Genomic DNA, 230686 nt, shown 5'->3' on the forward strand with positions numbered 1-230686 from the left:
ATCCCCTGAGCTACGGGGGCGTGTCGTTCGCTGTGCGGCGACGGGTTGAACACTACCAGCTTCCGAGGGGTGATCAGGAACCCCTTTTGCGGGGGAGTGGGGGTGGGTCGCTCGGAGGGGGTGGAAGTCGAGAAAACCCGGACGCGGGGGCTTAGGTAGACCTACTCTCGAGTTGTGCCAGGCGCCTCGGGTCGGGTGCTTGTTGTCGACGACAACAAGGTCATCCGGCAGCTGATCAAGGTCAATCTCGAGCTGGAGGGCTTCGAGGTCGTGACCGCGAACGATGGTGCCGAGTGCCTGGACGTCGTGCACCGCGTGTGTCCCGACGTGATCACCCTTGATGTGGTCATGCCCCGGCTGGACGGGTTCGGGGCTGCCGCGCAGTTGCGGGCCGATCCGCGGACGCGGCACCTGCCCGTCGCCATCGTGAGCGCCTGTACGCAGTACGAGGTGGAGGTCGGGATCGAGGCCGGGGTGGACGCGTTCCTCGCCAAGCCCTTCGAGCCCGCCGAGCTGGTGCGGATCGTGCGGCGGCTCATCGAGCGCAGGGATCGGAACGAGCGCAGGGGCACTCCCGCGGGCCGCGGGTGGGGCTGACGCCCCGCTCCCTGTTCACATGGCGAAACCGTTCGCGTGACGAGGGGGCTTCTCCCCTAGGCTGGGTCCCGTGACCCCCGCCGACCTCTCCCGTACCGTCGTACGCGCCGTGCGCTGCGCCGTCGAGGACGGGGAGCTGCCCGCGCGGGCGGGTGTGCCCGAGCGGGTGGTCGTCGAGCGGACCCGGCCCGGCGGGGTCGGGGACTACGCCACCCCCGTCGCCTTCCAGGTCGCCAGGGCCGCCGGCTGTCCGCCCCGGGACGTGGCGGACGTACTGGCCCGGCGGCTCGGCGTGGAACCCGGCATCGAGCACGTCGAGGTCACCGGAGCCGGGTTCCTCAACTTCGTGCTGCCGCCCCCCTCCGCACCCTCCGTCGTCCGGGACGCCCTCGTCCGCGACATCGTGATCCGGGACGTGCGCGGCGGCGCCGCCCACGCCGTCCCCGCCGACGAGACCGGGCTCGGGACGCGCGAGCGCGTCGTGCGCCGCAGCGTCCTGCGGCTCCTGTGCGCCCTGGGCGGCACCGAGCGCGACCTGCCCGAGCACCTGCCCGTCGCGCCGCTCGCCAAGCGGGACCTCGACGTCGTCGCCCGCTACGGGAGCGACGCCGCCCACTGGGCGATGCTCGCGGTGCCGGCCCGGGAGACCCCGATCTTCTCCGAGGTGCTGCTCGTACAGGGCGAGGGCAGTGAGTTCTTCCGGGTGCGGTACGCCCACGCGCGCAGCCTGGCGCTCGTACGGAACGCCGACCAGCTGGGCTTCCACCCGGAGCCGGGCGACGTCGACGCCCCCGCCCTGCTGCGCCTCCTCGCCGACCACCCGCTCGTCCTCGAAGCCGCCGCGCACCACCGTGCCCCCGAGCGGCTCACCCGGCACCTCGTCGAGCTGGCGGACGCGCTGCTCGACTTCCAGCACTGCGTCCTGCCCAAGGGGGACGAGAAACCCTCGGCCGCCCACCGCGCCCGGCTGGCTCTCGCCGAAGCCGTCGGGACGGTGCTGGCCGGTGGCCTGGCCCTGCTCGGCATAGACGCACCTGACTGCCTGTGATCTGCGAAGAGAGATACCGATGAGCCGTTCCGCGCACCCCGCCGGGCCCCGTCACGCCGACGTCCTGCCCGAGGGCCACTACTCCCCGCCGCCCGCGGACCTCAACGCGCTCGACGAGAAGGTCTGGGCGCGGACCGTCCGCCGGAACGCCGACGGTGTGGTGAGCGTGGGCGGGATCGACGTCGTGAAGCTGGCCGAGGAGTTCGGAACCCCCGCCTACTTCCTCGACGAGGAGGACTTCCGGGCGCGGTGCCGGGCCTGGGCGCACGCGTTCGGGCCGGATGCGGACGTGTTCTACGCGGGGAAGGCGTTCCTTTCCAAGGCCGTCGTGAAGTGGCTCAAGGAGGAGGGGCTCAACCTCGACGTGTGTTCCGGTGGGGAGCTGGCCACCGCCCTCGCCGCCGACATGCCCGCCGGGCGGATCGCGTTCCACGGGAACAACAAGTCGGCCGCGGAGATCACCCGGGCCATCGAGGCGGGTGTGGGGCGGATCGTGCTCGACTCCTTCCAGGAGATCGCCCGCGTCGCGCACATCGCCCGTGAGCTGGGCGTGCGCCAGCCCGTCCAGATCCGTGTGACGGTCGGCGTCGAGGCGCACACCCACGAGTTCATCGCCACCGCGCACGAGGACCAGAAGTTCGGCATCGCGGTCGCCGACGGCTCCGCCGCCGAGGCGGTCCGGCGCGCGCTCGGGCACGACAGCCTTGAACTGCTCGGCGTGCACTCCCACATCGGTTCGCAGATCTTCGACATGGCCGGCTTCGAGGTGTCCGCCAAGCGGGTGGTCCAGCTGCTCGCCGCCGTGCGGGACGAGCACGGGGTGGAGCTGCCCGAGATCGACCTCGGTGGTGGGCTCGGGATCGCGTACACGTCCTCGGACGACCCGCGCGAGCCCCACGAGATCGCCAAGGCCCTGCACGAGATCGTCGCCCGCGAGTGCGAGTCCGCGGGGCTGCGCGCGCCCCGCATCTCCGTGGAGCCCGGTCGGGCGATCGTCGGGCCCACCGCCTTCACCCTCTACGAGGTCGGCACGATCAAGCCGCTCGAAGGGCTGCGCACGTACGTCTCGGTCGACGGCGGCATGTCGGACAACATCCGCACCGCCCTCTACGACGCCGAGTACGCGGTCACCCTCGTCTCCCGTGTCTCCGACGCCGAGCCCATGCTCGTCCGTGTCGTCGGCAAGCACTGCGAGAGCGGTGACATCGTGGTGAAGGACGCCTTCCTGCCGGCCGACCTGGCCCCGGGGGACCTCCTCGCCGTACCCGCCACCGGGGCGTACTGCCGCTCCATGGCGAGCAACTACAACCACGCGCTCCGGCCGCCCGTGGTCGCCGTGCGCGACGGGGAGGCCCGAGTGATCGTCCGGCGCGAGACGGAGGAAGATCTCCTGCGCCTCGACCTCGGATGACCCCATATTTCTGGGGGAAGCCCCCAGACCCCCAAAATAGGTGTCTCACTCAATGGACCGAGGATGGAAAGTGCTGTCCATTGAGTGAGACTGGTTGAGATCCGGCGCGCAAAACCGTGCGGCGGGATGGCGATGGAAGATCGAAAGGCTTAGGTCGAATGATGCGTACGCGTCCGCTGAAGGTGGCGCTGCTGGGCTGTGGAGTGGTCGGCTCAGAGGTGGCGCGCATCATGACGACGCACGCCGACGATCTGACGGCCAGGATCGGCGCGCCCGTCGAGCTCGCCGGCGTGGCCGTGCGCCGTCTCTCCAAGGCGCGCGAGGGCATCGATCCCGCCCTCGTCACCACCGATGCGACGGCCCTGGTCAAACGCGGCGACATCGACGTGGTCATCGAGGTCATCGGTGGCATCGAGCCGGCTCGTACGCTCATCACCACCGCCTTCGAGCACGGCGCCTCCGTCGTCTCCGCGAACAAGGCGCTGCTCGCCCAGGACGGTGCGGCGCTGCACGCCGCGGCCGAGCAGCACGGGTTGGACCTCTACTACGAGGCCGCCGTCGCCGGCGCCATCCCGCTGGTCCGCCCGATGCGCGAGTCCCTCGCCGGCGACAAGATCAACCGGGTGATGGGCATCGTCAACGGGACGACGAACTTCATCCTCGACAAGATGGACTCGACCGGCGCCGGCTACCAGGAGGCGCTCGACGAGGCCACCGCCCTCGGGTACGCCGAGGCCGACCCGACCGCCGACGTTGAGGGCTACGACGCCGCAGCCAAGGCCGCGATCCTGGCCGGCATCGCCTTCCACACCCGGGTCCGCCTCGACGACGTCTACCGCGAGGGCATGACCGAGGTCAGCGCCGCCGACTTCGCCTCCGCCAAGCGCATGGGCTGCACCATCAAGCTCCTCGCGATCCTGGAGCGCGCCGCCGACGGCGCCTCCGTCACGGCCCGCGTGCACCCCGCGATGATCCCGCTCAGCCACCCGCTCTCCTCCGTCCGCGAGGCGTACAACGCCGTCTTCGTCGAGGCGGAGGCCGCCGGGCGGCTCATGTTCTACGGGCCCGGCGCGGGCGGTTCACCGACCGCCTCGGCGGTCCTGGGCGACCTCGTCGCCGTCTGCCGCAACAAGCTCGCCGAGGCAACGGGGCCCGGCGAGTCGGCGTACACCCAGCTGCCGGTCAGCCCCATGGGCGATGTCGTCACCCGTTACCACATCAGCCTCGATGTGGCCGACAAGCCGGGCGTCCTCGCCCAGGTGGCGACCACGTTCGCGGAGCACGGTGTGTCCATCGACACCGTCCGCCAGCAGGGAAAGGACGGCGAGGCCTCCCTCGTCGTCGTCACCCACCGCGCACCCGACGCCGCCCTCTCCGGGACCGTCGAGGCGCTGCGGAAGCTGGACACCGTGCGCGGTGTCGCCAGCATCATGCGTGTTGAAGGGGAGTAAGGACCCATGAGCAGCAATCGCACCCATCAGTGGCGCGGCATCATCGAGGAGTACCGGGACCGGCTGCCGGTGACGGAGAAGACTCCCGTGATCACGCTCCGCGAAGGTGGCACTCCCCTCGTCCCCGCGCAGGTGCTCTCCGAGCGCACCGGCTGCGAGGTACACCTCAAGGTCGAGGGCGCGAACCCCACCGGGTCCTTCAAGGACCGCGGCATGACCATGGCGATCTCCAAGGCCAAGGAGGACGGCGCGAAGGCCGTCATCTGCGCCTCCACGGGCAACACCTCGGCCTCCGCCGCCGCGTACGCGGTGCGCGCCGGGATGGTCTCCGCCGTCCTCGTGCCCCGCGGCAAGATCGCGCTCGGCAAGATGGGCCAGGCCCTCGTGCACGGAGCCAAGATCCTTCAGGTGGACGGCAACTTCGACGACTGCCTGGACCTCGCCCGCGCGCTGTCCGACAACTACCCGGTGGCGCTCGTCAATTCCGTCAATCCGGTGCGCATCGAGGGCCAGAAGACGGCCGCGTTCGAGATCGTCGACGCGCTCGGTGACGCCCCCGACGTCCACGTGCTGCCCGTCGGCAACGCCGGCAACATCACCGCGTACTGGAAGGGCTTCAAGGAGTACAAGGCCGACGGCCTGGCCTCCCGTACGCCCCGCGTGTGGGGTTTCCAGGCTTCCGGGTCCGCGCCGATCGTGCGCGGCGAGGTCGTCAAGGAGCCGCACACCATCGCCACCGCGATCCGCATCGGCAATCCCGCCTCGTGGGAGTACGCGCTCGCCGCGCGCGACGAGTCGGGTGGTCTCATCGACGAGGTGACGGACCGCCAGATCCTGGCCGCCTACCGGCTGTTGGCCGCGCAGGAGGGCGTATTCGTCGAGCCCGCCTCGGCGGCTTCGGTGGCCGGCCTGCTCAAGGCCGCGGAGCTGGGCCTGGTCGACCCCGGCCAGAAGATCGTATGCACCGTCACCGGAAACGGCCTCAAGGATCCCGACTGGGCGATCGCCGGCGCTCCGCAGCCGGTCACCGTTCCGGTGGACGCGGAAGTCGCAGCCGTCCGCCTCGGCCTGGTCTGACCCCCGCCGCCACGCCCCTGGTCGCCGGATTCCGGAAAGCCTCCGGAATCCGGCAACTCCGGTCGTACGGCGCGAAACTCGGCGGAATTCGACGGGTTGCCGCGACACGCATCGTGCGCCTCCTGTGCGCCCTATGTCGCGAGGGAACCTTCCTTCGATACGCTGTACTTACATCCGCCACCGCGCATATGACCGTGGTGCTGCCCAGAGGGCCTTCGGGTGTCGTACGTTCTCCAGTACATTCACAGCGAGCCAGCGAAGATCTCGTCTCGCACAGTCACAAGGAGTGTCATCGGACGATGGCCGGTCCAGCGTTCCGCGCCGCCGCCGTACGGGTGCGCGTCCCCGCCAGCAGTGCCAACCTCGGCCCGGGCTTCGACGCCCTCGGTCTGGCCCTGGGGCTCTACGACGACGTGGTCGTCCGGGTGGCCGACTCCGGCCTGCACATCGACATCGCGGGTGAGGGTGCCGACACCCTCCCGCGGGACGAGAGCCACCTGCTCGTACGCTCCATGCGCACCGCCTTCGACCTGCTGGGCGGGCAGCCGCGCGGCCTCGAAGTGGTCTGCGCCAACCGCATTCCGCACGGCCGCGGCCTCGGGTCCTCCTCCGCCGCCATCTGCGCCGGCATCGTCGCCGCCCGCGCCGTGACCATAGGCGGCGAGGCCAAACTCGACGACGCGGCCCTGCTCGAACTGGCCACCGAGATCGAGGGCCACCCCGACAACGTCGCCGCCTGCCTGCTCGGCGGCTTCACCCTCGCCTGGATGGACGGCGGCAGCGCCAAGGCGATTCGGATGGAGCCGGCCGATTCCATCGTTCCGGTGGTCTTCGTCCCCTCCAGGCCGGTCCTCACGGAGACGGCGCGCGGTCTGCTGCCGCGTACCGTCCCGCACGTGGACGCGGCTGTCAACGCTGGTCGTGCGGCCCTGCTCGTCGAAGCCCTGACCAGGCGCCCCGAGTTGCTGCTACCGGCGACCGAAGACCGGCTCCACCAGGAGTACCGGTCCCCGGCGATGCCCGAGAGCGTGGCACTCGTCAACCGGCTGCGGGCGGACGGCATCCCCGCGGTCATCTCCGGTGCGGGTCCCACGGTCCTCGCGCTGGTCGACAACGGCGCGGCCGACAAGGTCGCGCAGCTCGCGGGAGAGGGATGGGCGGCGAACCGGCTCGCCCTCGACGCCGCGGGCGCGAGCGTACTTCCGCTGGGCACCCAGGGCGGCTAGGGCCGTACGGGCGCACCCGCCAGGGGCGGGCGGTCAGGGCAGGCCGCCCGCGCGGAAGGCGCGATTGCCGGTGATTGAGAGGGGGAATATCTGTTGGATCCGGTAGTGTTAGTCTCAAGTGTGCAGCTGAAGCCGCAATGGCTCGGTGCTCAGTGTCCCCATCCGGGACCACCTTTCTTCCGGGAGCCTCCCCGACTGCTTTGATCGCTGCCAGCAGTTTCGAGCACGCTCCGGAATCGGCGTGACATTCCCACGCTTCCAGCTCGGGGGCTTCTCGCCGGAACCACGCACGTCTCTCTCCGCCGTATCTCTACCGGCGGACCACCGCCCCGGCACGGTCCACACCTAGGACTGTTGTCGGACAGCACAACCGGTCGCCGAGCCAGACAGGCCGACGTCCGCTCCAGGGAAGGACCCTTCGTGAGCGACACCACCGATCTGATGGGCGCTGCCGACACCAATGTCGACACCAGTGCCCCCGCCGCGGGCGCCCCGACCAAGCGTCGCCGCTCCGGCACCGGCCTCGACGGCATGGTCCTGGCCGAGCTGCAGCAGGTCGCGTCGGGCCTCGGGATCAGGGGCACTGCGCGGATGCGCAAGAGCCAGCTGATCGAGGTCATCAAGGAGGCGCAGGCGGGCGGCAGTGCCCCCAAGGCCGCCGCCACCGCCGCGGACGCCGCCGAGACCAAGCCGAGGCGCCGCGCCACCAGCAAGGCGCGGACGGGCGAGGCCGCCGCCGAGGCGCCCGCCGAGAAGCCTGCCGCGCAGGCCCAGATCGAGATCCCGGGCCAGCCGGCCGGGGGCCCCTCCCGCGCGAGCGAAACCGAGCGCGGGGGAGAGGACGCCCCGGTCGGCGAGCGCCGCCGCCGTCGGGCCACGGCCCCCTCCGGTAGCCCGGAGACCACGGCCCCCGCTGCCGTGCAGGTCGAGGCGAAGACCGAGACTGCCACCGCCACCGCCCCCACCGAGGTCAAGGCCGAGGCCGCCACCGCGGTGACCGCGCCCGCCCAGGAGGGCGAGGGTCGGGGCCGTCGCGACCGCCGTGACCGCGGTGACCGTGCCGAGCGCGGCGACCGTCAGCGCGACCGCCGTGACCGCGGCGCCAAGGCCGACGACCAGGGCCAGGGCGCTCAGGGTCAGGGCGGCCAGGGCGGCCAGGGCCAGGGCGCCCAGGGCCAGGGTGGCCAGGGCGGCGGCCGTCAGGACCGTCAGCAGGGTGGCCGCGGCCAGGGCCAGGGCCAGGGCCAGGGCCAGGGTCAGGGCCAGCAGGGTCGTCAGGACCGCCAGGACAACGGTCCGCAGGACGACTTCGACGACGAGAGCGGCCGTCGTGGCCGTCGTGGCCGCTACCGCGACCGCCGTGGCCGTCGCGGCCGCGACGAGTTCGCGCCGAGCGAGCCGCAGGTCGCCGACGACGACGTCCTGATCCCCGTCGCGGGCATCCTGGACATCCTCGACAACTACGCGTTCATCCGGACCTCGGGCTACCTGCCCGGCCCCAACGACGTGTACGTCTCCCTCGCCCAGGTCCGCAAGGCCGGCCTGCGCAAGGGTGACCACACCACGGGTGCCGTGCGCCAGCCCAAGGACGGCGAGCGCCGCGAGAAGTTCAACGCCCTGGTGCGACTGGACTCGGTGAACGGCATGGCGCCCGAATCCGGCCGCGGCCGACCGGAGTTCCAGAAGCTGACCCCGCTGTACCCGCAGGACCGGCTCCGTCTGGAGACCGACCCGGGCGTGCTGACCACCCGCATCATCGACCTCGTGTCGCCGATCGGCAAGGGCCAGCGAGGCCTGATCGTGGCCCCGCCGAAGACCGGCAAGACCATGATCATGCAGGCGATCGCCAACGCGATCACCACCAACAACCCCGAGTGCCACCTGATGGTCGTCCTGGTCGACGAGCGTCCGGAAGAGGTCACCGACATGCAGCGGTCGGTCAAGGGCGAGGTCATCTCCTCGACCTTCGACCGCCCGGCCGAGGACCACACCACGGTCGCCGAGCTGGCCATCGAGCGCGCCAAGCGTCTGGTGGAACTGGGTCACGACGTGGTCGTCCTGCTGGACTCCATCACCCGTCTGGGCCGCGCGTACAACCTCGCGGCGCCCGCCTCCGGCCGCATCCTGTCCGGTGGTGTCGACTCGACCGCGCTGTACCCGCCGAAGCGCTTCTTCGGCGCCGCGCGCAACATCGAGGACGGCGGCTCGCTGACCATCCTGGCCACCGCGCTGGTCGACACCGGCTCGCGCATGGACGAGGTGATCTTCGAGGAGTTCAAGGGCACCGGCAACATGGAGCTCAAGCTCGACCGGAAGCTCGCCGACAAGCGCATCTTCCCGGCCGTCGACGTCGACCCGTCGGGCACCCGCAAGGAGGAGATCCTCCTCAACAGCGAGGAGCTCGCCATCGTCTGGAAGCTGCGCCGGGTGCTGCACGCGCTCGACTCGCAGCAGGCCATCGAGCTGCTGCTCGACAAGATGAAGCAGACGAAGTCGAACGCCGAGTTCCTGATGCAGATCGCCAAGACGACCCCTTCGGGCAAGAACGACGACTGACGGTCGCCCGAAGGTCGTCACAGAGCATCACCGGGACCGCCCCCACCGCACCCGCGGCGGGGGCGGTCCCGCGTTTTCCGGCCGCGGGCGGTCCCGTGGCCGCCCAGGGGCCACCGGGACGTCCACGGCCCGTGTCCGGCCGTCCACGGGCCCGCCCCGCAGCCCGTACGCGGGACGGGGCGACTCGTGCGAGTTTCGCCACACTTCCGCTTTTCGTGAACCTCTCCGCGTCGCCGTACGTCCTCGGGGAAACCGCAGGTGGGCCCGGTGTCGCGGCGTGTCCGTCCCGCGGGGAGCCGCGCGGTGCACCCGTACGGGGGAGTCGCGGGCGGTGGAACCCTGGAGGACGTTCGTCCGTCTGTGTCAGAGGCAGTGCGGGGTGGGCCATCGGGCCGAAGTGGCCGGAAACGTACTCAGGACTGAGGAGAGCATGAGCGAGGACAGCACGGACCCCGGGGGGCGTGCCGCACGGCGGCGCCGACGGAAACCGCCGAAGGGTCGCAGAGCCCTCGTCATCGCCGCGTGGAGCGCAGCCGCCGTGGTCCTGCTGGGCGGGGCGGGTCTGGGCTGGTTCTACTTCAAACTGAACGGGAACCTGAAGACGGTCGACATCGACCAGGCGCTCGGCACCGACCGCCCGCAGAACGTGGACAACGGCTCGATGGACATCCTCGTCCTCGGGTCCGACTCCCGCGGCGGCGCCAATTCCGAGTACGGCCGGGACGACGGCGGCTCGGCCCGCTCCGACACGGCGATGATCGTCCACCTGTACGACGGCCACAAGAAGGCCAGCGTGGTGTCGATCCCGCGTGACACCATGGTCAACCGCCCGCCGTGCACGCTGGGCAACGGCAAGACCGACCGGGGCAGCTCGCGCTCGCAGTTCAACGAGTCGTTCACGATCGGCGGGGCCGCCTGCGCGGTCAAGACCGTCGAGAAGATGTCGGGGATCCGCATGGACCACTACATCGAGGTCGACTTCACGGGCTTCAAGAAGATCATCGACAACCTCGGCGGCGTCGAGGTGACCACCACCAAGCCGATCAAGGACGGCTCCAGCCACCTGAACCTCCCCGCCGGCCCCAACAAGCTGAACGGCGAGCAGGCCCTGGGCCTGGTGCGGACCCGCAAGAGCGTCGGCGACGGCAGCGACCTGGGCCGAATACAACTGCAGCAGGCGTTCATCAAGGCCCTGATCAAGCAGGTCAAGGGCATCGGCATCTTCGACAACCCCAAGCGGCTGCTCGACCTCGCCGACACCGGAACCAAGGCCCTCACCACCGACAAGTCCCTCGGCGACGTGAAGTCCCTCATGGGCTTCGCCCAGAGCCTCCAGGGCATCGACGCGCAGAACATGCAGATGATCACGCTGCCGGTGGCCGCGGACCCGCGCGACGCGAACCGGGTCGTCCCGCTCACCAAGGAGTCCAAGCTGGTGTGGGACGCCCTGTTGGCCGAGCAGCCGATCCCCGCCGAGGCCACCGCGAACTCCGCCGGCGACAAGAGCACGGCCGGCGACATCGTGAAGTAGACCGGCGGGCCCTCAACCGGGAGCGGAATAGATGCCGGACCCTCCCGGTTGAGGGAGGCGTCCTCAGAATTTTGACAGGCAGCCCGGTCCTGGCAGACTGGTCTGTCGGCCCCGGTTCACGCAGTGCGCAATTCGGCTCCTGCGACCCGGCGCCCTCCCGAATCTAGGAGACACCTTGAAGCGCGATGTTCACCCCGAGTACGTCGAGACCCAGGTCAGCTGCACCTGTGGCGCGTCGTTCACCACCCGCAGCACCCTGACCGAGGGCACCATCCGTGCCGAGGTCTGCTCCGAGTGCCACCCGTTCTACACGGGCAAGCAGAAGATCCTCGACACCGGTGGCCGTGTCGCCCGCTTCGAGGCCCGCTTCGGCAAGGCTGCCGGCTCGAAGTAGCGAGCCCCCGGCGCCGGACCCCGGCTGCACCCTGTCCACACGGGGGCGGCCGGACCGGCGCCTTTGTCGTCCCGCAGCCCTTTTTCGTACTTTTCACCCCAGGAGCCCCCGATGTTCGAGGCGGTCGAGGAACTGGTCGGCGAGCACGCCGACCTTGAGAAGAAGCTCGCCGACCCTTCGGTCCACTCCGATCAGGCCAACGCGCGCAAGCTCAACAAGCGCTACGCGGAGCTGACCCCGATCGTGGCGACGTTCCGGGCGTGGAAGCAGACGGGCGAGGACATCGAGACCGCGAAGGAGTTCGCGGCCGACGACCCGGACTTCGTGGCCGAGGTCAAGGAACTGGGCGCGCAGCGCGAGGAACTCACCGAGAAGCTCCGCCTGCTGCTGGTTCCCCGCGACCCCAGCGACGACAAGGACGTGCTCCTGGAGGTCAAGGCGGGCGCGGGCGGCGACGAGTCGGCCCTGTTCGCCGGCGACCTGCTGCGCATGTACCTGCGCTACGCCGAGCGCGTGGGCTGGAAGACCGAGATCATCGACGCCACCGAGTCCGAGCTCGGCGGCTACAAGGACGTCCAGGTCTCCGTCCGCACCAAGGGCGGAAACGGTGCCACCGAGCCCGGCCAGGGCGTGTGGGCCCGGCTGAAGTACGAGGGCGGCGTGCACCGCGTCCAGCGCGTTCCGGCCACCGAGTCGCAGGGCCGCATCCACACCTCCGCCGCCGGCGTGCTCGTCACCCCGGAGGCCGAGGAGGTCGAGGTCGAGATCAACCCGAACGACCTGCGCATCGACGTGTACCGCTCGTCCGGCCCCGGCGGCCAGTCCGTCAACACCACCGACTCGGCCGTGCGCATCACGCACATCCCGACCGGTGTGGTCGCCTCCTGCCAGAACGAGAAGAGCCAGCTCCAGAACAAGGAGCAGGCGATGCGCATCCTGCGCTCGCGCCTGCTGGCCGCAGCCCAGGAAGCCGCCGAGCAGGAGGCCTCCGACGTGCGCCGCAGCCAGGTGCGATCCGTGGACCGCTCCGAGAAGATCCGTACGTACAACTACCCGGAAAACCGGATCTCGGACCACCGGACCGGCTTCAAGGCGTACAACTTGGACCAGGTACTCGACGGCGACCTCGACCCGATGATCCAGGCGTGCGTCGACGCCGACTCGGCCGCCAAGCTCGCGGCCGCGCACTGATTCCTGCCCGACCCCGCCAGACCCCCGCTTCACCCCGTACGACAGCAGCCCGGAGGACCAGCGTGAACTTGCTGCTTGCCGAGGTGGCCCAAGCCACCCAGCGGCTGGCCGCCGCCGGCGTGCCCTCACCGCGCTTCGACGCGGAGGAGCTCGCGGCCTTCGTGCACGGCGTCAAGCGGGGGGAACTGCACCAGGTCAAGGACGCGGACTTCGACGCCCGCTACTGGGAGGCCGTCGCCCGCCGCGAGGCGCGCGAGCCGCTCCAGCACATCACCGGCCGCGCCTTCTTCCGCTACCTGGAGCTCCAGGTCGGCCCCGGGGTCTTCGTGCCCCGGCCCGAGACCGAGTCGGTCGTGGACTGGGCCATACAGGCCGTCCGGGCGATGGACGTCGTCGAGCCGCTGATCGTGGACCTGTGCACCGGGTCCGGCGCCATCGCACTGGCCATGGCGCAGGAGGTGCCGCGCTCGCGCGTGCACGCGGTCGAGCTGTCCGAGGACGCGTTGCAGTGGACCCGCAAGAACGCCGAGGGCTCCCGGGTCACCGTCCACCAGGGCGACGCCCTGAGCGCCCTGCCGGAGCTGGACGGCCAGGTCGACCTGGTGATCTCGAACCCGCCGTACATCCCGCTCACCGAGTGGGAGTACGTCGCCCCCGAGGCCCGGGACCACGATCCGGAGATGGCCCTGTTCTCCGGCGAGGACGGCCTCGACACCATCCGCGGCATCGAGCGCACCGCCCACCGGCTGCTGCGGCCCGGCGGCATCGTCGTCATCGAGCACGCCGACACCCAGGGCGGCCAGGTCCCGTGGATCTTCGCCGATGAGCGGGGATGGGCCGACGCCGCCGACCACCCCGACCTGAACAACCGCCCGCGCTTCGCCACCGCCCGCAAGGCACTGCCGTGACGGGCGCGACCTATCCCGCCACCCCCCTGCTGCACGAGGAGTCCCGCTGATGGCCCGGCGATACGACTGCAACGACGCGACGGACCGCAAGACGGGCCTGCGTGAAGCCGCATCCGCCGTGCGCCGCGGCGAACTCGTCGTGCTGCCCACCGACACCCTGTACGGGATCGGCGCCGATGCCTTCAGCGCGGAGGCCGTCGGTGACCTGCTCGCCGCCAAGGGGCGCGGGCGCAACATGCCCACCCCGGTGCTCATCGGCTCTCCGAACACCCTGCACGGCCTCGTCACGGACTTCTCCGAGCAGGCGTGGGAGCTCGTCGACGCCTTCTGGCCGGGCGCGCTGACCCTGGTCGCCAAGCACCAGCCGTCGCTGGCGTGGGACCTCGGGGAGACCCGCGGCACCGTGGCCGTACGGATGCCGCTGCACCCCGTCGCCATCGAGCTGCTTACCGAGGTGGGCCCGATGGCCGTGTCCTCGGCGAACCTGTCCGGGCACCCGGCGCCGGAGGACTGCGACGCGGCCCGCGAGATGCTGGGCGATTCCGTTTCCGTGTACCTGGACGGCGGTCCGACGCCGGGGATCCAGCCCTCCTCGATCGTCGACGTCACCGGGAAGGTTCCCGTGCTGCTGCGTGAGGGTGCGCTGACCGCCGAGCAGCTGCGGGAGGTCGTACCCGACCTCGAGGTGGCCCCGTGAGCCCTGAGGGGCGTGGCATAGCAGGCGGGCAGCTCCCTGGGGGTTCCCTCGGATGGAGTCCGGGGGAGACCGCCGGGGGAGACACCTTCCGCATCCTCCACGTCAGCACCGGCAACGTGTGCCGCTCGCCCATCACCGAGCGGCTGACCCGTCATGCGTTGGCACACCGGCTGGGGGGCATCCCGGCGAGCGACCTGATCGTGGAGAGCGCCGGTACGTGGGGCCACGAGGGCGCGCCGATGGAGGCGAACGCGGCGGCCGTGCTGGCGGACTTCGGCGCGGACGCATCCGGGTTCACCGGGCGTGAGCTGCTGGACGAGCACGTCATACGGGCCGACCTGGTGCTGACGGCCACCCGCGACCACCGTGCGCAGGTCATCTCGATGGGGCATTCGGCGGGCCTGCGCACGTTCACCCTGAAGGAGTTCACGCGGCTGGTGCGGGCCATAGACCCGACCACGCTGCCCCCGTTGGACGACGGCGTGGCCGAGCGGGCGCGTGCGCTGGTACGCGCCGCGGCGGCGCTGCGCGGCTGGCTGCTGGCCCCCTCGCCCGACGCGGACGAGGTGTACGACCCGTACGGGGCGCCGATCACCTTCTTCCGCTCGATCGGCGACGAGATCAACCAGGCGCTGGACCCGGTGGTGACGGCCCTGACGGGCGTGACCGCCCCGCACTGACCCCCGCAGCGCCCCCGTAATGCCCCGCCCGGTCTGCAGGGCGCGAAGGGCCGGGCCGGCCTACAGTGGGCGTTATTCGGTAACCCCACGGGAGTCGCGCCATGAGCGTCATCACCCAGGCCACGGACCTGTTGCGGCAGCAGGATCCGCAGATGGCCGACGTGCTCGCCGGGGAGGCGCAGCGGCAGGCCACCACGTTGCAGCTGATCGCCGCGGAGAACTTCACCTCGTCCGCCGTGCTGGCGGCGCTCGGCTCGGCGCTCGCCAACAAGTACGCCGAGGGCTATCCCGGACACCGCTACCACGGCGGTTGCGAGTACGCGGACATCGCCGAGGAGGTGGCCGTCGAGCGGGCCAAGGCGCTCTTCGGGGCCGAGCACGCGAACGTGCAGCCACATTCCGGTTCTTCCGCCGTGCTCGCCGCGTACGCCGCACTGCTGCGGCCCGGGGACACCGTGCTGGCGATGGGGCTGTCGTACGGGGGGCACCTGACGCACGGGTCGCCCGCCAACTTCTCCGGGCGCTGGTTCCGCTTCGTCGGGTACGGGGTCGACGCCGAGACCGGACTGATCGACTACCAGCAGGTGCAGGACCTCGCCCGGGTACACCGGCCGAAGGCGATCGTGTGCGGGTCGATCTCCTATCCGAGGCACCCCGAGTACTCGGTGTTCCGGGAGATCGCCGATGAGGTGGGGGCCCACCTCATCGCGGACGCCGCCCATCCGATCGGGCTCGTCGCCGGTGGGGCCGCGCCCAGCCCCGTCCCGTACGCCGACATCGTGTGCGCGACGACCCACAAGGTGCTGCGCGGCCCGCGCGGCGGGATGATCCTGTGCAGCGGCGAGTTCGCCGAGCGGATCGACCGCGCGGTGTTCCCGTTCACCCAGGGCGGCGCGCAGATGCACACCATCGCCGCCAAGGCAGTGGCGTTCGGCGAGGCCGCCGCGCCGGCGTTCACCAGGTACGCCCACCGGGTGGTCGCCAATGCGCGCGTGCTGGCCGATGCACTGGCCGCCCACGGGTTCGTCGTGACGACGGGCGGGACGGACACCCATCTGATCACCGCCGACCCCGCACCCCTCGGCATCGACGGTCCGACCGCGCGCGGCCGGCTCGCCGCCGCCGGCATCGTGCTGGACACGTGCGCCCTTCCGTACGGGGACCAGCGCGGGATCCGCCTCGGCACGGCCGCCGTCACCACCCAGGGCATGCGGGAGCCCGAGATGGCCCGCATCGTGGCGCTGTTCACCGCGGCGCTGCACGGAAATCCGGCCACGGTCCGTGCGGAAGTGGTCGAGCTGACCCGCGGATTTCCCCCGTACAGGTCGTAAAGCGGGCATTCAGGTCGTACCGCAACCGGGATAGCACCCCCTCGCGTCCTCGGTACCGGGGACATCGCAGCTAATGTGTGGGGCTGAGATGGCCGGCGATACATCTGGGGCAGCCAGTGCGTGAATATCTGCTGACGCTTTGCGTCACGGTTGCGGTGACCTACTTGCTCACCGGGCCCGTGCGGAAGTTCGCGATCGCGGCCGGTGCCATGCCGGAGATCCGCGCCCGCGACGTGCACCGGGAACCCACTCCACGTCTGGGCGGCATCGCCATGTTCGGCGGACTGTGCGCGGGCCTGCTGGTCGCCGACCACCTGCAGAACCTCAACGGCGTCTTCGAGCTGTCGAACGAACCCCGGGCACTGCTTTCCGGAGCTGCCCTGATCTGGCTCATCGGCGTGCTCGACGACAAGTTCGAGATCGACGCCCTCATCAAGCTCGGTGCGCAGATGATCGCCGCCGGCGTGATGGTCATGCAGGGCCTGACCATGTTGTGGATCCCCATCCCGGGGATCGGGACGGTCGCCCTGACCCAGTGGCAGGGCAACCTGCTCACCGTGGCGCTCGTGGTGATCACCATCAACGCGGTGAACTTCGTGGACGGTCTCGACGGTCTCGCCGCCGGCATGGTCTGCATCGCCTCCGCGGCGTTCTTCCTCTACGCGTACCGGATCTGGTTCGGTTACGGGATCGAGCCGGCCGCGCCCGCGACGCTCTTCGCCGCGATCCTGATGGGCATGTGCCTGGGCTTCCTGCCGCACAACATGCACCCCGCCCGGATCTTCATGGGCGACTCCGGTTCGATGCTCATCGGCCTGGTGCTCGCCGCCTCCGCGATCTCCATCACCGGGCAGGTGGACCCGGACACGATGGCCCTGTTCGCCGGTGGTGAGCGCAACGCGACGCACGCGATGATCCCGGTCTTCATCCCGCTGATCCTGCCGCTGACGATCATCGCTATCCCGATGGCGGACCTGATCCTGGCCATCGTGCGGCGCACCTGGAAAGGCCAGTCGCCGTTCGCGGCCGACCGCGGGCACCTGCACCACCGGCTGCTGGAACTCGGGCATTCGCACAGCCGCGCAGTGCTGATCATGTACTTCTGGTCGGGGCTGATCGCCTTCGGTGCGCTGGCCTATTCCGTGCACTCCGCCTCGATGTGGATCGTGCTCGCGATCGTCGCGTCGAGCGCGCTGGGCCTGGTCCTGCTCCTGCTGCCGCGCTTCACCCCGCGCGCCCCGCGCTGGGCCGAATTCCTGGTTCCGCCGCGCTACCGGCACGCGGAGCGTGCTGCCGAGGCAGCCGCACAGGACGCCTCGGGTCGGGAGCCGGAACCGGCCGGGCCGATCCGGGTGGGTGTCGCGGGCGTCAACGGAGCGACTGCGGTAGGCCCCCGTTCGCGCTTCCCCGACCGGCGTAAGGCGGAATCGACGCGCTGACGGCGGCAGTGCATGTCGGACATGGAAGCCCTTTAGCACACAAGACGAAGGCTTGTCGCGCACACACGGGCGGGTTAGCTCTCATGTGTGACAGTCAGCACACTTCGCAGGTAAAGCTCTCATCAAATAGTTTGTGATACCGTTCACTAAACCCGGCGACAGAGCCGAAGGACCGTAGTGCGACGGCCCATCGGCCCGAGGTTCCCTCTCGGACCGGGCTTACGCTCGTCCCGTACGAGTCCCGTACGAGTCCGTGCCCCCACCACCACGCGGAGCAACCCGCCATGCGGTCAGATGACGTCCGATCCCTCCTGCAAGCTGCTGTCCCCACAGCTGTCGCCGGCGCTCTCGCCGCCGTCATCAGCGCCGTGGTGGTCGGTGGCAAGGGGGCGCTTGGTGCCGTCATCGCGACGCTGCTCGTGATCCTCTTCATGGGGATCGGATTCGTCGTTCTGCAACGCACTGCGAAATCGCTGCCGCACCTGTTCCAGGCCATGGGGCTCATGCTCTACACGGCCCAGATCCTGCTGCTCTTCGTCTTTCTCGCGGTGTTCAAGAACACCACCCTGTTCCATCCGAAGGCCTTCGCGATCACGCTCGTCGCCACCACCCTGGTCTGGATCGGTGCGCAGACGCGTGCTCACATGAAGGCCAAGATCCTCTACGTCGAACCGGACTCGATGAAGGGCGACAAGCCCGAAAATTCGGGACCGAAGTCGTGAGGGGTAGGGCCGGAATAAGTGCGCGTTCGAGATGCTGCTATCGTCCGGTGCCAACTGCGGCATTGCGGGCGCGGGCATCTGAGCTGACGCCTGTTCCATCGCGAGGCTCGATGCCTGATCGCCGCCACCACACCCGTAACACCAGTCCAGTGCCGAACAGCGGCTGTGCGCCGCGCCGACACAACGAGGTTGCCGTACACATGCGCCACGCTGAAGGAGCCCGCGGTGAGTGCTGACCTGACGCAGGTGCTCGCTTTCGAGACCGACTGTCACATCTTCGACGGATGTGGCTTCCCCGGCCCGGGCCTGCACTCGTTCCTCTTCGAGCCGCTGTGGGGCGAGGCTGGTACGACCAGCGCGTACTTCAACAAGCCGATGCTGCTGGCCCTGCTGGGCTCTGTGATCATCGTTGCTTTCTTCTGGGCCGCCTTCGGAAAGCCGAAGGTCGTCCCGGGCAAGCTCCAGATGGTCGCCGAGGCCGGTTACGACTTCGTGCGCCGCGGCATCGTCTACGAGACGCTGGGCAAGAAGGAGGGCGAGAAGTACGTCCCCTTCATGGTCTCGCTGTTCTTCTTCGTCTGGATCCTGAACGTCTGGTCGATCGTTCCCGTGGCGCAGTTCCCGGTGACCTCGATCATTGCGTACCCGGCGATCCTCGCGGCGATCGTGTACTTCATCTGGATGTCGGTGACCTTCAAGCGTCACGGCTTCGTCGGCGGTTTTAAGAACCTGACCGGCTACGACAAGTCGCTCGGCGGCGTCCTCCCGCTCGTCATGGTCATCGAGTTCTTCTCGAACGTCCTGGTGCGCCCGTTCACCCACGCGGTCCGACTCTTCGCGAACATGTTCGCGGGTCACACCCTGCTGCTGCTGTTCACCATCGCCAGCTGGTACCTGCTGAACGGGATCGGCATCGCCTACGCGGGCGTCTCGTTCGTCATGGTCATCGTGATGACCGCCTTCGAGCTCTTCATCCAGGCTGTCCAGGCCTACGTCTTCGTCCTCCTGGCCTGCAGCTTCATCCAGGGCGCGCTCGCCGAGCACCACTGAGTCCGGCCCTCCCCCCAAACCCCTTGTCGTCCGGTGGCCAACCCCCACCGGTCCGTGAAAGAGAAGGAAGAACTGGCATGTCCCAGATCCTCGCTGCCGCCGAAGGCGTCACCGGTTCCCTCAGCTCCGTTGGTTACGGTCTCGCGGCCATCGGCCCGGGTGTCGGCGTCGGCATCATCTTCGGTAACGGCACGCAGGCTCTCGCCCGTCAGCCCGAGGCTGCCGGTCTGATCCGCGCCAACCAGATCCTCGGCTTCGCCTTCTGTGAGGCGCTCGCCCTCATCGGTCTGGTCATGCCGTTCGTCTACTAAGACGAGCTGCGACCACTAGTCCGATTAGACGAAAGGCACTGATGTGAACCTCCTGGTTCTCGCGGCCGAGACGGAAAACCCGCTCGTTCCGCCGATCCCCGAGCTCGTCATCGGTCTGATCGCCTTCGTCATCGTCTTCGGTTTCCTCGCGAAGAAGCTCCTCCCGAACATCAACAAGGTTCTGGACGAGCGTCGCGAGCAGATCGAGGGCGGTATCGAGAAGGCTGAGGCCGCTCAGACCGAGGCCCAGAGCGTGCTGGAGCAGTACAAGGCCCAGCTCGCCGAAGCCCGGCACGAGGCCGCGCGCCTGCGCCAGGAAGCGCTGGAGCAGGGCACTGCGCTCAAGGAAGAACTGCGCGCAGAGGGCCAGCGGCAGCGTGAGGAGATCATCGCTGCCGGCCACGCCCAGATCGAGGCCGACCGCAAGGCCGCCTCTCAGGCGCTGCGCCAGGACGTCGGCAAGCTCGCCACCGACCTGGCCGGCAAGCTCGTCGGCGAGTCCCTTGAGGACGCTGCCCGGCAGAGCCGCACGATCGACCGCTTCCTCAGCGAGCTTGAGGAGAAGGCCGAGGCGGCCCGATGAACGGAGCGAGCCGCGAGGCGCTGGCCTCCGCGCGCGAGCGTCTCGACGCGCTGACGGACAACACGTCCGTCGACGCGGCGAAGCTCGCCGGTGAGCTGGCAGCCGTTACCGCGCTGCTCGACCGTGAGGTCTCGCTGCGTCGGGTCATCACGGACCCGGCGCAGTCCGGCGAGGCCAAGGCCGAGCTGGTGGGCCGGCTGCTGGGCAGCCAGGTCAGCGGGGAAGCCCTCGACCTGGTGTCGGGCATGGCCCGGTCCCGCTGGTCGCAGTCCCGCGACCTGGTGGACTCGCTGGAGGAGCTGGCGGCCACCGCCGACCTCACGGCGGCCCAGCAGGCGAGCGCGCTCGACAACGTCGAGGACGAACTGTTCCGCTTCGGCCGGATCGTCGCCTCGAGCACCGAGCTGCGCGCCGCGCTGACCGACCGGGCGGCTACCGCCTCCGCCAAGAGCGCGCTGCTGCACGGCCTGCTCGGCGGCAAGGCGAACGCCGTCACCGAGCGTCTGGTCACGCGTCTTGTCACGCACCCGCGTGGACGTAGCCTGGAAGCGGGACTCGAGTCCCTCTCCAAGCTCGCCGCCGAGCGCCGTGACCGCATGGTCGCCACCGTGATCAGCGCGGTTCCGCTCAGCGACGTGCAGCGGCAGCGTCTCGGCGCGGTGCTGGCGAAGCTGTACGGCCGCCAGATGCACCTGAACCTGGACGTGGACCCCGCGGTCCTCGGCGGGATCTCGGTGCGGGTCGGTGACGAGGTCATCGACGGCACCATCGCGGACCGCCTTTCCGAGGCGTCCCGCCGCATGGCCGGCTGACCAGCCACCAATAGAACAAAGCATTCCTAGCGGCCCGGTTGGGCCGTGCAGAACTTGCAGAAGATTCCTGGGGGTCGCCCCCAGACCCCTAAGAAGCTTCAGGCCCAACAAGGAGAGCAGGGAACCCAGATGGCGGAGCTCACGATCCGGCCGGAGGAGATCCGGGACGCACTGGAGAACTTTGTCCAGTCGTACCAGCCGGACGCGGCCTCGCGCGAGGAGGTCGGAACGGTCAGCGTTGCCGGCGACGGCATCGCGAAGGTGGAGGGCCTGCCCTCCGCCATGGCGAACGAGCTGCTGAAGTTCGAGGACGGCACCCTCGGTCTCGCCCTCAACCTCGAGGAGCGCGAGATCGGTGCGATCGTCCTCGGCGAGTTCAGCGGTATCGAGGAGGGCCAGCCGGTGCAGCGCACCGGTGAGGTTCTCTCCGTAGGTGTCGGTGAGGGCTACCTCGGCCGCGTTGTCGACCCGCTCGGCAACCCGATCGACGGCCTCGGCGAGATCGCGACCGAAGGCCGTCGCGCCCTCGAACTGCAGGCCCCGGGCGTCATGGTCCGTAAGTCGGTGCACGAGCCCATGCAGACCGGCTACAAGGCCGTCGACGCGATGGTGCCGATCGGCCGTGGCCAGCGTCAGCTGATCATCGGTGACCGTCAGACCGGCAAGACCGCTCTGGCCGTCGACACGATCATCAACCAGCGCGACAACTGGCGCTCGGGCGACGTGAACAAGCAGGTGCGCTGCATCTACGTCGCCATCGGCCAGAAGGGCTCGACCATCGCGTCCGTTCGCGGCGCCCTGGAAGAGGCCGGCGCGCTCGAGTACACGACGATCGTCGCCGCCCCGGCGTCCGACCCGGCCGGCTTCAAGTACCTGGCGCCGTACACCGGTTCCGCCATCGGTCAGCACTGGATGTACGCCGGCAAGCACGTCCTGATCATCTTCGACGACCTGTCGAAGCAGGCCGACGCCTACCGCGCCGTGTCGCTGCTGCTGCGCCGCCCGCCGGGCCGTGAGGCCTACCCGGGTGACGTCTTCTACCTGCACTCGCGTCTGCTGGAGCGCTGCGCCAAGCTCTCCGACGAGATGGGCGCCGGTTCGATGACCGGTCTGCCGATCGTCGAGACCAAGGCGAACGACGTGTCGGCGTTCATCCCGACCAACGTCATCTCCATCACCGACGGCCAGTGCTTCCTGGAGTCCGACCTGTTCAACGCGGGCCAGCGCCCGGCGCTGAACGTCGGTATCTCGGTCTCCCGCGTCGGTGGTTCCGCGCAGCACAAGGCCATGAAGCAGGTTTCCGGCCGTCTGCGCGTGGACCTGGCCCAGTACCGCGAGCTGGAGGCGTTCGCCGCCTTCGGTTCCGACCTGGACGCTGCCTCGAAGGCCTCGCTGGAGCGCGGCAAGCGCATGGTGGAGCTGCTGAAGCAGGGCCAGTACCAGCCGATGCCGGTCGAGGAGCAGGTCGTCTCGGTCTGGGCCGGCACCACCGGCAAGATGGACGACGTCCCGGTCGCCGACATCCGTCGCTTCGAGTCGGAGCTGCTGGAGCACCTGCGCCGCGAGCGCAAGGACCTCCTCACCTCCATCGCCGAGGGCGGCAAGATGTCGGACGACACCCTGTCCTCCATCGCCGACGCCATCGCTGCCTTCAAGCAGCAGTTCGAGACCTCGGACGGCAAGCTCCTGGGCGAGGACGCGCCGGCCGTCAACGTCTCCAAGTGACGACGGAAGGGACCTGACTCATGGGAGCGCAGCTCCGGGTCTACAAGCGTCGCATCCGTGCCGTCACGGCGACCAAGAAGATCACCAAGGCGATGGAGATGATCGCCGCCTCGCGCATCGTCAAGGCGCAGCGCAAGGTGGCGGCATCGATGCCGTACGCGACCGAGCTCACCCGTGCGGTGACCGCGGTGGCGACCGGCTCGAACACCAAGCACGCCCTGACCACCGAGGTCGAGGCGCCGACCCGCGCCGCGGTCCTGCTCATCACGAGCGACCGCGGTCTGGCCGGCGGCTACTCCTCGAACGCCCTCAAGCAGGGTGAGCGGCTCACCGAGCGGCTCGTTGCTGAGGGCAAGGAGGTCGACACGTACATCGTCGGCCGCAAGGGTGTCGCCTACTACGGCTTCCGCGAGCGCAAGGTCGCGGAGTCGTGGACCGGCTTCACCGACAGCCCGGCCTACGCCGACGCCAAGCGCGTCGCGGCGCCGCTGATCGAGGCCATCGAGACGGACACGGCCGAGGGCGGCGTCGACGAACTGCACATCGTCTACACGGAATTCGTGTCGATGATGACGCAGAACGCGGTGGACGGCCGGATGCTGCCGCTCAGCCTCGACCAGGCTGCGGAGGAGAGCGGTACGAAGGGCGAGATCCTTCCGCTGTTCGACTTCGAGCCGTCGGCGGAGGACGTCCTCGACGCCCTGCTGCCGCGCTACGTCGAGAGCCGCATCTACAACGCACTGCTGCAGTCGGCCGCTTCCGAGCACGCCGCCCGCCGTCGTGCGATGAAGTCGGCGACCGACAACGCCGGGGACCTCATCAAGAGCCTCTCCCGGCTTGCCAACGCGGCCCGCCAGGCCGAAATCACCCAGGAAATCAGCGAGATCGTCGGTGGCGCGAGCGCCATGGCTGACGCGACCGCGGGGAGTGACAAGTAATGACGACCACTGTTGAGACGGCCGCCGCCACGGGCCGCGTCGCCCGGGTCATCGGCCCGGTCGTCGACGTGGAGTTCCCCGTCGACGCCATGCCCGAGATCTACAACGCGCTGAAGGTCCAGGTCGCCGACCCGGCCGAGGACGGCAAGCTGAAGACGCTGACCCTGGAAGTCGCCCAGCACCTGGGTGACGGCATGGTCCGCACCATCTCGATGCAGCCCACCGACGGTCTGGTCCGCCAGGCCCCGGTGACCGACACGGGCGAGGGCATCACCGTCCCCGTCGGTGACTTCACCAAGGGCAAGGTGTTCAACACCCTCGGTGAGGTGCTGAACTACCCCGAGGCGAACGCCGAGGTCACCGAGCGCTGGCCGATCCACCGCAAGGCCCCGAACTTCGACGAGCTTGAGTCGAAGACCGAGATGTTCGAGACCGGCGTCAAGGTCATCGACCTCCTCACCCCGTACGTCAAGGGTGGAAAGATCGGTCTGTTCGGTGGTGCCGGTGTCGGCAAGACCGTTCTGATCCAGGAAATGATCTACCGCGTCGCCAACAACCACGACGGTGTGTCGGTCTTCGCGGGCGTCGGTGAGCGTACCCGTGAGGGCAACGACCTCATCGAGGAGATGGGCGACTCGGGCGTCATCGACAAGACGGCGCTCGTCTTCGGCCAGATGGACGAGCCCCCGGGCACCCGTCTGCGCGTCGCGCTTGCCGGTCTGACCATGGCGGAGTACTTCCGCGATGTGCAGAAGCAGGACGTGCTCTTCTTCATCGACAACATCTTCCGTTACACCCAGGCCGGTTCCGAGGTGTCCACCCTGCTCGGCCGTATGCCGTCCGCGGTGGGTTACCAGCCGAACCTGGCTGACGAGATGGGTCTGCTGCAGGAGCGCATCACCTCGACCCGCGGTCACTCGATCACCTCGATGCAGGCGATCTACGTCCCCGCGGACGACCTGACCGACCCGGCGCCGGCCACCACCTTCGCCCACCTCGACGCGACGACGGTTCTCTCCCGTCCGATCTCGGAGAAGGGCATCTACCCGGCCGTGGACCCGCTGGACTCGACGTCCCGCATCCTCGACCCGCGGTACATCGCGGCGGACCACTACGCGTGCGCCATGCGCGTCAAGGGGATCCTCCAGAAGTACAAGGACCTCCAGGACATCATCGCGATCCTCGGTATCGACGAGCTGGGCGAGGAGGACAAGCTCGTTGTCCACCGTGCCCGTCGCGTCGAGCGCTTCCTGTCGCAGAACACCCACGTCGCCAAGCAGTTCACCGGCGTCGACGGTTCGGACGTTCCGCTGGAGGAGTCGATCACCGCGTTCAACGCGATCTGCGACGGTGAGTACGACCACTTCCCCGAGCAGGCGTTCTTCATGTGCGGTGGCATCGAGGACCTGAAGGCCAACGCCAAGGAGCTGGGCGTCTCCTGATCCGGCGCGCTCCTCGCGGAGCGCATCCGGTTCGAAGGGTTTCCCAGCTGCCGCTGGGTCGCGCCCTCGGAGAGGGGCGGGTGTGTCCCGTCCCTCTCCCCACGCCCATTAGAATTTGACCCAACACCCGGCTGACCCGCCGGGTGGTGACCCGAGGAGCCACCTTGGCTGCTGAGCTGCACGTCGAGCTGGTCGCGGCGGACCGCAATGTCTGGTCCGGCGAGGCCACCCTTGTTGTCGCCCGCACCACGTCCGGCGACATCGGCGTCATGCCCGGTCACCAGCCGCTTCTCGGTGTGCTGGAATCGGGCCCGGTGACCATCCGTACCAGCGAGGGCAGCACTGTCGTCGCCGCGGTGCACGGCGGTTTCATCTCGTTCGCGGACAACAAGCTGTCCCTGCTGGCCGAGATCGCCGAGCTCGCGGACGAGATTGACGTCCAGCGGGCGGAGCGGGCACTGGAGCGCGCGAAGTCGGACGCCGATGCGGCATCCGAGCGGCGTGCCGAAGTCCGGCTGCGCGCCGTTGCGGGGCACTGAGCCCCGCGCCGAACAGGTTTGAGACCTCAGCCGCGGTCCGTTCTGGAATTTTCCAGACCGGGTCGCGGCTGAGGCGATGCAGGTCCGTTTTTCTCATGCAGTATTCGATGAGCGAGGAGGTCGGTGAAGATGCTCCTCGCTCTGCTTGTGAGCGGCCTGGTCGTAGCCCTGGTGGTGATCGGGCTCTTTGTCTTCGGGCTGCGTCGCAGACTCATCCAGCGTTCCGGCGGGACCTTCGACTGCAGCCTGCGCTGGGGCGTGTCCGAGGAACCGGACATCTCCGGCAAGGGCTGGGTGTACGGGGTGGCCCGCTACAGCGGTGACCGCATCGAGTGGTTCCGTGTCTTCTCCTACTCCCCGAGGCCGCGCCGGCTGCTGGAGCGCTCCTCCATCGAGGTGGTCTCCCGCCGCGCCCCCGAGGGCGAAGAGGAGCTGGCCCTGCTGTCCGACGCCGTCGTGCTCGGCTGTCTCCACCGCGGGACCCGCCTGGAGCTGGCGATGAGCGAGGACGCCCTGACCGGTTTCCTCGCCTGGCTGGAGGCCGCGCCCCCCGGACAACGGGTGAATGTGGCTTAAATTCCCTGCCCTCCCCCAGCCGGAGTCTGGGGGAGGGTGAATGTGGCTTGAATTCCCTGCTGCGTGGAGAAGCCGGGGAGACGGGGGGCGGACCCCGTCTCCCCGGCTTCGTCGTTCACCGGGCCAGTGCGTGGGGCTACTGGAGACCGGTGTGGATCGCGTTGGCCAGCTCGCCGTTCGTGGTGTCGCCGCTGAACTCCCAGAAGAAGGCGCCCTTGAGGCCCTGCTGCTTGGTCCAGCTCATCTTCCCGGCGATGGTGGCGGGGGTGTCGTAGCTCCACCAGTTGCTGCCGCACTTGGCGTAGGCCGTGCCGGCGACGGTGCCCGTGGCCGGGCAGCTGCCCTTCAGCACCTTGTAGTCCTCGATGCCCTGCTCGTACGTGCCCGGCGCGGGCCCGGTGGCGGTGCCGCCGGGGGCGTCCTGGGTGACGCCGGTCCAGCCGCGGCCGTAGAAGCCGATGCCGAGGTTGAGCTTGGAGCCGGCGATGCCCTTGCCCTTGAGCTTGGTGATCGCGGCCTCGGAGTTGAAGCCGGCGATCGGGATGCCCGCGTACGAGGTGAGCGGGGAGTGCGGGGCGGTCGGGCCCTTGGCGTCCCAGGCGCCGAAGAAGTCGTACGTCATGACGTTGTAGAAGTCCACGTACGGGGCGGCGCCCGCGTAGTCCGCGAGGTCGAGCTTGCCGCCGTTGGAGCCGTCGGCGGAGATGGCGGCCGTCACCAGGTTGCTGCTGCCGAACTTGGTGCGCAGCGCGGACAGTACGTTCTTCAGGGAAGCGGCGCCGCTGGTGTCGCAGGACAGGCCGCAGGCGTTCGGGTACTCCCAGTCGATGTCGATGCCGTCGAAGACGTCGGCCCAGCGCGGGTCCTCGACGAGGCTGTAGCAGGAGTCGGCGAAGGCGGCGGGGTTCGCCGCGGCCTGGCCGAAGCCGCCGGACCAGGTCCAGCCGCCGAACGACCACAGCACCTTGACGTTCGGGTACTTCGCCTTGAGCTTGCGCAGCTGGTTGAAGTTGCCGCGCAGGGGCTGGTCCCAGGTGTCGGCGACGCCGTCGACGCTCTGGTCCGCGGTGTAGGCCTTGTCGTAGTCGGCGTAGGCGTCACCGATGGTGCACTTGCCACCCTGGACGTTGCCGAAGGCGTAGTTGATGTGGGTGATCTTCGCGGCGGAGCCGGAGGTGACCAGGTTCTTCACGTGGTAGTTGCGTCCGTAGACGCCCCACTCGGTGAAGTAGCCGAGCTTGACCTTGCCGCCCGGGTCCGGGGGAGTGGTGCCGCCGCCCGTCGTGGTGACCGAGACAGAGCCGGAGGTCGGGCCCGTCTGGTCGGCGGTGTCGCGGGCGGTGACGCTGTACGTGTACGTGGTGCCCTTGGTCAGGCCGGAGTCGGTGTAGCTCGTACCGGTGACGGTCGCGATCTTGGCGCCGCCGCGGAAGACGTCGTAGTTCTTGACGCCCTTGTCGTCGGTGGCCGCTGCCCAGCCGATGGTCAGCGAGGTGTCGGTGACCCCGCTCGCGGTGGGCGTGCCGGGTGCCGACGGCGGGCTGTCGGTGGGGGTGCCGCCTCCGTCGCAGGAGCCGCCGTTGACCTTGCAGCCGCTGGGGGCGCCAGAGCCGGCGCCGTTGAAGCCGAAGCTGATGGTGGCGCCGGGGGCGAGGGTGCCGTTCCAGCCGACGTTCTTGCCGGTCCAGTGGGTGCCGGAGTTGGTGACGGTGGCGTCCCAGGCGGAAGTGACCGTCGTACCGGAGGGGTAGTCCCACTCCACGGTCCAGCTGGTGAGGGTGGTGGTGCCGGTGTTCTTCACCGTCCACTTGCCCTCGAAACCGGAGCCCCAGTCGGAGACCTTGGTGTACGTCGCCGTCGCGGAGGCGGCGGCCTCGGCGGGGCCGGCCAGGGCCACGAGTCCGGCGACGGGCAGGGCGAAGGCGGCCACGGTCGCGGCGAGCCTTCTGAAGAGACGGATGCGGGGTGGGGGTGCTGCGCTCAAGGGTGCTCCTCCGTAGGTCCGTCGTGGCCGTGGGGCCGACTACGACATGGGGGTGGGACCTGCGCCGCCCGTGAGCACGCTTGTCATGGCACGCTCACCACAGTTCCGGTGAGCGTAGAAAGGTCTGGACCAACCGTCAAGAGGTCCAGACCTCCACTCCAGTGCGCTCCTAGAGCCCCAACTCCCGGGCCAGCACGGCCGCCTGCACCCGGCTGCGCAGCTCCAACTTGCCCAGCAGCCTGCTGACGTGCGTCTTCACCGTCGCCTCCGCCATCACCAGACGCCCCGCGATCTCCGCGTTCGACAACCCCTCGCCCAGAGCGCCGAGCACCTCCCGCTCCCGACGCGTCAGCGAGGCGACCGCCGCGGCCGTCTCCGGCGCCACCGCGGCCTTCGCGGCCCGCGGCGCCGCGAACTCGGCGATCAACCGCCGGGTCACCGCCGGGGCGATCAGACCCTCCCCGCGCGCGACCGTCCGTACCGCCTCGATCAGCTCCGCCGCGTCCGCGTTCTTCAGCAGGAAGCCCGCCGCGCCGGCGCGCAGGGCGCCGAACACGTACTCGTCGAGGTCGAAGGTGGTCAGCACCAGCACGTCGGCCAGCCCCTCCGCGACCACCTGACGGGTCGCCGCCACCCCGTCGAGCCGCGGCATCTGCACGTCCATGAGCACGAGGTCCGGCCGCAGCTCCCGGGCCAGACGCACCGCCTCCTCCCCGTCGGCGGCCTCCCCCGCGACCTCGATGTCGCCCGCGCTGCGCAGGATCAGCACCAGCCCGGCCCGTACCGCGCTTTGGTCCTCCGCCACCACGACCCGGATGGTCATGCGTTCACCGCCTTCTCCTCGGCGGGCAGGACCGCCCGCACCCGCCACACCGATCCCGACCGCCCCGCCGTGAACTCCCCGCCCAGCAACTCTGCCCGCTCCCGCATGCCGACCAGCCCGGCCCCCGAGCCGGGGGCGCGGGGCCCCGGCCGGTCCCCGCACGGGGAGTCCACCTGCACGGTCAGCATCCCTGCGTCCCCGCGGTCGCGCGCCACACCGACCCGTACCGTGCCCGGGGCGGCGTGCTTGAGGGCATTGGTCAGCGATTCCTGGACGATCCGGTACGCAGCCAGCTCCACGGGCGCCGGCAGCGGCTCCCCGGGCGGCCGGTCGTCGTGGAGTACGAAGTCCAGCCCGCTCGCGGCGCCGTTGACACGGGCCTGCGCCAGGAGGGCGTCGAGACCGTCGAGCGACGGAGTGGCGACCGCCTCCTGCTCCGCTCCCGCATCGCGCAGCAGTCCGATCAACCGACGCATTTCGGCCAGACCCTGCACGCTGTTCTCCCGGATCACCCCGAGGGCCTCGCGGCTGGTCCCGGGGGAGTCGATCGAGAGCGCGGCAGTGGAGTGGATGGCGATGGCGGACAGGTGGTTGGCCACCATGTCGTGCAGCTCCCGGGCCATCCGGGCGCGCTCGGCGACGACGGCCTGACTGCGGTCCATCTCGGCCAGCAGCGCGGTCTGCTCGGCACGCAGCCGGGCGGCCTCGGCGGCCTCGCGATGGTTGCGCAGGGTGGCGCCGGTCAGGGCCGGGCCGAAGCTCACGATGCCGGTGATCACACCGATCATCAGGGCCTGCGGGGTGCGCAGCCAGGCCACGGAGGCGATGGTGACGGCGATGGTGACCAGACCGGTGGAGACCGGGAGCCGCCGGGCCATGGCGGGCTTGCCGTAGACGACGGCCGCGTACACCAGGTCCGTGAAGATCAGGACGGTGCCGAGGTTGCCCACGGTGAACTGGTCGGCGATCACTCCGAGCGTGCCCACGCCCAGGGTCACGTTGGGGGCGGTGCGGCGCAGCAGCTCCATCGGGCCGAGCACGAGGAGGGGGACCAGGGCCGCCCAAGCGGGGAAGAAGTGCCGGTTGTTGGTGCTGTAGATGCCGAGGGACCAGAGCAGCAGGCCCGCGAGGACGCTGAGCACCGCAAGGAGGACGTCGTCGCGGTGGGGGCGGAAGGTCCTGGCGGGCGAGAGCGAGGGCGAGGGCGAGGGCGCTGTCGCGGTCGGGCTGGACTTCGGGATCACGGTCCCATCCAACAGGGTGCGGGAGGGCCGTGCCTCACCGTCGGGGCTGAGGTCGGGTGGGGTCGCACTACACCGAAGGATGCAGTCACGGTTCGTCACCAGCGACGACGAACGGGCATCGATCGGGCGGGAGCCTGGAAGCGCCGGTCGCCGAAGGACCGACCGGAAGGGACCGGAACGGAACGGAACGGAGACACCCGTGCTTGTCGCCCTGATCATCGCCTGCGAGATCGGCTTCTGGGTGCTGCTGGCCGGTGGACTGGCGCTGCGCTACCTCGCGAAGATGCCCCGACTCGGGGTGGCGGTCCTGCTGTGCGAACCGCTCCTGGAGCTGACCCTGCTGGTGGTCACCGCGCTGGACCTCAAGAACGGGGGCGAGCCGAGTTGGACGCACGGTCTGGCCGCGCTGTACATCGGCTACACCGTCGGCTACGGCCACTACACGGTGAAGTGGCTCGACCGGCACGCGGCGTACCGGTTCGGCGGGGGTCCGAAGCCGCCCGGTGCCACGTACGGCAGGGCCAGGGCGGTCCACGAGTGGAAGCTGTGGACCCGCACCCTGGTCGGCGCCGTCGTCGCCCTCGGGCTGCTCCAGGCCGCGATCTGGTACGTGGGCGACGCCGCAGCGACCAGCGGGATGCGGACCTGGCAGTTCGCAGCCCTGCGGGTGCTCGGCATCCAGGCCCTCATCGCCGCCACGTACACCTTCTGGCCGCGCAAGCCCCCGGCGGGCGCCCCGGTGGGTGCCTCGCCGGAGGAACCCTCACCGGCCGAGCGCTAGCGTTCGCCGCCCGGCACCCAGAGGACGTCCCCGACCTCCTTGTTGGCCGTACGGGCCAGGATGAACAGGAGGTCGGACAGGCGGTTCAGGTAGGTCGCGGTCAGCGGGTTCATCACCTCGCCGTGCACCTCCAGCGCCGCCCACGTGGAGCGCTCGGCACGCCGGACCACCGTGCAGGCCTGGTGCAGCAGGGCGGCGCCGGGGGCGCCGCCGGGGAGGATGAAGCTGCGCAGCTTCTCCAACTCCTCGTTGAAGCGGTCGCAGTCCGCTTCGAGCTTGTCCACGTAGAACTGCTCGACGCGCAGGGGCGGGTACTCGGGGTTCTCGACGACCGGGGTGCACAGGTCGGCGCCGACATCGAACAGGTCGTTCTGCACCCGGACCAGCACCTTCACCACGTCCGCCGGCAGGCTGCCGAGGGCGATCGCCGTGCCGATGGCCGCGTTGGCCTCGTTGGCGTCGGCGTAGGCGGAGATCCGCAGGTCCGTCTTGGCCGTGCGGCTCATGTCGCCGAGCGCGGTCGTGCCCTTGTCGCCGGTGCGGGTGTAGATGCGCGTGAGGTTCACCATGCGGCCAGAGTAATGAGGCCCGCTGGAACATCGCACGCGGCGGGGGCCGCGCGACCGGCACCGCCCGCTGCCGGGCCCGAGAGGATCAGGAGGTGCCCGGAAGGTGGAGAGGTGGTGCTTTGAGCGACATGTTCGGAATCTGACAGCAGGCTGAACTGGGCCAGCGCATCGACGTCTTGGCGAACTTCCCGGAGTCGCGCTCCGCGGGCGACCCCGCGTTGCGCCGGGAGGCGGCACCGGCGCCGCAGCGCGGCGCGACTGCGGTCGATCGAGGCGCGGTTGGCGGGCGGGGACGACTGAGCCGTCCCGGTGTGATGTCCGTCATCTGAGACGTGACGCGTGTTACTTCGCGGTCACACCAACGCTCACGAGCGCTAGTCTCCGCCGGAGAGGCTACGAGACTGGGCCGTCTAAGAACGAGGGGTGTGCAGTGGCTGGGAAGCTCGCCGTCATCGGTGCCGGACTGATGGGTTCCGGAATCGCTCAGGTCTCCGCTCAGGCGGGGTGGGACGTCGTACTGCGTGACGTCACCGACGCCGCGCTGACCCGCGGAACCGACGGGATCAAGGCCTCGTACGACAAGTTCGTCTCCAAGGGCAAGATGACGGCCGAGGACGCGGAAGCCGCGCTCGGCCGCATCAAGACGACCACCGACCTCGACGCGGTCGCCGACGTCGACATCGTGGTCGAGGCCGTCTTCGAGAAGCTCGAGGTCAAGCACGAGATCTTCCGTGCGCTCGACAAGCTCGTGCGGGACGACGCGATCCTGGCGTCCAACACCTCCGCCATCCCGATCACCAAGATCGCGGCCGTGACGGAGCGTCCGGAGCGGGTCGTCGGCGCGCACTTCTTCTCGCCCGTCCCGATGATGCAGCTCTGCGAGCTCGTCCGCGGCTACAAGACGAGCGACGAGACCCTCGCGACCACCCGGGCGTTCGCCGAGTCCGTCGGCAAGACCTGCATCATCGTCAACCGTGACGTCGCCGGCTTCGTGACGACCCGTCTCATCTCCGCCCTGGTCGTCGAAGCCGCGAAGCTGTACGAATCGGGCGTGGCCTCCGCCGAGGACATCGACATCGCCTGCAAGCTGGGCTTCGGTCACGCCATGGGGCCGCTCGCCACCGCAGACCTCACCGGCGTGGACATCCTGCTGCACGCCACCAGCAACATCTACACCGAATCCCAGGACGAGAAGTTCGCGCCGCCGGAGCTGATGCGCCGCATGGTGGACGCGGGTGACTTCGGCCGCAAGAGCGGGCAGGGCTTCTACAAGCACTGAGACATCGAGGCACTGAGCGCCAGTTCGAATACTGCACCCTTACGGGTGAATTAGGTATCGGTTCGCTCACGGTCGGCAACTTCCTCGCCCGAGTGGCAGTCAGTTGCAGAGAGAGTTGCCGACCACGGACCAGTCGGACCCTACGTACCCAGGACTGCCGGGAGCACACATGCACATCAGGGGCGACCACGCCGAACTCGCTGTCGGGGGTCGCCTCGACGTGCGCAGCGCGGCGGACGCCCGTACGGCCCTCCACGCCGCCCTCGACGACGGCCACGGCGACCTCGTGCTGGACCTGACCGGACTCGACTCCTGGGACGCCACCGGACTCGGCGTGATCATGGGAGCCCACCGGCGGGCCGGTCGGACCGGCCGCCGCCTCGTCCTGCGCGGGGTGCCGCCGCAGATGCAGCGGCTCCTCGTCGCGACCCGCCTGCACCGGATCCTCGCGATCGAGGGCGGCCTGGAAGCGGAATCCCTCCCGAGGGTCTGACGCGGTCCGTCCTTCGCGTTTCCTGCGGAAACGTAACGGTCCGGTGGTGATGGCACCCCTGCGGTTTCCCGTACGACCGGGCACCGTCTAGGGTTCGGGCGGAAACCGGACCCGTAGCGACAGCGGAATGTGCGAAGGCCGGACGGTACGACGGCGACGGCGCAGAGCGCGATCGGGGGACTAGGTCATGGACCGCACGCAGGGGCAGCCCGAACCGGTGGAGCAGCCCCCGACGGCGCCCGTACCCGCCACGGCCCCGCAGACGGGACCCGCGGAGCCCCCGGCACCCACCCCCGTCGCACGGGTCGTCACCCTCACCGCCGGGGACTTCACGCTCACCGTGAACCCCGTCGACGGCAGCGAGATCGAGCCCCGCCGGCCCGGCACCGGCGGCAGCGTCCCCGCCAGGCGCGACGCGGTCGCCCGCAGCGCCCTGGACGCCGCCGCGCGGCCTCCCGTCCTACCCGGATCCGCCGCCCTGGCCCGGCCGCTGCTGGCGCGCGAGGAGGAACGGGACCGGCTCGTACGGCTGCTGGGCCGCGGCCGGTCCGTACGGCTGACCGGCGCCCCCGGATCCGGCCGCAGCGCCCTGCTCGACGCGGTCGCCGCCCACTGCGCGAACCTCGCGCCCGACGGCGTCGTACGGCTCAGCGGGTACGGGCACCAGCAGCCGGGCGAGCTGCTCCACGCGCTCTACGCCACCGTGTACGAGGCTTCGGAGGAACGGCCCGGGCGCACCCAACTCCTGGCCCGCGTGCGGGACATCGGAGCCATCGTCATCCTCGACGACCTGGAGATGGGCGGCGCCCCCCTCGACGAGCTGCTGCGCGCCACCCCCGAGTGCGCCTACCTGCTGGCCGCCACCCCCGACACCCGCGCCCCCTCCGAAGACTCGCACCTGGAGGAGGTCTTCCTCGGGGGACTGGGTCGGGCGGACTGCGTGGAGCTGCTGGAGACGGGCATCGGAAGGCCGTTGACCGAAGAGGAGACCGCCTGGGCGGCGGACCTGCGCTTCGCGTCCGAGGGGCTGCCGCTGCGCTTCGTCCAGGCCGCCGCACTGCTGCGGCAGCGCGACGAGCGCAACCTGGCCCCGGCCGAGGACGACGACGAGGAGCCCGGGGTCTTCGAAGAGCGGCCCCGCGACGCGGAATTCGTCCCGTTGCCGACGCTGGCCGAGGGCGCGGCCCCCGCCGAGCTGCTCGCCTCCCGGGTCAGCGAGTCGGCGCGGGCGGCCCTGCGCATCGCGTGCGCGCTGGGCGGGGAGATGCCGCACCACGCGCACCTGCCGGCGCTGGTGGGGGACACCCACGCCGACGCGGCGGTCGCGGAACTGCTGGGCTGCGGGCTACTCACGCCGGTCGGCCCGCGCTTCCGGCTGGCCGAGGGGGTCGCACGGCAGCTGGAGGAGGCGGGGTTCGGGGACACCGCCGCGGAGGAGGCCCGTACGGCCGCCCGCCACTACGCCTGGTGGACCGGACACGCCTCGGTGACCCCGGAGCGGGTCGCCGCCGAGGCGGACGCCGTGCTGGCCGCGCTGGCCGGCGCCGATGTGGTGGCCGCCGTACTGCTGGCCAGGACCGCGGCGCCGGCCTTCGCGGCCTCGCGCCACTGGGAGGCGTGGGAGCGGGTGCTGCGCTCGGGAGCGGAGGCCGCCCGGAAGGCCGGAGAGGTCGCCGAGCAGGCGTACTTCCACCACGAGATAGGCGTACTCGCGCTGTGCGAGGGGCGGTTGGACCGGGCGCGGGCCGAACTGGAGGCGTCGATCGGGCTGAGGGGTGCACTCGCCGACAAGCGGGGCACGGTCGCGGGGCGGCGGGCGCTCGCGCTCGTCACGGACCGCGAGGCGGCGGGGGTGGAGGTATCGCCGCCGCTGCGGCTGGAGCCGCCGGTGGTCGCGCCCGTTGCCCCGGCGCCCGCGGCGCCCGCTGCGCCCGCGGCGTCGGTTGCGCCTGCTGCCGTGCCTGCTGCGGCTGCGGCTGCGGCTGCCGAGGCCGTCACGGCGGTGGTGCCGGTGATCAAGCGGACGGAGACGCCGGCCACGCTGTCGGAGGTGTTCGAGGATGCCTTCCCGCTCAACCCGAAGCCGACGGTGGCGGTGCCGGTCGTGCCCGCGCCGGCCGCGCGGTCGCGTCGCAAGCCCGTGCTGCTGGCGGCGGCGGGAGCCCTGACGGTGGTGGTGCTCGGCACCGTGGTGAGCCTGGCGATGTCCGGGTCGGACCCCGACACCAGCAGCGAGTTCTCGAACGGTCCGGCAGCGTCGTCGACGCCGACGTCGACGACGACGTCCTCCGGGTCGGGGGGCGGAGGGAACGATCCTTCACCCGATCCGGGGGCGCCCGCCGCGCAGGCCCCGTCCACGGAGCCGAGCCAGGGGGCCACGGGGTCGAGCCCGGCGAGCCGTGCACCGTCGCGCCGGCCGTCCTCCGCGCCGCCCTCGCGCACCCCGTCGTCGACCCCGCCGACGCAGCCGTCCCCGGATCCCGTCGCAACTCCGACGCCGAGTGTGCCGCAGTCCCCGACGCCCGCGCCCACGCCCACGCCCACGGGAACGGGGACGACCCAGGTCAGCCCGTCGTCCAGCGGAGCGTGACTGGTCCGGCGGGGCATGCCGCCGCCCCTTCCCGGAACCGGGACGGGGCGGGGGCGGGAGCCGGCGGCGACGCCGCGCGGATCCCGCGTCAGAACAGGCGGAGCTTGTCGTCCTCGATGCCGCGCAGGGCGTTGTAGTCCAGGACCACGCAGTCCATGCCCCGGTCCGTGGCCAGGACGCGGGCCTGGGGCTTGATTTCCTGGGCCGCGAAGACACCCCGGACCGGGGCCAGGTGCGGGTCGCGGTTGAGGAGTTCCAGGTAGCGGGTCAGCTGCTCGACGCCGTCGATCTCGCCGCGGCGCTTGATCTCCACCGCCACCGTCGCGCCGGAGGCGTCCCGGCACAGGATGTCCACCGGGCCGATCGCCGTCATGTACTCGCGCCGGATCAGCGTGTAGCCCTCGCCCAGTGTTTCGATCCGGTCGGCCAGCAGTTCCTGGAGGTGTGCCTCGACGCCGTCCTTGATGAGCCCGGGGTCGATGCCCAGCTCGTGGGAGGAGTCGTGGAGGACTTCCTCCATGGTGATGATGAGCTTCTCGCCCGCTTTGTTGACGACCGTCCAGACGCCGACATCGTCTCCGCTCCCCTCCTTGAGGGTGCACGGGGGGGACATCCAGTTGAGCGGTTTGTACGCCCGGTCGTCCGCGTGGATCGAGACACTGCCGTCGGCCTTCACGAGGATCAGACGGGGTGCCGAGGGCAGATGGGCGGTGAGCCGGCCCGCGTAATCGACGGAGCAGCGGGCAATGACGAGACGCATGGTCGGCAACGCTACTCGACCGAGGGCCCTCCACGCGATTCGCCCCCGAAAGCCCCGTTCGCGGATGGCGCGTTGTATGCGCATTCTCCTGGTGCGGCACCCAGTGGGCGCCTACCGTGGTGAGCGGGAGGTCGTCGAGCGTGCACTCTGCGTCGCGATCTCCTTCCCTGCCCGTAAGACTCCGGCAACCCAATGGCCGGGGTCGCGAGAGGAGAACCCATGTCGCTCGACGTCTCACCGGCCCTACTCGAACAGGCCGAGCGAGGCGAGGTCGACGAAGCCGCTTTCGTCGACTGCGTCCGGACCTCCCTGCCTTTTGCGTGGGAGATGATCAGCTCGCTGGTGGCCCAGCTGAAGGTGGACGGCGGAGAGTTCGCCGACAACCAGACGCCGCCGCCCGACGAGCAGGCGCGCGGGCAGCTGCTGCGCGCTCTCGCGAGTGACGCGATACGCGGTGCGCTGCAGCGGCACTTCGGGGTGCGCCTCGCATTCCAGAACTGTCACCGTGTGGCGGTGTTCCCGCTGGATCCTTCCTCGGACGACAGGCTGGCCAAGTTCACGTCGATCCGCGGCCAGCTGCTCAACCAGTCTCCGGAGCTTCGGGACTGCTGAGCGCACGACCGGCACGACCCGCACCACCTGCTCGACCCGCACCACCTGCTCGACCGTACTTCGCTGCCGCTCCGTATCGCGGGACGCACCACTGATACCGGAGCGGCAGCTTCAGTCGAGGCGGGGCAGGACCTCGGCGCCGAGGCGCCGTACGTTCTCCTCCGTCGCGGCGAGATCGCCGGACCCCTCCGTCACCAGTGCGAACCGTGTGATGCCCGTCCGTTCCGCCGTGGCCGCCAGCCGGTCGGCCGCCAGCCGCGGGGTGCCCACGGGGTGCAGATCACAGAGCAGTTCCGTGTAGGCGACGGGATCCCGCATCGTGCGCTCACGGCCGTCCACGGTCACGTGCGCTTCCAGCCCCTGCCTCAACCAGCCCGGCATCGCCTTCGTCAGGGCTTCGCGGGCGTCCACCGTACGGTCCGCCAGCTGGCACACGCCCGCAGACACGTGCGGGGCCTGCGGGCACTGGCCCGCCGCCGCGGCCGTGCGCCGGTAAAGGGCGACCATCTCCGCCTTGTCCTCGTCCCCGCAGTGCATGCCCAGCAGCATCGGCAGGCCCCGCTCCGCGGCCATCCGTACCGATGCGGGGGAGGTGCAGGCGACGATCACTTCCGGCCCTGATCCGTCCCCGTCCAGCGCTTCCGCAGGCCGGGGTACGACGGCCACTTCACGGAACCGGTACCGCCCGCCGGCAGCCGCCACGCGCGGCTCGACCAGCCAGCGCCGCAGCAGGTCCAGGTCCTGCGGGAACTCCTTCTCGTAGGCGTCGAGGCCGCCGCCGAACACCTCCAGGTCCACCCATGGCCCGCCCCGGCCCACCCCCAGGGTGAACCGGCCGCCCGAGGTGAGGTGGAGCAGCGCCGCCTGCTCCCCGAGGGCCACTGGGTGCGTGCTCGGCAGCACGCTGACCGCCGTACCCACCCGTAGCCGTCGGGTCCGCCCCAGGAGCAGGGCCGCCAGGGTCACGGCCGACGGGCACACCCCGTACGGGACGAAATGGTGCTCGGCCAGCCAGACCGAGTCCAGCCCGGCCTCCTCGGCCGCCTCGGCCGTCCGCACCGCCCGGTGCAGCGCCTCCCCCTGCCCCTGGCCCGGGAACTGGGCCGCCAGTACAAACGCTCCTACACGCATCGCCTTTACCTTCCTCGTGGCTGACGCGGCCTCCCCCAGGTGGACCGGTTCTTCCTATGGCAACAACGTCTGACACGTGCCAAAGGCACGGCCTGACAGGAAAGTTATTGGGATAGTCAGGCCAGTCGTCGTCATTGCGCGTGCTCTGTCAGCCACCCTGCGGTGACCCGGCCTCGCTGCGCGTAGTCTGGGAGAAAGTCACTGCCGTCCGCCCATCCGTGAGGTATACGTGTCACCGCGCCACAACCGCCCCAGGGGCGGCGGGAATCCAGCTGACCGTCCGGAACCGGGCTCGGGCTCCGGTTCGGGAGGCCTGGACCGGTTCGGGCTGGAGCGCACCGAGGAGTACCAGGGCGAGGAGTGGAAGGTCCGGCACGTCGCGGGCGCGAGCGCGGCGGGCAAGCGCTACCGCTGCCCGGGCTGCGACCAGGAGATTCCCTCCGGCACGCCGCACCTGGTGGCCTGGCCCGAGTACGGCGGCGTGGACGACCGGCGGCACTGGCACAAGGCCTGCTGGAACGCGAAGGACCGCCGCACCTCGCGGGTGCAGCGGTCCAGGAACGCGCCCAGGTACTGAGCGGGTCCGAGCTCGCGTACCGGGGGTCAGACGTCGCGGCGGCCGACCACCGCGTACGAGCCGACCACCGCGGCCCCCGTCAGCAGGAGCAGCAGCGACAGATGGGCCCAGTTGCCCGGCAGGTCCGCGGAGTTGTCGTCCGGCAGGCCGAACAGCTGCATGAGGGCGACCGGGGCGTTGTACTGGAGCACCGTGCGGCCGAGCGGGGCCATGGTCTCCCACATGCTGAGCATCGCCCCTATCACCGGCGGCAGCGTGACCAGCCCCAGCATCACGGCGATCGCCCCGGCCGAGTGCCGCAGCATGGCGCCCATCGCCAGGCCGAGCACCCCGAGCAGGGTGACGTACACGCAACCGGCCAGTGCGTGCGCCCATTCGCCGGCGCCGTGCCGTCCGGCCGCCCCGCCGTCGTGGAGGATCTCGGAGGCCAGCCCGACCACCGCCACCGAACCGGTTGCGGTGAGGAAGGCGACGGTGGAGAAGACGAGGTACTTCGCGGTCAACACCCGGCCCCGGTCAGGGGCGGCGGTGAGGGTCGTACGGATGAGGCCGGTGCCGTACTCGGAGGTGATCGTCAGGACGCCCAACACCATCACGGGTACCTGACCCACCAGCAGCCCGAACAGGGCGGGAGCCGTGAGCGGTACGTCCTGGTAGTCGGAGGAGCGGGTCTCGGAGACGGCGAACAGCCCGATGCCGGCGACGAGCAGCACCAGTGAGCCGAGCGTCCACACGGTGGAGCGCACCGAGGTCAGCTTCGTCCACTCCGAGGCCAGTGCGTGCCCGAGGTGCGGCCGGGGCGTCGGGAGCGGCGAGCTGTAGCTCTTCGGCTGGTCCGCGGTGCTCGTGGGGCCGGTCATCGGGTGTCCTTGCGGGTGTCCGTGGGGGTGTTGCGGGCGGCGGCGAGGTCGCCGGGACTGCTGGGCATCAGGAAGGGCTGCCCGCCCGCCCCGGGCGGCGGGGGAGCGAAGAAGCCGTCCTGCGGAACCTCCGGGGTCGGGAGCTCGTCCTCCCAGGCGGGGACGCTCAGCGGCTCCGGCTCCCAGAGCTCGGCACGCGGGTCCTCGGTGGAGGTGTACTCGACGGAGGGCTGGGTCATCCGCATGTAGGCCTCCTCCAGCGAGGCCCGGTGCGGGGACAGCTCCCACAGCCGTACGCCGGCCCCGTGCGCGAGGTCGGAGATGCGGGGCAGCTCCAGGCCGGTCACGCGCAGTGCTCCGTCGGGCTCCTGGAGCACCCGGCCGCCCGCCTCGGTCAGGGCCGCACCCAGTGCATCCCGGCCATCTTGATCGTCCCCCGGACTTCGTCCGGGGGGACCCCCGGCGGCCGCGCGCACCCGCGCGAATCCGGCCGAGTTGTGCGCGATGAATTCCTGGGTGCCCATGTCGGCCAGCAGTCGCCCCCGGCCGATCACGATCAGGTGGTCGGCGGTCAACGCCATCTCGCTCATGAGGTGCGAGGAGACGAAGACGGTGCGGCCCTCGGAGGCGAGCTTGCGCATGAGGTTGCGGACCCACAGGATGCCCTCGGGGTCGAGCCCGTTGACCGGCTCGTCGAACAGCAGCACCTGGGGGTCGCCGAGCAGGGCGGCAGCGATGCCGAGCCGCTGGCCCATGCCGAGCGAGAAGCCCTTCGTGCGCTGCCGGGCGACGTCCTGGAGGCCGACCACGGCCAGTACCTCGTCCACCCGCCTCTCGGGGATGCCGGAGAGCTGGGCGACGGAGAGCAGGTGCTTGCGGGCCCGGCGGCCACCGTGCACGGCCTTGGCGTCGAGCAGTGCGCCGACGTGCCGCTGGGCGTTCGGAAGCTGTCGGAAGGGCTGGCCGTTGATCGTGACCCGGCCGGCAGTGGGCCGGTCCAGGCCGAGGATCATGCGCATGGTGGTGGACTTCCCCGAGCCGTTGGGCCCCAGGAATCCGGTCACGTGACCAGGCCTGACCTGGAAGGACAGCTGGTCGACGGCGGTCTTGGCGCCGTAGCGCTTGGTCAGGCCGACTGCCTCGATCATTGCTCTGCCCCTTGCCAGGACCGGACGGCTTTCGTCCGCGTAAGGGTTAAGAGGATATCGAGTCGCCTACGGTTCCATCCCCCACCGGATCCCTGAGCTAGCCCTGAGAGCGACCCGGGGATGACCCGTAGTACGGCGGACGTCCGTCATAGGACGGACGTCCGCTCCCGGACCTCCGTCAGGCGTCGCGCTTCTTCAGGACCAGGTAGCCCCCGAGCACGGCGGCGAGCGCCCACAGCGCCATGATCGCGAAGCCGCCCCACGGGCCGTAGGGCGTCTCGCCGCTGTCCATCGCCCCCGGGACCACCTGCATGATCTTGGAGCCTGCCTGGTCGGGGAAGTACTGCGCGACCTTCCGGGTGGCGCTGACCGCCCCGAGGATCGTCGAGACCAGGAAGAAGAACGGCATCAGGATGCCGAGGGACAGCATCGAACTGCGCAGGATCGTCGCCACGCCCATCGAGAACAGGGCGATCACCGCCATGTAGAGACCGGCGCCGACCACCGCGCGCAGGACGTTCGGCTCGTCGATGCCGATGCTGCGGTCGCCCAGGATGGCCTGTCCCAGGAAGAAGGACAGGAAGCTGGTCACGAGCCCCACGATCAGTGCGAGGCCGGTGGCCACGATGAGCTTGCCGGCCAGGAAACTGCCGCGACGGGGTACGGCGGCCAGCGAGGTGCGGATCATGCCCGAGCTGTACTCGGTGCCCACGACCAGTACACCGAAGACGATCATGGCGAGCTGACCGAGGGTCATGCCGGCGAAGCTGGCCAGGGTCGGGTCGAAGGTGAGCTGCTGCTCCTTCGGCATGTCCTGGAACGTGGCGTTGAAGACGGCGCACAGACCGGCGCTGACGCCGACCGTGACCACCAGGGCCGCGACCAGGGTCCAGCTGGTCGAGGCGACCGTACGGATCTTGGTCCACTCGGACCGGAGAACGGCGGGGAAGGAGGACATGGTCACTGCCCACCCTTGCGCGTCGCCTCGTAACCGGCGCCCCACGCAGGGGCGTCGGCCGGCCGGGCCGGGGTGTCGGCGTTCGTGCCGGGCCCGGGCAGCATGCCAGGGGCGCCCGGGGCGTGGGCGTGGTACTCGACGGAGTCCGCCGTCATGCGCATGAACGCTTCCTCCAGTGAAGCCCGTTGCGGGCTGAGTTCGTGCAGCACGATCTGGTGCTGGGCGGCCAGCTCGCCGAGCTGTTCGGCCGCCACCCCGTCGATCTCCAGGGCGCCTGTGGCCGGGACGCTGACGGCGTCGATCCCGGCTCCGTGCAGGACGTCCTTGAGTCGCTCCTGCTGCGGGGAGCGCAGCCGGACGTAGCTGCGCGAGTTCTTGTGAATGAAATCAGCCATAGACATATCGGCCAACAGCTTCCCCTGACCGATGACGATCAAATGGTCTGCGGTCAAGGCCATTTCGCTCATCAGGTGGGAGGAGACGAAGATCGTCCGCCCCTCCGCCGCTAGACCCTTCATCAGATTGCGGATCCAGAGAATTCCCTCCGGGTCCAGACCGTTGACGGGTTCGTCGAACATGAGGATCTCCGGGTCGCCCAGCAGGGCCGAGGCGATTCCCAGCCGCTGGCCCATGCCTAGCGAAAATCCTTTCGACTTCTTCTTCGCCACGGACGCCAGCCCGACGAGGTCCAGGACCTCGGAGACCCGGCTCTCCGGGATCCGGTTCGACTGGGCAAGGCAGAGAAGGTTGTTGTACGCGCTCCGGCCGCCGTGCATGGCTTTCGCGTCCAGCAGCGCCCCGATGTGCTTCAGCGGTTCCGGTAGGTCCCGGTAGTGCTTCCCGTCGATCCGGACCGTACCGCTGGTCGGGTTGTCGAGGTCGAGCATCATGCGCATGGTCGTCGACTTGCCCGCCCCGTTGGGGCCGAGGAAGCCGGTCACCACCCCCGGTCTGACCTGGAAGCTGAGGTGGTCCACGGCGGTCTTCGCGCCGAATCGTTTCGTGAGGCCCTCAAGCTCGATCATGCGCCTCACGCTAGAACGCCCGAGGGCCCCACGCCACCTCAAAAAGGTGACACGGGGCCCTCGGGCGCGACGTTTCTCTACCAGCGGGGAACCAGCGGGAAACCAGCGGGGCAACCGCCGGTCCACCGTCGGCCGTGCTAGCGGCTCTGCTGTGCCGGAACGCCGCGGGTGACCGGCTCGTCGTCGATCGGGGAACCGGCGGCGGCAACGGCCGCACCGGTCAGCGTCGCCAGCATCTCGCGGACGTTGGTCAGCTGGGCGTTGATGGAGTCGCGGCGGTTGGTGAGCGCCGCCAGCTCGCGCTCGGACTCGCTGCGGATGCGGTCCGCCTTGGCGTTGGCGTCGGCGACGATGTCCTCGGCCTGGCGCTGCGCGGTCTCCACGGTCTGGCGGGCCCGGCGCTCGGCGTCCGTGCGCAGCTTCTCGGCCTCCAGGCGCAGCTGCTCGGCGCGGTGCTCGATCTCCGCGAGGCGCTTCTCGGCCTTGGCCTGGCGCGAGGCGAGGTCGCGCTCGGACTGCTCGCGGCGCTTGGCCAGGTTGGTCTCGAAGTCCGCGGCGGCCTGCGCGGCCTTGGCGCGGGTCTCCTCGAACAGGGCGTCGGCCTCCTCGCGCTTGGAGGCGGCGTCCTTCTGGGCCTCGGAGCGCAGGGTGGCGGCGTCGCCCTTGGCCTTCTCGACGATGCGGACGCCCTCGTCCTCCGCCTTCGACTTGCGGTCGGCGGCGAACGACTCGGCGTCGTTGCGCACCTGCTGGGCGGCCGACTCGGCGAGCTCACGGTGCTGCTCGGCCGCGCGACGGGCCTCCTCGCGCAGGTCCTTCGCCTCCTCCTCGGCGAGCCGCAGGATCTTCTCGACTCGGGCGCCGAGGCCCGCGTACGACGGCTCGGCGTCGCTCACCTGGGCCTGGGCGTTCTGCGTCTCGAGGTGCAGCTCCTCGATCCGCTTTTCCAGAGAGTTGATACGTCCAAGGGCGCTGTCGCGGTCAGAGACCAGCTTGGTAATGCGGTCGTCCACCTGACCGCGGTCGTAACCACGCCGCACGAGCTCGAAGCCGAAGGGGGAGGAAGTGTCGCTCATGGGGTTCCTGTCGAATGAGACCGATGAGGTGCTACGTGAGGTGTTAGGGGAATCCTAGGCGCCCGAGCGGCGTGTCTTCGAGTCAATCCGCGATTGATCTGGACAATGAGACCCCTTTTGAGTGGCAAGGCGGCAGAATGCTTGTCACTCGTTCGCCTGAACCTTCATCAGGAACACACATCCCGCGCGCTGACTAGCCCTCCGACGTCTTGCCACCCGAACGAGTGGACCCCGCACCAGCTCCAGCCTTCACGCCCCCCGCGCCCTGGCCTCCGATCGCGGGCTTCGCGCCAACCGAAGGCGCCTCGAATGATTCCAACGCCTCAAGAACGTCCTGGACACGGGAGATCTCCGCCTGAATGTCCTCGCGCCTGCGCACCAGAACCTCCAGCTCACGGCGGCCTTCCTCGACGAGCCGCGCCGCCTCCGCCTCCGCCTGTGCGAGGGCGTTCTCGGCCGCCCGGGTCAGCTCGGCCTTCTTCTGCTCGGCCTCCTTGAGGAGCGCCTCCGCCTTGCGCACCGCCGCGATGCGGACCTTGCTCGCCTCGCTGCTCGCGTCCGACACCAGCGCCTTGGCCTTCGCCTCGGCCGCGGCGCTCTGCTCGGTCGCCGCCCGCACCAGCTTGTCCACCCGCTCGCCGGCCGACTTCATCTGCTCGGCGGACTCCCTGCGGGCCCGCTCGTGCAGCTCCTCGACCTCGCCCTCAACCCGGGACCGCAGCTCTTCCGCCCGCTCCCTTATGGCCGCGGCGTCCGAACGCGCACCGACCAGCAGCTCGTTCGCGTCCGTACGGGCCTTCTCGACCAGGGAGTTGCCCTCGACGGTCGCCTCCGAGGAGATCCGCGAGGCCTCCTTGCGGGCTGCGTCGACCATCGCGTCGGCCTGCTCCTCGGCCGCCGTCGTGGCGGCCAGGGCCTGCGCCTGCGCATCGGCGGTGAGCCTGTCCGCTTCCGCCGCCGCCTCGGTGATGAGTCGGTCCACCTGCTCCGCAGCCTCACTGCGCCGCTTGTTGGCCTCCTCGCGGGCCTCGTCCAGCAGCCGCTCGGACTCCTTGCGGGCCTCGGTACGGGTCCGCTCCGCCTCGGTCGCCGCCCGCGCCTTGACCCGCTCGGCCTCCGACCGGGTACGGGCCGCGTGCTCCTGCGCCGAAGCGAGGGCCTCCGAGGCCTCCGCCCGCAGCCGCTCGGCCTCGGCCTGCGCCTCGCCGACCGTACGCTCGTTGTCCTTGCGGGTCTGCTCGGTGAGCTTGTCCGCCTCGGACGCGGCCTCGGTGATGAGCCGGTCCACCTGCTCGGCGGCCTCGCTGCGCAGCCGGCCCGCCTCCGTGCGCGCCTCGTTGAGCGTCTGCTCGGACTCGCGCTCGGCGCTCGCGAGCGTCTCGTTCGCCGCGACCGTGACCCGGTCCGCCTCCGCGGTGGCCTCACCGATGATCCGGCCGCCCTCCGCACGGGCGTCGTCCAGGGCCTGCGCCGCCTCGGCCCGCAGCCGTTCGGCCTCCGCCGCGGCCTCGCCGACCGTGGCCTCGTTCGCCGCGCGCGTCTCCTCGACCAGCCGGTCGCCCTCGTTGCGGGCGTCGACCAGGACCCGCGCCGCGTCCCGCTCGGCCGCGGCCATCGTGTCCGCCGCCTGCTGGGTGAGCCGTTCGGCCTTCGCCGTCGCCTCGCTGAGAGTGGCCTCGTTCGCCGCGCGCGTCTCCTCGGTGAGCCGCTCCGCCTCGGACACGGCTTCGGTGACGAGCCGGTCCGCCTGCTCCGCGGCCTCGGTGCGCAGCCGGTTGGCCTCCGCCCGGGCCTCGTCCAGCGTGCCCGCCGCCTCGATCCGGGTGGCCTCCGCCACCTCGGACGCGTCGACGGTGATCCGCTCCGCCTCCGCGAGGGCCTCGATCCGGGTGGCCTCGTTCGCCGCGCGCGTCTCCTCGGTGAGCCGCTCCGCCTCTGCCGTCGCCTCGGCGACGATCCGGCCGCCCTCGGCGCGCGAGGACTCCAGGGACTCCGCCGCCTCGCCGCGGATCCGGTTCGCGTCCGCACGGGCGTCGGCCCGGGTCCGGGCCGCGTCGCGCTCGGCCGCGGCCAGCGCGTCCGTAGCCTCCGTACGCACCCGCTGCGCGTACTCGGCGGTGTCGCTGCGCAGCTGCTCCGCCTCGGCGATCGCATCGCCGACCGTACGCTCGGCCAGCGCCTTCGCCGCGTCCGTCTCGGCCCGCGCCTCGCTGCGGATCCGGTTGGCGTCCTCGGTGGCCCGCTCCCGCTCCTCGTAGGCGTCCTTGCGGACCCGGGAGGCCTCCTCCTCCGCTTCCGTCTTCGTGCGCTCCGCCGCGTGCTCCGCGGCGCTGCGCAGCCCGGTGATCTCCTCCTCGGCCTGCTCGTGCAGACCGGCCACGGAGTCCCGAACCTGCTGGGCGGTGGCCTCGGCCGCCGACACCAGCTCCGCGGCGCGCCGCTCCGCCTCCTCGGTCAGGCGGGCCGCCTCGGCCTGCGCCTCCTCGGAGCGCCTGCGGGCCGCGGCCAGCAGTTCTTCGCTCTGCTCGCGGGCCTGGGCCCGCTCGTTCTCCGCCTCCGTCCGGGCCGACGCCAAGGTCTGCTCGGACTCCCGGCGGCGCCGGGCGGCCTCCTCCTGCGCGGCGGCCAGCGCTTCGGCGGCCTCCTCGGCGACCCGCTCGGCGGCGGCCTTGGCCTCCGCCCGCAGCCGGTCCGCGGTCTCCTTCGCCTCGGAGCGCACCCGCTCCGCCTCGGACTCCGCCTCGCTGCGCAGCCGTACGGCGACCTGCTCGGCCTCCGCCCGCACCCGGCCGGCGTCCTGTGCCGCGTCCGTGCGCAGCTGGTCGGCCTCCGCCTCCGCCTGCGCCTGGAGGCTGCGGATCCGCTCCGCCGCCTCGGCCCGCAGCCGGTCGGCCTCTTCGGTGGTCTCCCGACGGATGTTCTCCGCCGCCCCGCGGGCGTCGCGCAACGTCTGCTCGGCCGTGCCCAGTCGGCCCTCGGCCTCCGTGTGCAGGCGTACGAGCTCGTCCTCGGCCTCCGCCCGCTTCACGGCCAGCGACTGCTCGAGCTCCTCGCGCCGTGCCCGGGCCGTCGCGTCGGCCTCGGCCCGTACGGCCTCGGCCTGCTCCTCGGCCTCGGCGCGCAGCCGCTCCGCCTCGGTGCGGGTCCGCTCCAGGGTCTCCTCGGCCTGCTTGCGCAGCGTGGTGGCCCGCTCAACGGCCTCGGCACGGACCCGCTCGCTCTCGGCGGTCGCCCCGCCGCGCAGCTCGTCCGCGTCCGCCTTGGCCTTGCCGAGCAGCTCCTCGGCGGTCCGGGCCGCCTCCTCGATCTGCTGGACCGCCTCGCGGCGCGCCTCGCCGCGGATCCGCTCGCCCTCGGCGACGGCCTCGGCGCGCAGCTGCTCGGCCTCGCCGCGCAGCCGCCTGGCCTCTTCCTGGAGTTCGACGGTGCGGGCCCGGTACTCCTCGGTGTCGTCCTTCGCGGCGCCCTTGAGCTCCGCGGCCGTGGCCGCCGCCTGGGCACGCAGCCGCTCCGCCTCGGACTCGGCCTCGCGGCGGATCCGCTCGGCCTCCTCGGACGCGGCGCGGGTGGTGGCCCGCGCGTCCTCCGAGGCCTTGTTCAGTACGTCTTCGGCGGTACGGGCGGCCTTCGCCAGCTGGGCGGCCGTGTCCTCGGCCGCCGCCGCGCGGGCTTGCTCCGCGGCCTCCGCGCGCAGCCGCTCGACGCCGGCGCGGGCATCGGCGAGGGTCTGCTCGGCCTCCGCCTTGAGGACCTCGGCCTCCTTGGTGGCCTCGCCGACGAGCCGGGCCACCTGCTCCTTCGCGGTCCGGGTGCGCTGCTCGTTGATGGACTCCGCCGAGGCGAGCTGCCGGGCGGCGCTCTCCTTGGCGTCCGCGAGGAGCTTTTCGGCCTCGGCGCGGGCCTGGCGCAGCGCGCCGTCGGCCTCCTGGGCCCGCTGTTCGGCCACCCGGCCGAGGTCCAGGGTCTGCTGGCGGGTCTGCTCGGCCTCGGCGGTGGTGGTCGTACGCAGCCGCTCGGCGTGCTCGGTGGCCTCCTGGGCCTGCGTGGAGGCGGCGGTCAGCAGCCGCTCGGCCTCCTTGCGCGCCCGCAGCAGGGTGGCCTCGGCCTCGGCGCGCGCGGCTTCCGCATCGGCGGCCAGTCGGCGCCGGGTCTCCTCGGCGACCCGGGCGGCCTCGGCGCGGGCGGCGTTCAGGGACTGCTCGGCCTCGGCACGGGACTCGTCCATGAGCCGGCGGGCCTGGGACTCCGTGCGGGCGCGCAGCTGCTCGGCCCACGCGACGTTCTCGTTGACGTGTGCCTCGACGGTCTGGCGGCGCTCGTTGAGCTCCTGGTCCAGCCGCTGGCGGCGGTTGACGGCCTCGGCGTGCAGCTCGGCCTGGAGGCGCGCCTGGTGTTCGGCGTGCTCCTGAAGGATGCGTTGGGTCTGCGCCCGGGCGTCGCGCAGTTCGCGCTCGGCGTCCGAGCGCATCTGGTCGGCCTGGATCTGGGCGTTGCGGAGCAGCTGCTCCGCCTGGTAGCCCATGTCCGCGCTGTCGTAGGCAGGACGGGACGCCAGGGCCCGGCGCACCTCGTGGAGCTTGGCCCGCAGCACTTCGACCTGGTAGCCCAGGTCCTCGGCGTGCTGGACGGCCTTCCCGCGCTCCTTCTTCAGCCGTTCCATCTCGGCTTCGAAGCGCGAGAGATGGTCGGCTTCAGCCTGATGGCTCTCCTGGCTTTCGTAGCCCCGCACAGCGCGGTCCCATCCGTCCCCTGGTCGCAAGCTCACTCCCAATTGAGCATCGCTCGCCCGCTGAACGACGCCCCCGGGGGAATGGTGTCAGATACCGGGGCAGGGGTCACAGGCCCCGACCCCGTTTCCGCACCGAACCCCGGCCGAGCCATGGCCACTCTACCGGCCGGGGAATCGGGCCATCAGTGGTCCGCCAGTGGTCCGTCAGTGGTCGGGGTTGGAGGTGACCAGTTCGGTGAGGACTCCGTGGCAGTCCTTGGGGTGCAGGAACGTGATCGAGGAGCCCATCGAGCCGGTACGGGGCTGATCGTAGAGGACCCGGACGCCCTTGCCGCGGATGGCCTCGGAGTCGCCCCGGACGTCCTCGGTGCCGAAGGCGATGTGGTGCACGCCCTCGCCGTTCTTGGCCAGCCACTTGCCCACCGCGGAGTCCTCGCGGGTGGGTTCCAGGAGCTGGAGGTACGAGGCCCCGCCGTCGGAGGTCTCGTTGATCTTGAGCATGGCCTCGCGGACCCCCTGCTCCTCGTTGACTTCGGTGTGGAACACCTCGAAGCCGTACGTGGCACGGTAGAACTCGACGGTCTTGTCCAGGTCGAAGCAGGCGATCCCGATGTGGTCGATTCTTGTCAGCATGGGACCAGTGCACAGCTGAGGAGGCCCGTCACGCAACGTGCCAGCGATCACACCGACTGCCCGGTGACGGCGCGGGTACTGCTCAGTACATTCAGGTAAACCCTCGTTCACTCCTCATCCTCAAGGGGCTGTGCTCCATGTCCGGAACGAACAACACCACGTCAGTGATCGTCGCCGGGGCCCGCACCCCCATGGGGCGGCTGCTCGGTTCGCTGAAGTCCTTCTCGGGCGCCGACCTCGGCGGCTTCGCCATCAAGTCCGCACTGGAGCGGGCCGGTATCTCCGGCGACCAGGTCCAGTACGTGATCATGGGCCAGGTGCTGCAGGCCGGTGCGGGCCAGATTCCTGCCCGCCAGGCGGCGGTCAAGGGCGGCATCCCCATGAACGTGCCCGCCCTCACCGTCAACAAGGTGTGCCTCTCGGGCCTGGACGCGATCGCGCTCGCCGACCAGCTCATCCGTGCCGGTGAGTTCGACATCGTGGTCGCGGGCGGTCAGGAGTCCATGACCAACGCCCCGCACCTGCTGTCGAAGTCCCGCGAGGGCTACAAGTTCGGCGCCGTCGAGATGCTCGACGCGATGGCGTACGACGGCCTGACGGACCCCTTCGAGAAGATCGCGATGGGCGAGTCCACGGAGAAGCACAACGCCCGCCTCGGCATCGAGCGCGCTCCGCAGGACGAGTTCGCCGCCACCTCGCACCAGCGGGCCGCGGCCGCGCAGAAGAACGGCATCTTCGAGGCCGAGATCACCCCGGTCGAGATCCCGCAGCGCAAGGGCGACCCGGTGATCTTCTCGCAGGACGAGGGCATCCGCCCGGAGACCACGGCGGAGTCCCTCGGCAAGCTGCGTCCGGCCTTCGCGAAGGACGGCACGATCACCGCCGGCACCTCCTCCCAGATCAGCGACGGCGCCGCTGCCGTGGTCGTGATGAGCAAGGCCAAGGCCGAGGAACTGGGCCTGGACTGGATCGCCGAGATCGGCGCTCACGGCAATGTGGCCGGCCCGGACAACTCCCTCCAGTCGCAGCCGTCGAACGCGATCCTGCACGCCTTGAAGAAGGAGGGCCTCCAGGTCGCCGACCTGGACCTCATCGAGATCAACGAGGCCTTCGCGGCGGTCGCCGTGCAGTCAATGAAGGACCTGGGCGTGACCCCGGAAAGGGTGAACGTCAACGGTGGCGCGATCGCCCTGGGCCACCCGATCGGCATGTCCGGCGCCCGTGTGGTGCTGCACCTGGCACTGGAGCTGAAGCGCCGGGGCGGCGGGGTCGGCGCGGCTGCACTGTGCGGTGGCGGCGGCCAGGGCGACGCCCTGATCGTCCGGGTCCCGAAGAAGTAGGCCTGCGGACCGGTATCCCGAGCCGTACCCGGGTCGTACCGGTGCCGTACCCGAAGCCGTATCCGTAGCGAGAACCAAGGAGCGCAGCACGTATGACGGTGGACGTCCCCCAGCTGGTGGCCCAGGCGCGTGAGGGCAGGCCGAGAGCAGTGGCCCGGCTGATCTCGCTGGTCGAGGGGGCGTCCCCGCAGCTGCGCGAGGTGATGGCGGCCCTGGCCCCGCTGACGGGCGGGGCGTACGTGGTGGGCCTCACGGGGTCCCCGGGCGTGGGCAAGTCCACGTCGACCTCGGCGCTGGTCACCGCGTACCGCAAGGCGGGCAAGCGGGTCGGCGTCCTCGCCGTCGACCCGTCCTCACCGTTCTCCGGCGGTGCGCTGCTCGGCGACCGGGTGCGGATGTCGGACCACGCCTCCGATCCGGGGGTCTACATCCGCTCCATGGCCACCCGCGGTCACCTGGGGGGCCTGGCCTGGGCCGCCCCGCAGGCGATCCGGGTGCTCGACGCGGCCGGCTGCGAGGTCATCCTCGTGGAGACCGTCGGGGTCGGGCAGTCGGAGGTGGAGATCGCCTCGCAGGCCGACACCTCCGTCGTGCTGCTGGCTCCCGGCATGGGCGACGGGATCCAGGCCGCCAAGGCGGGAATCCTGGAGATCGGCGACGTGTACGTGGTGAACAAGGCGGACCGGGACGGTGCGGATGCGACGGCCCGCGAGCTGAACCACATGCTGGGCCTGGGGGAGTCCCGGGGCGCGGGCGACTGGCGGCCACCGATCGTCAAGACGGTCGCGGCGCGCGGCCAGGGCATCGACGAGCTGGTCGAGGCCCTGGAGAAGCACCGGGCGTGGATGGACGAGCGCGGGGTGCTGGCCGAGCGCCGTACGGCACGGGCCGCGCGCGAGGTGGAGACCATCGCCGTGACGGCCCTACGGGCCCGGATGGCGGACGTGCACGGGGACGCCCACCTCGACGCCCTGGCGGCTCGGGTCGCGCTCGGCGAGCTGGACCCGTACGCCGCCGCGGACACCCTGCTGGCGACGCTGACGGAGGCCTGAGGAGCCCGTACGCGAGAGCCGCGCCCCTCGTGCGGGGCGCGGCTCTCGCGTACGCGTGGCGGACCGGTCAGGCGTTGGGACGCTTGCCGTGGTTCGCCTTCTTCTTCTTGCGTGCTCGCTTCTTGTTGCCGCGCTTGGCCATGACGCCACTCCCTCGAAGATCGGGGTAATCCGGGCGCTCGCCAGTCTAGGGTCGCCCGATCCGGTCCGCATCAGATCCCGCGGATCGGTCGGTGTCAGCCCTTGCCGCGCTGGTCGCGCAGGTGGCTGGCCACCGGTTCCAGCGAGGCGCGCAGCGCCGCCAGGGCCTCCGGCGGCAGCAGGTCGATGAAATGCCGGCGGACGGACGCCACGTGGTGCGGGGCGACCTTCCGCATGAGCTCCATGCCCTCGTCCGTCAGGACGGCGTACAGCCCTCGGCGGTCGGACTCGCAGTTCACGCGGACGACCAGGCCGGCCGTCTCCATACGGGTGATCTGGTGGGACAGCCGGCTCTTGGACTGGAGCGTCGACGTCGCGAGGTCGCTCATCCGCATCCGGTGGTCCTCGGACTCCGAGAGGTTCACGAGGATCTCGTAGTCGTTGTTGGTGAGCCCGAAGGGCTGGAGATCCTTTTCCAGCTGATGCATCAGCAGTCGGCTGACGTCCAGATGGGTGCGCCAGGTGCACTGCTCGGCGTCGGTGAGCCAACGCGTGGCCGTCTCGGTCTCCATGGTCTCCATGAATGAACTCTACCTAAGAAGTTGAATTACGTACAAAAACGGGAAGGTTGAAGATCAGAGTCCCAGGCGCCGCTGGAGATCACCCAGCTGTCCCGGCATCCGCGGGACACCGAGCTGACCCAGCGGACCCTGCCCCCCGCCGTACCCGGCGCCGGGTACGCCCGCCGATTCCGCCGCCCCCACGGCGCCGACCGCCTGTTCCGCCATCAATACCTCCGACGACTGCAGCAGTACCGTGCCGGCTCCGACGAACTCGAACTGATGTTCCTCGCCGGAGCTACCGCCGATGCCGGTCAGCGAGCGGAGTCCACCGATGACCCCCGACATGTAACCGTGGTCGTAGTGGTGGCACGGGGACGGACAGTCCGCCCAGCCCACCAACGCCTGCGGGTCCACGCGCAGCGGCGGCTCCATGAACACCACCGGTCCGTTGGACGCCGCCACGAACTTCCCCGTTCCAATCAGGGTCAGGAACCCCGGAACGATCGACTGCTTGAGGGCGAGCGAGGGCTGGTAGGCCAGCAGGTTGCCCGACCGGATGGTCAGGTTTCCATTGTCCAGGTCGTACGAGTTCACGTCGAAGGCACGGTCGGCCAGCAGCATCTTGCCCTGCCCCTCGGCCACCACCCAGTCACTGGCGTGCAGCGGCGAGTGGAAGCTCGTGCGCAGCAGCCGGTCGAAGCGGCCGTTGCCGACCCCGTTGAACTCGATGCGCCCGTAGTACGCGATCATCTTGCCCTTTTGCAGGAACCACTGGCTGCCCTTGAGCTCCACACAGAAGGTGTACGCGTTGACGTTGTCGTCGGAGGGCAGGGTGTACGGGTCGAAGACCGTCGGACCGCCCGGCCCTCCGGTCACGGGGCCAAAGTTCACAGCTTCTCCTCCGAGGCCTGCACGTACACGGCGCCCTGGCCCGACAGCTCCAGCTGGAACGCCTCGCCCGAGCCGCGCCCCACCATGTCGCGCCAGCCGAGCGCGGTGGAGAGCTTGTTCCTGACGTCCCCGTGGTGGGCCACGTACGCCTGCGGATCGACGTGGACCGGCCGGTTCGGGGTGATGGGGAGTTCGATGACCCCGCCGTGGGCCATCACGGCGACCGAGCCGTGACCCTTGAGGGTGGTGGTGAACAGGCCCTGACCCGTCACCTGGCCGCGCACCATGCCCATGACACCGCCTTGTGCGCCCATGAACATCGTGCCCTGCTGAAGGGTGCCGTCGAAGGCGAGCAGTCGGTCCGCTTCGACGTACAGGGTGTCGCCGGTCAGGCCGATCACCTGGATGTGGTGGCCGCCGTGGCCGAACATCACGGTGCCGCTGCCCTCGACCGTCATCAGCGGGGTCTGCTCGTTCGCCACCCGGCGCCCGATCATGCCCATCACCCCGCCCTGACCGCCCGTCAGGCTCGGGGTGAAGGAGACCTCGCCGCGGTACGCGAGCATCGCGCCGCGCTGGCTGTACAACTTCTGCCCCGGGATCACCTGGGCCTCGACCATCTTCGAGTTGATCTCGCGGAACGGCATCAGATGTCGCCCCCGATGGTGTTGCGCTCACTGGGTTGCACGTAGACGAGGCCCTCGCCCTCGAAGCGGATCTGGAACGCCTCGCCCGAGCCCTCGCCGATCAGGGTGCGGAAGGTGACGCCCGACTGGAAGGACTGCTGGAGGTTGCCGGTGTGCGCGATGTACGCCCCCGGGTCGACGGACAGCGGGTACTGGGCGCTGACGCGCAGCACCACCGCCGGGCCGTCGGACATGATCGCCGCCTGGCCCGAGCCCTCGACGGTGGTGGTGAACAGGCCGTTGCCCGTCGCCCCGCCGCGCAGGCCGGTGAAGCTGGTGCCGGTGCGCAGACCGGCATCGGTGCACAGCAGGTTGCTGGACTCCACGTACAGCTTCTCGCCGCGCAGATTGACCAGATTGATCTCGCTCGCGCGGTCGGCGAAGAAGCAGGTGCCGTGCCCCTGCACTTCCATCACGGTCATCTGCTCACCGGTCAGCCGCCGGGTCACCATGCCGCGCAGGCCTTCGCCACCGCCGGTCATCTTCTTGAAGGTCATCTGGCCGTCGTACGCAACCATGGAGCCGTTCTTCGCTTTCACGGCGTCCCCGGTCAGATCGACGGCGAGCACCTTGCTGCCTTGGAGTCGGAACTGAGCCACGGGATGACGTTATCGGCAGCCGGCGAAGGCGAACAGGGCCCTTGGCCGATATCCGGCGACTGCCGCATCTCGCGGACCCCCGGTCAAGATCCCGCAAAGCGACTGAGACACTGGGACGGCCCCCAGGCCACCACCCCGAAGGTTCACCGTGGACATCAAGACCGCTTCCGCCCTGCACCGGCTGCGCCTCGTCTCCGTACCGGAGGCCCTGTCGTTCCCGGCCCTGCTGATCTTCGGCTCGCTGCTGAGCCGGATCTCCGACGTCGACTACCTCATGATGCCGCTGGGCATCCTGCACGGGATCCTGTTCGTGATCTACGGGATCTTCCTGCTGGACGTGTGGAACAAGGCGAAGTGGCCCGTCAAGAGGGTCGCCCTGTTCTTCCTGTTCGCAGTGGTGCCGTTCGGCGGCCTGTACGGCGACAAGCTCCTCAAGCGCGAGGAGGCCGACAGCGTGGTGGCCGCCCGCGCACGGCGCGAGGCGGCGAACGCCGCCTGACCGTCGCTCGGGCCGGGGTCGCTGCGGGCGGTATCACCTGAACTCCGCCCGCCGGCGAGCCGGGTTGCGGGGCGGGCCGGCGGGCCCCATCGTCGTACGGGCCTTCGGCCGGTTCGCGGCACTCGGCAGCGCCTCCCGCTTCCTCCTCCCCGGCCCGGGTGACGCGTGCGCCCCGTTCCGGCGGGCCGGGGCCGTACCCCCGCCGGTCTCCTGGCGGGGAGCGGCGGCGCCCGAACGGCCCTGTCCTCCGCCCCGGATGCAGAACCCCCCTCTCGGTCGAATCCCGTTCGACATGCCTGCGGTTTGTCACCTTTTGTAGTGATAGCAAACCTCGGGGACCGAGCACTGGAGGGGCCGTGCGGCCGGATGGCTTCGACTACGAGACCCACAGCCTCCTCGCCGGTCCGTTCGCGGAGCCGGACCCCACCGCCTACCGGGTGAGCTACCGCTCGCTGCTGACCCGCGAGCAGCTCCGCGCACGCATACGTGCCGTGGTGCTCATGACGCTGGCCCCCCTCGCCGCCGCCGGACTGCTGCTCTACCTCGTCTGGCCCAGCCACTGGACCGTCCGGGAGGGCGGTGACCGCTGGCTCGTCCGCTTCGATGCCGTGATGCTGGTGTCGATCGCACTCATCATGTTGTTCACGCTGGTCAACGTCGTGTCGGTGACCCATGCGACCCTGGCCGCCCGCGACCCGGTACCCGTACCGCCCGAACCCGGCACCAAGGTCGCCTTCCTGACGACGTACGTCCCCGGCAAGGAGTCGCTCGCCATGGTGCGGGACACCCTCCAAGGGGCGGTCGCCCTCCGGCACGACGGGCCGCTCGACGTCTGGTTGCTGGACGAGGGGGACGACCCCGGGGCCAGGGCCCTGTGCGCGGAGCTCGGCGTAAGGCACTTCACCCGCAAGGGCATAGCCGGCTGGAACACCCGCAAGGGCGCCCACCAGGAGAGGACCAAGCACGGCAACTACAACGCCTGGCTGGTCGCGCACGGCGACGACTACGAGTTCTTCGCCTCCGTCGACACCGACCACGTGCCACTGCCGAACTTCCTGGAGCGGATGCTCGGCTTCTTCCGCGATCCGGACGTCGCCTTCGTCGTGGGACCGCAGGTGTACGGCAACTACACCGCATCCGTCACCAAGGCCGCGGAATCGCAGCAGTACCTCTTCCACGCGCTGATCCAGCGCGCGGGCAACCGCTACGGCGCGCCCATGTTCGTCGGCACCAACAACGCCGTGCGGATCAGCGCCCTCCGGCAGGTCGGCGGACTGTACGACTCCCTCACGGAGGACATGGCCACCGGCTTCGAGCTGCACCGCCACCGCAATCCCCGTACCGGACGGTTCTGGAGGTCGGTCTACACCCCCGACGTGCTCGCCGTCGGGGAGGGGCCGGCCTCGTGGACCGACTTCTTCACGCAGCAGCTGCGCTGGTCGAGGGGGACGTACGAGACCCTCCTCACGCAATACTGGAAGAGCTTCTTCCGGATGCCGCCGGGGCGCTGGCTCAACTACACGCTGATGCTCGTCTACTACCCGATGACCGCCGTGAACTGGCTGCTCGGGGCCCTCAGCTGCGTCCTGTTCCTGTGGCTGGGCGCCTCCGGCACCCAGGTGTCGTCCGAGGTGTGGCTCATGCTCTACACCGACACGGCCGCACTCCAGGTGGGCCTGTACCTGTGGAACCGCAGGCACAACGTCTCCCCCCACGAGCCCGCCGGTTCCGGCGGCCTGGCCGGCATGGCGATGTCCGCGATCTGCGCGCCCATCTACCTCAAGTCGCTCGGCTCGGCCCTGCTGCGCACCCGGGGCCGCTTCGTCGTCACCCCCAAGGGCGGTGAGGCCAGCCCCGACCGGTTGATGACCTTCCGGATCCACCTCCTGTGGGCCGCCGCCCTGGTGCTGTCCCTGGCGGCCTCGGTCCGCCTCGGCCACACGCACGCGGCGATGCGCACCTGGGCGGTGTTCACCCTGCTCGTCGCCCTGGCGCCGGTGGCCTCATGGGGGTGGAACCTGCTGTGCGAGCGCCGCGCCCTGGCCCGTGCTGGCGCCTTGGACACCGGGCGCGTCCACGGGCCGGGCGAAGAGCCGGAGCCGGCGTTCGCCACGACGACAGGAGGGAGCTGACCCATGGCGTACCGGCCTTCGAAGCAGTTCAAGAACACCGCCCTGGGCACCGGCGCCGTCGTGGCGCTGGCGGCGCTCAACGCACCCGCCGCGCTGACCTTCGTCCAGCAGCGGTACCACGCCTACACGATCGGGCAGTCCAGCTACAAGCTCCGGTACGGGTCGTGGGGACTGGTCGGCATCCCCGAGGAGTACCGGATCAACGCCGTGCACGCCGCACTGCTGCACACGGGCAAGGTGCTGCTGATCGCCGGCTCCGGCAACAACCAGAAGAAGTTCGACAAGGGCACCTTCGACACCATCCTGTGGGACCCGAAGGACAACAGCTTCAAGAAGGTCCCCACCCCCGAGGACTTCTTCTGCTCGGGCCACAGCCAACTGCCCGACGGACGGCTGCTGGTGGCCGGCGGGACCGCCCGGTACGAGGTCCTCGACGGGAAGGTCACCCGCGCGGGCGGCGGCATGCGGGTCAAGAACGAGAGTCCCGACAAGGTGGTCACGCTGAAGAAAGGGACCCGGTTCCGGTCCCCTTCCGGGGTCGAGTACGTGTCGAAGTTCGACGTCACCGTCCCGAAGGCGCAGCGCGAGTTCGAGATCACGTACGGGCGCGACGGGCACGTGAAGCCCTGGCGGACCAAGGTGGTCGCCGCCGAGGCGCGGGTCTTCGTCGAAGCGGTGAAGACGGGCGCCGAAGGCCTGACGACCGAAGCCGCCCAGTACCAGGTGGTCGGGCTCAAGGGGAAGGACGCGCAGAACACCTACGGGCTCGCGGAGCGCCTGAGCATCGACAAGCAGGACTTCCAGGGCATCAAGGCGGCCTACGAGTTCGACCCGAAGGCGGAGAAGTACGTCCCCGTCGACCCGATGAAGGACGCCCGCTGGTACCCGACGCTGGTGACGCTCCAGGACGGGCGGGTGCTCGCGGTCTCCGGGCTCAACGACCTGGGCGACGTGCTCCCCGGCGACAACGAGTACTACGACCCGAAGACGAAGAAGTGGACGAAGGGCCCCTTCCGCTATTTCCCGACCTACCCCGCGCTCTTCCTCACCCAGGGCGGCAAACTGCTCTACACCGGGTCCAACGCGGGCTACGGACCCAAGGACAAGGGGCGCGAACCGGGCGTGTGGGACCTGAAGACCAACACGTTCGCCACGGTGAAGGGGCTGGTCGACCCGGACCAACTGGAGACCTCGTCCTCGGTCATGCTGGCGCCGGCACAGGACCAGAAGGTAATGGTGCTGGGCGGCGGCGGGGTCGGCGAGTCGAAACTGTCCTCCAGCCGGACGGCCATCGTGGACCTGAAGGAGGACAACCCGGTCTTCCGCTCCTCCGCGCGACTCCCGCACGGAACCCGGTACCTGAACAGCGTGCTGCTCCCGGACGACTCGGTCTTCACCACCGGCGGCTCCCGCGACTACCGGGGGCGGGGCGCCAGCGACATCCACAAGGCGCAGTTCTACTACCCGCACACCGACTCCTTCGTCGCCGCGGCCGATCCGTCGGTGAGCCGCAACTACCACTCCGAGGCGCTGCTGCTGCCCGACGGGCGGGTGGCGACCTTCGGTTCCGACCCGCTCTTCGCGGACAAGGACAACACCCGGCTCGGGAAGTTCGAGCACCGGCTGGAGGTGTACCGGCCGCCGTACCTGTACCGCGACCCGGCGCGGCGTCCGGTCCTGGGGGCCGGGCCGCAGGAGGTCGGCCCGGACGGGCGGGCCACCTTCGAGGCGGCGCACCCCGAGCGGATCCAGCGGGCCCGGCTGATGCGGCCGAGCGCGGTCACGCACACCACGGACGTGGAGCAGCGGTCGATCGAGCTCGGTCTGTCCAAGACCGCCCACTCGGTCACGGTCGACGTGCCGCAGGACCCGACGCTGGTGCCGCCGGGCTGGTACATGCTGTTCGTGACGGATGCGGAGGGGACGCCCTCGGTCGCGAAGTGGCTCCAGGTGCGCGCTCCGAAGCCCGCGCCGGCTCAGGAACCGCAGGGCTAAGCGGGCTATTCCTTGGCGCGGCGGGCCAGGCCGAGCGCGTAGTCCGGCCACCACGTGCCCGCCCCCGGGCCGCCGCGGCAGGGGCCGTCGGACTCGCCGGGTCGTTTGATCCAGAGGTACGCGTCGACGAGCGGGTCTCCGGTCCGGTCGGTCGGCGGGACACCGAGGGCGCGGCCCGGCGGATTGCACCAGGCCTGTTGGCCGTCGCCCGGCAGCGGGCCCTCGCCGTTGCGGCTGGTGTCGATGACGAAGTGCTTGCCGTGGGTGGCCTTGGAGATCCGGGCGCCGTACGCGCGGCCGGCCGCGTCGGGCTGGAAGTTGGAGACGTTGAGGGAGAAGCCGTCAGCGCGGTCGAGCCCGGCCTTGTAGAGGGGCTCGACGAGCTTGAGGGGGTCCGGGATCCAGGCCGGGTTGCCGGCGTCCACGTAGACCTTGGTGTGCGGGTTCTTCTTGAGCCGGACGACGGCCTCCGAGAGGAGGCGGAAGCGTTCGTCGTGGCGGTCGGCCCGGGTGCAGCCGTCCACGACGTGCGGGACGGCGTCCGGTTCCAGGACGACCACGGCCTTGGCATCGCCGATGCCGTCGGCGAAGGCGCCGATCCAGTTCCGGTAGGACGTGGCGTCGCCCGCCCCGCCGGCCGAGTGCTGGCCGCAGTCGCGGTACGGGATGTTGTACGCGGTGAGCACCAGGGTCCGGCCGGCTGCCTTGGCGCTCTTCGCGGCCCGGCGGATCCCGGGGCCGGGATCGTCGCCCGCTCCCCACAGGGCCATGGGTCGTTCGGAGATCCGGCGCAGCACGTGGGCGTCGCCGTTGCGGCCCTGGGCCTCCCAGGCGGCGACCTGTCGGGCGGCGTCGCTCTGCGGGTCCACCCAGAACGGGGAATCCACGGGCGGGGCCTGTCCCGGGGCGTCTGCCGGCGCGTACGGCGGGGCGGATTCCGCAGCGGGTTCCTGGCTGATGCAGGCGGGCGCCGCGGCGAGCAGCAGTGCGAGGCCGACGGGGCAGAGGAGGGCGGCGAGGGGTCTGGGGCGGGGGCGGCCTGGCATCCGGCTTCCTCGGGACGAAGGGTCGGTTCGCGGAGCGTACGGACCGGGCCATCGTGACATAACGGTCGAGGCGGCCGGTCGTGCGACACCGCGGGTGCCTCCGCCCGGGGCGGTGCAGGGCGGTTACGCCGGCGACGGCCGGGCACCCGTCGCCAGGGCGATGGCGAGCGGGGTGCGTTCGTAGAGGACCTGGTGGCCGTGGCGGGCCGAGATCAGCAGGCCCGCCCCGTGCAGGGCCTTCAAGTGCGCCGAGACCGTGGCGGGCGCCAGACCCAGGCGGTGGGCCAGTGCGGTCGTGGAGGCCGGCTCGTCCAGCGCGCACAGCACGTCCGCCCGGCCCCGACCCAGCAGCCGCGCCAGCGCCCGGGGAGCCGGGCCCGCGGACGCCGTCCACAGCGCGCCGATGCCCCGCGCCGGGTAGATCAGCGTGGGCTGCCAGGGCGGGTCGTACCCCCCGACCACCTCGGGCCACACGAAGGCGCTCGGCATGAGGAGCAGGCCCTGCCCGTCCAAGGAGCGGTCGTGGTGGTTCGGCCGCTGGATGGTGAGCGTGCCGTCCGACCACCCCAGGTCCGGGTGGAGGCCGTCGAACAGCGCCTCCAGCCCGCCGGCCGCGAGCCGCCGCGAGTGGAACAGGACGTCCGCCTCCAGCAGCCCCCGTAGCCGGGGCCAGTGCGGGGCGATCAGCGCGGCCCAGGCCTGCTCGTACAGATCGGCCAACTCGCTTACCGCGCGCGCCGGATCGGCCAGCATCCGCCGCCCGAGCCCGCTCTCCGCGGCGCCCGGGGTGCACACGAGGGCCCGCCGCAGGTCCTCCCTGAGGGCCTGGGGGTCGGCGTCGGTGGCGGACCGTACCCGCGCCAACTCCTCCTCGAAGGTGACGGAGGGTCCGACCGGCGGCGGGCTGAGGAAGTCCGGGTTGTGGCCGGCGCGAGGCATCAGCAGCCACAAGGGCCGCAGGTCCAACTCGTCGGCGGCGGACCTGATCTGCCGCAGCCACGGCAGGTGGTACGCCTGCCGGTGCGGCCACAGCAGGGTCCGCACCGCTTCCTGCGTCTCCCAGCGGGGTGAGATCGAGAACCGGCAGCGGAGCAGGTCGCTCGGCCCGAAACGGAAGTGGAAAGCCATCGTCCCCCTGTCGCGACGTGTGGTGACGCGCCCGCCGGCCCGGCCTCGGGCCCGTGGTCTTGGGCCCATGGCCTGGGCCCGGCACACCGGTCCGGCACACCGGTCCGGGGCGCCGGTCCGAGGCCCGGTCCGGGGCGCCGGTGATTCGGCCTCAGACGAATCACTGTCCCCTTCACGGTAGCCCGCGCAGGGTCTGGGCATGGCAACCGTCCACCCGCCCACGTCACCGAACGCCGCCCCCGCCGGCGGCTACCGCTCCGTCTTCAGGACCCGGGAGTTCCGGCCCGTGTTCGCCGCCCACCTGATGTCCGTCCTCGGCATCGTCGTCGCCGAGATCGCCCTCACCGTCCTCGTCTTCCGCGCGACCGGTTCGCCCCTGATGAGCGCGCTCACCTTCGCGCTGGGCTTCCTCCCGTACGCCCTCGGCGGCACCCTCCTCGCCCCGATCGCCGACCGACGGCCCGCCCGCCGGGTCCTCGTCGGGTGCGACCTCGTCTGCGCCGCGTGCGCGGCGGCCATGGTCCTGCCGGCCACCCCGGTCGCCGGGCTCCTCGCCCTGCGCTGCGCCATGGCGTTCGTCGCACCGCTGTTCCAGGGCACGCGCAACGCCTCCCTCGCCGACGTCCTGGGCCCGGGGGACGCCTTCGTCCTCGGGCGCTCGCTGATGCGCATGGTGGCCCAGAGCGCCCAGCTCATCGGCTTCGGCCTCGGCGGGCTGCTGCTCACCGTCCTCGCCCCGCGCGCGGCCATCGCGCTGACCGCCGCCGGGTTCCTATGCTCGGCTCTGCTCCTGCGGTTCGGCACCCGGGCCCGGCCGGCCCGCGCTGCCGCCGCCCGCACCTCCCCGCTCGCCGGTCTGCGCGCCGTGCTGGGCGACCGCCGGCTGCGCGCGCTCACCCTGCTGTTCTGGCTGCCGCCCGTCTTCGTGATCGCCCCCGAGGCCCTGCTCGCCCCGTACGCCGACGGCATCGGCGCCGGCACCGCCGCGCTGGGGGTCATGATGTGCGCGCTGCCCGTCGGCACCATCGTGGGTGAACTGTGGGCCGGCTCGGCGCTCAGTGCCCGTACCCGCTCCCGGCTGGTGGCGCCGCTCGCGACCGTCGGAATGCTGCCGCTGCTCGCGTACGCCGCCCGGCCCGGGGTGGTGGTGGTCCTCGCCGCCCTGCTGCTCGCCGGCCTGGCGCACGCGTACACCCTCGGCCTCGACCAGTGGTACGTCGACGCCGTGCCGGAGGGGCTGCGAGGTCGGGCGATGACCCTGTTGAGCACGGGCCTGATGACCCTCCAGGGCGTCGGCATGGTCCTGGCCGGGCTCGCCGCCGAACTCTGGCCGGTGCACGTGGTCGTCACCGGCGCGGCAGTGCTCGGTACAGGGGTGGTGCTGCTCCTGCTCGCCGAACTGCGGGCCGCCACCTCGAAGACCGGTGGACCGAAGAATGAGACGGGGCTCACCCTCAAATGACCGCCCGGTAGGGTCTGACGCGTGTCCAAGTCGCTCAGCCTCCCCTTCGATCCCATCGCCCGGGCCGACGAGCTCTGGCAGCGCCGCTGGGGGCCGGTGCCCTCGATGGCCGCCATCACCTCGATCATGCGCGCGCACCAGATCCTCCTCGGCGAGGTCGACGCGGTGGTCAAGCCGTACGGGCTGACGTTCGCGCGGTACGAGGCGCTGGTCCTGCTCACCTTCTCCAAGGCCGGTGAGCTGCCGATGTCGAAGATCGGCGAGCGGTTGATGGTCCACCCGACGTCGGTGACGAACACGGTGGACCGGCTGGCGAAGTCCGGGCTGGTCGCCAAGCGACCGAACCCGAACGACGGACGCGGCACGCTCGCGTCCATCACGGACAAGGGTCGCGAGGTCGTCGAGGCGGCGACGAAGGACCTGATGGCGATCGATTTCGGGCTCGGCGCTTACGACGCGGAGGAGTGCCAGGAGATCTTCGCGCTGCTGCGCCCCCTGCGGGTGGCCGCGCGGGACTTCGAGGAGGCCTGAGCGGTCCGGCTGAGCAGCTCCGCCCGCCCGGCTCTGCCGTCACCGGGCGGAGGACCGCTCCCCGTGTTCGCGGGCGCATTTCGTCCGGTTACGCTCGTGGGCATGAAACGAAGCGTGCTGACCCGCTACCGGGTGATGGCCTATGTCACTGCAGTGATGCTGCTGGTGCTGTGCACCTGCATGGTGTTCAAGTACGGCTTCGATCAGGGCGCCGATCTGACCCTCGTGGTGTCGCAGGCCCACGGCGTGCTCTTCATGATCTACCTGGTCTTCGCCCTCGACCTGAGCTCCAAGGCCAAGTGGCCCTTCGGCAAGATGCTGTGGATCATGCTCAGCGGAACGATTCCGTTGGCCGCCTTCTTCGTGGAGCGCAAGGTCCGCGCCGAGGTCGAGCCGTTGCTCGTCGACGCTCCGGCCACCGTGAACGCCTAGAGAAACACCGGAGCGCGGCACCCCGGGGAGGACTCCCCGGGGTTTCCCATCGACATTTACTAGGACGTCCTAGTAAATTCGTCGTATGGACGCTGACGCCATCGAGGAGGGCCGCCGCCGCTGGCAGGCCCGTTATGACAAGGCCCGCAAGCGCGAGGCCGATTTCACCACGCTCTCCGGGGATGACGTCGATCCCGTCTACGGGCCCCGGCCCGGGGACTCGTACGAGGGATTCGAGCGCATCGGCTGGCCGGGGGAGTACCCCTACACCCGCGGCCTGCACGCCACCGGATACCGCGGGCGGACCTGGACCATCCGCCAGTTCGCCGGGTTCGGGAACGCCGAGCAGACCAACGAGCGCTACAAGATGATCCTGGCCGCCGGTGGCGGCGGCCTCTCCGTCGCCTTCGACATGCCCACCCTCATGGGGCGCGACTCCGACGACCCCCGCGCCCTCGGCGAGGTCGGCCACTGCGGGGTCGCCATAGACTCCGCCGCCGACATGGAGGTCCTGTTCAAGGACATCCCGCTCGGCGACGTGACCACCTCCATGACGATCTCGGGCCCGGCCGTTCCCGCCTTCTGCATGTACCTGGTCGCCGCCGAACGGCAGGGCGTGGACCCGTCCGTCCTCAACGGCACCCTGCAGACGGACATCTTCAAGGAGTACATCGCCCAGAAGGAGTGGCTCTTCGAACCCGAGCCGCACCTGCGCCTCATCGGCGACCTCATGGAGTACTGCGCGAAGGGCATCCCGGCGTACAAGCCGCTGTCCGTCTCCGGCTACCACATCCGCGAGGCCGGGGCGACGGCCGCGCAGGAGCTCGCGTACACCCTCGCCGACGGCTTCGGCTACGTGGAGCTCGGCCTCTCCCGAGGGCTGGACGTGGACCACTTCGCCTCGGGCCTGTCGTTCTTCTTCGACGCGCACCTCGACTTCTTCGAGGAGATCGCCAAGTTCCGCGCCGCCCGCCGGATCTGGGCGCGCTGGATGAAGGAGGTGTACGGGGCGAAGAGCGAGAAGTCGATGTGGCTGCGCTTCCACACCCAGACCGCCGGCGTCTCGCTGACCGCGCAGCAGCCGTACAACAACGTCGTCCGCACCGCCGTCGAGGCCCTCGCGGCCGTCCTCGGCGGGACGAACTCGCTGCACACCAACGCCCTCGACGAGACCCTCGCGCTGCCGAGCGAGCAGGCGGCCGAGATCGCCCTGCGCACCCAGCAGGTGCTGATGGAGGAGACCGGGGTGGCCAACGTGGCCGACCCGCTCGGCGGCTCCTGGTACGTGGAGCAGCTCACCGACCGCATCGAGGCCGACGCCGAGAAGATCTTCGACCAGATCAAGGAGCGCGGGCTGCGGGCCCACCCGGACGGGCAGCACCCGATCGGGCCGATCACCTCGGGCATCCTGCGCGGGATCGAGGACGGCTGGTTCACCGGCGAGATCGCCGAATCGGCGTTCCAGTACCAGCGGGCGCTGGAGAAGGGCGACAAGCGCGTCGTCGGCGTCAACGTGCACCACGGGTCGGTGACCGGGGACCTGGAGATCCTCCGCGTCAGCCACGAAGTGGAGCGCGTGCAGGTGCAGGAACTGGCCGCCCGCAAGGAGCGTCGCGACGACGCGAAGGTGGTGGCCTCGCTGAAGGCCATGCTGGACGCCGCCCGGGACGGGTCGAACATGATCCCGGCGATGCTGGACGCGGTGCGGGCCGAGGCCACGCTCGGCGAGATCTGCAACGCGCTGCGCGACGAGTGGGGCACGTACACGGAGCCCCCGGGCTTCTAAGCGGGCTCGGGGAAGTGAGGCACGCTCCCACGCCGCCCGGCACGCACTCTCGCCGCACCGGCTGAAGACCCAAGTACGTCCAGTACAAGGGCCTTCAGCCGGCACGCCGAGAGCACGCACCGAACGACGCGGGAACGCACCCCACTTCCCTGAGACCGCTTAGCCCGCGTCCGGCCGAACAGGTCCGGAGCCCAGTGGCCGTCCGCCGCGCGACCCACGCGCCGGCGGGCGGCCCGGCTGTGCGCCCCGCGCAGGTTCAGGGCTCCGGGGTGGCCAGCCCCGTCTTCCGGGCCGTGCCGCGATGCCGACGCGACGACCGGTCAGCGGATCCGCCACGAGCACGGCCGTGGCCGGCGCTCGCCCGGCGGGCTCAGGCGCCGGCCGCGCCTTGGAGGCCGTGCATCAGCAGGCTCGTGAAGGTGGACACCCAGAGCTCGTCCACCGGTTCGGAGCTCACCAGCGCCCGGTGCACCACCGTGCCCGCGATCACGTCGAAGATCAGGTCCGTGGTGTGGCCCGTGAGGGTCTCGTCCTCCTCGTACGGCAGTTCGCCGCGGACCTGGGCCCGTTCGCGGCCCAGTACGACGAGTCGTTTCTGCCGGTCGACGATCGCCGATCGGATCCGGTCGCGCAGGGCCGCGTCACGGGTGGACTCGGCCACGACCGCCATCAGGGCCGTACGGGCCTCCGGGCGCCGCAGCAGCGCAGCGAACTGGAGGACCACGTACTCGATGTCGGCTTCTAGGGAGCCCCGGTCGGGGAGTTCGAGGGAGTCGAAGAGCTCCGCGACCGCATCCACGACCAGCTCGTTCTTGCCCGCCCAGCGCCGGTACAGGGTGGTCTTGGCGACCCCGGCCCGGGCCGAGACGTCGCCCATCGTCAGCTTCGACCAGCCCAGCTCGACCAGCGCGTCCCGGGTCGCGGCGAGGATCGCGGCGTCCGCAGCGGCGCTGCGGGGGCGGCCGGTGCGGCCGGACGGGGAGCTGGGGTTGCGCATGGCGCAGACCATACCCGCCAGTAGCGGAACCGGCGGGTGCCTAAACGCTGTGGTTGAGATCACTGACCACGGGCGGGGGAGGGGAGTTACGCTACGACTCGTAGCGTAAGAGCGACAACCACGCGAAGGGCTACCGGTACTGGGTGGGGACCCGGTGCCACACACTGCATGATCGGTCCGTTCGACGCCGCAAGAAGGCATTTCGGCCGATCTTTTTCGTCGGCGCGCGCACTCGGGGGAGGATGTACGCATGCAGCCCAGAAACATGTCCATGAGCGGCGTCGTCGACCTCGCCGCGGTGAAGGCGGCCGGCGAGGCCAAGGCGAAGGCCGAGCAGGCCCGTGCCGAAGCGGCCAGGCAGGCCGCCCAGGGCGGCGCACCCGCGTCCGCCGCCGGAGCCCTGCCGCCGTCCGCGCTCGTGATCGACGTCGACGAGGCCGGCTTCGAACGCGACGTCCTCCAACTCTCCGCCGAGGTCCCGGTCGTCCTGGACTTCTGGGCCGAGTGGTGCGAGCCGTGCAAACAGCTCAGCCCGCTGCTGGAGCGCCTGACCGTCGAGGCGAACGGCCGCTTGCTGTTGGCCAAGGTCGACGTCGACGCCAACCAGATGCTGATGCAGCAGTTCGGCATCCAGGGCATCCCGGCCGTGTTCGCGGTGGTCGCCGGCCAGGTGCTGCCGCTGTTCCAGGGCGTGGCGCCCGAGCAGGAGATCCGCGCGACCCTCGCGCAGCTGGTCCAGGTCGCCGAGGAACGCTTCGGGATCATCGGCATCGAGGTGGACCCGAACGCCGAGGTCGGCGCCGCGGGTGCCCCGGCCGCCGCGGCCGAAGCCCCGGCCGGCCCGCACGACGCGCTGCTGGAGGCGGCAGTCGTCGCACTGGACGCCGGTGACCTGGGTGGGGCGGTGCAGGCGTACAAGAACGTACTGGCGGACGACCCGACCAACACCGAGGCCAAGCTGGGCCTGGCTCAGGCCGAGCTGCTCGCCCGGGTCAAGGACATGAACCCGCAGGCGGTTCGGACCGCTGCGGCCGAGAACCCGAAGGACCCGGCGGCCCAGATCGCCGCGGCGGACCTGGACCTGGTGGGCGGTCACGTCGAGGACGCCTTCGGCCGTCTGGTGGACGCGGTCAGGGTGACGGCCGGCGCGGACCGGGACGCGGTGCGGGTGCGCCTGCTGGAGCTGTTCGAGGTCATCGGGGCGGACGATCCCCGGGTGGCGGCGGCCCGCACGGCCCTTGCGCGGGTGCTGTTCTAGGGCTGCCCTCCGAGGGGTCGGCGGCGTCGGTGGAAGACCGACGATTTGTTGACAGGTAGCTAAACAGCGGCCGCGCTTTGCCAAAACTTGGCAATTGCGGCCGCTGTTACTCGCAGTAAGTGGAACCCCGTGAACTGTCCGGTGTGTTCGTGAATCCCCCATTCTGTCGTGGCCCAGGGTGACACCCTGCGTTGCTGCCCGATGGCGCCGGGTCGAGCCCTGGTTATCCGGCCGTTACCCGCCAGTAACGAACCCCCTTGTGCCCCGGCCGGGAATGGACCACGATCGGCGACGCTCGGTCCTTCCCGCAGAGCCGCTCATCCGGAGCCGCGGTGGAGGGTCCCCACCGGGCCGGCCGGTGGCAGTGGCACCGGCCGAGGGACAGGGGGGTCTTCGCCACACCGGCGGAGCCTGTCCTCCTGGTTGCGCGAACGCGTGACCCAGTGGTTGTCGCTCGGGGGTGAACGCCGGTGTACCGGACGCGGCTCTGCCGCGGCTCGACCGCCTGCGCTCCTTCCCGAGGACGTAGCACTTCTCCCATCCCAGGACGGGTACGGCCCGGACCGGAGATGTACGTCCGAGAAGGAGGAACAAAATGAGTTCTCAGGTTCGTGGCGGAACCAGATGGAAGCGCTTCGCGCTCGTCATGGTGCCGAGCATCGCGGCCACCGCCGCGGTCGGTGTGGGTCTGGCGCAGGGTGCCCTCGCGGCGTCCTTCAGCGTCTCCGGCCAGGACTTCAAGGTCTCGGCCGACAAGCTCGACGGTGACAACCTCATTCAGTACGGCGGTATCGCCGAGGGGCACGACCTCAAGGGCAACGCTGCGCACCACCCGGTCACCATCTCCGGGTTCAGCCACGCCGAGATCACCAACATGTGCCAGTCGCTGGTGACCCCGACCCCGCTGGGCAACATCACGCTCCAGCTGCGTACGGGCCACAAGGGCAAGCCGGCCGTCGCCGACAACATCTACCTGGATGTTGCGGAGCTCGACACCGACGCCGAGTTCAAGAACCTGGACATCGGTGTCGCCGTGGGCGACGCGAGCCACAAGACCAAGCCGCAGGCCGGTACGGTCGCGAGCCCCTACGCGTTCTCCCAGCGCGCCGACAAGGCGATTCTGACGAACGTGCGCCAGAAGGCGTGGGCGACGACGGCGGGCACCTTCAAGCTGCCCGACCTCAAGCTGCGCCTCATGGGCGGCGACCAGCCGTGCTACCAGGACGAGAACTAATTCGTCCCGGAGTGTGACCGGAGGGGCGGGCGGCGCCGGCAGCAGCCGCTTCCGTCCGCCCGTCCGGGCTCCACTGATTTCCGTACCACCGTTTCCAGGGAGCTGTTGTCTATGAACCCCCAGGCCCCGGTTTACGTTCGCGCCGAAGACGACGCCTGGCTGACCATGGTGTGGTACCGCTTCTACGCCTGGCGCGGCCGCCGTCCTTTCTGGGCCGGGCTGTTCACCCTCTTCAGCGGCTTCCCGATCGCCTATTTCCCTTACGCGGACCTCAGGCTCGGCAACCTCAGCCTCGCGATGGCCACCACCGGCGGCGCGGGCGCGCTGATCATCGGGATCCTGCTGATCACGCTGGGGCTCGCCCTCTGGTTCCAGGAGGCGATCCGGGTCTTCGCCGGCGTCGCCTCGATCCTGCTGGCCCTGGTGTCACTGCCAGTCTCCAACCTCGGCGGCTTCGGGCTGGGCTTTGTCCCCGCGCTGCTCGGCGGCGCCCTCGCGCTCGCCTGGGTCCCGGGACGGCAGGCGAACGAGGCTCCGGCAGACGAGATGGCCACCCCGGCCGGTGACACGAGCAAGGCGGAGGCGATGGTGGGCGGCCCCCAGGCCATGCCGGCCCCCCGCGAGACCGAAACGGCATACGCGAGCGAGACGACTGCCCACGCCGATGGCGGGAGGAACAGTGCGGGGTGACGAGACGCAGCCGGGCGTGGCCCCGGGCGCAGAATCCCGTGAACGACGGGGACCGCGGCACGCCGCTCCCCGGAAGTCGCTGCTGAACAAGATCCAGATACCCGTCGGCAAGACGATGGCGCTGGCGGCCATGCCGACGGCGGTGTTCGTCGGGATGGGCATGGCGCCGAAGCTCGCCATGGCCGACGACCAGGAGATCCCCTTCGCGCCCGGCCCGTGTGTGACACGGTCCGACGCACCCGCGGAGTCGGCCTCTCCGAGCCCTTCCACGTCGCCCTCGCCGAGTTCGTCGCCCACCGCGACTCCCTCGCCCGGTGCGTCCACGGCCCCGAAGCCCGGCGTCACCCCGCCGGCCCCGAAGCCGTCCACCAGCACGTCCGCAGGGTCCACCGTCTCCAAGCAGACGACCCCGTCGACCCCGGCCGCTCCGACCACCACGCCGTCCGCGTCCAAGACCTCGAACCCGCTGGACCCGTTGGGCGTCGGTGACGCGCTCAAGGATCTCGTCGGCGGCATCACCAAGCCCCTCGTGGGCGCGCAGCCGTCGGCCACCCCGACCCCTGCGCCGTCCACCACCGCGCCCACGCCCACGCCGCCGGCGAAGCCCGCTCCGGACCCTTCCGCGGACGCGATCCGCAATGCGGCGAAGAAGGCCGGGGTCGACGTCGCGGAGCTGCCGCAGGACGTCAAGGACACCGCGACGAAGCCGAAGGACGAGACGGGCAAGGCGGCGGACGCGGACAAGCCCAAGCCCGAGGAGACGAAGGACGCGGACGGGAAGGAACCCTTCCCCTGCCCGACCTACGACGCCAAGGCACTCGCTGACGCCGAACTGGAGCCGGGCATCCCGCTCCTGCCGGACGAGCCCTGGTATCTCGACAGCTCGTTGCTGACCCTCTACGGCCTGGACTACCACGGCATCGTCGAGGTGAAGACGGCCGGCGGCAAGACCAAGAAGGTCCTGAAGTTCACGGCGGACTCGCTGGACATCAAGGACCTGTACCAGACGGTCGGCAAGGAGGGGAACGTCGCTCACCTGAAGTCCCGTCCGGGCTCCACCTCCAAGATCCGCGGCGGCACGGTGACGATGTACACCGAGAGCCTCAAGGGGAACCTCTTCGGCCTGATCCCGATCGAGTTCACCCCGAACAGCCCTCCGCCACTGAACGTCCCGTTCGCGTTCTTCACGAACGTCAAGGTCGTCCAGGCCGGCCAGTTCGGCGGCACGCTCACCGTCCCGGGCCTCAAGAACTACATCGGCCCGCCGGAGTAGGGCTCCTGGGCAGGCGAACCAGCCGGTGCCGTGGATGAACCGTCCCCTAAAAAAGTGGGGCGGTTCATCCACATTTGCCTGACAAGCGGCCTGGCTTAATGTGAATTGATGGCGGAGTTAGCGTGACCATGCCGCTGCCATCGGCGCGGCGCGTCGGGTGTCTCAGGGGGGAAGTCCGAGTTCTCGGTGTGCCTGTTGCCCGCCCGCGCTCGTGACTCCGAGGGGACCCACAACTCGATGCTGCAACCATGAACGCTCACTGCGCCGGACGGTGATCTGTACGATCGGCCTGGTGCTGGCCGCTGTCGCGGCGGGGGAACGCATCAGGACGGGTACGTCGTGTACACGACCTACCCGAAGTAAAGGACACATGGGTGAAGCAGGTTCCTCGCCGGCTCGGCTCGGACATCGGGCTCAGCGGCCTGATGAAAACGTTGCACTATCCCCGGACGAACAGGATGTCCATCGCTCTGGCCCACGTGGGGTGGTTTGCGGAACGTGAGGACGGCGCGTTCGCCCATCAGCTGCTGGATGACACCAAGCGGCTGCTGGCTTCGGACCTGTCCGGCCCGGAGCTATCCGCGCTGTGGCAGGCCGGGACGTCCCGGGACTTCGACCTGGAAGCCTGCGGGATCGAGGGACGCCAGTGGCTCACCTGGATCGAGGAGATCGCCGAGTACCGCATCACCTGGAACGTCGGGGACGCACCCGTCCCGCTGGATCTGCCGCCGGCTCGCGGGCTGACGGAAGCGGTGCTGAGCGAGATCGCGTCGGTGGCCCAGGACCTGGAGTCGGCCACGGCAGGGCACGCCTATGCCGCGGTGCCCGATGTGGTTCCGGCGCTGCGGCGGGTCGTCGCCGACGTCGATCCGGATCTCGGCTTCCGGCTGCTGCTGCGCGTACTCAAGTCCTACTTCGTGCCGATCGGCCCCACGCGCGTCGCGGGATACCACGCGCTCGCGGAGCCGCTGGGTCTGGAGAGGGCGCTCGTCGAGGACGGCGATTTCAACGTCCGGCCTGATCTCGGCTGAGCAGCCGGAAAACCCGAGGGCGGCACCCCGGATCCCTGTCGGGATCGGGGTGCCGCCCTCGGTCTCTGTGCGGCAGAGTTCAGGCGGTGCGGCTGGGGCACCTCCCGGCGGTAGCCGGGAGTCAGTCGCGCGCGCCGCCGCCCAGGTGGTGGACGCGGACCATGTTGGTGGTGCCGGGGACGCCGGGGGGCGAGCCGGCGGTGATGATCATGGTGTCGCCCTGGTTGTAGCGGTTGAGCTTGAGCAGCTCGCCGTCCACCAGGTCGACCATCGCGTCGGTGGTGTCCACGTGCGGGACGACGTACGCGTCGACGCCCCAGCTCAGCGTGAGCTGGTTGCGGGTGTTGACGTCCGTGGTGAAGGCCAGGATCTGCTGCGTGGCGCGGTAGCGCGACAGGCGGCGGGCCGTGTCGCCGGACTGGGTGAAGGCGATGAGCGCCTTGCCGTCGAGGAAGTCCGCGATCTCGCAGGCCGCGCGGGCGACGGAGCCGCCCTGGGTACGGGGCTTCTTGCCCGGGACGAGCGGCTGGAGGCCCTTGGACAGGAGCTCCTCCTCAGCCGCCGCGACGATCTTCGACATCGTCTTCACGGTCTCGATTGGGTAGGCGCCGACCGAGGACTCGGCCGACAGCATGACCGCGTCCGCGCCGTCGAGGATCGCGTTGGCGACGTCGGACGCCTCCGCGCGCGTCGGGCGGGAGTTGGTGATCATCGACTCCATCATCTGGGTCGCGACGATCACCGGCTTGGCGTTGCGGCGGCACATCTCGATGAGCCGCTTCTGGACCATCGGGACCTTTTCGAGCGGGTACTCGACGGCGAGGTCGCCACGGGCCACCATGACCGCGTCGAAGGCGTCGACCACGGCCGCCATGTTCTCGACGGCCTGCGGCTTCTCCACCTTGGCGATGACGGGGACCCGGCGGCCCTCCTCGTCCATGACCTTGTGGACGTCCTTGACGTCGTTGGCGTCGCGGACGAAGGACAGGGCGACCATGTCGCAGCCCATCCGCAGGGCGAAGCGGAGGTCGTCGACGTCCTTCTCCGACAGGGCGGGGACGTTCACGGCGGCACCCGGCAGGTTGATGCCCTTGTGGTCCGAGATGACACCGCCCTCGATGACGATGGTCTTGACCCGGGGGCCCTCGACCTCGGTCACCCGCAGTTCGACGTTGCCGTCGTTGATCAGGATCTGGTCACCCTTGGCGACGTCGCCCGGCAGGCCCTTGTAGGTGGTGCCGCAGATGGACTTGTCACCCGGGACGTCCTCGGTGGTGATGGTGAACTCGTCACCGCGCACCAGCTCGACGGGGCCCTCGGCGAAGGTTTCCAGTCGGATCTTCGGGCCTTGGAGGTCGGCGAGGACGCCGACGGCGCGCCCGGTGTCCTCGGAGACCTTCCGGACGCGGTCGTACCGCTCCTGGTGTTCTGCCTGGGATCCGTGGCTGAAGTTGAATCGGGCCACGTTCATACCTGCCTCGATGAGCGCTTTCAGCTGCTCATACGAGTCGACGGCGGGGCCCAGCGTGCAGACGATTTTGGAACGGCGCATGGAGCGGATCCTATCCGTTTGTTTCGTAGCGGAATATTCCGTCTGGCGGAAAGTCCAAGTGACTAGCGGGTAACCAGTGCGTACGCCTGGGTGGCGATCTCCAGTTCCTCATCGGTCGGGACCACGGCCACGGCCACCCGTGCGTGGTCCGGCGACACCAACCGCGGCTCCGCCGAGCGCACGGCGTTGGCCTCCGGGTCCAGCACGAGCCCCAGTTCCGCGAGGCCGTCGACGGCAGCTTCGCGGACCTGATGCGCGTTCTCGCCGACCCCCGCCGTGAACGCCACCGCGTCCACCCGGCCGAGCACCGCCACATAGGCGCCGATGTACTTCTTCAAGCGGTGGACGTACGCCGCGAAGGCGAGGCGCGCCGACTCGTCGCCCTCGCCCGCCCGCCGCAGTACCTCGCGCATGTCGTTGTCGCCGCACAGGCCCAGCAGACCGCTCTTCTTGTTCAGGAGCGAATCGATCTCATCTATCGAGAGGCCCCCCACCCGCGCCAGGTGGAAGACGACCGCCGGGTCCAGGTCGCCCGACCGGGTGCCCATGACCAGGCCCTCCAATGGGGTCAGGCCCATGGACGTCTCCACGCACACCCCGCCCCGCACCGCCGAGGCCGACGCGCCGTTGCCCAGGTGCAGCACGATCACGTTCACGTCCTCCACCGGCCTGCCGAGCAGTGCGGCCGTGGCCCGGGAGACGTACGCGTGGGAGGTGCCGTGGAAGCCGTACCGCCGGACGGCGTACTTCTCCGCCGTCGCGGCGTCGATCGCGTACCGCGCCACGTGCTCCGGCATCGTCGAGTGGAAGGCCGTGTCGAAGACGGCCACCTGCGGGATGTCCGAGCGCAGCGAGCGCGCCACCTCGATGCCGGTCACGTTCGCCGGGTTGTGCAGCGGGGCGAGGGGGATCAGGTTCCGGATCTCCGCCAGGACCTCGTCGTCGATCACCGTTGGTTGCGTGAACCGGGTTCCGCCGTGCACCACCCGGTGTCCGACGGCGGCCAGTTCGGGGGAGTCCAGGCCCAGCCCGTCGGCGGCGAGTTCCGCCGCGACCGCCGTGAGCGCCGCCGCGTGGTCGGCGATCGGCCCGAGCCGCTCCCGCTTGCCGCCCTCGGCGCCCGCACCGCCTCGCGGCTCGTGCACGAGCCGCGAGGTCTTCTCGCCGATGCGCTCCACGAGACCGACGGCGAGGCGGGCGGAGTCCGCCATGTCGAGCAGCTGGTACTTCACCGACGAGGAGCCGGAGTTGAGGACGAGTACGCGCGATGCGGTGGTCACGGTGGAGGTCTTCCGTTCGGGGCGGGGCGGGGCGGGCGGGGCGGAGCGAGAGCGGGGACGGGGACGGGGACGGGGCGAGAGCGGGATGGGGGGGCTCGGCGGGGGGTGGTCAGGCGGTGGGGGCCGACACGGGGGTGCCCTGCGCCTGGATCGCGGTGATCGCCACGGTGGTGACGATGTCCTGTACGAGCGCGCCGCGCGAGAGGTCGTTGACCGGCTTGCGCAGGCCCTGGAGCACCGGGCCGACCGCGATGGCGCCCGCCGAGCGCTGCACGGCCTTGTAGGTGTTGTTGCCGGTGTTGAGGTCCGGGAAGATCAGCACGCTCGCGTGGCCGGCCACCGCGGAGCCCGGCAGCTTGGTCGCGGCGACCGAGGGCTCGACGGCGGCGTCGTACTGGATCGGGCCCTCGATGGCCAGGTCGGGGCGCTGCGAGCGGACGATCTCGGTGGCCTTGCGGACCTTGTCCACGTCCGCACCGCTGCCGGAGGTACCGGTCGAGTACGAGAGCATCGCGATCCGCGGCTCGACGCCGAAGGCGGCGGCGGTGGCCGCGGATTGAATGGCGATGTCGGCGAGCTGCTCGGCGTTCGGGTCCGGATTGACCGCGCAGTCGCCGTAGACGAGGACCTGGTCGGCCAGGCACATGAAGAAGACCGAGGAGACGATGGAGGCGTCGGGCTTGGTCTTGATGATCTCGAAGGCGGGGCGGATGGTCGCGGCGGTGGAGTGCACCGATCCGGAGACCATGCCGTCGGCCAGGCCCTCCTGGACCATCAGCGTGCCGAAGTAGTTGGCGTCGGTGACCACGTCGCCCGCCAGCTCGACGGTCATGCCCTTGTTGGCGCGGGCCAGGGCGTAGAACTCGGCGAAGCGTTCCCGCAGCGGGGAGGTCGCCGGGTCGATGAGCTGGGCGGAGGAGATGTCGATGCCCAGGTCGCCGGCCTTCTTCAGGATCACCTGCTCGTCGCCCAGCAGGGTCAGGTCGCACACCCCGCGGCGCAGCACCACGTCCGCGGCGCGCAGCACGCGTTCCTCGGTGCCCTCGGGCAGTACCACGCGGCGGCGATCGGAGCGGGCCCGCTCCAACAGCTCGTGCTCGAACATCATCGGCGTGACGCGCTCGGACCGGGCCACCGACAGCAGGCCGCGCAGTTCGACGGTGTCGACGTGCCGTTCGAACAGGCCGAGCGCGGTCTCCAGCTTGCGCGGGGTCGCGGAGTTCAACCTGCTCTGCAGGGAGAACAGTTCGGCGGCCGTCGGGAAGCTGTTCCCGGCCACGGAGACGACCGGGGTGCCCGGCGCCAGCTTCGAGGCCAGCGTCAGGATGTCCGGGCCAGGGCGTTCGTTCAGGGTCAGCAGCACACCGGCGATCGGCGGCGTCCCGGAGGCGTGCGCGGCCAGCGCCCCGATGACCAGGTCGGAGCGGTCCCCGGGGGTGACGACCAGGCAGCCGGGGGTCAGGGCGTTCAGGAAGTTCGGCAGCATGGCGCCGCCGAAGACGAAGTCCAGCGCGTCGCGGGCCAGCCCGGCGTCGTCGCCGAGGAGCACCTCGCCGCCGAGCGCCCGGGTGATCTGGGCGACGGTCGGGGCGGAGAGCGACTTGTCGTCCGGCAGCACGTAGCAGGGCACGGGGAGCCGGGCGGCCAGTCGCTCGGCTATGAGGTCGCGGTCCTCGGCGGCCACCCGGTTGACCATCATCGCGACGACATGGCAGCCCAGGCTCTCGTACGCGCGGTAGGCGTTGCGGGTCTCGGCGCGGACGGACTCGGCGGGGCGCTTGGTGCCACCGACGACGGGGATGACGACCGCGCCCAGCTCGTTGGCGAGGCGGGCGTTGAGTGCCAGCTCGTCGGGAAGGTTCGTGTCGGCGTAGTCGGTGCCCAGGACGAGCATGACCTCGTAGTCGCGGGCGACGCGGTGGTAGCTGTCCACCAGCTGGGAGACGAGCTCGTCGGTGCCCTTCTCGGCCAGGATCGCGGAGGCCTCGTGGTACTCCATGCCGTAGGCGGTCGCGGCGTCCTGGTCGATCCGGTACCGGGCCTTGAGGAGGTCGAACAGCCGGTCGGGTCCGTCGTGGAGCAGCGGGCGGTAGACGCCCACCCTCGCCGTCTGGCGGGTCAGCAGCTCCATGATCCCCAGCTCGACGACCTGCCGGCCGTCCCCCCGCTCGATGCCGGTCACGTACACGCTGCGCGTCACGCGTGCTCTCCGTCCATGGTCGCCCCGCCGGGCCGGCGGGCGGATCTACGAGGAGTATTTCCCCGTTAGGGTGGGCTTGACCTCTTGACAATACCCCGGTGGGCAGATAGGGCGCCCGCCGAAAAGGGCCTGTTCAGGAGGGCCGAAGGGCCCGGTCGTCCGAGCGCCGCGAGACGCGTCGCGCGGGCGGCCCGTGGAACAATCGGACACGCTTCACCAAGACGCCCTTCAGATGTACGGCTGTCCGCCCGCACGCGTACGGCCCGGTACGACCAGGAGCAGGAGACACAGCACGATGCGCATCGGAGTTCTCACCGCAGGCGGCGACTGCCCGGGACTGAACGCTGTCATCCGGTCGGTCGTACACCGTGCCCTGGTCGGGCACGGGGACGAGGTCATCGGCTTCGAGGACGGCTTCAAGGGCCTCCTCGACGGCCACTTCCGCCCCCTCGACATCAATGCCGTCAGCGGCATCCTCGCCCGCGGCGGCACCATTCTCGGCTCGGCCCGCATGGAGCGCGCTCGGCTGCACGAAGCCGCCGAGAACGCGCAGGAACTGGCGACGCGGTACGGCATCGACGCGCTCATCCCGATCGGCGGCGAGGGCACCCTGACCGCCGCCCGGATGCTGTCGGACGCCGGGATGCCCGTCGTCGGCGTTCCGAAGACCATCGACAACGACATCTCCACGACCGACCGCACCTTCGGCTTCGACACCGCCGTCATGGTCGCCACCGAAGCCATCGACCGACTCAAGACCACCGCCGAATCGCACCAGCGCGTGATGGTCGTGGAGGTCATGGGCCGGCACGCGGGCTGGATCGCCCTGGAGTCCGGGATGGCCGGTGGCGCCCACGGGATCTGCCTGCCGGAGCGTCCCTTCGAGGTGGGCGACCTGGTCAAGATGGTGGAGGAACGGTTCTCCCGGGGTAAGAAGTTCGCCGTCATCTGCGTGGCTGAGGGGGCCCACCCGGCCGAGGGCTCCATGCCGTACGAGAAGGGCGCGATCGACCAGTACGGCCACGAGCGCTTCGCCGGCATCGGCAACCGGCTCGCGGTCGAGCTGGAGCGACGCCTGGGCAAGGAGGCCCGTCCGGTCATCCTCGGCCACGTCCAGCGCGGCGGCACCCCCACCGCGTACGACCGCGTCCTGGCCACCCGCTTCGGCTGGCACGCCGTGGAGGCCGTGCACCGCGGCGAATTCGGCAAGATGACCGCCCTGCGGGGCACCGACGTCGTGATGGCCCCGCTGGCCGACGCGGTCACCGAGCTGAAGACCGTCCCGAAGGACCGCATGGACGAGGCCGAGTCGGTCTTCTGACCGGCCCGGTCCGGGACCTCCGCCCCTCGCGGGCGGACCCTCCGGCCCGAATCCCGCAGGCCGAAAGACCGAAAGTCGAAAAGACGGAAGACCGAAAGACGGAAGACCGAGAGGTCGAAGGGCCGACGACATCACCACGGCGGTCGTGCAGATCAGGCCGGTCGCCGTGACACAGGGGGCAGTCCACCCCCGGAGACCGTTCTCGGGGGCTTTCTGCCGGGCTCGGGACCTCGACCGTTATGATCCCGAGTCGGGGTTGAGCGGCTGAGTCGCGAGGACAGACCGGACCGTGACGTCCGGGCCCCGTCATCCCGTTCCGAGCGCTCGATGGAAGGTGCCCGTCTCCCGTGGCGACCCGCTCTGCCGTTGTGAAAAGCAATCCCGCCGAGACGCGGCCGACCCCCCAGGCGGAGGCTCCGGCCGGAGGCGCGAGACGCTGGACCGTCCTCGGCGCCGCCCTGGCCCTGTCCTGGGCCCTGCCGCTCCTCCTCCACGCGCTCCACCTCGATGTGGTGCTGATCCCCGTCCTGGTGCTGTCGATAGCCGCCTTGCTCCGCGTGGGCGGCGGACTGCTCGACCGCCTCGTGGTGGCGACTTTCGTCCTCTGCGGCGCGGTGATGGCCTTCGGGCTGCTCTTCTCCGTCTGGCCGTGGGGGCTGGCCCCCGTCCCCGGGGCGGGCGTCCTGCTGAGCGTCGTGTCCGTCTGCGGCTGGCTCGCCGGCCGCAGACCCCACATCCCGCTGCGCGTGCGCGGCTCGGACTCCGTGGTGCTCGCCACCGTGGCCGTGGTCTGGCACTACGTCCACCACCCGGTGGCCGGCAAGTCGGCCGTCGACCGACTGGCCTACTTCGTCACCTCCGAGGACCGGCTCGGGCACTTCTCGTACTTCGACGGCATCCACCACGTGGGCGGCTACGCCTTCCTCCACCAGGAGGCCGCCAAGGCGTACATGATGACCCCGGCCGAGGCCGTCTACCCGCAGGGCTCCCACTTCCTGCTGGTCTGGATCGACGTCCTGGTGAAGTCCTCGACCGACGGCGGCCCCGCCGTCGATATGACCAGCCGCTACCTGCTGTACGTCATGGCTGCCTACGCGCTGTTCTGCGGCGCACTCGTCTGGGCCGCCCGCTGGATCGGCGGCCCGCGCCTGCGCGGCTGGCGGGCGGCAGCCGTCTGCGCGACCGTGGTGGCGGTGATGATGTCCGGTTCGATGGTGCAGCTGATCGAGAAGGGCTTCGACTCCGAGACCATCGGGCTGCTCTTCCTAGCCGTCGCCCTGGCCCTGCTCGTGCGCCCCGCGATGGGCCGGGCCGAGTTCGTCCTGGTCGCCGCAGCCGGGCTGATCGCCGTGACCTTCGTCTACAACCTCTACGGCGCCCTCGTCGGCATCGCGTTGGCCGCGGTCCTGGTCGTCCACCGACGGCGCTTCGCCCCGCGCCGCCGCCTGGTCATCGGTGCGCTCGCGGGCGCCACCGTGATCGCCGCACTGCCCAGCGTCTTCTCCGTCCTGACCAAGCTGGACGTCGCCAAGACCTCGAACCTCGCCGGCCCCATGGTCATCCCCGACCGCCCGGTGTTCATCGGCTGCGGGCTGCTGGCCCTGGTGGCCGCGTCCCTGCCGGTGAACCGTCGTACGGGCACCGGGCAGATGGTCCTGGCCCTGGTCGTGGGCGCGACCGCGGTGATCGGGGTCTTCGGAGCCTGGCAGAAGCACACCATCGGCTACTACTCGTACTACTTCGAGAAGCTGGCTGCCGCGGGCCTGGTGATCGCGCTGATCTCCGTGGGCCTGGTCGGGCTGATGTTCCAGCCGGCCGTACGGACGGCGGGCTCCGTGCTGCGCCGGCGGGCCGACGTGCTGCTGCGCTCGGTCCTGGCGAGCGCCGCCGCGCTCAGCCTGTTCGGCCACGTCCAGTGGGGAGTGCCCTCGGGCTGGAGCCGTCCCTCGGCCTGGTACGACAACACGATGGTCAAGTGGGCCAGGGGCGAGGGCAAGAGCGACATGGGTCCGCCGGCGAACGTCCTCGTCCGGCGCGACCTGGAGGGCGTCGACGCGCCGGTGATCGCCCTCTACGGCAACGAGTCGTACCTGAACCTGAAGTCCACCTTCCTCGCCCAGATCCTCACGCACCGGGCGGGCACCATGGTCGGACTCTACGAGGTCTTCTACGTCAAGATCGGCGGCCCCGTCTCGGTCGACGAGAAGCAGTACCAGGCGTCGCTGGACCACCTGAAGGTCGCGATCGCCTCCTGCCCCGCCCCGCCGAAGGTCCTGGTGGGCGACCGGGCGACGGCCGACCGGCTGCAGCGGGAACTCGCCGCCGCGGGGAGCGCCGCGACCGTAGTGCACGCACCACTGAACTAGCCGCCGACGTCTTGGCCAGTGCTGTGACCGGAAGGGCCCACCGGCAAACCTTCCGGTCACAGCACTAAGCGGGCTCGGGGAAGTGAGGCACGCCCCCACGCCGAGAGCACGCACCGAACGACGCGGAAACGCACCCCACTTCCCTGAGACCGCTTAGCGGGCGCCGCCCGCGAGGGACCAGAAGCGGTCCACGATCGTCGCGAGGAACTCCCGGCCCGTGTCGCCGGTCCCGGCCTCGCCCGAGGCGCCGCCCCAGCTCAGGGTGGCCACCATCGTGGACTGGTAGTCCGCGTGCAGCCGCTCCAGTACCGGTTCCAGGTGCTGCTTGGGTACCGGCAGCAGTTTGGCCAGCGGCTTCACGTACGCCTGCCACCGCGTGGTCACCGCGCTGCGCAGGAGATCGGCGAGCTCCTCCTGCTTGCCGGCCGCCGCCACGAACTGGGCCAGCGTCAGCCCGAGTGCCTGGGCGAGGGCGACGGACTGCCGTTCGTTGCCCTTCCAGCGCCCGGTGTCCTCCATCTTCTGGTACGCGTTCGTTTCCAGCCCGATCCGCCGGGCCAGCTCGTCCGCGGCCAGGCCCCGGGCCATCCGGTGCTCCCGCAGGGTGACGGGTTCGGCGAGCAGTTCGCCGGGCGCGCACCAGAGCACGCCGGCGAGCGCCGTGAGCTCGGCGGAGCTGGGCGATATCTCGCCGCGTTCCCAGGCCATCACGGTCTCGGGCTCGACGATCAGTCCGTACTGGGCACGCAGGCCATAGGCGACATGACCGGGAGCCATGCCCAGGGCTGCGCGGAGGCGACGCGCGGCGGGGGCATTGAAGGGAGGGCTGGAGTGCACAGGGCACACCGTAGGAGCGGCCGGGGCATGGCGACTACAGACCGTTCAAACAAGTGCAGAACTCGTAGGAAAGTCCTATGGAGTTCATCGCTTTGGTCGGTTTTCTCAGCGACCGTCCGGTAATCGGATCATTTCTCGATCAATTTCTAGATCCATTTCGAAGCCTACGGTTCCGGGCCTCCGTTGCGGTACCCCTCCGCGCGATCTTCACGGTTCTTCCCCACCCGTCCTGAACCAGCCATACCTCCCGTGCGTGATCCTTGTCGGGGCCCTCGCGTACGGGGGTGGCGAGGGCCCCACCCCGCTCCGCCCCATCCGTTGCCTTGACGTCGGCGTCAAGGATTACGGTCGGGGCATGCGCATCGGCGAACTGGCGGAGCGGGCCGGCACCAGCACGCGGACCCTGCGGTACTACGAGTCGCGCGGGCTGCTGCCCGCGCGCCGGGCCGGCAACGGCTACCGCACGTACGACGAGGACGACCTGCGCCTGCTGCGCCAGATCCGCATGCTCCAGGACTTCGGCTTCGAGCTGGAAGAGACCCGTCCGTTCGTCGACTGCCTGCGCGCCGGCCATCCCGCCGGGGACTCCTGTCCCGCCTCGCTGGCCGTCTACCGGCGCAAGCTCGCCGAGCTCGACGGGCTGATCGGCCAGCTGGCCGACGTACGGGAGCAGGTCGCGCGGCAGCTCGCCGCCGCGGAGGAGGCCGCCGGAGAGGCCGCGTCCCCGCGCTGCGAAATGACCGGGTGAGCGCAGAACCGGACCGTGAGAACGAGAGGGGAAGAGATGATCCACGCAAAGGGCGTTGCCGAGGTGACCGATCGGGACTTCGAGACGGAGGTGCTCGGCGAACGAGGTCGGCCCGTCCTCGTGGAGTTCACCGCCGACTGGTGCGGGCCCTGCCGGCAGCTCGCGCCCGTCCTGTCCGCCGTCGCCGCCGAGGAGGCCGACCGCCTCAAGGTCGTGCAGATCGACGCGGACAGCAACCCCGCCACCGTCGTCCGGTACGGCGTGCTGTCCATGCCGACCCTGCTCGTGTTCCGTGACGGCGAGCCCGTCCAACAGATGGTCGGGGCGCGTGCCAAGCGCAAGCTGCTCCAGGAGCTGGAGGAGCAGCTCGCGCAGGTGACCACGACTACGGCCTGAGCCAGATCGTCGCCAGGGGCGGGAGCGTCATGCGCAGGCTCGTCGGACGGCCCTGCGCGGGCACGGGCTCGGGCCGCAGGGGCTGGAGGTGGCGCACGCCGCTGCCGCCGTACTGCTCCAGGTCCGTGTTGAGGACCTCCCGCCACCACGGCACCTCCTCCGGGACGCCGACCTGGTAGCCGTGCCGCACCACCGGCGAGAAGTTCGACACGCACAGCAGCGGGGAGCCGTCCTGGGCGTAGCGCAGGAACGCGAAGACGTTGTCGTCCGCCGCGTCCGCCTCCACCCACGCGAAGCCCTCCGGCACCGAGTCCCGCTCCCAGAGCGCGGGCGTCGCCGCGTAGGTGCGGTTTAGGTCGCGCACCAGGTCGCGCACCCCCTGGTGGTCACCGGCAGCCGCGTACGAGGAGTCCAGTAGCCACCAGTCCGGCCCGTACCCCTCCGACCACTCCGAACCCTGGGCGAACTCCTGTCCCATGAAGAGCAGTTGCTTGCCGGGGTGGGCCCACATGAAGCCCAGGTACGCGCGGTGCGCGGCCCGCTGCTGCCACCAGTCCCCGGGCATCTTCGACACCAGCGAGCGCTTGCCGTGCACCACCTCGTCGTGCGAGATCGGCAGCACGTAGTTCTCGCTGTACGCGTAGACCATGGCGAAGGTCATGTCGTGGTGGTGGTACTTGCGGTGCACCGAATCCTTCCCCACGTACTGCAGGGTGTCGTGCATCCAGCCCATGTTCCACTTCAGCCCGAAGCCGAGCCCGCCCGCGTCCGTCGGTCGGGTCACGCCATCCCAGGCCGTGGACTCCTCCGCGATCGTCACCACGCCCGGACAGCGCCGGTACACCGTCGCGTTCATCTCCTGGAGCAGGGCCACCGCATCGAAGTTCTCCCGCCCGCCGTGCTCGTTCGGCGCCCACTCGCCCTCGTTGCGCGAGTAGTCCAGGTAGAGCATCGAGGCCACCGCGTCCACCCGCAGCCCGTCCACGTGGAACTCCTGGCACCAGTACACGGCGTTGGCGACGAGGAAGTTGCGGACCTCCTTGCGGCCGTAGTCGAACTCCAGCGTCCCCCAGTCCGGGTGCGCGGCCCGCCGCGGGTCGTGGTGTTCGTACAGCGGTCGCCCGTCGAACTCCGCGAGGGCCCAGTCGTCGCGCGGGAAGTGTGCGGGTACCCAGTCGACGATCACCCCGATCCCGGCCCGGTGCAGCGCGTCCACCAGCATGCGGAAGTCGTCCGGGGTGCCCATCCGCGAGGTGGGCGCGTAGAACCCGGTGACCTGGTACCCCCACGAGCCGCCGAAGGGGTGCTCGGCCACCGGCATCAGCTCCACGTGCGTGAAGCCCAGCTCCTTCACGTACGGGGGGAGCTGCTCGGCCAGCTGCCGGTACGAGAGCCCCGGCCGCCAGGAAGCCAGGTGCAGTTCGTACACCGAGAAGGGGGCCTGGTGCGCCGGGCGGGCCCCGCGCTGCGCCATCCACTCGGCGTCCTGCCACACGTACCGGGACGCCGTGACCACCGAGGCGTTGGCCGGCGGGACTTCCGCGTACTGGGCCATCGGGTCGGCCCGCACCGTGTGGCTGCCGTCCGGGCGCGTGATGTCGTACTTGTAGAGCGTCCCCTCGCCCACGCCCGGCAGGAACAGCTCCCACACGCCGGAGGCGCCCAGCGAGCGCATCGGGTAGGCAACCGAGTCCCAGTACGCGAAATCCCCCATGACCCGCACCCCTTGGGCGTTCGGCGCCCACACCGTGAACCGCGTGCCCGCCACGCCCTGGTGCTCCATGGGGCGGGCGCCGAGCGCCGTCCACAGCTCCTCGTGCCGGCCCTCGCCGATCAGGTGGAGGTCCAGTTCGCCGAGCGCGGGCAGGAACCGGTACGGATCGTGCACCTCGATCTCGTCGCTCTCGTACGTCACCAGCAGCCGGTAGTCCGGCACCCCGGTCAGCGGCAGCAGGCCCGAGAACAGTCCGTCGCCGTCGTCGAAGAGCTCGGCCCGTAGCCCCTTGGCGACGACCGTGACCGCCTTGGCGTACGGGCGCAGCACGCGGAAGGTCACCCCGCCCCGCTGGGCCCGGGCGCCCAGCACCGCGTGCGGGTCGTGGTGGCGGCCCTCCAGCAGCCGGGACCGTTCCTCGGCGCCGAGTGCGGGGGCCGGCCGCCCCCCGTGCGGCGGGGCGGCCTTGCGGGCCCGCGGGGCACGCGCTTTTCGAACGGGCTCCGGGGCGGTTGCGGCTTCGTCGCGGACGGTCGGTGACGGCTGTCGTGCGGCGCTCACGCGAGCGGCCTCCTCGGGGGCTTCGAATGGGGTTGGGGGGTGGTGCCCGTGGCGGGCGCGGTGGGCGGTGCGGGGGGAGGTGCCGTGCGGTGCCCTGCCCGGTGGGAGGGGCGCTCCCGTTCGGACAGGCGGCGGATGGCCGCCATGGGGACGTGCATCCAGTCGGGGCGGTGGCGGGACTCGTAACGGGCCTCGTAGACCGCCTTGTCGGTCTCGTACGCGCGCAGCAGGACGGGGTCCTCGCGCGGGTCCCGGCCGGTGGTGCGGGCGTAGCCCTCGCAGAAGGCGGCCCGGCAGGCGTCCGCCCAGGCGGGGGCGAACGGACGGTGGGAGCGGGCCGCGTAGTCGAACGAGCGCAGCATCCCGGCCACGTCGCGCACGGCGGGTTCGGGGCGCCGGCGGTCGGCCAGCGGCCGGGCCGGCTCGCCCTCGAAGTCGATCAGCGCCCAGCTGCCGTCGGCGGTGCGCAGGGTCTGGCCCAGGTGCAGGTCCCCGTGGATCCGCTGGGCGGGCACGCCGGCCCCGCGGGAGGCGGCCAGGGCGTCGAAGGCCCCCCGCAGCCCGGCCTCGTAGGGTCGCAGCGCGGGTACCTCCCGGGCCGTGGCGGCGAGCCGGGCCGTCATCCCGGCGGCCAGCCGGGCGGTCTGCTCCGGGCCCAGCGCCACGGTGGGCAGGGCCGCGGCGAGCGCGCTGTGCACCTCGGCGGTGGCCCGGCCCAGTGCGTGCGCCTCGGCGGTGAAGTCCGCCCCGGCGCCCAGCCGGCGCAGCGCGAGCTGCCAGCCGTCGTCGGAGCCGCGCAGGTAGGGCTGGAGCACGCCCAGGGTCACCGAATCGGATCCGGGTAGTTCGGCCTCGTACCAGGCGACCGGGGCGGGGACCCGGGCGCACCCGGCACTGGCCAGTGCTCTGGGCAGTTCCAGGTCCGGGTTGACCCCGGGGCCGACCCGGCGGAACACCTTCAAGATGTACGAATCCCCGTAGATCAGCGAGGAGTTGGTCTGTTCCCCGGACAGCGGCCGGGGCGTGGACTCGGTCGGGATCAGCACGGCCGGGTCCCGGTCGAAGCGGAGCGGGCCGTGGCTGCCGGGGGTGCGCAACCGTTCCAGCAGCAGCGCCGCGAGCCGCGGGTCGCCCAGTCCCTCGTACACGGCATGGCCGGCGTACGGGCCCTGTTCGGCGTGCCCGATCAGCGCGGGCGCCAGGGCGGGCGGTAGCGGTGCGGGGCGGACCCCGAGCAGCAACTGGTAGCAGTCCGCACTGCCGTCGGCGGCGTCCACGCCGACGAGCAGGTGTAGCAGCCCGGGGGTGACCCCGGGCGGCAGTAGCTCGACGGCCGAGACCAGGCGCAGCCGGGTGATGGCGCGCCCCTTGCCTGCGAACCAGCGCTGTTTCGGCAGCCAGGCCCGCAGCATGGGTTCGAGCGGTCCGAGCGGGACCGCGGCCAGGCTGCCCTGGCGGCTCCGGGCGGATGCAGCCTCCGACATGGCGTCGCGTCCTTTCCCCGGGCCGTCACAGAATGCGCAGAGTGTCCCGGATGGCGAGGGTTGCTGTCCGGTGGTGGGTGAGTGTCGGGTCAGGATGATCCCTACAGGGGCGGGCGATTGACCCATTCGTGTGCGCCCGCCCCGTGCTGTTGCGTGGCGGCTCGCCGCCGCGCGCCTACTCGTTGCGCAGCCGGAACCAGTAGAAGCCGTGCCCCGCAAGCGTGAGCAGGTACGGCCACTCACCGATCGGCGGGAAGCGCACGTCACCCGTGAGCTCCACCGGGACCCGCCCGTTGAACGACTGCAGATCCAGCTCGGTGGGCTGCGCGAAGCGCGAGAAGTTGTGCACGCACAGCACCAGGTCGTCTCCGTACTCGCGCAGGAACGCGAGCACTGCCGGGTTGGACGACGGGAGTTCGGTGTACGAGCCGAGGCCGAAGGCGGGGTTCGCCTTGCGGATCTCGATCAGTTTGCGGGTCCAGTGCAGCAGTGAGGAGGGCGAAGCCATCGCAGCCTCGACATTGGTGACCTGATACCCGTGGACGGGGTCCATGATGACCGGCAGGTTCAGCCTGCCCGGATCGCACGAGGAGAAACCGGCGTTGCGGTCCGGAGTCCACTGCATGGGGGTGCGCACGCCGTCGCGGTCGCCCAGCCAGATGTTGTCGCCCATGCCGATCTCGTCGCCGTAGTAGAGCACCGGCGAGCCGGGCAGCGACAGCAGCAGGGCGGTGAACAGCTCCATCTGGTTGCGGTCGTTGTCGAGGAGCGGGGCGAGCCGGCGCCGGATGCCGATGTTGGCCCGCATCCGCGGGTCCTTGGCGTACTCGGCGTACATGTAGTCGCGCTCTTCGTCCGTGACCATTTCGAGTGTGAGCTCGTCGTGGTTGCGCAGGAAGATGCCCCACTGGCAGCGGTCCGGGATCGCCGGGGTCTTGGCCAGGATTTCGGAGACCGGGTAGCGCGACTCTCTTCGTACGGCCATGAAGATGCGCGGCATGACGGGGAAGTGGAAGGCCATGTGGCACTCGTCCCCGCCCTTCTCGAAGTCGCCGAAGTAGTCGACGACGTCCTCGGGCCACTGGTTGGCCTCGGCGAGCAGCACGGTGTCGGGGTAGTGCGCGTCGATCTCGGCGCGGACCCGCTTGAGGAGCTGGTGGGTGCGGGGCAGGTTCTCGCAGTTCGTGCCCTCCTCGGCGTAGAGGTAGGGCACGGCGTCCAGGCGGAAGCCGTCGATCCCGAGGTCCAGCCAGAAGCGGAGGGCCGAGACGATCTCCTCCACGACGGCGGGGTTCTCGTAGTTGAGGTCGGGCTGGTGCGAGAAGAACCGGTGCCAGTAGTACTGCTTGCGGACCGGGTCGTACGTCCAGTTCGAGGTCTCGGTGTCGATGAAGATGATGCGGGCGTCCTGGTACTGCTTGTCGTTGTCGGCCCACATGTAGTAGTCGCCGTACGGACCGTCCGGGTCCTTGCGGGACTGTTGGAACCACTCGTGCTGATCGCTCGTGTGGTTCATGACGAAGTCGATGATCACCCGCATGCCGCGCTGGTGGGCGGCGTCCACGAACTCCACGAAGTCGGCGAGGTCGCCGAACTCGGGGAGGACGGAGGTGTAGTCGGAGACGTCGTAGCCCCCGTCGCGGAGCGGCGAGGCGAAGAACGGCGGCAGCCAGAGGCAGTCGACCCCCAGCCACTGGAGGTAGTCGAGCTTGGCGGTGAGTCCCTTGAGGTCCCCGACGCCGTCGCCGTTGCTGTCGTGGAAGGACCGGACGAGCACCTCGTAGAAGACCGCGCGCTTGAACCAGTCGGGATCGCGGTCCTTGGCGGGGGTGTCTTCGAAGGTGTCGTGAACGGGATCGTTGATCATCATGTGGTGGGTGACCCTCCGGTGGGCGGGGACGGTCGCAGAGCGGCAAGTACGTGCGCGGGCGTGCGGCCCGGCTCTAGGCGCACGTAGTTCGCCCTGCCCCAGTGATAGGTCTCGCCGGTGAGCTCGTCGCGCACCGCGAGGGACCCGTGCCAGTCGAGGCCGAGTACCGGCATGTCCAACGAGACCGTCGCCTCCTGGGTGTGGTGCGGATCGAGGTTGACGACCACCAGTACGGAATTGGCGCCCGAGTGCTTCGAATAGGCGATCACCTGTTCGTTGTCGGTCGAGTGGAAGTGGATGTCGCGCAGCTGCTGGAGTGCGGGGTTGCGGCGGCGCAGCCGGTTCAGGGTGGTGATCAGCGGGGCGATGGTGCGGCCCTCGCGGTCCGCGGCGGCCCAGTCGCGCGGCCGGAACTCGTACTTCTCGGAGTTCAGGTACTCCTCGCTGCCCTCCCGCACCGGGGTGTTCTCGCAGAGCTCGTAACCCGCGTAGACGCCCCAGCTGGGGGAGAGGGTGGCGGCCAGGACGGCGCGCACCTCGAAGGCCGGGCGGCCACCGCGCTGGAGGTACTCGTGCAGGATGTCGGGCGTGTTGACGAAGAAGTTCGGCCGCATCACGGATGCCGAACGGGTGTCCGAGAGCTCGGTCAGGTACTCGGTCAGCTCGGCCTTGGTGTTGCGCCAGGTGAAGTACGTGTACGACTGCTGGAAGCCGATGGCGGCGAGCGCGCGCATCATCGCGGGGCGGGTGAAGGCCTCCGCCAGGAAGATCACGTCGGGGTCGGACTTGTTGATGTCAGCGATCACCTTCTGCCAGAAGACGACGGGCTTGGTGTGCGGATTGTCCACCCGGAAGATGCGGACGCCGTGGTCCATCCAGTACCGCAGGATGCGCACCGTCTCCTCGACGAGGCCGGCCATGTCGGTGTCGAAGTGGATCGGGTAGATGTCCTGGTACTTCTTCGGCGGGTTCTCGGCGTACGCGATCGTCCCGTCGGCCCGGTGCCGGAACCACTCGGGGTGCTTCTCCACCCAGGGGTGGTCCGGGGAGCACTGGAGGGCGAAGTCGAGCGCGATCTCCATGTGCAGCTCGCGGGCCCGGGTGACGAAGGCGTCGAAGTCCTCGATCGTGCCCAGTTCGGGGTGCACCGCGTCGTGGCCACCCTCGGTGGAGCCGATGGCCCACGGCACTCCCGGGTCCCAACTGCCCGCCGAAAGAGTGTTGTTCGGTCCCTTGCGGTACGTACTTCCAATGGGGTGGATCGGTGGCAGGTACACCACGTCGAAGCCCATGGCCGCAATGGCGGGAAGCCGCTCGGCGGCCGTACGGAAGGTGCCGCTCACGGGCGCCTCGCCCGGCTCGACGACGGCCCCCTCGGAGCGGGGGAACATCTCGTACCAGGAGCCGAAGAGGGCCCGCTTGCGCTCGACGAGCAGCGGCAGGGCCTTGGAAGCCGTGACCAGCTCCCGGTACGGCCGCCTGGCGAACGCGGCCTGCACCTCGGGTGCGAGGGCGGCGGAGTACCGCAGCGACACCGGCCGGTCCTCGTCGCGCATGATGTCGGCGGCGGCCAGGACGTGCTCGCGCCCGTCCCGCTTGGGAATCCTGGAGCCGGCCCGCTCGTAGAGCTCGGCGCCTTCGAGCAGGGTGAGCCCGGCGTCGATGTCCGCGGGGATCTTGATGGCGGCGTGCGCCCGCCAGGTGCCGATCGGATCGCTCCACGCCTCGACCGTGTACGTCCACCTCCCCTCGACCTCGGCAAAGACCCGCGCCCCCCACCGGTCGGTGCCCGGCGCCAGCTCGCGCATCGGCACGGGGGGCCGCAGCCGCCCAGTCGGGTCGCGGAGCACGACATGGGCGGCGACGGCGTCGTGGCCCTCGCGGAACACGGTGGCCGAGATCTCGAAGACCTCGTCCACGACCGCCTTGGCGGGTCTGGCCCCGCAGTCAACGGCGGGGCGGACGTCCAGCACGGGAATACGACCGATCATGATGGGATCACCTGGGGGCAGTTCGCAGGGCTCGGTGACAACAGCCCAGCCGGAGCACCGGCTGGTCGTGCACGCTCTGTTCGCTCTGTTTCTAGCCGCTCGGAAGACGGCTGGGCTGCGGGCATGGCCGCTCCTGTCCGCGTTCACTCGGGTGGCGGGGAGAGGGGGTGGGCGGGGCGCCGTGCGTGTACGCGGGGAGCCCTTCCCACAATCGCCGCGCCCAATCAATGTGCTCGGTTAACTACTCGTACGTAGTCGCGCGCTTCAGACAAAGGCCCTGCTCTACATCCGCCGAGGCTCCGTCAAGTCGGTGAGGACTAACGGATGTAGGCCGGAACACCACCCGCCCCCGGGGTCACACCCGCCCATCCCCTACACCCCGCGGAGCCCCAGCCGAGGGGCGGGCACGCACCCCGAGTGACCTGACGGGCGCGGGAGGCGCCATGGTCGCCAGACGCAGGCGAGGCTAGCCTTCCCGGGGTGATGCGCGGGCGCACAGCGTGGTGCGGCCGCTTCGATCCGCAATTGCCTGCGAAGGTGGAACGCGTGAAGGCTATCCGTCGATTCACCGTACGCCCCGTCCTCCCGGAACCGCTGCTGCCGCTGGCCGACCTCGCGCGCAATCTGCGCTGGTCGTGGCACGCCGAGACCCGCGAACTCTTCCAATCCGTCGACCCCGAGGGCTGGCAGGCCGCCGGCGGCGATCCCGTCCGACTACTCGGCTCCGTCTCCGCCCTGCGGCTGGAGGAGCTGGCCGGCGACCGCCGGTTCCTGCGGCGGCTCGCCGTCGCCGCCGCCGACCTCGATGACTACGTCCACGGCGGGAGGTGGTACCAGAGCCACGAGGACCACGCCGATCTCCCCGCCGCGATCGCCTACTTCTCACCCGAGTTCGGGATCACCGCCGCCCTGCCGCAGTACTCCGGCGGACTCGGCATCCTCGCCGGGGACCACCTGAAGGCCGCCAGCGACCTCGGCGTCCCGCTCATCGGCGTGGGACTGCTGTACCGGCACGGGTACTTCCGGCAGTCCCTCTCCCGTGACGGCTGGCAGCAGGAGCACTATCCCGTCCTCGATCCCAACGAGCTCCCCGTCTCCCTGCTCCGCGACGCCGACGGGGCACCCGCCCGGGTGTCCCTGAGCCTGCCCGGCGGCCGGGCCCTGCACGCGCACGTCTGGCAGGCCTGCGTCGGCCGGGTGCCGCTGCTGCTCCTGGACTCCGACGTCGAGGACAACGACGCCGGCGCCCGGGAGGTGACCGACCGGCTCTACGGCGGCGGCAGCGACCACCGCCTGCTCCAGGAGATGCTGCTCGGCATCGGTGGCGTGCGCGCGGTGCGCACGTACTGCCGGATCACCGGGCATCCCGACCCCGAGGTGTTCCACACGAACGAGGGGCACGCCGGCTTCCTCGGGCTGGAGCGCATAAGGGAACTGGAGGGGGACCGGGGACTCGGCTTCGACGCCGCCGTCGAGGCGGTGCGCGCCGGGACCGTGTTCACCACGCACACACCGGTACCCGCCGGCATCGACCGCTTCGAGCGGGCCCTGGTCGCCCGACACTTCGGACCGGGCGCGGAGCTTGCCGGCCTACCGGTCGAACGCATCCTGGAACTGGGCGCCGAGTCCTACCCCGGCGGCGATCCGGGAGTGTTCAACATGGCGGTGATGGGGCTGCGCCTGGCCCAGCGCGCCAACGGCGTCTCCACCCTGCACGGGGCGGTCAGCCGCGGCATGTTCGCCGGGCTGTGGCCGGGCTTCGACCCGGCCGACGTGCCCATCACCTCCGTGACCAACGGCGTGCACGCCCCGACCTGGGTGGCACCCGCGGTGGTCCGCCTCGGAGCACGCCAGATCGGTGCCGGGCGGACCGAGGACGCGCTGTCGGTGGGCGGCTCCGAGCGGTGGGACGCCGTCGCCGACATCCCCGACCAGGACGTCTGGGACCTACGGCGCGGGCTGCGCGAGCAACTGGTGCAGGAGGTCCGCGACCGGCTGCGGGCCTCCTGGATCCAGCGCGGGGCCGCCGAAGCGGAACTCGGCTGGGTGGACTCCGTACTCGACCCGGACGTGCTCACCATCGGGTTCGCCCGGCGGGTGCCCTCGTACAAGCGGCTCACGCTGATGCTGCGCGATCCCGACCGGCTGCGCAGGCTGCTGCTGGACCCGGACCGGCCTGTGCAGATCGTCGTGGCGGGCAAGGCGCATCCGGCCGACGACGGGGGCAAGCGCCTCGTGCAGGAGTTGGTGCGGTTCGCGGACGACCCACGGGTGCGGCACCGGATCGTCTTCCTGCCCGACTACGGCATGGGCATGGCGCAGAAGCTCTACCCGGGCTGCGACGTGTGGCTGAACAACCCGCTGAGGCCGTTGGAGGCCTGCGGGACCAGCGGGATGAAGGCGGCGCTCAACGGCTGCCTCAACCTGTCCGTGCTGGACGGCTGGTGGGACGAGTGGTTCGAGCCGGACTTCGGTTGGGCCATTCCCACGGCCGACGGGCTCGGCACGGACGAGGAGCGGCGTGACGACCTGGAGGCGGGCGCCCTCTACGAGTTGATCGAGAGCCGGGTCGCCCCGCGGTTCTACGACCGGGCCGACCGCAGCGGACTGCCGGTGCGGTGGATCGAGATGGTCCGGCGCACCCTCGTCTCGCTGGGCCCCAAGGTACTCGCGGGCCGCATGGTGCGGGAGTACGTGGAACGGCTGTACGCACCCGCAGCGCGCGCCCACCGGGCCCTCGACGCGGACGCGGCACGCAACCTGGCCTGGTGGAAGGGCCGGGTCCGGGCGGCCTGGCCGCGGGTCGTCGTCGAGCACGTGGAGGCGCTCGCCGCGGCACCCGTGAACGGCACCGCCGAGCTCGGGTCCACCCTCACGCTGCGGGTGCTGGTGGCGCTGGACGCGCTCGCACCCGAGGACGTGGAGGTGCAGGCCGTCGCCGGCAGGGTGGATCCGCACGACGTGATCCGGGACGGGCGGACCTTCCCGCTCAAGCCGGCCGCCGGGCCGGACCTGGAAGGGCGCTGGACGTACGAGGGTCCGCTCGCCCTCGACCGCACGGGGCCCTTCGGCTACACCGTGCGCATCCTGCCCGCGCACCCGCTGCTGGCGACGCCGGCCGAACTGGGGCTGGTCGCGGCCCCGGTGGACACCGACGCGGCCGGTGACGCGGCCGCGGGGGACGGAGTACTGCTGCGCTGAGCGGGGTCCGGGTAGGCCCGGGTGGATGAAGGAGCGGCCGAGTGCGGAGTCCGGGCGACGGCAGTCATCGACCCGCGACGCCGCCCGGTCCTACCCGGGTCCGTTGGACGACTCAGGGGGCGGGCGGCGGGTCCACCAGCCGCCCGCCCTCCACCAGCATCCCGGCCCGCTTGACGTTGCGCAGGGTCGGGATCACCTCCACGTGCCGGATGCCCGGCACCGCGCCGATCCGCTCCGTCAGGTACGTGTACAGCGCGTCGGTGTCCCGGCACACCACCGCGGCCAGCAGGTTGGCCGTCCCGGTCACCGCAGCCGCGAACGGCACCTCCGGGTGGCCGGCGAGCGCGGCGCCCACCTCCGCCAGCCGGGCCGGCGCCGCGGTCAGCATCAGCGTCGCCTCGGCCTCCAAGCCCAGGGTCCACGGGACGAGCTCCACGTCGAAGTACAGCGCCCGCAGTTCCCGCAGCCGGTCCACCCGGCGGCGGGCCGTGGACTCCGACAGGCCCGAGGCGCGCGCGAGCTCCGGATAGCCGGCCCGGCCGTCCTGGCCGAGCACCGACAGCAGCGCGAGCTCGGCCTCGTCCAGGACGTACCGCTCCTGTCCGGGCTCCGAGGACGGCCGCGCCAGCGCCGCGACCTGCTCGGGCCGCAGCCCGTGCAGTCCGCCCCACTGCGTCGGGCCGCCGATGAACACCCGCAGGATGGTGTGGGCGCTGACCCCGGTCACCCGACGGGTGCGGGGGAGCTTGTCCAGCAGCAGGCCGTCGCGGTCCTGACGGGTCCGGGCCTTGGTCAGGCAGTGGATCTCGGTGCCGCCGGAGCCGAGCTTCACCCAGGAGATGTCCGGCCGGCGGGCCAGCGCCCCGGCCACCGCCAGCGCGGCGTCGGGTGCGCACTGCACCCTCAGCCAGGACTCGAACAGCCCCACGCGGCTGCCCAGCGGCAGCCCGATCACCCGGATCAGGCCCGAGGTCCGCATCCGGCGGTAACGGCGCACCACCGTCTGGTCGGAGACCTCCAGCACCTCGGCGATCCGGCTGAAGGGGGCCCGGCCGTCGATCATCAGGGCTTGGACCAGGGCCCGGTCCAGGGCGTCCAACTGCACGGTGCCGGTGCCGGCTCCGGGGCTAGGCTTCGAGGGCGTGGTCATGGTTTCCATCATGGCAGCGGGTGCCATGAGTGAAATCCGGCGTACAAGGATGCGCAGATGGGGGATCGGGCGTGCGGCTGGGAACTTGGAGGCACCGCCACCCCTGCCGGGCTTCCATGCCCCGAGGAGAACTGACATGCGCAAATGGCTCCCGCTGACAGCGGTGTGCCTCGGAGCCTTCATGCTCCTGGTCGACGTCACCATCGTGATGGTCGCCCTGCCCGACATGGCCGCCGACATGCACACCGACTTCGCCGGACTCCAGTGGGTCATGGACGTCTACGCCCTGGCCCTGGCCGCCCTGTTGCTCGGCGCGGGCGCGCTCGCCGACCGCACCGGACGCCGCCGCGTCTACCTCGGCGGGCTCGCCCTCTTCGCCGCCGCCTCGCTGGCCTGCGGGCTGGCCACCGACCCGGCCGCACTGATCGCCTTCCGCGCCGTCCAGGGCATCGGCGGCGCCGCGATGTTCGCCACCACCATGGCCCTGCTCAGCAGCGCCTACCAGGGCCGAGACCGTGGGATCGCATTCGGCGTCTGGGGTGCGGTCAACGGCGCCGCCGCCGCGGCCGGACCGATCGTCGGCGGGCTGCTCACCGAACACTTCGGCTGGCGCTGGATCTTCTTCATCAACCTCCCGGTCTGCGCCCTGGCCGTGTACGTCACCCTCAGGTCGGTCGCCGAGTCGCGCGACCCGCGCGCCAAGGGCCTTGACCTGCCCGGCATGGCCGCCTTCACCACCGGCGCCGCAGCGCTCACGTACGCCCTGATCCGCGTCGGCGAGAACGGCTGGACCGGGCCCGCCACCCTCGGCCTGTTCGGGCTCGGCGCAGCAGCCTTCGCCGTCTTCGTAGGCGTCGAACTGCGCAGTTCCCGCCCGATGCTGGACCTCTCGCTGTTCCGCAGCCGGGCCTTCGTCGGCATCATGGCCGGAGCGCTGCTGCTGTCCGGCGCCGCGTTCTCGTACCTGATGTACGTCTCCCTCTGGCTGCAGTCCGCCGAGGGCATGGGCCCGGTGGCCGCGGGCCTGGTCCTGGTGCCGCTGAGCCTCGCCTCGTTCGCCGTCGCCGCCGTCGCCGCCGTGGCTGGCCGGCTGCTGCACGGTGCCCCGGCGCGGCTGACCATCGGCGGCGGACTGCTGCTGATCGGCGCGGGCGCGCTGCTCCTCGCCTGGACGATGGACGCGGGCGACGGCTGGTCGACCCTGGTCCCGGGCCTGCTGGTGACCGGCCTGGGGGTGGGCGCGGCGACCCCGGCGCTGGCGGCTGCCGCGATGGGGGCCGTACCCCCGGCCCGGGCGGGCATGGCCGGCGGAGCCCTGAACACCGCGCGGCAGTTGGGCATGGCGCTCGGCATCGCCGTGCTCGGCGCGGTCTTCCAGGCCGGTCTGGCGGACGGGCTCAGCGGGTCCGGCCAGGGGCACGGCACGGCCGAGGCGCTGGCCTCCGGGCGCGCCGGGGAACTGCTGGCAGCGGGCCCGGCCGCGCGGGAGTGGGTGGAGGCGGCCTTCGCGAGCGGGCTGCGGGACACCTTCCTGGTCTCGGGGCTGATGGGCTTGGCCGGTGCCCTGGTCGTGTTCGTCACGGTCCGTACGGCGACCCCGGGGCAGGCCCCCGCAGGGCCGGCCGCGGCGGGTCGGGCCCCTGCGGGCGATCCGTTGCCGGACCGCGTGCGGGCCTGAGCCGACTGACGGCCGTACGGGTCCAGGCCACCGATCCGGGAGGGTGAACCTTCGAACGTGCTGCGCATGCCGAATCGTTTCGGTACGGGGGCCCGCTCCTACGCTGCCCGCTGGATGCCATCGGACCGGCATCCAGCGCCCACAGAACGGACTGCCTCCCCATGCGTCTTCGTCCTACCACCGCAGCGCTCCTCGGCGCCCTCGCGCTCGTCCTGCCCACCGCCGGCCCGTCCGTGGCCGAGGACTTCGGCGACGACGGTCGCCGCACGCTCGGCCGGCTGGAGTACGTCATCGACCACGACGAGCGCGCGCAGATCCGCCCGGCGGACAACGACACCTGCTATGAGCTGACGGACACGTCGCGTCGCCGCCCCGCCACATCGGTGCGCAACGAGACCGAATCGCGGGCCGTGCTCTTCTCGGAGCACGGATGCGGCGGCCGGGCGGAGCGAGTGCTGGAGCCGGGCGACCGGGTGAACGACGTCAAGGTCCTCTCGGTGACGTTCACACCGGTCGACGACGACCGAGAGGACCACCACGGCCGGCGCGACGAGCGCGACGACGACCGTGGCGACGGGCGCGAGGAAAACCGTGGCGACGGGCGTGGCGACGGGCGCGAGGATCAGGACGACTTCACGGACGAGGATCGTGGCCGCATGCGCGACGCGCGCCAGGACCGGGGCCGCGACGAGGCTCGCCGCCCGCAGGCCGGCCGGTCCGGGGCGGACGCCGGGCGGCCCCACCACGAGGGGGGCCCGGACCTCTTCGACTCCATCTTCAAGGCCGTCGGCTGACATCCGGACCGGGTGGACACCGGGGCCCGGCACCGCCGCAGGTGCCGGGCCCCGTCGTGTGCGCGCCGGCCGGGCGCCGGGCCGCCGTCGTTACGACGAGGTCCGTGCCCCCGCGGTCCGCACTCCGGTCGCCAGCCACCGCACCACGTCCGCCGCCGTGTACGGGGACGCGTCCGGGGAGAGAGCCGGCAGGAACGACAGGTCCTTGCCGATCGTCACGAGCGGCGGTTCCGTCCGGCCGCCCGGACGTCGCTGCGCCAACCCGATGGTCGCCAGCAGCCCGTTGCACAGGCACTGCCGCCCCGCCGTGGCCGCCGCGTCGCCTCCCTTGCGGACGTACGCCGCCACCGGCTCCGCAGCGCACCGGTAGAGCAGGCCGCGCGGGCCCCGTACCGGCGTCCGCAGGAAACCCAGGTCGCAGATCCGGTGCCGGGCCTCGGCCACCTCCGGTTCGGAGAGCGTGCCGGGCAGTTCCGCCACCTTGAAGGGGAACGAGGTCGGCGAGGCCGTGGGATCGTTGCGCACCCGAAGGGTGCCCGTGCGGGCCCGGTCCAAGAGCTCCTCGCGCAGGTGGCGGGCCATCCCGGACTCCTCGCACAGCGCGAAGGCGCTGCCGATCTGCACCCCGGCCGCCCCGGCGGCACGGGCGGCGGCGACTGCCTCCGGGCTCGCCTGGCCGCCGGCGAGCCAGAACGGCAGCCCCAACGCCGTCATGGTGGTGAGATCCGGAAGGTCGCGCGGCCCGTAGACGGGCTCGCCGGCCGTGTCCAGCCGCATCGGCCCGCGGGGCGGAGCGCTGTGGCCGCCGGCCCCGCTGGTCTCGATCACGAAGCCGTCGGGGCGGGTGGCGTCGGCCCGGGCCAGGTAGGCGGCCAGGACCGGGAGCGAAACGATGGCCAGCACGTCGGGGCGGCGCAGCGACCCCGGCAGCGGCCCGCCCAGCAGGGCGGCGGGGTCGAAGAGGTGCTCAAGCGGCTCCTCGTCGCCCTCCACCGAGATCCGGGTCACGCAGGGTTCGCAGCGCGCCAGCCGTGAGGCGAGGGCAGGGATCTGGCCGGGGACCCCCGCGCCCACGAGCACGTGGTCGACGCCTGCCAGGATCGCGCCGAACATCGCGGGGGCAGTGGCCAGTTGGACCTTCTCCAGGTAGTTGACTCCGACGAGACCGTCATGTCCCTCCTTGGCGAGCCAGACCTCGACGAAGTTGCCGAGCACGGTGAGGACGTCCGCCCGGTCCCCGCCCGTCGCGCGCAGCCGCGGAACGCTGCGCATCGGGGTGCTCGCGTCGCCGAGGCCGTCGGGGCGGAAGTAGCGGTTCAGCGCCGCCTGCGCGACTGCGGGCACCGGGAAGGCGGCGAGCGCCCGGCGTGCGTGGCCGCCGGGGTCTCCCGTCTGGAGGACCCGGGCCAGTACGACGTCCAGGGCGGTGCCGGAGACCACGCCGAGCTGGCCCTCCAGGGAGACGGCACGGGCCAGCCGCCAGCCGGAGACGCCGACACCCATGCCGCCCTGGATCAGCCAGGGCAACCGGGTGGGGGTGGGGGCGGTCGGGGTGGTCTGCGGCATGGGGCACGTCCTCGGATCACTCGAACCTACGGTTGCGTAGGTTCGCTTCCGGTTCAGTCTCCGGCGCACGGTGGCCGGCGACAGGTGCCGAAGGTCCCGGCTCGGCGGGGCGCACGGCCCGGGCCGCAGGGCCACATGGAACAGGGCCGTCCGGGAGGGTCTCTCCCGGACGGCCCCGCGTTTTCGTGGGTCAGCCGCTTCGCTTCACCTGCCCCGGTGGGGTCAGAAGGTGAGCTTCCAGCTGTTGATGTATCCGGTGTCCAGGCTGGCGAGGTCCGCCACCCGGAGCTTCCAGGTGCCCTGGGCCACCTCGGAGGAGGCGTTCACCGTGAAGCTCTGGACGATGTTGTCCGCGCTGCCGCCGCTGCGGTTGCGCAGGTTGTAGACGGTGCCGTCGGGGGCGACCAGGTCGACCCTCAGGTCACCGACGTAGGTGTGGACGATGTTCACGTCCACCTTGAGGGCGCTCGACGCGTTGCCCGTGCGGGTCACGGCGATCGGGGACTCGACGGTCGAGTTGTCCGCGATCTGGTAGTCGTTCGTGTTCTCGAACACGTTCTGCTGGGACGTGCCGACGGTCCAGGTGAAGGACGTCGTACCCGTCTTGCTGGCCGAGTCGGTCACCGTCACGGTCACGTTGGACGTGCCCGCGGTGGTGGCCGTGCCCGAGATCAGACCGGTCGAGGAGTTGATCGACAGACCGGCGGGCAGGCCGGTCGCCGCGTAGCTGAGCGCACCCGGGTTGGTGCTGGTCGCCTGGACCTGGAGGCTCACAGCGGTGTTGATCTGGGTGGTCTGGTTCGGGATCGCGGTGACGGAGACGCCGTCGTTGATCCGCGCGCCGACGTTGATGGCCGCCCAGGCGTTGGCCGTGTTGTTGTACGTGGCCGAGCCGGCGCCGTAGAGGTCGGCGGCGGCCTGCAGGGTGGCCGTACGGGCCGCGGCGTAGTTGGTGTTCGACTTGAAGTAGCCCACGGTCAGCGCGCGGAACCAGATCTTCGAGGCGGCGTCACGGCCGATCGCGGTGACCGGAAGGCCGTCGGAGGTCGGCGAGTTGTAGCTCACGCCGTTGATGACCTTGGCACCGGAGCCCTCGGAGGCCAGGTAGTACCAGTGGTTGGCCGGGCCCGAGGAGTAGTGGACATCGACGCTGCCGATGCCCGAGTACCACGCGTCCTTGGAGCCGCCGTCCTTGCTCGGCTTGTCCATGTAGCGCAGCGGGGTGCCGTCGCCGTTGATGTCGATCTTCTCGCCGACCAGGTAGTCGCCGACGTCCTGCGGGTTGTTGGCGTAGAACTCGACGGCCGCCGCCATGATGTCGGAGGTCGCCTCGTTCAGACCGCCGGGCTCACCGCTGTAGGTCATGTTGCCGGTGACCGACGTCAGACCGTGGGTCATCTCGTGGGCGGCGACATCGATCGACGTCAACGGGTGGGTGTTGCTCGTACCGTCGCCGTAGGTCATGCAGAAGCAGGAGTCGTCCCAGAACGCGTTCACGTACGCGTTGCCGTAGTGGACCCGGCTGTACGGGGCTACACCGTCGTTGCGCAGACCGTTACGGCCGTGCACGTTCTTGTAGTAGTCCCACGTCAGCTGAGCGCCGTAGTGCGCGTCCGCGCCCGCGGTCGCGCGGTTGGACGCGGCCCCGTTGCCCCAGATGTCGGTCGTGTTGGTGAAGAGGCTACCGGTGCCGGAGCTGCCGCCGTTGAGGTCGTAGGTCTTGTGCCCGCCCCGCCCGGCGTCGGTCAGCGTGTAGTTGCTGCCCGACTGAGAGGTGCCCAGGGTGACCTGGCCGCTGTACATGGTGTTGCCGGTGCCGGTCTCGATGGCCTGCCACTCGGTGATCTTCGCGCCCGTCTTGGCGTTGGTGATCACGTGCAGCTGGCTCGGGGTGCCGTCGTCCTGGAGGCCACCCACGACGGTCTCGTAGGCGAGGACGGGCGCGCCCTCGGCGGCCCAGATCACCTTGCGGGCGTTCTTCGAGGCCTTGGCGTCCTTGGAGCCCGCGGAGTTCGCGGCGGAGACGGCCTGGCCCTCGGCCGCGGCCGGGGTCACGGTGGCCGTGGTGTCCGCGACCTTGATCTCGTGCTGGGTGGCCTTGGTGATGCTCTTGGTGACGCCGCCCTTGGCATGGACCGTCAGGTCGCCGCCGAGCACGGGGAGTCCGCCGTAGGTGCGCTCGTACGTGGTGTGCGTGGTGCCGTCGGCGTCCTTGACCACGTCGCGGACGACCAGCTTCTCCTGCTCGCCGAGACCGAGGGCCTTGGCCGCCTGCACGGTGGTCGAGTTGGCGTCGGCGATGAGCGTCGCACGCTCGGAGGGGCTGAGATTGACGGCGGCCGCGCCCGGGTTGGGCTGTGCGGCGTTGCGGGCCTGCGACGCGGTGGCGTCGGCGGATGCGGTGCCGGCCTGTATGCCGACGGCGAGCAGCGCTGCTGCGGCAACGAGCGCGCCGGCCGCGGTGGCACGCCTGTGGGGGGTGGGACTCAACGCAGACTCCTTCTGCAAGGGGGGTTCCGGACGGCTGGGTGGGCCTCCGGGCAGAGCAGGCTGGTGCGAAGAACGGATCGAAGAGTGCCAGCTGTGGGCGTCAATGTCAGGGCCGCGTCAAAAGGTTGGCCGGAAACGGTTCGTTGACCGAAGAGGCGTATCCGGTATCCGAACCATTCACCTTCGCGTGCGAAGGCGGGGTTCGATATCTGGAACGATTGGTACCGGTTGCTAACACTTGCGCAACAAGAGGTTCCGTTCGGCCAATCGGCATTTGTCGTACGGGCGTTTGTCGTACTGTTTCCCGGTGCGCCAGATGTCCGTCGCCAGGGGAAGCCATGGGCATGCGCCACTGTCATAGACCACGTGCCAGGGGGGCCCATGAGGCATGTCCATTTTCCTGCGCAAAGATTGGCCGGAGCGGGGGCCGGCCCGGCCGGGCTCGCAGCCGCCCCGGCGAGGCGGCTCGGAGACAAGGCCCGCTGGTACCTGCCCGCCGCCCTGACCGCCGATTTCCTCGGCGCGGCCGTCCCGGTGGGACTGGTCTTCCAAGCGGCGCAGCAGGTCCGGCCGTTGTACTGCGCCCTCGGCGCGGCCCTGGCGTGGACCGGGGTGCAAGCCCTGCGGCGGCGCTACACGGCCCGCGCGCTCGGTGAATCCCGCGGAGTGCTGCCCGTCGTCCACGACTGGCTGATTCTGATCGGCGTCCTGGCGGTGGCCCGCGTGATCACCGGCGAGAGCACCCCACGGCTCTCCGCACTCGGAGCCCTGCTACCGGCCCTCCTCATCACCGTGGCCTGCCACAAATTGACGTACCGCCACCTCTCGGCGGCCCGCCGCGAGGCACACGCCGTCAGCCGGGTGCTGGTGGTCGGCGAGCCCGGCGCCGCCGAATCCGTCATCGAGCACCTGGCCGCGCGCACCGACCACCCGTACGTCGTCGTCGGCGTGGTGCCGGTGGGCGCCGGCCCGCTGGAGAGCGGGGTGCCCGTCGCGGCCCGCCTCGACGCGGCCCCGCCCGAGGCCCCGGGCGCGGACTCCGCCGCCGTGCTCGGCGCCGTCCGCAGCCACCACGCCGACCTCGTACTGGTCGCCCCCGGCGCGCGGATCGCGGGGGAGCGGCTGCGCAAGGTCGCCTGGGCCCTGCACGACGCGGGCTTGGAGCTCGCCGTCTTCCCGGGACTGGTCGAGGTCTCCGTCAAACGACTGGAGACCCTTTCCGCGGGCGGACTCGCCGTGCTGAGGGTGGCACCGCCGGTGGGCCGAGGTGTGCAGACCTTCCTCAAGGCGGTCCTGGACCGCACGGGAGCCGCGCTCGGGCTGCTCCTGCTCTCCCCGGTCTTCCTCGGCATCGTCCTCGCGATACGCCTCGGGTCCCGAGGTCCGGCGTTCTACCGGCAGCGGCGCATCGGGCGCGACGGCGTCCCGTTCGTCATGTGGAAGTTCCGCACCATGGTCGTGGACGCGGACCGCCTCAAGGGCGAGCTGTCCGGCGCCAACGAGAACGACGGCCTGATGTTCAAGATCCGGCGCGACCCCCGGGTCACCCGGGTGGGCCGGCTGCTGCGCCGCACCTCCATGGACGAACTCCCGCAGCTGCTGAACGTGTTGAGCGGGCACATGTCGTTGGTCGGGCCGCGCCCGCCGCTTCCGGAGGAGGTGGCCCGGTACGACGAGGTCGAGTTGCGCCGGCTCGCCGTACGGCCGGGTATGACCGGGCTGTGGCAGATCAGCGGGCGGTCCGACCTGTCCTGGGACGAGACGATCCAGTTGGACCTGCAGTACGTCGACAACTGGTCCTTCACCAGCGACGTCGACGTCATGGGCCGTACGCTCCGCGCCGTCGTCGACGGCCGCGGAGCGTACTGAAAAACAACTGCCCGTGCGTTCAGCCCTGTTCGCGCCACCACCGGTAGGTGGAGGCGATGCCGTCGCGCAGCCCGACCTCCGGCTTCCAGCCCAGCGAGGTCAGGCGCGTGACGTCCAGGAGCTTGCGCGGGGTGCCGTCCGGCTTGGACGTGTCCCAGGCGAGCCGCCCCTGGAAGCCGGTCACCTCGGCGACCGTCTCGGCCAGCGCCTTGATGGTCAGGTCCTCGCCACAGCCGATGTTGACCGGCTCGTCGCCGTCATAGCCGTTCAGCAGTACCGCGCAGGCGGCCGCCAGGTCGTCCACGTGCAGGAACTCGCGACGCGGGGTACCGCTGCCCCACAGGGTGACCTCCTCGCGGCCCTCGGCGGCGGCCTCGTGGAACCGTCGGATGAGGGCGGGCAGCACGTGCGAGGACTCCAAGTCGAAGTTGTCGCCCGGACCGTAGAGGTTCGTGGGCATCGCCGAGATGTACGAGGCCCCGTACTGCTTGCGGTACGACTGCACCTGGATGATGCCGGCGATCTTCGCCACGGCGTACGCCTCGTTGGTCGGCTCCAGCGGCCCGGTCAGCAGAGCGTCCTCGCTGATGGGTTGCGGGGCGAGCTTGGGGTAGATGCAGGAGGAGCCCAGGAACAGCAGCCGGCCCACGCCGGCGGCGTGCGCACCGCCGATGACGCTGAGCTGGATCTTGAGGTTGTCCTCCAGGAACTGCACCGGATACGTGCTGTTGGCCATGATGCCGCCGACCTTGGCGGCGGCCAGCACCACGGCGTCGGGTCGGACGTCCTTGAGGTACGCCCCGGTCGCGTCGGCGTCGCGCAGGTCGAGGTCGGCGCGGCCCCGGGTGAGCACCTCGTGGCCGTCGGCGGCGAGCCGGCGGGCGACCGCGCTCCCCACGAGGCCGCGGTGACCCGCGACGAAGACGCGGGCGTTCGGGGGCAGGAGCGGCAGCGAACTTGTCATACCGCCGATGATGCCAGTCCGTTCCCGTCGGGCGCGGGCGAGGTACGGCCCCGCCGCCGTGCGCGCACGGCATCCGCCGCGTCCTCGGAGCCGGCGCGGTCCGCCATGCCCAATCCGCCCGAAGGGGGCGGGGATACGCGGTGTACGGTACGCATCCAGCCCCAGGGGAGGGGCGCAGGCACACAGTGCCGAGGCGAACGCGCCGCATGAGGCGCAGGCCTCGAAGGGGTGGGGCGAGTCCCGCCCACCACACCAGACCGACACGATCCCCAGGGGGACCGCACATGGGCAAGACCGCACTGATAACCGGCGTCACCGGGCAGGACGGCTCGTACCTCTCCGAGCTCCTGCTCTCCAAGGGCTACACGGTGCACGGCCTCGTGCGGCGGTCCTCCAGCTTCAACACCGAGCGGATCGACCACATCTACCAGGACCCGCAGACCGCCAACCGGTCCTTCGTCCTGCACCACGCCGACCTCGCCGACGGCGTCGCGCTCGTGAACCTGCTGCGCGAGATCAAGCCCGACGAGGTCTACAACCTCGGGGCCCAGTCGCATGTTCGGGTGTCCTTCGACGCCCCCCTCTACACCGGTGACGTGACCGGTCTCGGCGCGCTGCGGCTGCTGGAGGCCATCCGGGCCAGCGGGGTGGACACCCGGATCTACCAGGCCTCGTCCTCCGAGATGTTCGGGGCCACGCCGCCCCCGCAGAACGAGAAGACCCCGTTCCACCCGCGCAGTCCGTACGGCGCCGCCAAGGTCTTCGCGTACTGGACCACGGTGAACTACCGCGAGGCGTACGGCATGTTCGCCGTCAACGGCATCCTCTTCAACCACGAGTCCCCGCGCCGCGGCGAGACCTTCGTGACGCGCAAGATCACGCGTGCGGTCGCCCGCATCAAGGCCGGTCTCCAAGAGCACCTCTACCTGGGCAACCTCGACGCGGTCCGCGACTGGGGCTACGCCCCCGAATACGTGGACGCCATGTGGCGGATGCTCCAGCAGGACGAGCCGACCGACTACGTCGTCGCCACGGGTGTGGCCGCGACGGTCCGCGAGTTCGTCGAGTCCTCCTTCGCCCACGCGGGCCTCGACTGGGCCGACCACGTGCGCTACGACCCCAAGTACGAGCGCCCGAGCGAGGTTGACGCCCTCATCGGCGATGCCTCCAAGGCCAACTCCCTCCTTGGCTGGAAGCCGGCGGTACTGGTGTCCGAGCTGGCCCGGATCATGGTGGACGCCGATATCCGGCAGGTGGAGGACCAACTGGCGGGCGTGACCGTCCGTATCGACCGCTGAGGCCGTATATTTCCCCTACGATTTGCCGTGTCCCGGCCATTACCGCAGGTTCCTGTAGGGATGGCCGGGGTAAACCTGCCGTATGTCCGCTGCGCACCCGCCGTGCTGAACTTCGTTGATTCCAAGTTGGTATGCAATGGGTCAAGCGAGGTGACCGGGCCCTCACGCGAGCCCTAGTCTGCGCCAGTACATATGGCTGTTCGGATAGTTCCAGCCATCAAACCGGGCGATTGCCCTGGGGGGCTCATGCGTAGATCCAGAGGGCTGACTGCTGCCCTCGTCCTCTCCCTGGCCGGTGCAGGCACCGGCATAGGCCTGGTGTTGATGCCCGAGGCGTCCGCCATCACTCCTCCTGTGGCGTTCACCGCCGACGGGCTGCCGACCTGGCAGCCGAACGGCGTCGTCTTCGCGATGGCCCAGGCAGGCGGCACCGTCTTCGCCGGCGGCACCTTCTCGGCGGTCCGTCCGCCCGACGGCGTGGGCGGCACCGAGCAGGAAGCGGTGAACTTCGTGGCGCTGGACGCCGCGACGGGCAACCCGACCTCGTGCAAGCTCGCCTTCACCATCGGCGACGGCAGCGCGACCGTGCGCACGCTGGTCGTCTCGAAGGACCAGAAGACCCTTTACGCAGGCGGCTACTTCGGCGCCGTCAACGGCACCCCGGTCTCCAGCCTCGCAGCGATCGACATCGAGACCTGCACCCCCAAGGCCGCATTCCACCCGGGCTTCCCCGCCACCGTGCGCGGACTGGCCGTCACCGACGACACCCTCTACGCGGCGGGTGACTTCTCCGCCGTCGAGGGCCAGACCCGCGAGCGGTTCGCCGCCGTCGACGCCACCTCCGGTGCGCTCAAGCCCTTCGTCGCCAACGCCGACGAGCCCGGTCGCGCGATCGAGGTCACCCCGGACGGCAAGAACGTGCTCCTGGGCGGTGACTTCTTCTCGGTCAACGGTGCGAACACGCACGCGCTGGCCGTCGTGAACGCCACCACCGGTGCCGTCACCAAGACGTACGCCAACATCCCCTCGAACTCGGTGGTCAAGGACATCGCCACCGACTCGACCGGCTTCTACACCGGCAACGAGGGCTCTGGCGGCGGCGTCTTCGACGGCCGCATCGGCCTGAACCTCAGCGACTTCAGCGAGAAGTGGCGCGACCGCTGCCTCGGCGCGACCCAGGCCGTCCTGCCGTACGACGGTGTGCTCTACAGCTCCTCGCACGCCCACGACTGCTCCCTCGAAGGACAGTTCCCCGACGGCAAGCGCAACTTCCTGCTGGCGCAGCTGACCAACCACGAAGGCGCCGCCCCCGCGCCCGTGGACGGCTTCGTGCGCAGCCCGCGCAAGCTCGGCTGGCACCCCACCGCCAACGACGGCATCGGTGAGGGCATCGGCCCGCGCGTGATGAGCATCGCCGAGAAGAACGACGTCAAGTACATGTGGGTCGGCGGTGAGTTCACCGCCATCAACGGCAAGCCGCAGCAGGCGCTGACCCGTTTCGCCTCCACCGGTGACGTGGGCGCGCCCACCACCCCGGTCGCGAGCGTCGGCAGCGTCAAGCCCGGTGAGGCCCAGGTCCGCTGGCGCACCAGCTACGACGCGGACGACAGCAAGCTGACGTACCGGATCTACCGCAACGGCTCGGCCACCCCGATCGCCACCGTCGCTGCCGAGTCCCTGGAGTGGGAGCGTCCGCAGGCTTCCTGGGTCGACACCACGGTCAAGGCCGGCCAGTCGTACACCTACCGCGTGACGGCCACCGACGCGGCGGGCAACACCAGCGCCCTGTCGGCCACCGCCTCGGTCACGATCCCGGCCTCGGTCCAGTCGTACCCGAACCAGGTCCGCGCGGACGGCGCCAACCTGTACTGGCGCTACGACGACACCGTCAGCCCGTACGTCGCCGACTCCTCGGACGGCGGCAACACCAGCGGCATCCAGGTCAACGCCCCGGCCCTGCGCCAGACGCCCGGCGCGATCAGCGGTCCGAGCACGGCGATGGGCTTCAACGGCACCAGCCAGCAGGTGTACAGCGACCACCGCCAGACGGTGACCAGCTCCTACTCGATCGAGACCTGGTTCAAGACGGGCACCACGCGCGGCGGCAAGCTGATCGGCTTCGGCAACAACACCACGCGCAACAGCGGCTCGTTCGACAAGCAGATCTACATGACCAACTCCGGTCGTCTGGTCTTCGGCGTCTACAACGGCTCGGCCCGGACCATCTCCACCGGTCTGCTCGACACCTTCAACGACAACAAGTGGCACCACGTCGTCGGCACCCAGGGTCCGGCCGGCATGGCGCTGTACGTCGACGGCCAGAGCAAGGGCACGCTGAACGTCACCGACTCCGCCCAGTACGCGGGCTTCTGGCACGTCGGCGGCGACAACCTCAGCGGCTGGCCGACCAGGCCGACCAGCAACTTCTTCGCCGGCCAGATCGACGAGACGGCCGTCTACCCGAAGGCGCTCAGCGCGGCCCAGGTCAAGAACCACTACGACCTGGCCAAGGCCCCCTCCGACACGGTCTCCAAGGTCTCCGCGACCGAGGACACCTACATCAACCAGGGTGCCCCGTCCACCGCCAACGGTGCGGCCACCTCGCTGGCCGTGCGCGGCACCTCGGCGTACGAGACGTACCTGCGCTTCAACCTGCCGGCCGCGCCGGCCGGGCAGGTGCTGAAGTCCGCCTCGCTCCAGGTCAAGACCACGACCCAGACGGGTGCCGGTACGGCCGACACCGTGTCCGTGGTCCCGGTCACCGGCACCTGGAGCGGTGCGAGCACCACCTTCAACAACAAGCCCACCCTCGGTACCACCCCGCTCGGCACGTTCGCGAACGTGCCGGACGGCTCGGCGGTCCAGAGCACCCCGCTGGACACCGCCGCGCTCTCCGCGGTGCTGGGGAGCAGCTACAGCCTGGCGCTGACGAGCACGGGCACCGACGCGATGTGGATCTGGTCGATGGAGTCGACGGCGACGGATGCCGCTCCGCAGCTCGTCCTCACCTTCGGCGCGAAGTAACCGTTTGACGCAGTGCGGGGCCCGGCCGTTCCACGCCGGGCCCCGCACTCCTATCTCACCCGAGTCACCGGCAAGTACGGGAGCCCCCTGATGTACCGACGCTCCGCCGCGGCTGCTGTTCTGCTGGCCGCAGCTCTGTCCCTGACCGCCTGCAGTTCGGGCGGCGACGGCAAGGCCGACGCCGCGGCGAAGCCGAAGCCGCCGGCCTCGTCGTCCGCCCCCGACCCGGCGGACGCCCCGGCCGCACCGGCGTCGCCCGGCGCGAAGCCGACGGGCCCCGTCCTCCCGGATGCGAAGCTCACCCCGAAGACGGGCAGTTTCAAGCCCAACGAGAAGCAGTACCTCAGCGGCCGGGTCCCGGAGAAGATGGACCCGGCGGCCGTCCTGCAGACCGGCCAGGAGTCCTGTCAGCGCGTGGAGCGCACGGCGAAGCGCGACAAGGACGCGGCGACGGGGGCCCTCATCGCCGGAGAGATCCCCGGGGCGAAGGACGCGATCCCGTACCTGTGCCCCGAGCAGAAGCCGATCCTGGACGCGGCGTCCAAGGGCTTCGGCGACGGGTCCCGGCAGTCGCCCGCGGCGGGCACGTACCGGGCGCTGACCCAGAGCACGACGTGCACCTGGGAGGCTAAGGGCAAGGACGGTTCGATCCTGGCCTCGGGCCCGGAGACCGCCCCGAAGGCCGGGGACAAGATCACGGCGGCGATCCCGGCGGGCACGGCGGAGTTCACGTCGACGGGGTGCTACGCCTGGATCCCGGCGTAGGGCCGGGCCCCGTACCCCAAGAGCCCCCGAGGCCGATGCCGGCCGCGGGGGCTCTTGACTGCCCGCACCCGTGCGGTGCGCGCCCTGCTCCGGCGCCGGTCGGGCAGGGCGCCGGTCGTCTGCTCAGCGCAGGGCGGCCCCGTACACCGCCAGGAGGGTGTCCAGGACCGCGTCCATCGAGAACGACTCGGCCGCCAGCTTGCGGGCCGCGACCGAGGCCGAGGCGTTGGCCTGCGGGTCCAACAGGGCGAGGACCGCCGCCGAGACCCCCGACGGGCCCGGCTCGACCGCACGGCCCGCCCCCGCGGCGGCGATGTCGCGGGCCAGCCCGTTGGAGTGGGTGACCACCGCGGGGACGCCCACCGCGAGGGCCTCCAGGACCGACATCGGGAAGGGCTCGTCGACCGAGGGCAGGACGTACACGTGTGCCCGGCGCAGTTCCGCCAGGACCTCGGAGGTCGCCAGCGCTCCCGGCACCGTGAAGCGGGAGGCGAGGCCCAGTTCCGCGATGCGGGTGCGGACCGCCGTCAGTTCGCCCTCGTCCGGTCCGGCCACCACGAACTCCGCGTCCGGATGCGCCGCCAGGACCGCCGGGGCCGCGTCCACGAAGTCCACCGGGCGCTTGCGGGCCTGTAGGCGCGCCGAGTACAGGATGCGCGGCGGACCGGACGGAGCGGGGCGTTCGTCCTGGGCGGGCGTGCCGTTCACCAGCCGGACCGCGCCCGGCAGCGGTGAGCCCAGCACCGCGTCGAGGCCCTCGCGCTCGTGCGGGGTCAGGTACAGCACCGCGTCGGCGCCGCGCAGCAGCCGGCGTACGGCCACCGCGTCGAGCACCTTGGCCAGCACCTTCTCGCTCGGGTCCACCATGCCGTGGGTCTGCAGCACCAGCGGCTTGCCGGCCCGTAGCGCCGCCAGGGCCACCGGTAGGGTCACCAGGTCGCGGGCCAGATGGACATGGACCAGGTCGGCGTTGCGGACCAGTCGGCCCGCCGAGGCCAACAGGGTGGGCGAGGTCATCCCGCTGAAGCCCAGCGGCAGGAGGCGGCGGGCCGGGAACAGCTTCGCCGGGACGCCCTCCACGCAGGTGGGCCAGGGGTCCGCGAAGCCCTCCCCGAGGGCCAACAGGCCGGCCTCGTGGCCGCGTGCCCGCAGGCCCGAGGCCAGGTTCAGGGCCACCCGGACCGGCCCGCCGAAGGCATGCGAGGGGGAGTGCAACGTGACGGCGTGCAGAACTCTCACTTGGGCTCCTCTACGGGGCGGCGCTGCCCGTCCATCGTCTGCAGGGTCAGCGGAGGAAGGTTTCTGTGGACCACGGATCCGGCGCCCGCCACCGCGCAGCGGCCCACCGTGACCCCGGCCAGCACGGTCGCCCGTACCGCCACCCACGCCCCGTCCTCGACCACGATCGGCCCGTTGCGGTAGCGGAAGTCGGCGGCCCGGTGGTCGTGCGAGCCGGTGCACAGCATGGCTTCCTGCGAGATGCAGACGTGGGACCCGATGGTCACCGGCTCCAGGTTCAACAGCCAGGCACCCTCACCGATCCAGGTGTGGTCCCCGACGGTGAGCTTCCACGGCCACAACACCCTTACCCTGTGCCGGATCAGCACGCCCTCACCGATCTGCGCCCCGAACGCCCGCAGCAGTGCGACCCGCAACCGGGCCGGGCAGAACCACGCCGTGAACAGCGTGTTCATCACGGCGAACCAGAGCGCCTGCGTCAGCAGCCCGCGCCCCTTGTCGTATCCGGCCAGCGTGAAGGCAGGAAGATCACGCAACTGTCGCCCCTCATCGTCCACCCCTGCCCCGACACCGTCGGGGACCCCCGCCGAGCCTCCCCGGGCGCGGCCCGCTCAGACTAGACTGCGCGCGGACCAGGCACATGGGGTGGGGGAGCAGTGGCAACGGACGTACGCAAGCCCTCCCCGACCCCGCCGGTCGCCGAGCACGGGCTCGGGCTCGGGCTCGGGGACGAGCACACCTGGGGCCGCGTCACCTCCCCGCGCACCCTGCTCTCCCGCGCGCTGTCCGTCCCCCTCATCCTCGGCTTCACCGTCTTCCTGCCCCTGTTCGTCGCCGTCCAGTCCGGCGACGGCCAGCGCGACGCGGCCTTCTGGCTCCAACTCCTGCTCACCATGTACGCGGGCGCCCGGCTCTCCGCGATGGTCCTGACCAGCCGACGCAAGCTGCTCCAAGGGTCGTTCTGGCTCTTCGTCTACATGGCGATGGGCGTGGCCCCCCTCGCCCAGGCCGTCCTCGGCCGGGTCCCGACCCCCGTGGTCGGCCCCCGCTCCGACCTCACCCTCGCCATCGGCCTGGTCCTGCTCGGCTGCACGGCGTTCGACGTCGGCGTCCTGCTCGCCCGCCACCGGCCGGCCGGCCGCGCGGGCGGTTCCCAGCAGGAGCCGCGCCCGGTCATGGTCCACCGGCGCCGCCTCCAACTCCTCACCGGGCTGGCCTTCCTGTGCAGCGCGGCCTTCATCGTCAAGCTGGGCGGCCCGTCGGTCTTCTTCTCCAGCCGGCAGGAGATCATCGCGGGCATCGAGGAGGCGGGAGTCTCCAACGGCGACGGACAGGCCGGCCAAGCCCTGCTGCGCGGCTTCGGCACCGTCCCGGCGCTGCTCGCCCTGCTTCTGTACACGCGCTGGCTGATCACCTCGACGTACGCCCGCCGCAAGGTCTCGGTCATCGTCGCCTGGGGGGCGCTCGCCCTGCTGAACCTGGTGGTCAACAACCCCATTTCGAATCCGCGTTACTGGTTCCTCACCGTCATGTTCGCATTGCTCTTCACCGTCTTCCCGGTGAGTGCGGCGATGTACCGGGTGGCGCTGTCGATGGCCGTGGTGATCGCCCTGCTGGTGTTCCCGTTCGCGGACCGCTTCCGGTACGACGAGAAGAACTACAAGCCGGTCGAGACGACGTCGTTCCTGGAGCCGATGGCGCTCAAGGACTACGACCAGATCGGCATGTTCGCGAACACCATCACCTTCTCGAATTCCGGGCCCGGGCACTTCTACGGGCGTCAGCTCGCGGGATCGGTCCTCTTCGCGGTGCCGCGCTCGATGTGGCCGGGCAAGCCCCGGGACACGGGCGTGATGGTCGGCCAGTGGATGGGGACGGTCAACACCAACCTCTCGTCGCCGATCTGGGCGGAGCTGTGGATCGACTTCGGGCCGCTGGGGATGGGCGCCGGGCTGCTGGGCATGGGGTACGCGTCCGCCCGGGTCGACCGGCGCTACGCGAAGCGCGCCACGCGGCGCTCACCACCGGGAAGCCTGATCTCGGTGGTGGTCCCGCTGGTCGCAGGCTACTCGTTCATCCTGCTGCGGGGGCCGCTCCTGCAAGCGTCGGGGCGGGTGGCGATCGCGGGCCTGTGCCTGGCGCTGATCGCGACGTACCGGCAGGACAAGTCCAACGCCCTGCGCTGACCGGCTGCACCGCCGCAGTGCGGCGGTGCACTCCCCGGGCTCCTACACGGTGGGGGTCGGGGCGGTCTCGGGTTCGTCCTGCGGCGCAGCAGCCACCTGCATGCGGGCGACCCGCAGCCATGCCGCCGCGGCCTTGAGGGCCGAGCCCGCCGCCAGGCCCCACGCGGCGCCCGCCGCACCCCACGCCGCGTACCCGCCCAGCAGGAACACCACCGACAGCAGCGAGAACACCACCTGTAGGGACAGCGTGGCCCTTGGGTTGAGCACCCGCAGGCTCAGCAGCGCGCACGTGCCCAGCCCCATCACCGCGTACTGGGAGCCCGTCGCCGGGAGCAGGGCGGACGCCGCGGCCCAGGTGTCGCCGAGCAGCTGACGGCCCATCCGGTCCGGCAGGGCGTACAGTACGGCCCCCCACCCGGCGCCGAGGACCGCCAGCACGGCGCCCATGAGCATGGTCAGCCGGACCACTCCCCGCTTGCCGGAGGCTCGCCCCACCACCGGCGGTCCGAAGGCGTTCGCCGAGTTGAACAGCACGTTCAGCGGCCCGAACAGGGTGGTCGCACCCCGCAGTGCACCCACCGCCAGGGGTGTCGCGAGGACGCCGAGGCCGAGTACGGCGAGCTGGCTGGAGCCGTTGCCCACGGCGAACTCGACCACGAAACGCTGCCCCAGGTGGCCGCGCCGCAGGTACGGGCGCAGGTCCGCCCGCGCGTCGCGCACGTACGGGCGCAGCAGGAACAGGCCCAGGGCGAGGGCCGGAAGGGCGGAGACACCCCACACCAGCACCAGCCGCCCTGCCGAAGCGCCTTCGGGCTGGAGCAGCAGCGCGGCGACGACGCACGCCAGCCGCAGTGCGTCGGCGGCCAGCGCGCGGTGGGGGGTGCGCAGCGCGGAGAAGCAGTACCGCAGCCCGTCCTGGACGAGTACCAGCGGCAGTACGAGGCCCAGCGCGAGGAAGGCCCGTCCGCCGGTCCCCGGCAGCGCCGCGCCCACGACGCCCAGCACCGCCCCCGCCGCGGCCGAGGCGGCTGCGGTGAACGCGAGGCCGGAGCGGCACACCGGGCCCAGCCGGTCCTCGTCCTTCTCCAGCACCACCGTCTGGCCGACGTACGCCATGTTCAGGCCGAGGAGCACGCTGAAGGTCACGTACACCATCGAGAAGTCGGCGAATCCGGCTGCCGAGGACAGCCGGGCGGCCAGCACGAGCACCAGGATGTTGGTGGCGCTGGACGCGGCCTGGTCCAGGACCGAGGCGACGGCGGCGAGGCCGCGCCGGCTCATCTGCGACCCGTGCGCACCGTGCGCAGGGCGACCGTGTCGGTGCCGTCGCCCGGGATGTGTTGCTCCGGCCCCGTGCGCCGCTCGGGCTGGTCGGGCTGGCGGGTGAGCGGCTGCGGAGCGGCCGGACGGGAGGCCTTGGCCGAGGCGGCGGAGCCCTTCGACCTGCCGCCGCGGGTGCGCTTGTCGACCGGGAGCGGGGCGTGCAGCACCGCGCCGAGCACCGTGCCGCCGGCGCCGCTGATCAGCTCGCGGATGCGGGCCAGGTCGCTGCGGTGCACGGCGCGCGGGTCGCAGACGACCAGGACGCCGTCGACGCGGTCGACGAGCGCGAGGGCGTCGGCGTACGAGAGCACGGGCGGCGCGAGCACGACGACGGTGGAGTTGGGGGAATCGGCCTCGGAGATCAGACGGGTGGCGCGCGGGGAGGTCAGCGCGCGGGCGACGTTGCGCACCGGCTCGCCCGGGATCAGGTCGAAGGCTCCCGACTCACCGGCGTCCACGGTGAGCTGGCGTCCGTCGGGCCAGTCGGCGTCGCCGTGCCCCGCGGGCTGTGCGCCGGCGGCCTGGCTGCCGGGCAGCTGGCTCCAGCGGGGCCGGCCGCCCGCGTCGGTGGGCAGCTGGCTGGCCAGTACCGGCGTGCGCAGGTCGGCCTCGATCAGCAGGACGTCCTTGCCGGTCTCCGCGAAGGAGGCGGCCAGGTTCACGGCCACGGCGGCGGCGGTCTCGCTGCTGCCGCGCGGGGCGACCACGAGCAGTCGGCGCCGATCGGCGAAACGGGAGTCGTAGGCGAGCCGGAAGGCGACCGAGCGGTACTCCTCGGCGAGCCGGGGGTCCTCCTCGCCGGCCGCGAGCAGCGGTCCGCCGCCGGTCTTGTCCCGCGGCAGGTAGCCCAGTACGGGGGCGCGCAGGGACCGCGCGACGTCACCCTCGGAGCGCGGCGCGGGGTCGAAGACGAGGCGTACCCAAGCGGCGAGCAGGCCGAGCGCGAGGCCGACGGCCGCGCCGAGCGCGAGCGACATCGGGATGCCCGGGCCGTCGGGCGCCGCCGGCGGGGTGGCGGCGCTGGTGACCCGGCCCGGGGTCATGTCCAGGGCTTGGAGCTTGGCGATGTTGCTGTTGAGGGTGTTGACCTTGCTCTGGAGATCGGTCTTCGAGGAGTACGCGGCGTCGCGCCCCGAACCGGCCGGCATGGAGTTGATCTGCTTGACGAGGTCGTCGAGGTTCTTGGCGACCGGATCGCGCTGTTCCTGGTAGCCCTTGACCATCTTGTCGCGGGTGACGTCGAGCGACTCCTGCCGCTTGAGCAGGTACGCCTCGGCCATGGCGTTGGCGCGGGTGGCGGCCTCCTTGGGGGAGGACGCGGTGTAGGTGAAGCGCAACACCATCGTCTGCGGCGGGTTGGTCACCTGGAGGCCGCTGCGCAGGCCGGCGAATTCCTTCGCGCCCACGCCGAGTTTCTTCGCGGCCTCGTTGGCTATGGAGGAGCTGAGCGCGACCTGCCGCTCGGAGCCGATGTTGATCGCCTTGTCGGGCGCGAGGCTCGGGTTGAACGGGTCGTCGGTGGGTGCGCGCAGCACGATGTCCGCGGTGGCGACGTACGTGTCCGCCGTGGAGATGCCGAGGTAGACGCCGCCCAACAGGCCGATGCCGACGCCCGCCCCGAGGAGGCGGCGGTAGCGCAGGAGCTGCTTGAACTGGTCCCTGAGGAGATCGGGTTCGTCCTCGGTCGGGACCGCGGAAGGGCGGTTCGTCTCGGTCACGGCTGCGGACCCCCAAGTGCTTCGTCTATCAGTGCGTCGATGCGGGCCAGGCCCGCGTCACGGCTCAGGTGGGCCGCCACGTGGCGGGGCCCGGCCGCCCCCAGTGCATCCGCGCCTTCGGGGTCCTCGGCCAGGGCCCGTACGGCCTTCAGCAGGGCCTGGGGATCCTCCGGCGGTACGAGCACCCCCGCGCCCGAACGTTCCACTTCCTGGGCGGTGCCGCCCTGCGCCGCCACGGAGGCGACGACCGGGCGGCCGGCCTGGAAGTAGGAGGTCAGTTTGGACGGCACGCTCATGTCGAGCACCGCCGCGTGCTGTGTCACGGCGAGTACATCCGCCGCCGCGAGGATATCCGGGAACTCTCCATCGGCGGCAGGGGGGATGATGTCCAGGTTCGGCACGTCGGCCGCGAGGTCGGCGAGGGCGGAGCGCTGACTGCCGTCGCCCATCAGGACGAAGCGGACGCCCGGGTCCAGCCGGGCGGCGCCGACGAGCACCTCCAGTCCCTGCTTGAGGCCCATGTTCCCGGAGTGCAGGACGACCGGCTCGTCGGGTGCCCAGCCGAGGTGGTGGCGGGTCTCGCCGCGCGGCTTGGTGGGCTGCGGGACGTGGGACCAGTTGGGGACCAGGCGGATCTTCTTCGGGTCGACGCCCATGCCGACGACCCGGTCCACGAAGGTCTCGTGGATGACGCCGACCAGCGTGGCGCGTTTGAGGGCGTACGCCTCCGCACGTCCGGCGATCGCGGCGGCCTTGTCGCCGCCGCTGATGCCGCTCTGCGCGGCGGCGGCGCCCATCAGGTCCTGGACGACGGGGACGTAGGGGACCTGCCACTTCGCCGCGAGCCGGGCGGCCAGGACGCCGCCGGCCAGGCTGGGCATCTGGGCCATGACCGCGTCCGGGCGCGGCATCCGGGGCGGGGCCACGGCGCCGTGCAGAAGAATCGATCCTTCGAACAGCGCGCGCGTGACGGCGGTTTGACGGGACGGCACGGTGTGCGCACGCCGGTGCACAGTGACCCCCGCGCGCCGTTCCGTGCGCCGGAGCGCCCCCTTGTACTCCGGCTCCAACGACCAGGACGGATAGTGCGGCATGCCGGCGAGGACGTGGGTTTCGTGGCCGAGATCTGCCCAGTGCTCCGCGATCTGGGTGGCGTACGGCCCAATTCCCGCGTGCTCGGGAGCGTAATTGGTGGAAACCAGCAGCAGGCGCCGGTGACCGGATGTGGACACGTCAGGTCCCCTTCTCCCCAGGATGATGCGCACGTCACCCTATTCGTTCACCGGCACGCTGCGGAACGTGCACGCTATTGTCTGCTAATCCGCCACACCGGGGGGTGTGGCTGCTGGGGGGTAACTCATGACGGAGCGCGACATGTCCGATCTCGGCGCACCCGCGCGCAGACCGTACCGCGTCGGGTATGCCCCGGGCGCCTACGACCTCTTCCACATCGGACATCTCAACATCCTTCGGCACGCCCGGAGTCGGTGCGACTACCTGGTGGCCGGCGTGGTCTCCGACGAGATGGCCGAACTGGCCAAGGGGCGCCGCCCGATGATCCCGCTCGTCGAACGACTGGAAATCGTCCGCAGCGTCAAGTACGTGGACGCGGCGTTCGTCGAAACGGTCCCGGACAAGGTGGAGACCTGGAAGCAGGTCCGCTTCGACGTGATCTTCAAGGGTGACGACTGGCGGGGCACCCCCAAGGGCGACAAGCTGGAGAAGGACTTCGCCGCCGTCGGCGTCGACGTCGTCTACTTCCCCTACACGGTGCACACGTCCAGCACCCAGCTGCGCCGGGCGCTGGACGCACTGTCGAAGCCGCTCACCGCGGAGCGGCGCTGACCGTGCCGATCAGCGCGGTACGGCGCTGAGCTCTCGGAACCACTTCACGAGGAACGCCACCAGGAACAGCGCGGCGACCGCGCCGAGCCCCGCGTACGCCCAGCGGAACAGCCCTCCGCCGCCGAGCAGCACGAACACCACGCAGAACACCCCGTAGTCCACGGGCAGCAACGCCACCGCGCGCAGGGTCGACGGCGCGGCGGCGGGGCTCCCCGGCGCCGGCTTGGGCTTGAGCTTCTCGGTCAGCAGACCGCCGAAGAAGGTGACGACCGCGGCGAACTGGAAGCCCAGCGGCACCAACAACCAGCCCTCGCCGCCCGTCCCGTAGGCCTCGGGGAAGCGGTGGAACGCGATCAGCACGCAGGTGTGCAGCGCGGTCAGCTTGGCGCAGTCCACGACGTGGTCGAGCCATTCGCCCGCTGCGCTGCCACCCCCGCGCAGCCGGGCGAGCTGCCCGTCGGCGGAGTCGAAGGCGAACCCCACGGCGAGTGCGGCCCACACCGCGATCCCCAGCCCCCACGACGGCGCGGTGAGCGCGACGGCGGCCACGCCGGCGAAGCTGAACGCGGCGCTGATCAGCGTCACCTGGTTGGGGGTCAGCCCGAGCGCGTACGCCCCGGCGGCCAGGAGCCGTCCCGCGGGCCGGTTGACGAACCGTGAGTAGAGCGACACGCCCTTCGCCGACTTCTGCGCCCCGCGCAGCTCCCGCAGCGCGGTCCCGACCTTCCCCATGCGTACCCCTGATCCCCGCGGTGGTACACGTGTACGGATGCACGTGTGTACGAAAGCCACATCATCGCAGGACCGACGCCGGCTCCTGCTCCGGATGCCCGCGGACGTCCGGAACCGGTTGCGCAGAGGACTTCCGAGACCCGGAGGACGGCCGCCGCCGGGGGCGCCGCCCTCAGTCCACCACCTTCAGCAGCAGCATCGACCGCGCCGGGACCGTCAGCGTCTGCCCGCCCCGGTGCCGGGTGCCGGGGGGTGCGGCCTGGTCCTCCCGTGAGGTGTCCAGCACCAGTTCGTACACCGCGCCCCACGGCGCGTCCGGCAGCACCCACGCCACCGGTCGGTCCCCGGCGTGCAGCAGCGCCAGGAAGCTGTCGTCGCTGACCTGCCGCCCGCGCGCGTCGCGACCGGGGATGTCCCGCCCCGACAGGTACATCCCCAGCGCGGCGGCGGGCGCGTACCAGTCCCGCTCCGTCATCTCCGTGCCCGCCGGGGTGAACCAGGCCAGGTCCCGCAGCCCGTCCGCGCCCTGCGGCCGACCCGAGAAGAACGCCCGCCGGCGCAGCACCGGATGCTCCTGGCGCAGCGCCACCAGCCGTGCGGCCAGCGCGAACAGCTCCTGCCAGACCGGGTCGTCCAGCAGCGACCAGTCCACCCAGCCCGTCTCGTTGTCCTGGCAGTAGGCGTTGTTGTTGCCGCCCTGCGTGCGGCCGAACTCGTCGCCCGCCACCAGCATCGGCACCCCGGTGGACAGCAACAGCGTGGTCAGCAGGTTGCGCAGCTGCCGGCGCCGCAGCACACCGATCCGGGCGTCGTCGCTCTCGCCCTCCGCCCCGCAGTTCCACGAGCGGTTGTCGTTGGTCCCGTCCCGTCCCTCCTCCCCGTTGGCCTCGTTGTGCTTGCGCTCGTACGTGACCAGGTCGCGCAGGGTGAAGCCGTCGTGCGCGGTCACGAAGTTCACCGAGGCGTACGGCCGCCGCCCGCCCCACGCGTACAGGTCGCTGGAGCCCGACAGCCGGTACCCGAGGTCCCGTACGTCGGGCAGCGCGCCGCGCCAGAAGTCCCGTACGGCGTCCCGGTAGCGGTCGTTCCACTCCGTCCACAGCGGCGGGAACGCCCCGACCTGGTAGCCGCCCGAGCCCACGTCCCACGGCTCGGCGATCAGCTTGACCCGCCGCAGGACCGGGTCCTGGGCGATCACCGCGAGGAACGGCGAGAGCATGTCCACGTCGTGCATCGAACGGGCCAGTGCCGCCGCCAGGTCGAAGCGGAAGCCGTCCACCCCCATCTCCGTCACCCAGTACCGCAGCGAGTCGGTGATGAGGCGCAGTACGTGCGGGCGCCCGGCGTGCAGGGTGTTGCCGCAGCCGGTGTAGTCCGCGTACCGGCGCTGGTCGGCCTGGAGCCGGTAGTAGCCGCGGTTGTCGATCCCGCGCAGGGACAGCGTCGGGCCCAGCTCGCCCGCCTCAGCCGTGTGGTTGTAGACCACGTCGAGGATGACCTCGATCCCGGCCGCGTGCAGGGCCTTCACCATCCTCTTGAACTCGCCCACCTGCTGGCCGGCCGTACCGGAGGCGCTATAGCCGGCGTGCGGGGCGAAGTAGCCGATCGAGTTGTAGCCCCAGTAGTTGCGCAGACCCCGGCGCAGCAGGTGGTCCTCGTGGGCGAACTGGTGCACCGGCAGCAGCTCGACCGCCGTCACCCCGAGCCGGGTCAGGTGCTCGATCGCCGCGGGATGGGCGAGGCCCGCGTACGTGCCGCGCAGTTCCGCGGGAACGCCCGGATGGCGCATCGTGAACCCGCGCACGTGCAGCTCGTAGATCACCGAATCGGCCCACGGGGTCTTCGGCCGGACGTCGTCCGCCCAGTCGTCTTCATCGTGGACCACCACGCCCTTGGGCACTTGCGGAGCCGAGTCCCGGTCGTCGCGCACCGTGTCCGCGATGTACTGCTGCGGCCAGTCCCGCACGTGCCCGTACACCTCCGGGGGCAGGACGAAGTCACCGTCCACCGCCCGTGCGTACGGGTCCAGCAGCAGCTTCGCCGGATTGAACCGGGCGCCGGTCCACGGGTCCCACCGGCCGTGCACCCGGAACCCGTACCGCTGCCCGGGACGCACGCCGGGCAGGAACCCGTGCCAGATCTCGTGCGTGAGCTCGGCCAGCGCACACCGGGTCTCGACTCCCTCCGCGTCGAAGAGGCACACCTCGACCGCCTCCGCGCCCTGCGCCCACAGCGCGAAGTTGGTACCCGCCGTCCCGTCCGGGCCGGTGCGGAAACGCGCCCCCAAGGGGTGCGAGGACCCCGGCCACACCGGGGGCCCCGAGCGCATGACGGCCCGTGGGGCCGACCCGCCGTCCGCCACCGCCGCGCCGCTCACCCGGCCGTTGACCTGCGGGGCGGGCGGTGCGACCGCACCGCTGCGCACCGCGTCCACGGCCTCCACTGCCTCTACGGCGGCGGCATCCACCGCCCCTTGCTCGGCTGCGCTCGACACTGCCCGCCTCCACGGCTCCTGGGTACCGTCAGGGGAGGGGAAGTACGGCCCCGGCGTCCCGGCCTGGGCCCGCCCCCGTCTGGTCCTTCCCACTGTTCTGCCCGGACAGATCTGCCCGGAACGTGGCGCGCGCTCACGTTTCCCCCGGAGGGGGCCGGTCGTTGGAGGGATCGTGACACTTCTGACGAAGCGGGCAGGGGCGGCCCTGGCCGCCGTGACTGCGTGGGCCGGCCTGCTGGGCGGCCTGGCCGGATGCACCGAGGGCGGCGACTCCCCGGTCGAGATCCAGCTCCCCGGCAAACCCCGGTCGCCCGACGAGGCCATTCGGATCACCCCCGAGGACAACGCCAAGGGCGTCCCGGCCGAGGGCCCGCTGACGGTCAGAGTGCCCGAGGGGCGCCTGGAGCGGGTCGTGGTGACCAAGGTCGAGGACGCCCAGGAGGAGCGCGTCCCTGGCTCCATCGCCCCCGACGGCCTCAGCTGGAGCCCGGACCCCGCGGGCGGCAAGCTCGCGCTCGCGGCCAAGTACACCGTGGACGCAGTCGCCCTCGACGGACACAACCGGCGCCAGGCCCGCCACACCAGCTTCACCACCTACGTCCCCGAGGAGCGGTTCATCGGCTACTTCAAGCCGGAGAACCGGTCCACCGTCGGCACCGGCATGATCGTCTCCTTCAACTTCAACCGGTCGATCGAGAACCGTGCCGACGTCGAGCGGGCCATCACCGTCACGGCGAACCCCCCGGTGGAGGTCGTCGGCCACTGGTTCGGCCGGGAGCGCCTCGACTTCCGGCCCAAGCAGTACTGGAAGCCCGGCACCGAGGTCACCGTCAAGATGAACCTGCGCGACGTGCAGGGGGCGCCGGGCTCGTACGGGATCCAGGACAAGAGCATCACCTTCACGGTCGGCCGCTCCCAGATCTCCACCGTCGACGCGGCCGAGCACACGATGGAGGTGCGCCGCGAAGGGCAGCTGATCTCCACCCTTCCGATCACCGCCGGAGCCCCGAAGAACACCACGTACAACGGGAAGATGGTCGTGCTGGAGATGTTCGACGTCACCCGGATGAACGGGCAGACCGTCGGGTTCGGTGGCGAGTACGACATCCCCGACGTTCCGCACGCCATGCGGCTCACCACCTCGGGGACCTTCCTGCACGGGAACTACTGGGCCAGCCCCGACACGTTCGGCTCCACCAACACCAGCCACGGCTGTGTCGGGCTGCGCGACGACAAGGGCGGCGGCTCGGACACCCCGGCCGGCTGGTTCTTCGACCGGACCCTGGTCGGGGACGTGGTGGAGGTCGTGAACTCGCAGGACAAGACCGTGGCTCCGAACAACGGGCTGGGTGGCTGGAACATGTCCTGGGCGGACTGGGCCGCGGGCTCCGCCATCGGCTGAGGCGCCCCGGCCGGGCGATCCCCGTACGGTCCCGTGGAGGAGTCCGGTAGCGGAGTCCCCGTACCGCAGTGCCGCGCTGGAGTACCGTACCGGGGGTCGACCGGGCCGCCGCCGGCCCGACTTCCGTTCTTGGGACGGAACGGTGACAAGACCGTTTCTCTTCGTGATATCCCCCTGTGATTTCCTGTCGACAAGCGCGCGACTGTCCGTGCGCGGGGGACATGGGGAGAAGAAGAGTGAACGTGCAGCCGATACGCGGCCGCATCCGCCGCACCGGCCTGCCGGCCCTCCTGCTGGGAGCGGCGCTGCTGTTCACCAGTGCGTGCGGCGGCGGTGGCTCCAATGGCGGCGGGGGCAGCGACAACGGGGGTGGCGCGGGCGCCGGCAAGACCGGTACCGAGGCGTCCAAGGCGGTCGTCAACGTCAAGCCGGACGACGGTGCCAAGGAAGTCGCCACCAGCGGCATCCTGAAGATATCCAGCACCGGCGGCAAGCTCACGACGGTGACCGTCGCCGACACCAAGGGCAACGCGGTGGAAGGCAAGCTCGCCGGGGACGGCGCGAGCTGGGAGCCCGCCCGCAACCTGGCCGCTGCCACCGAGTACAAGGTCCACGCTGTCGCCAAGGATGAGGCGGGCCGGGAGTCGGCCAAGGACACCACGTTCACCACCCTCACCCCGACGAACACCTTCGTCGGCCACTACACGCCCGAGGACGGCGAGACCGTCGGCGTGGGCATGCCGGTGTCGTTCAACTTCACCCGTGGCATCACCAACACCGAGGCCGTCGAGAAGGCCATCACGGTGACGGCCGAGCCGTCCGTCCCGGTCGAGGGGCACTGGTTCGGCAACGACCGCCTCGACTTCCGCCCCGAGAAGTACTGGGCCGCGGGCACCAAGGTCACCGTGAAGATCGCCCTCGACGGTGTCGAAGGCCGCCCCGGCGTCTACGGCAAGCAGACCCGTACGGTCACCTTCACCATCGGCCGCTCCCAGGTCTCCACGGTCGACGCGAGCGAGCACACGATGCAGGTCGTCCGCGACGGTCAGGTGCTCAAGAACCTCCCGATCACCGCGGGCGCCCCCTCGACGACCACGTACAACGGGCAGATGGTCATCAGCGAGAAGTACAAGGTGACCCGGATGAACGGCGCGACCGTCGGGTTCGGCGGCGAGTACGACATCTCCGACGTCCCCCACGCGATGCGCCTGTCGAATTCGGGCACCTTCGTCCACGGCAACTACTGGGCCTCCTCGGGCACCTTCGGTTCGGAGAACGTCAGCCACGGCTGCGTGGGGCTCAAGGACGTCCGCGGCGCGGGTGACGGGAACCAGCCCGCGGCCTGGTTCTTCAACGAGTCGCTGATCGGCGACGTCGTGATCGTGAAGAACTCCAAGGACAAGCAGATCGCCCCGGACAACGGCCTCAACGGCTGGAACATGGACTGGGCGGAGTGGATCAAGTAGCCCTCCGCGGTACCTAGTCGAGGTGGCCCGGTGCTGTGACCCACAGCACCGGGCCCCTTGCGTTAACCGGCGCTAACCTTCCCCGTATGACCCTCTCTCTCGAAGTCTCCGAAGGCGTCGGCACCATCCGCCTGGACCGGCCGCCCATGAACGCCCTGGACATCGCCACCCAGGACCGGCTGCGCGAGCTCGCGGTGGAGGCCACCGACCGGGCCGACGTCCGCGCGGTGATCATCTACGGCGGCGAGAAGGTGTTCGCGGCCGGCGCGGACATCAAGGAGATGCAGACGATGGACCACGCGGCGATGGTCGCCCGGTCCCGTGCGCTCCAGGACGCCTTCACCGCCGTGGCGCGCATCCCCAAGCCGGTCGTCGCGGCCGTCACCGGATACGCCCTGGGCGGCGGCTGCGAGCTCGCGCTGTGCGCCGACTACCGCATCGCCGCGGACAACGCGAAGCTCGGTCAGCCCGAGATCCTGCTCGGCCTGATCCCGGGGGCCGGCGGCACCCAGCGGCTGTCCCGGCTGATCGGCCCGTCGAAGGCCAAGGACCTGATCTTCACCGGTCGTATGGTCAAGGCCGACGAGGCGCTCGCCCTCGGGCTCGTGGACCGCATCGTGCCCGCCGCCGAGGTGTACGAGCAGGCGTACGCCTGGGCCGCCAAGCTGGCCCAGGGGCCGGCGATCGCGCTGCGCGCCGCGAAGGAGTGCGTGGACGCGGGCTTGGAGGCCGACATCGACACCGGTCTCACCATCGAACGCAACTGGTTCGCCGGTCTGTTCGCCACCGAGGACCGCGAGCGCGGTATGCGCAGCTTCGTCGAAGAGGGTCCGGGGAAGGCGAAGTTCCTCTAATACTCCAGTGTGACTTCGCGATCTACGCGCTGGAGGGGCGGAGAGCCGCTGCCGGTAGTGGCTGCGACGTGCCGAAGCTCGGTGGCTTCTGCGCCAGTTCGACCAGTGCAGGAGTGCGTTCAGGGCTGTGATCGGCGGGCTGAACAGCGCGCCGATCAGGCGGCGGATCTCCGGGACGGTCAGGTCGACCGGGTCTCCGCTTCGGGCCGGGCGGCTCGCATCCGCACGTCTGGTCGGCCTCGCGTCGGTGCGGCGTTGCTCCGTTGGCTGCTATGTGTGGCGCCTACGTCACACCAGTGCCGCGCCGCCGTCGATCGCGAGCGTGGTGCCGGTGACGTAGGCGTTGGCCAAGACGAAGAGATAGGCCGCCGCGGCTTCCTCGGCAGTGCCGACACGCCGCGTGAGCAGCTCGGACCCGGCGCCCTCGAGGAAGGCCTCCGGGTCCGGGACACTGCCGTCCCACAGCTCGGTACGGATCACACCGGGCTGGATGACGTTGACGCGCAGAGGGGCGAGTTCGACGGCGAGTGCCCGGGACAGGGCCTCGATGCCGCCGGTGATACCTGCCGTGAGCGCGGTTCCGGACAGGGGGCGGATCGCGAGGACGCCGGAGCTGAAAGTGATCGAGCCGCCGTCACGCAGTCGCGGTGCAGCGTACTTGGCGGAGAGGAACGCGCCCCAGAACCGGCGCTCGAAGACGGCCCTGGCCTCCTGCGGGGTGGTGTCGACCAACGGCTTGATCAGCAGAGATTCGCCCGCGGTGTAGACGAGGTGGTCGAATTCCCCGACCTGCTCGAAGAACGCGGCGATGGCGTTGCCGTCGGCGACGTCCAGGCGGCGGCCTTCGGCCGGCTCGCCCAACCGCTTCGTCGCGGCGTCCACGCGGTCCTGATTGCTGGAGGCGACCACGACGTCCGCGCCAGCCGTCGCGGCCTGTTGGGCTATCGCGAAGCCGATGCCGGAGGTTCCACCGATGATCACGATCTTCTTGCTAGCCAGAGACATGGGATCCATTCCTTCGTCGATGCAGTGCGGGGTTCGGTAACCGCCATGGCAAGAACGTACGCCCCCACATCGAGACGGTGAATGACTTGAGATCTCGATTCCCTGTCATATCGTCTCGCCATACAGGCACTAGAGTGGCGCCATGGACATCCTGAGCGACACCCTCGAAGTCCTGCGCACGGGACGCCCGATGGTGACTCGCACCGACGCGCACGCCCCGTGGGCCCTTAAGTTCCAACCCATCTCAGGAGCCGGATTCCACGTGGTCGTGGAAGGGCACTGCCACCTGCTGCCACCGCACGGCCAACCGCTCGCGCTCGGACCCGGCGACATCGTGTTCCTGCAGCGCGGCAGCGGACACACCCTGTGCGACGTGCCGGATCGCGATCCGGTGGACTTCGTACCGGACCGCGTGGACCGTTCCTCGCCGATCGGCCAGGTCACCGTGGACGGACCGGGGCTGCACACGGTGCTGGTGTGCGGCGCGTACGCGATCGACGTTGATCGCCCGCATCCGCTGTTCGGCGATCTACCGGAGGTCATCCACCTCCCCGCGGTTCCCGGCCGCCACCCGGTGCTGCGCTCGGCGGTCGATCAGCTGTGCGCCGAGTTCCACGCGCCGCAGCCGGGCTCGGACGCGGTCGTCACGGCGCTCATCGATCTGCTGCTGCTGTACATCCTCCGGTCGTGGTACGCCGAACTACCGAAGGAGCGGACCCGGGGTTGGGCGGCCGCGCTGACCGACCCGGCAGTCGCCCCAGCCCTGAAGGCGATCCACGACGATCCCGGCCATCCCTGGACCGTGGAGTCTCTGGGCACCCGCGCCGGGCTGTCCCGTGCGGCGTTCGCCCGCCGCTTCGCCTTGGTGGTCGGCGAGCCGCCGTTGACCTACCTGACCAACTGGCGGATGGCCACCGCGGCGCGGTTGCTGCACCAATCGCCGACCCCGCTGAGCACAATCGCGCAGCACACGGGGTACACGTCGGAGTTCGCCTTCGCCAAAGCTTTCAAACGACACTTCGGGACGCCGCCGGGGGCCTACCGCAAGCAGGTCAAGACGGCAGGCGACGAACCAGGCGGATACAACTGACGGTGAGGGCCAGGACATCGCCGCAGCGGATTGGGAAGCGGTGGTCGCTGCCGATCCCGGCCACGCGGTGGCCCCGATGTGGTGGAGCGCCGGGCGGATCGTGTCCAAGAACCCGGCGATGCGGTGATCGCGACGATGTGCGGTGGCGGAGGTTCTGGAGGCGAAGGTCCAGGTTGACGACGGCCTGGACCACCACCAAGTCCGGAACTGGACCGCCTGGCACCGACACGTCACCCTGGCCGTGCTCGCCCTCGCGTTCCTTGCCGCGGCAGTCGACGACGCGAGGCCGACTAAGCGGGTCCGGGCGAGTCCTCCCTGGGGGTGGATTAGCCAGGCCTTAAGGCAGCCTTAAGGAGTGGGGGAGATCCAATGGGGGTGATCGTCCCAGGCTGACGGGTCACCGCAGATCAGGGTGGTCCCAGGGTCGTCCGTTTGCCCAGCGCATATGACGGGACACCCCTCCGGAATCAACCATTCCGGGGGGTGTTTTCCCATGGAACGGCCCGGGCGGGCACATCGGCCCTCCATGATGGGTGCATGGCGGGCCTGGAGGGTGTGGAACAACCGCGGCAGCGCAGCAGCGCTTCCGTCGTGCGACTGACGGCGGCTCTTGAAGACGAACAGGGCCTCAGAGCGCTGGAGTTGTACGGTAATCCGGCCGAGGTGGAAGTGACCTTGCCCTCCATGCCCGAGTCGGCCAGTACGGCACGGCGACTCGCGCGGTACGTGGTGATCCGTTTCTGGGGCTTCTCCCCGCAGGTGTCCGAGCACACGGTGCTGCTGGTCTCGGAGCTCGTCGGCAACGCGGTGCGCCACACCGGTGCCCGGACCTTCGGCTTACGGATGCAGCGCCGGCGCGGTTGGATCAGGGTCGATGTGCGCGACCCCTCGCGCGGACTGCCCTGCCTGATGCCGGTCCATGAACTGGACGTCTCCGGCAGGGGCCTCTTCCTGGTCGACAAGCTCTCCGACCGGTGGGGCGCCGACCTACTGCCGCGCGGCAAGATCACCTGGTTCGAGATGCGGGTGGCCGACCGCTGACCGATCGCACTGCGGCCACCGTGAGTTGTCGGCCGGTCGGCCGAACGCCGCTGGTGCCCCGCTACTCCAGCGCCCCGATACCCCGATACCCCGAAACGCCTGAAGCCCCCGGTCGCCGTTGGTGGGGCGTCGTGGGGGCTTCATGGGTGCGCCGAGGATCGAAGGGGGTGTGATCCTCGGCGTGGCGACTTCGCTCGGGTCAATGGGGAAGTCGTGGATTCGACTATGGCAGACGGGCGACCAAACGCCAAAAGCCCCAACTTGGACATAAGTGTGCATATCTTAAGAGTTTCCATCTGAATCCTAGGTGAGGTCGGCCACTCGCCTCACATTCAATGAATAGCTATCCACTGCCCTGTGTGATTCGTTGATCACATGCGAGGGGATCCCCTGTGGGGGTCACCCTCGATGAAGGTCCGAATTGGGTCAATCATTACCTACGCGGTCGTTCACCCCTTAAATGGGCAGGTGCCCTGCTACCCGGACCGCCGATCCGCCCTCCGCGCCGGCGCGGCGGCAGCCGCCGGCGCCCTGACCGCCGCCTGCGGCGCGGGCGGCCGGAGCCCCTCCGCGCTCCCGGCCAAGCCGGCCCCTGCCGTACCCGGCCGGGCTCCCGCCCCGGCCCCGCGCCGCTTCCCCGGACAGCCCGACGAGATCGGGCACGGTCCGCGCGACCGTCCCCGGGTCGCCCTCACCTTCCACGGCAACGGTGACCCCGCCATCGCCCGGGCCGTGCTGGCCGAGGTCGAAAGGGCGGGGGCGCGGGTCACCGTACTGGCGATCGGCAGTTGGCTCGACGCCCACCCGGACATGGCCCGCCGCGTCCTGGACGCAGGCCATGAGCTCGGCAACCACACCCAGCGCCACCTTGCGATTAACACGCTGCCCGAGGCGGAGGCGTACGCCGAGATCACCGGCTGCGCCCAGCGGCTCAAGCGGCTCACCGGCTCCGTCGGCACCTGGTTCCGGCCCTCGCAGACCCAGTACGCCACACCGCTCGTCAAGAAGCTGGCCCAGCGGGCGGGCTACCCGCACGTCCTCTCGTACGACGTGGACTCCCTCGACTTCACCTCGCCCGGCGCCGCGGCCGTCATCCGCAACGTCACCGGGACGATCCGCAGCGGATCGGTGGTGAGCCTGCACTTCGGCTACGCGGACACGGTCGACGCGATGCCGCCCCTCCTCGAAGAACTCGCGCGCCGCAAACTGCGCGCGGTGACCACCACGGAGCTGCTGACCCCATGAAGACCATCCGCCTTCCCCGGAAGGCCGCCGTGCTGCTGGCCGGTCTGGTCCTCGCCGCCCTGGCCGGCTGCGGATCAGTCGACAAGGGGCCCGCCGAGGCGCTCGGCTCCGAGGGGCCGGCCCGCCAGCCCGCCAAAGCCGTCCCTGCCGTACCGCCGGGCCTGGCCGGCATGCCGCCCCTCCTCGACCCCCACGACGTGTATGCGGCCGACCGGCCCAACCAGCTCTCCCCGGTGGTCAAGGACTTCCCGTCCCGCGTCTACGTGCCGAACACCACCTCCAACACGGTGTCCGTCATCGATCCGAAGACCTACAAGGTCATCGACACCATCCCGGTCGGCGTCCAGCCACAGCACGTAGTCCCCTCCTGGGACCTGAAGACCCTGTGGGTCAACAACAACCGCGGCCACACGCTCACGCCGATCAACCCGGCCACCGGCGAGGCCGGTGAGCCCGTCGAGGTGCACGACCCGTACAACCTCTACTTCACCCCGAACGGCAAGTACGCAGTCGTGATGGCCTCCATGGACCGCGAGCTGGTCTTCCGCGACCCACACACCATGAGCCGGGTGAAGACCGTCCCGGTGACCTGTTACGGCGTCAACCACGCGGACTTCTCCGCCGACGGCCGCTACTTCATCGTGAGCTGCGAGTTCTCCGGCGAGCTCATCAAAGTCGACACCGAGAAGATGGAGGTCGTCGGCCAGCAGAAGCTGCCCTTCGAAGGCGCGATGCCGCAGGACGTCAAGATCTCCCCGGACGGCAAGACCTTCTACGTCGCGGACATGATGGCCCACGGCATGTGGGTGCTCAGCGGCGACAAGTTCGACGTCCCGAAGCTGCTGCCCACCGGGAAGGGCTGCCACGGCCTCTACGTCAGCCGGGACTCGAAGGAGATGTACGTCTCCAACCGCGGCGAGGGCAGCATCTCCGTCTTCGACTTCACACAGAACAAGCTCACCAAGAAGTGGGAGCTGCCCGACGGCGGCAGCCCCGACATGGGCGGGGTCTCCGCCGACGGCAAGGTGCTGTGGCTGTCGGGCCGCTACAACTCCGAGGTCTACGCGATCGACACGGTCACCGGCGAGCAGCTCGCCAAGATCCCGGTGGGCGGCGGTCCGCACGGCCTGGCCGTCTACCCGCAGCCCGGGCGCTACTCGCTCGGCCACACCGGCATCTTCCGCTAGGGCCGTACCGGGCGCCGCGGGCCGGTGGACCCTTCCGGTCACAGCACCGGACCCGCAAGCACACGCCGCGCCCCGCCCACTGCGCGCACGACGGACGCGGGGGTGGGGGTGCCCCGCGGAGCCGGCACCGGCTGCGGTGGCCGCCGCGGAGGACGGCACGTCGAGAATGCTGGGGGTGTCCAGAAAGAACGACAGACCGGCCGCCATGTAGTCGAAACAGACCTGCACTTGCTTGTCCGTGATGGATTCACCGTCCGGAAACTTGGGTCCGATGAAGTGCAGAGCCATTTCCTCGCAGCGCTGGTGGAATTCTCCGTAGATCTCCAGGAAATGCAGGACCCGCCGGTGCGGGAGCTGGTGAACGGGGCTTGGGTGGAACTCTGAAAGTGCCCTCACGTGGATCTCCGCCTGGGGGCGTCCCGATTCCCCCACGCCCTTGACGTTGCGCCGGCGGACCGCCTTGATCGCCTTCGCGGCCCGCCTCTCCGCATGGTCCCGGGAGTAGCCGAAAGCGGCTGGCATCCGGTCCACATGGAGGTCGGCGTAGACGAAGTCGACCTGCGCGAAGCAGGTCACCGTCCATCGGGCGAGACTGCCGATGCGCTCGGAACTGAAGTAGCGTTTCCGGGACCCACTCCGATGAGCGCATGTCGCCGTCTTCCCAGCTGCGGCGGCACGTGCGGGTGAAGGGCAGAACTTCGAATGATGCGTCAGCTGTGATCGTCACCCGTGTGATCGCCCTAGTTGCCGCTTGTCCCTGGTATCTCTGCGCTCCTGGTGTGGCGGAAATGCCGGTACGTTGTGCGGTGACCCTGGAACGTGACACGTCCGGGATGTATTCCGTGGCCGGAATTGGCGCTTCCGTATTGCGGAAGGGTAATTGAATTCATATCTGCCGCCCGACCGGGACCCGCGGGAGGGGCGGCCTCGGGGCTGCCGCTACCCTGGGCCGGTCAACAAGCACCAAGAAGGGGTGGATCCCAGTGGCTGACATCGAGAGCGCGCGGGCGACGTTCGGCAAGTTCGACGCGGACGGTGACGGCTTCGTCACGGCCGACGAGTACAGCGCCGCCATGAAGGCGATGGGCGACGCGTACGTGACCGGCGCCGTCGCGGACGCCGTGATCGCCGCCAAGGACACGAACGGCGACGGCCTGCTCAGCTTCGACGAGTTCTGGGCCTCCCTGAACAAGTAGGGCCCGACCCGCCGGGCTCACGCCGCCCCCGTCACGCCCCTCTGTCGGGCGGGGCGGGGGCGGCGCGCTGCCCGCGGCGCTTCGCCGTCGACTCCCCGGCCGCTGCGTCGGGCTCCGTCATGCCCTCGACCTCGCCGAGGGCCTCCTCCAGCCAGCGCAGCCAGAACGTCTCCAGGCCGATGCCGCCGTGCAGTACGAGCCGCCGCAGCCGGTCCTCGTCGCCATCCCGCTCCGGTGGGAAGTCCTTCTCCTCGATGGCCTCGTACACCGCCAACTGCCGCCGGTGCAGCTCCAGATGGCGCCGCAGTTCGCCGGCCAGCCCCTGCGGGCCCACCACGCCGGCCGCCCGGATCCGCAGCAGCAGCGGATCGCGGATGGCCTTCGGGTCCTGACTCTCGCCGACCCACCGCGCGAGCTCCGCGCTCCCGGCGGCCAGGACCTCGTACTCCTTGCGCTGCCCCCGGACGGGCACCTGGCTGGGCAGCTCCCGGATCAGCCCGGCCTCCTCCAGCCGCCCGAGCTCGCGGTAGATCTGCTGGTGCGTGGCGGACCAGAAGTACCCGATCGACTTGTCGAACCGCCGGGTCAGCTCCAGTCCGGACGAGGGTTTCTCAAGCAGGGCGGTGAGGATGGCGTGCGGCAGCGACATGCGGCCATCCTAGGTTTGGGGGAGCCCGGACCGGCTGTTCGCCCGGGCTCGCCCTTTTGTCCAGGCCCGGGCCGACGCCACGGGTGACATCGACGGAGACGGTCCAGATCGACTCCACCACGAGCCGTGGCCCCCCGCCTTGCGATGCACCGCACCGGACGCCGTGGGCCTACCGGCAAACCAGCGGAGCCGGCAACTCCCGTTCGGAGTAGGTCAGTTCATGACAGCGAATCCCGAAGCCGCGATCCACCATCGGACGGTCATTCGAAGGCGGGCCCTAGCTCCAGGCGGACAGCGCCTCCGGGGTCTTCGGACCCGCCGCGTCCGCGTCCAGCAGGGCACGGGCGCGCAGGAACGAGGTCACCGCCGGGGACCATGCCTGGCGCAGGCCCGCCGAGGCCAGCAGGCCGGGGTCCGAGAGCAGGTCCTGCGCCGGGCCCACGCGGATGCCCGACGGAGTCAGCACCGCTGCGTCGTCGGCCCAGCGGACCGCCAGGTCGACGTCGTGCGTGGCCATGACGACCGTGGTGCCGGCGGAGCGGAGACCGGCCAGGACGTCGAGGAGCCGCTCCTGCCCGTCCGGGTCCAGGCCAGCCGTCGGCTCGTCCAGGATCAGCACCCGCGGAGCCATCGCCACGGCGCCCGCGATGGCCGCGCGCTTGCGCTGACCGTACGAGAGCAGGTGCGTCGGGCGGTCCCGCAGCGCCGTGATGTCGAGTGCCGCCAACGCCGAGTCCACGCGGGCCCGGACCTCGTCCACCGGGAGCCCCAGGTTCATCGGGCCGAAGGACACGTCCTGTTCCACCGAGGCGGCGAAGAGCTGGTCGTCCGGGTCCTGGACCACCAGCTGCACCGCCGTGCGCAGGCGGGTCAGGCCCGCCCGGTCGTACGACACGGCCGCGCCGTCGAGGCGCAGTGCCCCGGACCCGGGGCGCAGACCCCCGCTCAGCAGCCTCATCAGGGTGGTCTTGCCGCTGCCGTTGCGGCCCAGCAGGACCAGTGCCCGGCCCTCCGCGATGGCGAAGTCCACGTCGGAGAGGACCGCCGGACCGTCCTCGTACGCGTAGCCGGCACCGGCCAGTTCCACCAACGTGTTCACAGGTACAGCCCCTTCATGGTGAGAGTCAGCGTGATCAGGGCCGCCAGCAGCGCCCCCGACGCCGCCAGGAACCGCCACGACAGGGCCGCCTCGGGTACGAGCACCCGCAGCGCGCCGTCGTAGCCGCGCCCGGCGAGCCCCACCTGGAGCCGCGCCGCGCGGTCGAAGGCCCGTACGAACGACGTCGCAGCGAGCCCGGCCAGCGACCGCCACACCGCCGCTCGGCCGACCTGTCCCAGGCGGGCGGCCTGGGCGCGCCGGACCTGGGCCATCGAGTCCAGTAGCAGGAAGCTGATGCGGTACATGACCAGCGCCACGTCCACCACCGGCGCCGGAACCCCGGCCCGGACCAGCCGGGGCAGGACGTCCGAGACCGGTGTGGTGAAGGCGAACAGCAGCACGCCGAGGGAGGCCGCCGAGGTCCGCAGGAGTAGTTCCGCGGCGTGCCGGGGGCCGTCCGGGGCCAGCGAGAGCGGACCCGCCGGGCCGCCCACCGCGACCAGCAACGGCAGCGCTCCGGTGAAGCAGAAGCCCAACGGGATCCGGAAGGCCCGCCACAGCTGTCGGCCGGCCACGCCGGCCGGGCCCAGCAGCACGGCGAGGGTCGCCGCGGCGACCAGGGGTCCACCCGGCCAGGGCGGCAGGCACACGGCGGTGACCGTCAGCCCCAACCCCAGCAGGGCCTTCTCCAGCGGGTGGCGGCCCCGCCAGCGACTGCTGTGCGCCGCCACGTCGATCGGTAGCACGGGCTACGACCCCGTGGACGGCGCGGCTTCGTCCGGGGCCGAGGTCGAGGTCGGGGTCGGGGTCGGGGCCGGAGCGGCAGCCGCCGTCGCCGCGGCGGCGGCGCCTTGACGGCGGCCCGCGCGCAGCCCGAAGTAGTAGGCGAGCACGCCCGCACCGAGCGCGGCCTGGAGGGCGAACAGCGCTGATTCGATCTCGGCGGACGGGGGCTCGTACAGAGGGGAGAACCACGGCTCGTAGTCGGGCTTGAGCTCCGTGATGGCGGCCTCCGCCTGCGCGTCCGCGCCGGTGAACGGCTCCTCCTCGCCCTCGCCCAGCCCCAGCGCGAGCGGCAGCACGGCCAGCGCTGCCACCAGGAACAGCAACAGGCCGTTGATCTTCGCGTTCCGGCTCGTGCCCATCAGATCGCCGCCTTCTGTCCGCTGCGTCCGCTCAGCTTCGCCACGCCCAGCCGGACCAGGTCCGACTTGCTCGACTGCATCAGCAGCCGCATCACGAGCACCGTCAGCAGACCCTCGCTCACGGCGAGCGGGAGCTGCGTGACCGCGAAGATCCCGCCGAACTTCGCGAGCGCACCCAGGAACCCGCTCCCCGGGTCGGGGAAGGCCAGCGCCAGCTGCACTGAGGTCACGCAGTAGGTGATCAGGTCGGCGAAGAAGGCGCCGAAGAACACGGTCACCATCAGGGGGACGTCGAAGCGCCGCAGCAACAGGTAGACCCCGTAGCCCGCCCAAGGACCGGCGATCGCCATCGAGAAGACGTTCGCGCCGAGGGTGGTCAGTCCGCCGTGTGCCAGCAGCAGTGCCTGGAAGAGCAGCGTGATCGTGCCGAGGACCGCCATGATCGGTGGCCGGAACAGGATCGCGCCGAGCCCCGTTCCGGTGGGGTGCGAGCAACTGCCCGTCACCGAGGGAATCTTCAGTGCGGACAGGACGAACGTGAACGCTCCGGACGCTCCGAGTAGCAGTGTGCTCTCCGGATTGGCCTTCACCTCGCGGGTGAGGGCGCGGACACCGTGGACGACGAAGGGAGCGGACGCGGCGCCCCAGGCGGCCGCGTGCAAGGGGGGCAGAAACCCCTCGGCTATATGCATGAGTGGGGAGACCTCTCCAGCACCTCGTGGATGGACAACGCGCCCCGGCCGGTCTCCTGGCTCACGGGTGCTGGTGCCCTGACTCCGCCTTCCCAGGCGATGCGGATCTTCCCGCGCCGCCCAGTGGCTTCCCGCTGGGGTCCCCCTGGCGGAGGCAGGGGGAGAGTGGAGTCAGTCTTCCCGTTCACAGTGGCGAGGGCCGCACCGGTTTCCCACCGGTTTCCCGAACACCAAGGCCCGCTGACCCTAGTCGGACGTGCGGACCGGTAACAACCCGACCCCATCCCCCGATATGGGATTCGCATTCCGCTTCGTGATGTTCCGGCCACCCGGGACGACCCCTTCGGCCCGGCCCGGCCCCCGGACGGATGCGTCCCGGTGGCGGGCGCGACCTGTGGGGCACAGGCTGGCGCCGTGGCCTCCGCATACGACTACTCAGACCTGAGCGCCGTCTACGTCAACTGCACCCTCAAACGCTCGCCCGAGACGAGCAACACCGAGGGCCTGATCGACAGGAGTCGCGCCGTCATGGAGGCGGCCGGCACCCGGACCTCGCTGATCCGCGCCGTCGACCACGACATCGCCACCGGTGTGTGGCCGGACATGACCGAGCACGGCTGGGAAACCGACCAGTGGCCCGTCCTGTACAGCCAGATCATGGACGCCGACATCCTCGTGCTGTGCGGACCGATCTGGCTCGGCGACAACAGCTCCATCATGAAGCAGGTCATCGAGCGGCTCTACGCCTGCTCCTCGATCCTGAACGAGCACGGCCAGTACGCCTATTACGGGCGGGTCGGCGGCGCCCTGATCACCGGCAACGAGGACGGCGTGAAGCACTGCGCCATGAACGTCCTCTACAGCCTCCAGCACCTCGGCTACGCGATCCCGCCACAGGCCGACGCGGGCTGGATCGGCGAGGCCGGGCCCGGGCCCTCGTACCTCGACCCCGGATCGGGCGGTCCCGAGAACGACTTCACCAACCGGAACACGACCTTCATGTCCTGGAACCTCATGCACCTGGCCGCCCTGCTCAAACGCTCGGGAGGCATTCCGGCGCACGGCAACCAGCGCTCGCAGTGGGATGCCGGCTGCCGCTTCGACTTCCCGAACCCCGAGCACCGCTGAGCAAACGACCGGTCGGCGTGGAAGGCCCGGCCGGTGGGGATCCTGCTCGGGCCGCCGATGGCGTCAACGAAATGCGGTGCCGGACGGGGGGTCCGGCACCGCGCCGTGCTGGTGAGTGGTCGGGTGTCAGCAGGTCAGAACGGGTCCCGCCCAGTCGGCGTGGTCGCTGTTGCTGCCGTCGCCGCCGTCGGTGACGACGAGGTGCAGTTCGTTGGCGCCGGCGAGGTCGGCGGTGAGCCGCTTGGCGCCGGAGGCGGCGTTCATCAGACCGCTGTCGGCGACCTTGGTGCCGTCCTTGTAGATCTGGAAGGCGACCGTGCCGCGGCCCATCGCCTCGGCGTCGATGCCGACGTCCGTGGCGAGCGAGGTGCACGAGCCACCGAGGTAGTAGACCACCTCACTGGGCGCGTTCACCCCCAACCCCTTGGCGTACGTGGCTCCCTTGATGGTGATGGTGCGTCCGTCGCCGGCCTGGTTGTCGCCGTTGCTCATGTCCTTCTCGACCTGGCCCCATCCGTTGCTGGCGGAGGACCAGGTGAGGTCGGAGAGCTGGTGCGCGCCGGCGGCGGGACCGTTGCCGCAGGCGATCTTCGCGTCGGCCCAGTCGGCGTGGTCCCAGCTGGTGCCGTCGCCGGCGTCGGTGACCACCAGGCGCAGGGTGGTGGCACCGGTGAGGTCGACGGTCAGCTTCTTGGCCGGGTCCTTGCCGGTGAGTTTTCCGCTGTCGGCGACCTTGGTGCCGTCCCTGTAGATCTGGAAGATCGCAGAGCCGTTGCCGTAGGCCTCGTCGTCCATTCCGACAGTGGTCGCCAGGCTCTTGCAGGCTTTGCCGAGGTTGAAGGAGAGGTCGCTGGGGGCGTGCGTGCCGAGCCCCTTGGCGTAGGTGGTGCCGCGGATGCTGATGGTGTGTCCGTCACCGTTCGCGTTCTGGCCGTTGCTGCGGTCGCGCTCGACGGGGCCCCAGTAGTTGGACTGGGTGAGGAACGGCAGGTCACTGAGGTAGTTCATGCCGGTGGACGGCGGGACTGGCGTGCTCGGGGTGACCCGGAACATTGCGGTGCCGTGCCCGGGGACCGTGGCGCTGATGGCGCCGGTGCTGGTGGTGGTGTGCTTCGACCACAGGTCCCTGACCGTGTAGGAGCCGGCGCCCGCGATGCCGATGGTCTGGACGGTGGTGCTGATGGTGGCGTCGTAGGAGCCCTCGTTGGTGAGGGTGACCGCGCGGCTGCCGTCGGCGAGCGGCTTGGACATCACCACCAGGCCGTTGTCGCTGGAGACGACCGAGCCCTGCTTGCCCAGCGGGTCCTGGTCGACCGCGATGACCTCGGCGTTGGTCAGGATGTCGAAGGTCTCCTGCTCGGCGGTACGCAGATCCGCGCCGATCAGCAGGGGGGCGGCCATCTCGGCCCACAGGCTGAAGTGGGTGCGGTACTCGGTGCCGGTCATGCCGCCGTTGCCGACCTCCAGCATGTCCGGATCGTTGAAGGCCCCGGGCTTGGCGTACGTGGAGAGCCCCTGGTTGGCGTGTGCGATGGAGATCATGCTCTGCCAGGTGTCGCTGATGTCCCCGGTGGTGCGCCAGGAGTTGCCGACCGGCTGCGCCCAGTTCCACGGGCCGGTGCTGCCCCACTCGCAGATGCTGTAGAGGATCGGGCGGCCGGTCTTCTTGAGCGCGTCGCCCATGGCCTTGTAGCGGGTCTGCGCGTCGACGCCCTGGTTGTTGCAGTTGTCGTACTTCAGGTAGTCGACGCCCCAGGACGCCCACAGGTTGGCGTCCTGCTGCTCGTGGCCGAGCCCGCCGGGGAAGCCCCGGACGTCGCAGGTCTTGGTGCCGGCACTGGAGTAGATGCCGAACTTCAGGCCCTTGGAGTGCACGTAGTCCGCGACGGCCTTGATCCCGTGCGGGAACCGCACCGGGTCGGGCACGAGGTTGCCGGAGGCATCGCGCTCCGGGAGGGCCCAGCAGTCGTCCAGGTTGACGTACTGGTAGCCGGCTCCCTTGAGGCCCTTGCTGACGAACAGGTCGGCCATGCCCTTGACCAGGTCCTCATTGAACTCGGAGCCGCACCAGGTGGTGTTCCAGTTGTTGAATCCCATCTGCGGGGTCAGGTTGATCCCGTTGTCCAGTGCCAGCGCCGGCGGCGCCACGGCGAGTTGGAGACCGACCGCCAGGGCACCGCCGCCGGCCAGCAGGGTGAGGGACGTTAACGCCGCGGAGATGCGGCGGGACAGCTTCGCTCTTGCGGACTGCAAGGTTCCTCCCATGGGGAACGAAACGAGCGGAACTCGACACACGGAGAGTGGATCGAGGGGCGCCGCCACCGCACGCACCGCCGACGCCGGACTTCGGGGCGTGCGGGTTGAGCGGCTCCTGGCGGAGGGCACGGGGTCCGAAGTCGGCGCCGCCCGCGCTCCTCCGGGCTTCGGGGCCGCCGCCTCAGGACATCAGGGTCCAGGACTGGCCTGCGGCCGATCCGTTGGGCTGGGTGAGGACGACGGCGGAGGTGGGGGCGGTCTGTGAGGCGTCCAGCGCGAGGCCGGTGGCCACGTTGGTGATGGTCAGCGCGCCGGTGGCGGTGTTCTGCACCACGCGCCACTTCTGGTAGGGGCTGTTGGGGTCCCAGCTGTTGAGGACCCAGGCCGGGCCGCCGTTCGGGCCGGGGCCGGTGAGGGTGCCGTGGACCTGGGTGCCGGTGTAGCAGTTGTCGGTGATGTGCACGGTGCCGTCGGCGTTCGCGTCGAACCGCCACTGCTCCGAGGTGTGCCAGCTCCACCAGGTGTTGATGTCGGTGGTCGAGCCGTCGGGGGCGCTGCAGGTGCCCTGGACCTCCAGGACCTGGCCGCCGGTGCCGCCGGCGCTGATGCCGTGGTACTTGCCGTCACCGATCACCGCCGCGGGAATGGTGGTGGGCAGCGGCTTGAGCCGGTACATGGCGACGCCGTGCGGGGCGACGGACGCGCTGATCGAGCCGGTGATGTTCCCGGTGGCGCCGGTCCACAGCTCCTTGGAGGAGTAGCCGGGGCCGGTCAGGCCGAGGGCGCTCAGGCTCGTCGAGACGGTCTGGGCGTTGTTCGGGTCCTGGTTGACCAGCAGTACGGCGGTGTCGCCGCCGGCGAGCTGCCGCTTGAGGACGAGCGGGGCGGTGCTGCTGCTGGGCGGGCTGCCGACCAAGGTGGCCGGTTTGGCGAGGGTGTCCTGGTCGACGGCGATGACGTCGGCGTTCTTGTAGATCGCCAACGCGCTCGCGCTGATACCTGTGGACCAGGTGAGGCCTTCGTAGGAGTGCTGGGAGTCGGCGGCGCTGCGCAGGTCTGCGCCGGAGATCAGCGGAGAGGCCATCATGGCGAGGATCGACATCTCGCTGCGCGACTCGGTGTCGCTCATCGGCTTGTGGCAGGTGCAGGTGTCCGTGACGCCGTACACACCGTACGGGTTCAGCCAGCCGGCGAACATCATGTCCATGTCGTTCCAGCTGCCGGGCCGCACGTTGCCCGGGTATTGCAGAGCGGTCTGCAACTGGCCGTTGTAGAGCACGCCTTCCAGGTCGGGGCCGCGGTCGCCGCCGATCCGGCACAGGTTCGCCACCTGGCCGCACCACACGCCGGTGGGTGCGTAGCCCGGGGCCTGGCGGGCGGGAGTGCCGGCCGCTCGGATGACCGGGTCGGTGCGGGCCGGGTCGTCGGAGGCCAGCAAGTACGGGGCGCCGGTGTGCACGGGCTGGGCGGAGACGCTGAGCGCCACGCGCGGCTTCCCCTGGTTGGCGGAGGCGGCGTCCAGGGCCCGCTGGAAGTCCTGGGTGCGGGCGTAGATGGACCGGGTCAACTCCCTGCCCTCGCCCTGGGTGTAGTAGTTGTAGCCGTCCGGACCGGTGATCTGCGGGCCGTACGGGCAGTCGTCGTACTTGACGAAGTCCACGCCCCAGGCGACGAAGTCGGCTGCGTCCGTGGACTCGTGCCCGAGGCTGCCGGGGTGTCCTTGGCAGGTGGTGTAGGTGTCGGTGGCGTACAGGCCGAACTTCATGCCCTTGCCGTGGGCGTACCAGGACAGGTACTCGATGCCGTTGAGGGTCCGCCCGTTGACGCTGTGGGACGGGAAGTGGTTCGGGTCTGGGATCAGGTGTCCCGTCGTCAGGTCGAAGCCGTTGCCGTCGGTACCGCTGGTGGGGTTGCGGTTGGCGTCGTACAGCTGCATCGCGCCGTAGGAGTTCTTCACCAGGTCCGTGCTCTGCCCGTCGCGGTGGTTCAGTGACCAGCCGTCGTCGATCGTGACGGTGTTGTAGCCGGCCTCGACCAGGCCGTTGGCGGACATGAAGTCGATGGTCTGGACTACCTGTTGCTGGGTCACGGCGGTGCCCAGGGTGTTCCAGGAGTTCCACCCCATGGGCGGGGTGAGGGCGAGTCCGTTGTCGAGGGCGGAGGCCGGGGTGGAGGCGGCGACGACGGCGGTGAGGCCGGATACCGCGAGCGACAGCGCAGCGAGGGCGTGCAGAACGGCACGGGGCACAGGTGGACGCATAGGGGCGCTCCAGGTGAGCGAGTGGGGGCGTGAGGTATCACGTTGGCTTCTGTTGAATTCATCTCCAGAGGTCGACGGCTGGAGGAATCTTCAAACAGAAAGCAACGCATGGTAGCCAGCCGAGGCGGCCGTACTCAAGCCCTCGTACACACCGTCTTCACAAGCCGTTGGTGAGGCCTGCATCTTGACGGGCCGTCACCGGCATCGGTGGCGAGAAGGCGAGGACCACTGTCGCGGCGAAGATCGTGACATGGTGGGCGAGCCCGCCTGCACGAGGGCGCCCTGTTCATCAGGGGCGGGACGTCGGTGCGGCGGGGATCCGCCCTCACCTGCGGCTGAAGGCGTGACGCTACGACAGTGCGACGTCGGCATAGGGACGGACGCACGCCCACGGGAACATCACAAGGCGATGTCGGCCCGTCGGCCCCCTTGACTTAGCAGTGCAATGGCACTGTGATATGTCACGTCACGTTGGAGCGTGTTGGTTTCTGAGGGTTTGACGGGCCCTTGGGAGTCTGCGCGGCGGACATGACGGTCCTGTAGGCACCCGGTCGATCTCCCTTCCCGCTTCGAATCCCACCCGCGCCGGGTCGCGCTGCGGACTCGACACAAAGGAGCGTCCCCTCGTGTTCCGAAACCACTCACCGCCGCACCGCCGCCGACTGCTGCTCGCGTCGGCTTGACGACCGCGGCGTGCTCGACCGGCACGGAGCTGTTCCTGGCGTCCAGAACATCGACCTGCCACCGATGGCGCCCCGGCCGGCTCCAAGGACAAGGCCTCGGTACGACGGCGACGGTGCGGTCAGGCTCCGGACCCCTCCGCGACCAGCAATTCGCCGACGGCGTCGGACAGCACGCTCCGGGCCTGCGCGCCGAGGCCGTCATCGGTGACGAACACGTCCACCTCGCCGAGCGATGCGAACCTGCTGAGGCCGATCACACCCCACTTCGTGTGGTCCGCGACCACCACAAGCCGACGAGCCGAACCGATGAGCGCACGGTTGGTCTGCGACTCCGCGAGATTGGGCGTCGTCAGTCCGGCTTCCTCGGACACCCCGTGCGCACCCAGGACGAGCAGGTCGACGTGCAGGGCCTTGATCGACTGATCGGCCAACGGACCCACCAGGGCGGCCGACCGGGTCGGCGCGCCGCCCGTCAGCAGTAGGGACGGCGCAGCGGCACCGTACTGCTCCTCCGCGCCGCGCAGCAGGTCGGCGACGGGCAGGGAGTTGGTCACCACGGTCAGCCCCGGTACCTCCAGCAGCCTGGATGCCACCGCGAACGCAGTCGTGCCCGCCGAGACCGCCACCACACTGCCCGGCTCGACCAGTGCGGCTGCCGCGTCCGCCACGGCCGCCTTCGCCGCCGACTCCAGCCCCGACTTGGCTTCGAAGCGCGGCTCGTCCATGGCGGCGCCGGAGGCCAGCACGGCACCACCATGAACCTTCTTGACGGCCCCGGACCGCTCCAACGCATCCAGATCCCGGCGCACGGTCATGTCGGAGACGCCCAACTCGCCGACCAGCTCCGCCACCCGTACCGCCCCGCTCCGGCGGACCAACTCGACGATGCGTTCCTGCCGCTGGTGCGCCAGCAACCCCGAATCCGCCACGGCCCAGATTCCCCTCACACCAGCGCGCCCCGCTCGAAACCGATCACCAGCAGTGCAAACGAACCGAAAACATCAGGAGCAAACGGTCCGAGGATAGTCGTCGGCATGGCCGGCTGTCGCCAGGAGCGAGCCCGGAGCGTGACCGGCATCGGCGCTGGAGCGCGCCGTGCCGCAGGATTATCGGTGCAGCAAGCTGCTCAACTCGGCGTCGAGGTCGTAGTACCGCTGTTCCTGGCCCCGCGGCACCAGCCCGACCAGCCGCCGGCACAACGCACGCACGTCCTTCGCGCGGGCCGACACCACGCAGCCCTGGTCTCCGTTGCTGAAGGCCAGGAAGACGCGCGGTTCGCCGCCCTGCCAGCGCGGCCACACCTGGATGTCCCCCTCGCCCGTCGCGCGGGTCTCCCCGTCGAGCAACAGGTCCCGGGAGAACACCCAGTGCGCCAGGTGCATGCCGGCGCCCTGGAAGTCGAGGACCAGCTCGTACGGCCGGTCGCGGCGGTAGGTGAAGGCCCCGTGCACGGGCACGGGCGCGGACGAGGCCTCCAGCCGGAGCGGGAGGAGGCGGTACTCGATGCCGTCCATGCACGACGCCTCTCTGTCGGCCTTCGAGGGGATCCCCACCCTCCCCGGGCAAGCTAGACCACCTGCTGTCCGCCCCTGCGGGCCGAAGGTCCCGATCCCCAGGGCCACTGGGCCCGTCTTCCCGCAGGAAACGCGGAAGGGCCGATGGCTGTTGCGTGCCGGCTCGGGCTCCCGGGCAGTCACGGGGGCGGGCGAGGCGAGTGCGGTGGCGGCCACGATGGCGTCGAGGGCGTACTCGTGGCCGTGCAGGCCGGCGGCGGCGAGGAGATTGCTGGCGTGGCGGGCGATGGCTTCGGTGGGCGGCACGATGTTCAAGCGGGAGACGGCGTAGTCGAAGCGGGCCCGGTTGACCTTGGGGTCGCGTGTTTCGACCAGCGTGACGGAGCTGGTGACCACGCGGATGTCCTCGGCCTCGGCCGCAGCGAGCCACTCGGTGAGTTCCGGGGAGCGTCGTACGAGTTTGGTGCCAGGGGGAGCGTCTGTCCCAGGGGATCCAGGGACTTTCCGCTGCGTAAGCAGGGAAGGCCCTGACAGCGCTGAAAGATTGAAACGCGCTGGTCAGGGCCTAGAGCCTCAGCACTCGATGACGTTGACCGCGAGGCCGCCGCGGGCGGTTTCCTTGTACTTGATCTTCATGTCGGCGCCCGTCTCCTTCATGGTCTTGATGACCTTGTCGAGGGAGACCTTGTGGGTGCCGTCCCCGCGCATGGCCATCTTGGCCGCCGTGACGGCCTTGACCGCCGCCATGCCGTTGCGCTCGATGCACGGGATCTGGACCAGGCCGCCGACCGGGTCGCAGGTCAGGCCCAGGTTGTGTTCCATGCCGATCTCGGCCGCGTTCTCGACCTGCTCGGGGGTGCCGCCCAGGACCTCGGCCAGGGCGCCGGCCGCCATCGAGCAGGCGGAGCCGACCTCGCCCTGGCAGCCGACCTCGGCGCCGGAGATCGAGGCGTTCTCCTTGAACAGCATGCCGATCGCGCCCGCCGCGAGGAGGAAGCGGACCACGCCGTCCTCGTCCGCACCCGGTACGAAGTTCATGTAGTAGTGCAGGACCGCGGGGAGGACGCCCGCCGCGCCGTTCGTGGGGGCCGTCACGACACGGCCGCCCGCCGCGTTCTCCTCGTTGACCGCCATCGCGTAGATCGTCGTCCACTCGCTGCGGTGCATCATCGGGTCGCCCTCGGTGCGCAGCTGGCGCGCCGTGGAGGCCGCCCGGCGCTTGACGCGCAGGCCGCCCGGCAGGATGCCCTCGCGGGACATGCCGCGCGCGACGCAGGACTGCATGACCCGCCAGATCTCCAGCAGGCCCTCGCGGATCTCCTCCTCCGTGCGCCAGGCCTTCTCGTTCTCCAGCATGAGCGAGGAGATGGACAGGCCCGTCTCCTTCGCCAGCCGGAGCATCTCGTCGCCCGAGCGGAAGGGGTACTTCAGCACGGTGTCGTCGAGCTTGATCCGATCCTCGCCGACCGCGTCCTCGTCCACCACGAAGCCGCCGCCGACCGAGTAGTACGTCTTCTCCAGGAGCGGGGCGCCGGATGCGTCGTACGCGAAGAGCGTCATGCCGTTCGCGTGGTACGGCAGGGACCGGCGGCGGTGCAGGATCAGCTGGGAGGGCTCGTCGAAGGCGATCTCGTGCGCGCTCCCTATCTCGGTGCCGAGCAGGCGCAGGCGACCGCTGTGGCGGATGCGCTCCACCTCGTCGTCGGCCGTCTCCACGTTCACCGTGCGGGGCGAGTGGCCCTCCAGGCCCAACAGCACCGCCTTGGGGGTGCCGTGGCCGTGTCCGGTTGCGCCGAGGGAGCCGTACAGCTCGGCCCGGACCGACGCGGTCTGGGCGAGCACGCCGTCCTTCTTCAGCCGGTTCACGAACATGCGCGCGGCCCGCATCGGGCCGACCGTGTGGGAGGAGGACGGGCCGATGCCGATGGAGAAGAGGTCGAAGACGGAGATGGCCACGGTGGCGGACTCCCTTGTCTGCTCGTGGGGTGGGCGGGGCAGGAGAGGTGGAAGGTTCAGGAGGGGTGATTGTTCGGATTTTGTCCGACAGTCGAGCTTAACGTGGGGAGGTGAACGGTTCGGCTGGCGACCGGGTGCGCGAGGTTGCGGTTGGGCGTGGGTCGGGTCACGTTCCGGCCCGCGCCGACCACCCGGGCGACGGGCGCCGCCGGGCCGGCCGGATCCGAAGGTCCAACCCATGAGAAGGGCCCGGTCCTGTGGAGACAGGAACCGGGCCCGACCCTTCCCCAGCTACGGCTGGGAGCTGCTCCCGGTCACAGGGACGGGTACAGCGGGAACTTCGCCGCGAGGGCGGAGACGCGGGCCTTGAGGGCCTCGCTGTCGTACGTCGGCTTCAGCGCCTGCGCGATGATCTCGGCGACCTCGGTGAAGGCCTCGGCGTCGAAACCGCGGGTGGCCAGGGCCGGCGTACCGATCCGCAGACCCGAGGTGACCATCGGCGGCCGCGGGTCGTTCGGGATGGCGTTGCGGTTGACCGTGATGCCGACCTCGTGGAGGCGGTCCTCGGCCTGCTGGCCGTCCAGCTCGGAGTTGCGCAGGTCGACCAGGACCAGGTGCACGTCGGTGCCACCGGTGAGGACGTCCACGCCCACGGCCTTGACGTCGTCCTGGACCAGGCGCTCGGCGAGGATCTTCGCGCCTTCGAGGGTGCGCTCCTGGCGCTCCTTGAACTCGGGCGAGGCCGCCACCTTGAAGGAGACCGCCTTGGCCGCGATCACGTGCTCCAGCGGGCCGCCCTGCTGACCCGGGAAGACCGCGGAGTTGATCTTCTTGGCCAGCTCCTGAGTCGACAGGATGACACCGCCGCGCGGACCGCCGAGGGTCTTGTGCGTGGTGGTGGTGACGACGTGGGCGTACGGCACCGGGTTCGGGTGCAGGCCCGCGGCCACCAGGCCGGCGAAGTGCGCCATGTCGACCATCAGGTACGCGCCGACCTCGTCCGCGATGCGGCGGAAGGCGGCGAAGTCCAGCTGGCGCGGGTAGGCGGACCAGCCGGCGACGATCAGCTGCGGCTTGGACTCCTTGGCGAGGCGCTCGACCTCGGCCATGTCGACCTGGCCGGTCTCGTCGACGTGGTAGGGGACCACGTTGTAGAGCTTGCCGGAGAAGTTGATCTTCATGCCGTGGGTCAGGTGACCGCCGTGGGCCAGGTTCAGGCCCATGATCGTGTCGCCCGGCTTCAGCAGCGCGAACATCGCGGCGGCGTTCGCCTGCGCACCGGAGTGCGGCTGGACGTTCGCGGCCTCGGCGCCGAACAGCGCCTTGATGCGGTCGATCGCGATCTGCTCGACCACGTCAACGTGCTCGCAGCCGCCGTAGTAACGACGGCCGGGGTAGCCCTCGGCGTACTTGTTGGTCAGGACCGAGCCCTGGGCCTCCATGACGGCGACCGGAGCGAAGTTCTCCGACGCGATCATTTCCAGGGTGGACTGCTGGCGTACGAGCTCGGCGTCGACGGCGGCGGCGACGTCCGGGTCGAGCTCGTGAAGGGGTGTGTTCAGAACAGACATCAGGATCCCCTGTGATCAGTTTCCGGCGGTGAGCTTGGCGTACTCCTCGGGAGAGAGCAGGTCGGCCGGCTCCTCCGCGACGCGGACCTTGAACAGCCAGCCACCCTCGAACGGGGCGGTGTTCACGAGCGCCGGGTCATCCACGACGTCCTGGTTGGCCTCGACGACCTCGCCGGTGACGGGGGAGTACAGGTCGCTGACCGACTTGGTCGACTCCAGCTCGCCGCAGGTCTCGCCCGCGGTCACGGTGTCGCCGACCTCGGGGAGCTGGGCGTAGACGACGTCACCGAGCGCGTTGGCCGCGAACTCCGTGATGCCGACCGTCGCGACGCCGTTCTCGGCGTCCGACAGCCACTCGTGCTCCTTGCTGTAACGCAGCTGCTGGGGGTTGCTCATGACCTGATTCTCCTGGATGCGGGGGAGTGAATACGAACAGTGGTCTTGCGTACTGAGACGGCCGGAACGGCGTACGGGTGTTACTTCTGCCGCTTGTAGAACGGCAGGGCCACGACCTCGTACGGCTCATGCGTACCGCGAATGTCCACGCCCACGCCGGAGGTGCCGGGCGCGGCGTGCGCCGCGTCCACGTAGGCCATCGCGATCGGCTTGCCCAGCGTCGGGGACGGGGCGCCGGAGGTGACCTCACCGATGACCTGTCCGTCGGCGACGACGGGGAACCCGGCGCGCGGGACGCGGCGGCCCTCGGCGATCAGACCGACCAGCTTGCGCGGCGGGTTCGTCGCGGCGCGCTCGGCGGCGGCCTCCAGGGCGGCGCGGCCCACGAACTCGCCCTCCTTCTCGAACTTCACGACCCGGCCCAGCCCCGCGTCGAAGGGGGTGAGGGAGGTGCTCAGCTCGTGCCCGTACAGCGGCATGCCCGCCTCCAGGCGCAGGGTGTCCCGGCAGGACAGGCCTGCCGGCACCAGGCCGACGCCCTCGCCGGCCTTGGTCAGCGCCTGCCACAGCTCGACGGCGTGCTCGGGGGCGACGAACAGCTCGAAGCCGTCCTCACCGGTGTAGCCCGTACGCGCGATCAGCGCGGGCACGCCCGCGACCGTGCCCGGCAGGCCGGCGTAGTACTTCAGCCCGTCCAGGTCGGCGTCGGTGAGGGAGGCGAGGATGCCGGGGGACTCCGGGCCCTGCACGGCGATCAGCGCGTACGCGTCACGGTCGTCGCGGACCTCGGTGTCGAAGCCGGCGGCGCGCTCGGTGAGGGCGTCCAGGACGACCTGGGCGTTGGAGGCGTTCGCGACGACCATGTACTCGGTCTCGCCCAGGCGGTAGACGATCAGGTCGTCGACGATCCCGCCGTCCTCCTGGCAGATGTGCGTGTAGCGGGCGCGGCCGACACCGACGGTGGAGATGTTGCCGACCAGCGCGTAGTCCAGGGCCTTGACGGCCTCCGGGCCGGTGAGCGTGATCTCGCCCATGTGGGACAGGTCGAAGAGACCGGCCTTGGTCCGTACGGCGTTGTGCTCGTCGCGCTCGCTGCCGTACCGCAGGGGCATGTCCCAGCCCGCGAAATCGGTCATGGTCGCACCGAGCGAACGGTGCAGCGCATCGAGGGCGGTCAGGCGGGGGGCAGTGCTCATGGGTGTGGCTCCCGGGTCCCAGGGCATGACATGACGAGGACGATCCTCCCCATCTGTCATCGGAACCTGAGAGGTTCGCCGAGAGTCCCCGTCACGGACGGGGAGCGTCGGCTTGCACCTTGGGTGGAGCGTGCGCCGGTGCCGTCACGAAGGACGGTGGCGCGGCTCGCTTTTCAGATCTGCCTCATCCACGCGGTACGGGGCCTGAGAGATTCAAGGGAGGTACTTGCTCCTTCGGCGCCCGAGCACGGCCTTGCGGCGTGCCGGGACTCTCCCGCGCGGATTCAAGCGGCCGGTATGCAGTTGGTCCAGATGGCGCACATCATTGCACGCCGTCCGGGCGATCGGGCGGGCGGGCCCGGAAGTACCTACGGACCGGTGGTGCGGCCCGGAAACGCTGGACCGGAACCGGGGCTGCCGGATTACCGTCTCTTTACACTCAGTGGGCATGGGGTCCTGGCGGCCCGATTCGGGGGAGGTGATCACCGTGCGGAGATTCGGAGTGCTGGCGGCGACCGGAAGCGCGATGGCTAGCGCGCCGGGAACGGCGGCGGGTGCCGCGGACGGGGCGCCGGTGCAGCGGGCGTGCCTCGACGGCGGCCTCGTGCGCGACCTACGCGGCCGGGAGGCGCACGGACCGCAGTGGCTCGGCTTCGCGGAGGGGGACATCGTGGTGGTCTCCGGCCTCCCGGGCGGCGGCAAGAGCACCCTGATCAAACGGGCCGCGCAGGACAGGGGCATCGACTCCCAGGACGTGCGCGAGCGCTGGGAGCGCCGGATGCCCGACCTGCTGCCGTACACCGCGTACCGGCCGCTGGTCCGCATCGCGCACTACTGGGGCCTGTGGCGGACGCTGCGCTCCGGCGCCTCGGCGGTCGTCCACGACTGCGGTACCCAGACCTGGGTCCGGGCGCTGCTCGCCACGGCGGCGCGGCGGCGCGGCCGGGCGCTGCACCTGGTGCTGTTGGACACCACCCCGGACGAGGCCCTGGCCGGACAGGAGGCGCGCGGCCGGGGCGTGTCGACGTACGCCTTCGCCCGCCACCGGGCGGCGGTGGACCGCCTGCTGCGCGCCGCGGAGGCGGGCCGCCTCCCTGCGGGCTGCACCTCGGCGATCCTCCTGGACCGCAGTTCGGCCTCCCGCGTCACCCGCATCGCCTTCCGCGCTCCGGGCACCCCCGCGGCCTGAGTGCGCCGCTGGCGCGGGCACCGGACGCGGCGCCGGGGCGGAGCCGCGGGAAGCGGGGGCGGGGCGACCCACTAGCCTCGGCCTGACAACAAGGCAGCGAGAGCGACCACAAACGGAGGCGGAGATGCAGGGCGGCGGCTGGCCGGACAACGAGCTGGAGCAGGTGCTCGGGGCGGCGCTCGGGCAGGCGGAAGCCGGCGCGCGGATCGTCGAAGTGCTCGGACGGAGCCTGCTCTGGGTGCCGTTGCCCGCCGGTGGCGCCCCGGACGGGGCCTCGATCGTGCTGCCCACCATGGAGATCGCCGGCGCGGCGTACGTTCCGGTGTACAGCTCTGAGGCCCAGTTCCGCTCCTGCGTCGGCCCCGGCATGGACTTCGTGGTGGCACCCGCCGTCGAGTTCGCCCGTGGCCTGCCTCCGCAGCTCGGCATCGCGGTGAACCCGGAGGGTGCCGTCGGCGTTCCGCTTCCCCCGCCGGCCGTCGCGGAGCTGTGCCGCACGGGCCGGACCCCGCTCGACGGCCCCGGCACGGGAGGTCGCGTCCGGCTCTACGAGCCCGACTGGCAGGACGATCCGGTGGACTTCCTGACCGCCGCCGCCGAGGAGTTCCGCGCCACCGGCGTGGTCCTCGCCGCCCACCGCTGCCTCGCCAGCGTCGAGGGCGGGGCGCCCGAGCTCTACGTCGGCGTCCAGCTGGTGGGATGGGAGCCCGAGATGCGGAACGCGCCGATGGACGCCCTCGGCCGGGCCCTGACCCGCGTGGCACCGCCCTGGCCGGTGCAGCTGATCCTCCTGGACGCCGCGCAGGACCCGGTGGTCGACTTCATCCGTGAGCGCGTACGCCCCTTCTACCTTCCGTAGGGCGGCTTAAGCTGAGTGCAGATACGGGTGTACGCCGTGCGCCCGCGCGGACGAAGAGGGGTACCGGGTGAGTGCGTCAGGCACGGCCGCGGCCGGGCAGGTCGAGCACATGATGCGCCAGGTGACTCCGGGGCGCTACGAGAGCTACGAGTCACTGCTGCATGCCCTCGCCGAGGGCCGTTTGTGGATGCTGCTCTGGCAGGGTCAGCCGGGCTCCCCGGACGCCCAGTACGGCGGCATGGAGATCGAGGGCCTCGGGTACGCGCCCTGCGTGACCTCCCCCCAGGAGCTGGCCGCCAGCGGCTGGAACCGGGGCTACGAAGTGGTCACCGGCCGGGACATCGCCCGCGCCCTCTACCCCGACCGCTGGGGCCTGTGGCTCAACCCGCACGCGCAGGGCGGCGGCCTCGGCATCCCGTGGGCTGACCTGCGTCGGATCGCCACGGGCCTCGACCGGATGCCGGCCGGCCCGTTGCGGCTGTCCGAGCCCGCTCTTGAGCTCCCGCAGTTCTACGGGCTGCTGACCCAGCACGCGCACCGCACCCCCGCGGTCCGCTCGTTGCGCCGCGCCTGGGTGCAGCCCTCGCTGGGGTCGCCGTACCTCGCGGTCGGGCTCGACCTGTACGACGCCTCCGCGCCCGCGCTGGAGTCCGTACGGGAGATGATGCGGCAGTCGGTCGGAGCGGTCCCCGAAGGCGTGCCGGTGTGCACGGTGGCGCTCGCGGACGAGCACGACCCCGTCGCGATGTGGCTGCGCGCCCAGACCCGCCCCTTCTACGACCGCGAGGGCCAGGCCCCGGCCTACTGATCGAGGTCGCCCGGCCTCTGGGGCAGCTGAATCCGGACAAGCCGAAGGCCGCAGGGAACCACCGTTCCCTGCGGCCTTCGGCTTGTCCGGATTTCCATGCTCTTGGGGGGTCAAAAGGCGTGCTCCTACCGCGAGTTGGGCGCCATGTCCGATTGCGTACCGAACGGACTGTCTTGCTCCGCTGAGGCGACAGTGAAGTCCGGATAACGGGAACTCGACCCTCACATCACGGTTGCGCATCCATTCATCTGCGGGTCTGGCGGCTGATCGCGGCGCCGATGAAGACTCCCCACCCAAGAGCCGGTCAGTCCTGCGAGACCCGGTTCGGCATATGCAATTCGCTTGTCGCTTTGCCCAGCTCTTCCCGCAGTTCTTGCACCTCAGCACGCGTCCTGCGTGTCACCACGCACTCCGAGCGCCACTCCGCACCAACGCCGCCACAGCGGCGGGCATGGGCCGGCAACCCGTCGGCCGAGAGGGGTCCCCACCACGATGACGGCACCACTGCATGACACGAGCGCGGAATCACCCGCACCCGTGTCCGTAGCCGACGTCCCTGCCAAGGCCATCGAAGGCCGCTCGCCCGGCCGCATCGCCTGGATGCGGCTCAAGCGCGACAAGGTCGCGCTGACCGGCGGCGTGGTCGTGATCTTCCTGATCCTGGTGGCGGTCTTCGCGCCGCAGATCGTGAGCCTGTTGGGCCACCCGCCCAACGAGTTCCACGAGGACCTGATCGACCCGGACCTCGGTACGCCGATCGGCTCCTTCGGCGGCATGAGTTCCGACTTCCTGCTGGGCGTCGAACCCACCAACGGCCGCGACGTGTTCAGCCGGATCGTCTTCGGCGCCCGCATCTCGCTGGTCGTCGCCTTCCTGGCGGCCTTCGTCTCGGTCGTCATAGGCAGCCTGCTCGGCGCACTCGCCGGGTTCATCGGCGGCTGGGTCGACGGCGTCATCAGCCGCCTGATGGACCTGCTGCTGGCCTTCCCGCAGTTGCTGTTCACCATCGCCCTGGTCTCCGTGGTCCCCAACTCCCTCTGGGGGTTCGAGGGCTCGGGTGTCCGGATGGGCGTACTGATCGTCGTCATCGGCTTCTTCGGATGGCCGTACATCGGCCGCATCGTCCGGGGCCAGACGATCTCCCTGCGGGAGCGCGAGTACGTCGAGGCCGCGCGCAGTCTCGGCGCCGGCCGCGGCTACATCCTGATCAAGGAGCTGCTGCCCAACCTGGTCGCGCCGATCCTCGTCTACTCGACGCTGATCATCCCGACCAACATCCTGACGGAGGCGGCCCTGAGCTTCCTCGGCGCCGGCGTCAAGCCGCCCACCGCGTCCTGGGGAAAGATGCTCTCCGACGCCGTCCCCATCTACCAGGACGACCCCACGTACATGGTGGTCCCGGGTATCACGATCTTCATCACCGTCCTGGCGTTCAACCTCTTCGGGGACGGGCTGCGTGACGCACTCGACCCCAAGGGCAGCTGAACAGCTTCATCGATTCACCCACCTATGGAGGTTGGACCAACGTGATCCGCAGAAAGCAGGCATTCGCGATCACCGCCGTGATCGCCGCCCTGTCCCTGACCGCCGCGTGCGGTGGCAACGACGGCGAGAAGAAGCCCGAGGGCAAGGGCGGCAACGGTGCCGCGGCCTTCAACGCCGCCACGACCGGCATGGTGAACCCCTCGGACGCCAAGGGCGGCGAGCTCAAGCTCTGGTCGCCGCAGGACGTCGACTACCTCGACCCGGCGCGCGCCTACTACGGCTTCGTGTGGGACATCCAGCGCCTCTACGTGCGCCAGCTGCTCGCGTACGACAGCAAGCCGGGCAAGGACGGCAGCAAGCTCGTCCCGGACCTCGCCGAGGCCCTGCCGGTCCTGAGCAACGAGGGCAAGACGTACACCCTCAAGCTCAAGGACGGCGTGAAGTTCGAGGACGGTTCGCCGATCACCTCGAAGGACATCAAGTACGGCATCGAGCGCGTCTTCGCGCAGGACGTGCTGTCCGGCGGTCCCACCTACCTGATCGACATCCTCGACCAGGGTCAGAAGTACCCCGGCCCTTACAAGGACACCGACCCGAACAAGATGGGCCTGAAGTCCGTCGAGACGCCGGACGACAAGACGATCGTCTTCAACCTGGCGAGCGCCAACTCCGACTTCAGCTACCTGCTGGCCATGCCGTCCTCCTCGCCGGTCCCGGCGGCCAAGGACACGGGCGCCACGTACACCAACAAGCCGGTCTCCACCGGCCCGTACAAGGTCGAGAGCTTCACCGCGAGCAAGGGCGCGACCTTCGTCCGCAACGAGAACTGGGACCCGAAGACCGACACGATCCGCAAGGGTCTGCCGGACAAGGTCTCCTTCACGGTCACCACCAACCCGGACGACATGGACGCGCGTCTGCTGTCGGGCGACATCGACCTCGCCATCGACGGCACGGGCATGCAGCAGGCCGGCAAGAACAAGGTCCTCAAGGACGAGAACCTGAAGAAGAACGCGGACAACCCGTTCACGGGCTACATCCGCTACTTCGCCTTCCCGACCACGGTCGCGCCGTTCGACAACATCGAGTGCCGCAAGGCCGTCATCTACGCGGCCGACCCGAAGTCCCTGCAGACCGCCCGTGGCGGCCCGACCAGCGGTGACCTCGGCGCGAACATGCTGCCGCCCGGCATCCCCGGTGCCGACAAGAGCTACGACCCGTTCGGCCTGACGAAGGGCGAGCCGCAGGAGGCCAAGGCCAAGGAGGCCCTCAAGGCCTGTGGCAAGCCGGACGGCTTCGAGACCACCATCGCGGTGCGCAACAACCGCGCGCCCGAGGTGAAGACCGCCGAGTCCCTGCAGGCGTCGCTCGCCAAGGTCGGCATCAAGGTCACGATCGACCAGTACGACGGCAAGCTCTCCTCCTCCGTGATCGGTTCGCCCGAGAACGTGAAGAAGAAGAACTACGGCATCATCGTGATGGGCTGGGGCGCCGACTACAACTCCGGCTCGGGCTTCCTGCAGCCGCTCGTTGACGGATCGTTCATCCAGCCCAACGGCAACAACAACTACACGATGATCAACGACCCGGAGATCAACCAGCTGTTCAAGACGGCTGCTGCCGCCGCGACTCCGGAAGCCGCTGCTCCGTTCTACACGGACATCAACAAGAAGATCATGGAGAAGGCTCTCTACCTCCCGATCAACTTCGACAAGGCCTTCGTCTACCACAACCCGCGTCTGACGAACGTCTACTTCAACGACTCCATGGGCAAGATCGACCTGGCCACGGTCGGCATCGCCGCCAAGTAGTCGAGTCGTCGAGTCGTCACGTAACAACAGGCAAGTGCCTTCACCGCACATGCGCTAGTCCGAAGGGCAGGTGAAGGCCGCAGGCGGCGGCTGTCGTCCCCACGAGGGACGGCAGCCGCCCGCCCCGGGCGGCCGACTGCAGTGCTCGTCTACCTCATACGGCGGCTGTTCAACGTCGTCGCCACGCTGCTGGTGGTCTCCGTGGTCACCTTCGGCATCTTCTTCGCGGTCCCCAAGATCACAGGCAGCGATCCGGCCCTCATGTACGCCGGCCGCGAGACCAACGAGACCGCCCTGGCGGGCATCCGCGTGAAGATGGGCTTCGACAAGCCCATCTCCGAGCAGTACCTGACCTTCGTCAAGGGCATCTTCGTCGGCCGCGACTACGACGGCGGCGCCGATGTCACCCACTGCGCCGCCCCCTGCTTCGGCTACTCCTTCAAGACCGAGGCTCCCGTCTGGGAGACCATGGTCGACCGCATGCCGGTCACCCTCTCGCTCGCCCTCGGCGCAGCGGTCATCTGGGTGATCGCCGGTGTGGCCACCGGTGTGATCTCGGCGCTCAGACGCCGGACCGCCATCGACCGCACCGTCATGGTCGGCGCCCTCGCCGGCGTCTCCCTGCCGATCTTCTTCACCGGCATGGTGGCCCCAGCGATCTTCGTCTACAGCCTCGGCTGGTTGGACGTGTCCAACTACAAACCGCTCACCGAGGATCCGGTGGCCTGGCTCAACTCCCTGATCCTGCCCTGGGTGACCCTCGCCTTCCTCTTCGCCGCCACTTACGCCCGCATCACCCGCGCCACGATGCTGGAGGTCCTCGGCGAGGACTACATCCGCACCGCCCGGGCCAAGGGACTCACGGAGAGCGTCGTCATCCGCAAGCACGCCCTGCGCTCCACCCTCACCCCGATCGTCACGATGTTCGGCCTCGACCTCGGCGGACTCCTCGGCGGCGCGGTGCTCACCGAGACGACCTTCAACTTCCAGGGTCTGGGAACGGCGGCCGTCGCCGCCATCGGCCAGGGCGACCTGCCGGTGATCATGGGCGTCACCCTGCTCGCCGCGCTCTTCGTGGTGATGGCCAACCTGATCGTGGACCTGCTGTACGCCGTCATCGACCCGCGCGTGAGGCTGACGTGACCGAGAACCCCGCCTCTTCTTCTGGCACCTCCAGCTCCGGCGAGCCCGCCGACCGCGAATCCGCCGCAGGCGGAGCCGCGTTCGTACCCGAGCAGGCCGGGCCGCCGAAGGACAGGGCCTTCCTGTCCGTACGCGACCTCAAGGTGCACTTCCCGACCGACGACGGCCTGGTCAAGTCCGTCGACGGACTCTCCTTCGACTTGGAGCGCGGCAAGACGCTCGGCATCGTCGGCGAGTCGGGCTCCGGCAAGTCGGTGACCTCCCTGGCCGTCATGGGCCTGCACCGCACCGGCAACGCGCGCAGCCGCCCGCACATCTCGGGGCAGGTCGTGCTCGACGGCGAGGACCTCGTACGGGCCGACGCCGACCACGTGCGCAAGCTGCGCGGCCGCAAGATGGCGATGGTCTTCCAGGACCCGCTGTCCGCGATGCACCCGTACTACACGGTCGGCAAGCAGATCGTCGAGGCGTACCGGACCCATCAGGACGTCGACAAGAAGACCGCCCGCGCCCGGGCGATCGAGATGCTCGACCGGGTCGGCATCCCGGAGCCCCACCGGCGCGTGGACGCGTACCCCCACGAGTTCTCCGGCGGTATGCGCCAGCGCGCGATGATCGCGATGGCCCTGGTCAACAACCCCGAACTGCTGATCGCGGACGAGCCGACCACCGCCCTGGACGTCACCGTCCAGGCGCAGATCCTCGACCTGATCCGTGACCTGCAGAAGGAGTTCGGCTCCGCGGTCATCATGATCACGCACGACCTCGGCGTGGTCGCCGAGATGGCCGACGACATCCTCGTGATGTACGGCGGCCGGTGCGTCGAGCGGGGCACCGCCGACAAGGTCTTCTACGAGCCCCGCCACCCCTACACCTGGGGCCTGCTCGGCTCCATGCCGCGCATCGACCGCGAGCAGACCGAGCGCCTGATCCCGGTCAAGGGCTCGCCGCCCAGCCTCATCAACATCCCGAGCGGCTGTGCCTTCAACCCGCGCTGCCCGTACGCGGACATCCCCAAGGGCGGCATCACCCGCACCCAGCGGCCCGAGCTCACCGAGGACGACAGAGGGCACTGGTCCGCCTGCCACATGTCGCAGGAGGAGCGGACCCGGATCTGGACCGAAGAGATTGCGCCGAAGCTGTGACCGACATGAAGAAGGACCCCGAGGCGGAGCCGCTCCTGAAGGTGACCGGCCTGGTCAAGCACTTCCCCATCAACAAGGGGCTGCTGCGTCGACAGGTCGGCGCGGTCAAGGCCGTGGACGGCATCGACTTCGACGTCCGGCGCGGTGAGACGCTGGGCGTCGTCGGCGAGTCCGGCTGCGGCAAGTCGACGATGGGGCGGCTGATCACCCGCCTGCTGGAGCCGACCGGCGGCACGGTCGAGTTCGAGGGGCGTGACATCACGCACCTCGGGGTCTCCGGGATGCGCCCGCTGCGCCGCGACGTACAGATGATCTTCCAGGACCCGTACGGCTCGCTGAACCCGCGGCACACGGTCGGCACGATCGTCAGCGCCCCCTTCAAGCTGCAAGGGGTGCAGCCGGAAGGCGGCCTCAAGGCGGAGGTGCAGCGGCTGCTGTCGCTGGTGGGCCTCAACCCGGAGCACTACAACCGCTACCCGCACGAGTTCTCCGGCGGCCAGCGCCAGCGCATCGGCATCGCCCGCGCGCTGGCCCTCAAGCCGAAGCTGGTCGTCGCCGACGAGCCGGTCTCGGCGCTGGACGTGTCGATCCAGGCCCAGGTGGTCAACCTGCTGGACGACCTCCAGGAGGAGCTCGGCCTCACGTACGTGATCATCGCGCACGACCTGTCGGTCATCCGGCACGTGTCCGACCGCATCGCGGTGATGTACCTCGGCAAGATCGTGGAGCTGACCGACCGCAAGTCGCTCTACGAGAACCCGATGCACCCCTACACCAAGGCGCTGCTGTCGGCCGTGCCGGTGCCGGACCCTCGCCGGCGCGGTGCGAAGAGCGGGCGCATCCTGCTCAAGGGCGACGTGCCCTCGCCGATCTCGCCGCCGAGCGGCTGCCGCTTCCACACGCGGTGCTGGAAGGCCACGCAGATCTGCACGACGCAGGAGCCGCCGATGCTGGCCCTGGCGACGGGCCACCAGGTGGCTTGCCACCACCCGGAGAACGCTGCCGACCAGGCCCCGGGCGACCCGGCGCTGCCGGGCGCCGCGGAAGCGGTGGCGACCGTCTCGGAATAGCCCGAGGCAAAACCGCAGCCCGGCGTCCCGCGCCCCCGGCCCACCCGGCCCGGGGGCGCGGCGCTCCCCCCACCCCCGCGCCCCGGCCGGCCCGCGCCCCGGCCGGCCCGCGCCCCGGCCGGCCCGCGCCCCGGCCGGCACGGCGGCCCGACCGCCCGGCCACGCTCGCCCCCGGTACGGCCATGCGCTCGCGGCCCTCCCACCCGACACGCCCGCGCCCCGGCCGACACGGCCATGCTTGCCCCGCCCGGGGCACCGCCCGGCGGGCACCGGGCCCGGGGCGCTCGCGCCCGCGCCCTCGGCCGGGGTGCCGCGCGGGCGGGCCCGGACCGGCCCCGGCCCGACCGCCCCGTCCGCCCGCCGGCCAGGCGAACGGCACAATGGGGCGGTGCTCCACGATCTCTTCCCGCCCGGGATCCAGCATGCCCTGGACCTCGCCGGCATCTTCGTCTTCGCCACCGCGGGCGCCCTGCTCGCCGTACGCAAGAACTTCGACGTCTTCGGCATCTGCGTCCTCGCGCTGGTCACCGCCCTCGGCGGCGGCCTCTTCCGCGACCTCGTGATCGGTGCCGTCCCGCCCGCCGCCTTCGGCGAGCTCAGCTTCTTCGTGACCCCGCTGATCGCCGCGGGCTTCGTCTTCTTCCTGCACCCCGAGGTGCAGCGGATCAACCGCGCCATCAACGTCTTCGACGCCGCCGGCCTCGGTCTGTTCTGCGTGACGGGCACGACCAAGGCGTACGAGTTCGGCCTGGGCCTCACCGCGTCCGCCGCGCTGGGCGTAGCCACGGCCGTCGGCGGGGGCGTCCTGCGCGACGTGCTGGCCAACGAGGTGCCGTCGCTGCTGCGCGACCGCGAGATGTACGCGGTCCCCGCCCTCATCGGCGCCTCGATGGTGGCCGTGTTCATCGGCTTCGACGTCCTCAACGCCGTGACCACCGCCCTCGCGATCGTCACCACCTTCGTGCTGCGGCTCCTCGCCATGCACTACCACTGGCGGGCCCCGCTGGCCTGGAACCGCCGTTCCGCGGTGGCCGAAGAGCCGTGATCAGCACGTGGCCGTGGAAAGCTACCGCTTAGTAGCTTCGCGTTGTAGGCTCGAATCCATGGCATACGCAGCGACTCAGGCATCCGTCGGCGACAGTGAGTTCGACCGCGACACCACCGTCACCGCCCGCGCGGACGAGCCCGGGGTGTACGACGCGGAACTCTCCGCCGGATGGACGATCATCACCGCCGTCAACGGCGGCTATCTGCTGGCCCTGGTCGGCCGGGCCCTCTCGGCAGCCCTGCCGCACCCGGACCCCTTCACCGTCTCCGCCCACTACCTGACCTCGTCGGTACCCGGCCCCGCGGTGATCCGTACGGAGGTCGTCCGCGTGGGGCGCACCCTCTCCACCGGTCAGGCCTCCCTCTTCCAGTACGACGAGAACGGCGCCGAGATCGAGCGGATCCGGGTCGTCGCCTCGTACGGCGACCTCGCCTCCCTGTCGGACGACGTCCGCACCACGGCGCTCCCGCCGGTGATCCCGCCGTACGCGGACTGCCTCGGGCCGGAAGCCGGCCCGGCGCCGATCCCCGGCAGCAACGCGATCGTCGACCGGCTCCGGCTGCGGCTGGACCCCGCGACGGCGGGCTGGGCGCTCGGTGCGCCGTCGGGCAAGGGGGAGATGCGGGCCTGGTTCGAGCTGGCCGACGGCCGTGACGCGGACCCGCTGTCGCTGCTGCTCGCCGTGGACGCGCTGCCGCCGACCTGCTTCGACCTGGGGCTGATGGGCTGGAGCCCGACGGTGGAGCTCACCGCGCACATCCGGCACCGGCCGGCCCCGGGCCCGCTGCGGATCGGGATCACCACGCGGAACCTGGCCGGCGGTTTCCTGGAGGAGGACGCCGAGGTCTGGGACTCGGCGGACCGCCTGGTGGCCCAGTCCCGCCAACTCGCCCGCGCCCCGCGCTGAACCCCTCGGCGGTGCGTCCTGCCGCTTTCCCGACGGTGTGTCCGGGGGAGCGGCAGGCAGGCGGCAGGACGGGGAGGGGCCGCGGGGTCCTGCCCCGGGGAGGGGACTCGTAGAATCAGGGGATCATGGCCTACCTCGACCACGCCGCCACCACTCCGATGCTCCCGGAGGCCGCTGCGGCGATGACCGCGCAGTTCGCCGCCACGGGTAACGCGTCCTCCCTCCACGCCGCCGGCCGCCGCGCCCGCCGTACCGTCGAGGAGGCCCGCGAGGCCCTCGCCGAGGCGCTCGGTGCCCGCCCGAGCGAGGTGGTCTTCACCGCGGGTGGCACGGAGGCCGACAACCTCGCCGTCAAGGGCCTCTACTGGGCCCGCCGCGACCAGGACCCCGCCCGGACCCGCGTGCTCGCCAGCCCGGTCGAGCACCACGCCGTCCTCGACGCCGTCCACTGGCTCGCCGAGCACGAAGGCGCCCAGGTGGAGTACCTGCCGGTGGACCGCTACGGGCGGGTGCACGTCGAGGCCTTCCGCGAAGCCGTCGCGCGCAACCCCGACGACGTGGCCCTGGCCACCGTCATGTGGGCCAACAACGAGATCGGCACCGTCATGCCGGTCCACGAACTGGCCTCCGTCGCACGCGAGTTCGCGATCCCCCTGCACTCCGACGCCGTCCAGGCCTTCGGGCAGCTCGACGTCCGCTTCGGTGACAGCGGCCTCGCCGCGATGACCGTCAGCGGCCACAAGGTCGGCGGCCCCTACGGCATCGGTGCGCTGCTGCTCGGCCGCGACCAGAGCCCCGTCCCCGTCCTGCACGGCGGCGGCCAGGAGCGGCACGTGCGCTCCGGCACCCTCGACGTGCCCGCCATCGCCTCCTTTGCGGTGGCCGCCGTGCTCGCCGCCGAGCGGCGCGAGCACTTCGCCACCGAGATCGGCGCCCTGCGCGACGAACTGATCGCCGCGGTGCTCCGGGAAGTACCCGACGCCGTCCTCGGCGGGGACCCGGTGGACCGGCTCCCGGCCAACGCCCACTTCAGCTTCCCCGGCTGCGAGGGCGACTCGCTGCTGCTCCTGCTGGACGCCCAGGGCATCGAGTGCTCCACCGGCTCCGCCTGCACCGCCGGTGTGGCGCAGCCCAGTCACGTCCTGCTGGCCAGCGGCACCGACCCGCAGTTGGCCCGCGGCACCCTGCGCTTCTCCCTCGGCCACACCTCGACCCGGGACGACGTCGCGGCCGTGGCCGCCGCCATCGGACCGGCCGTCCAGCGCGCCCGTACGGCGGGCCTCAGCTAGTGCTGTGGCCGGAAGGGTTTGCCGGTAGGCCCGCGGCGTCCGGTGCGGTGCATCGCAAGGCGGAGGGCCACGGCTCGTACTGGACGTACTTGCGTGGTCCGACAACGTGGCGAGGTGCCGTGCCGGGCGTCGCGGGCCGGTGAACCGTTCCGGTCACAGCACTAGGTTGCGGGAGAACCGGCGCCGGATGCGACCGCCGCCAGTTGCTCCCGCACCATCCGGAGGTAGCGGTCCCAGTCCCAGTGGCGGCCCGGGTCCGTGTGGTCGGCGCCCGGGACCTCGGAATGGCCCAGGATGTGGGTGCGGTCGACGGGTATGCCGTACCGGTGGCAGACGTCGGCGGCCAGCCGCGCCGAAGCCGCGTACATCGCGTCGGTGAAGTCCTGCGGCCGGTCCACGTAGCCCTCGTGCTCGATGCCGACGCTCCGCTCGTTCATCGAGCGGTTCCCCGAGTGGAAGGCCACGTCCAGTTCGCGGACCATCTGCTCGACGTGCCCGTCCTGGCCCACGATGTAGTGCGCCGAGGCCTGGTGCCACGGGCTCTTGAAGGCGTCCACCGAGGACGCGAAGCTGCCCTGCGTGACGTGCACCACGATCCGGTCCACGCGGTAGTCGGAGGGCCGGTCCGCGAGCCGCCAGTTCGCCGGCGAAGCCGCCGTCCAACGCGCGCCCGCGTGGTCGAGCGCACCCTCCTCGCGCGGCTTGCCCACCCCCGGCAGCAGCCACCACGCCCGCCGCGCCTCGTCCTGTCCGGCGATCGCCGCCACCGTGAAGATCCCGAGCCCTGCGAACAGCACCGCCCGGCGGGTCCTGCCCGGCGCAGCCTTCGACTCGCCTTTGACCTTGCTCCCCATGTGATCCACCCCCTGTACCCGACAACGCGCTGTGACCCCCGGCGGTTCCCCCGTACTCTGGACGGTGCTATGACTGAGAACCTGCCGCGCACCGCCCGCCCCCTTCGCGTCCTGGCCGCCATGTCCGGCGGTGTGGACTCCGCCGTCGCCGCTGCCCGCGCGGTCGAAGCCGGGCACGACGTGACCGGCGTCCACCTCGCGCTCTCCGCGAATCCACAGTCCTTCCGGACCGGCGCCCGCGGCTGCTGCACGATCGAGGACTCCCGCGACGCCCGTCGCGCCGCCGACGTCATCGGCATCCCGTTCTACGTCTGGGACCTCGCCGAGCGCTTCCGCGAGGACGTCGTCGAGGACTTCATCTCCGAGTACGAGGCCGGGCGCACCCCGAACCCCTGTCTGCGCTGCAACGAGAAGATCAAGTTCGCGGCGCTGCTCGACAAGGCCCTCGCCCTCGGCTTCGACGCCGTCTGCACCGGTCACTACGCCACCGTCGTCGAGAACGAGGACGGCTCCCGCGAGCTGCACCGCGCCTCCGACATGGCCAAGGACCAGTCGTACGTCCTCGGGGTCCTCGACGAGAAGCAGCTCGCCCACGCCCTCTTCCCGCTCGGTGACACCCTGACCACCAAGGAAGAGATCCGCGCCGAGGCCGAGGAGCGGGGCCTGGCCGTCGCGAAGAAGCCCGACAGCCACGACATCTGCTTCATCGCAGACGGCGACACCCAGGGCTTCCTCGCGAACCGCCTCGGCAAGGCCGAGGGCGACATCGTCGACGGGGCGACCGGCGAGAAGGTCGGCACCCACGACGGCGCCTTCGGCTTCACCATCGGCCAGCGCAAGGGCCTGCGGATCGGCCACCCCGCCCCCGACGGCAAGCCGCGCTACGTCCTCGACATCTCCCCGGTCAACAACACCGTCACCGTCGGCCCCGCCGAGGCCCTGGACGTCAGCGCCCTCACCGCGATCCGTCCCCGCTGGTGCGGCTCCACGGCCGCCGCCCCGGGCACCTACACCGCGCAGCTGCGCGCCCACGGCGGCGAGACCGAGGTCTTCGCCGAGCTCGTGGACGGCGAGCTGCGGGTGCGCTTCGCGGAGCCGGTCCGCGGCGTGGCCCCCGGCCAGGCGATCGTGCTCTACGACGGCACCCGCGTCGTCGGCTCCGCCACCATCGCCACCACCACCCGCGCCACGGCGGCCGTCTAGCCGCACCGGGCGGGCAGGGCCGTCGGGGAGCAGACCGTCAGACGGTCAGGACGATCTTGCCGGTGGTGCGGCCGAGCTCGCCGATCTCGTGGGCCTTCGCGGCCTGCGCCAGCGGCAGCACCGTGTCGATCAGCGGCTTCAGCAGGCCCTGCTCGACCAGGGCCGCGATCTCCTCCAGGCCCTTCAGGTCCGGCTCCACGATGACCCAGGAGGCCTGCACGCCCTGCGCGTCGGCCGGGAGGCCGTCCGGGCCGGGCAGGGTCACCAGGTGGCCGCCCGGCTTCAGCACCTTCAGCGAGCGCTGCCCGTGGTCACCGCCCATGGCGTCGATCACGACGTCCACGTCCGTGACGGCGTCCTCGAAGTCCGTGGTGCGGTAGTCGATCAGCTCGTCGGCGCCCAGCTCGCGCAGCACCTCGTGCTTGCCCGCGCTCGCCGTACCGATCACGTACGCGCCTCGGGCCTTGGCGATCTGCACGGCCAGGTGGCCGACACCGCCGGCCGCCGCGTGCACCAGCACCCGCTGTCCGGCGGTGACCCCGGCCGTGTCCACCAGCGCCTGCCAGGCGGTCAGCGCCGCCAGCGGCAGCGCGGCCGCCTGTACGTGGTCGAGCGAGGCCGGCTTGCGCGCGAAGTGCCGGGCGGGACCGGTCACGTACTCGGCGTAAGCGCCGGCCTGCTGCGGGAAACGGGGCATTCCGTAGACCTCGTCGCCCACCCGGTGGAAGGTCACGCCCGGTCCGACGGCCGCGACGGTGCCGGAAACGTCCCAGCCGACCTGTGGTACCGGCCCCCACGGGATGAGGGCGCCGGAGGCCCGGGTCTTCCAGTCGACGGGGTTCACCCCGGCCGCGTGGACCCGTACCAGGATCTCTCCCACGGCCGGCTCCGGCCGCTCCAGCTCGGTCTCGGCCAGTACCTCGGGCCCGCCCCACTGGCTGACGACGACGGCGCGCATGTGTTTCTCCTCAGGTGTGTTCCGGTGCTGCTGTGGAACCAGCTTCGGCGCCGGGACGCGCTCGCAGTGTTGGCCGGGCAGCCACCCTGTGACAGGATCTGGCCATGCACCGGATTGCCGTACTCGCCCTCGAAGGGGTCCCTCCGTTCGAGCTCGGGATCCCCTCCCGGGTCTTCGGCAACGCCTACGACGAGGCCGGGAACCGCCTCTACGAGCTGACCGTCTGCACCGCCGACGGACAGCCCGTGACCAGCGACGCAGGATTCACCGTCGGTGTCTCGGCGGGCCCCGAGGCCCTCGCAGCGGCCGACACCGTGATCATCACGCCCACGCACTCCATGGACGAGCTCGCGCAGGGCGCGCCCCTGCCGCAGGCGCTGACCGATGCCCTCGCCGCGATCAGGCCCGGCACCCGGATCGTCTCCCTCTGCACCGGCTCGTACGTCCTCGCCGCCGCCGGACTGCTCGACGGCCGGCCCGCCACCACGCACTGGGTGCACGCGCCCGAGTTCCAGCGGGGCTTCCCGCGCGTCCGGCTCGACGAGGAGGTCCTCTTCGTCGACGACGGCGACATCCTCACCTCGGCGGGCGTGGCCGCCGGCGTCGACCTCTGCCTCTACCTGATCCGCCAGGACCACGGCACCGCCGTCGCCAACCGCGCCGCGCGGCTGTGCGTCGTACCGCCCTGGCGGGACGGCGGGCAGGCCCAGTACATCGACCGGCCCGTCCCCGAACCCACCGTCGCCACCACCACCGCCACCCGTGCCTGGGCCCTGGAGCGCCTCGCCGAACCCCTCACGCTGGCCGAGCTCGCGGCGCACGCCCGGATGAGTCTGCGGACCTTCACCCGACGCTTCCGTGACGAGGTGGGCATGACGCCGGTGCAGTGGCTCACCGGACAACGCCTCGAAGTCGCACGTCACTTGCTGGAGTCCAGCGACCTGTCGGTCGACCTGGTCGCGCACCGGGCGGGCTTCGGCTCCGCGAACTCGCTGCGCCAGCACATGCGGGCGTCGCTGGGCGTCTCGCCGATCGCCTACCGCCGCACCTTCCGGCTCGCGCCGGCATGACCTCCCGGGTCATCGCCCTCCGGGTGGCCCGCTGTCAGGATCGGAGCAACAGCCCGCAACGCCGGGCCGATCGACGACAGGGGAGCAGAGCATGACCGCGTACGCCATCGCCCACATACGCCCCGACACCCTGAACGAGGACGTCCTGCGCTACATCGAGGAGATCCAGGCCACCATGGACCCCTTCGAGGGGCGCTTCCTCGTCCACAACGCGGAGGTGGAGGTCAAGGAGGGTCCCTGGCCCGGCACGGTCGTCGTCCTCGGTTTCCCGGACATCGACCGGGCCCGCGCCTGGTACGCGTCCCCGGCCTACCAGGCCCTGGTCCCCCTGCGTACCCGGCACGTCCCGGGCGAGGTCATCCTGGTGGACGGCGTCCCGGCGGGCTACGACGCGTCGACGACCGCCGCCGCGCACCGCGAGGCCCTAGGGCTCTGACCGATCCACCCGCGCCGGGGGCGTATGGCCGCCACGGCGCGGCCCAGCCCAGCGGGTCAGCCAGCGGGTCAGCCAGCCGGTCAGCCAGCCGGCCCGGCCCTGTCCGACACCGGCGACCTGCGAGCATGGGCACATGGCTACTCACCTGATCACCGGTGCCGGTTCCGGCATCGGCGCCGCCGTCGCGGCCCGGCTGCACGCCCGCGGCGACGACCTCGTCCTCCTCGCCCGCGACGCCGCCCGCGCCAAGGAGCTCACCGCCCGGTACCCCGGCTCCCGCGCGCTCGTCGGGGACCTCGCCGACCCCGACCGGCTGTCGTGGGCCTTCTCCAAGCAGGCGATTCCGGAGCGGATCGACTCGCTCCTGCACATCGCCGGGATCGTCGACCTCGGCCCCGTCGGCGAGCTGCGGCCCAAGACCTGGCACCAGCAGCTCAACGTGAACCTGATCGCCCCCGCCGAGGTCACCCGGCTGCTGCTGCCCACCCTGCGGGCCTCCCGGGCCACCGTGGTCTTCGTGAACTCCGGCGCCGGTCTCAACGCCCACGCCGACTGGAGTGCGTACGCCGCCTCCAAGCACGGGCTGAAGGCGCTCGCCGACGCGCTGCGCGCAGAGGAGAAGCCCCACGGCATCCGGGTCACCTCCGTCTACCCGGGGCGGACCGCGACCGCGATGCAGGTCAAGGTGCACTCCCAGGAGGGCAAGGAGTACGACCCGGCCCACTGGATCGACCCCGAGTCCGTGGCGACCACGATCGTGATGGCCCTCGACCTGCCCCGCGACGCCGAGGTCAACGACCTGACCGTGAGGCCCGGCCGATGACCGCCGCAGCCACCGGCGTCGGTTCCCTCCCCGGCGGCGACGCCCGGGAGGCCGCCAAGACCGTCACCGGGTCCTTCGAGGACTTCCCGTACCTCCCCGAGCTGCCCGCCCGCGGGCCCGGCGCGGACATGATCGGCCGCTCCCTCGGGCTGCTCGTCGAGATGTACGCACACGTCGAGCCCAGCGGTTGGCGGATCAGCGACCGCCCCGGCCGCGACACGAGGCGTGCCCGGTCCTGGCTCGGCGAGGACCTGGACGCCCTGGAGGAGTTCACCCAGGGGTACGAGGGCAAGCTCAAGATCCAGGTGGTCGGGCCGTGGACGCTGGCCTCCGCCCTGGAACTGCACGGCGGCGAGGCCGTGCTCCAGGACGCCGGAGCCTGCCGCGACCTGGCCGGGTCGCTCGCGGAGGGGCTGCGCGAACACCTGGCCGACGTGCGCAGGCGCATCCCGGGCGCCGAGGTCGTGCTCCAGTTCGACGAGCCGTCGCTCACCGCGGTGCTGCTGGGCCGGGTGCGGTCCGCGAGCAAGTACCGCACCTATCGGGCCGTGGACCGCCAAGTGGTCGAGGGCACCCTGCGCGAGCTGTTCGCCGTGCACGACGGTGAGGTCGTCGTCCACTCCTGCGCTCCCGAGGTGCCCTTCGGTCTGCTCCGCCGGGCCGGCGCCACGGGCGTCTCGTTCGATTTCTCCTTGCTCACCGAGCGCGAGGAGGACGCCATCGGGGAGGCCGTCGAAGGAGGCGCGAAACTCTTCGCCGGAGTGGTGCCGGGCACTGATGCCCCGTTGTCGGACCCTGCCGGTAGCGTCATGGGTGTCAGGAAGCTTTGGCGCAGGCTGGGGCTGGCCCCGGGGACCCTCGCGGAGTCCGTGGTGGTCACTCCGTCGTGCGGTCTGGCGGGTGCTTCGCCCGCTTATGCCCGCGCGGTGCAGGCGCACTGCGTCAGGGCGGCGAGGTCGCTCGCCGACAACCCTGAGTGATGTGAGAGACGGGGCCACGGGAGGACACGGCATGGCAGCCGAACAGCAGGACACGGCAGTACCGACGGCGGTGCGCGAGCAGCACGGGCTGCTGGCCGAGCAGGTCGAGGAGCACCGCTTCCGGTACTACGTGAACGACCAGCCGGTCGTCAGCGACGCCGAGTTCGACCAGCTGCTGCGCTCGCTGGAGGCGCTGGAGGAGCAGTACCCGGAGCTGCGCACGCCGGACTCCCCCACCCAGAAGGTGGCGGGGGCGTACCTGACGGACTTCGCGTCCGTCGAGCACCGCGAGCGCATGCTCTCCCTCGACAACGCCTTCGAGGACGAGGAGTTGGCGGCCTGGGCCGAGCGGGTCGCCCGGGACGTCAATACCCCCGACTTCCACTTCCTGTGCGAGCTCAAGGTGGACGGTCTGGCCGTCAACCTCACCTACGAGAAGGGCCGTCTCACCCGGGCCGCCACCCGTGGCGACGGCCGCACCGGCGAGGACATCACGCCCAACGTCCGTACCATCGCGGAGATCCCGGACCGTCTCACGGGAGAGCGCATCCCCGAGCTGGTCGAGATCCGCGGCGAGGTCTTCTTCCCGATGGAGAAGTTCGAGGAGCTCAACGCCCGACTCGTCGAGGCGGGCGAGAAGCCCTTCGCCAACCCGCGCAACGCGGCGGCCGGTTCGCTGCGCCAGAAGGACCCGAAGGTCACCGCCACCCGCCCGCTGCACATGGTGGTGCACGGCATCGGCGCGCGCGAGGGCTTCGACATCGACAACCTCTCGCACGCGTACGAACTGCTCGGCGAGTGGGGCCTGCCCACGGCCCGGCACAACAAGACGGTGTCCTCCCTCGACGAGGTCCGCGCGTTCATCGCCTACTTCGGCGAGAACCGGCACTCGGTGGAGCACGAGATCGACGGCGTCGTCGTCAAGCTCGACGAGATCCCGCTCCAGGGCCGGCTGGGCTCGACGGCCCGGTCCCCCCGCTGGGCCATCGCCTGGAAGTACGCCCCCGAAGAGGTCAACACCAAGCTGCTGGACATCAAGGTCGGTGTCGGCCGCACCGGTCGCGTGACTCCGTACGCGCAGGTGGAGCCGGTGACGGTGGCCGGGTCGGAGGTCGAGTTCGCGACCCTGCACAACCAGGAGGTCGTCAAGGCCAAGGGCGTGCTCATCGGAGACACGGTGGTCCTGCGCAAGGCCGGCGACGTCATCCCCGAGATCCTCGGCCCGGTGGTGGACCTGCGCGACGGCAGCGAGCGGGAGTTCGTCATGCCGGCGGAGTGCCCCGAGTGCGGAACGCCGCTGCGACCGATGAAGGAGGGCGACATCGACCTCCGCTGCCCCAACGGTCGCACCTGTCCCGCCCAGTTGCGCGAGCGACTGTTCTACCTGGCCGGCCGTCAGAGCCTGGACATCGAGAACTTCGGCGCGGTGGCAGCAGCCGCCCTCACCAACCCGTTGGAGCCGGCCGAGCCCCCGATGCGCGACGAGGGCGATCTGTTCGGCCTCACCATCGAGCAGCTGCTGCCCATCAAGGCGTACGTCCTGGACGCCGACAGCGGGCTGCCCAAGCGCGATCCGAAGACCGGCGAGGAGAAGATCGTCACGGTCTTCGCCAACCAGAAGGGCGAGCCGAAGAAGAACGCCCTAGCCATGCTGGAGAACATCGCAGCGGCCAAGGACCGCCCACTGGCCCGTTTCATCAACGGTCTGTCGATCCGCCACGTGGGCCCCGTCGCCGCGGAGGCCCTGGCGCGCGAGTTCCGTTCGATCGAGCGGATCGAGCAGGCCACCGAGGAGGAGCTGTCCGCGACCGAGGGCGTGGGGCCGATCATCGCGGCGGCGGTCAAGGAATGGTTCGCCGTCGACTGGCACCAGGAAATCCTGCGCAAGTGGCGGGAGGCCGGGGTCCGGATGGAGGAGGAGGGCTCCGGTGAGGAGGAGGGTCCGCGTCCGCTGGAGGGCCTGACCGTCGTCGTCACCGGCACTTTGCAGAGCCACACGCGAGACGGAGCGAAGGAGGCCTTGCAGAGCCGCGGCGCGAAGGTGACCGGCTCCGTCTCGAAGAAGACCTCCTTCGTCGTGGTCGGCGAGAACCCGGGATCCAAGTACGACAAGGCCGTGCAGTTGAAGCTGCCGATCCTCGACGACGCGGGCTTCGCGGTGCTGTTGGAGCAGGGCCCCGATGCGGCGCGCGAGGTGGCGCTCCCGGTGGACGACGGGGCCGGAGCGGAGTAGTACCCCGTAAGGAAGTGCACCGCGGGAGTAGCGAAGGCGAACGGATGCATGGCGTGCGGCCGTACGGGCGGGCGCACGCCAGGCGCAACAACGGGTAGTAAAAGGCTGGTACAGGGCTGTTCGTGGGGTGGTGACCTGTCGGATCATCGGATGGGTGACCCGAGGGTCCTGGTCCAAACTCACCCGTTCGGCGGATACCGTACTGATGAGGATGGCTGGGTCGCATTCGGGCAACCGCCGCCGACCGCTGCCCCTGGGAGCCTCTCGCGTCCTACTGTTGAGGGGTGCGCCTGTCGTGCACGGCTGCGTGATGCGATTCCAGCCGTGATGGCATGACTCGGGGCCATCGCGTGACATCGGCATTGCCGGCTGTGAGAGGTACGGGCATGAAACCCACCGAAAGCGCCGACCCGTCACCTGATTTCGGCGGGGAGATCCCGTCCATGCGGACGGGCCGGCTCGGCGTCCTGGGTGCCAGGACGCCGGACACCCACCCGCTCGACACCAGCGCGGGACCGTGCGGACCGGGGCAGCGCACCGTGCTGCCCTTCGTCCTCGTGGGCCTGTCCGCCGTGGTCCTCGTGGCCGGCATCGTCTTCGCGCTGAGTGACCGTCATGCCCTGTTCCCCGGTGGCTCGGTCGGCTGGGCACTCGCCCTGCTGACCGGCATCATCGTCGGCCACCTGGTCGCACTGGGTCGGGACCGATGGTGGGGCGGCACCGGATCGGGCGCGGCACTCACCCTCGGCGTGCTCATCCTCTACGGCTGGGTCCCCGCGGGACTCGTCTCGCTCGCCGTGGTCTCCCTGGTCGGAGCCGCCCGCCGGCACCGCTGGCGGCAGGGATTGCTGCACGGCGCCACCGACATCCTCGGCATCGGTGCGGGAGCCCTCGTACTCGCCGCGTTCGGCCAGGGGTCGACCGTAGAGACCCCGTGGCGGCCCGCCACCTGGGGGCTGGAGGCGGTCCCCGAGATCGTCCTGGTGGCCGTGACCTACCTGCTGGTCACCCGATTGCTCCTGTGGCTCGCGCTGAACCCGCGCGGGAGCGGCCTGCCCACCGCCGCCCGCACGGCCCTGCTCCGACAGGCGTTAGTAGCCGTCGCCCTGCTCGGCATCGCGCCGCTGATCTGCGTGGTCGCGGTGGCGCAGCCGATCCTGCTGCCGCTGTTCGCCGTACCGCTGATCGCCCTGGACTCCACCCTGTGGATCGCCCGGGCGCGCGCCGAAGAGCAACTGCGCGATCCGCTGACCGGTCTGCCGAACCGGCAGTGGCTGCTGGAGCGAGCCTGGTCCGCCCTGGACGAGGCTGAACGTTTGGGCACCCGGTCAGCTCTTGTGTTGATCGACCTGGACCGCTTCCGTGCGGTCAACGACACGCTGGGCCACCTGGCGGGCGACCGGCTGCTGCTCCAGATCGCCGACCGGCTGCGCCAGGCCCTGCCCGAGGACGCCGAGGCCGCCCGCCTGGGCGGCGACGAGTTCGCCGTCCTGCTGCCCGTCGCCGACTCCACCACCAGCGCCCAGCGCGTGGCCCGCCACCTCGTCGCCGAGCTCAGCTCACCCCTCGACCTGGACGGCCTCACCCTCGTCCTGGAGGCCAGCGCCGGCCTCGCCGTCTTCCCCGACCACGCCCTGGACGCGGAGGGACTGCTGCGGCGCGCCGACGTCGCGATGTACCAGGCGAAGCGGGACCGCACGGGCGTGGAGGTGTACGAGTCCAAGCGGGACAGCAACACTCCCGACCGGCTCGGCCTCCTCGGCGACCTGCGGCGGGCCCTCGACGCAGGCGAAGTGGAACTGCACTACCAACCCAAGGTCCGCTTCGACGGCCAGGTGGCCGGGCTCGAAGCCCTGGTGCGGTGGGTTCATCCGGAGCGGGGGCGGGTGTCGCCGGACGAGTTCATCGCCATCGCGGAGACCTCGGGCTTGATGCCGCACCTGACCGAGTACGTACTGGAGACGGCGCTGGCCCAGGTGGCGCGGTGGCGGGCGCAGGGCCTGAAGGTCCCGGTGGCCGTCAACGTCTCGCCGCGCGACGTCCACACGCCCGGCTTCGCGGGGGCGGTCGCGGCGCGCCTGGCCCGGCACGGAGTTCCGGCCAGCGGTCTCCAGCTGGAGATAACGGAACACGTCCTGCTGGAAGACCCGCAGCGGGCGGCCGACACGATGGCGGGCCTGACCGGCCACGGCGTCAAGATGTCGCTGGACGACTTCGGCACGGGCTACTCCTCCCTCGTGCACCTGCGGCGGCTCCCGGTCAGCGAGCTGAAGATCGACCGTTCGTTCGTGGCGCGGCTCGCCGTGGACGCGCAGGACGCGGAGATCGTGCGCTGCACGGTGGACCTGGCGCACTCGCTGGGGCTGCTGGTCGTCGCGGAGGGCGTGGAGGACGACGAGACCTGGGAACGCCTGCGCGACCTGGGCTGCGACGCCGTCCAGGGCTGGCTGGTCGCGGCTGCCATGCCCCCGCAGGAGGCCACGGCCTGGCTCCTCGCCCGCGGCGAACGCGGCTGGCGTCGCCCGGCGGACATCACCGCGGAACTCGCGGCCTCCCCGACCCCGGCGGACACCCCGGCCCCGTGACCCGGTCGGCGGCTGCGACGCCCGCCCCCGGAGCCGGTCGCATTCCGTAGCCGACCCCGCACTCGGCGGAGCGTTCCCCCTCTCAGGGGGGACGCTCCCACCGGAGATCTCGCCCTGCTCGCCGGTCAGCCGTGCTCCCCGCCCGCGCAGCGATGGAATAAGCGTTGCGCTGGTAGGCGGCAGAGCCCTCTAGGATTGGGCCAAAACCCGGATTCACCAACCCCAGAGGATCGCTGCATGCCTGGCATCACGCGCGAGGAGGTCGTCCACCTCGCTCGGCTGGCGCGCCTTGAGCTGTCCAGCACTGAGCTGGATCACTTCGCCGGACAGCTCGACGACATCATCGGCGCGGTCGCCCGCGTTTCCGAGGTCGCCGACCAAGACGTCCCGCCGACCTCCCACCCGCTGCCGCTGACGAACGTCATGCGCGCGGACGAGGTCCGACCGTCGCTCACCCCCGAGCAGGCGCTTTCCGGCGCTCCCGCCCAGGAGCAGCAGCGTTTCAAGGTGCCGCAGATCCTGGGGGAGGACTAACAACCATGACTGACCAGATCATCAAGCTCACGGCAGCCCAGACCGCCGAGAAGATCGCCTCCGGCGAACTCACGGCCGTCGAGGTCACCGAGGCCCACCTGGCCCGCATCGACGCGACCGACGAGAAGGTCCACGCCTTCCTGCACGTCGATCGCGAGGGCGCCCTCGCCCAGGCGCGTGCGGTCGACGCCAAGCGCGAGCGTGGCGAGAAGCTCGGCCCGCTGGCCGGCGTGCCGCTCGCCCTCAAGGACATCTTCACCACCGTCGGGATTCCGACCACCGTGGGTTCGAAGATCCTCGAAGGCTGGATCCCGCCGTACGACGCGACCCTGACGCGCAAGCTCAAGGAAGCCGACGTCGTCATCCTCGGCAAGACCAACATGGACGAGTTCGCCATGGGGTCCTCCACCGAGAACAGCGCGTACGGGCCCACCGGCAACCCGTGGGACCTCACCCGCATCCCGGGTGGCTCCGGCGGCGGCTCCGCGGCCGCCCTGGCCGCCTTCCAGGCCCCCCTCGCGATCGGCACGGACACCGGCGGTTCCATCCGCCAGCCCGCCGCCGTCACGGGCACGGTCGGCGTGAAGCCCACGTACGGCGGGGTCTCCCGCTACGGCATGGTCGCCTTCTCCTCCTCCCTCGACCAGGGCGGGCCCTGCGCCCGTACGGTCCTGGACGCGGCGCTCCTCCACGAGGTCATCGCCGGCCACGACCCGCTGGACTCCACCTCCATCGACGCCCCGGTCCCGCCGGTCGTCGAGGCGGCACGCAGCGGCTCCGTCGCCGGCATGCGCATCGGTGTCGTCAAGCAGTTCGCCGGTGAGGGCTACCAGGCGGGCGTCGTCCAGCGCTTCAACGAGTCCGTCGAGCTCCTCAAGGAGCTGGGCGCCCAGATCGTCGAGCTGGACTGCCCCTCCTTCGACCTCGCGATGGCCGCGTACTACCTGATCGCGCCGTCCGAGTGCTCCTCGAACCTGGCCCGTTTCGACGCCATGCGCTACGGCCTGCGCGTCGGCGACGACGGCACCAGGTCCGCCGAGGACGTCACCGCCCTGACCCGCGAAGCCGGCTTCGGCGACGAGGTCAAGCGCCGCGTCATCCTCGGTACGTACGCGCTGAGCTCCGGCTACTACGACGCCTACTACGGCTCGGCCCAGAAGGTCCGCACGCTCATCTCCCGGGACTTCGAGAAGTCCTTCGAGCAGGTCGACGTGATCGTCTCCCCGACGACCCCGACCACCGCCTTCGCGATCGGTGAGCGCACCGACGACCCGCTGGCGATGTACCTCGCGGACCTGTGCACCATCCCGACCAACCTGGCCGGCAACTCCGCCATGTCGCTCCCCTGCGGCCTGGCACCGGAGGACGGTCTCCCGGTCGGTCTGCAGATCATCGCCCCTGCGATGAAGGACGACCGCCTGTACAAGGTCGGTGCCGCCGTCGAGGCCGCCTTCGTCGAGCGCTGGGGTCACCCGCTGCTAGAGGAGGCTCCGTCGCTGTGAGTGGTAGCGCACTGTCCAAGGCCAAGGGCTTCAAGAAGTCCAAGTCCGGTACGTACCTGTCGATCGGCACCACCGCCTTCGGTGCCATCAGCGTGATCAAGCAGGCCCGCAAGGCCCGCACCGAGCACGACACGCTGAAGCTCGTCGACGCCGTCGTGTCCGCCGCCGCCATCGTCACCGGTCTCGCGATCCTTTTCCGCGAGCTGAAGCGCCTGGGCGACGACGACGTCCTGCTGGGCTGAGAGGGAAAGTTTCACCGTGACCACCTTCACCGAACTGCTCTCGTACGAGGCCGCTCTCGCCTCGTTCGACCCCGTCATGGGCCTTGAGGTCCACGTCGAGCTCGGCACCAAGACCAAGATGTTCTGCGGCTGTTCCACCGAGCTGGGCGCCGAGCCCAACTCGCAGACCTGCCCGACCTGCCTCGGCCTGCCCGGCTCGCTGCCCGTCGTCAACGCGATCGGCGTCGAGTCGGCCATCAAGATCGGCCTCGCGCTGAACTGCGAGATCGCCGAGTGGTGCCGCTTCGCCCGGAAGAACTACTTCTATCCGGACATGCCGAAGAACTTCCAGACCTCCCAGTACGACGAGCCCATCGCCTTCAACGGCTACCTCGACGTCCAGCTGGAGGACGGCGAGATCTTCCGCGTGGAGATCGAGCGCGCCCACATGGAGGAGGACACCGGCAAGTCGTTGCACGTCGGCGGCGCCACCGGCCGCATCCACGGCGCGTCCCACTCCCTGCTGGACTACAACCGCGCCGGCATCCCGCTCATCGAGATCGTCACCAAGCCGATCGAGGGCGCCGGCGAGCGGGCCCCCGAGGTCGCCAAGGCGTACGTCGCCGAGCTGCGCGAGGTCATCAAGGCCCTCGGCGTGTCCGAGGCCCGGATGGACAAGGGCCAGATGCGCTGCGACGTGAACCTGTCGCTGCGCACCAGCCCCGAGGCGCCCTTCGGTACCCGCTCGGAGACGAAGAACGTCAACTCGCTCCGCTCCGTGGAGCGGGCGGCCCGCTTCGAGATCCAGCGCCACGCGGCCGTGCTGACCGCCGGCGGCTCGATCGTGCAGGAGACCCGGCACTTCCACGAGGAGGACGGCTCCACCACCGCCGGCCGCATCAAGGACAACGCCGAGGACTACCGGTACTTCCCGGAGCCCGACCTGGTCCCCGTCGCCCCCGCCCGCGACTGGGTCGAGGAGCTGCGCGCCGGCCTCCCCGAGATGCCGCGCGTGCGCCGCAACCGGCTCCGCGAGGAGTGGGGCGTCAGCGAGCACGACATGCAGTCGATCCTCAACGCGGGCGCGGTGGACTCCATCGTCGCCACGGTCGAGGCGGGTGCCGACTCGACCGCCGCGCGCAAGTGGTGGATGGGCGAGCTGGCCCGCAACGCCAACGAGCAGGGTGTCGTCGTCGACGAGCTCCCGATCACCCCGGCCCAGGTCGCGCGCGTCGCGGCCCTGGTCGCGGCCGGCGAGCTGAACGACAAGCTGGCCCGCCAGGTCCTGGAGGGCGTCCTCGCCGGCGAGGGCACCCCGGACGAGGTCGTCGAGAAGCGCGGCCTGAAGGTCGTCTCGGACGAGGGCGCGCTCGGCGCGGCCGTGGACGAGGCGATCGCGGGCAACGCCGGCATCGCCGACAAGATCCGCGGCGGCAAGATCGCCGCCGTCGGCGCCCTGGTCGGAGCGGTCATGAAGACCACCCGCGGCCAGGCCGACGCGGCCCGCGTCAAGGAACTCATCCTGGAGCGCCTGGGCGTCTCGGAATAGTCCCGCTCATTGCGTCGGCGGCCCCGCACCGAACGTCCGGTGCGGGGCCGCCGACGTACGGTGCCCGGCCGTCAGCGGGTGAGCTGCGGGGCGGCGATCACGACCGTGCCGTTCTCGCAGCCCATGTCCACCTTGACGCGCAGCCGCAGGGCCCCGGTCACGTCCACCGACGTGGTCACCGGCTTGCCGAGCTCGACGAGTTCGGAGAAGGCCGCGGGTTGGCCGTCGAGCGAAATGCTGACGCGCCCCTTCTGCTGCGTGGAGCCGTCGTCGATCCCGGCGGTGAACTCCAGGTGCTTCCACTCGCGGTTGAGGTCGAACTCGGCGATCGCCTCGTCGTTGCAGTCGGGCTCCGCGATGAAGGCGGCCCCGTACTGCTTGGTGTTGATCTTCGCTGCCCCGATCTTGAAGTTGCCCAGCCCGGACACGGGCGTCATGACCGTCAGATCGGCTGCCTTGATGTGCGCCGCGATGCCCGCCGGGTTGGTACCCGTGGCGGTGGCGGTGGGGTCGGCCGTCGGGTCCGCGCCCTCGCTCTGCGACGGAGTGGGCGAGGAGGCCGGGGACTCCTCCTCCTGTGTCGCCGTGTTGGACGCCGCACTGCTCGCCCGGCTGCCCGAGGCCCCGTCCGCGCCCTTGTCCTCGTCATTGTTCAGCAGCTGTACGCCGATCACGGCGAGCGCAGCGATGACCAGCACGGCGGCGGCCGAGCCCAGGGCCAGCCCGGACCGGCGCTTCTTCGACCGGCCGGGCTCCGGGGGCGGGGTCGTTTGCAGCGGGTACGTCGGCGCGTACGCGGCGGTCAACGGATCGGAGGCCGGTGTCTGAGGCGGTGCCTGGACCGGAGCCGGAGCCGGAGCCGGGGTCGCAGCCGGAGCCGGAGCCGGGGTCGCAGCCGGAGCCGGCGTCGCATCTGAAGTCGGTACCGGAGCCGGCGCCTGGGTCGGGGGCGGAGCCGAGGCCTGAGTCGCAGCGGGGGCGGGGGCGTGGACGGGAGGCGGTCCCGCGGGCTGCGGCGGCACCACCGGAGCGGCGGCCGGCTTCGGCGGGACCACGTCCTGTACGGTCGCGGCCCGCTGCGAGGTGGAGGTGGTCGTGGAGACCATCGCCTGCCGGACGTCCTTCATCCAGCCGGCCAGGCTCACCGGCCGCTCGGCGGGATCGCCCGCGTAGATGGCGGTGATCCGCCTGCGCTGCTCGGCGTCCAGAATGATGATCTGCGGCAATGCGGCCATCGCCCGGGCCAGCTGTTCCGGTGAGCTGGGCGGCGACTCGCCACTCAGCAGGAAGTACGCGATGGCCCCGAAGGCGTACCGGTCGGTGCCCGGGGTGCGCTTGCCGTCGAAGACCTCGGGAGCCGCGTACCCGGGGGTGAACCACACCTCGGCCGTCTGGTGGTCGGCGGTCAGCTTGCTGAGGCCGAAGTCCACGAGGGTGGCCTGCCCGTGCTCGTCGACCATGACGTTGCCGGGGGAGAGGTCCCCGTGGATGACCTGGCGCCCGGACGGGGTGGCCTTGCCCGAATGCAGCCAGTCCAGTACGTCGGCCAGCTGTTCCAGCGTCCGCATCACCTCGCGGCGCTCGGCGGCCGTGGCGAGGGTCCGCTCGGCCCGCCAGTCGCGCAGGTCGAGCCCGTCGACGTGGTTCATGACGAGCACCAGGGACCGCCCGGAGAGGGTTCCCGACTCTCCGGGCCGGTGGATCGGCGGCCCCTCGAAGTGCTCCCGTACGCCGACCACGCCCGGTCGGTGGACGAAGCGCAGCAGTTCCGCCTGCTCGTTCCACTTCTGGCTGATCCGGTCGAAGACTTCGGGCGTGATGGTCGTCTTGGAGTCGAGCACCTTGACGACCACCGGTTCGCAACCGCCCGCGAGCTCGATCTCGGCGAGGTAGAGCACGGCCTCCCCGCCGCGCCCGATCGCCCGGAGCAACCGGTACCGGTCCGCTGCCGCGTCCGGTCCGATGTGCAGATTCTGGCTGGTCAATTTCCCCCCAGCAGCACTGGTGTGAGTGGGGATCAGTTTGACGTGGCCGGAATCACAGGGTCAATCGGAATGGTCAGTTTGCCGCGGACAGGAAGGCGTTCCAGAAGGCGGGGGTGACGGTCAGTACGGGGCGTCGGCGACCTTGGAGTCCCGGACGTGTACGGCGGCGGGGTGCGTGGCGACCTCGACGCAGTCGCCACCCGCATCTCCGCGGTAGCTCGACTCGAACCAGGCCCGGTTGGCGTCATGACGGATCGTCCTTACAGCGCCCGTACAGAACCCGCGTACGGGCTACTGCGGGGCGTCCAGGAACGCGAGGCGGGCGGGCTTCGCCGGGAGGTGGACCTCCGGGAGGTCGATCTCGGGGAGTTCGACCTCCGGGCCCAGCACGAAGCCGGTCCGCTCCAGCAGGGCGACGGCCTTGTCGTTGCGGGCGTCCGGCTCCGCGACGATGCGCCGGGCGCCGCTGGAGAACACGTACGTGAGGAAGGCGGTCATCAAACCTGCCGTGAACCCCTTCTCGGCTACCCCCTTGCTCGGGCCGATCAGCAGGTGCACGCCGACGTCCCCGGGGCGGACCTCGTAGCACTCGCTGACCCGGTCCTCGGCGCAGTCGTACGTCTGCAACAGCGCGGCCGGCACCCCGTCGCGGTGTGCGAGGAAGGCGTGGTGCGTGGTGCGGCGGTCGAGGTCCTCGTAGATCTCCTGGACGAGTTCGCGGCTGGCCCCGCCCATGCCCCAGAAGCGGGCCCGTTCCTCGGTGACCCACGTGTGGATGAGCGCGGCGTCGGCGGCCGGGTCGACGGGCCGGAGGGTGACCGTGCCGAAGCCCTCGACGGATTGGGTGTGGACGGGCCGGCGGGCGGAGGTGGTCATACGGATTCCTTGGTGAGGCGGGCCCAGTCGGTGACGACGGGAACGAGTTCGCACCGCGCCCACAGGGGGAGCTGGTCGCGGTGGTGGGGCGAGCCGGTGACGCCGTCCGCACCGAGCGGGACCGCCCAGAGGCTGTCCTCGCGGCGGGCCAGGTCCCAGACGTAACGGGCCGCCGATGCGCGGGCGGTGAGGTCGGTGAAACCCGGGACGGAGGAGGTGGCGTTCACGCAGTCGTGGTCGCCGCCGAGGCCGGGCCACTCGGCGTCCGGGCCCGGGAGCGCCGACCAGGGTGTGAGCCGGTGCACCTCGGACCAGGCCGTGTCGGGGCCGGCTGCCGCGGCGGTCTCCTCCAGGGCGGCGCGGACGTGCGCGATCCGGTCCAGACCGGGGAGCAGCGGGGTGGTCAGGAGGCCTTCGAGGGCGTAGCCGACGCGGGGGACCAGGTACAGCCAGGGGTGGAAGACCTCGGGGCCGTCCGGGGCGCCCGCCAGCTCCGCGAAGACGGGGTCGGCGGCGAAGCGGCGCACGGTCGCGGTCCGGAAGGCGGCGAAGACTGTGGCGTCGGTGGACTCGGCCGCCATGTGCCGGTCCCAGGCGAGGAGCCGGGCGCGGAGCGCTTCCGCGGCCGGGGACAGGCCGTCGAGCGCGGGCAGCAGGGCGAGCAGCGGAGCGGCCGAGGCCAGGTACGTGTCGCGGTGTACGTAGGCCATCGCCTTCGGGGACCAGTTGGCCGAGCCGGAGAGCAGCTCACGGATGCGGTTGGCGCGGTGCGGGGGAGCGAACTCCACGCCGAGCGGCGAGGCGATCCCGCGTGCGTTGGCCATGACCGCGAAGCCCTGCACGGGCTCGACGGGGGGCTCGGCCCAGCCCTGCCAGGCGTACCGCGGCTCCCAGGCGGGCACCGGGCGCAGCCGGTTGGTCCGGTGGCGCAGCGGGACCGCGCCGGCGACACGATGCAGCAGACCGCCCTCGGTGTCGGCGGCGTGGACGACGTTGACGGGCTCGGCCCAGCCGTCGAGGGCGCGGTCGATGTCGGCGACGGTGCGGGCCCGCAACAGGGCGGGGAGGACAGCGAAGCCGAGGTCGCGGCGGACGCGGGGCGGGTAGCGCAGCGAGAGGGCGGTCCCGTCTTCTCCTTCACGGACGACGACGGGACCGCGGGCGGTCTCCAGTACCTCGACCTCGACCGGGTCGGCCCCGGCGACGATGAGGGTCTCGGTGTGCCGGTGGACGGGTTCCCACCTGCCGTCGGGGCCCAGGGCCTGGATGGCCTGGACGGGCCCGCTGGTGCGCAACTGCTCGACGTACAGGTCCTGGTAGTCGGCCATGGCGTTGGTGATGGCCCAGGCGGCGCTGCCGGTGTGGCCGAAGTGGGCGAGGCCGGGAACACCGGGGACGGCCAGGCCGAGGACGTCGTACTCCGGGCAGGAGAGACGTACCTGCTGGTAGACGCCCGGGTCCTCGATGAACCGGTGCGGGTCGCCCGCGATGATCGCCGCTCCGGTGGCGGTCCGGTCGCCGGGGACCAGCCAGCCGTTGCTGCCGGCGGTGCCGGGGCCGTCGGTGGCGAAGAGGGTGACGGCCTCGTCGCCGAGGGCGCGGGCCACGCGGTCGCGCCACAGCTTGGTGGCGAAGCCGGCGAACAGGATGTGGGTGGAGATCCAGATGCCGAGCGGAACCCATGGCTCCCAGGCGGTGGGGGTGTGACCGGTGCGCTCGAAGCGGTCGTCGCGGTCGGCCCCGGCCCGGAGTCCGTCGTTGACGCCGTCGACGTAGGCCCGGACCCAGGAGGCGGTCTGCGGGTCCAGGGCCTCGTAGCAGCGCAGGGCGGTGTCGTCGAGACGGCACTGACGGGCGAACCGGTCCCAGGCGACCGAGTCCGGGCCGAGGAACGCGGCGCTGGAGCCCTGGGCGCGGTGCCGTTCCACCTCCAGCTGCCAGGCGCGGTCGAGGGCGGTGGTGCGGCCCTGGGCGTAGGCGAGGCGGTCGGCGTCGGGGGCCCGGAGGTGGGGGACGCCCCAGCCGTCCCGATAGAGCTCGAAGTCGTCCGCGTTGATGTCCAGGCTCACACTCATCCCCCATGGCTTAGGTTAGGCTGACCTAACTATAGGGGTGGGGTGGGGGTGGTTCAGGCGCCGGTGGTCCCGTCGATGGCCTCCCTCAGGAAGTCGGCGTGGCCGTTGTGACGGGCGTACTCGTGGATCAGGTGCAGCATGACCAGGCGCAGCGAGGCCTCTTCCTTCCAGCTGGTCACATATGCCGTCACGTCGAGGGACTCGGCGGCGGCCTCGATCAGCCGGGCGTGTGCGACCTCGGCCTCCCAGGCGGCGAACGCCTCCTCGCGGGTGGAGCCGGAGGCGTCGTAGGCGGCTTGGAAGTCGTGCGCGTCGGACCAGACGTGCGGCAGCTGCTCGCCGTTCACGGTCCGCCGGAACCAGTGCCGCTCGACCTCTGCCATGTGCCGCACCAGGCCGAGCAGGCTCAGCGTGGACGGTGGCATCGAGGCGCGTCGCAGCTCCTCGTCCGTGAGGCCTTCGCACTTCCAAGCCAGGGTGGCCCGGTGGTAGTCGAGGAACGCGCGCAACGTTTCGCGCTCGTTCCCGGTCAGGGGCGGTCCGATGCGTTCCATGAACGGGATCCTGCCGGGTGGGGGAGCCGAGCGGAAGAGGCCCCGACCCGGGGCGCAGCCGGGACCGGGGGCCGCCCTGGGGCGCGGCCCTCCGCGGGCGGGTCCGTCCTCCTCACGCCGTCCACACGTACGGCGTCGTCACCCCCAGGACTGCGAAGCCCAGCCGTTCGAGGATCGGCCGGCTGTCCTCGGAAGCGTCCACCTGGAGGTAGCGGATGCCGCGCTCCGCCGCGAGCCGGGCCCGGTGGGCCACCAGCAGGCGGTAGATGCCCCTGCCCCGCCACTCGGGCACGGTGCCGCCGCCCCAGAGGCCCGCGAAGGAGGTCCCGGGGCGCATTTCGATCCGGGCTGCGCTCACCGGAGTGTCCCCGGCCATCGCGACCACCGCCGCGATGTTGTCCGGCTCCTCCCGCAGCAGCGTGAGCACCAGATGGCGGAGCCGCGACTGCTCCGTGCCGAAGGCCCTCGTGTGGGCCTCCATCATCAGGTCCACACCCGCCTCGTCCGTCACCACCCGCAGCTCGATCCCCTCCGGCGGGTCCACCGGCAGCGCGGCGAGCCGGTCCGCGCGGCCCACCATCAGCGTCTCGGGCGGCTCCGCCGCGAAGCCCGCCGCACGCAGCCGCTCCCCGAGATCGGCCGGTCGGTCGTGCTCGTACAGCTTCCACTCGAAGTCCGACGCTCCCTGCTCCCTGAAGAACGCGATCTGCGCCGCGATCTCCGCATCGGCGGTCTCCTCGTCGAGGTCCGACCAGAGCACGCAGTTCCATCCGTCGCCGGGCGCGCTCTGCCGCAGGGCCGTTCCCGTCCGGTCGACCCGGACGTGCGGTGCGTCCGGCAGTGCGTCGCGGCGCATCTCCCGGTCGTACTCGGCCCGTACCTTGAGGAGTTCATCGAGATCCATCGTCATCCCGCCAGCTCACCAGCCACCCGCACGTCCGCACAACTGCATTAGCCTCACCCCGTGAACGACGACTCCATCTACACCGGCAAGGCCGCCCCCGATGCCGCCTCCGACCGAGGCTGGCTCCTCGGGCACTTCAAGGACGCCGCCGATCCGCGCCACAGCACGGACGTGGAGATCAAGTGGGGCGTGCACCCGAAGGGCGATGAGCGCGCGCAGTGGGTCCGGGGGGAGGAGCGCACCGCGCTCCAGGTGCTGATCAGCGGACGCTTCCGGCTGGAGTTCCCGGGCAGGACCGTCGTTCTCGCCGAACAGGGGGACTACGTGGTCTGGGGCCGCGGAGTCGACCACTCCTGGTACGCGGAGGAGGACGCGGTGGTCCTCACCGTCCGGTGGCCCTCGATCCCGGGCTACCGGGCCGACGACTCGACCGCGGAGGCGATCGACCTGCCGACCGGATGACCAAGGTTCCGGCACCGCTACGCAGCCTGTGACGATCCCCACGAATGGGGCCAACGATCACGAATCGCTGCGATTGTGTTGCTGTAGACCATCTTGGCCGGACCCCGGGGCGATCCCCCGGGTACCGGCCGGGCCTTCACGAGTTCTTGAGTTCTTTGCGTCGGGCTGTCTCCCGGTAAAGATCCGAACCCCCAGGGAGCACGTCCGTTGGCAGCAATAGCACGGTGGTGCATGCGGCACCGACTGGTCGCCGTACTGATCTGGTTGCTCGCCCTCGGCGGGACCGCCGCTGCGGCAGCAACGGCCGGATCGGCCTTCTCCAACGACTACGAAGTGCCCGGCACGGAAGCCAGCAAGGCCCACGCCCTGCTCCGCGCGGGCTTCCACGGTCAGGGCGGCGACACCGACACCATCGTGTGGCGGGCCCCCGAGCACCAGACGGTCCGCACCCCGGACGTCGAGCAACGCATGACCCGGGCCCTCGACACCGTTGCAGGGCTTCCCGGTGTCGGATCGGTCGGCAGCCCTTACGGTGCCGGCCCCGAGAGCGCCGCGCAGATCAGCCCCGACGGGCGCACCGCCTATGCCGTGGTGACGTTCGACCGGCAGGCCGACTCCGTACCCAAGGCACAGGCCAAGGCCGTCGTCGACGCGGCGAAGAACCCGACCACCGAGGCCGACGGCCTTCAGGTCGAACTCGGTGGGCGGGCCATCGGCCTCACCGAAGCCTCCAGCGGGCACCTTGCCGAGATCATCGGCGTCGCCGTCGCGGCCGTGGTCCTCTTCCTCGCCTTCGGCTCGTTCGCCGCGAGCCTGCTGCCGCTGGCGACCGCCCTGGTCAGCGTGGGCACCGCCTACTTCGGCATCACCCTCCTCGGGCACGCCATGGCGGTCGCCGACTTCGCCCCGATGCTCGGCACGCTCGTCGGGCTCGGCGTCGGCATCGACTACGCCCTGTTCATCGTCACCCGACACCGCAAGGGTCTCAAGCGAGGACTGCCGGTCGAGGAAGCCGCCGAGCAGGCCGTGGCCACCACCGGCCGGGCCGTGGTATTCGCCGGGGCCACCGTCTGCATCGCCCTGCTCGGCATGCTGGTGCTCCGACTGAACTTCCTGAACGGCGTCGCGATAGCCGCGTCCCTCACCGTGGTCCTCACCGTCGCCGCCTCCGTGACGCTGCTGCCCGCCCTCCTCTCGTACATCGGGACCCGCGCCCTCTCGCGGCGCGAACGCCGCAAGCTCGCCGCCGAGGGGCCGTCCCCCGAGCACACCACCGGCTTCGCCGCACGCTGGTCGGTCTTCGTGGAACGCCACCCCAAGCTGCTCGGGCTCGCCGCCACGCTGGTCATGGTCGTGCTGGCACTGCCCACCCTCTCGCTCCACCTGGGGACCTCCGACCAGGGCAACAACCCGGCGGCCTCCACCACCCGGCAGGCGTACGACCTGCTCGCCGACGGGTTCGGGCCGGGTACGAACGGCCCGCTGACCGTCGTCGCCGGTCTCGACGGCGCCGGGGACCGCCTCGCCGTCGAACATCTGGCCCAGGCGATCCGCACGACCGAGGGCGTCGCCTCCACCGGCCCGGCCGTCTTCAACCGGAGCGGGGACACCGCCGTCCTGACCGTCGTACCCGACTCCGCCCCGCAGGCCAAGGCCACGAGCCAGCTGGTCGAGACGCTGCGCGAGGAGGTCATCCCGCGCGCCGGCCAGGGCAACACCATGGACGTCCACGTCGGCGGTGTGACCGCCGGCTACGACGACTTCGCCGACGTCATCGTCGGGAAACTGCCGCTCTTCGTGGGGGTGGTCATCAGCCTGGGCTGCGTCCTGCTGCTGCTGGCCTTCCGCTCCATCGGCATTCCGCTCAAGGCGGCCGCCATGAACGTCGCGGCCGTCGCCTCCTCCTTCGGTGTCGTCGTCGCGGTCTTCCAGTGGGGCTGGGGCAGTGAACCGCTCGGCCTGGGCAGCGAAGGGCCGATCGAACCCTTCCTGCCCGTGATCATGGTGTCGGTCCTCTTCGGCCTGTCCATGGACTACCAGGTGTTCCTGGTCAGCCGGATGTACGAGGAGTGGCTGGAGACGGGCGACAACCGGCGGGCCGTCCGCGTCGGCCTCGCCGAGACCAGCCGGGTGATCAACTCGGCGGCGGTCATCATGATCTCCGTCTTCCTGGCCTTCGTGCTCAGCGGCGACCGCATCATCGCGATGTTCGGCATCGCGCTCGCCGCCGCCGTCGCACTCGACGCCTTCGTGCTGCGCACGCTGCTCGTCCCGGCCCTGATGCACATGCTCGGTGGCGCCAACTGGTGGCTCCCGGCCTGGCTGGACCGCCGATTGCCCAAGATCAGCATCGAGCCCCCGGAACGCCGTCCGCATGCGACACTTCCCGCTCAGCGGCTCGGTACGGATTCCGCCACGAGCGAGGACGACGCCGAGCCCGCCGCAGCACCCCGGTGATCCGGCAACCCGCCGTACGCGACCCAAGGAAGAAGCCGCATGTTTTCGATCGACCTCGCTGACGACGCCCAGCTCTTTCCGCTGGAGGCCCGGCACGCCGAGGAGTTCCTGGCGCACATGGACCGCGGCCGGGAGTACATAGGCGAGCACGTCGTCCTGGCCGACGTCGTCACCGACCTCGAATCGGCGCGCGGTTTCCTCACCGCGTACGCGCAGAAGACGGCTGCTGACGGAGGGCGGATCTACGGCATCCGGGTGGACGGCACCCTCGTTGGCGGGGTCCTCTTCCGCACCTTCGACGCCGAATCGGGCAACTGCGAGGTCGGCTGCTGGCTGGAGCCGGCGGCAGCCGGCCGGGGCTTGGTCACCACGGCCTGCCGCGTCCTGATCGACTGGGCCTTCCGCGAGCGCGGCATGCACCGTGCCGAATGGCACGCGTCCTCCGCCAACGAGAAGAGCCTCGCCGTCGCGGAGCGCCTCGGTATGACCCGCGAGGGCGTCCTGCGCGAGAGCTACTTGTACCGCGGAATCCGGCAGAACACCGAGATCTGGGCGGTGCTCGCCCACGAGTGGCCCCCGGCTCCCTCCGCCTGACACCATCCGCCGCGGGGACCGGACCGGACCCGCGGCCGGCCCGGTCCGACCCTGCCGGCACGTTCTCAGAAACCTCTCAGACAAGCCGCCTACGGTGCCCCGCATGGACACCACGAAGACCGCCGAACCGACCGCCCCCGAGGCCGACACCGCCGAACCCCAGGCTCCGGAGGCCGCACGGGTCGAAGCCGACCTCAAGGACGCCCCCGCCACGGAGGCGGCCGAGTCCCCCGAGGCGCCCGGGGCGGCCCTCGCCGACGAGGAGCTGGAGGACGCGGTCCAGGACGAGTCGGACGACACCGAGCAGCGGCCCGAGGGCGTCGGCGCGGCGGCCTCCGCCGTGGTCGCCGCCGGGCTCGGGCTCGTCGCCCTCAGCGGGAGCTGGGTCTCCCGCGTCATAGCCGAACGCCAGACCCTGATAGGCCAGATCGAGTCGGTCAACGCCGCCACCACCGAGGCGAAGATCGAGGCCCTGTACGGCGATGCCTGGCACATGACCGCCCTCGTCAACGGCGTCCTGTCCACCCTGGCCCTCCTCCTCGCCGTCTTCGTCCTGGCCCGCCCCGCCTTCGGAGCCCCCGACCGCACCCTGCCCACCTGGGTCCGGGCCGTCTCCTGGGCCGCCGTCGCCCTCGGCGCCCTCGGCGTCCTGCTCTTCGGCCTCATGTACTTCGACATCCTGGCTCCCCTCCCGAAGGCCGCCTAGGACCTGCCTAGGCCCCCCTCTTAGGCACTGACCGCTCCGTACTAGGGACCTACGGCTGCGGACTAAGGACCCCTGCCCCGCGCAGATGCGGCATGAGCCCGATGTGCCGCCACCCCCTGGGAAGCGAATCTTGGATCACACCGAACGAGGTGCCCGAGAACCGCAACCAGGGAGTACGAGATGTTCGAGTACGAGATCGCCACCGCCCGTAGCGCCGAGCGGATCCGCGAGGCCGCCGAGTACCGCCAGATCCAGGAGGCCAAGAAGGCGCGCCGCGCGTCCTCTCGCGGCCAGGAACCCGAAGGGCCGGTGAGAGGGCCGCGAAGCCGTTTCGCCCGCGCCGCGTAATCCGCGTCGCGACCCCCGTGGACTGACACGTGATGAGAGGCGCACCGATAACAAGTGCCCCCCACCAGGGCTCCTGTGCGATGCTCGGCGACGTGGAGACCAGATCTGTCAGCCCGGTGTTCGTCGGCCGAGCCGACGAACTGGCCGTACTCACCGACGCACTGGCACGCGCCGCCTGCCAGGAGCCCCAGGCGATGCTCATCGGGGGAGAGGCCGGGGTCGGAAAGACCCGCCTCACCGAGGAGTTCCTCGCCGAAGCGGCCCGCAGCGGCGCGGTGGTGGCCGTCGGAGGCTGCGTGGAGATCGGGGCGGAGGGACTTCCCTTCGCCCCGTTCTCGACGGCCCTGCGCACCCTGCACCGGCAGCTGCCCGGGGAGTTGACGGCCGCCGCCGCCGGCCAGGAGGACGAACTCGCCCGCATCCTCCCGGAACTGGGTGACACCCCCCGCGGCCCGCACGACGAGGAGAGCACCGCCCGGCTCTTCGAGCTGACCGCCCGAATGCTGGAGCGGCTCGCGGCCGACCGCACCGTCGTCCTCGTCCTGGAGGACCTGCACTGGGCGGACACCTCCACCCGCCACCTGCTCTCCTACCTCTTCCGCACCCTCACCAGCGGCCGGCTCGTCGTCGTCGCCACCTACCGGGCCGACGACGTCCACCGCCGTCACCCGCTGCGTCCGCTGCTCGCCGAACTGGACCGGCTCCGCACCGTCCATCGCATCGAACTCCCCCGCTTCACCCGGGCCGAAGTGCGCCGCCAACTCGCCGGCATCCTCGCCTCCCAGCCCGACGAGGCGTTCGTGGAGTCCGTGTTCGACCGCTCCGACGGGAACGCCTTCTTCGTCGAGGAACTCGTCGCCTGCCGCGAGAGCGGCTGCCGCGCCGGGCTCACCGAGTCCCTCCGCGACCTGCTGCTCGTCCGCGTCGAGGTGCTGCCCGATGCCGCCCAGCGCGTGGTGCGCATCGTCGCCGAAGGCGGCTCCACCGTGGAATACCCGCTCCTGCGCGCCGTCGCCGGGCTCACCGAGGACGAGCTGATCGAGGCCCTGCGCGCCGCCGTCGGCGCCAACATCCTCCTCGCCAGCCCCGACGGCGACGGCTACCGGTTCCGCCACTCGCTGGTCCGCGAGGCCGTCAGCGACGATCTGCTCCCCGGCGAGCGCGCCCGCGTCAACCGTCGCTACGCCGAGGCCATGGAGGCCGACGACTCGCTGATCCGGGCCGAGGAACGGGTCATCCGCCTGGCCAGCTACTGGTACTACGCCAATGACGCGGCCAAGGCGCTGCCCGCCGTGCTCGCCGCATCGGTGGCCGCCCGCCGCAGGCACGCCTACTCCGAACAACTGCGGCTGCTGGAACGGGCACTGGACCTGTGGGAGAGCGTCCCCGAAGAGGTGCGCGAAGCACTGCGTCCGGTGGACTACACCGAGGTGTACCCGCCCTGCGGCTGCGACCCGGCCACCACCCCGCTGCAGCGCATCGACCTGCTGGCCGAAGCAACGGTGGCGGCCCGGTACGGCGGCGAGCGGGAACGCGCACTGAAGCTCACCAAGACCGCCCTGCGCATGCTGGAGGAGGACCAGGACCCGCTGCGGTCCGCCTGGTTCTGGACCGAACGCTCCCGGCTGGTCTCCAGCCTGGCCCGCGGCGACGGCTGGGAGGAACTCGCCAAGGCCCAAGAGCTCGTCAAGGGGCTGCCCCCGTCCCAGGTGCACGCCGAGGTCCTGGTGCGGGCCGCGGGCTGGGGAATCCTCCACGACCCGGGCCCCGACAACCTCGCACCCGCCGAGCGGGCCGTGGAGTACGCGCGGATGGTGGGTGCCGAGGACATCGAGCTCAACGCGCGGATCACGGTCGGCTGCCTGATGGCCGACGCCGGCGACCCCGAGGGCGGCCTCGCCGAGATACGCGCGGTCAAGGACCGGGCCAACGAACTCGGGCTCACCATGCTCGCGGGACGTGCACATATCAATCTCACCTCTCATCTGGAAGGTCTGGGCCGGTCCCGCGAAGCCGTGGCACTGGCCGAACAGGGGGCACAACTGGTCAAGAAGTCCCGCCTGTTGGACAGCGAGGCGTGGATCAGCGGGAACATGGCGGAGAGCCTGTACAGCCTCGGCCGCTGGGAAGAGGCCGCCGAAGCGGCCCGGCGCACCCTGAGCGTCGGCCAGAGCGCCGCCCCCCGCGGCTCCGCCTCCTCACGACTTGCCTACCTGGCCCTGGCCCGCGGCGAGTTGACCGAAGCGGCCAGCCAACTCGCCGCTGCCCATGTCCATTTCGGAACCCATGACAGCCAGCCCCAGCACCGCATACCGCTGTACCGGCTGGCGGTCGGCGTGGCCGCGGGGGAGGGCCGGATAGCCGACGTCCGCACGGAGGTCGCCAAGGCCGTGGCCCAGGGTTTCCCCCTCGGCCAGCACCGCTACGCCTGGCCGCTGCTACTGGCCGCCGCCTCCGCGGAGGCCGAGGCCCGGGGACTCCCGGCCGCCGACGCCGGCCGCGACGCCGCCCTGGTGGTGCTGCGCACCGCCGCACGCCGCCTGGCCACCCCGGTGCCGCTGTGGACCGCGCACGCCGAGTTCGTTCGCGCCGAGCTGCTGCGCGCCGAGGGCCGGGACACCGTTGCCGACTGGACCGCCGTCGAGGCGGCCGTCCGCCAACTGGAGCGCCCTTACCTGCTGGCACGCGCCCGCCACCGGCTCGCCGAGGCCCTGCTGTCCTGCGGCGGCGACCGGGAGGCCGCGGCCGTACTGCTCCGGCGGGCCTACGCCGCCGCAGAGCAGCTCGGTTCACGCCGGCTGCGCGAGGACCTGGCGCTGCTCGCCCAGCGCGCCCGGCTCCAGCTCACTGAGGCCGACGCGTCCCCGGCCCTGCCGGCACCGGACATCGATCCGGTCGAAGCGCTGGGCCTGACCAGTCGCGAGCGGGACGTACTGCGCCTGGTCGCGGCGGGCAACAGCAACCGCCAGATCGCCGAAGAACTCTTCATCTCCCCCAAGACGGCCAGCGTGCACGTGTCGAACATCCTGGCCAAGCTGGGCGTGGCCGGGCGCGGCGAGGCCGCCGCCCTGGCCCACAGGCTCCGGCTCTTCGGGCCCGTCACTCCTGCTGTGGGCGCTGCTCGGCCGGGCGTATGAGCACCTTGCCGGAGTCGAGGTCTATCGGACCGCGTCCCGGATCGCCGTCGTTCACATCGGTCCGGGACAGTTCGAGGCGCTTCTTCTCCTCGTCGGTGTGCTTGCGTCCCGGGTTGAACAGCTCCTCGATCATGTTGAACACCGTGTCCACCACGCCTTTCGTCCGCTGTCGGGACCGCTGTGGCTACCGCACCGTCACGGTCAGGATCCTGTCGTCGCCCTCTTGCGGTGACCCGCGCCCGTCCGTCTCGCTCGTGACCAGCAGCAACCTGTCCCCGCCCAGGGCGACCACCGTGCGCAGCCGGCCGTACTTCCCCGTCAGGAAGGCCTCCGGCTCGGCCACCGGAGCCGACCCGGCCAGGGGGATCCGCCACAGCCGTTCGCCCTTCAGTCCGGCCATCCACACCGAGCCCTGCGCCCAGGCGATCCCGCTCGGCGAGGCCTCGTCCGGATTCCACACGGCCACCGGATCACGCAGTCCGGGCTTGCCCGCCTTCCCCTCGGCCTCCGGCCAGCCGTAGTTCGCGCCGGGCTCGATCAGGTTCAGCTCGTCCCAGGTGTTCTGGCCGAACTCGGCCGCCCACAGCCGTTTGTCCTTGTCCCAGGCCAGGCCCTGCACATTGCGGTGCCCGTACGAGTAGACGACCGAGTCGGCCTCCGGATTCCCGTGCACCGGCTGCCCGTCCGGGGTCATCCGCAGGATCTTGCCGCCCAGCGACTTCTTGTCCTGCGCGAGCCCGGTGTCGCCGGTCTCGCCCGTCCCTGCGTAGAGCATCTTGTCCGGACCGAAAGCGATCCGACCGCCGTTGTGGACCAGGCCCTTGGGGATCCCCCGGAACACCGTATCCGGCGCGCCCAGTTGCTGACCGGCGTCCCTCTGCTCGTCGTAGCGCATCCGGGCGATCCGGTTGTCCGACTCCGTCGTGAAGTACGCGTACACCATCCGGTCCGAGGCGTACGAGGGCGACAGGGCCAGCCCCAGCAGCCCGCCCTCGCCACCCGGAGCCACCCCGGGCACCTTGCCGATCGGCGTCACCTTGCCCGTGGCCACAGCGACCCGGCTGATCGTCCCCTTGTCCCGCGAGGCGACCAGCAGGTCCCCGTCGGGCAGCGGGGCCACACCCCACGGCGACTCCAGGTCCTTGGCTACCTCGCCCGTCACCGTCACGGAGCCCTTGGCAGGCGCCGCGGCCCCCGCCGAGGAACCGGAGCCCGAGGGACCGGTCGCCGACGCGGTGGGTGCCGCGCGCGGTGGCGACGTACCCGGCTCGACCCCGGGGGCACCCGCCGGCGAACACCCCGCCGCCAGCAGGGCCCCGCACCCGGCCAGGGCGAAGGCCGCCAGCACTCCACGGGTCCGGGCGTGCGGGCCCTCGTACCACTTGTGCGCCTGTCCGTATCGCATCGTCCTGCTCCCCTCCGGTCCTGCGATCCTGCCCGTCACCCCTCTCAACAGTTGCCGCAGTGCTCGAAGTTCCTCCACTCGTACACCCGATCGAGTGGTTGTGGGTCCGCTCCCCGGCAGGTCCCCGGCACGGTCCCCGCTGGTTCCCCGGGCCCGGGGGCGGGCGGTACCCGCTCAGTCCCCGGCCGAGTCCCAGGCTCCCACCGCCGCCGGCAGGGCCGCGATCTCGGCCAGGTCCCCGGCCGTGAGCAGCACCTCGGCCGCCCGGGCGTTCTCCACCGCCCAGTGCGCGCGGTCGGCCCCCGGCACCGGCACCACCTGCGGCCCCTGCGCCAGCACCCACGCCAGCGCCACCTGCGCCGCCGTCACCAGCGGCCCGTGCCGCCGGGCCACCCGCCGCAGTCCCGCCACCAGCACCTGGTTCGCCGCCATCGACTCCGCCGTGAACCGCGGATGCCGGGCCCGCACGTCCTCCCACTCGAAGCCCTCGCCCGGCCTGAGCGTCCCGGTCAGGAACCCGCTGCCCAGCGGCATCGCCGCCAAGAGCCCCACCCCCCGCGCCGTGCACCAGGGCAGCAGCTGCCGCGCCGCCTCGGGGGACCACACCGACAGCTCCGCCTGCACCGCGCTCACCGGGAACACCTGCTGGATCCGCTCCAGATGCCGCAGGGTCACCCGGTACGCCCGGTCCCCGCGCCGCCCCGCCCCCGGCCCGGCGCCCGCGCCCAGCGCGCAGAACCCGAGCGCCCGCACCTTCCCGGCACCCACCAGCTCCGCCATCGCCCCCCAGGTCTCCTCCACCGGGACGTCCGGATCCACCCGGTGCAGCTGGAAGAGGTCTATGACGTCCGTACGCAGCCGCCGCAGCGAGGCGTCGCAGGCCCGCCGCACGTACCCGGGACGCCCGTCCGCCACCACGTGCTGCTCGCCCGCCCGCAGGCCCACCTTGGCGGACACGAACGCCTCCGTCCGCCGCTCCCGCAGCACCCGACCGAGCAGCAGCTCGTTGGTGAACGGTCCGTAGAGGTCGGCGGTGTCCAGCAGGTTCGCCCCCAGGTCCAGTGCTGCGTGCACCGTCGCCAGCGACTCCTCGCCGCGGCGCCGCGAGGGCGTGTACGCCCAGCTCATCGGCATGCACCCGAGCCCGACGGCGCCCACCGTCAGCGCCCCCGCCCCGATCGACCTGCGCTCCACCCGTGCGTCCCCCTCCCGGTCCGGCAAACAAACTAACGGCTTGATCAGGATCACCTGGCTTTGGCATAGCCTCGCGATCATGACTTCAAAGACCGCGGACGTCTGGCTTCCGTTCCCCGCCGAGGAGATCGCGGGCCTCCCCGACACCTTCCGGTACCGCCAGTGGGACGGCGAGGACGACTTCCCGGCCGATCCGGCCGCCTGCGTCTTCTACGTCACCCCGTACATGAAGTCCCCCGAGGTCACGCTGCGCCCGCTGGCGGACATGCCGGACCTCGCCGTCGTACAGACGCTGACCGCGGGCATCGACCACGTCCTGGGCGGTCTCGACCGCCTGCGTCCCGGCGTGCGGTTGTGCAACGCGCGAGGGGTCCACGAGGCGAGCACCGCCGAACTGGCGCTCACCCTGACCCTCGCCTCCTTGCGCGGCATCCCCGGCATGGTGCGCGGCCAGGACCGCGAGGAGTGGCGCTCCGGGTTCTACGAGGCCCTCGCCGACAAGTCCGTACTGATCGTCGGCTACGGATCCATCGGCGCAGCCATTGAGGACCGGCTCGCGCCCTTCGAGTGCGCGCGGGTCACGCGGGTCGCACGCTCGGAGCGCACCACCACGCGCGGTCGCGTGCACGCGCTCGTGGATCTGCCCCGACTCCTCCCGGAGGCCGACGTGGTGATTCTCTCCACGCCGCTCACCGACGGGACACGGGGCCTGGCCGACCAGGCGTTCCTCGGTCGGATGAAGGACGGCGCCCTGTTGGTGAACGTCGCACGCGGTCCCGTCGTCGATACCGCCGCGCTGCTGGGGGAAGTGGAATCGGGCCGGCTGTGCGCGGCACTCGACGTCACCGACCCGGAACCGCTGCCGCCCGGCCATCCGCTCTGGCATGCTCCGAATGTCCTGATCACGCCCCATGTCGGCGGCAGCAGCACGGCGTTCGCGCCCCGGGCCAAGCGCCTGGTGGCGCGGCAGCTCACCCGGTTCGCCGCGGGGGAGCCCGTCGAGAACACGGTCTTGACCACCGGGTGACGCGCTGTGCACACGCTCCGCATCCGTCCGGACGCGCACAGTGGCAACAACTCCCCGTGTGGTAACGGAGAGTAGAGCGTCTATATCCCTGAGTGACGAAAGTGGTGTATCGTCCGGTACAAGGGGCTGCGGCGCGTTCGTCTAGCGCTGGGGAGTGATCGGACATTTTGGGGGGGCGACGGGCGATGCACGGCCAATGGGCGAAGGATCCGACACGGCGCAGCCGCCGGAGGCGACGATGGGGTGCGCCGGAACCAGCCAGCGAGGAGGGCCGGTGAGTGCCCCGGGGGCGGCGCTGTTGACCCGGCCGCCCGTTTCGGGCGGGGGCAGGCGCCTGGCGATGCAACTGCTCCTCGCCGTGGTCAGCGGCGGGTACGCCGTCGGCGCCGCCCTCGGCTGGGGCTCCGAGGAACTCGCCGAGATCATGGGCGACTTCGGGCTCAGCGCCGCCGCGCTCCTCGCCGCAGTCTCCTGCTACAGCTACGGACGCGTGATCGACAGCCGCGAGCGACCGGCCTGGCTGCTCTTCGCGTTCTCCTCCCTCATGGGAGCCTGCGGGAACGCCATCTGGGGCTGGTACGAGGTGATCCTCGGTGAGGCCGTGCCGAAGCCCTCGCTCGCCGACTTCGCCTTCCTGTGCTTCGCCCCGCCCGCCATCGTGGGCCTGCTCGTCCTCGCCAAGCGCCCGGTCACCCGCGCCGGCTGGGTGTGCCTCGGGCTCGACTCCTGGCTCATCGGCGGCTCCCTGCTCACCCTGTCCTGGAGCCTGGCCCTCGCGCACGCAGCGCGGACCGCCCAGTCCGGTGCTCCGGGCAGCGTCCCGCGCGCCGCGCTCTCCCTCGCCTATCCACTGCTGGACATCGCGCTCGTCTCCATGGTGCTGGTCCTGCACTTCCGGCGCTCCGAAGCCAACCGCTCGGCAGTCAACACCGCCATCGCCGCCCTCGCCCTGACCGTGCTCAGCGACGCCCTGTTCACCTCGCCCCTGCTGAGCGCCGAATACCAGTCCGGACAGCTGCTCGACGCCGGCTGGTTCGCCGGCTCGCTGCTGCTCGCGTACGCGCCCTGGGGGGCCCGGCGGATCCACCCCGGCCCGGCCGCGCCCACGCATCCGCGCGCCGACCGTCAGGTCAGCCGCCCCATCACCGGCTCGTTGCCCGCCCTCACGCCGTACCTCGCTGCCGCCGTCTGCACCCTGGGCATCCTGTACAACGTGGTGGACGGCCGGAGGGTCGACCGGGTGGTCGTCTTCACCGGCTGCACCGTCGTGCTCGCCCTCGTCATCCGGCAGGGCATCATGCTGCTCGACAACATCGCACTGACCCAAGAACTGGCCCAGAAGGAAAACCACTTCCGCTCCCTGGTCCAGGGCTCCAGCGACGTCATCATGATCGCTGCGCCCACCGGGACCCTGCGCTACGTCAGCCCCGCTGCCGCCGGGGTCTACGGCCGCGAGGCCGAGGAGCTCGTCGGCACCGAGCTCGCCGCCTTGATCCACCCGCACGACCTGGGTCGGGTGGTCCACGAGGTGCGCCGCTTCCTCGCCGCGCCGCCCGCAGAGGAACCGACCACCCGCATCGAATGCCGCTTCAAGTCCGGCAGCGGCGAGTGGCTCAACGTGGAGTCCACCGTCAACCGCCACCAGGGCGGCCTCATCCTCAACAGCCGGGACGTCACCGAACGGGTCCGCCTCCAGGCGCAGCTCCAGCACAGTGCCGAGCACGATCCGCTGACCGACCTGCCCAACCGCGCGCTGTTCACCCGGCGGGTCCGCCAGGCGCTGACCGGCCGGCGCGCGGGGGACCACAGCACCGCCGTGCTCTTCATCGACCTCGACGGGTTCAAGGCGGTCAACGACACCATCGGCCACCAGGCCGGCGACGAGCTGCTGATCGAGGCCGCCCGCCGGCTCCAGGACTCGGTGCGCGCCGGTGACACCGCGGCCCGCCTCGGCGGCGACGAGTTCGCGGCACTGATCACGGGTGACGGCAGCCGCGACCACAGTGCCCGCGCCTACCAGGTCCACGAGATCGCCGACCGGCTGCGCACCACCCTGTCCCAGCCGTACCGGATCGCCGGCAGCGAGGTACGGGTCGCCGCGAGCATCGGCGTGGCCTTCGCCGACCCCGGCATCACCCCTTCGGATCTGATGCGCAACGCGGACCTCGCTATGTACCGCGCCAAGGCGGGCGGCAAGGACCGGGTGGAGCTGTACGCGCCCCAGATGCAGGCCGAGGTCGTACGGAAGGCCGAACTGGCCGGGAGGCTACGCACCGCCCTCCACGAAGGCGAGTTCGCGCTACTGCACCAGCCCGTGGTCTCGCTGGCCACCGGCGAGGTCACGGCCGTGGCGGCGCACGCCCGCTGGCGTTCCGCACAGGGGATCCTGTTCACCCCGGCGGAGTTCCTCAGGGTGGCCGAGTACGGCGAGGGTGCGGCGGCGGGGCCGGACGGCCGCACGGCCCCCGTCGGGAGCACCCCCACCCGCGCCGCAGAGTTGGGTCGCTGGCTGTTCGAGGAGGCCGTGTCCCAGGCCGCCGAACGACACCGGCTCGGGCACGACGTACCGGTGGCCGTCCGGATGAGCGCGCACAGGCTGCTGGACCGCGCCATGCCGCTCGGCTCCGTGGAGGCCCTGCTGACCCGCCACAGCCTGCCGTCCGGGGCCCTGGTGATCGAGCTGGCCGAAAATGACCCCCGCGTCCCCTTCGACGAGCTGGAGCGCCGCCTGGCGGCCTTGCGCCGGCTCGGGGTACTGATCGCCCTGGACGGTTTCGGCAGCGGTTATGCGGCCATCAGCGCCCTGCGCAGGCTCCCCGTGGACATCCTGAAGCTGGACAGGGGCCTGGTGGAGGGCGTCGTCGAGTCCACCCGCCTCCACAAGATCACCGCTGGTTTGTTGCGGATCGCAAATGATCTGGGCATGCAATCGGTGGCCGAGGGGGTAGACCGCCCCGAACAGGTGACGGTGCTGCGCGCGATGGGGTGCACACACGGCCAGGGGGTGGCATTTTCCGGACCACTCGACGAGTACAGGCTGCGCCGCGCGCTCGTGCGCGGTACTTTCCCAGTACCGGGCGGGGCGGTCCAGCCCGCCTTGGCCGGCGGTTCGCCCGGGGGCTCGATGGCCATCCACAGAGGCTCACATAATGAGACGCCCGTCCCACCCGCTTGACATCCCCCTCCCGCCGGAGGGAGGGTCAGTGCCATGCGCACCCGAATTCTCGTACTTGGAAAGCGCGTCGGCTGAAGCTGGGGTCACCATGTCCCCGCTCCGTACACCCGACGCGCTCCCCTCGCTTGCCTCCTGGCACGAGGGGTTTTTTGTTGCACTGGCACACCTTCGAATCCTCGTAAAACCCTCAGCCTCGAGAAGAGAATGCCGATGACCGAGCAGGCCACCGGGGCCCACCATCCCCAGCCGCGGCCCCGTTCCGGCGGACAGCAGTCCGCCGCAGTTGAGCACGTCACGGGTGCGCAGTCCCTCATCCGCTCTCTCGAAGAGGTGGGGTGCGACACCGTCTTCGGCATCCCGGGCGGGGCCATCCTCCCGGCGTACGACCCGATGATGGACAGCACCAAGGTCCGCCACATCCTGGTCCGCCACGAGCAGGGCGCCGGACACGCCGCGACCGGCTACGCGCAGGCCACCGGCAAGGTCGGCGTCTGCATGGCCACCTCCGGCCCGGGCGCCACCAACCTGGTCACCCCGATCGCCGACGCGCACATGGACTCGGTCCCGCTCGTCGCCATCACCGGCCAGGTCTCCTCCAAGGCGATCGGCACCGACGCCTTCCAGGAGGCGGACATCGTCGGCATCACGATGCCGATCACCAAGCACAACTTCCTGGTCACCAGGGCCGAGGACATCCCGAAGACGATCGCCGAGGCCTTCCACATCGCCTCCACCGGCCGTCCCGGCCCGGTCCTGGTCGACATCGCCAAGGACGCCCTCCAGGCGAAGACCGCCTTCTCGTGGCCGCCCACCCCGGACCTCCCGGGCTACCGGCCGGTCACCAAGCCGCACGCCAAGCAGATCCGCGAGGCCGCCAAGCTCATCTGCCAGGCCAAGCGCCCGGTCCTGTACGTCGGCGGCGGCGTCATGAAGTCCGGCGCGACCGCGGAGCTGAAGGTCCTGGCCGAGCTGACCGGCGTCCCGGTCACCACCACCCTGATGGCGCTGGGCTCCTTCCCCGACAGCCACCCGTTGCACGTCGGCATGCCCGGCATGCACGGTGCGGTCACCGCCGTCACCGCCCTGCAGAAGTCGGACCTGCTGATCGCGCTCGGCACCCGCTTCGACGACCGCGTCACCGGCAAGCTGGACAGCTTCGCCCCCTTCGCCAAGGTCATCCACGCGGACATCGACCCGGCCGAGATCGGCAAGAACCGCGAGGTCGACGTCCCGATCGTCGGAGACGCCCGCGAGGTCATCGCCGACCTGATCCAGGCGGTCCAGGCCGAGCACACCGATGGCAACGCCGGCGACTACTCCGCCTGGTGGAAGGACCTCAACCGCTGGCGCGAGACCTACCCGCTGGGGTACGAGACGCCCTCGGACGGGATGCTCTCGCCGCAGCAGGTCATCCAGCGCATCGGCGAACTGGCGCCCGAGCACACCATCTACGCGGCCGGCGTCGGTCAGCACCAGATGTGGGCCTCACACTTCGTCAACTACGAGGAGCCCCGCACCTGGCTGAACTCCGGCGGTGCCGGAACCATGGGCTACGCGGTCCCCGCCGCGATGGGCGCCAAGGTCGGCATGCCGGACCGCACGGTCTGGGCGATCGACGGTGACGGCTGCTTCCAGATGACCAATCAGGAACTGGTCACCTGCGCGCTGAACGACATCCCGATCAAGGTCGCGATCATCAACAACGGTGCGCTGGGCATGGTCCGCCAGTGGCAGACCCTGTTCTACAACCAGCGGTACTCCAACACCGTCCTGCACGCGGACGAGACGGGCCACGGCACGGTCGGCTCCCAGGTCGGGGAGTCCACCACCCCGCGCAAGGGCACCCGGGTCCCGGACTTCGTGAAGCTGTCCGAGGCCATGGGCTGCGTGGCGCTGCGCTGCGAGGACCCGGCCGACCTGGACAAGGTCATCGCCGAGGCCAACGCGATCAACGACCGTACCGTCGTGATCGACTTCATCGTCCACGAGGACGCCATGGTGTGGCCGATGGTCGCCGCCGGCACCTCCAACGACGAAGTCATGGCAGCCCGGGGCGTCCGTCCCGACTTCGGCGACAACGAAGACGACTGAGCCGCGAGAGCCTTCAGAGAGAGAACGACCCACATGTCCAAGCACACGCTCTCCGTCCTGGTCCAGAACACGCCCGGCATCCTCGCCCGGATCGCCGCGCTGTTCTCCCGCCGCGGGTTCAACATCGACTCCCTCGCGGTCGGCGTCACCGAGCACCCCGACATCTCACGCATCACCATCGTCGTGAACGTCGAGGACCTCCCGCTGGAGCAGGTGACCAAGCAGCTGAACAAGCTGGTCAACGTGCTCAAGATCGTCGAGCTGGAGCCGCACAACGCCATCGAGCGCGAACTCGTTCTGGTGAAGGTCCGCGCCGACAACGAGACCCGCTCCCAGATCGTCGAGATCGTCCAGCTCTTCCGCGCCAAGACCGTCGACGTCTCCCCGGAGGCCGTCACCATCGAGGCCACCGGAGGCGCCGACAAGCTCGGCGCGATGCTCAAGATGCTGGAGCCGTTCGGCATCAAGGAGCTCGTGCAGTCCGGCACGATCGCCATAGGGCGTGGCGGCCGGTCGATCACCGACCGCAGCCTGCGCGCGCTCGACCGCAGCGCCTGACCGGCGCGGCGCCGCGTTCCCTCTCGCATAGCGAGACCAAGAAACTTCCTCTACGTTCCCCGCCGTACGGTGGGAGCAACACCAGCGCACCAAGGAGATATCCCAGTGGCCGAGCTGTTCTACGAGAACGACGCCGACCTGTCCATCATCCAGGGCCGCAAGGTCGCGGTCATCGGTTACGGCAGCCAGGGCCACGCCCACGCGCTGTCGCTCCGTGACTCCGGCGTCGACGTCGTCGTCGGCCTGAAGGAGGGCTCGAAGTCCAAGGCCAAGGCCGAGGAGCAGGGTCTGAAGGTCGTCTCCGTGTCGGAGGCCGCCGCTTGGGCCAACGTCATCATGATCCTGACCCCGGACCCGCTCCAGGCCGAGATCTACGAGGAGTCCATCAAGGAGCACCTTGAGGAGGGCGACGCGCTCTTCTTCGGGCACGGCTTCAACGTCCGCTACGGCTTCATCAAGCCCCCGGCCAACGTGGACGTCGCCCTGGTCGCCCCGAAGGGCCCGGGCCACCTGGTGCGCCGCCAGTACGAGGAAGGCCGCGGTGTGCCCTGCATCGCCGCCGTCGAGCAGGACTTCTCGGGCAACGCCTTCGCCCTCGCGCTCTCCTACGCGGCCGGCATCGGCGGCACCCGCGCCGGCGTCATCAAGACCACCTTCACCGAGGAGACCGAGACCGACCTGTTCGGTGAGCAGGCCGTCCTGTGCGGTGGCGCCTCCGCCCTGGTCAAGGCCGGTTTCGAGACCCTGACCGAGGCCGGCTACCAGCCGGAGATCGCGTACTTCGAGTGCCTGCACGAGCTGAAGCTCATCGTGGACCTCATGTACGAAGGCGGCCTGGAGAAGATGCGCTGGTCGGTCTCCGAGACCGCGGAGTGGGGCGACTACATCACCGGCCCCCGCATCATCACGGACGCCACCAAGGCCGAGATGAAGAAGGTCCTCGCGGAGATCCAGAGCGGCGAGTTCGCCAACACCTGGATGGCCGAGTACAAGGCCGGTCTGCCGAAGTACAACGAGTACAAGAAGGCCGACGAGGAGCACCTGCTGGAGACCACCGGCAAGAAGCTGCGCAAGCTGATGAGCTGGGTCGACAACGACGAGAGCTGATCTCGTCGCCGTGGGGGTCGAGGCGGTGCGCCGCCCGGCCCCCACGGCGCGCCTGCGGCACCCGCTCCGGCCCGGCCCCGCCGTGCCGTGCAACGGCCGCACGGGGGCCCGTACGGTGGTCGCGCAGGGGCCGCTCCGGACGGAATGGAGCCCTTCTGGAGCACCGCTTGTCCACCCCGGCCAACCACGGACGGGTGATCCTTCCGTACAGGCGGAATTCCGGCCCCGATCCGCTACTACACTGCTCAACACAACGCGTCAGGCCCACAGTGTCGTGCGTCTTCCACGCGGCTACCCCCTCCACCGCCTGCGGCCGTCGGGACGGCCGTCCGCACTGGACTTGTGAGGACCCACGTGAGCTCGAAACCTGTCGTACTCATCGCCGAAGAGCTGTCGCCCGCCACGGTGGACGCGCTCGGCCCTGACTTCGAGATCCGGCACGTCAACGGAGCCGACCGCGCGGAGCTGCTCCCCGCGATCGTGGACGTCGACGCCATCCTGGTCCGCTCGGCCACCAAGGTCGATGCCGAGGCCATCGCCGTCGCCAAGAAGCTGAAGGTCGTCGCCCGCGCCGGAGTCGGCCTCGACAACGTCGACGTCTCCTCGGCCACCAAGGCCGGCGTCATGGTCGTGAACGCCCCGACCTCCAACATCGTGACCGCCGCCGAGCTGGCCTGCGGCCTCCTCGTCGCCACGGCCCGCAACATCCCGCAGGCCAACACCGCCCTGAAGAACGGCGAGTGGAAGCGGAACAAGTACACGGGTGTCGAGCTCAGCGAGAAGACCCTCGGTGTCGTCGGCCTCGGCCGCATCGGCGTCCTGGTCGCCCAGCGCATGTCGGCCTTCGGAATGAAGATCGTCGCGTACGACCCGTACGTGCAGCCCGCGCGCGCCGCCCAGATGGGCGTCAAGATGCTGACGCTGGACGAGCTCCTGGAGGTCTCCGACTTCATCACCGTGCACCTGCCCAAGACCCCCGAGACCGTCGGTCTCATCGGGGACGAGGCCCTGCACAAGGTGAAGCCGTCCGTCCGTATCGTCAACGCCGCGCGCGGCGGGATCGTGGACGAGGCCGCTCTGTACTCGGCGATCAAGGAGGGCCGCGTCGCCGGCGCCGGCCTCGACGTGTACGCGAAGGAGCCCTGCACGGACTCCCCGCTCTTCGAGCTCGACCAGGTCGTCTGCACCCCGCACCTCGGCGCGTCCACGGACGAGGCCCAGGAGAAGGCCGGTGTGTCGGTCGCCAAGTCGGTGCGCCTCGCGCTCGCCGGCGAGCTCGTACCGGACGCGGTGAACGTCCAGGGCGGCGTCATCGCCGAGGACGTCCGTCCGGGGCTGCCGCTCGCCGAGAAGCTCGGCCGCATCTTCACCGCCCTCGCGGGCGAGGTCGCGGTCCGCCTCGACGTCGAGGTCTGCGGCGAGATCACCCAGCACGACGTCAAGGTGCTGGAGCTCTCCGCCCTCAAGGGTGTCTTCGAGGACGTCGTCGATGAGACGGTCTCCTACGTCAACGCCCCGCTGTTCGCCCAGGAGCGCGGTGTCGAGGTGCGCCTCACCACCAGCTCGGAGTCCCCGGACCACCGCAACGTGGTCACCGTGCGCGGCACCCTGTCGGACGGTCAGGAGGTCTCGGTCTCGGGCACGTTGGTGGGCCCGAAGCACCTCCAGAAGATCGTCGGCATCGGCGAGTACGACGTGGACCTGGCGCTCGCCGACTACATGGCCGTGCTGCGCTACACCGACCGGCCGGGCGTGGTCGGCACGGTCGGCCGCATCCTCGGCGAGGCCGGTCTGAACATCGCGGGCATGCAGGTCTCCCGCGCCGAGGAGGGCGGGGAGGCGCTCGTCGTCCTCACGGTCGACGCGGAAGTTCCGGGCAACGTCCTCGCGGAGATCTCCACCGAGATCGGTGCGGTCTCGGCGCGTACGGTCAGCCTCGGCTGAATCCGAGGATGAGGCAGTAGCCGCAGGGCAGTGAGGAAGGGCCCGGGGAACTCCCCGGGCCCTTCCTCGTGTTCCGTTCCGTCCGTGCCCCGCTCGGCCGCCGGGGGCTCAGCCGGCGGCGGCCGGTGCCGGGGCCTGGTCCGGGGCCGGGGTAGTGGTCGGGTCCGGGGTGGCGGTCGGGGAGGCGAGTCCCCGCATCAGTGCCAGCGTCAGGACACCGGCCGTGAGCAGCAGGGCCGCACCGCCCCAGGCCGCGTACTGCATGCCGTGGACGAAGGCCTCGCGGGCCAGGCTCAGGACCTGCCCGCCCGCCGCGCCGCCGAGCCGCCCGGCCGCGGCGACCGCGCCGCCCAGGGTCTCCCGTACGGCAGGCTCGGATCCGGCCAGGTCGTCGCGGTAGACGGCGGTGCCGAGGCTGCCGAGGAGGGCCATGCCCAGTGCCCCGCCGAACTCCGATCCGGTCTCCAGCAGGGAGGCGGCGGAACCGGCCTTCTCGGCGGGGGCCGAGGCGAGGGCCAGGTCGGAGACCAGGGACAGGACCACGACCATCCCCGAGGCCAGCACCCCGGCGCCGACGAGCAGCAGCGCCAGGGAGTCGGGCCCGACCAGACCGATCAGCGCGAAGCCCGTCGCACCGAGCACGAAGCCGCCGCCGATGACGTGGGCGCGGTCGGTCTTCCGGGCGAGGGCGGTGGCGACGGGCGCGGCGGCGCCGATGGCGACCGAGGGGGCGAGGCTCCAGAGCGCGGCCTCCAGGGTTCCCATGCCGAGTACCGACTGGAGGTACTGGGTGGTGAAGTACGACGAACCCATGACGGCGAAGGCGGCGACGGTGTTGAGGACGATGCCCGAACCGAAGCCGCGGCCCCGGAACAGCGCCCGGCTGATCATGGCGTCGTCACGGGTGAGCTGGCGGCGCACGAAGGCGACCCCGACGAGCAGACCGGCGACGATGCACAGGGCCCGGCCCGGCGACCAACCCTCGGCGGCGATCTCCTTCAGGCCGTAGACGACGGGCAGGACGGTGCCCATCGACAGTGGCACGCTCAGCAGGTCGAAGCGGCCGGGGGCCGGGTCCTTGAACTCGGGCACGAGTACGGGGACGAGGGCCAGCAGGAGCAGCATCGCGGGCACGTTGATCAGGAAGACGGAGCCCCACCAGAAGTGGTTCAGCATGATGCCGCTCAGCACGGAGCCGAGCGCGATGCCGCCGGTCATGGCGGCGGACCAGATGCCGATCGCCTTGCCGCGCTGCTCGTCGTCCTGGAAGAGGTTGCGTACGAGGCCCAGGGTGGAGGGCATCAGGGTCGCGCCGCCGATGCCCAGCAGGACGCGGGCCAGGACGAGCAGTTCGGCGCTCGGGGCGTAGGCGGCGAGTGCGGAGGCGAGCCCGAAGGCGGTCGCGCCGATCAGTAGGAGCCGGCGCCGCCCGATCCGGTCACCGAGCGAGCCCATCGTGATGAGCAGTCCGGCGAGGGCGAAGGCGTAGCTGTCGAAGATCCACAGCTGCTGGGTGGCGCTCGGGTCGAGCTCCCGGGTGATGGCGGGGATGGCGAAGTAGAGGACGGACACGTCCATGGAGACCAGGAGCAGGGGCAGCAGGAGGACGGTGAAGGCGATCCATTCCCGACGGCCGGCGGAACGCACTGCGGAGTTCGTCATGAGCAGGAATGTACAAGCGTCATAAACGCTTGTCTAGTACGACCGTATGGAACTTCTGTCTGTGACGGCTGTCTTGCTACCTTGGGGGCATGGGACACCGTGAAGATCTGCTCGAAGGCGCCAAGAAGTGCCTGGTCGAGAAGGGGTTCGTGCGGACGACCGCGCGCGACATCGTCAACGCCTCCGGCGCGAACCTGGCCTCGATCGGCTACCACTACGGCTCGAAGGACGCGCTGCTCACGCAGGCCTTCACCGCCCTGGCGGAAGAGTGGGGCGACTCCTTCGTGCCCGACGTCGCAGGCGAGGGCGGCTCGCTCGAACGCTTCCGCTCGGTCTGGGAGGGCGTGATCGACCGTCAGGAGGAGTCGGCGCCGATGTGGGCGGCCAGCATGGAGGTCGCGTTGAACCGCGACCGGATGCCGCAGCTGCGGGAACTGCTCGCGGCGTCGGCCGGGGAAGGGCGCAAGGGGCTGATCGCGGCGTTCACCGGCATCCCGGAGGAGGAGCTCGACGAGCGGGACATCCGCACGATCGGCGCGGTCTACCAGGCGCTGGTGACCGGTGTGATGGCGCTGTGGATGTTCAATCCGGAAGGCGCCGCCACCGCCGAGGAGTTGACCGAGGGCATGCGGCGCGTGGCCGAGGCGCTGGCGAAGAACAAGGACGAGGACCCGGCCTGAGTCCCGACGCCCCGCGTCGTCGCCTCCGCGCTGTCGCCCCCGCGCGGCGGGTCAGCCGTGGAGGCGGGCCGCCTTGAGGGCCATGTGGAGCAACAGGCGGTCCTCGCCCTCGTCCAGGTCGAGGCCGGTCAGCTGCTCCACCCGGGCGAGCCGGTAGTACAGGGTCTGGCGGTGGATTCCCAGGGCCGCCGCCGCGCGGCCCGCCTGACCCGCGCAGTCCAGGAACAGCTCGGCGGTCCGGGCGAGTTCCCGGTGCGTCGGGCCGAGCAGGGTCCGGGTCGCCGGGTCGCCCAGCGGGTCGGCCGCCGCGAGGGCCGCCAGCATCCGGTACGGGCCGATCGCCGACCACTGGGCCACCGGGCCGAACCTCGGCTGCGCCGCCGCCGCCCGCGCCGCCGCCGTAGCCTCCACCCAGGCGTCGGCCAGGGCCGCCAGCCCCCGGCGGGGCTCCGCGATCCCGGCCGTCGGTCCGGCCGTACGCGCGGTGCCCGGGGCCGCGACGGGGCCGTGCCCCGCGCCCCGGTCGTCCCCTGTGGCACGGCCCTGCCGCGCCCGGACCTCCCCCCGGGCCGACGCTTCGCCCTGTGCGAGCAGCCGGGTCGCGACGCCGACGGCGGGTGCGAGCACCTCCGCCGAGCGGAGCCGGACCAGTACGGCGAGAGCCTGCCCGGCACTCCGGTCCGACGGGCCCGCGGCGTCGACGGCGGGCCCGGCTCCCGTGGACCCGGCCGCGGACCCGGCGGTGGATCCCGCCCGGTACCCGGCTTCGGTCCCCGACCCCCGGAGGTCGTCCTGCACGCGCCCCGGCCAGGGGGCCACGCACACCGCCGCGGTGCCGGGCACCGAGGCCGGCGCCTCGCCGGCCCACGGCCCCACGCACACCACCGCGTGCAGCCCGTCCGTACCCGGGCCCAGGGCCATCCGGAGTGCGGCCACCGCCATGTCCTGCTGCCAGCCCCGTTCTGCCGTGAGCACCGTCCGGAACTCCCGGGACAGGTCCGCCCCCGCCTTCGCCTCCTCGGCGAGCAGGATCCCGATCCGCTCGGCCACCTCCATGGCCGCGGCCAGGGCGTCCGGCCCGGGGCCCGGATCCCGGTCGAGGAGCCATACGTACCCCTGCACGATGCCCCGGTAGCGCACCGGCAGGCAGATCCGCCCCCGGAAGACCCCCGCGTCCGGCGCCGCCGGGATCCGCACCGGCCCGGTGGCCCGGGCGATCCCGAAGGCCTCGAACCAGGCCCGTACGGCGGCCGTCGACTGGCGGGTCAGGATCGAGCGGGTGCGCACCGGGTCCATCGCGAGATCGTCGTCACTGTCGTGGGCGCCGAAGGCGATGAGGCGGAAGTCGCGGTTCTCCAGCGTCGCCGGGGCGCCGAGCAGCGCCGAGATCTCGTCCACCAGGTCCTGGTAATCGCCCTTCACCCGGTCATTCTCCCACCCGCACCCGTTGCCTTCAGACAGATGTATGACATCCGGGACACGGATGCGTGACAGCTGTCGATGGCAGAGGATCAAAGCGATCCTTAGGTTTCACGGTGGTTTTACTTGCGTTTTCCCATGCGTCCCTCGCCCACTGCCGCGAGGGACCGTATGCCTGCTTCTGCCACCTGTTGGAGGTGCCCCGTGCTGGGTCCCGCGATTCTCGCCGCTTCGCGCAGCGACAAGATGCGCCGAATCGTCTCTGCCGCCCCGGTGACCAAGCCCGTGGTGAACCGCTTCATCCCCGGAGAGACGGTCGACCAGGTCATCCCGATCGTCACGGACCTCACGCAGAAGGGCCTTGAGGTCACGCTCGACGTGGTGGGTGAGGACATCACCACCGTGGAGCAGTCCTACGCCGCGCGCGACGCCTACCTCGAACTCATCGAGCATCTGGCGGCCCTGGACCTCGGCGAGAAGGCCGAGATGTCGGTCAAGCTGTCGATGTTCGGCCAAGCCCTGGAGGGCGGCCACGAGCTCGCGCTCGCCAACGTCCGCCCGGTCGTCGAGGCCGCCGCGGCCATCGGCACCACCGTCACCCTGGACGCCGAGGACCACACCACCCTCGACTCGATGTTCGCCATCCACGAGGAGCTGCGCCGGGACTTCCCGCAGACCGGCTGCGTCATCCAGGCGTACCTCTTCCGCACCGAGGCCGATGCCCGTCGCCTCGCCGCCGCCGGCAGCCGCGTACGCATCGTGAAGGGTGCGTACAAGGAGCCCGCCGAGGTCGCGTACCAGGACAAGGCGGAGATCGACAAGGCGTACGTCCGCATCCTGAAGACGCTGATGGAGGGTGAGGGCTACCCGATGATCGGGTCGCACGACCCGCGTCTGATCGCCATCGCCCAGGAGCTCGCCCGCAAGGCCGGGCGCAAGCTGGACGAGTACGAGTTCCAGATGCTGTACGGCATCCGCAGCGAGGAGCACGTGAGGCTCGCCGCCGAGGGCCACCGCATGCGCGTCTACACCGCGTACGGGACGGACTGGTACGGCTACTTCATGCGGCGCCTCGCGGAGAAGCCAGCCAACCTGCTCTTCTTCCTCCGCTCGATGATCACCAAGAACTAGGTCAAGGAGTTACCAGTCCCATGGATGCTGTGACCCAGGTCCCCGCGCCGGTCAACGAGCCGGTCCACTCGTACGCCCCCGGCACCCCGGAGCGCGCGCGTCTCGAAGAGCAGCTCAAGCAGCTGTCCGAGAACCCGATCGACCTCCCGATGACGATCAACGGCGTCAAGCGGATGGGCGGCGGCGAGCGCTTCGACGTGGTCCAGCCGCACGACCACAAGTCCGTCCTCGGCACCTTCGCCCAGGCCACCGAGGCCGACGCCCAGGAGGCCGTCGACGCCGCTCTGGCCGCCGCCCCGGCCTGGCGCGCGATGTCCTTCGACGACCGCGCCGCGATCATCCTGCGTGCCGCCGAGCTGCTGTCCGGTCCGTGGCGCGAGAAGCTGGCCGCCTCCACCATGCTGGGCCAGTCCAAGACCGCGCAGCAGGCCGAGATCGACACCCCGTGCGAGCTCGTCGACTTCTGGCGCTTCAACGTCCACTTCGCCCGCCAGATCCTGGCCGAGCAGCCGGTCGCGAACTCCGCCGGTGTGTGGAACCGCAGCGACCACCGCCCGCTGGAAGGCTTCGTCTACGCGATCACGCCGTTCAACTTCACCGCCATCGCCGGCAACCTGCCGACCGCCCCCGCCCTGATGGGCAACGTGGTCGTCTGGAAGCCGTCCCCGACGCAGACCCACTCCGCGGTCCTCCTGATGGAGCTCCTGGAGGAGGCCGGTCTGCCCAAGGGCGTCATCAACCTGGTGACGGGCGACGGCATCGCCGTGTCCGAGGTGGCCCTGAACCACCCCGAGCTGGCCGGCATCCACTTCACCGGCTCGACCAAGACCTTCCAGTACCTGTGGAAGACGGTCGGCAACAACATCGAGAAGTACAAGTCCTACCCGCGCCTGGTCGGCGAGACCGGCGGCAAGGACTTCGTCGTCGCGCACCCGTCCGCGGACCGCGCAGTCCTGAAGACCGCCCTGACCCGCGGCTCCTTCGAGTTCCAGGGGCAGAAGTGCTCGGCGTCCTCCCGCGCCTACATCCCGGCCTCGATCTGGAACGACGGCTTCAAGGAGGCCTTCGCGGCCGAGGTCGACGGCATCACCATGGGTGACGTCCGCGACCTGACCAACTTCATCGGCGCCGTCATCGACGAGCGCGCGTTCGCGAAGAACAAGGCCGCGATCGACCGGGCCAAGGCCGACCCGACCTGCACGATCGTCGCGGGCGGCACGTACGACGACTCGGAGGGCTACTTCGTCCGTCCGACCGTCATCGCGTGCACCGACCCGGAGAACGAGGTCTTCACGACCGAGTACTTCGGCCCGATCCTCGCCGTCCACGTCTACGAGGACGAGAACTTCGACGCGATGCTTGCGCAGATGGAGTCCGTCTCCGCGTACGCGCTGACCGGCTCGATCATCGCCGCCGACCGCTACGCGGCGGCGGACGCGATGGAGAAGCTCCGCTTCGCGGCGGGCAACTTCTACATCAACGACAAGTCGACCGGCGCCGTCGTCGGCCAGCAGCCCTTCGGCGGCGGCCGCGCCTCGGGCACCAACGACAAGGCGGGCGCGGCGACGAACCTCCAGCGCTGGACCTCGACCCGCTCCATCAAGGAGACCCTGGTCGCGCCGACGGACTACGCGTACCCGCACATGGGCTGATCCCCGCCCCGCTGAACCCCGCCCCCGTTCCGGTACCCCCAAGTCCGGATCGGGGGCGGTTCCAGTCGGTCCCGGGCCTCAGGGGACCAGGACCACCTTGCCGAGGTTGCGCCGCTCCTCGATGAGCCGGTGTGCTCGGGCCGCCTCGGCCAGCGGTATCTCCTCGTGCACGGCCACACGCAGCGATCCCTGCGCGTACGCCTCCCACAGCGCCCGCCGCCGGCTCTCGTACACCTCGGGCCGGCCCTGCGCGATCGCCCGGATCTGGAAGCCGGTCACCGAGGCGCCGCGCACCAGCAGCTCGTACGCCTCCACCGTGCCGCCGCCGGAGCCGTACGCCACCAGCCGCCCTTCCGTGGCCAGGGCCCGGACGGCCGGGCCGAGCAGCTCGCCGCCGACGCCGTCGAGGACCACGTCGAACGGGCCGCCCCAGGACGCGGGGTCCTCGTACAGCACCACCTCGTCGGCGCCGAGGCCGCTCACGAACTCAGCCTTGTCCGGGCGGGACACGGCAGCCACCACCCGGCCGGTCGTGCCCGCCCGGGCCAGCTGGAGCGCCAGGCTGCCGACCCCGCTCGCGGCGGCCGTGACCAGGACCGACTCCGCGGGCCCGACCCACCCGCGTCCACGAGGCCGCTGAGGCATCCGAGGGCTCCGCGCTCCCGCGCGTCAGACCTCGACCATGACCTGGTCGAGGGTCTTGCGGAGCAGGTCCGGGACCTCGCAGTCGTCGGCGGGGTAGCCGACCGGGATGACCGCGAAGGCCTTCTCGTTCTCCGGGCGGTGCAGGACGTGGGAGAGGAAGCGCATCGGGCTCGGAGTGTGGATCAGGGCCGCGAGGCCGCTGAGGTGAAGGGCGGTCAGGAGCATGCCGACCGCGATGCCGACCGATTCGTCCACGTAGTAGTGCTTGCGCTTAGTCCCGTCCGGACCGAGCCAGTAGCGCTGCTGGAACACCACGATCAGTGCCGGGGCGTCGGTGAGATGGGACTTGACCGCGTCTGTGCCGAGGGGCCGCAGGGCGGCGAGCCATTCGTCGCCGAGGCGGCCGTCGTAGGAGATCAGCTCCTCCTGTTCGGCGGCGTCACGGATCTGCCGGCGCACGGCCGGATCCTTGACCAGGACGAAGGTCCACGGCTGCTGGTGCGCCCCCGACGGCGCGGTCGCGGCGCACGCGATGGCGTCCCGGATGACCTGCTCCGGGACCGGGTCGGGGGAGAACCGGCGGACGGTCCGCCGCTCGCCCATGCGTGCCCGCAACTCCGCGGAGCGCGCGAGCGATTCCCCGCCCGGCATCCGCGCGGGCCGGTAGGCGACGGGGCGGTACGGCTCGCCATGGGCCGGGGTCCACTGCTGCGTCTCGGGCGACATGGACAGATCTTCACGCCGGGAACCGTACGGGGCCAGGGCCGCGTCATGACCCACTGTCCGTTGTGTACTGACAGGGGGGCTATGCGCATGGCGACCACCGGTCGATTCCTGGCGTGGGACGGCTGTTTCAACGTGCGGGATCTCGGGGGCCTGGGGCGCGTCGCGCCGGGGGCCGCGGTCCGCGCCGACCGGCTCGACGCGCTCACCGCGCACGGCTGGACCAGCCTGACCCGGCACGGCATCCGGACCGTGGTCGACCTGCGCAACGACGACGAAGTCGCGGTGGACCAAGCCGCCCGTCCGGCGGGGCTGACCACGCTGCGGATCCCCCTCGACGGGATCGAGCACCGGGACTTCTGGGACGTCTGGTGGGGCACTCCGGGTTTCGGGACCCCCGCGTATTTCCGGCCTTTCCTGGAACGGTTCCCGGATCGCGTGGCCGCCGTCGCCCGGGCGATCGCCGATGCCCCGCCCGGAGGGGTGGCGTTCCACTGCGGACTGGGCCGCGACCGTACGGGGATCATCGCACTGGTCCTACTGAAGCTGGCCGGCGCCAGTCCCGAGGAGATCGCGGCCGACCACGGGCTGAGCGAGCCGCGGGTGGGTGCGATGCACGCCGCGCAGGGACGCCCGTACGACTCGGCCGAGATCGAGGCGTACGTGACGGGTCTCGGCACCACCGTCCACGAGCTGGCCCGCGAGGCCGCCGACCGGCTGGACGCGGAAGCCTACCTGCGCGCCGCCGGGCTGGGCCCGCAGCAGCTGGACGCGCTCCGGCGGCGGCTCGCCGGGCGTTGACACGGTCCGGGGCCGGGCAGCCTGCTGCGGGGTCCCGTCTCCCTCGGGCCGGTGGGGCTCGCCGAGGCGGAAGGGCCCGCCTCCGCGCGGCCCCGCCCGGCAGGGTCCTGGACGACCCCGCCGGGCGGCCGGACTCCGACCGGTGCGACGGGGACGTCCTGCGAACAGGCGGACCGTCAGCCCGAGATGCTGGGCGCGCCCGTCTCGATGTGGCCGGTGTAGCGGCGCGACCAGGTGCCGTCGTTGTCCGCCAGGATCGTGAAGTCGTACCAGCCGTCGTGGTAGGCGACCGCGTTGAAGTAGTCCTCGCGCGCGGAGTTCGCCGGGACGGTGTACGTCCACGGGCCGTCCGTGCGGTAGGCGTTGGAGCGGATGGTGAACGTGACCGGCGAGGCCGCGTTGTTGGTCATCTTGAAGTAGATCGCCGTCTTGCCCGTGCCCGGTTCCACCGCGAAGCGGGCCGCGACCTCGATCGCCTTGCCCGCCTTCGAGGCGTCGCCGATGAAGCGGCGCAGGAAGCGGTTCGGCCCGTACATCGAGATGTCGTACTTGCCGGAGCCGCTGCCGAGCCCGATGTTGAAGTAGTCGGTCGAGGTGCTGCCCGGGTCGACCGTGTACTGCCAGGCCGCCGTGTCCCGGTACTGGTGCGGGTGGATCGAGAAGTGCGCCGACTGCTTCGCCTGCGCACCCTGGTTGGTCATCGAGAACCAGGCCAGGATCTTGCCGACCGCGCCGAACTCGAAGCGGTCCAGGTTGCCGTTCACCTGGTACGGAAGGGCGCGCGCGGGGCGCGTCCCGGCCTCTTGCGCCGGGAGCGCGTTGTCCTGCGGAGCGGGGTTGGGCAGCGGGCCGCACGTGGACTGGCCGATGACCTTCGCCGTGGACGGGAGGCCGGCGGGCACTCCGTAGACGGGGCGCGCGAAGTCGAAGACGCCCGTCAGGTCGCCCGTGACCTTGCGGCGCCAGGCGCTGATGTTCGGGCAGGTCGCCGGGGTGCCGAGGGCCGCCGTCCAGGTCTCCATGAAGCGGAGCACCGAGGTGTGGTCGAAGACCTCCGAGCTCACCCAGCCGCCGCGCGTCCACGGGGACATGACCAGCATCGGCACGCGGAAGCCGAGGCCGATCGGAGTGCCGTCGATGTACTCGCCCGGCGTGCCCGGCGGGGCGACCGGCGGCGGGACGTGGTCGAAGAACCCGTCGTTCTCGTCGTAGTTCAGGAAGAGGACGGTGGAGTCGAAGACCTCGGGGTTCGCGGCCAGGGCTCGGTAGACCAGGTCCACGAAGTGTGCGCCGTCGCCGGGCGGGGCGTACGGGTGCTCCGAGAAGGCCTCGTTCGCGACGACCCAGGAGACCTGGGGCAGGGTGCCGGCGACGACGTCCGCACGGATGGCGGCCGCGATGTCGTCCGGAGTGGAGCCGGTGACCTTCGGGACGGAACCCATGCCGCGGTCCCACAGTGGATTGCCGGGTGCAGCGTCGGTGAACTTCTTGAAGTAGGCCAGACCGTTGTCCCCGTAGTTGTCCTGGGCGTTCTGGTACACCTTCCAGCTCATGCCGGCCCGCTGGAGGGCTTCCGCGTACGTCTCCCAGGTCAGTCCGGACTCGTCGCCGCCGTCCTTGCTGGACGCGTCGACCTTGCCGCTCCACAGGAAGGTGCGGTTCGGGCCGGTGGCGCTCAGCGTGGAGCAGAAGTAGGCGTCGCAGATGGTGTAGTGGTCGGCGAGCCCGTAGTGGAAGGGTATGTCGCCCCGGTCCAGGTAGCCGAGGGTGCGGGTGTTGCCGACCCCCAGCACCCAGTTGTCCATCCGGCCCTTGTTCCAGGCGGCGTGTTGCGAGGTCCAGCTGTGCGGGAGGTCGCCGTTGCACTGGGCCAGGGTCTCGCCGTCCACGCCGCCCGCCGGCGGGGTGGCGCTGAGCTTCCACGGGTACTGGCGGCCGCCCCAGTTGGGCTGGTTGAACATGCCCCAGCCCCCCGGGATGTTGCCGGCTGCACGGTCGCCGAAGCCGCGGACACCCTTCAGCTTGCCGAAGTAGTGGTCGAAGCTGCGGTTCTCCTGCATCAGGATCACCACGTGCTTCACGTCCGTGATCGTGCCGGTCGCGGCGGCCGCGGCTGCCGACGCCGGCGCGATCGCGGGCAGGGCCGCCCCGGCCACCAGGCCGGCGCCGATTCCCACGAAACCCCTGCGGCTGATCGGTGTCACTGGCTACTCGCCTCCAACTCAAGTGCCCCGCTGGCACATTGACGGAAAGAGTGGCGGGCGCCGGGCCAAAGGTCTACATCCGTGCGGTAAGAAGTCGGTGAACATCCGGTTGGCTGGAATCAGTCGTCGAGACGGACAAGCATCTTGCCCAGATTGTCCCCGCGCAGCATGCCCAGGAAGGCCTCCACGGTGCGATCGATCCCCTGGACAACGGTGGTGTCCGTGCCCACTCGGCCGCTGCGCAGATGGGGCACCAGGAAGTCCTCCAGCTCTTCCTGCAGATTGGTGTGATGGCGAACCAATACCCCCTCCAGGCGCAGCGACTTGTGTACGACCTCGAAGAGGTTGCGGGGTGCGGCCGGCGAGCGGTCCCCGTTGTACATCGAGATCCCGCCGACCCAGGCGATCCGCCCGAACTCGCGCAGCACGTCGATCGCGCCCTCCAAGTGGTCCCCGCCGACGTTGTCCACGTACACGTCGATGCCCTCGGGCGCCGCCTTCGCGAGCTGCTCGCCGACCGGCCCGTCGTGGTAGTCGAAGGCCGCGTCGAAGCCGAGGACCTCGGTGAGGTGGCGGACCTTGGCCGCCGAGCCCGCGCTGCCGACGATCCGGCGGGCCCCCAGCAGTCGGGCGATGTGGCCGGTCGCCGTGCCGACTCCGCCCGCGGCGGCGGAGACGAACAGGTCCTCGCCCTCGCGCAGGCCGGCGGTCCGGGTCAGGGCGGCGTACGCGGTCAGCCCGGTGCCGCCCAGGATGCTCAGGTACGCCTCCAGCGGGACCCCTTCGTGGCCGCGCAGCATGCGCGTGCCGTTCACGCCGCGCGTGACGAGGGCGTGCGTGCGCCAGCCCTCGCGGTGGAAGACCAGATCGCCCTCGCGCAGCCCCGGGTCGCGGGAGGCGAGGACTCGGCCCACCGAGCGGCCCTCCAGCGGGGTGTTCAGCTCGAAGCCGCCCTCGCCGCCGTCCATCAGCCCGCGGTGGTACGGGTCCACCGAGAGCAGGAGGTTCTGCACCAGGGCGGTGCCCGGGGCGGGGGAGGGGATCGGGGTCCGGGCGAGGGTGAAATCGGTGGCGGCGGGGAAGCCGTGCGGGCGGGCGATCTGGTGGACGGCGTAAGCGGTGTTCTCGGTCATGGCCTGGACGTTAGGAAGGAATCGGCAGGCCGGGCAGGGGGTTGGGTTCATGGAAGCCGCACATCCATGAACGCCGCTCATAGAACGAGGTGAGAGCCACCGTGGCCGAGCTCGCTCCGCACGAACTCCGCATCCTGGTCGCCGTCGCCGAGACCGGCGCCTTCTCCGCCGCGGCCGTCCGGCTCGGGCTCACCCAGTCGGCCGTGTCGCACTCCGTGCGCGGCAGCGAGGCCAAGGTCGGCGCGGTGCTCTTCGAACGTGGACGCGGTGGCGCCTCGCCCACCCCGGCGGGGGAGCGGGCCGTCGCAGTCGCCCGCCGGATCCTGCGGCTGTACGAGGTGTTGGGCGCGGAGGCGCGTGGGGCCGGGCGCGCCACGGCCGGGGGCGACGCGGTCGAGGGCCCGTTGCGCATCGCGGCGTTCCGGAGCGCGGCCCTGCACCTGCTGTCCCCGGCCCTGGAGCGGTTGACCGCCCGGCACCCCGGCGTCCGCCCCGAGGTCCGGGTGGTCCGCGAGATCGGCTCGGGCGCGGCGGGGGAGGTGGCCGCGGGGCGGGCGGACCTGGGCATCGCCACCCTGGGCGGGTCGCAGGGAGTACCGCCCGGCCTGCTGAGCGGGGTGCTCGTCGAGGAGGCGTACGCCCTGGTGCACCCCGTGGGCCATCCGGATCCGAAGGGCCTGCCCCTGATGGACTGGGACGAGAACTGCGGCTCCTACACCCGCGCCTGGTGGCGGGCCCAGGACTGGATCCCGCGCGCCACCGTCAAAGCGGAGGACGATGCGATGGTGCTGACCATGGTCAGTCGCGGTCTCGGCATGGCGATCATGCCCGAGCTCTCCCTCCGTGGAGCGACCGAGGCCGTCGACGTCACTGGTCTGGGGCCCCAGGGGCCGGTGAGAAGCGTGGGATACGTCACGACACCGGAATCGGCCGGCATCCTGGCCGTAAGGGCTCTGATCAGGGAACTTCGGTCCGAGACGCGCTGAAATGGATGGCCGTGAGAGGGCCCTTCGAGCGGTTGCGCGTCTCAGATAGTAGGAAGTCCGAGTAATTGCGGAGACATACAGCGGGACCTGCCCTAGCTTTGTAGGAGCCGAACGTCTCGCCGATCCGGCGAATGGCGGCCGATGGCGCGCCCCTGGCAGGCAACCCCTGCGGCGCATCCGCCCCCGCCCCTTCCGGCGCCTTGAAGGAACCCCTCCTCCGTGGCCCTGCCACGCCGTGATCTCAAGGAGTCGATCACCATGACCACACGTACCGCAGCCCGTCGCGTCCGCCACTCCTCCAGCGCCGACGCCGACCGCAAGAACGCCGCCGCCGCCCTCCAGCGAGCCCTCGACCGCCGGGACAACGGCGGCTCGACCGGCCACTGAGCTCCCGCACCACGCCGACGGCCCCGACATATTGCGTCCATATGGTGGACGCAATATGTCTGAGGGCTGGGACACGGAGTACGGTTCCGACATGTCGACCAGCATCAATCTCGCAGTGATCCCCGGTGATGGCATCGGCCAGGAAGTCGTGGCTCAGGGCCTCAAGGTCCTTACCGCGGCCCTGCCCCAGGATGTGAAGCTGGAGACCAAGGAGTACGACCTCGGCGCCCAGCGTTGGCACCGCACCGGTGAGACCCTCCCGGACGCGGAACTGGAGGCGCTCAAGCACCATGACGCGATCCTGCTCGGCGCCATCGGTGACCCCTCGGTCCCGTCGGGCGTGCTGGAGCGCGGCCTGCTGCTGAAGCTCCGCTTCGCCTTCGACCACTTCATCAACCTGCGCCCCTCGAAGCTCTTCCCCAACACGGCCACCCCGCTCGCCGGCCGCCCGGAGATCGACTTCGTCGTGGTCCGCGAGGGCACCGAAGGTCCGTACACCGGCAACGGCGGCAGCCTGCGCACCGGCACTCCCGCCGAGGTGGCAACCGAGGTCAGCATCAACACCGCGTACGGTGTCGAGCGCGTCGTGCGCGATGCGTACGAGCGGGCCAACGCCCGCCCCCGCAAGAAGCTGACGCTGGTTCACAAGAACAACGTCCTCGTGTACGCGGGCCACATGTGGAAGAACATCTTCGACAAGGTCGGCCAGGAGTACCCCGAGGTCACCACCGACTACCTGCACGTCGATGCCGCGACGATCTTCTTCGTCACGCAGCCGGAGCGCTTCGACGTCATCGTCACGGACAACCTCTTCGGTGACATCCTCACCGACCTGGCCGCCGCCGTGACCGGCGGGATCGGCCTCGCCGCCTCCGGGAACATCAACCCGACCGGCGCCTTCCCGTCCATGTTCGAGCCCGTCCACGGCTCGGCACCGGACATCGCGGGCACCGGGAAGGCCGACCCGACCGCGACGATCCTGTCCGTCGCCCTCCTGCTGCGCCACCTCGGCTACGAGGCCGAGGCGGTCCGCATCGAGGACGCGGTCTGCGCGGACCTCGTGGAGCGCGACGGTACCTTCCGCACCACCGACCAGATCGGCGACGCCGTCGCCGCTCGAGTAGCCGGCTGACCCGGCAGCTCCACCCAGGAAGCCGCCGGGTCGCGCGACCAACGCACCCGGCGGCTTTTCCTGTGCGGCCCCGGGTGCCACCATCTCCCCTGGGCCGCATTCTCCCTGCTTCACCGGAGCCACCCCGCGCGCGATAATCGAACGCGAGGCCGCGGAATGCGGGGAAGCTCGGACGTCCTAGTACGCCGTGAGCGCGGTCCGCCATACACAACCGGTGAAGGACAAGCACTCATGACGACGCCCACGATCGAGCTCAAGCCCTCCTCGAACCCGCTGTCCGATGCGGAGCGCGAGGCGATCCTGGCCAGCCCCGGCTTCGGCCGCCACTTCACCGACCACATGGTGACGATCAAGTGGACCGAGGGCCGCGGCTGGCACGACGCCCAGCTGGTCCCGTACGCGCCGCTGTCCATCGACCCGGCGAACATGACCCTGCACTACGCGCAGACGATCTTCGAGGGCCTGAAGGCCTACCGCCAGCCCGACGGCACCGTCGCCACCTTCCGCCCCCAGGCCAACGCCGAGCGCTTCCAGGCCTCGGCCCGCCGCATGGCGATGCCGGAGCTGCCGACCGAGCTCTTCATCGAGGCCTGCGACGCGCTCATCAAGCAGGACAGCGCCTGGGTGCCCTCCTCCGGTGAAGCCTCCCTGTACCTGCGGCCGTTCATGTTCGCCTCCGAGGTCGGCCTCGGCGTCCGCCCGGCCAACGAGTTCCTCTTCATGGTCATCGCCTCCCCGGCCGGCGCGTACTTCCCCGGCGGCGTCAAGCCCGTCTCCGTCTGGCTCTCCGAGGAGTACGTCCGTGCCGTCAAGGGCGGTACGGGTGCGGCCAAGACCGGCGGGAACTACGCCGCCTCCCTCGTCGCCCAGGCGCAGGCCGCCGAGCACGGCTGCGACCAGGTGGTCTGGCTCGACGCCGTCGAGCACCGCTGGATCGAGGAGATGGGCGGCATGAACCTGTACTTCGTGTACGGCGACCGCATCGTCACCCCGGAGCTGACCGGCTCGCTCCTGCCGGGCATCACCCGCCACTCGCTCCTCACCATCGCCCGTGACCTCGGCTACACGGCCGAGGAGGGACGCATCTCCACCGAGGACTGGAAGCGGGACAACGAGAACGGCACCCTGACCGAGGTCTTCGCCTGCGGTACCGCCGCCGTCATCACCCCGGTCGGCTCGGTCAAGTCCGAGCGCGCCAACTGGACCCAGGGCAACGGCGAGCCCGGCGAGGTCACGATGAAGCTGCGCAAGGCGCTGCTCGACCTCCAGACCGGCCACCGCGCCGACACCCACGGCTGGATGCACCCGCTGGGCTAAGCGGGCTCGGGGAAGTGAGGCACGCCCCCGCGCCGCCCGGCACGCCCCCGCGCCGCCCGGCACGCACTCTCGCCGCACCGGCCGAAGACCCGAGTACGTCCAGTACAAGGGCCTTCAGCCGGCACGCCGAGAGCACGCACCGAACGACGCGGAAACGCACCCCACTTCCCTGAGACCGCTTAGCACCCGCACGTACGAAGGCCCGCCCCCTCGGGGCGGGCCTTTCGCGTCTGCACCCTTGCGCGCGGGCCGGTCAGGCGGTTGCCGGTTCCTCGGCGGCGGCCGGCGCGGGATCCGCGACCTGCGCGGGGGCGGCGGCCGGGGCGCGACCGGCGGTCAGTGCCGTGTAGAGCAGTGCGCCGGCCAGGCCGGACAGGACGAAGGAGCAGTCCACGCCGCCGGTCAGGGCGAGCAGCGGTCCCTCGTAGAAGGGGGTGGTCACGGCGAGCAGGCCGACGCCGGCTCCGATGGCCCAGGAGACGGTGGCGGCCACGTTCCAGCCGGCGCGGTACCAGTAGATCCCGCCCACCGAGCGGCGGTTGAAGACCTGGAGGGCGTCGGCGTCGTACCGGCCGCGGCAGCGGACGTATCCGATCAGGGTGATCACGGCCCACGGGGTGCCGATCGCGGTGAGCAGCAGGACGAACGAGGTCATCGCGGACTGCACGTCCCACTCGAAGGAGCCGACGAAGACGAACGCGGTGGCGACGGTCGCGGCGACCAGCGTGGCCTTGGCGCGGGTGGCCCTGGGGACGATCGCGTCGAGGTCGAGGCCCATGGAGTAGAGCATCAGGCCGGCGTTGCCGACCGAGCCGGCCGCGGCGGCGGCGAGCAGCGGGAGCAGGTACCAGAACGGAGCGGCGTCGACGAGCGGCCCGGCGTAGTCGGCGCCGGCCTTGGCGGCGAGGGCGGTGTACGTGCCGAACAACTGCGGCACCAGCAGGCCGATCAGCAGGCCGAGGCAGGTGGCCCACAGCACCGTGCGGGGGCTGTGCCGGCGCGGGGAGATGTAGCGGGTGTAGTCGCCGAGCAGGGTGATGAAGGCGACGGGTCCGCTCAGTCCGGCGGCGACGGCGGCGAGCAGCCAGGTCGGCCAGAAGGAGCCGAGCAGGTACGCGGTCTCCGGCGGCGCGGCGGTGGTGAAGTCGGGGGCGTAGGCGTAGATGCCGACGGCCAGCAGCAGCACCATGCCGATGGACAGGATCTTGCTCATGCGCAGCAGCAGCCGGTAGCCGAAGACGGCTCCGACGACGGTGAACGCGGCCAGTACGCCGTACATCAGCGCCCGTGTGAGACCGCTGTCCGGCAGGCCGGCGAGCCGGGACAGCGTGCCGACCATCACGTCACCGCCGATCCACAGGGTGAGCGCCGTGTAGCCGAGCGCGAGCAGGAGGCCGACGACGGAGCCGACGAGCCGGCCGCGGACGCCGAACTGGGCACCGCTCGACGTGGAGAGGTTGGTCGCCGTGCGCAGGGACACCAACGCGAGCGGCGCGGTGAAGGCGATACCGACGAGCGTGCCGGTCACGATGGCGGTGACCGAGGGCCATAGGCCCAGTCCGAAGGACGGGGGCAGCCAGCCGAACACGATCACGCCGAGGCAGAGGTTCGAGCCGAGCAGGATCGAGATCAGGTCACGGGGACCGCTCGTCCGCTCCTCCTCGGGGATGGTGTCGACTCCGCGCTGTTCGATGGGCATGGGGGACTCCCTTGGCAGGGCGGGGGGTGGTTGAGCATTGTTTGAGCGACACTCAATGTGACCTGAGCCCTGGTCCCAGGTCAATGCTTCAAGGCAGGGAAATGAAGAGTTAGAGTGATGCTCTAACCCATCGACTCAAAAGGTGGTGGATCGGCGTGCGGCTGACCCCTACGGAGCGCGACCGGCTGCTGCTGCGCAGCGCTGCGGAACTGGCCAGGGCCCGACGGGCCCGCGGCCTCAGGCTCAACGTGCCGGAGGCCACCGCGCTCGTCGCGGACACGGTCTGCGAGGCCGCGCGCGACGGCAAGCGGCTGGCGGAGGCCATCGAGGAGGCCCGCAGCGTGCTGGGCCCGGACGACGTCCTGCCCGGTGTCACCGACGTGGTCACCGAGGTGCACGTGGAGGCCGTCTTCGACGACGGTTCCCGCCTCGCGGTGGTCTCCGACCCGATCCGGGGTGCGGTGTCGCTCGGCGAGGGCGCCCCGGGAGCGGTCCTGCCCGGCCCGGGCGCTCCCCAGCCCGAACCGGCGCTGCACCTGTACGTGCGCAACACGGCCTCCGTGCCGGTGAGCGTCACGTCCCACTTCCACTTCTTCGAGGCGAACCCGCGCCTCGACTTCGACCGCGCGGCGGCCTACGGCATGCGCCTGTGCGTGCCGGCGGGCTCATCCGTACGGTTCGACCCGCACGGCGGGGGAGAGGTCGGCCTCGTCCCCATCGGCGGGGACCGCATCGCCATCGGCTTCGCGGGATTGGTCGACGGCCCGCTGGACGCCCCGGGCGCCAAGTCGCTCGCGCTGGAGAGGGCGGCGGCGTGCGGCTACCTGGGCGCCGCCGGCCCGGACGGCGGGGCCCCGGCCTCCCCGATCACCCCGGCCGGCCGGGCCGGCCGGGCTGACGTCACCGACCGCCCGGAAGGGACCCCGGCATGAGCCGCCAGACACCGCACACCGACCACAGCGCGCACTGCGCGCCCGGCAGTCGGCACATCGACCCGCACGAGTACGCCGCCGTCTTCGGCCCCCGGGCCGGGGACCGGGTCCGGCTCGGCGACTCGGGACTCACCGTCCGGGTCGAGTCCGACGCCCAACTGCCCGGGGACGAGTTCCTGGCCGGCTTCGGCAAGACGGCCCGCGACGGCCTGCACCTGAAGGCCGCCGCCGTTCGGGACACCTGCGACGTCGTGATCAGCAACGTCCTCGTCATCGACGCCGTCCTCGGCATCCGCAAGGTCTCCATCGGCATCCGCGAGGGTCGCATCCATGCGATCGGCCGGGCCGGCAATCCCGACACCCTCGAAGGCGTGGACGTCGTCGTCGGCACCGGTACCTCGATCGTTTCCGGCGAAGGCCTGATCGCCACCGCCGGCGCCGTCGACACCCACGTCCACCTGCTCTCCCCGCGCATCATGGAGGCCTCGCTCGCCGCGGGCGTCACCACGGTCATCGGCCAGGAGTTCGGCCCGGTCTGGGGCGTCGGCGTCAACTCCCCGTGGGCCCTGCGGCACGCCTTCAACGCCTTCGACGCCTGGCCCGTCAACATCGGCTTCCTTGCCCGCGGCTCCTCCTCGGACGCCGCTCCGCTGGTCGAGGCCCTGGCCGAGGGCGGCGCGTCCGGCTTCAAGGTGCACGAGGACATGGGCGCGCACACCCGGGCCCTGGACACGGCGCTGCGGGTGGCCGAGGAGCACGACGTACAGGTCGCCCTGCACAGCGACGGCCTGAACGAGTGCCTCTCCGTCGAGGACACCCTGCGCGTCCTGGACGGGCGCACCATCCATGCCTTCCACATCGAGGGCTGCGGCGGCGGGCACGTGCCCAACGTGCTCAAGATGGCGGGCGTGGCGAACGTCATCGGCTCCTCCACCAACCCCACCCTGCCCTTCGGCCGGGACGCGGTCGCCGAGCACTACGGCATGATCGTCTCCGTCCACGACCTCAAGCCGGACCTCCCCGGCGACGCCGCCATGGCCCGCGACCGGATCCGTGCGGGCACCATGGGCGCCGAGGACGTGCTGCACGACCTGGGAGCGATCGGCATCACCTCCTCCGACGCCCAGGGCATGGGTCGCGCGGGCGAAACGGTCCGCCGCACCTTCGCCATGGCCGCCAAGATGAAGGGCGAGCTCGGCCCGATGGAGGGCGACGGCGAGGGCGACGACAACGCCCGCGTCCTGCGCTACATGGCCAAGCTGACCATCAACCCGGCCATCGCCCACGGTCTGGCCCACGAGATCGGTTCCATCGAGGTCGGCAAGCTCGCCGACATCGTGCTGTGGCGCCCGCAGTTCTTCGGCGCCAAACCGCAGCTCGTCCTCAAGTCCGGCTTCCCCGCGTACGGGGTCACCGGCGACCCCAACGCCGCCACCGACACCTGTGAACCGCTGGTCCTCGGACCGCAGTTCGGCTCGTACGGGACCACCGCCGCCGACATCTCCGTCGCCTTCGTCTCCGCCGCCGCGGCGGCTCTCGGCGCCGACCGGATGCCGACCCGCCGCCGCCGGGTGGCCGTCCGCGGCACCCGGGGCATCGGCCCCGAGGACCTCCTCCTGAACTCCCGGGTGGGCGCGGTCGACGTGGATGCCCGCAGCGGCCTCGTCACCCTCGACGGTGACCCCCTGCGCTCCGAAGCGGCCGACTCGGTCTGCCTCAACCGTCTGTACTTCCTGTAAGGACCCGATTCATGACCATGCCGACGAAGCCCGCTGCCGACGGATTCCGGATGCCCGCCGAGTGGATGCCCCACGAGCGCACCTGGATGGCCTGGCCCAGCCCCAACCCGACCTTCACCAACGAGCAGGAGCTCGCCGAGGCCCGCAAGGCCTGGGGAGCCGTCGCCCGCGCGGTCCGCGCGTACGAACCCGTGACCCTCGTGGTCTCGCCGGGTGACGCGGAGAACGCCCGCGAGCACGTCGGCGAGGACGTCGAGCTCGTGGAAACGGAGCTCGACGACGCCTGGATGCGGGACATCGGCCCGACCTTCGTCACCAACGGTGCGGGCGAGCTGGCAGCCGTGGACTGGACCTTCAACGGCTGGGGCGCCCAGGAATGGGCCCGCTGGGACCACGACTCGAAGATCGCCCGGCACGTCTCGGACCTCGCCGGCACCCGTACCTACAGCACCCCGCTGGTCAACGAGGGCGGTGCCATCCACGTGGACGGCGAGGGCACCGTCCTGCTCACCGACACCGTGCAGCTGGGCAAGGGCCGCAACCCCGACTGGACCCGTGAGCAGGTCGAGGCCGAGATCCACGCGCACCTGGGCACGACGAAGGCGATCTGGCTGCCGTACGGGCTGGCGGGTGACTACGGCACCTACGGCACGCAGGGGCACGTGGACATCGTGGCCGCCTTCGCCCGGCCCGGCGTGGTGATGGTCCACACCCAGCCCGACCCGGCCCACCCGGACCACGAGCGCTGCAAGACCATCGCCGCCATCCTGCGCGCCTCCACCGACGCACAGGGCCGGCAGCTGGAGGTCGTGGAGGTCCCCGCGCCGACCGTGCTGGAAGAGGACGGCGAGTGGGTGGACTACTCCTACATCAACCACTACCTGTGCAACGGCGGCGTGGTGCTGTGCTCCTTCGACGACCCGCGCGACGAGCGGGCCGCCGAGATCTTCCGAGGCCTGTTCCCCATGCGGACCGTGACCCTCGTCGACGCACGTACGATTTTCGCCGGGGGTGGCGGTATCCACTGCATCACCCAGCAACAGCCGAAGGCCTGACCCGAGGCGGATCGACGAAGGAGTGCCCCATGGCGGAGGGTGGAGTACGCGCGGCGCGGAAGAACGCGCCGCCGCGCGAGGACGTACTCGTCGCCGCCATGGCCACGATCGCCGAGCGCGGCCTGGACGGCCTGACCATGGCCGGCCTGGGTCGCCAGGTCGGTATGAGCAGCGGCCACCTCCTCTACTACTTCGGCAGCAAGGACGAGCTCCTGCTCCAGACGCTGGAGTGGAGCGAGGCGGCCCTGGGTGTCGAGCGACGGGCACTGTTGTCCCGCCGCGGCTCGGCGCGCGAGCGCCTGGAGGCCTACGTGGACCTGTATGTGCCCGAGGAGGCCCGGGATCCGCACTGGACCCTGTGGCTGGAGGTCTGGAACCGCTCGCAGAACGCCGGCCCCCGGGAGCGCGACCGGCAGGCGGCCATCGAGGGCGCCTGGCACCGCGACCTGGTGGCGCTCCTCGCCGAGGGCATCTCGCGCGGGGAGTTCCGGCCGGTGGACCCCGACCGCTTCGGGGCCCGGCTGCGGGCGCTGCTCGACGGGTTCAGCATCCAGGTGGCCGTCGGCCTGCCCGGGATCGGGCGGGCGGACATCCTGGCCCACGTCTCGGAATTCCTCGATGAGTCTCTCGTATCGTGAGACGTACCCCTCATGAGGTGAGACGGTATGACACACTGCGGACGTGCCTGCTCAGCTCATGATTATGGACAGCAGCGCGCCGGTCCGCAGTGGCCGCTGAACCGTGGAAGAACTTCGCGGAGGCGGCCACCGTGCCCCAGACCCGCGCGCAGACCTCTCGCACCCGCGAGAGGTCTTTTCGTTTCCCGGCTCCATTCCTGCCGGGACACGACCGCGCGCGATGATTGGGGGCAGTGGATCCCGGGTATCCGGAACCACTCATCCGACAGGAGTCAGATCAGCATGACGACGACAGAGGCGACGGTGCAGGCGCAGAACCCCGCCGACGACACAGACAGCTTCCACGTCTTCGACACCACCCTGCGCGACGGCGCCCAGCGCGAGGGAATCAACCTCACCGTCGCGGACAAGCTGACGATCGCCCGACACCTGGACGACTTCGGAGTGGGCTTCATCGAGGGCGGCTGGCCGGGTGCCAACCCCCGCGACACCGAGTTCTTCGCCCGTGCCCGCGCCGAGATCGACTTCAAGAACGCCCAACTGGTCGCCTTCGGCGCGACCCGGCGGGCCGGCGGCTCGGCGGCCGAGGACCCGCAGGTGCGGGCCCTGTTGGAGTCGGGCGCCCCGGTGATCACCCTGGTCGCCAAGTCCCACGACCGGCACGTCGAGCTCGCCCTGCGCACCACGCTGGAAGAGAACCTCGACATGGTCCGGGACACGGTCTCCCACCTCGTTGCCCAGGGCCGGCGCGTCTTCGTCGACTGCGAGCACTTCTTCGACGGGTACCGGGCCAACGCCGAGTACGCCAAGTCGGTCGTGCGCACCGCCCACGAAGCCGGCGCCGACGTCGTCATCCTGTGCGACACCAACGGCGGCATGCTCCCGGCCCAGGTGACCGCGGTGGTCGCGACCGTGCTCGCCGACACCGGCGCGCGCCTGGGCATCCACGCCCAGGACGACACCGGCTGCGCCGTCGCCAACACCCTCGCCGCCGTCGACGCGGGCGCCACGCACGTCCAGTGCACCGCGAACGGCTACGGCGAGCGGGTCGGCAACGCCAACCTCTTCCCGGTCGTCGCCGCGCTGGAGATCAAGTACGGGCGCCGGGTGCTCCCCGTCGGCGCGCTCGCCGAGATGACCCGCATCTCGCACGCCATCGCCGAGGTCGTGAACCTGACCCCGTCCACCCACCAGCCGTACGTCGGCGTCTCCGCCTTCGCCCACAAGGCGGGCCTGCACGCCTCGGCCATCAAGGTCGACCCGGACCTGTACCAGCACATCGACCCCGAACGGGTCGGCAACACCATGCGGATGCTGGTCTCCGACATGGCCGGCCGCGCCTCCATCGAGCTCAAGGGCAAGGAGCTCGGGGTCGAGCTCGGCGGGGACCGCGCGCTGGTCTCCCGGGTGGTCGAGCGGGTCAAGGAGCGCGAGCTCTCGGGCTACACGTACGAGGCCGCCGACGCCTCCTTCGAGCTGCTGCTGCGCGCGGAGGTCGAGGGCCGGGCCCGCAAGTACTTCCGTACGGAGTCCTGGCGCGCGATCGTCGAGGACCGCCCGGACGGCACCCACGCCAACGAGGCCACGGTGAAGCTGTGGGCCAAGGGGGAGCGGATCGTCGCGACCGCGGAGGGCAACGGCCCGGTCAACGCGCTCGACCGCGCGCTGCGGGTCGCCCTGGAGCGCTTCTACCCCCAGCTGGCCAAGTTCGAGCTGATCGACTACAAGGTCCGCATCCTGGAGGGCAAGCACGGCACGGAGTCCACGACCCGCGTGCTGATCTCCACGACGGACGGCAGCCGCGAGTGGTCCACGGTCGGCGTCGCCCAGAACGTGATCGCGGCTTCCTGGCAGGCCCTGGAGGACGCCTTCACGTACGGACTGCTGCACGCGGGCGTGGAACCAGCCGAGTAGCCGTCGCCGTGTCCACGGTTCGCGGGGCTCCGGCCTGCGGACCGTGGGCGGAGGGGGCGTTCGGCGAGTGCGGGGTTTATGTCCTGCTCACACAGGAAAATGCCGGTTCCGGTAGCGTCGCATGTATGAGGACCAGGCTGATCTCCGTACTGTCCGGCCTACTGCTGGCCCTGTCCGCGACCGCGCTCGTGGTCGCCCCCCAGGCATCCGCGGCCACCGGACCCGCTGCCGTGGCGGAGGCCCTCAAGCAGGGCCCGGTGTACGTCGACCCCCGCGCCGAGGCACAGCTGCCGAAGGACCGCGCGGACGCGCTCGCGAAGAAGATCAAGGATGCCGGGAAGCCGGTCTTCGTCGCCGTGCTGCCGGCCACCTCGGAGTTCCCCGCCGAGAGCGTGCTGCGCACGGTCCGGGCCGAGACCGGGATCACCGGCCTCTACGCGATCCGACTCGGTGACGGGTTCAACGCCGGTGCCGACAAGGTCGTCATGCCCACCAATGCGGTCCGCAACCTGACCGACGCCGTGAAGGCGGGCGGGCCGGTGGACGCGTCCACGCAGCTGAACAACTTCGTGGACCAGGCCCTGGCGCAGGCCAAGGGCAGGGCTCCGGCTTCCTGGGGCAGCGGCGGCGGTGACGACGGCGCCCCGGTCGGCGGGCTGATCGTGCTCGGCGCGGTGGCGGTCGTCGGCGGCGGCGGTGCGTACGCCCTGGTGCGTCGCAACCGGCGGAAGAAGGAAGAAGAGGAGCGCGCGGCCATCGAGAAGCTGCGCGTGGTCGTGGACGAGGACATCACCGCCTTCGGCGAGGAGCTCGACCGGCTGGACTTCCACCCCGGTGAACCCGGCGCCGACGACGCCATGCGCACGGACTACGCACAGGGCCTCGACGCGTACGAGAAGGCCAAGGACATCATGGCCTCGGTCCAGCACCCCGAAGAGGTCAGGGGCGTCACCCAAGCCCTGGAGGACGGCCGGTTCGCGCTGGCCAGCCTGGACGCCCGGCGTCAGGGCAGGCCGCTGCCCGAGCGCCGTCCGCCCTGCTTCTTCGACCCGCGGCACGGGCCGAGCACGGAGGACACCGACTGGGCTCCGGCCGGCGGGGCGGCCCGTACGGTCCCGGTGTGCGCCGCTGACGCCGTCCGGCTGCGCGAGGGCAAGGACCCCATGGTCCGTACGGTCGACACCGATTACGGACCGCGCCCCTACTACGACGCGGGCCCGGCGTACGGCCCCTGGGCGGGCGGATACTTCGGCGGCGGCATGCTGCCCGGCCTGCTCGTGGGCACGATGCTCGGTTCGATGATGATGTCCGGGCCCGCCTACGCCTCCGACATGGGCGCCGGCTACGACGGCGGGGACTACTCCGGTGCCGACTTCAACCCCTCTGACTTCGGGGGAGGGGACTTCGGCGGTGGAGGCGGGTTCGACGGCGGGGGCGGCTTCTAACGGCCGCCCCCGGGCCCGGCGGTCCAAGGCCTGCCTCAGGCCTGCTTGATGGCCGAGATGTCGAAGGTGAGCTTCACCTTGTCGCTGACCATGACGCCCCCGGCCTCCAGTGCGGCGTTCCACGTCAGGCCCCAGTCGGAGCGCAGGATCTCGGCGGAGCCCTCGAAGCCGACGCGCTCGTTGCCGTAGACGTCGGTGGCCGAGCCGTTGAACTCCAGGTCGATCGAGAGCGGGCGCGTGACGTCCTTGATCGTCAGCTCGCCGGTGATGCGGTACTTGTCGCCGCCGAGCTGGGCCGCCTCGGTGGAGCGGAAGACCATCAGCGGGAAGACGTCGGCGTCGAAGAAGTCCGCGCCGCGCAGGTGGCCGTCGCGGTCGGCGATGCCGGTGTCCACGGACGCGACCTTCACCTCGATGGAGGCGGCGGAGCGGGACGGGTCGCTGCCGTCGAGCTGGAGGGTGCCCGCGTAGTCGGCGAAGCTGCCGCGGACGTTGGTCACCATGGCGTGGCGCACGGTGAAGCCGATGCTGCTGTGGGCGGCGTCGATGGTGTAGTCGCCGGTGAGGGCGGCGAGGGCCGGGTCCACCGCAAGGGTGGCGACGGCGCTGTTCGTGTTCTCCTGGCTGCGGCGGGTGAAGATGCCCATGACGTGCTCCTCGGTCGTTTCCTGCTTGGTTGGTTGAACCTTCAACGAGAATGACGTTAGACCCATTCCGTTCAAATTTCAACATCTAGGCAGAGTGTCAGGCCGCTTTATGGACACTCCACAAAGGACGAAGGTCCCCCCTGGTGGTGTTCGTGCATCACGTGGCGGTTCTGTCCGGGGCGGACAGCGGAACACACCCGAGACTGTGCGGAACCAACGGAGGTTTTTCATCGAGCGCTTCGTAAGGTCGGTACATGACCGTTGTGGACCAGACCCCGAGCGAGCCGACGGACGCCCGCGGGCGCGTGGCCGAGCTGCATTCCCTGCGCGAGCAGGCGCGGCGTGGACCCAGTGACCGGGCGACCGAGGCGCAGCACGCCAAGGGCAAGCTGACCGCGCGCGAGCGGATCGCCCTGCTGCTCGACGAGGGTTCCTTCAAGGAGGTCGAACAGCTGCGCCGGCACCGGGCAAGCGGTTTCGGCCTGGAGAGCAAGAAGCCCTACACCGACGGTGTCGTCACCGGCTGGGGCACGGTCGAGGGCCGCACGGTCTTCGTCTACGCACACGACTTCCGGATCTTCGGCGGCGCGCTGGGCGAGGCTCACGCCACGAAGATCCACAAGATCATGGACATGGCCATCGCGGCCGGTGCCCCGCTGGTCTCCCTGAACGACGGTGCCGGCGCCCGCATCCAGGAGGGCGTCTCCGCGCTCGCCGGTTACGGCGGCATCTTCCAGCGCAACACCAGGGCCTCGGGAGTCATCCCGCAGATCTCGGTCATGCTGGGTCCCTGCGCGGGTGGCGCGGCGTACTCGCCGGCCCTGACGGACTTCGTGTTCATGGTCCGCGAGACCTCGCAGATGTTCATCACCGGCCCCGACGTCGTCCGCGCCGTCACCGGTGAGGAGATCTCCCAGAACGGCCTCGGCGGAGCGGACGTGCACGCCGAGACCTCCGGCGTGGCGCACTTCGCGTACGACGACGAGGAGACCTGCATCTCCGAGGTGCGCTACCTCATCTCGATGCTGCCCTCGAACAACCGGGAGAACCCGCCGGTCCACGAGACCTCCGACCCGGCCGACCGGCGCTCGGACGTCCTGCTGGACCTGGTTCCGGCGGACGGCAACCGCCCGTACGACATGCACAAGGTCATCGAGGAGCTCGTCGACGAGGGCGACGTCCTGGAGATCCACGAGCGTTGGGCCCGCAACATCATCTGTGCGCTGGCCCGCCTCGACGGCCAGGTCGTCGGCATCGTCGCCAACCAGCCCCAGACGCTCGCCGGTGTCCTGGACATCGAAGCCTCCGAGAAGGCCGCGCGCTTCGTCCAGATGTGCGACGCCTTCAACATCCCGATCATCACGCTGCTGGACGTCCCCGGCTTCCTGCCGGGCGTCGACCAGGAGCACGGCGGCATCATCCGGCACGGCGCGAAGCTCCTGTACGCGTACTGCAACGCCACGGTCCCGCGGATCTCGCTGATCCTGCGCAAGGCCTACGGCGGCGCGTACATCGTCATGGACTCGCAGTCCATCGGCGCGGACATCACGTACGCCTGGCCGACGAACGAGATCGCGGTCATGGGCGCCGAGGGCGCCGCCAACGTCATCTTCCGCAAGCAGATCGCGGAGGCCGAAGACCCGGAGTCCATGCGTGCGCGCATGGTCAAGGAGTACAAGGCCGAACTGATGCACCCGTACTACGCGGCCGAGCGCGGCCTCGTCGACGACGTCATCGACCCGGCGGAAACCCGCGAGACGCTGATCAGCGCCCTCGCCATGCTCCGCAACAAGCACGCCGATCTGCCGTCCCGCAAGCACGGCAACCCGCCGCAGTAACGAGCGAAGGAGACCTGCCACCCATGAGTGTGCGTCTGACGAACAGCGCCGCCGACACCCTGCTGCGCGTGGAGAAGGGCAACGCCGAGCCCGAGGAGCTGGCCGCGATCACCGCGATCCTGCTGGCCCGCGCCGCGGCCACCCCCGAGGGCCGCCCGGCGCACCGCATCGGCTCCCAGGCCCGCTGGCGCCGCCTGGAGCGCACGCCCGGCTTCCGCGCCCCGCACAGCTGGCAGGGCTGACACCAGCTGCTCCGGCCGACGGCCGCTCCCCGAATCCGGACCCCGCCCCCTCGTGGGCCGGGTCCCGGTTCGGGGGGCGGCCGTCGGTCGTTGTGCCGCCCCGGGAGCGGGAAGCCGCACCGAGCGGGGAAAGCCGGAACGCCGGGACCCGTGGCGGGTCCCGGCGTTCCGGACGGGGAGGAGCGGCCTCGCGGCTGCTACCGAAGCCGGGCCATGAGGGCGTGCTCGACGAGCGTGATGAGCGCGCTCTTGGCGTCCGCGCGGTGGCGGGCGTCGGTGGTGATGATCGGGGCGTCCGGGCCGATCTGCAGGGCCTCGCGGACTTCCTCCGGGGTGTACGGCTGGTGTCCGTCGAAGCCGTTGAGGGCGATGACGAACGGCAGACCGCTGTTCTCGAAGTAGTC

188 protein-coding genes, 6 pseudogenes and 2 riboswitches (1 of these 196 cut by a window edge) are annotated in these 230686 nt (G+C 70.8%); of the genes and pseudogenes, 118 read left to right on the top strand and 76 right to left on the bottom strand.

Annotated elements, in window-relative coordinates:
* Window positions 1-174 precede the first annotated feature (174 nt).
* The 25 genes from ABZZ20_RS14370 (at window position 175) to ABZZ20_RS14490 (ending at window position 26235) form a co-directional block, all read left to right on the top strand.
* Complete coding sequence (locus ABZZ20_RS14370; RefSeq protein WP_356869726.1) at window positions 175-597, top strand: response regulator; 423 nt, start codon at window positions 175-177, stop codon at window positions 595-597.
* A 70-nt stretch (window positions 598-667) separates the two neighbouring features.
* A complete protein-coding gene (nrtL, locus tag ABZZ20_RS14375; protein ID WP_356869727.1) occupies window positions 668-1645 on the top strand; it encodes an ArgS-related anticodon-binding protein NrtL in 978 nt (325 codons plus the stop codon).
* Window positions 1646-1664: 19 nt separating this feature from the next.
* A complete protein-coding gene (lysA, locus tag ABZZ20_RS14380; RefSeq protein ID WP_356869728.1) occupies window positions 1665-3056 on the top strand; it encodes a diaminopimelate decarboxylase in 1392 nt (463 codons plus the stop codon).
* A gap of 161 nt (window positions 3057-3217) precedes the next feature.
* A complete protein-coding gene (locus ABZZ20_RS14385; RefSeq protein ID WP_356869914.1) occupies window positions 3218-4507 on the top strand; it encodes a homoserine dehydrogenase in 1290 nt (429 codons plus the stop codon).
* A gap of 6 nt (window positions 4508-4513) precedes the next feature.
* Window positions 4514-5584, top strand: coding sequence for a threonine synthase (gene thrC / locus ABZZ20_RS14390; protein WP_356869729.1), 1071 nt, complete (start codon window positions 4514-4516; stop codon window positions 5582-5584).
* A gap of 299 nt (window positions 5585-5883) precedes the next feature.
* Complete coding sequence (thrB, locus tag ABZZ20_RS14395; protein ID WP_356869730.1) at window positions 5884-6810, top strand: homoserine kinase; 927 nt, start codon at window positions 5884-5886, stop codon at window positions 6808-6810.
* A 420-nt stretch (window positions 6811-7230) separates the two neighbouring features.
* On the top strand, window positions 7231-9366 hold the full coding sequence (gene rho, locus ABZZ20_RS14400) for a transcription termination factor Rho (RefSeq protein WP_356869731.1): 2136 nt from the start codon (window positions 7231-7233) through the stop codon (window positions 9364-9366).
* A 430-nt stretch (window positions 9367-9796) separates the two neighbouring features.
* The gene (locus tag ABZZ20_RS14405; RefSeq protein ID WP_356869732.1) at window positions 9797-10897 is read left to right on the top strand and encodes an LCP family protein; all 1101 of its coding nucleotides are present in this window, start codon (window positions 9797-9799) and stop codon (window positions 10895-10897) included.
* Window positions 10898-11072: 175 nt separating this feature from the next.
* On the top strand, window positions 11073-11291 hold the full coding sequence (rpmE, locus tag ABZZ20_RS14410) for a 50S ribosomal protein L31 (protein WP_030153765.1): 219 nt from the start codon (window positions 11073-11075) through the stop codon (window positions 11289-11291).
* Between the two features lie 111 nt (window positions 11292-11402).
* On the top strand, window positions 11403-12482 hold the full coding sequence (gene prfA / locus ABZZ20_RS14415; protein WP_356869733.1) for a peptide chain release factor 1: 1080 nt from the start codon (window positions 11403-11405) through the stop codon (window positions 12480-12482).
* 62 nt (window positions 12483-12544) lie between these two features.
* Window positions 12545-13390 carry a peptide chain release factor N(5)-glutamine methyltransferase gene (gene prmC, locus ABZZ20_RS14420; protein WP_356869734.1) on the top strand — a complete coding sequence of 282 codons (846 nt, stop codon included), beginning with the start codon at window positions 12545-12547 and terminating at the stop codon, window positions 13388-13390.
* Window positions 13391-13439: 49 nt separating this feature from the next.
* A complete protein-coding gene (locus tag ABZZ20_RS14425) occupies window positions 13440-14087 on the top strand; it encodes an L-threonylcarbamoyladenylate synthase (RefSeq protein WP_008738155.1) in 648 nt (215 codons plus the stop codon).
* Between the two features lie 92 nt (window positions 14088-14179).
* Entirely contained in the window at window positions 14180-14767 is a 588-nt protein-coding gene (locus tag ABZZ20_RS14430; RefSeq protein WP_356869915.1) for a protein-tyrosine-phosphatase, read from the top strand.
* 101 nt (window positions 14768-14868) lie between these two features.
* A complete protein-coding gene (glyA, locus tag ABZZ20_RS14435; RefSeq protein ID WP_356869735.1) occupies window positions 14869-16098 on the top strand; it encodes a serine hydroxymethyltransferase in 1230 nt (409 codons plus the stop codon).
* A gap of 104 nt (window positions 16099-16202) precedes the next feature.
* Window positions 16203-17537 carry an MraY family glycosyltransferase gene (locus ABZZ20_RS14440; protein WP_356869916.1) on the top strand — a complete coding sequence of 445 codons (1335 nt, stop codon included), beginning with the start codon at window positions 16203-16205 and terminating at the stop codon, window positions 17535-17537.
* A gap of 284 nt (window positions 17538-17821) precedes the next feature.
* Window positions 17822-18259, top strand: a complete 438-nt coding sequence (locus ABZZ20_RS14445; protein ID WP_356869736.1) for a hypothetical protein — start codon at window positions 17822-17824, stop codon at window positions 18257-18259.
* Window positions 18260-18484: 225 nt separating this feature from the next.
* Window positions 18485-19309 (top strand): F0F1 ATP synthase subunit A, encoded by an 825-nt coding sequence (gene atpB, locus ABZZ20_RS14450; RefSeq protein ID WP_356869737.1) that lies wholly within the window; start codon window positions 18485-18487, stop codon window positions 19307-19309.
* A gap of 77 nt (window positions 19310-19386) precedes the next feature.
* Window positions 19387-19620, top strand: coding sequence for an ATP synthase F0 subunit C (gene atpE / locus ABZZ20_RS14455; protein ID WP_030857147.1), 234 nt, complete (start codon window positions 19387-19389; stop codon window positions 19618-19620).
* 43 nt (window positions 19621-19663) lie between these two features.
* Complete coding sequence (locus ABZZ20_RS14460; protein ID WP_030857149.1) at window positions 19664-20203, top strand: F0F1 ATP synthase subunit B; 540 nt, start codon at window positions 19664-19666, stop codon at window positions 20201-20203.
* Window positions 20200-21015: a F0F1 ATP synthase subunit delta gene (locus tag ABZZ20_RS14465; protein ID WP_356869738.1), complete on the top strand. Its 816-nt coding sequence runs from the start codon at window positions 20200-20202 to the stop codon at window positions 21013-21015. The genes ABZZ20_RS14460 and ABZZ20_RS14465 overlap by 4 nt, the downstream gene beginning before the upstream one ends.
* Window positions 21016-21144: 129 nt before the next feature.
* Complete coding sequence (gene atpA / locus ABZZ20_RS14470; protein WP_356869739.1) at window positions 21145-22740, top strand: F0F1 ATP synthase subunit alpha; 1596 nt, start codon at window positions 21145-21147, stop codon at window positions 22738-22740.
* Window positions 22741-22760: 20 nt separating this feature from the next.
* Window positions 22761-23678, top strand: a complete 918-nt coding sequence (locus tag ABZZ20_RS14475; protein WP_356869740.1) for a F0F1 ATP synthase subunit gamma — start codon at window positions 22761-22763, stop codon at window positions 23676-23678.
* Entirely contained in the window at window positions 23678-25120 is a 1443-nt protein-coding gene (gene atpD, locus ABZZ20_RS14480; protein ID WP_356869741.1) for a F0F1 ATP synthase subunit beta, read from the top strand. The genes ABZZ20_RS14475 and atpD overlap by 1 nt, the downstream gene beginning before the upstream one ends.
* Window positions 25121-25284: 164 nt before the next feature.
* Window positions 25285-25659, top strand: coding sequence for a F0F1 ATP synthase subunit epsilon (locus ABZZ20_RS14485; protein ID WP_356869742.1), 375 nt, complete (start codon window positions 25285-25287; stop codon window positions 25657-25659).
* A 129-nt stretch (window positions 25660-25788) separates the two neighbouring features.
* Complete coding sequence (locus tag ABZZ20_RS14490) at window positions 25789-26235, top strand: DUF2550 domain-containing protein (RefSeq protein ID WP_356869743.1); 447 nt, start codon at window positions 25789-25791, stop codon at window positions 26233-26235.
* A 136-nt stretch (window positions 26236-26371) separates the two neighbouring features.
* On the opposite strand, the gene ABZZ20_RS14495 is transcribed toward ABZZ20_RS14490, so the two are convergent.
* The 3 genes from ABZZ20_RS14495 to ABZZ20_RS14505 form a co-directional block, all read right to left on the bottom strand.
* Window positions 26372-28195 (bottom strand): glycoside hydrolase family 18 chitinase, encoded by a 1824-nt coding sequence (locus tag ABZZ20_RS14495; protein WP_356869917.1) that lies wholly within the window; start codon window positions 28193-28195, stop codon window positions 26372-26374.
* Window positions 28196-28388: 193 nt separating this feature from the next.
* Window positions 28389-29042, bottom strand: a complete 654-nt coding sequence (locus tag ABZZ20_RS14500) for a response regulator transcription factor (RefSeq protein ID WP_356869744.1) — start codon at window positions 29040-29042, stop codon at window positions 28389-28391.
* The gene (locus ABZZ20_RS14505; protein WP_356869918.1) at window positions 29039-30184 is read right to left on the bottom strand and encodes a histidine kinase; all 1146 of its coding nucleotides are present in this window, start codon (window positions 30182-30184) and stop codon (window positions 29039-29041) included. Before ABZZ20_RS14505 ends, ABZZ20_RS14500 begins: the two co-directional genes overlap by 4 nt.
* 301 nt (window positions 30185-30485) lie before the next feature.
* On the opposite strand from ABZZ20_RS14505, the gene ABZZ20_RS14510 reads away from it, so the two are divergent.
* On the top strand, window positions 30486-31067 hold the full coding sequence (locus ABZZ20_RS14510; protein WP_356869745.1) for a hypothetical protein: 582 nt from the start codon (window positions 30486-30488) through the stop codon (window positions 31065-31067).
* Here the strand turns inward: ABZZ20_RS14510 and ABZZ20_RS14515 are convergent.
* Window positions 31064-31636 (bottom strand): cob(I)yrinic acid a,c-diamide adenosyltransferase, encoded by a 573-nt coding sequence (locus tag ABZZ20_RS14515; protein ID WP_356869746.1) that lies wholly within the window; start codon window positions 31634-31636, stop codon window positions 31064-31066. The genes ABZZ20_RS14510 and ABZZ20_RS14515 overlap by 4 nt on opposite strands.
* Before the next feature lie 430 nt (window positions 31637-32066).
* On the opposite strand from ABZZ20_RS14515, the gene ABZZ20_RS14520 reads away from it, so the two are divergent.
* The 3 genes from ABZZ20_RS14520 to ABZZ20_RS14530 all read left to right on the top strand — a co-directional run bounded on the left by ABZZ20_RS14520 (window position 32067) and on the right by ABZZ20_RS14530 (window position 35998).
* On the top strand, window positions 32067-32915 hold the full coding sequence (locus ABZZ20_RS14520; protein WP_356869747.1) for a 3-hydroxyacyl-CoA dehydrogenase family protein: 849 nt from the start codon (window positions 32067-32069) through the stop codon (window positions 32913-32915).
* 169 nt (window positions 32916-33084) lie between these two features.
* Entirely contained in the window at window positions 33085-33408 is a 324-nt protein-coding gene (locus ABZZ20_RS14525) for an STAS domain-containing protein (RefSeq protein WP_133896866.1), read from the top strand.
* A gap of 187 nt (window positions 33409-33595) precedes the next feature.
* Window positions 33596-35998 (top strand): ATP-binding protein, encoded by a 2403-nt coding sequence (locus ABZZ20_RS14530; RefSeq protein WP_356869748.1) that lies wholly within the window; start codon window positions 33596-33598, stop codon window positions 35996-35998.
* Window positions 35999-36086: 88 nt separating this feature from the next.
* Here the strand turns inward: ABZZ20_RS14530 and nucS are convergent, their stop codons facing one another.
* The gene (gene nucS, locus ABZZ20_RS14535; RefSeq protein WP_356869749.1) at window positions 36087-36758 is read right to left on the bottom strand and encodes an endonuclease NucS; all 672 of its coding nucleotides are present in this window, start codon (window positions 36756-36758) and stop codon (window positions 36087-36089) included.
* A 219-nt stretch (window positions 36759-36977) separates the two neighbouring features.
* Here nucS and ABZZ20_RS14540 point away from each other — a divergent pair, with 219 nt between their 5' ends.
* Window positions 36978-37370: an SCO5389 family protein gene (locus ABZZ20_RS14540; protein WP_030153794.1), complete on the top strand. Its 393-nt coding sequence runs from the start codon at window positions 36978-36980 to the stop codon at window positions 37368-37370.
* Between the two features lie 111 nt (window positions 37371-37481).
* On the opposite strand, the gene ABZZ20_RS14545 is transcribed toward ABZZ20_RS14540, so the two are convergent.
* Entirely contained in the window at window positions 37482-38501 is a 1020-nt protein-coding gene (locus ABZZ20_RS14545) for an LLM class flavin-dependent oxidoreductase (protein WP_356869750.1), read from the bottom strand.
* A gap of 229 nt (window positions 38502-38730) precedes the next feature.
* On the opposite strand from ABZZ20_RS14545, the gene ABZZ20_RS14550 reads away from it, so the two are divergent.
* Entirely contained in the window at window positions 38731-39078 is a 348-nt protein-coding gene (locus ABZZ20_RS14550) for an ATP/GTP-binding protein (RefSeq protein WP_356869751.1), read from the top strand.
* A gap of 26 nt (window positions 39079-39104) precedes the next feature.
* Here the strand turns inward: ABZZ20_RS14550 and ABZZ20_RS14555 are convergent, their stop codons facing one another.
* The 7 genes from ABZZ20_RS14555 to mce all read right to left on the bottom strand — a co-directional run bounded on the left by ABZZ20_RS14555 (window position 39105) and on the right by mce (window position 49507).
* Entirely contained in the window at window positions 39105-39938 is an 834-nt protein-coding gene (locus ABZZ20_RS14555; protein ID WP_356869752.1) for an ABC transporter permease, read from the bottom strand.
* Window positions 39935-41086: an ABC transporter ATP-binding protein gene (locus ABZZ20_RS14560; protein WP_356869753.1), complete on the bottom strand. Its 1152-nt coding sequence runs from the start codon at window positions 41084-41086 to the stop codon at window positions 39935-39937. The genes ABZZ20_RS14555 and ABZZ20_RS14560 overlap by 4 nt, the downstream gene beginning before the upstream one ends.
* 178 nt (window positions 41087-41264) lie before the next feature.
* On the bottom strand, window positions 41265-42044 hold the full coding sequence (locus ABZZ20_RS14565; protein WP_356869919.1) for an ABC transporter permease subunit: 780 nt from the start codon (window positions 42042-42044) through the stop codon (window positions 41265-41267).
* A gap of 2 nt (window positions 42045-42046) precedes the next feature.
* Entirely contained in the window at window positions 42047-43069 is a 1023-nt protein-coding gene (locus tag ABZZ20_RS14570; protein WP_356869754.1) for an ABC transporter ATP-binding protein, read from the bottom strand.
* A gap of 137 nt (window positions 43070-43206) precedes the next feature.
* Complete coding sequence (locus tag ABZZ20_RS14575; RefSeq protein WP_356869755.1) at window positions 43207-44145, bottom strand: cellulose-binding protein; 939 nt, start codon at window positions 44143-44145, stop codon at window positions 43207-43209.
* Between the two features lie 193 nt (window positions 44146-44338).
* A complete protein-coding gene (scy, locus tag ABZZ20_RS14580) occupies window positions 44339-48874 on the bottom strand; it encodes a polarized growth protein Scy (RefSeq protein ID WP_356869756.1) in 4536 nt (1511 codons plus the stop codon).
* A gap of 204 nt (window positions 48875-49078) precedes the next feature.
* Window positions 49079-49507 (bottom strand): methylmalonyl-CoA epimerase, encoded by a 429-nt coding sequence (gene mce, locus ABZZ20_RS14585; protein ID WP_030857195.1) that lies wholly within the window; start codon window positions 49505-49507, stop codon window positions 49079-49081.
* Window positions 49508-49644: 137 nt separating this feature from the next.
* Here mce and ABZZ20_RS14590 point away from each other — a divergent pair, with 137 nt between their 5' ends.
* Together ABZZ20_RS14590 and meaB are read left to right on the top strand one after the other, a co-directional pair.
* Window positions 49645-50847 carry an acetyl-CoA C-acetyltransferase gene (locus ABZZ20_RS14590; RefSeq protein WP_356869757.1) on the top strand — a complete coding sequence of 401 codons (1203 nt, stop codon included), beginning with the start codon at window positions 49645-49647 and terminating at the stop codon, window positions 50845-50847.
* Window positions 50848-50939: 92 nt separating this feature from the next.
* Complete coding sequence (meaB, locus tag ABZZ20_RS14595) at window positions 50940-51899, top strand: methylmalonyl Co-A mutase-associated GTPase MeaB (RefSeq protein WP_356869758.1); 960 nt, start codon at window positions 50940-50942, stop codon at window positions 51897-51899.
* Window positions 51900-52135: 236 nt separating this feature from the next.
* Here the strand turns inward: meaB and ABZZ20_RS14600 are convergent, their stop codons facing one another.
* From ABZZ20_RS14600 to ABZZ20_RS14615, 4 genes are all read right to left on the bottom strand, one after another.
* Window positions 52136-52612: a MarR family transcriptional regulator gene (locus ABZZ20_RS14600; protein ID WP_356869920.1), complete on the bottom strand. Its 477-nt coding sequence runs from the start codon at window positions 52610-52612 to the stop codon at window positions 52136-52138.
* A 63-nt stretch (window positions 52613-52675) separates the two neighbouring features.
* Window positions 52676-53494, bottom strand: a complete 819-nt coding sequence (locus ABZZ20_RS14605; protein WP_356869759.1) for an AIM24 family protein — start codon at window positions 53492-53494, stop codon at window positions 52676-52678.
* Complete coding sequence (locus ABZZ20_RS14610; protein WP_356869760.1) at window positions 53491-54141, bottom strand: AIM24 family protein; 651 nt, start codon at window positions 54139-54141, stop codon at window positions 53491-53493. The genes ABZZ20_RS14605 and ABZZ20_RS14610 overlap by 4 nt, the downstream gene beginning before the upstream one ends.
* A complete protein-coding gene (locus ABZZ20_RS14615; protein ID WP_356869761.1) occupies window positions 54141-54779 on the bottom strand; it encodes an AIM24 family protein in 639 nt (212 codons plus the stop codon). The genes ABZZ20_RS14610 and ABZZ20_RS14615 overlap by 1 nt, the downstream gene beginning before the upstream one ends.
* A 148-nt stretch (window positions 54780-54927) precedes the next feature.
* On the opposite strand from ABZZ20_RS14615, the gene ABZZ20_RS14620 reads away from it, so the two are divergent.
* The 3 genes from ABZZ20_RS14620 (at window position 54928) to ABZZ20_RS14630 (ending at window position 59405) form a co-directional block, all read left to right on the top strand.
* Window positions 54928-55278, top strand: a complete 351-nt coding sequence (locus ABZZ20_RS14620; RefSeq protein ID WP_356869762.1) for a DUF3817 domain-containing protein — start codon at window positions 54928-54930, stop codon at window positions 55276-55278.
* Between the two features lie 356 nt (window positions 55279-55634).
* Complete coding sequence (locus ABZZ20_RS14625; RefSeq protein ID WP_356869763.1) at window positions 55635-57410, top strand: cellulose synthase catalytic subunit; 1776 nt, start codon at window positions 55635-55637, stop codon at window positions 57408-57410.
* 3 nt (window positions 57411-57413) lie between these two features.
* Window positions 57414-59405 carry a kelch motif-containing protein gene (locus tag ABZZ20_RS14630; RefSeq protein ID WP_356869764.1) on the top strand — a complete coding sequence of 664 codons (1992 nt, stop codon included), beginning with the start codon at window positions 57414-57416 and terminating at the stop codon, window positions 59403-59405.
* A 5-nt stretch (window positions 59406-59410) separates the two neighbouring features.
* On the opposite strand, the gene ABZZ20_RS14635 is transcribed toward ABZZ20_RS14630, so the two are convergent.
* Window positions 59411-60451 (bottom strand): glycoside hydrolase family 6 protein, encoded by a 1041-nt coding sequence (locus tag ABZZ20_RS14635; protein ID WP_356869765.1) that lies wholly within the window; start codon window positions 60449-60451, stop codon window positions 59411-59413.
* 123 nt (window positions 60452-60574) lie between these two features.
* The gene (locus ABZZ20_RS14640; RefSeq protein ID WP_356869766.1) at window positions 60575-61579 is read right to left on the bottom strand and encodes a DUF5937 family protein; all 1005 of its coding nucleotides are present in this window, start codon (window positions 61577-61579) and stop codon (window positions 60575-60577) included.
* Window positions 61580-61778: 199 nt separating this feature from the next.
* Here ABZZ20_RS14640 and ABZZ20_RS14645 point away from each other — a divergent pair, with 199 nt between their 5' ends.
* From ABZZ20_RS14645 to ABZZ20_RS14660, 4 genes are all read left to right on the top strand, one after another.
* Window positions 61779-63041 carry an MFS transporter gene (locus ABZZ20_RS14645; protein WP_356869767.1) on the top strand — a complete coding sequence of 421 codons (1263 nt, stop codon included), beginning with the start codon at window positions 61779-61781 and terminating at the stop codon, window positions 63039-63041.
* A gap of 21 nt (window positions 63042-63062) precedes the next feature.
* Window positions 63063-63572, top strand: coding sequence for a MarR family transcriptional regulator (locus tag ABZZ20_RS14650; protein WP_356869768.1), 510 nt, complete (start codon window positions 63063-63065; stop codon window positions 63570-63572).
* Between the two features lie 102 nt (window positions 63573-63674).
* The gene (locus ABZZ20_RS14655; protein WP_356869769.1) at window positions 63675-64004 is read left to right on the top strand and encodes a DUF3817 domain-containing protein; all 330 of its coding nucleotides are present in this window, start codon (window positions 63675-63677) and stop codon (window positions 64002-64004) included.
* Window positions 64005-64089: 85 nt separating this feature from the next.
* The gene (locus tag ABZZ20_RS14660; protein ID WP_356869770.1) at window positions 64090-65790 is read left to right on the top strand and encodes a methylmalonyl-CoA mutase family protein; all 1701 of its coding nucleotides are present in this window, start codon (window positions 64090-64092) and stop codon (window positions 65788-65790) included.
* Window positions 65791-66160: 370 nt separating this feature from the next.
* Here the strand turns inward: ABZZ20_RS14660 and ABZZ20_RS14665 are convergent, their stop codons facing one another.
* Window positions 66161-66787, bottom strand: coding sequence for a TetR/AcrR family transcriptional regulator (locus ABZZ20_RS14665; RefSeq protein ID WP_356869771.1), 627 nt, complete (start codon window positions 66785-66787; stop codon window positions 66161-66163).
* A 250-nt stretch (window positions 66788-67037) separates the two neighbouring features.
* On the opposite strand from ABZZ20_RS14665, the gene ABZZ20_RS14670 reads away from it, so the two are divergent.
* The 5 genes from ABZZ20_RS14670 (at window position 67038) to ABZZ20_RS14690 (ending at window position 72273) form a co-directional block, all read left to right on the top strand.
* Complete coding sequence (locus ABZZ20_RS14670; protein WP_356869772.1) at window positions 67038-68045, top strand: tetratricopeptide repeat protein; 1008 nt, start codon at window positions 67038-67040, stop codon at window positions 68043-68045.
* 595 nt (window positions 68046-68640) lie between these two features.
* On the top strand, window positions 68641-69279 hold the full coding sequence (locus tag ABZZ20_RS14675; RefSeq protein ID WP_352214385.1) for a DUF6230 family protein: 639 nt from the start codon (window positions 68641-68643) through the stop codon (window positions 69277-69279).
* A gap of 111 nt (window positions 69280-69390) precedes the next feature.
* The gene (locus ABZZ20_RS14680) at window positions 69391-69969 is read left to right on the top strand and encodes a DUF6114 domain-containing protein (protein WP_356869773.1); all 579 of its coding nucleotides are present in this window, start codon (window positions 69391-69393) and stop codon (window positions 69967-69969) included.
* The gene (locus tag ABZZ20_RS14685) at window positions 69959-71242 is read left to right on the top strand and encodes a hypothetical protein (protein WP_356869774.1); all 1284 of its coding nucleotides are present in this window, start codon (window positions 69959-69961) and stop codon (window positions 71240-71242) included. The genes ABZZ20_RS14680 and ABZZ20_RS14685 overlap by 11 nt, the downstream gene beginning before the upstream one ends.
* A gap of 374 nt (window positions 71243-71616) precedes the next feature.
* Window positions 71617-72273: a hypothetical protein gene (locus tag ABZZ20_RS14690; RefSeq protein ID WP_356869775.1), complete on the top strand. Its 657-nt coding sequence runs from the start codon at window positions 71617-71619 to the stop codon at window positions 72271-72273.
* Window positions 72274-72394: 121 nt separating this feature from the next.
* Here the strand turns inward: ABZZ20_RS14690 and pyk are convergent, their stop codons facing one another.
* The 3 genes from pyk to pta all read right to left on the bottom strand — a co-directional run bounded on the left by pyk (window position 72395) and on the right by pta (window position 77305).
* A complete protein-coding gene (gene pyk / locus ABZZ20_RS14695) occupies window positions 72395-73825 on the bottom strand; it encodes a pyruvate kinase (RefSeq protein WP_356869776.1) in 1431 nt (476 codons plus the stop codon).
* Window positions 73826-73887: 62 nt separating this feature from the next.
* Window positions 73888-75105: an acetate kinase gene (locus tag ABZZ20_RS14700; protein ID WP_356869777.1), complete on the bottom strand. Its 1218-nt coding sequence runs from the start codon at window positions 75103-75105 to the stop codon at window positions 73888-73890.
* A gap of 109 nt (window positions 75106-75214) precedes the next feature.
* Window positions 75215-77305 (bottom strand): phosphate acetyltransferase, encoded by a 2091-nt coding sequence (gene pta, locus ABZZ20_RS14705; protein ID WP_356869778.1) that lies wholly within the window; start codon window positions 77303-77305, stop codon window positions 75215-75217.
* Window positions 77306-77600: 295 nt separating this feature from the next.
* Between pta and ABZZ20_RS14710 the strand changes: the two genes are divergently transcribed.
* Both ABZZ20_RS14710 and ABZZ20_RS14715 read left to right on the top strand, forming a co-directional pair.
* On the top strand, window positions 77601-78626 hold the full coding sequence (locus ABZZ20_RS14710) for an ATP-dependent 6-phosphofructokinase (protein ID WP_356869779.1): 1026 nt from the start codon (window positions 77601-77603) through the stop codon (window positions 78624-78626).
* A gap of 347 nt (window positions 78627-78973) precedes the next feature.
* Window positions 78974-80992, top strand: a complete 2019-nt coding sequence (locus ABZZ20_RS14715; protein WP_356869780.1) for a hypothetical protein — start codon at window positions 78974-78976, stop codon at window positions 80990-80992.
* 153 nt (window positions 80993-81145) lie between these two features.
* On the opposite strand, the gene ABZZ20_RS14720 is transcribed toward ABZZ20_RS14715, so the two are convergent.
* Window positions 81146-81838: a helix-turn-helix transcriptional regulator gene (locus ABZZ20_RS14720; protein ID WP_356869781.1), complete on the bottom strand. Its 693-nt coding sequence runs from the start codon at window positions 81836-81838 to the stop codon at window positions 81146-81148.
* Window positions 81839-82184: 346 nt separating this feature from the next.
* Between ABZZ20_RS14720 and ABZZ20_RS14725 the strand changes: the two genes are divergently transcribed.
* Together ABZZ20_RS14725 and trxA are read left to right on the top strand one after the other, a co-directional pair.
* Entirely contained in the window at window positions 82185-82577 is a 393-nt protein-coding gene (locus ABZZ20_RS14725) for a MerR family transcriptional regulator (protein ID WP_356869782.1), read from the top strand.
* A 36-nt stretch (window positions 82578-82613) separates the two neighbouring features.
* The gene (trxA, locus tag ABZZ20_RS14730; protein WP_356869783.1) at window positions 82614-82973 is read left to right on the top strand and encodes a thioredoxin; all 360 of its coding nucleotides are present in this window, start codon (window positions 82614-82616) and stop codon (window positions 82971-82973) included.
* Here trxA and glgB read toward each other — a convergent pair.
* From glgB to ABZZ20_RS14750, 4 genes are all read right to left on the bottom strand, one after another.
* Entirely contained in the window at window positions 82963-85248 is a 2286-nt protein-coding gene (gene glgB, locus ABZZ20_RS14735; RefSeq protein WP_356869784.1) for a 1,4-alpha-glucan branching enzyme, read from the bottom strand. The two genes, trxA and glgB, sit on opposite strands and share 11 nt — an antisense overlap.
* On the bottom strand, window positions 85245-86732 hold the full coding sequence (locus tag ABZZ20_RS14740) for a maltokinase (RefSeq protein WP_356869785.1): 1488 nt from the start codon (window positions 86730-86732) through the stop codon (window positions 85245-85247). Before ABZZ20_RS14740 ends, glgB begins: the two co-directional genes overlap by 4 nt.
* A 175-nt stretch (window positions 86733-86907) precedes the next feature.
* Entirely contained in the window at window positions 86908-88602 is a 1695-nt protein-coding gene (gene treS / locus ABZZ20_RS14745; protein WP_356869786.1) for a maltose alpha-D-glucosyltransferase, read from the bottom strand.
* Entirely contained in the window at window positions 88599-90593 is a 1995-nt protein-coding gene (locus tag ABZZ20_RS14750; protein ID WP_356869787.1) for an alpha-1,4-glucan--maltose-1-phosphate maltosyltransferase, read from the bottom strand. The genes treS and ABZZ20_RS14750 overlap by 4 nt, the downstream gene beginning before the upstream one ends.
* A 546-nt stretch (window positions 90594-91139) precedes the next feature.
* On the opposite strand from ABZZ20_RS14750, the gene glgP reads away from it, so the two are divergent.
* Complete coding sequence (gene glgP / locus ABZZ20_RS14755; protein WP_356869788.1) at window positions 91140-93794, top strand: alpha-glucan family phosphorylase; 2655 nt, start codon at window positions 91140-91142, stop codon at window positions 93792-93794.
* A gap of 112 nt (window positions 93795-93906) precedes the next feature.
* On the opposite strand, the gene ABZZ20_RS14760 is transcribed toward glgP, so the two are convergent.
* A complete protein-coding gene (locus tag ABZZ20_RS14760) occupies window positions 93907-94944 on the bottom strand; it encodes an AsnC family transcriptional regulator (RefSeq protein ID WP_356869789.1) in 1038 nt (345 codons plus the stop codon).
* A 136-nt stretch (window positions 94945-95080) separates the two neighbouring features.
* Here ABZZ20_RS14760 and ABZZ20_RS14765 point away from each other — a divergent pair, with 136 nt between their 5' ends.
* Together ABZZ20_RS14765 and ABZZ20_RS14770 are read left to right on the top strand one after the other, a co-directional pair.
* Window positions 95081-96622 carry a DHA2 family efflux MFS transporter permease subunit gene (locus ABZZ20_RS14765; protein WP_356869790.1) on the top strand — a complete coding sequence of 514 codons (1542 nt, stop codon included), beginning with the start codon at window positions 95081-95083 and terminating at the stop codon, window positions 96620-96622.
* A gap of 161 nt (window positions 96623-96783) precedes the next feature.
* On the top strand, window positions 96784-97416 hold the full coding sequence (locus tag ABZZ20_RS14770) for a hypothetical protein (RefSeq protein ID WP_356869791.1): 633 nt from the start codon (window positions 96784-96786) through the stop codon (window positions 97414-97416).
* Between the two features lie 90 nt (window positions 97417-97506).
* Here the strand turns inward: ABZZ20_RS14770 and ABZZ20_RS14775 are convergent, their stop codons facing one another.
* A complete protein-coding gene (locus ABZZ20_RS14775; RefSeq protein WP_356869792.1) occupies window positions 97507-98982 on the bottom strand; it encodes a nitronate monooxygenase in 1476 nt (491 codons plus the stop codon).
* A 222-nt stretch (window positions 98983-99204) separates the two neighbouring features.
* Window positions 99205-101472 carry a M4 family metallopeptidase gene (locus ABZZ20_RS14780; RefSeq protein WP_356869793.1) on the bottom strand — a complete coding sequence of 756 codons (2268 nt, stop codon included), beginning with the start codon at window positions 101470-101472 and terminating at the stop codon, window positions 99205-99207.
* A 381-nt stretch (window positions 101473-101853) separates the two neighbouring features.
* Here ABZZ20_RS14780 and ABZZ20_RS14785 point away from each other — a divergent pair, with 381 nt between their 5' ends.
* The gene (locus ABZZ20_RS14785) at window positions 101854-103341 is read left to right on the top strand and encodes a sugar transferase (RefSeq protein WP_356869794.1); all 1488 of its coding nucleotides are present in this window, start codon (window positions 101854-101856) and stop codon (window positions 103339-103341) included.
* Window positions 103342-103360: 19 nt separating this feature from the next.
* Here the strand turns inward: ABZZ20_RS14785 and ABZZ20_RS14790 are convergent, their stop codons facing one another.
* Window positions 103361-104305: a GDP-L-fucose synthase gene (locus ABZZ20_RS14790; RefSeq protein WP_356869795.1), complete on the bottom strand. Its 945-nt coding sequence runs from the start codon at window positions 104303-104305 to the stop codon at window positions 103361-103363.
* Between the two features lie 284 nt (window positions 104306-104589).
* Here ABZZ20_RS14790 and gmd point away from each other — a divergent pair, with 284 nt between their 5' ends.
* From gmd to ABZZ20_RS14805, 3 genes are all read left to right on the top strand, one after another.
* Window positions 104590-105603 carry a GDP-mannose 4,6-dehydratase gene (gene gmd, locus ABZZ20_RS14795; RefSeq protein WP_356869796.1) on the top strand — a complete coding sequence of 338 codons (1014 nt, stop codon included), beginning with the start codon at window positions 104590-104592 and terminating at the stop codon, window positions 105601-105603.
* A gap of 246 nt (window positions 105604-105849) precedes the next feature.
* Window positions 105850-108627, top strand: coding sequence for a LamG-like jellyroll fold domain-containing protein (locus ABZZ20_RS14800; RefSeq protein ID WP_356869797.1), 2778 nt, complete (start codon window positions 105850-105852; stop codon window positions 108625-108627).
* 90 nt (window positions 108628-108717) lie between these two features.
* Window positions 108718-109392, top strand: coding sequence for a hypothetical protein (locus ABZZ20_RS14805; RefSeq protein WP_356869798.1), 675 nt, complete (start codon window positions 108718-108720; stop codon window positions 109390-109392).
* A 123-nt stretch (window positions 109393-109515) separates the two neighbouring features.
* On the opposite strand, the gene ABZZ20_RS14810 is transcribed toward ABZZ20_RS14805, so the two are convergent.
* The gene (locus ABZZ20_RS14810; RefSeq protein WP_356869799.1) at window positions 109516-110631 is read right to left on the bottom strand and encodes a glycosyltransferase; all 1116 of its coding nucleotides are present in this window, start codon (window positions 110629-110631) and stop codon (window positions 109516-109518) included.
* Complete coding sequence (locus ABZZ20_RS14815; RefSeq protein ID WP_356869800.1) at window positions 110628-111167, bottom strand: WcaF family extracellular polysaccharide biosynthesis acetyltransferase; 540 nt, start codon at window positions 111165-111167, stop codon at window positions 110628-110630. Before ABZZ20_RS14815 ends, ABZZ20_RS14810 begins: the two co-directional genes overlap by 4 nt.
* 231 nt (window positions 111168-111398) lie before the next feature.
* On the opposite strand from ABZZ20_RS14815, the gene ABZZ20_RS14820 reads away from it, so the two are divergent.
* Entirely contained in the window at window positions 111399-112817 is a 1419-nt protein-coding gene (locus ABZZ20_RS14820) for a hypothetical protein (RefSeq protein WP_356869921.1), read from the top strand.
* A 42-nt stretch (window positions 112818-112859) separates the two neighbouring features.
* Here the strand turns inward: ABZZ20_RS14820 and ABZZ20_RS14825 are convergent, their stop codons facing one another.
* The 3 genes from ABZZ20_RS14825 to ABZZ20_RS14835 are packed head-to-tail and all read right to left on the bottom strand — an operon-like array spanning window position 112860 to window position 117060.
* Window positions 112860-114098 (bottom strand): hypothetical protein, encoded by a 1239-nt coding sequence (locus ABZZ20_RS14825; protein ID WP_356869801.1) that lies wholly within the window; start codon window positions 114096-114098, stop codon window positions 112860-112862.
* Complete coding sequence (locus ABZZ20_RS14830) at window positions 114095-115858, bottom strand: lipopolysaccharide biosynthesis protein (RefSeq protein ID WP_356869802.1); 1764 nt, start codon at window positions 115856-115858, stop codon at window positions 114095-114097. The genes ABZZ20_RS14825 and ABZZ20_RS14830 overlap by 4 nt, the downstream gene beginning before the upstream one ends.
* Window positions 115855-117060, bottom strand: coding sequence for a glycosyltransferase family 4 protein (locus ABZZ20_RS14835; protein ID WP_356869922.1), 1206 nt, complete (start codon window positions 117058-117060; stop codon window positions 115855-115857). The genes ABZZ20_RS14830 and ABZZ20_RS14835 overlap by 4 nt, the downstream gene beginning before the upstream one ends.
* A 157-nt stretch (window positions 117061-117217) precedes the next feature.
* Between ABZZ20_RS14835 and ABZZ20_RS14840 the strand changes: the two genes are divergently transcribed.
* Window positions 117218-117703, top strand: coding sequence for an adenylyltransferase/cytidyltransferase family protein (locus ABZZ20_RS14840; protein ID WP_356869803.1), 486 nt, complete (start codon window positions 117218-117220; stop codon window positions 117701-117703).
* A gap of 9 nt (window positions 117704-117712) precedes the next feature.
* Here the strand turns inward: ABZZ20_RS14840 and ABZZ20_RS14845 are convergent, their stop codons facing one another.
* Window positions 117713-118435: a CDP-alcohol phosphatidyltransferase family protein gene (locus ABZZ20_RS14845; RefSeq protein WP_356869804.1), complete on the bottom strand. Its 723-nt coding sequence runs from the start codon at window positions 118433-118435 to the stop codon at window positions 117713-117715.
* A gap of 172 nt (window positions 118436-118607) precedes the next feature.
* Complete coding sequence (gene glgX / locus ABZZ20_RS14850) at window positions 118608-120764, bottom strand: glycogen debranching protein GlgX (protein WP_356869923.1); 2157 nt, start codon at window positions 120762-120764, stop codon at window positions 118608-118610.
* A 346-nt stretch (window positions 120765-121110) separates the two neighbouring features.
* Here glgX and ABZZ20_RS14855 point away from each other — a divergent pair, with 346 nt between their 5' ends.
* The 3 genes from ABZZ20_RS14855 to ABZZ20_RS14865 all read left to right on the top strand — a co-directional run bounded on the left by ABZZ20_RS14855 (window position 121111) and on the right by ABZZ20_RS14865 (window position 124651).
* Window positions 121111-122331, top strand: a complete 1221-nt coding sequence (locus ABZZ20_RS14855; protein WP_356869924.1) for an Ig-like domain-containing protein — start codon at window positions 121111-121113, stop codon at window positions 122329-122331.
* Window positions 122332-122552: 221 nt separating this feature from the next.
* Window positions 122553-123797 (top strand): Ig-like domain-containing protein, encoded by a 1245-nt coding sequence (locus tag ABZZ20_RS14860; protein WP_356869805.1) that lies wholly within the window; start codon window positions 122553-122555, stop codon window positions 123795-123797.
* Between the two features lie 86 nt (window positions 123798-123883).
* Window positions 123884-124651, top strand: a complete 768-nt coding sequence (locus tag ABZZ20_RS14865) for an enoyl-CoA hydratase-related protein (RefSeq protein WP_356869806.1) — start codon at window positions 123884-123886, stop codon at window positions 124649-124651.
* 288 nt (window positions 124652-124939) lie between these two features.
* On the opposite strand, the gene ABZZ20_RS14870 is transcribed toward ABZZ20_RS14865, so the two are convergent.
* Window positions 124940-125656 (bottom strand): SDR family oxidoreductase, encoded by a 717-nt coding sequence (locus tag ABZZ20_RS14870; RefSeq protein WP_356869807.1) that lies wholly within the window; start codon window positions 125654-125656, stop codon window positions 124940-124942.
* 142 nt (window positions 125657-125798) lie between these two features.
* Here ABZZ20_RS14870 and ABZZ20_RS14875 point away from each other — a divergent pair, with 142 nt between their 5' ends.
* The 5 genes and pseudogenes from ABZZ20_RS14875 to ABZZ20_RS14895 all read left to right on the top strand — a co-directional run bounded on the left by ABZZ20_RS14875 (window position 125799) and on the right by ABZZ20_RS14895 (window position 130219).
* A complete protein-coding gene (locus ABZZ20_RS14875) occupies window positions 125799-126746 on the top strand; it encodes an AraC family transcriptional regulator (protein WP_356869808.1) in 948 nt (315 codons plus the stop codon).
* A gap of 157 nt (window positions 126747-126903) precedes the next feature.
* Window positions 126904-127098: pseudogene (locus ABZZ20_RS14880) on the top strand (hypothetical protein); the annotation flags it as partial.
* A gap of 131 nt (window positions 127099-127229) precedes the next feature.
* Window positions 127230-127787 carry an ATP-binding protein gene (locus ABZZ20_RS14885; RefSeq protein ID WP_356869809.1) on the top strand — a complete coding sequence of 186 codons (558 nt, stop codon included), beginning with the start codon at window positions 127230-127232 and terminating at the stop codon, window positions 127785-127787.
* A 468-nt stretch (window positions 127788-128255) separates the two neighbouring features.
* On the top strand, window positions 128256-129032 hold the full coding sequence (locus ABZZ20_RS14890; protein ID WP_356869810.1) for a polysaccharide deacetylase family protein: 777 nt from the start codon (window positions 128256-128258) through the stop codon (window positions 129030-129032).
* Entirely contained in the window at window positions 129029-130219 is a 1191-nt protein-coding gene (locus tag ABZZ20_RS14895; protein ID WP_356869811.1) for a hypothetical protein, read from the top strand. Before ABZZ20_RS14890 ends, ABZZ20_RS14895 begins: the two co-directional genes overlap by 4 nt.
* A gap of 156 nt (window positions 130220-130375) precedes the next feature.
* Here ABZZ20_RS14895 and ABZZ20_RS14900 read toward each other — a convergent pair.
* Window positions 130376-130933 (bottom strand): annotated as a pseudogene (locus ABZZ20_RS14900) (tRNA-dependent cyclodipeptide synthase); the annotation flags it as partial.
* A gap of 269 nt (window positions 130934-131202) precedes the next feature.
* Here ABZZ20_RS14900 and ABZZ20_RS14905 point away from each other — a divergent pair.
* Window positions 131203-131415, top strand: a complete 213-nt coding sequence (locus ABZZ20_RS14905; RefSeq protein ID WP_266625258.1) for an EF-hand domain-containing protein — start codon at window positions 131203-131205, stop codon at window positions 131413-131415.
* A gap of 31 nt (window positions 131416-131446) precedes the next feature.
* Here ABZZ20_RS14905 and ABZZ20_RS14910 read toward each other — a convergent pair whose 3' ends face one another.
* The 5 genes from ABZZ20_RS14910 to ABZZ20_RS14930 all read right to left on the bottom strand — a co-directional run bounded on the left by ABZZ20_RS14910 (window position 131447) and on the right by ABZZ20_RS14930 (window position 135000).
* Complete coding sequence (locus ABZZ20_RS14910) at window positions 131447-132064, bottom strand: PadR family transcriptional regulator (protein ID WP_356869812.1); 618 nt, start codon at window positions 132062-132064, stop codon at window positions 131447-131449.
* Window positions 132065-132341: 277 nt separating this feature from the next.
* Entirely contained in the window at window positions 132342-133163 is an 822-nt protein-coding gene (locus ABZZ20_RS14915) for an ATP-binding cassette domain-containing protein (RefSeq protein WP_356869813.1), read from the bottom strand.
* Entirely contained in the window at window positions 133160-133909 is a 750-nt protein-coding gene (gene cbiQ / locus ABZZ20_RS14920) for a cobalt ECF transporter T component CbiQ (protein ID WP_356869814.1), read from the bottom strand. Before cbiQ ends, ABZZ20_RS14915 begins: the two co-directional genes overlap by 4 nt.
* 3 nt (window positions 133910-133912) lie before the next feature.
* Entirely contained in the window at window positions 133913-134308 is a 396-nt protein-coding gene (locus tag ABZZ20_RS14925; RefSeq protein WP_356869815.1) for an energy-coupling factor ABC transporter substrate-binding protein, read from the bottom strand.
* The gene (locus ABZZ20_RS14930; protein WP_356869816.1) at window positions 134308-135000 is read right to left on the bottom strand and encodes an energy-coupling factor ABC transporter permease; all 693 of its coding nucleotides are present in this window, start codon (window positions 134998-135000) and stop codon (window positions 134308-134310) included. Before ABZZ20_RS14930 ends, ABZZ20_RS14925 begins: the two co-directional genes overlap by 1 nt.
* Window positions 135001-135028: 28 nt before the next feature.
* Window positions 135029-135283: riboswitch (cobalamin riboswitch) on the bottom strand.
* Window positions 135284-135414: 131 nt separating this feature from the next.
* Here ABZZ20_RS14930 and ABZZ20_RS14935 point away from each other — a divergent pair.
* Window positions 135415-136128 (top strand): flavodoxin family protein, encoded by a 714-nt coding sequence (locus tag ABZZ20_RS14935; protein ID WP_356869817.1) that lies wholly within the window; start codon window positions 135415-135417, stop codon window positions 136126-136128.
* A gap of 126 nt (window positions 136129-136254) precedes the next feature.
* Here ABZZ20_RS14935 and ABZZ20_RS14940 read toward each other — a convergent pair whose 3' ends face one another.
* The 10 genes and pseudogenes from ABZZ20_RS14940 to gcvT form a co-directional block, all read right to left on the bottom strand.
* Complete coding sequence (locus tag ABZZ20_RS14940; RefSeq protein ID WP_356869925.1) at window positions 136255-136716, bottom strand: NPCBM/NEW2 domain-containing protein; 462 nt, start codon at window positions 136714-136716, stop codon at window positions 136255-136257.
* Window positions 136708-138393: pseudogene (locus ABZZ20_RS14945) on the bottom strand (NPCBM/NEW2 domain-containing protein); the annotation flags it as partial. The gene ABZZ20_RS14940 and the pseudogene ABZZ20_RS14945, both read right to left, overlap by 9 nt.
* A 172-nt stretch (window positions 138394-138565) precedes the next feature.
* Window positions 138566-140644 (bottom strand): alpha-galactosidase, encoded by a 2079-nt coding sequence (locus tag ABZZ20_RS14950; RefSeq protein WP_356869818.1) that lies wholly within the window; start codon window positions 140642-140644, stop codon window positions 138566-138568.
* A gap of 802 nt (window positions 140645-141446) precedes the next feature.
* Window positions 141447-142256 (bottom strand): DeoR/GlpR family DNA-binding transcription regulator, encoded by an 810-nt coding sequence (locus tag ABZZ20_RS14955; RefSeq protein WP_356869819.1) that lies wholly within the window; start codon window positions 142254-142256, stop codon window positions 141447-141449.
* Between the two features lie 177 nt (window positions 142257-142433).
* Entirely contained in the window at window positions 142434-142841 is a 408-nt protein-coding gene (locus ABZZ20_RS14960) for an SsgA family sporulation/cell division regulator (protein ID WP_356869926.1), read from the bottom strand.
* A gap of 177 nt (window positions 142842-143018) precedes the next feature.
* Window positions 143019-143360, bottom strand: a pseudogene (locus ABZZ20_RS14965) (PIN domain-containing protein); the annotation flags it as partial.
* A gap of 54 nt (window positions 143361-143414) precedes the next feature.
* Entirely contained in the window at window positions 143415-144797 is a 1383-nt protein-coding gene (locus tag ABZZ20_RS14970) for an L-serine ammonia-lyase (RefSeq protein WP_356869820.1), read from the bottom strand.
* Between the two features lie 314 nt (window positions 144798-145111).
* Window positions 145112-146368, bottom strand: a complete 1257-nt coding sequence (glyA, locus tag ABZZ20_RS14975; protein ID WP_356869821.1) for a serine hydroxymethyltransferase — start codon at window positions 146366-146368, stop codon at window positions 145112-145114.
* Window positions 146369-146383: 15 nt separating this feature from the next.
* Window positions 146384-146764 carry a glycine cleavage system protein GcvH gene (gene gcvH / locus ABZZ20_RS14980; protein ID WP_356869822.1) on the bottom strand — a complete coding sequence of 127 codons (381 nt, stop codon included), beginning with the start codon at window positions 146762-146764 and terminating at the stop codon, window positions 146384-146386.
* A gap of 80 nt (window positions 146765-146844) precedes the next feature.
* Window positions 146845-147960 carry a glycine cleavage system aminomethyltransferase GcvT gene (gene gcvT, locus ABZZ20_RS14985; protein WP_356869823.1) on the bottom strand — a complete coding sequence of 372 codons (1116 nt, stop codon included), beginning with the start codon at window positions 147958-147960 and terminating at the stop codon, window positions 146845-146847.
* A 183-nt stretch (window positions 147961-148143) separates the two neighbouring features.
* A riboswitch (glycine riboswitch) is annotated at window positions 148144-148247 on the bottom strand.
* A 200-nt stretch (window positions 148248-148447) separates the two neighbouring features.
* Here gcvT and ABZZ20_RS14990 point away from each other — a divergent pair.
* From ABZZ20_RS14990 to ABZZ20_RS15040, 11 genes are all read left to right on the top strand, one after another.
* Window positions 148448-149149: an AAA family ATPase gene (locus ABZZ20_RS14990; RefSeq protein WP_356869824.1), complete on the top strand. Its 702-nt coding sequence runs from the start codon at window positions 148448-148450 to the stop codon at window positions 149147-149149.
* Window positions 149150-149273: 124 nt separating this feature from the next.
* Window positions 149274-150008: an enhanced serine sensitivity protein SseB gene (locus ABZZ20_RS14995; RefSeq protein ID WP_356869825.1), complete on the top strand. Its 735-nt coding sequence runs from the start codon at window positions 149274-149276 to the stop codon at window positions 150006-150008.
* Between the two features lie 67 nt (window positions 150009-150075).
* Complete coding sequence (locus ABZZ20_RS15000) at window positions 150076-150816, top strand: enhanced serine sensitivity protein SseB C-terminal domain-containing protein (RefSeq protein WP_356869826.1); 741 nt, start codon at window positions 150076-150078, stop codon at window positions 150814-150816.
* Between the two features lie 492 nt (window positions 150817-151308).
* Window positions 151309-152301, top strand: a complete 993-nt coding sequence (locus ABZZ20_RS15005; protein ID WP_356869827.1) for an ABC transporter permease — start codon at window positions 151309-151311, stop codon at window positions 152299-152301.
* 41 nt (window positions 152302-152342) lie between these two features.
* Window positions 152343-154112, top strand: coding sequence for an ABC transporter substrate-binding protein (locus ABZZ20_RS15010; RefSeq protein WP_356869828.1), 1770 nt, complete (start codon window positions 152343-152345; stop codon window positions 154110-154112).
* A 141-nt stretch (window positions 154113-154253) separates the two neighbouring features.
* Window positions 154254-155255, top strand: a complete 1002-nt coding sequence (locus ABZZ20_RS15015) for an ABC transporter permease (protein WP_356869829.1) — start codon at window positions 154254-154256, stop codon at window positions 155253-155255.
* Between the two features lie 122 nt (window positions 155256-155377).
* Window positions 155378-156400: an ABC transporter ATP-binding protein gene (locus ABZZ20_RS15020; protein ID WP_356869927.1), complete on the top strand. Its 1023-nt coding sequence runs from the start codon at window positions 155378-155380 to the stop codon at window positions 156398-156400.
* Window positions 156401-156405: 5 nt separating this feature from the next.
* Window positions 156406-157470, top strand: a complete 1065-nt coding sequence (locus tag ABZZ20_RS15025; RefSeq protein ID WP_356869830.1) for a dipeptide ABC transporter ATP-binding protein — start codon at window positions 156406-156408, stop codon at window positions 157468-157470.
* A gap of 388 nt (window positions 157471-157858) precedes the next feature.
* On the top strand, window positions 157859-158515 hold the full coding sequence (locus tag ABZZ20_RS15030) for a trimeric intracellular cation channel family protein (protein WP_356869831.1): 657 nt from the start codon (window positions 157859-157861) through the stop codon (window positions 158513-158515).
* 58 nt (window positions 158516-158573) lie between these two features.
* Entirely contained in the window at window positions 158574-159425 is an 852-nt protein-coding gene (locus ABZZ20_RS15035; protein WP_356869832.1) for a thioesterase family protein, read from the top strand.
* Window positions 159426-159550: 125 nt separating this feature from the next.
* On the top strand, window positions 159551-160714 hold the full coding sequence (locus ABZZ20_RS15040; protein WP_356869833.1) for a cysteine desulfurase family protein: 1164 nt from the start codon (window positions 159551-159553) through the stop codon (window positions 160712-160714).
* Window positions 160715-160875: 161 nt separating this feature from the next.
* On the opposite strand, the gene ABZZ20_RS15045 is transcribed toward ABZZ20_RS15040, so the two are convergent.
* Window positions 160876-161568: a peptidoglycan recognition family protein gene (locus ABZZ20_RS15045; RefSeq protein WP_356869834.1), complete on the bottom strand. Its 693-nt coding sequence runs from the start codon at window positions 161566-161568 to the stop codon at window positions 160876-160878.
* Window positions 161569-161637: 69 nt separating this feature from the next.
* Here ABZZ20_RS15045 and mnmA point away from each other — a divergent pair, with 69 nt between their 5' ends.
* Window positions 161638-162771 carry a tRNA 2-thiouridine(34) synthase MnmA gene (mnmA, locus tag ABZZ20_RS15050; RefSeq protein WP_356869835.1) on the top strand — a complete coding sequence of 378 codons (1134 nt, stop codon included), beginning with the start codon at window positions 161638-161640 and terminating at the stop codon, window positions 162769-162771.
* 37 nt (window positions 162772-162808) lie between these two features.
* Here mnmA and ABZZ20_RS15055 read toward each other — a convergent pair whose 3' ends face one another.
* Window positions 162809-163729 carry an NADP-dependent oxidoreductase gene (locus tag ABZZ20_RS15055; protein ID WP_356869836.1) on the bottom strand — a complete coding sequence of 307 codons (921 nt, stop codon included), beginning with the start codon at window positions 163727-163729 and terminating at the stop codon, window positions 162809-162811.
* Between the two features lie 104 nt (window positions 163730-163833).
* Here ABZZ20_RS15055 and ABZZ20_RS15060 point away from each other — a divergent pair, with 104 nt between their 5' ends.
* The 10 genes from ABZZ20_RS15060 to gatB all read left to right on the top strand — a co-directional run bounded on the left by ABZZ20_RS15060 (window position 163834) and on the right by gatB (window position 175662).
* Complete coding sequence (locus ABZZ20_RS15060) at window positions 163834-164799, top strand: helix-turn-helix domain-containing protein (RefSeq protein ID WP_356869837.1); 966 nt, start codon at window positions 163834-163836, stop codon at window positions 164797-164799.
* A gap of 91 nt (window positions 164800-164890) precedes the next feature.
* Entirely contained in the window at window positions 164891-165235 is a 345-nt protein-coding gene (locus tag ABZZ20_RS15065; RefSeq protein ID WP_356869838.1) for a DUF1330 domain-containing protein, read from the top strand.
* A 133-nt stretch (window positions 165236-165368) separates the two neighbouring features.
* Entirely contained in the window at window positions 165369-166058 is a 690-nt protein-coding gene (locus ABZZ20_RS15070) for an SDR family oxidoreductase (protein ID WP_356869839.1), read from the top strand.
* Window positions 166055-167038, top strand: a complete 984-nt coding sequence (locus tag ABZZ20_RS15075; RefSeq protein ID WP_356869840.1) for a methionine synthase — start codon at window positions 166055-166057, stop codon at window positions 167036-167038. Before ABZZ20_RS15070 ends, ABZZ20_RS15075 begins: the two co-directional genes overlap by 4 nt.
* 31 nt (window positions 167039-167069) lie before the next feature.
* Window positions 167070-169271: an NAD-dependent DNA ligase LigA gene (ligA, locus tag ABZZ20_RS15080; RefSeq protein WP_356869841.1), complete on the top strand. Its 2202-nt coding sequence runs from the start codon at window positions 167070-167072 to the stop codon at window positions 169269-169271.
* 539 nt (window positions 169272-169810) lie between these two features.
* On the top strand, window positions 169811-171856 hold the full coding sequence (locus ABZZ20_RS15085) for a bifunctional diguanylate cyclase/phosphodiesterase (RefSeq protein WP_356869928.1): 2046 nt from the start codon (window positions 169811-169813) through the stop codon (window positions 171854-171856).
* Window positions 171857-172093: 237 nt separating this feature from the next.
* Window positions 172094-172390, top strand: coding sequence for an Asp-tRNA(Asn)/Glu-tRNA(Gln) amidotransferase subunit GatC (gatC, locus tag ABZZ20_RS15090; RefSeq protein ID WP_267012058.1), 297 nt, complete (start codon window positions 172094-172096; stop codon window positions 172388-172390).
* A gap of 5 nt (window positions 172391-172395) precedes the next feature.
* Entirely contained in the window at window positions 172396-173892 is a 1497-nt protein-coding gene (gatA, locus tag ABZZ20_RS15095) for an Asp-tRNA(Asn)/Glu-tRNA(Gln) amidotransferase subunit GatA (RefSeq protein WP_356869842.1), read from the top strand.
* Entirely contained in the window at window positions 173889-174134 is a 246-nt protein-coding gene (locus ABZZ20_RS15100) for a hypothetical protein (RefSeq protein WP_356869843.1), read from the top strand. The genes gatA and ABZZ20_RS15100 overlap by 4 nt, the downstream gene beginning before the upstream one ends.
* 16 nt (window positions 174135-174150) lie before the next feature.
* The gene (gene gatB / locus ABZZ20_RS15105; protein ID WP_356869844.1) at window positions 174151-175662 is read left to right on the top strand and encodes an Asp-tRNA(Asn)/Glu-tRNA(Gln) amidotransferase subunit GatB; all 1512 of its coding nucleotides are present in this window, start codon (window positions 174151-174153) and stop codon (window positions 175660-175662) included.
* Between the two features lie 71 nt (window positions 175663-175733).
* Here the strand turns inward: gatB and ABZZ20_RS15110 are convergent, their stop codons facing one another.
* From ABZZ20_RS15110 to ABZZ20_RS15135, 6 genes and pseudogenes are all read right to left on the bottom strand, one after another.
* A complete protein-coding gene (locus tag ABZZ20_RS15110; protein ID WP_356869845.1) occupies window positions 175734-177647 on the bottom strand; it encodes a protein kinase in 1914 nt (637 codons plus the stop codon).
* Window positions 177648-177720: 73 nt separating this feature from the next.
* Window positions 177721-177878 (bottom strand): annotated as a pseudogene (locus ABZZ20_RS15115) (DUF397 domain-containing protein); the annotation flags it as partial.
* 60 nt (window positions 177879-177938) lie between these two features.
* Window positions 177939-178523 (bottom strand): GNAT family N-acetyltransferase, encoded by a 585-nt coding sequence (locus ABZZ20_RS15120; protein WP_356869846.1) that lies wholly within the window; start codon window positions 178521-178523, stop codon window positions 177939-177941.
* On the bottom strand, window positions 178520-180598 hold the full coding sequence (locus ABZZ20_RS15125) for a penicillin acylase family protein (RefSeq protein ID WP_356869847.1): 2079 nt from the start codon (window positions 180596-180598) through the stop codon (window positions 178520-178522). The genes ABZZ20_RS15120 and ABZZ20_RS15125 overlap by 4 nt, the downstream gene beginning before the upstream one ends.
* Window positions 180599-180651: 53 nt before the next feature.
* Window positions 180652-181152, bottom strand: a complete 501-nt coding sequence (locus ABZZ20_RS15130) for a DinB family protein (protein WP_356869848.1) — start codon at window positions 181150-181152, stop codon at window positions 180652-180654.
* 112 nt (window positions 181153-181264) lie between these two features.
* Window positions 181265-182056, bottom strand: coding sequence for a GNAT family N-acetyltransferase (locus tag ABZZ20_RS15135; protein ID WP_356869929.1), 792 nt, complete (start codon window positions 182054-182056; stop codon window positions 181265-181267).
* Between the two features lie 60 nt (window positions 182057-182116).
* On the opposite strand from ABZZ20_RS15135, the gene ABZZ20_RS15140 reads away from it, so the two are divergent.
* The 6 genes from ABZZ20_RS15140 to ABZZ20_RS15165 all read left to right on the top strand — a co-directional run bounded on the left by ABZZ20_RS15140 (window position 182117) and on the right by ABZZ20_RS15165 (window position 189760).
* On the top strand, window positions 182117-182518 hold the full coding sequence (locus ABZZ20_RS15140; RefSeq protein ID WP_356869849.1) for a signal peptidase I: 402 nt from the start codon (window positions 182117-182119) through the stop codon (window positions 182516-182518).
* A 207-nt stretch (window positions 182519-182725) separates the two neighbouring features.
* Window positions 182726-184975, top strand: a complete 2250-nt coding sequence (locus ABZZ20_RS15145; RefSeq protein WP_356869850.1) for an MMPL family transporter — start codon at window positions 182726-182728, stop codon at window positions 184973-184975.
* A gap of 39 nt (window positions 184976-185014) precedes the next feature.
* Window positions 185015-185569, top strand: a complete 555-nt coding sequence (locus ABZZ20_RS15150) for a GNAT family protein (protein WP_356869851.1) — start codon at window positions 185015-185017, stop codon at window positions 185567-185569.
* A 103-nt stretch (window positions 185570-185672) separates the two neighbouring features.
* On the top strand, window positions 185673-186275 hold the full coding sequence (locus tag ABZZ20_RS15155) for a hypothetical protein (RefSeq protein ID WP_356869852.1): 603 nt from the start codon (window positions 185673-185675) through the stop codon (window positions 186273-186275).
* Window positions 186276-186455: 180 nt separating this feature from the next.
* Window positions 186456-186623, top strand: coding sequence for a hypothetical protein (locus ABZZ20_RS15160; protein WP_356869853.1), 168 nt, complete (start codon window positions 186456-186458; stop codon window positions 186621-186623).
* A gap of 80 nt (window positions 186624-186703) precedes the next feature.
* On the top strand, window positions 186704-189760 hold the full coding sequence (locus tag ABZZ20_RS15165) for an AAA family ATPase (RefSeq protein WP_356869930.1): 3057 nt from the start codon (window positions 186704-186706) through the stop codon (window positions 189758-189760).
* Here the strand turns inward: ABZZ20_RS15165 and ABZZ20_RS15170 are convergent.
* The 3 genes from ABZZ20_RS15170 to ABZZ20_RS15180 all read right to left on the bottom strand — a co-directional run bounded on the left by ABZZ20_RS15170 (window position 189723) and on the right by ABZZ20_RS15180 (window position 192359).
* Window positions 189723-189902, bottom strand: coding sequence for a DUF6191 domain-containing protein (locus ABZZ20_RS15170; RefSeq protein WP_356869931.1), 180 nt, complete (start codon window positions 189900-189902; stop codon window positions 189723-189725). The two genes, ABZZ20_RS15165 and ABZZ20_RS15170, sit on opposite strands and share 38 nt — an antisense overlap.
* Before the next feature lie 42 nt (window positions 189903-189944).
* Window positions 189945-191165 (bottom strand): PQQ-dependent sugar dehydrogenase, encoded by a 1221-nt coding sequence (locus tag ABZZ20_RS15175; protein WP_356869854.1) that lies wholly within the window; start codon window positions 191163-191165, stop codon window positions 189945-189947.
* A gap of 174 nt (window positions 191166-191339) precedes the next feature.
* Window positions 191340-192359, bottom strand: a complete 1020-nt coding sequence (locus ABZZ20_RS15180; protein ID WP_356869932.1) for an aldo/keto reductase — start codon at window positions 192357-192359, stop codon at window positions 191340-191342.
* Window positions 192360-192438: 79 nt separating this feature from the next.
* Here ABZZ20_RS15180 and ABZZ20_RS15185 point away from each other — a divergent pair, with 79 nt between their 5' ends.
* The 6 genes from ABZZ20_RS15185 to serA all read left to right on the top strand — a co-directional run bounded on the left by ABZZ20_RS15185 (window position 192439) and on the right by serA (window position 202261).
* The gene (locus ABZZ20_RS15185) at window positions 192439-193386 is read left to right on the top strand and encodes a 2-hydroxyacid dehydrogenase (RefSeq protein ID WP_356869855.1); all 948 of its coding nucleotides are present in this window, start codon (window positions 192439-192441) and stop codon (window positions 193384-193386) included.
* Between the two features lie 340 nt (window positions 193387-193726).
* Window positions 193727-196561, top strand: coding sequence for an EAL domain-containing protein (locus tag ABZZ20_RS15190; RefSeq protein ID WP_356869933.1), 2835 nt, complete (start codon window positions 193727-193729; stop codon window positions 196559-196561).
* A gap of 204 nt (window positions 196562-196765) precedes the next feature.
* A complete protein-coding gene (locus tag ABZZ20_RS15195; RefSeq protein WP_356869856.1) occupies window positions 196766-198652 on the top strand; it encodes an acetolactate synthase large subunit in 1887 nt (628 codons plus the stop codon).
* 33 nt (window positions 198653-198685) lie between these two features.
* Window positions 198686-199210 carry an acetolactate synthase small subunit gene (gene ilvN / locus ABZZ20_RS15200; RefSeq protein WP_030159104.1) on the top strand — a complete coding sequence of 175 codons (525 nt, stop codon included), beginning with the start codon at window positions 198686-198688 and terminating at the stop codon, window positions 199208-199210.
* A 105-nt stretch (window positions 199211-199315) separates the two neighbouring features.
* Window positions 199316-200317, top strand: a complete 1002-nt coding sequence (ilvC, locus tag ABZZ20_RS15205; protein ID WP_356869857.1) for a ketol-acid reductoisomerase — start codon at window positions 199316-199318, stop codon at window positions 200315-200317.
* Window positions 200318-200671: 354 nt separating this feature from the next.
* Window positions 200672-202261: a phosphoglycerate dehydrogenase gene (gene serA / locus ABZZ20_RS15210; RefSeq protein ID WP_356869858.1), complete on the top strand. Its 1590-nt coding sequence runs from the start codon at window positions 200672-200674 to the stop codon at window positions 202259-202261.
* Window positions 202262-202369: 108 nt separating this feature from the next.
* On the opposite strand, the gene ABZZ20_RS15215 is transcribed toward serA, so the two are convergent.
* Window positions 202370-203923 (bottom strand): MFS transporter, encoded by a 1554-nt coding sequence (locus ABZZ20_RS15215; RefSeq protein WP_356869859.1) that lies wholly within the window; start codon window positions 203921-203923, stop codon window positions 202370-202372.
* Between the two features lie 89 nt (window positions 203924-204012).
* Between ABZZ20_RS15215 and ABZZ20_RS15220 the strand changes: the two genes are divergently transcribed.
* On the top strand, window positions 204013-204603 hold the full coding sequence (locus ABZZ20_RS15220) for a TetR/AcrR family transcriptional regulator (protein WP_356869860.1): 591 nt from the start codon (window positions 204013-204015) through the stop codon (window positions 204601-204603).
* A gap of 51 nt (window positions 204604-204654) precedes the next feature.
* Here ABZZ20_RS15220 and ABZZ20_RS15225 read toward each other — a convergent pair whose 3' ends face one another.
* Entirely contained in the window at window positions 204655-206025 is a 1371-nt protein-coding gene (locus ABZZ20_RS15225; RefSeq protein WP_356869861.1) for a helix-turn-helix domain-containing protein, read from the bottom strand.
* A 201-nt stretch (window positions 206026-206226) separates the two neighbouring features.
* On the opposite strand from ABZZ20_RS15225, the gene ABZZ20_RS15230 reads away from it, so the two are divergent.
* Both ABZZ20_RS15230 and pruA read left to right on the top strand, forming a co-directional pair.
* Window positions 206227-207153 carry a proline dehydrogenase family protein gene (locus ABZZ20_RS15230; protein ID WP_356869862.1) on the top strand — a complete coding sequence of 309 codons (927 nt, stop codon included), beginning with the start codon at window positions 206227-206229 and terminating at the stop codon, window positions 207151-207153.
* A 20-nt stretch (window positions 207154-207173) separates the two neighbouring features.
* Entirely contained in the window at window positions 207174-208805 is a 1632-nt protein-coding gene (gene pruA, locus ABZZ20_RS15235) for an L-glutamate gamma-semialdehyde dehydrogenase (protein ID WP_356869863.1), read from the top strand.
* 78 nt (window positions 208806-208883) lie between these two features.
* Here pruA and ABZZ20_RS15240 read toward each other — a convergent pair.
* Both ABZZ20_RS15240 and ABZZ20_RS15245 read right to left on the bottom strand, forming a co-directional pair.
* Window positions 208884-209414, bottom strand: a pseudogene (locus ABZZ20_RS15240) (zinc-binding dehydrogenase); the annotation flags it as partial.
* Window positions 209415-209474: 60 nt separating this feature from the next.
* The gene (locus tag ABZZ20_RS15245) at window positions 209475-210176 is read right to left on the bottom strand and encodes a nitroreductase family protein (RefSeq protein ID WP_356869864.1); all 702 of its coding nucleotides are present in this window, start codon (window positions 210174-210176) and stop codon (window positions 209475-209477) included.
* 87 nt (window positions 210177-210263) lie between these two features.
* On the opposite strand from ABZZ20_RS15245, the gene ABZZ20_RS15250 reads away from it, so the two are divergent.
* Complete coding sequence (locus ABZZ20_RS15250; RefSeq protein WP_356869865.1) at window positions 210264-210974, top strand: tyrosine-protein phosphatase; 711 nt, start codon at window positions 210264-210266, stop codon at window positions 210972-210974.
* A 176-nt stretch (window positions 210975-211150) separates the two neighbouring features.
* On the opposite strand, the gene ABZZ20_RS15255 is transcribed toward ABZZ20_RS15250, so the two are convergent.
* Together ABZZ20_RS15255 and ABZZ20_RS15260 are read right to left on the bottom strand one after the other, a co-directional pair.
* Complete coding sequence (locus ABZZ20_RS15255; RefSeq protein WP_356869866.1) at window positions 211151-213178, bottom strand: phosphocholine-specific phospholipase C; 2028 nt, start codon at window positions 213176-213178, stop codon at window positions 211151-211153.
* A 119-nt stretch (window positions 213179-213297) separates the two neighbouring features.
* Window positions 213298-214311 carry an NADP-dependent oxidoreductase gene (locus ABZZ20_RS15260; RefSeq protein ID WP_356869867.1) on the bottom strand — a complete coding sequence of 338 codons (1014 nt, stop codon included), beginning with the start codon at window positions 214309-214311 and terminating at the stop codon, window positions 213298-213300.
* A gap of 101 nt (window positions 214312-214412) precedes the next feature.
* Here ABZZ20_RS15260 and ABZZ20_RS15265 point away from each other — a divergent pair, with 101 nt between their 5' ends.
* The 4 genes from ABZZ20_RS15265 to ABZZ20_RS15280 all read left to right on the top strand — a co-directional run bounded on the left by ABZZ20_RS15265 (window position 214413) and on the right by ABZZ20_RS15280 (window position 218133).
* Window positions 214413-215297 carry a LysR family transcriptional regulator gene (locus tag ABZZ20_RS15265; protein WP_356869868.1) on the top strand — a complete coding sequence of 295 codons (885 nt, stop codon included), beginning with the start codon at window positions 214413-214415 and terminating at the stop codon, window positions 215295-215297.
* A gap of 258 nt (window positions 215298-215555) precedes the next feature.
* Window positions 215556-215684 (top strand): hypothetical protein, encoded by a 129-nt coding sequence (locus ABZZ20_RS15270; RefSeq protein ID WP_356869869.1) that lies wholly within the window; start codon window positions 215556-215558, stop codon window positions 215682-215684.
* A 91-nt stretch (window positions 215685-215775) separates the two neighbouring features.
* Complete coding sequence (locus ABZZ20_RS15275; RefSeq protein ID WP_356869870.1) at window positions 215776-216816, top strand: 3-isopropylmalate dehydrogenase; 1041 nt, start codon at window positions 215776-215778, stop codon at window positions 216814-216816.
* Window positions 216817-217047: 231 nt separating this feature from the next.
* Window positions 217048-218133, top strand: a complete 1086-nt coding sequence (locus ABZZ20_RS15280; RefSeq protein ID WP_356869871.1) for a branched-chain amino acid aminotransferase — start codon at window positions 217048-217050, stop codon at window positions 218131-218133.
* A gap of 253 nt (window positions 218134-218386) precedes the next feature.
* Here the strand turns inward: ABZZ20_RS15280 and ABZZ20_RS15285 are convergent, their stop codons facing one another.
* A complete protein-coding gene (locus tag ABZZ20_RS15285) occupies window positions 218387-219832 on the bottom strand; it encodes a cytosine permease (RefSeq protein WP_356869872.1) in 1446 nt (481 codons plus the stop codon).
* A gap of 155 nt (window positions 219833-219987) precedes the next feature.
* Between ABZZ20_RS15285 and ureA the strand changes: the two genes are divergently transcribed.
* From ureA to ABZZ20_RS15315, 6 genes are all read left to right on the top strand, one after another.
* Window positions 219988-220764 (top strand): urease subunit gamma, encoded by a 777-nt coding sequence (gene ureA, locus ABZZ20_RS15290; protein ID WP_356869873.1) that lies wholly within the window; start codon window positions 219988-219990, stop codon window positions 220762-220764.
* Window positions 220761-222503, top strand: coding sequence for an urease subunit alpha (locus tag ABZZ20_RS15295; protein WP_356869874.1), 1743 nt, complete (start codon window positions 220761-220763; stop codon window positions 222501-222503). The genes ureA and ABZZ20_RS15295 overlap by 4 nt, the downstream gene beginning before the upstream one ends.
* An 11-nt stretch (window positions 222504-222514) precedes the next feature.
* The gene (locus ABZZ20_RS15300) at window positions 222515-223558 is read left to right on the top strand and encodes an agmatine deiminase family protein (RefSeq protein WP_356869875.1); all 1044 of its coding nucleotides are present in this window, start codon (window positions 222515-222517) and stop codon (window positions 223556-223558) included.
* A gap of 29 nt (window positions 223559-223587) precedes the next feature.
* On the top strand, window positions 223588-224196 hold the full coding sequence (locus ABZZ20_RS15305) for a TetR/AcrR family transcriptional regulator (RefSeq protein WP_356869876.1): 609 nt from the start codon (window positions 223588-223590) through the stop codon (window positions 224194-224196).
* A gap of 282 nt (window positions 224197-224478) precedes the next feature.
* Window positions 224479-226110 carry a citramalate synthase gene (cimA, locus tag ABZZ20_RS15310; RefSeq protein WP_356869877.1) on the top strand — a complete coding sequence of 544 codons (1632 nt, stop codon included), beginning with the start codon at window positions 224479-224481 and terminating at the stop codon, window positions 226108-226110.
* A gap of 125 nt (window positions 226111-226235) precedes the next feature.
* Entirely contained in the window at window positions 226236-227555 is a 1320-nt protein-coding gene (locus ABZZ20_RS15315) for a hypothetical protein (protein WP_356869878.1), read from the top strand.
* Between the two features lie 35 nt (window positions 227556-227590).
* Here ABZZ20_RS15315 and ABZZ20_RS15320 read toward each other — a convergent pair whose 3' ends face one another.
* On the bottom strand, window positions 227591-228202 hold the full coding sequence (locus ABZZ20_RS15320; protein ID WP_356869879.1) for a YceI family protein: 612 nt from the start codon (window positions 228200-228202) through the stop codon (window positions 227591-227593).
* A gap of 254 nt (window positions 228203-228456) precedes the next feature.
* On the opposite strand from ABZZ20_RS15320, the gene ABZZ20_RS15325 reads away from it, so the two are divergent.
* Together ABZZ20_RS15325 and ABZZ20_RS15330 are read left to right on the top strand one after the other, a co-directional pair.
* Window positions 228457-230040, top strand: a complete 1584-nt coding sequence (locus ABZZ20_RS15325; RefSeq protein ID WP_356869880.1) for an acyl-CoA carboxylase subunit beta — start codon at window positions 228457-228459, stop codon at window positions 230038-230040.
* Between the two features lie 35 nt (window positions 230041-230075).
* Window positions 230076-230282, top strand: a complete 207-nt coding sequence (locus ABZZ20_RS15330) for an acyl-CoA carboxylase subunit epsilon (RefSeq protein ID WP_356869934.1) — start codon at window positions 230076-230078, stop codon at window positions 230280-230282.
* A gap of 197 nt (window positions 230283-230479) precedes the next feature.
* On the opposite strand, the gene ABZZ20_RS15335 is transcribed toward ABZZ20_RS15330, so the two are convergent.
* Window positions 230480-230686: the 3' end of an ATP/GTP-binding protein gene (locus ABZZ20_RS15335; RefSeq protein ID WP_037792108.1), read on the bottom strand. The gene runs 375 nt beyond the window's last position; only the last 207 of its 582 coding nucleotides appear in the window; the start codon falls outside the window, past its right edge — the gene reads right to left on this strand; it ends in the stop codon at window positions 230480-230482.

Origin of the sequence: Streptomyces sp. NPDC006430 (assembly GCF_040612395.1) — a bacterium.
Classification (GTDB): domain Bacteria; phylum Actinomycetota; class Actinomycetes; order Streptomycetales; family Streptomycetaceae; genus Streptomyces.

What these genes read in the sequence shown, in the direction of transcription:
- ABZZ20_RS15295 (WP_356869874.1), top strand. Translation starts at nt 220,761, where the DNA reads ATGAGCCGCCAGACACCGCACACCGACCACAGCGCGCACTGCGCGCCC.
- trxA (WP_356869783.1), top strand. Translation starts at nt 82,614, where the DNA reads ATGATCCACGCAAAGGGCGTTGCCGAGGTGACCGATCGGGACTTCGAG.
- ABZZ20_RS14490 (WP_356869743.1), top strand. Translation starts at nt 25,789, where the DNA reads ATGCTCCTCGCTCTGCTTGTGAGCGGCCTGGTCGTAGCCCTGGTGGTG.
- ABZZ20_RS15070 (WP_356869839.1), top strand. Translation starts at nt 165,369, where the DNA reads ATGGCTACTCACCTGATCACCGGTGCCGGTTCCGGCATCGGCGCCGCC.
- thrC (WP_356869729.1), top strand. Translation starts at nt 4,514, where the DNA reads ATGAGCAGCAATCGCACCCATCAGTGGCGCGGCATCATCGAGGAGTAC.
- ABZZ20_RS15155 (WP_356869852.1), top strand. Translation starts at nt 185,673, where the DNA reads ATGGACACCACGAAGACCGCCGAACCGACCGCCCCCGAGGCCGACACC.
- ABZZ20_RS15280 (WP_356869871.1), top strand. Translation starts at nt 217,048, where the DNA reads ATGACGACGCCCACGATCGAGCTCAAGCCCTCCTCGAACCCGCTGTCC.
- ABZZ20_RS14515 (WP_356869746.1), bottom strand. Translation starts at nt 31,636, where the DNA reads ATGGTGAACCTCACGCGCATCTACACCCGCACCGGCGACAAGGGCACG.
- ABZZ20_RS14770 (WP_356869791.1), top strand. Translation starts at nt 96,784, where the DNA reads ATGCGTCTTCGTCCTACCACCGCAGCGCTCCTCGGCGCCCTCGCGCTC.
- prfA (WP_356869733.1), top strand. Translation starts at nt 11,403, where the DNA reads ATGTTCGAGGCGGTCGAGGAACTGGTCGGCGAGCACGCCGACCTTGAG.
- gcvH (WP_356869822.1), bottom strand. Translation starts at nt 146,764, where the DNA reads ATGAGCAACCCCCAGCAGCTGCGTTACAGCAAGGAGCACGAGTGGCTG.
- glyA (WP_356869735.1), top strand. Translation starts at nt 14,869, where the DNA reads ATGAGCGTCATCACCCAGGCCACGGACCTGTTGCGGCAGCAGGATCCG.
- ABZZ20_RS14500 (WP_356869744.1), bottom strand. Translation starts at nt 29,042, where the DNA reads ATGACCATCCGGGTCGTGGTGGCGGAGGACCAAAGCGCGGTACGGGCC.
- ABZZ20_RS14870 (WP_356869807.1), bottom strand. Translation starts at nt 125,656, where the DNA reads ATGTCTCTGGCTAGCAAGAAGATCGTGATCATCGGTGGAACCTCCGGC.
- ABZZ20_RS14825 (WP_356869801.1), bottom strand. Translation starts at nt 114,098, where the DNA reads ATGAGCCGGCGCGGCCTCGCCGCCGTCGCCTCGGTCCTGGACCAGGCC.
- ABZZ20_RS14545 (WP_356869750.1), bottom strand. Translation starts at nt 38,501, where the DNA reads ATGCGTGTAGGAGCGTTTGTACTGGCGGCCCAGTTCCCGGGCCAGGGG.
- ABZZ20_RS14860 (WP_356869805.1), top strand. Translation starts at nt 122,553, where the DNA reads ATGGGGAGAAGAAGAGTGAACGTGCAGCCGATACGCGGCCGCATCCGC.
- ABZZ20_RS14765 (WP_356869790.1), top strand. Translation starts at nt 95,081, where the DNA reads ATGCGCAAATGGCTCCCGCTGACAGCGGTGTGCCTCGGAGCCTTCATG.
- lysA (WP_356869728.1), top strand. Translation starts at nt 1,665, where the DNA reads ATGAGCCGTTCCGCGCACCCCGCCGGGCCCCGTCACGCCGACGTCCTG.
- ABZZ20_RS14680 (WP_356869773.1), top strand. Translation starts at nt 69,391, where the DNA reads ATGAACCCCCAGGCCCCGGTTTACGTTCGCGCCGAAGACGACGCCTGG.
- ABZZ20_RS15195 (WP_356869856.1), top strand. Translation starts at nt 196,766, where the DNA reads ATGCCGATGACCGAGCAGGCCACCGGGGCCCACCATCCCCAGCCGCGG.
- ABZZ20_RS15130 (WP_356869848.1), bottom strand. Translation starts at nt 181,152, where the DNA reads ATGGAACGCATCGGACCGCCCCTGACCGGGAACGAGCGCGAAACGTTG.
- ABZZ20_RS14960 (WP_356869926.1), bottom strand. Translation starts at nt 142,841, where the DNA reads ATGGACGGCATCGAGTACCGCCTCCTCCCGCTCCGGCTGGAGGCCTCG.
- ABZZ20_RS14385 (WP_356869914.1), top strand. Translation starts at nt 3,218, where the DNA reads ATGCGTACGCGTCCGCTGAAGGTGGCGCTGCTGGGCTGTGGAGTGGTC.
- ABZZ20_RS14600 (WP_356869920.1), bottom strand. Translation starts at nt 52,612, where the DNA reads ATGGAGACCGAGACGGCCACGCGTTGGCTCACCGACGCCGAGCAGTGC.
- ABZZ20_RS15060 (WP_356869837.1), top strand. Translation starts at nt 163,834, where the DNA reads ATGCACCGGATTGCCGTACTCGCCCTCGAAGGGGTCCCTCCGTTCGAG.
- ABZZ20_RS14555 (WP_356869752.1), bottom strand. Translation starts at nt 39,938, where the DNA reads ATGACCGGCCCCACGAGCACCGCGGACCAGCCGAAGAGCTACAGCTCG.
- ABZZ20_RS14645 (WP_356869767.1), top strand. Translation starts at nt 61,779, where the DNA reads ATGGCAACCGTCCACCCGCCCACGTCACCGAACGCCGCCCCCGCCGGC.
- ABZZ20_RS14525 (WP_133896866.1), top strand. Translation starts at nt 33,085, where the DNA reads ATGCACATCAGGGGCGACCACGCCGAACTCGCTGTCGGGGGTCGCCTC.
- atpA (WP_356869739.1), top strand. Translation starts at nt 21,145, where the DNA reads ATGGCGGAGCTCACGATCCGGCCGGAGGAGATCCGGGACGCACTGGAG.
- ABZZ20_RS14910 (WP_356869812.1), bottom strand. Translation starts at nt 132,064, where the DNA reads ATGTCGCTGCCGCACGCCATCCTCACCGCCCTGCTTGAGAAACCCTCG.
- ABZZ20_RS15305 (WP_356869876.1), top strand. Translation starts at nt 223,588, where the DNA reads ATGGCGGAGGGTGGAGTACGCGCGGCGCGGAAGAACGCGCCGCCGCGC.
- pyk (WP_356869776.1), bottom strand. Translation starts at nt 73,825, where the DNA reads ATGCGCCGTTCCAAAATCGTCTGCACGCTGGGCCCCGCCGTCGACTCG.
- ABZZ20_RS15045 (WP_356869834.1), bottom strand. Translation starts at nt 161,568, where the DNA reads ATGGGGAGCAAGGTCAAAGGCGAGTCGAAGGCTGCGCCGGGCAGGACC.
- ABZZ20_RS14560 (WP_356869753.1), bottom strand. Translation starts at nt 41,086, where the DNA reads ATGATCGAGGCAGTCGGCCTGACCAAGCGCTACGGCGCCAAGACCGCC.
- atpE (WP_030857147.1), top strand. Translation starts at nt 19,387, where the DNA reads ATGTCCCAGATCCTCGCTGCCGCCGAAGGCGTCACCGGTTCCCTCAGC.
- ABZZ20_RS15190 (WP_356869933.1), top strand. Translation starts at nt 193,727, where the DNA reads ATGCAACTGCTCCTCGCCGTGGTCAGCGGCGGGTACGCCGTCGGCGCC.
- ABZZ20_RS15125 (WP_356869847.1), bottom strand. Translation starts at nt 180,598, where the DNA reads ATGAGTGTGAGCCTGGACATCAACGCGGACGACTTCGAGCTCTATCGG.
- ABZZ20_RS14530 (WP_356869748.1), top strand. Translation starts at nt 33,596, where the DNA reads ATGGACCGCACGCAGGGGCAGCCCGAACCGGTGGAGCAGCCCCCGACG.
- ABZZ20_RS14445 (WP_356869736.1), top strand. Translation starts at nt 17,822, where the DNA reads ATGCGGTCAGATGACGTCCGATCCCTCCTGCAAGCTGCTGTCCCCACA.
- ABZZ20_RS14775 (WP_356869792.1), bottom strand. Translation starts at nt 98,982, where the DNA reads ATGCCGCAGACCACCCCGACCGCCCCCACCCCCACCCGGTTGCCCTGG.
- ABZZ20_RS15275 (WP_356869870.1), top strand. Translation starts at nt 215,776, where the DNA reads ATGTCGACCAGCATCAATCTCGCAGTGATCCCCGGTGATGGCATCGGC.
- ABZZ20_RS15160 (WP_356869853.1), top strand. Translation starts at nt 186,456, where the DNA reads ATGTTCGAGTACGAGATCGCCACCGCCCGTAGCGCCGAGCGGATCCGC.
- treS (WP_356869786.1), bottom strand. Translation starts at nt 88,602, where the DNA reads ATGATGATCAACGATCCCGTTCACGACACCTTCGAAGACACCCCCGCC.
- ABZZ20_RS14845 (WP_356869804.1), bottom strand. Translation starts at nt 118,435, where the DNA reads ATGGGGAAGGTCGGGACCGCGCTGCGGGAGCTGCGCGGGGCGCAGAAG.
- gcvT (WP_356869823.1), bottom strand. Translation starts at nt 147,960, where the DNA reads ATGAGCACTGCCCCCCGCCTGACCGCCCTCGATGCGCTGCACCGTTCG.
- ABZZ20_RS14925 (WP_356869815.1), bottom strand. Translation starts at nt 134,308, where the DNA reads ATGGGCACGAGCCGGAACGCGAAGATCAACGGCCTGTTGCTGTTCCTG.
- ABZZ20_RS15325 (WP_356869880.1), top strand. Translation starts at nt 228,457, where the DNA reads ATGACCGTTGTGGACCAGACCCCGAGCGAGCCGACGGACGCCCGCGGG.
- pruA (WP_356869863.1), top strand. Translation starts at nt 207,174, where the DNA reads ATGGATGCTGTGACCCAGGTCCCCGCGCCGGTCAACGAGCCGGTCCAC.
- ABZZ20_RS14790 (WP_356869795.1), bottom strand. Translation starts at nt 104,305, where the DNA reads ATGACAAGTTCGCTGCCGCTCCTGCCCCCGAACGCCCGCGTCTTCGTC.
- ABZZ20_RS14655 (WP_356869769.1), top strand. Translation starts at nt 63,675, where the DNA reads ATGAAACGAAGCGTGCTGACCCGCTACCGGGTGATGGCCTATGTCACT.
- ABZZ20_RS15250 (WP_356869865.1), top strand. Translation starts at nt 210,264, where the DNA reads ATGGCGACCACCGGTCGATTCCTGGCGTGGGACGGCTGTTTCAACGTG.
- ABZZ20_RS14670 (WP_356869772.1), top strand. Translation starts at nt 67,038, where the DNA reads ATGCAGCCCAGAAACATGTCCATGAGCGGCGTCGTCGACCTCGCCGCG.
- ABZZ20_RS14865 (WP_356869806.1), top strand. Translation starts at nt 123,884, where the DNA reads ATGACCCTCTCTCTCGAAGTCTCCGAAGGCGTCGGCACCATCCGCCTG.
- ABZZ20_RS15120 (WP_356869846.1), bottom strand. Translation starts at nt 178,523, where the DNA reads ATGACCACCTCCGCCCGCCGGCCCGTCCACACCCAATCCGTCGAGGGC.
- ABZZ20_RS14425 (WP_008738155.1), top strand. Translation starts at nt 13,440, where the DNA reads ATGGCCCGGCGATACGACTGCAACGACGCGACGGACCGCAAGACGGGC.
- mce (WP_030857195.1), bottom strand. Translation starts at nt 49,507, where the DNA reads ATGCTGACAAGAATCGACCACATCGGGATCGCCTGCTTCGACCTGGAC.
- ABZZ20_RS14875 (WP_356869808.1), top strand. Translation starts at nt 125,799, where the DNA reads ATGGACATCCTGAGCGACACCCTCGAAGTCCTGCGCACGGGACGCCCG.
- ABZZ20_RS15135 (WP_356869929.1), bottom strand. Translation starts at nt 182,056, where the DNA reads ATGGATCTCGATGAACTCCTCAAGGTACGGGCCGAGTACGACCGGGAG.
- mnmA (WP_356869835.1), top strand. Translation starts at nt 161,638, where the DNA reads ATGACTGAGAACCTGCCGCGCACCGCCCGCCCCCTTCGCGTCCTGGCC.
- ABZZ20_RS14590 (WP_356869757.1), top strand. Translation starts at nt 49,645, where the DNA reads ATGTCCGGAACGAACAACACCACGTCAGTGATCGTCGCCGGGGCCCGC.
- ABZZ20_RS15005 (WP_356869827.1), top strand. Translation starts at nt 151,309, where the DNA reads ATGACGGCACCACTGCATGACACGAGCGCGGAATCACCCGCACCCGTG.
- ABZZ20_RS14675 (WP_352214385.1), top strand. Translation starts at nt 68,641, where the DNA reads ATGAGTTCTCAGGTTCGTGGCGGAACCAGATGGAAGCGCTTCGCGCTC.
- meaB (WP_356869758.1), top strand. Translation starts at nt 50,940, where the DNA reads ATGACGGTGGACGTCCCCCAGCTGGTGGCCCAGGCGCGTGAGGGCAGG.
- ABZZ20_RS15065 (WP_356869838.1), top strand. Translation starts at nt 164,891, where the DNA reads ATGACCGCGTACGCCATCGCCCACATACGCCCCGACACCCTGAACGAG.
- ABZZ20_RS14750 (WP_356869787.1), bottom strand. Translation starts at nt 90,593, where the DNA reads ATGATCGGTCGTATTCCCGTGCTGGACGTCCGCCCCGCCGTTGACTGC.
- ABZZ20_RS14465 (WP_356869738.1), top strand. Translation starts at nt 20,200, where the DNA reads ATGAACGGAGCGAGCCGCGAGGCGCTGGCCTCCGCGCGCGAGCGTCTC.
- ABZZ20_RS14405 (WP_356869732.1), top strand. Translation starts at nt 9,797, where the DNA reads ATGAGCGAGGACAGCACGGACCCCGGGGGGCGTGCCGCACGGCGGCGC.
- ABZZ20_RS14725 (WP_356869782.1), top strand. Translation starts at nt 82,185, where the DNA reads ATGCGCATCGGCGAACTGGCGGAGCGGGCCGGCACCAGCACGCGGACC.
- ABZZ20_RS14665 (WP_356869771.1), bottom strand. Translation starts at nt 66,787, where the DNA reads ATGCGCAACCCCAGCTCCCCGTCCGGCCGCACCGGCCGCCCCCGCAGC.
- thrB (WP_356869730.1), top strand. Translation starts at nt 5,884, where the DNA reads ATGGCCGGTCCAGCGTTCCGCGCCGCCGCCGTACGGGTGCGCGTCCCC.
- ABZZ20_RS15025 (WP_356869830.1), top strand. Translation starts at nt 156,406, where the DNA reads ATGAAGAAGGACCCCGAGGCGGAGCCGCTCCTGAAGGTGACCGGCCTG.
- gmd (WP_356869796.1), top strand. Translation starts at nt 104,590, where the DNA reads ATGGGCAAGACCGCACTGATAACCGGCGTCACCGGGCAGGACGGCTCG.
- ABZZ20_RS14895 (WP_356869811.1), top strand. Translation starts at nt 129,029, where the DNA reads ATGAAGACCATCCGCCTTCCCCGGAAGGCCGCCGTGCTGCTGGCCGGT.
- ABZZ20_RS14635 (WP_356869765.1), bottom strand. Translation starts at nt 60,451, where the DNA reads ATGCCAGGCCGCCCCCGCCCCAGACCCCTCGCCGCCCTCCTCTGCCCC.
- ABZZ20_RS15215 (WP_356869859.1), bottom strand. Translation starts at nt 203,923, where the DNA reads ATGACGAACTCCGCAGTGCGTTCCGCCGGCCGTCGGGAATGGATCGCC.
- ABZZ20_RS15075 (WP_356869840.1), top strand. Translation starts at nt 166,055, where the DNA reads ATGACCGCCGCAGCCACCGGCGTCGGTTCCCTCCCCGGCGGCGACGCC.
- glyA (WP_356869821.1), bottom strand. Translation starts at nt 146,368, where the DNA reads ATGTCTGTTCTGAACACACCCCTTCACGAGCTCGACCCGGACGTCGCC.
- cimA (WP_356869877.1), top strand. Translation starts at nt 224,479, where the DNA reads ATGACGACGACAGAGGCGACGGTGCAGGCGCAGAACCCCGCCGACGAC.
- ABZZ20_RS15150 (WP_356869851.1), top strand. Translation starts at nt 185,015, where the DNA reads ATGTTTTCGATCGACCTCGCTGACGACGCCCAGCTCTTTCCGCTGGAG.
- gatC (WP_267012058.1), top strand. Translation starts at nt 172,094, where the DNA reads ATGCCTGGCATCACGCGCGAGGAGGTCGTCCACCTCGCTCGGCTGGCG.
- gatA (WP_356869842.1), top strand. Translation starts at nt 172,396, where the DNA reads ATGACTGACCAGATCATCAAGCTCACGGCAGCCCAGACCGCCGAGAAG.
- ABZZ20_RS15165 (WP_356869930.1), top strand. Translation starts at nt 186,704, where the DNA reads ATGCTCGGCGACGTGGAGACCAGATCTGTCAGCCCGGTGTTCGTCGGC.
- ABZZ20_RS15270 (WP_356869869.1), top strand. Translation starts at nt 215,556, where the DNA reads ATGACCACACGTACCGCAGCCCGTCGCGTCCGCCACTCCTCCAGCGCC.
- ABZZ20_RS14660 (WP_356869770.1), top strand. Translation starts at nt 64,090, where the DNA reads ATGGACGCTGACGCCATCGAGGAGGGCCGCCGCCGCTGGCAGGCCCGT.
- ABZZ20_RS14630 (WP_356869764.1), top strand. Translation starts at nt 57,414, where the DNA reads ATGGCGTACCGGCCTTCGAAGCAGTTCAAGAACACCGCCCTGGGCACC.
- ABZZ20_RS14840 (WP_356869803.1), top strand. Translation starts at nt 117,218, where the DNA reads ATGACGGAGCGCGACATGTCCGATCTCGGCGCACCCGCGCGCAGACCG.
- ABZZ20_RS14540 (WP_030153794.1), top strand. Translation starts at nt 36,978, where the DNA reads ATGTCGCTCGACGTCTCACCGGCCCTACTCGAACAGGCCGAGCGAGGC.
- ABZZ20_RS14640 (WP_356869766.1), bottom strand. Translation starts at nt 61,579, where the DNA reads ATGGCTTTCCACTTCCGTTTCGGGCCGAGCGACCTGCTCCGCTGCCGG.
- ABZZ20_RS14565 (WP_356869919.1), bottom strand. Translation starts at nt 42,044, where the DNA reads ATGTCCTCCTTCCCCGCCGTTCTCCGGTCCGAGTGGACCAAGATCCGT.
- ABZZ20_RS14610 (WP_356869760.1), bottom strand. Translation starts at nt 54,141, where the DNA reads ATGCCGTTCCGCGAGATCAACTCGAAGATGGTCGAGGCCCAGGTGATC.
- ABZZ20_RS14800 (WP_356869797.1), top strand. Translation starts at nt 105,850, where the DNA reads ATGCGTAGATCCAGAGGGCTGACTGCTGCCCTCGTCCTCTCCCTGGCC.
- ABZZ20_RS14805 (WP_356869798.1), top strand. Translation starts at nt 108,718, where the DNA reads ATGTACCGACGCTCCGCCGCGGCTGCTGTTCTGCTGGCCGCAGCTCTG.
- atpD (WP_356869741.1), top strand. Translation starts at nt 23,678, where the DNA reads ATGACGACCACTGTTGAGACGGCCGCCGCCACGGGCCGCGTCGCCCGG.
- ABZZ20_RS14710 (WP_356869779.1), top strand. Translation starts at nt 77,601, where the DNA reads ATGCGCATCGGAGTTCTCACCGCAGGCGGCGACTGCCCGGGACTGAAC.
- ABZZ20_RS15285 (WP_356869872.1), bottom strand. Translation starts at nt 219,832, where the DNA reads ATGCCCATCGAACAGCGCGGAGTCGACACCATCCCCGAGGAGGAGCGG.
- ABZZ20_RS15055 (WP_356869836.1), bottom strand. Translation starts at nt 163,729, where the DNA reads ATGCGCGCCGTCGTCGTCAGCCAGTGGGGCGGGCCCGAGGTACTGGCC.
- ABZZ20_RS15035 (WP_356869832.1), top strand. Translation starts at nt 158,574, where the DNA reads ATGGCATACGCAGCGACTCAGGCATCCGTCGGCGACAGTGAGTTCGAC.
- ABZZ20_RS14930 (WP_356869816.1), bottom strand. Translation starts at nt 135,000, where the DNA reads ATGCATATAGCCGAGGGGTTTCTGCCCCCCTTGCACGCGGCCGCCTGG.
- ABZZ20_RS14950 (WP_356869818.1), bottom strand. Translation starts at nt 140,644, where the DNA reads ATGCGTCCACCTGTGCCCCGTGCCGTTCTGCACGCCCTCGCTGCGCTG.
- ABZZ20_RS15300 (WP_356869875.1), top strand. Translation starts at nt 222,515, where the DNA reads ATGACCATGCCGACGAAGCCCGCTGCCGACGGATTCCGGATGCCCGCC.
- glgX (WP_356869923.1), bottom strand. Translation starts at nt 120,764, where the DNA reads ATGCGCTCGGGGCCCCCGGTGTGGCCGGGGTCCTCGCACCCCTTGGGG.
- ABZZ20_RS14575 (WP_356869755.1), bottom strand. Translation starts at nt 44,145, where the DNA reads ATGAGCGACACTTCCTCCCCCTTCGGCTTCGAGCTCGTGCGGCGTGGT.
- ABZZ20_RS14570 (WP_356869754.1), bottom strand. Translation starts at nt 43,069, where the DNA reads ATGATCGAGCTTGAGGGCCTCACGAAACGATTCGGCGCGAAGACCGCC.
- nucS (WP_356869749.1), bottom strand. Translation starts at nt 36,758, where the DNA reads ATGCGTCTCGTCATTGCCCGCTGCTCCGTCGATTACGCGGGCCGGCTC.
- ABZZ20_RS15320 (WP_356869879.1), bottom strand. Translation starts at nt 228,202, where the DNA reads ATGGGCATCTTCACCCGCCGCAGCCAGGAGAACACGAACAGCGCCGTC.
- ABZZ20_RS15260 (WP_356869867.1), bottom strand. Translation starts at nt 214,311, where the DNA reads ATGACCGAGAACACCGCTTACGCCGTCCACCAGATCGCCCGCCCGCAC.
- ABZZ20_RS15175 (WP_356869854.1), bottom strand. Translation starts at nt 191,165, where the DNA reads ATGCGATACGGACAGGCGCACAAGTGGTACGAGGGCCCGCACGCCCGG.
- ABZZ20_RS15245 (WP_356869864.1), bottom strand. Translation starts at nt 210,176, where the DNA reads ATGTCGCCCGAGACGCAGCAGTGGACCCCGGCCCATGGCGAGCCGTAC.
- ABZZ20_RS15315 (WP_356869878.1), top strand. Translation starts at nt 226,236, where the DNA reads ATGAGGACCAGGCTGATCTCCGTACTGTCCGGCCTACTGCTGGCCCTG.
- ABZZ20_RS15040 (WP_356869833.1), top strand. Translation starts at nt 159,551, where the DNA reads ATGGCCTACCTCGACCACGCCGCCACCACTCCGATGCTCCCGGAGGCC.
- ABZZ20_RS14740 (WP_356869785.1), bottom strand. Translation starts at nt 86,732, where the DNA reads ATGTCGGAGGCTGCATCCGCCCGGAGCCGCCAGGGCAGCCTGGCCGCG.
- ABZZ20_RS15185 (WP_356869855.1), top strand. Translation starts at nt 192,439, where the DNA reads ATGACTTCAAAGACCGCGGACGTCTGGCTTCCGTTCCCCGCCGAGGAG.
- ilvN (WP_030159104.1), top strand. Translation starts at nt 198,686, where the DNA reads ATGTCCAAGCACACGCTCTCCGTCCTGGTCCAGAACACGCCCGGCATC.
- ABZZ20_RS14760 (WP_356869789.1), bottom strand. Translation starts at nt 94,944, where the DNA reads ATGACCACGCCCTCGAAGCCTAGCCCCGGAGCCGGCACCGGCACCGTG.
- ABZZ20_RS14995 (WP_356869825.1), top strand. Translation starts at nt 149,274, where the DNA reads ATGCAGGGCGGCGGCTGGCCGGACAACGAGCTGGAGCAGGTGCTCGGG.
- ligA (WP_356869841.1), top strand. Translation starts at nt 167,070, where the DNA reads ATGGCAGCCGAACAGCAGGACACGGCAGTACCGACGGCGGTGCGCGAG.
- ABZZ20_RS14475 (WP_356869740.1), top strand. Translation starts at nt 22,761, where the DNA reads ATGGGAGCGCAGCTCCGGGTCTACAAGCGTCGCATCCGTGCCGTCACG.
- ABZZ20_RS14785 (WP_356869794.1), top strand. Translation starts at nt 101,854, where the DNA reads ATGAGGCATGTCCATTTTCCTGCGCAAAGATTGGCCGGAGCGGGGGCC.
- ABZZ20_RS15220 (WP_356869860.1), top strand. Translation starts at nt 204,013, where the DNA reads ATGGGACACCGTGAAGATCTGCTCGAAGGCGCCAAGAAGTGCCTGGTC.